The sequence below is a fragment of the Vreelandella sp. GE22 genome (assembly GCF_968212445.1).
In genome coordinates this window covers 282456-509930 of sequence record NZ_OZ309110.1, presented here as the reverse complement: position 1 = coordinate 509930, position 227475 = coordinate 282456, and the positions used below count along the sequence as shown (strand labels likewise).

The following is a 227475-nucleotide window of genomic DNA, read 5'->3' as shown; positions in this document are numbered from 1 at the left end:
CAGGCCATAAAAGGCGCCGATCATCGCGCCGCCCAGCGCGAGCAATATCGCGACCAGGCGAAGGCGCGTGGCACGCTCGAAAACGCAGCGAAGCGTGGCCTCACCCATCAAAAGCCCGGCAAGAATCAGCGGCGCGCGACTTAGCTGCCCCCAGGTGTAATACGCTTCGTGATCGACCAGCAGCGCTTTCAAAAGGGGGTTGCCACCAAAATCGAACCCCTGCAGCCAGGCCGAAAGTGCGGTGAGCACTGCGATAGCCGCCAGGCGCGACCATAGCGGCGCCCGGGCCCAGAGCGGAAGTATCAGCGGCACCCACAAAAGCGCGATGGCGTAGAAGCCGAGGATTTCGACCCAGATGGCAAAGTTGCCATAGAGCAGCGTATCGACGATATCCGCTGGCGCGTTGAACGGGAGCATTTCGACGATGGTGAGCGCCTTGTACCAAAACCACACTTCAAGGGCGCGCAGCCACAGCTTCAAACGCCGCCTGGGCCAATCGGCACTTTGGGTACGCGGTAAAAATGCCACCGCCAGCGCCATGCCGAACACCATGATAAAAAGCGAGGAGGAGAACTTGGTAATGAGGTGCACGGGCACCATGCCCCACTCGGGCACGTTGGGAATACCCACCAGGCCGCTGACGGTGTGGCTTATGATCATCAAACCAATGGCTATACCCCGGGCCAAGTCGATGGCTTCGATCCGCCCTTGTGCCCTGGGGAGAACAGGTACTTCTTTTAAGCTCGATTTTAAGCTCAGCACGTGGCGTACATCCCTGTAAACGGCGTCGATTCGATGTCGATCACCCAAGCTATAGTGAGAGGGCCTCAACCTTAGCTTATCGCCCGTAACAGGGGTAGCGGACGTTTAAACGCAAAAATGCCCCGCATTCGGCGGGGCATTTCGTGGCTCATCCTTGAACCAGGGAAGCGGTTAGTCCTTTAGCAAGCGGGGTTTACCAATTGCTGTCGGAGTCGGTATCCGTGTCAGTATCGGTATCCCAATCTTCTTGCTCCTCCTCCTCTTCTTCGTAAGTGAATTCTTGCTCTTCCTCTTCGTACTCGGTAGTCGCACCCTGCTCCTGCTCGGTGTCGTAGGAGTTGTACGTGCCCTGCTCATCCTGCATGGTGTCTTCCTGCGGTACCGGCTCTTGCGGCGCCGTGTCTTCTTCCATGCCAGCAAAGGCTAGCGGGCTGGCCATTAGGCCGAAAGATACACCAAGGATGCCTAGTTTCTTGAGAGATTCCTTCTTCATGATCGTGCCTCCTGATTGGCTTTACTTTCCTGCTTTTCGACACGGGTATCAATAAAAGCGTTACCCGGTAAAAAATCGTACGTTGAGTTTAAACAAGAGCACCGTGCCATCCTGACGCTGCGCTCTTGGCCAAACCATTGCAGCGGGCGTACCAGATTTTCAATAAAAAATGGAAAATAATTTAAAATCAAAAACTTAAAAATACAAAAGCGTGTGCCAACCCGTACTCAAACCTGCATTTAATACGTATTTTAATGTTTAAGGTTGGCACATGGGCCGCGTTGGTCATGTCAATTGCAGTTAATGCGCCCAAGGGATCCTCGCAAGGCATTGGCTATCTTTTAGTGCGAATGACGGGGTACTTCGGCGCCGCGACAGCCCACCAGAAAGTCGAAGTCGCACCCCTGGTCGGCTTGCAGCACCCGTTCGATATAGAGCTGGCGGTAGCCGCCCTGGCTTGCGATCATCGTGGAGGCCGCCGTGGCATCGTCAGCGCTCAGCCGCTCGGCCAGTTCTTCATCGCTGATATCCAGGTGCAGCCGCCCGCTTTGGCAGTCGAGCTCGATCCAGTCGCCGTTGTGTACTGCGGCAAGCGGCCCACCCGCCGCGGCCTCCGGCGCTACGTGCAGTACCACCGTGCCGTAGGCGGTGCCGCTCATGCGTGCATCCGAAATGCGCACCATGTCGGTCACGCCCAGGGCAAGAATCTTGGGCGGCAGCCCCATGTTGCCCACCTCCGCCATGCCGTGATACCCCCGGGGGCCGCAGTGCTTCATGACCAGGATATCGTCGGCGTTGACGTCCAGGTCCGGGTCGTTGATGCGCGCTTTGTAGTCGTCGAAATCTTCGAACACCACCGCCCGGCCGCGGTGGCGCATTAGCGCAGGCGTCGCCGCCGAGGGTTTGAGCACCGCGCCGTTGGGCGCCAGGTTGCCGCGCAGTATGCAGATCCCGCCGTCCGCAGTGAGCGGATTATCCAGCGGCCGGATCACCTCGTCGTTATAGAGCGGTGCGTCCTGGACGTTCTCCCAAAGCGTTTTCCCGTTCACCGTCAGCGCATCCTTGAACGGCAGCCGATCCGCCTCGCCAAGGCGCCGGAGTACCGCAGGCAGCCCGCCGGCGTAGTAGAACTCTTCCATCAGAAAGCGCCCCGAGGGCTGCAGGTCGACTACCGTGGGTGTGCCGCGCCCGACCCGGCTCCAGTCGTCGAGGTTCAGCTCCACGCCGATACGCCCGGCAATCGCCTGAAGGTGAATCACCGCATTGGTGGAGCCGCCGATCGCAGCGTTGGTGCGAATGGCATTATCGAAAGCTTGTTGGGTGAGGATTTTGGACAGCTTGAGATCCTCGTGGACCATCTCGACGATACGATTACCAGAGAGGTGCGCCAGCACGTAACGCCGCGAATCCACCGCGGGAATGGCGGCGTTATGAGGTAGCGACACGCCCAATGATTCCGCCATGCAGGCCATGGTCGAGGCGGTGCCCATGGTGTTGCAGGTGCCCGCCGAGCGCGACATACCCGCCTCGGCGGCCATGAAATCGTGAAGCGAGATCTCGCCGGCCTTAACCTGCTCGGAGAGCTGCCAGACCACGGTGCCGGAACCAATATCCTTGCCTTTATGCTTGCCGTTGAGCATCGGCCCACCGGTCACCACGATGGCGGGGATATCACAGCTAGCCGCGCCCATCAGCAGTGCCGGGGTCGTCTTGTCACACCCCACCAGCAGCACCACCGCATCGATGGGGTTGCCGCGAATCGCCTCCTCGACATCCATACTCGCCAGGTTGCGGGTGAACATGGCGGTGGGCCGCAGGTTGGATTCGCCACTGGAGAACACCGGGAACTCGACCGGATAGCCTCCCGCTTCCAGTACGCCCTTTTTGACGTGCTCGGCGAGCTTGCGAAAGTGAGCGTTGCAAGGCGTCAGCTCCGACCAGGTATTGCAGATACCAATGATCGGCTTGCCTTGAAACTCGTGGTCGGGAATTCCCTGGTTTTTCATCCAACTGCGGTACATGAAGCCGTTCTTATCGGCGGTGCCGAACCACTGGGCCGAGCGCAGGGGCGCCTTTTGATCAGACATGAAAGTCTCTCCGTATCGATGCCGGTGACAAAATTGGGTGTGACTAAAAAAGGGAACGCGTGAGCGTTAAGCGCGCTGTCGGCGGGTCTGCTTCCAGCGGTCGAACATCACCGCTAGCAGAAGAATCGCCCCGCGTACCAGGTATTGGTAGAAGGTCGGCACGTTCAAAAGCCCCATGGCGTTCTGCACGCAGCCCATGATCAACACCCCGACCACCACACCGGTAATCGTGGCCACCCCGCCGGAGAGCGCGACCCCGCCCAGCACACACGCGGAGATGACGGCAAGCTCCAGACCCATGGAGGTGTTAGGGTCGCCAAGCCCCATGCGCGAGGCGAGCAGCACCCCAACGACCCCGGCGACCACGCCCTGAAGACCGAACACGATGATTTTCAAACGGCGCACGTTCACCCCGGCAAGCGACGCCGCTTCCGAGTTTCCTCCAATCGCCAGCACGTTGCGGCCAAACGCCGTCATATTGAGCACCACGCCAAAGATCACGAAGCAGGCAAGCATGGTCCAGACCGGCAGCGTCAGGCCCAGAAACGCGGCGCTGCCCAGGTCGAAAAAGCCCGGTACGGTAATCATGACCGCATCGCCGCCGGAGGTGATGTAGGCAAGCCCGCGCACGAACTCCATGGCGGCCAGCGTGGCGATGAGCGAGTTGATACCGAACCGGGCGATCACCAGCCCGTTAAAGACCCCGACCGCGCCGCCGGCCAGGATGCCGCCGAGCACACCGGTCAATACGCTGCCGGTGCTCGAGGTCACCACCGCCGCGACGACCCCGGCAAACGCCACCGTGGAGGCCACCGAAAGATCGACTTCCCCCAGCGCCAGTACCAGCATCATGGTGGTGGCGAGACTCCCGATCAGCGTGATCGACAAGAGCAGCCCGACCATGTTGCGCCCGGTAAGAAAGTCGGGAATGAAGACCGCCAATGCCACGAACAGCAGCAGAAAAATGGCGATCAGCCCCGAGGTATCGAGCAGTGTGCGTAGCGGCTTGATCAGCCCCTGGCGCCCGGCAGGCCGTTCCGGCGCTGCGCTATCCTGAGTCAATTTATTGGTTGTCATTGTGTTAATCCTAAAAGAAAGCCTGAGCCCAGAGACGGTTACGCCGGCAGCGCCAGCCCCAGCAGGTGTTCGGGGGTAGCGGCGTCCCGCGGGACCACCTCCACCAGTTCGCCATCGCGCATTACGGCAATGCGGTCACAGATCGAGCTCACCTCGGCAAGGTCGCTCGAGATCACCAGCACGCTCTTGCCCTGCTCGGCCAAATCGTAAAGCAGGCTATAAATATCGCGCCGTGCGCCCACGTCGATGCCCCGGGTGGGTTCGTCCATCACGAACAGATCGATCTCTTCAGAGAGCCACCGGGCAAGAATTACCTTCTGCTGGTTGCCGCCGGAGAGCTTGCCGATCGGCGCCCGCGGGCCCGGCGTCTTGATGCTCAGCTTCCGGATATAGTCTTCGGCGTTACGCCGCTCGCGCCCGGGGTGGCGAAACACGCCCCAGCGCTTGAAAAAACGTCGGCAGCTGATGTTCAGGTTGTCGGCGACGCTTGCCACGGGAAAAATGCCCTGGGACTTGCGGTCTTCCGGGCACATGGCGATCCCGGCACGAATCGCCTCGCCGGGGCTTTTGAAGCGCCGCGTGGTGCCCTTGAAGGTGACGCTGCCCGCTTTGGGCGTCTCGACCCCGCACACCAGGCGCAAAAGTTCACTGCGCCCGGCCCCCACCAGGCCGAATAGCCCGAATACTTCCCCCTTCTTCACCGAGAAGCTCACCGGGCCTTTGATCCCCCGGCCTTCGATGCCGTCCACGCTGAGCACCGTCTCGCCGGCTTCACGAAAGCGGTAGCCGTAAACATCGTTGATATCGCGGCCGACCATTTCACTGACCAGCAGGTCGTGGGTGAGCGTACTCATGTCCTCGTGGGTACGAATGTGCTTCCCGTCGCGAAATATCGTGACCGCATCGCACATCTCGAACACTTCCTCCATGCGGTGGGTCACGTAGAGCACTACCCGACCTTCATCGCGCAGGCGCTGGACGATACGCTTGAGCTGGCGCGTCTCCTGTACCGAGAGGCTGCTGGTCGGCTCATCGAAGGCGATGACCCGCGCATCGCGCAGTAGCGCGCGGCCGATCTCGATCATCTGTTGCTGGCCGATCGATAGATCGCGTACTTTCGTGGAGGGATGAATCGCGCCCTCGCCCAGGTCTTTCAGAATCGCCAGCGCCCGCTCTTTCAACCGACGGCGGTCCACGAACCCACTGCGAGTGGGTAGCTGCCCCAGCAACAGGTTTTCCGCCACTGACATGTTCGGCGAGAGGGTGAGCTCTTGATAGATGATTGCGATGCCTTCGCGCAGCGCCTCCCGGGCATTGCCGAAGACGTGACGCTGCCCATCGATCCAAAGCGCGCCTTCGGCGGCCCGGTTCACGCCGCTAAGCACCTTTAGCAGCGTGGATTTGCCGGCGCCGTTTTCGCCCATCAGCGCATGCACCTGACCGGTGTGGGCCGAGAAGCTCACATCGTCCAGCGCGCGCACACCAGGAAATACCACGCTAATGCCGTCGAAACGAAGATACGGTTCAGACATAACCACCCCCTCCCTCAACAGAGCGCATTAAAGTCCCAGTTCCTCACGCACTTCTTCCCAGTTATCCCGGGTCATCAGGGTGCCGGTGGTTTCCGTATTGGCCTCGGGCTCGCGGTCTTCGCTAATCCAGTGGTACAGATCCTCTGTGGTTTGGCGGCCGTGCATGGTCGAGCTAACGGCCACCGTGCCGTGAAAGCCGGTGGGGTTGTTGCGCGAGAACTCGGCAAAGGCAGCGCCGGAGCCGTTGATACCCACGCCGATCACGTCTTCCGGCGCCAGCCCATACTGCTCGGTCGCGCGCACGCCACCCAGCACGCTCTCCTCGTTGAGCGCGTAGATCACCCAGTGCTCGTAACCGCCGCGCTGGGAAAGCACCGGCGAGGCGGCGGAAAAGGCGCCGTTGGTATCGGTGCTTTGCTGGGGCGCGTCGAAAATGTTCTCTTCGGGGAAGCCGGCCTCGAGCAGCGCCTGGGTGGCGCCATCGGTGCGCTCCACCGCCGTGGGCAGTTCGTTATTGGTGATGCGCAGCGCGGCCACCTCTTCGCTGTCCCAGCCCCGCGCCTGCATCTCCGCGGCAATCGCCTCGCCCACCTGGCGGCCAATTTTGGTGCCCGACATGCCTAGATGAGGCACGTCCGCCATGGGCTCGCCGCTGGAATTCACGAACTGGTCGTCCACGGTGATGACCTTCATACCGTACTGGTTGGCGCGGTTCATGATGGCCGACCCTAGGCGCACATCCGGCGGGCAGATCACAAAGCCCTGAGCCCCCTGGGCGTAAAGATTATCGATGGCGCTCAGTACTTGCTGGCCATCCTCACCGCCGAGGCGCACGACTTCGAAACCGAGCTCTTCGCCCACCTCGGTCGCCGCGCGCTGCTCGTTAATGAACCACGCCTGCTCCGGCTTTTTCACGATAAAGCCGATTTTTACATCCTCGTCACTTTGTGCCTGAACGCTCAATGGCGCCATCATGATGGCGCTGCATAGTGCCAGGCGTGCAAAAGAGGTGGCTAGTCGCATGGTGAAGCTCCTTTTATCGTCATTGTTTTTAATCACTATTTATTCGTTACCGCTTGGCGGGCAACACTTGGCACAGCGAGAGCCAGGCGTTGACCGCGCACTACCAGCTTTCATGAGTCGAAAAACGCATCACGGTGCGCGAGTGATAATGCTCACCGGGTTCTAAAGTAGTGCTGGGGAAGTCGGCCTGGTTGGGCGAGTCGGGAAAGTGCTGGGTTTCCAGCGCCAGCCCCGAGCGCTGCTGATACGCCTGGCCGCTTTTACCGGTGAGCTCGCCACCCAAAAAGTTACCCGAGTAGAATTGGATACCCGGCTCCGTGGTTTCGATTTCAAGCAACCGGCCGCTTTCCGGCGCCCATACCCGCGCCGCCAGCACCAGCTCGCCTTCTTGGCTTTCATCGCGCTCGAGTACGAAGTTGTGATCGTACCCCTGGCCAAAACCGAGCTGCTCGTCGTCCTGCTCGATACGCTCGCCAATGGCCGTTGGCTCGGTAAAGTCGAACGGCGTGCCCGCCACGTCGCGAAGCTCCCCGGTCGGGATCAGCGACTCATTAACTGGCGTAAAGGCATTGGCGTCGAGCATGAGCTGATGATCGAGAATGGTATCGCTACCCTCGCCCTCCAGGTTGAAGTAGCTGTGCTGGGTCAAGTTGACCGGGGTGGCCTTGTCGGTGTCGGCCTGGTAGTCGATGATCAATTCATCCTGGTCGGTGAGCGTATACGTCACCTCGACGCTCAGCTCGCCAGGGTAGCCCTCTTCACCTTCCGCGCTGGTGTAGCGCAGCACCAGGCCCGCGCCACTTTCGTTCTCGAACGGCTCGGCTTGCCAAAGTACGCGGTCGAAGCCTTGCGCGCCGCCGTGCAAGTGGTTGTCGCCATCGTTGATGGAGAGCGTATAGGTCTCGCCTTCAAGCGAAAATTGGCCGTTGGCAATACGGTTACTATAACGCCCGATCAGCGCACCAAAGTAAGGATTGACCTGCTGATAGGTGTCCGAGAGATAGCCGTCGATCGAGTCGAAGCCCAGCACGACATCGTCAAAATCGCCGGCACTGTCTGGCACTTTAAGCGACACGATGGTGCCACCGTAGGTAATGACCTTGAGTTCGACACCGTTGGCATTGGTGAGTAAGTAACTCGCCACCTCACGACCATCGGGCAGTTGGCCGAAGGTGGCTTTTTCGATGCTTTCAGCGGTGTGTGTCGGGCGCTGTTGCTCCATGGTAGACGTCTCATTCTGCGCATGGGCGGTGCTCATCACCAGCAGCGCGCTACCCACTCCGATGAATAAAGCAGGGACAAAACGGCCCGGCGTGGCGTGCGTTAGAGGCATGATACTCCCCCCTTTTATGGTTGTTGTTATCAAGGCGGTATGGACCCCGCCTGGTCATCGCTAACCCTAGACAATTCGGGCATAACCAACCAATACATAAGTAGGCTAAAATCCATATACATTTAGTTATCGATAACGACAAAAGGCTTATCCCATGGGTGTTCTGGAGGATGACTGGTTTCTCGACGCTCGACTAAAGTTGCGCCATTTTCAGTTATTTTTAGCGCTCGAAGAGCAGCGCAACCTGCACCGGGCGGCGCGTCAGCTCCATATCAGCCAACCCGCCGCTTCGAAGCTACTCAGCGATGTGGAGTCCAACCTGGGCGTGCGCCTGTTCGATCGCCACTCCCGCGGCTTGACGCCCAACTGGTATGGGGAGGTGATGGTTCGTCAGGCGCACAGCATACTGTCGACGCTTCGTCACACCGGCGAAGAGCTGAACGCTTTACAACGTGGCCATCTGGGAACCGTCGCGGTCGGCACCGTCATGGCCCCCGCCGTCACGCTGCTGACCAGCGCCATCGAGCGCGTCCACCGCGACCGCCCCGAGCTCAAAATTAGCGTCGAGGTCGATGTCAGTAAGGTGCTCGTGCCGCGCCTATTGGAGGGTGAGCTCGATTTTGCCATCACGCGTATTCCCGCGGGCTACAACATCGAGCACTTCGTATTCGAAGAGATTGGTGAGGAGGAGCTCTGTTTTGTTTGCCGAAAGGCGCACCCGCTGGCCGACGAACCCACCCTGGGCCTTGCCGACATGGCCGTTTACCCATGGTCGCTTCAGCCGCCCGGCGCGCTCATGCGCCAGCGGGTGGACAGCCTGTTTCTCCACCATCAGGTCGCGCCACCCCGCCAGGTCGTGGACACCACCGACCTGCTGGTCTCGCTTTCGCTGGTTTTGAAATCCGACACGATTACCGTGGCCACGCGCGAAACCGCCGACCTGCTCTGCCCGCCCGAGCGCTTTCATCGGCTGCCTTTCGTGGAAACCCTTAGCGTGCAGCCCTACGGGCTTGTCAGTTTGCGCCAACAGCGGCTCTCTCCGGGGGCGGCGGTGCTGATGAGCACGCTGCGCGAGCTGATCGAATAAGCTGACCGAAGATCGCGTTCGTCTGCCCGGTGCTTGTAGCCTGAAAGCAATACCTCGCCAGATCGTTTGAAACGTATCGAGGCACCAATATTATTGGCACAAAAATACTGTATATATTTACAGTAATGAGCTAAGCTTTTTTTGATGCTACTTCAGCATCCACCGTTTCACTGAAGGCCACCTACCTGTTGGTAAAGGAGCGCTTAATGAAATTTCTACTCAATTCCGGGGTCAAGCCTGTCTGGTTAAAGCCCGCACTCATCACTTTAGCAATCAGTGCAAGTACCTCTGCCGTCGCCGACGTCCCGCCGTTAAGCGTCGAAGGCAACCAGATTCTGAGCGGCGGAGAAGCCAAAAGCTTTGCCGGTAACAGCTTTTTCTGGAGCAATACGGGCTGGGACCAGGAAAAAATGTATAACGCCCAGGTGGTGCAGTGGTTAAAAGAGGATTGGAACACCACGATCGTCAGAGCGGCAATGGGCGCCGATGAAGGCGGCTCGTACCAGCAGGATCCTCAAGCCAACGTGGAACGGGTGGAAACGATCGTCGACGCGGCGATCGACAATGACATGTATGTCATCATCGATTTTCACACCCATCACGGTGAGGATAAAAAAGAGGATGCCATTCGCTTTTTCCAACAAATGGCGCAGCAGTATGGCGATTACAACAACGTCATCTACGAAATCTATAACGAGCCGTTACAGGTGAGCTGGAGCGATGTCGTCAAGCCTTACGCGGAAGATGTGATCGCGGCTATCCGTGACATCGACCCTGACAATTTGATCGTGGTGGGCTCCCCCACCTGGTCGCAAGACGTCGATGCCGCCTCTGTCGACCCGATCGAGGGCGACAATATCGCCTATACCCTGCATTTCTACGCAGGCACCCACGGTCAATCCCTACGCGATAAGGCCGAAACCGCCTTGAATAACGGTGTCGCCTTGATGGTGACCGAGTGGGGCGCCGTCAACGCCGATGGCGGCGGGGCCGTGGCCGAGGAAAGTACTCGCGAATGGATGGACTTTCTCGCCGACAACGCTATCACGCACCTCAATTGGGCGGTGAGCGACAAGGATGAAGGTGCCTCCATTATCAGGCCGGGCGCTAGTCCTACGGGCCAGTGGGACGCATCCGAGCTGACCGATTCCGGAACCCTGGTCAAAGAGATCATCAGCAACTGGGGCACCGAGATCGGCTCAGTAGAGTGATAGAAGCGTCGCTTTTAAAGCGGCATCGACCCAACCAAAAGCCCGGCCAACGCCGGGCTTTTTTAATTCACGCCTGCATGAAAGCCGGTCGACGAAGTCCCTACTCGATGAACGCATCGACGGTTTCGCGGTGGCCATAAAGAAAAGCATCGGCAACCTGGCGAAGCGGTGCTACGTCGACATCGCTTTCATGACGACCGACCAGCTCGGCGAAGTGCTCATAAAGCCCCGCGTACTCGCGCTCCTCGGCATCGACGATAACCTCACCGTTAATCGTCAAACGACAGCCCCCCTGGGTCAGGCTTAGCGGCCCTTCGTCGGTTTCCACATGAATATCCCAGGTTTGCGGCCCGGTCTGGCGAAAGTCGAAATGCGCCTCGATGACGGCTTCACGCGCGTCGGTAAAACTCAGCTCAGCGGCAATGGGGGTCTGGCAGTTGCTGGGCACCTGTAGCGTGGCACCGCGCAGGAAAAACGGCTGTGCCAGGATGGCCGTCGCAATCGAAAGCGCGTTGATACCCGGATCGAACACGCCCATTCCGCCGGGCTGCCAGATCCACGCCTGACCGGGGTGCCAGACACGCACATCCTCTTTCCACTCGATCTCGACGCGGCGTACATCGCGTTGGCTAAGCCACTCACGAGCACGCGCCACCCCCGGGGCAAAGCGTGAGTGCCAGGCGGCAAACAGCGTAACGCCCTGCGCGTTGGCCAGGGTTATCAACTCCTCGACTTCGCTAAGCGTGGCGCCCGGCGGTTTTTCCAGCAGTACATGCTTGCCGCGTAAAAGCGCCGCTCGCGCCGTGGTATAGCGCAGGTGGGTCGGCGTGCAGATCGCCACGGCCTCAATATCCGGCTGGTTATCCAGCATCGCTTCAAGCGATTCAAAGCCTGGAACACCCTCCAAGGATGCGTGGGGATCTGCCGTCGCCGCCAGTTGGCAGGCTGACGTGGCCGCTATAGCAGGTAAATGCTGGTCGCGGGCAATTTTCCCGACGCCAACAAGCCCAATGTTCAGTTTCGACATACGTTCGCCTTGTTTTTGAAAAGAAATGAATCGTTGTGTCAGTGATGGTCGACGCTGCGCCCCAGGGAACTGGCCCCGTGTTCGAGCCCTAACGCTTCGGCGGTTCCTGCCAGCACCGCCAGGGCGGCGTTGAACGCCTCCCTGGGGCGGCGCATACGAATGCTCTCCATCAGTACGCGATGGCGCTCCAGCGCTTCATCGGGGTTGGAGGCGCTATCGTTGGACATGGAGATCAGCATGTAGATGGAGGGCCGGAGAATATGCGAAAGCTGCGCCCAAACGATATTGTGGGTGGCCTTGAAGATCGCTTCGTGAAAGGCCACGTCGTACTCGCTGTGCAGGCGGCGCTCTTCGGCGCAGGTCGCATTGCGCAGGTTTTGCCCCAGCCCCTCGAAAGCCTCTTCGATCGCGACCAAATCCCGTGCCTTGGCACATTTTGCGGCGGTCATGGCCACGTAGGGTTCTACATCCAAACGGAAAGCGAGAATCTGGCGCTGAATATCCGGGTTGGGCACCGCGTATCGGGTTAGCCAATCGGTCACCTGCGGGTCCAAAATGTGCCATTCCGAGTATTCGCGCACTTTCGATCCGTGGCCGGAAATGCGCTCGATAATACCCACGTCGACCAGTTGGCGCAGGTCGCTACGAACCGCCGAGCGGTTAATCCCAAACCGCTCACAAAGATCCAGCTCGCGAGGCACGAAGTCACCCGGCTGGTACTGTCCGGTCAGAATCTCGCTGACCAAATGCTCCGCAATGCTGGGACGAGCCGTGGGCTTGTTCAGAGATGACGTCACTAAAATCGATCCTGTTTCAATTCATATCCATCATAACGTAATTACCCGGGCGCCATCACAGCGACTCGCCAACAGCGCCTCATCCACCCTGCTTCAATAACGACACTCCACGGTCGTGACACGCGTTTTAAAAACCGCGGTTTCGACGGCCGAGCGGTCACCCGGCGGTTAGCAGCCTTTTCGCTTTACCAGAAACATACAAAAGTCTATGTTGAACATAAAGAAATAAGGTAAGACATTTAAAGGAATGACTCAACGCCCCGCCGCACGCCGCAAGACGTAATAGCTCATACAAGGACAAATAACGATGCGACTTATTCAATACCTCGACGCCAACGACCTGCGGGTCGCCTGCGTCGAAAACCATGACCAGGTCAGGCCTATCGAGATCGATGGCGGTACCTATGGCCTTGCCCAGGCGGCAATGGCAGAAGGGCGCTCCTTGCAAGCAGTGGCAACGGCCCACCAAAGCGACGAGCTGATCGACTACCAAACGTTGATCGATGAACGCCGCTTGCTCCCCCCGCTCACCCACCCGGACCCCGCTCACTGCCTGGTGACAGGAACGGGCCTGACCCATCTGGGCAGCGCCGACACCCGCTCGGCCATGCATGCCAAGACCCAAGTGAGCGACGATGAGCTGACCGATTCCATGCGCATGTTCAAGCTTGGCGTCGAGGGAGGTAAACCCGCGGCCGGCAGCGTCGGTGCCCAGCCCGAGTGGTTTTACAAGGGCGACGGCGACTGCATCGTGGCGCCCGAAGCGGACATGCCCTCGCCAGGCTTCGCCGAAGACGCAGGTGAAGAGCCAGAGCTTGCCGGGCTTTATATCGTCAGCGGCGATGGCACCCCTTTCCGGCTGGGCTACACCGTAGGCAACGAATTTTCAGACCACGTCATCGAGCGCTTCAACTACCTGTGGCTGGCCCACTCCAAGCTGCGCGCCTGCAGCATGGGGCCGGAGCTGCTGGTCGGCGAGCTGCCCGCGCACCTGGAGGGCACCAGCCGCATCGTGCGCGATGGCGAAACGCTCTGGGAAAAACCCTTTCTCACCGGCGAAGCCAACATGGCGCACAGCCTCGCCAACCTCGAGCACCACCACTTCAAGTACCCCGGCTTTCGCCGCCCAGGCGATGTGCACGTGCACTTCTTCGGCACGGCAACGCTCAGCTTTGCCGATGGGATCCAAACCCGCGAAGGCGACCGTTTCGAGATAGCCCTCAACGATTTTGGCCGCCCGCTGCGCAATACGCTGCGCCCGACGCCAACCAGAGCGACCGGCGACATTCAGCCGCTTTGATCAAAAGTACACTCCCGCGACGACCAGTAATCAAGTAACGACATCGATTTATGCGTAAAGGAGGCACGATGAATCTGGAAGGTACCCTACTGATTGGCCAGCAGGCCGTTACCGGCACCGCCGCCGGTATTAATGCCATCAACCCGGCCACTGGCGAACAGCTCGACCCCACGTACCCAGGCGGCACGCGCAGCGACGTCGAAAAGGCCTGCGCACTTGCCGAACAGGCTTTCGACCACTATCGCGACACCTCGCTGGAGGAGCGCGCACGCTTTTTGGAAGCCATTGCTGACGAGATCGAAGCCATTGGCGCGGACCTTACGAAGCGCGGCGTAGCGGAAACGGGCCTGCCCGAAGCGCGTCTTGAAGGCGAACGCGGCCGCACCTGCGGCCAGCTGCGCCTGTTCGCAAGCGTGGTACGCGCCGGCGAGTGGCTCGATATTCGCCACGATCCGGCCCTTCCGGATCGCCAGCCGATGCCGCGGGGTGACCTGCGCCAGCGTCACATTCCGCTCGGCCCGGTAGCCGTTTTCGGGGCCAGCAACTTTCCGCTCGCCTTCAGCGTGGCGGGGGGTGACACCGCCTCGGCCCTGGCCGCTGGCTGCCCGGTCGTCGTGAAAGGCCACTCGGCACACCCCGGCACCTCGGAGCTGGTGGGCCGCGCCATTCAGCGTGCGGTAGCGAAATGCAAGCTGCCGGAAGGCGTCTTTTCGCTGCTCTTCGGCTCGGGTAAAGAGATTGGCCAGGCGCTGGTGGCGGACCCGCACATCAAAGCCGTTGGCTTCACCGGCTCGCGCAGCGGGGGTAAAGCCCTGATGGCGACCGCCCAGGCGCGCCCCGAGCCGATCCCGGTCTACGCCGAAATGAGCAGCGTCAATCCCGTCTTCCTGCTCCCGGAGGCGCTCAAAGCACGCGGCAAGCAAATCGCCGAAGCCTTTGTCGGCTCGCTCAACATGGGCGCCGGTCAGTTCTGTACCAACCCAGGGCTCGTGATCGGCCTTAAAGGCGCTGAGCTTGATACCTTCATCAACGCCGCCGGCGAGACGGTCAAGGAAACCACCGGCCTCACCATGCTGACACCGGGTATCCATGACGCTTACCAAAGCGGTGTGGCGGCACTGTCCAAGCAAGCCAGTGTGAAGGAAGTCGCCCGCGGGAAAACCGGCGACGGCCCTCATACCAGCCAGCCAGGCCTCTATGTGGCAAGCGCCCAGGATTTCTTGACCGATGAGGCGCTGCAGGGAGAAATTTTCGGCGCCACGTCGCTGATCATTGAGTGTGCCGACGCCGATGAGATGCTAAAGGTCGCCAAACAGGTGGAAGGCCAGCTGACCATCACCCTGCAAATGGAAGACGCTGACCTGCAGGCGGCCAAGCGCCTGCTGCCGACCCTTGAGCGGCGCGCCGGACGCATCCTGGTCAATGGCTGGCCCACCGGCGTAGAAGTCGGCCACGCCATGGTCCACGGCGGCCCCTACCCGGCCACGTCCGACAGCCGTACCACCTCGGTGGGCAGCGCCGCCATCTTCCGCTTCCTGCGCCCGGTCTGCTATCAGGACCTGCCCGGCGAGCTGCTGCCCGAAGCGCTGCGTGACGGCAACCCGCTCAACGTCACGCGCTTGGTCGACGGCAAGCGCCACTAAGCGCTATAGCGGCTCACGCAACGCGCATCCAACCGCTAGCCCGGCAGGGAGTTACCCTGCCGGGCTAGTTTCGTTTGTAGGGTGCCTGAGCTTTATTATCAGTCGTGTTGGGCAATACGTCGCAGGCAAGCGGCACGACCATGTGCGCGTGCCAGCGGCGTTTTAGACATTGTGGGTCGTGGCGGAGGGCGAGTTTCTCCGTTGAGCACGCCATCGTCCTTCGCCGGTGACCAACCTCTGGTTACCTATTGGCTAATTGTCGGGCTCTGGCGAGTAGCCCATGCTTTCGCGCAACAATGACACCCACCGGCACTGGAAAGGTAATCCCATGGCTGATCAAGCGCGCGAACTGCCGCTTCAAGGATTGAAAGTACTCGAATTAGGCCAACTGATCGCCGGTCCCTTTGCCACCAAGATGCTGGTGGCTGCCCCTTTGCCCCGGGTGCGACGGGCAACGTCTGCACCGAGGACCTGGTGCACATGTTCGAGGCGATGGGCGTCAACACCGGCATGAACCTGGACGCCCTGCTCGAGATAGCCGCTACCCTACCCGAGCATGTGGGCCACGACGTGCCTGGCCAGGTGGTCAAGGCCGGCAAGGGGGCCCGGCGTTATCCAGTCCCGCACTGACAACCAATACGTTCGAGTCGCTGATAGCTTTCTAACAAGCCTTCCCATGATTTAAAACTTTACAGCTCAAATGATCGCTATTTCCTCATATCGCTCATCTGGCGTAAACTCTAAAAACGTTAGGGGAGAGTACTATGGGAATACAGCAACGATCTGTGGCTAAACGCCAAGCGATGGCAGCCGCCGCGATGCGAACCTATCCCGGCATCTCACTCGCTTGGAAAATGCGCGAAAGCGAGGCAGCCCTACTGTTAGGCGTACCGGGCTCCACTTATCGGCGATGGAAAAAAACGCCAGAAAGCGCAAACCTCGATGCCAACCATCTTGAGCGAATGTCGTTGATACTTGGGATCTACAAGGCACTGCATATTCTGCTGCCTAATCAGGAGGCCGCGGATGGGTGGCTTCGCAAACCCAACAGCAATCCGCTTTTTTCAGGCCACACGCCCATGGAGCGTTTGCTCAACGGCCAAGTGTCGGACCTGTACGTCGTGCGCCAGCACCTTGATGCTGCACGTGGTGGTGGTCACGCATGAGGTTTCCTTCAAACAGCGTTGTATGGCGACCCAGCTATCGCGTTATTCCCTCACGCTTTCCGCCCATTCACCTGTTCGAAAACGTGAACGCCAGTGCCAGCGATTGGGATTTACTCAATGAGTTGGAAGGTGAAACCTCGGCGCGGCTACGCGAACAGGCAGGCGCTATCCATCTGGTTCGCGATGAAGACCGTCGTTACGGGCCGGGCTTTACACCAGTCATGGCCGCCTTTTGCCATTTCCCTGCCACCGGATCACGTTTTAGTGATGGCACGTTTGGGGTGTACTACTGCGCCCTTACAGAGGCCACGGCAATCGCTGAAACGGTCTATCACGCGGAGAGGTTTTTAGCAGAATCCCGCGAGCCGCCCATGATGCTCCAGCAACGCGTTTACCTGTCGAATTTGAGGGGACATCTAATCGACCTGCGCGAACAGCCTCATACCCAAACACTTCTTGCACCGGACAGCTGGACCGTGAGCCAAACCATGGGAAGAAGTGCCTGGGAAACACGCGCTGATGGAATCGTTTATCCCAGCGTTCGAGCCCCCGGCGGTGAGTGCGCCGCTGTATTGCGCCCACCGGTGCTGTCTGCCGCACACCAGGGACGCCACCTCGGCTACGACTGGGATGGCGAGCGCATTCGTCATATTTATGAGCTGACGCTACTGGAGTGATAGACCCAAGGCCAGGCGTCTAGTACTCCCTTATAACCACGTTAAGGATCAAGCCCCCGGCCCCACCACGTGCTTCACCTCCAGATAAGCACTCAACCCCCAGGGCCCCAGCTCGCGGCCGATGCCGCTTTGCTTGAAGCCGCCCCAGGCGGTTTCGGGCAGCACCAGTTGCTCGGTGTTGTACCAGATGCTGCCGGCCTTGAGCGCGCGGCCGATGCGTTTGGCGCGCTCGACGTCGCCGCTGATCACCGTGGCCGCGAGTCCAAAGGTGCTGTCGTTGGCCAGTTCGATGGCCTGGGCCTCGCTTGCCACGCTGCGCGCGCAGAGCACGGGGCCGAAGATTTCCTCCTTCCAGAGCCGGCTTGTGGGCGGCACGTCGCGATAGAGCGTAGGCGCGACGAAGTAGCCTTGCTCCGGCAGCGTGTAATGGGTTTTATCGCGCACTACCCTCAGGCCTTCCTGGGCGGCCACGTCCAGGTAGGCGTTGACGGCCTCCCGCTGTTGGGCGCTGGTGAGCGGCCCCAGGTCAGTATCTTCCACGCGCGGGTCGCCCAGGGTCAGCGCGTCCATGCGCGTGGCGAGTTCGCCGTAAAGCGCCTCGGCCACACGTTCGTGCACCAACAGGCGCGAGGTGGCCGAGCAGATCTGCCCGGCGTTGAAATAGATGCCCGCCATCACCCAGTCGGCGGCCTGAGCGGGGTCGGCGTCGTCCATCACCAGAATGGGCGATTTGCCGCCCAGCTCCAGCGAGACCCCGGCGGCGCGTGCGCTGGCCGCCTTCATCACCGCCTCGCCCACGCGGTTGCTGCCGGTGAACGAGACCTTGTCCACGTCCGGGTGGCTTGCAAGCGGCGCGCCGATGCCTTCGCCATCACCGTTCAACAAATTCAAGACGCCTTCGGGCAGGCCGATTTCCAGGGCGATCTCCGCCAGCGCCTGTTCGGGCAGCGGTACGATTTCCGAAGGTTTCAGCACGGCGGTGCAGCCGGCCGCCAGTGCCGGCGCCAGCTTCCAGGCACTGGTCACCAACGGAAAATTCCAGGGTGTGATCAGCCCGACCACGCCAGCCGGATCAAAATAGGTGCGCGCCTCGACGCCGTCCATTTCGACCGCCACCCGCTCGCCCTGGCGGGCGTCCAGCGCGCGGGCTTGCCCGGCGTAGTAGCGGTAACAAGCGATCGCGTCGTCCAGGTCGATGCCGGCTTCCATAAAGGGCTTGCCGTTGTTGGTGGCGCTGAGTTCGATGAGTTCCGCGCGCCGCGCTTGCAGTGCCTCGGCGAAGCCTTCGAGATACGGTGCCCGCCCGGCGCCGCCCAGCGCCTGCCAGGCGGGCTGGGCGTTTCGGGCCGCCACCACGGCGGCGTCCACATCCTCGGCTGCCCCTGCCGTTACCTGACCGATCACCTCTTCACGGTAGGGGTTGAATACCTCGAGTAGACGACTGCCAAGAGAAGTCACCCACTGGTTATTGATGAACTGCTGATCGAGCGTCTTCATAAGTATCCTTTACTGGGTGCAGGCGTGATGCCAGGCGGCAGCGTCGATTTCGATGAGTAGCGGGCCGGCAGGGTTGCGCTTAATCAGGGCGTGGGCGAGCGCCTCGGGCGACTCGACCCGGACGCTTGCACAGCCAAACCCGTCGGCCAATGTCAGAAAATCCGGCGCCTGAAGATCCACGCCGAGGCGCGCCACGCCGTGGGCGTCCATGTAGCGGCGAATTTCTTCATAACCGGCGTTGTGCCAGAGCACGATGACGACCGGCAGCTTCGCCTCCACAGCAGTGGCGATTTCCGAAAGTGTGAACATCACCCCGCCGTCGCCCACCAGCGCGACTACCGGCAAATCCGGCCGGGCAAGTTGAGCGCCCAGCGCTGCGGGCAGCCCATACCCCAGGGTGCCGTAGCCGGTCGAGGCGTTAAAGTAGCGCCGCGGCGCGGGCTGGCTCACCAGGTGATTGCCCGCGTACACCGGCGCGGTGGAATCCCCCACCAGCACCGCCTCGGGCAGGTGCTCGGCAAGCGTTCGATAAAGCGGCACGAAATCGCTGAACGCCGGGTCATTGGCAAGATCGAGCGCGGCCCATGCGGCGGCGGTTCGCGCGACGCCCCCGCGCTCGTGCGCCTCGGGGAAGTGTTCCAAAAGCAGCGCCAGGCTACGCCCGGCATCGCCCACCAGGCCCAGCGCGGTCGCCTGGTTGCGCACGAGCTGCTCCGGGTCCAGGTCGATGCGAATCAGCGTGCCGTCAAGGCGAAAACCGTCGTCGAACACCACATCAAAATCGGTTTCGCCAAGCTCGGTGCCGACGGCCAGAATCACGTCCGCCTCGGCGGCAAGCTTACGCACCGGCGGCAGCGCGGCGTTGGCGCCCAGGTCCAGCGGGTGGTCGCGCCCTAAAAGCCCCTTGGCGTTGATGGTGGTCACCGTCGGCGCGTCGAGCCGCTCGACCAACGCGCGGGCCGCCTCCGGGGCGGCAACACAGCCGCCCCCCAGCAGCACCAGCGGTTTTTTTGCCGCGTTTAGCAGGCGCGCCGCCTCACCCAGCCCTTCCGGGTCCGGCGCGGCGCGGTAGAGCGTTGGCGCCTGCCAGCTTCGCGGTGCAGGCACTGGCGTATCGAACAGGTCAATGGGGATTTCGATATGCACCGGGCCCGGGCGGGCGCCGTTAAAGACGGCGAAAGCGCGGGCGAGTACCTCGGGCAGCGTCGAGGCGTCCATCAGCGTGTGACTAAAGCGCGCCACGCCGCTGACCAGCTGCTGTTGGCTTGGCAGCTCGTGAAGCCGCCCTTGCCCCATTGCCAGGGTATCGCGGCGGTTGACGCTCGAGATCACCAGCATGGGAATGGAATCCGCCAGGGCCTGGCCCATGGCGGTGGCAATATTGGTCATACCGGGGCCGGTAATGATCAAGCACACGCCGGGCTTGCCGCTCGCCCTGGCGTAACCGTCGGCCATGAAGCCCGCGCCCTGCTCGTGGCGCGGCGTCACGTGCTGTACACCGCTGCCTTCTAAGCCGCGGTAAAGCTCCACCGTGTGCACGCCGGGAATGCCGAAGAGCGACTCGACCCCGTAGGTATCGCGTAAAAGGCGAATCAAAAGCTCGGCGCAGGTCATCGTTTGAAAATCCTTCATGAGCTATGCCTCAAAAGAAAAACGTATGCGCCATGAAGGCAATGATGGGGAGCGTGATCGCGGTACGCAGCAAAAACACCACCGCCAGCTCCCACAGCGCGATGGGGATTTTCGATTTCAGCAGCAGCGCGCCGATCTCGGACATGTACACCAACTGCGTCATGGAAAGACACGCGATCACGAAGCGCGTGAGTTCGCTGTCGATATTGGTGGCCAGTACCGCAGGCAGGAACATATCCGCAAAGCCGACCAGCGTGGCCGGGGCCGCGGCCTGGGCTTCGGGAATGCGCAGCAGCTCGAGCACCGGCACCATCGGGTAGGAGAGCCAGGTGAACAGCGGCGTGAACTCGGCGAGAATCAGCGCCACGGTCCCGATGGCGAACACCAGCGGCAACAGCGTGAGGAAGATATCGATCACGTTGATCAGCGCTAGCTTGGCAAGCGCGACAGGCCCCGGGGCACCGGCGGCGCGGCGGGTGGCCTGTAAAAGGCTATAGCGGAAAAGCCCCGCCTTGCCGGTGTTCTCCTCACTGATTTGGCAGCCCACCGGCGCGTAGTAGTCGTTGGCTTTCAACGAAAGTGGCGGAATGCGCGAGACGATGATCGCGGCGACAAGCCCGGATACCACCACGGTGAAGTAGAACGGCACGAACAGGTGGTTGATACCCACGAAGTTGGCCACCAGCAGGCTGAACGCAATGGAGGCCACGGAGAAATTGGTGGCGATCACCGAGGCCTCGCGGCCGTTATAAAAGCCCTGCTCGTACTGCTGGGACGTAATCAGCACGCCCACGGTGCCGGAGCCCATCCAGGAGGCGGTGGCGTCGATGGCGCTGCGCCCGGGCAGATTGAAGATGATCCGAAACGGCTTGCGCACCAGGCTTCCGATAAACTCCATGAAACCGAATTCGACCAGAAACGGCAGCAAAATCGCGGCAAAGAAGAAAAACGTCAGCAGCACCGGCGCCAGATCGTCGAGCATCACCCCGCCGGTGAACGAGGCGGTGACGAACTCCGGGCCCACCTGAAAGTAGGTCATCACCACGAAAACGGCGCCCAGAATACGCAACGCCACCCAGATCGGGCCGACGTTGAACATATCGCCGAAGTGGCCGCCACGCGCCCAGGCCGGGTTGGTCGTCTTCACGTACAGGGTCACCACCACCGACACGCACAACACCAGCATGGCAATTAATGGAAGCGCCTGACCAAGCAGCGCCTGTAAGCCATCGGCCATCATGCCCATGCCGATATTGACCGACTCCCCGGTTTGAAACGGCACCAGAAACAGCAAGACGCCGACGACCGAGGGAATCAGAAACTTGAGCAAATGGCTTCGAGGGATAGGCCCGTTTGACGCAGCCTCGTCGCGTGTCGTTTGAGATTCAGACATAGAGTTCACCTGTTGAGAGTGCTTATTGGAGGTGGGCTGGCGGCGTGGGCGTGGGAGGCTTGGCCTCCCTTTGTTATCTATTGTTTTAATCGAGCGTCATCGGCGCCGGGAACTTACTCGCCCCGCTTGACCCCCGGCAGCACACAGAGCATCTCGTACAAGAGCGTGGCCCCCATCAGCGCAGTATTGCCGCTGGTGTCATAGGGCGGTGAAACTTCCACCAGATCGCCGCCGACGATATTGAGCCCCGCCGCCCCGCGCACGATCTCCAGGCCCTGATGGGAGGTGAGCCCGCCCATCTCCACGGTGCCGGTACCCGGTGCCACCGAGGGGTCGAGCCCGTCGATATCGAAGCTGATATACACCGGCGTATCGCTCATCTGCGCGCGTACTTCCTCCATCAAGGGTGCCAGCGACTGGTACCAGCACGCCTCTGCCTGGACGACGCGAAAGCCCTGACCCCGGCACCAGTCGAAGTCTTCGGCCGAGTAACCGGTGCCGCGCAGGCCGATCTGCACCACCTTTTCTTTCGCCAGAAGTCCCTCTTCCTGAGCGCGGCGAAAGGTCGTGCCGTGGGCGATCTCTTCGCCGAACATGTGCTCATTGACGTCCGCATGGGCGTCGATATGAATCAGCCCCACCGGGCCGTGCTTTTTGGCTATGGCGCGCAGAATCGGCAGCGTCATGGTGTGATCGCCACCGAGGGTCAGCGGCACGCAGTCGTGGCGCAACACGTCGTCGAAAAACGCCGTGATGATGTCGACGCTCTTGGGCAGGTGGAAGGTGTTGATCGGCACGTCGCCGATATCCGCCACCTGCAGGTACTCAAAAGGCGCGGCGCGGGTCGCCATGTTGTAGGGGCGCAGCATGCGTGATTCATCACGAATTTGGCGCGGGCCCATGCGCGTGCCGGGGCGGTTGGAGGTCCCGATATCCATGGGAATACCGATGAAGGCCACGTCGAGCCCTTGGGCACTTTCCTGGGTGGGCAGGCGCATCATGGTGGCCGGGCCGCCAAAGCGCGGCACGCTGTTACCGCCCAGCGGCTGGTTGAACTCGGACATTAAAACCTCCTGTCGTTATCGAGACGGGCTTTCAAAAGCCCTCTTTGGCTACGCGTTACCTTGATACTGCATTTAACGTGCCAAACACTGGAATCCCTTGAACGGGGCTTTTCGAGCTCAATCGATGCAAAAATGACTTATAAAGGCGTAGCATTGAGTCATATATGCATTGACCAAGTCATATTCGGTTCAAACAAGGAGGCCGAGTGGAAGATATCGATCGGCACGTGCTCAACACCATCGTGGAAACCGCCAACGACCACTTCTTCATCGTCAGCGCAAGCGGCCAGGTACTTGATATCAGCCCCGGGGTCGAGGCGGTGTACGGCATGTCGCGGGATGAACTGCTCGGCAGCAACGTCAAAACCCTCGAACAAAACGGCACCCTCAAGCCCTCGATCAGCCTGGAGGTCATGCGCACCCAGCGCGCTGCTCAGCTGATGCAAACCACCGGCACCGGGCGGCGGGTGATCGCCGAGGCGCATCCGGTGCTGGTGAACGGCAAGCTCGAGCGCATCATCAGCCGCTCCCGGGATTTAACCGACCTACAGCTTCTTCAGGACGAGTACGCGCTGCTGCAAAAACGCTTCAACGAACACATCAAGCGCGACCGCAACGGCGCGACCCCCGACGACCGCGCGCTGGATAGCGCCCTGGAGCACCTACAGGTTCGAAGCCCCGCGATGCGCGAAGTGGCGCGTTTGCTCAAACGCGTTGCGCCCTCGAGTGCCAACGTGCTGATGCTGGGCGAGTCCGGCGTGGGCAAGACCGCTTTCGCCCGACAGCTCCACCGCTGGAGCGCGCGGGGTGAAGGCGCGTTCATCGAGGTCAACTGTGCTGCCATTCCGGAAAACCTGTTCGAGTCCGAGATGTTCGGCTACCAACCCGGGGCCTTTAGCGGCGCCGCCCGCCAGGGCAAGGCCGGGCTTTTGGAGCAGGCCGAGGGCGGCACGCTGTTTCTCGACGAGATCGGCGAGCTTCCGCTGTTGATGCAGACCAAGCTTTTGAAAGTGATTCAGGACGGTAAGCTCACCCGGCTGGGCGACACCCGCGCGCGCCGGGTGGATTTTCGCTTGGTGGTGGCCACTAATCAGGACCTGGCGCGCCGGGTGCAGGAAGGCGCTTTCCGGCTGGATCTTTACTACCGCCTCAACGTCATCCCCGTGACATTGCCCCCGCTTCGCGAACGCCGCGAGGATATCCCCGGCCTTGCCGAAGCATGTTTGGCGCGGCTGAACGCCCACTACGGGCGGCAGAAATTTCTGGGCAATTACGTCTGGTCGACGCTGATGGGAAGCGACTGGCCGGGCAACGTGCGCGAGCTCGAAAACTGGCTGGAGCGTGCCTGGCTTTCGAGCGCCTCTGATCAGATCGATCGGGTCGGGCTTTCGCCTCAACCCACCGCCGCCCAGGACGCCCCCTCACCCTTGGCGGCGCAAAGCGCGCCGCTGGAGGCCGGCGAAACACTGCCCGACTATCTGGCGCGCCTCGAAGACGAGCTTCTCGAAGGGCTTTGCAAAACCCACACCAGCACCTACGCCATCGCCAAACGTCTAGGCATCAGCCAATCGAGTGTAGTGCGCAAACTAAAGCGCTACGGCCTTGCGGCCAACGGCTGACCTACGCCCACCCCGGCGTGTCACACAACCGCAACACCTTTGACGCAGAGTGATTGACCATCGTCATACCGTTTCGAACGAGTATCGAGTCATGAGCCAATCGCGTATCCGCCTGGAAGGTGTTACCAAACGTTGGGACGCGACCACCGCCGTCGACAACGTCTCCTTTGACGTCACCCCGGGCCAGTTCGTCATTCTGCTCGGCCCTTCCGGCTGCGGAAAATCCACCACGCTTCGCATGATCGCCGGGCTAGAGGACGCCTCCCAGGGCGAGATTCATATCGGCGAGCGCGACGTGACGCGATTGCCGCCGGGGGATCGCGGCCTTTCCATGGTGTTTCAGTCCTACGCACTGTTTCCCCACCTGAGCGTGGCGGAGAACATCGTCTTCGGCCTCAAGAGTCGCCGCGTCGCTAAAGCCGAGCGCCAGGCCCGGCTCGAACAGGTCGCCGAGCTCGTCGATTTGACCGCTTATCTCGACCGCAAGCCCGCAAAACTCTCCGGTGGCCAGCGCCAGCGAGTGGCGCTCGCCCGGGCGATCATCTCCGAGCACCCGATTTGTTTGATGGACGAGCCGCTCTCTAACCTGGACGCCCGCCTGCGTAGCGACATGCGCCGCGAGATCAAGGCGCTGCAGAGCCGCCTGAACATGACGGTGATCTACGTCACCCACGACCAGGTCGAGGCGATGAGCATGGGCGACCGGGTCATCCTGATGCAGCACGGGCGCATCGTTCAGGACGCCACGCCGGATGCGCTCTACAACCACCCGGCGAGCGCCTTCGCCGCCAGTTTCATAGGAAGCCCCGCGATGAATCTACTGCCTTTGGTGGCCGGTGACACCGGCGCCGTGATCGACGGCGACACGACCCTCGTCGCCCCGCTGCAAGCGGCGGGTGGCCAGCTGGGCATTCGCCCGGAAGATATCGAACTGCGCCCGGCGGATGCCCCCGGCATCCCGGCAAGAATAGTGGGCGAGGAGTACCTGGGCGCGGACACCATCGTCTACGTGGCGGTGGGCGAGCAGCGCCTGCGCGTGCGCGTCAACGGCAAACCCGCGCTGACGGGCGAGGCCTGCCGGCTTTTCTGGGCGCCGGAGAGCGCCCACCTTTTCGCCGAGGACGGCCTGCGCCAAACGCAGCTTTCGCCAAGCGCGCTACCCGGCACACTGCGCCGCGTGTCTCGCCCGCCCCAGGTGGGTTCGTTTCAACACTAAACCCCAGGAGTTCCCATGCGTTTTCGTCTTCCCTTTGCCCCAACGGCCCTGGCCGCGGGTTTGCTCAGCGCCTCCTACGCCAGCGCCGACGTCGACCTCACCCTGTACTACCCCGTCTCGGTGGGCGGCGCCCTGACCGGCGTGGTCGACAACCTGGTCGAGGAGTTCGAGAGCGAACACCCGGATATCTCCGTGGAGGCGATCTACGCGGGCAACTACGACGATACCCGAGTGCGCGCCACCTCTGCTCTGGAAGCCGGCGACGCCCCGGCGCTGTCGGTGATGTTCTCCATCGATCTATTCGAGCTCGTCGAGCAGGACGCCATCGTCGCCTTCGATGAGCTGGTCGAGACCGACGAGGAGCGCGAATGGCTGGATAGCTTCTACCCGGGGCTGATGGAAAACGGCCAGCTCGATGACCAGACCTACGGCATTCCCTTCCAGCGCTCCACCATCGTGCTGTTCTGGAACAAGGACGCCTTCGAGGCCGCCGGGCTCGACCCCCAAACGCCGCCGGAGAACTGGGATGAAATGGCCGAGATGGCCGCCACCATTCGCGAAGCCAGCAATAACGATCAGTGGGGCGTAATGGTGCCCTCCACCGGCTACGCCTACTGGATGTTCCAGGCGTTCGCCTATCAAAACGGCCACCGCCTAATGAACGAAGCGGGCACCGAGGTCTACTTCGACGACCCCGCCGCCATCGAGGCGCTGGAGTACTGGGTTTCGCTTTCAGAAGAGCACGACGCCATGCCCGAGGGCATCATCGAGTGGGGTACGCTTCGCCAGAACTTCATCGAGCAGACCACCGCCATGATGTGGCACACCACCGGCAACCTGACCGCCGCGCGTAACGAGGCGGATTTCGACTTCGGCGTGGCCATGCTGCCCATGAAAGAGCAGCGCGGTAGCCCCACCGGCGGCGGCAACTTCTACATCTTCAAGGACGCAAGCGAAGAAGAGCAGCGCGCCGCGATGACCTTCGTTCGCTGGATGACCTCGCCAGAGCGCGCCGCGGACTGGTCGATCGAGACCGGCTATATGGGCGTGAGCCCCGCCGCTTACGAAACCGAGGCACTCCAGGCCTACGTCGAGGAGTTCCCGCCGGCGGCGGTCGCCCGCGACCAGTTGGAGCACGGCACCGCCGAGCTCTCCACCTACCAGGGCGGGCGTATTCGCCGCACGCTGGATAACGCGGTTCAAGCGGCGCTCACCGGCCAGATGGAACCCGCCGAGGCGCTCGCGCAGGCCCAGCGCGAAGCCGACGGTATTCTGCGCCGCTACGCGCGTTAAATACCGCCAGGTTCAGTAAAGCAATTCTCGAACGCGGTCTTGAGCAACTCGTAGCGGGGGTCTTTCGCCAAGGATGGCGAAAGTAGCGTCCAAGGATGGATTCACAGCGCCCCCGCGTAGAGTTGCTAAAGGCCGCCCACCCAGACATGCTTTAGCGCGTTTTGACAAAGCGCGTCTTAACTTGCGGTTCAATCATGACGCTCACCGCTCACCGTAAAATGCAGCTCTATGGCGCGCTGTTGCTACTGCCCGCCGCCGTGTTGCTGGGCTTATTCGCCTACCTGCCCACGATCACCACGGTGATCCAGAGCCTGTTCCTGCCCGGCTTTCGCGGCGCACCCGCCGAGTTCGTGGGGCTGGAGAACTACCAGTACCTGTTCAACGACCCCACCTTCTGGAAGGTGGCGCGCAACAACCTGATATATGCGCTGGGCACCATTCCCACCTCCATCGCGCTGGCCCTCGTCATGGCGCTGTTCGTCAACGGCCGGCTGCCCGGCCGGGGCCTGGTGCGCATGGCTTACTTTACGCCGACCATTTTGCCGATGATTGCCGCGGCGAATATCTGGATGTTCTTCTACGCCCCGCAGATTGGGCTGTTCAACAAGCTGCTGGGCGCGCTTGGGTTTTCCGGGGCGAACTGGCTGGGCGATCCGAGCCTGGCACTGGGCTCGATCATCGTCATGTCGGTGTGGAAAGAGGCGGGCTTTTTCATGATCTTCTATCTCGCCGCCCTTCAAGCGATCCCGCCGGAGCTGAAAGAAGCCGCGGACCTGGAAGGCACCAGCCGCTTTAGCTACTTCTGGCGGGTGACGTTTCCACTCTTGATGCCCACCACCCTGTTCGTGCTGATCAACGCGCTGATCAACGCCGTACGCGTGATCGATCACCTGTTCATTTTGACCAAGGGCGGGCCCAACAACGCCACCAACCTGCTGCTCTACTACGTGTACGAGAACGCCTTCGCGTTTTTCGACCGCACCACGGCGGCCACGATCACGGTGGTGATTCTCGTCGTACTTGCCCTGGTGGCCACGCTCAAGTTCACGCTTCTTGACCGCAGGACCCACTACCAATGAGTACTTTTTCCCCATGAGTACGTTGACCGCCACCGCCCCTCGCCGCTTTGCAGCCGCCGTTTCCCTGGAAACTTTGGCCGCCTGGCTCTTGGCGCTGATCTGGATTTTTCCGCTGCTCTACGCGGTGTGGGCAGCGTTTCACCCGCCGGCGTTCGTGGTGCGCTTCGAGCTCTTCGCCCCGCTCACACTCGATAACTTCGCCACTGCCTGGGGCCAGGCGCCGTTCGGGCGCTACTACCTCAATACCTTTTTGCTGGTCACCGGCGTAGTAGCCGCGCAGTTCGTGGTGTGTACGCTGGCGGCGTTCGCCTTCGCGCGCTTTCCCGTGCCGGGCAAGAACGTGCTGTTCATGCTGGTTCTGATTCAGCTATTCGTGTTTCCCGAGGTGCTGATCGTGGAGAACTACCGCTTGGTCAGCGGCCTGGGGCTTCTGGATACCATCACCGGTATCGGGCTGCCTTACGTGGCCAGCGCCTTCGGTATCTTCTTGCTGCGCCAGACCTTCAAGACCATCCCCCGCGAGCTCGAGGACGCCGCCCGTATCGAAGGCTGCAGCTGGCTGGCCGTGCTCTGGAAAGTCTACGTGCCGCTGGCCAAGCCCACCTACCTGGCCTACGGGCTGGTATCGATCAGCCACCATTGGAACAACTTCCTGTGGCCGCTGATCGTGACCAACTCGGTGGAGAGCCGCCCGCTCACCGTGGGCCTTGGGGTGTTCTCGGCGCCGGAAACCGGGGTCAACTGGGCCACGGTGAGCGCGGCCACGCTCCTGAGCATCGCGCCGCTTTTGATCGCGTTCTTGCTCTTTCAGCGCCAGTTCGTGCAGTCGTTTCTGCGCGCGGGGATTCGCTAGGCGGGCGCTGCCGCTGGTTTTCGTGCGACAATTCTCGGCAACGGTCAACGAGCGAGGAGAGAGCGAGGATGCACGGCGAATCCAACCCGGCGGCGCTGAAGGTGCTGCAGGAAGTCTTCGGCTTCGAGGAGTTTCGCGGCCCGCAGCAGGCCATCATCGACCAGGTAAGCGCCGGCGGCGATGCGCTGGTCCTGATGCCCACCGGCGGCGGCAAGTCGCTTTGCTACCAGATTCCGGCGCTGCTGCGCGAAGGCACGGCCATCGTGGTCTCGCCTTTGATCGCGCTGATGCAGGACCAGGTCGCCGCACTCGTTCAAAACGGCGTGCGCGCGGCGTATCTGAACTCGAGCCTCGATTTCCAGGACGCCATGGCGGTGGAGAACCAACTGCGCGCAGGCGAGCTGGATCTTCTCTACGTCGCCCCGGAGCGCCTGGCGATGCCGCGCATGCAGGCGCTTTTGGACCAGGTACCGATCGCGCTGTTTGCCATCGACGAGGCCCACTGTGTGTCCCAGTGGGGCCACGATTTTCGCCCGGAGTACCGCCAGCTCTCCCAGCTTCACGAACGTTTCCCGAACGTGCCGCGCATTGCGCTGACCGCCACCGCGGACGTGCCCACCCGCGGCGATATCATCGAGCATCTCAAGCTCCAGGACGCGGCGCTTTTCAATAACGGCTTCGACCGGCCCAACATTCGCTACCATATCGCCGAAAACCTGGGTAACGCCCGCGAGGCGCTCTTACGCTTCATTCGCGATACCCACGACAATGAGGCCGGCATCGTTTACTGTCTTTCCCGCAAAAAGGTGGAAGAGACCGCGGCCTGGCTCGAGCGCCAGGGGCTGACCGCCCTGCCCTACCACGCGGGCCTGCCCCCGCAGCAGCGCCAGGACCACCAGAGCCGCTTTCTACGCGAAGACGGCGTGGTCGTGGTGGCGACCATCGCCTTTGGTATGGGCATCGACAAGCCCGACGTGCGCTTCGTGGCGCACCTGAACCTGCCCAAGAGCATCGAAGCCTACTACCAGGAGACCGGCCGCGCCGGGCGCGACGGCCTGGCCGCGGATGCCTGGATGTCCTACGGGCTCCAGGATGTGATCACCCTGCGCCAGATGCAGCAGGACTCCAGCGCCGGGGACCAGCAAAAGCGCATCGAGCAACAAAAACTCGACGCCATGCTGGGGCTTTGCGAGATCATCACCTGCCGCCGCCAGGCGCTGCTGCGCTACTTCGGCGACCAGCTGGACCAACCTTGCGGCAACTGCGACAACTGCCTGACCCCGCCGGACACCTGGGAGGCCACCGTGGCCGCGCAAAAGGCACTGTCGTGTGTTTTTCGCACCGAGCAGCGCTTCGGCGTGACCTATCTCGTGGATGTGCTGCTGGGTAAATCAAGCGAACGCATCAGCCGCTTTGGCCACGACCGGGTCAGCACCTTCGGTATCGGCAATGAGCTTTCCGCCAACGAGTGGAAGGCGCTTTACCGCCAGCTGATCGCCAGCGGCTACCTGAGCGTGGATATCGAAGGCCACGGCGCCATTCACCTGACCGCCAAAGCCAAGCCGGTGCTGCGCGGTGAAGAGGCGCTGACGCTGAGAAAACCCGCGAAAACCAAAGCCACTCGCCGCGGCAGAAGCGGCGCCCCCGCCCAGGGCCACGGCCCGCTGTGGGAGGCACTTCGCAGTCATCGTAAACAGCTTGCCGACGAACAAGGCGTGCCAGCCTATGTGATCTTCAATGACGCCACGCTTAATGAGCTGACCGAGCAGCAGCCCCAGGACCTGGCGGCGCTGGGCGGCGTCACGGGCATCGGCGCGCGCAAGCTCGAGGATTACGGCGAGGGGATACTGGCGGTGATCGACAAGCACCGCGGCAGCACCCCGGCGGCAAGCGTCGGCGACAGCGCCCGGCAATCCGCCGAGATGCTTGGCCAAGGGATATCGGTCGACGAGATCGCCACAAGCCGTGGGATCACCGTCAACACCGTCTACCGCCACCTGGCGGAGGTAATCGAAAGCGGCGCGCTGGCGCTTAGTGACGTGGTGGCGCTGGACCCCGCCGATCTGGAACGCATTGAAAGCGCGTTTCGAGCGCACGCGGGCCAGGGGCTCCGGGCAGTATTCGACGCCCTCGAGGGTCGCTTCGACTACAACGTGCTGGCCTGCGTACGGGCGGCGATGAGCGCCTGATGCGGGTCAGTGCGCACGGATTGAGCAAAGGAAGAAACGATGCGTCAACAACAAGACCCTGCCCACCAGGACTGGATACTCACCATCGGTCAACGGGAACTCGTGGTCCACCAGCGCTACGAAGTCCTCAGTATCGTCAACGATGTGTTGATCGGTATCTGGTTCGTGATCGGCAGTTTCTGCTTCTTTTACGAGGGCGCCGTGCAGACCGTCGGTGTCTGGCTTTTTCTGATCGGCAGCGTGCAGTTGCTCCTTCGCCCGCTCATTCGTCTGCACCGCTACATCTACTTCAAACGCCTGCCCGACACCGACCACGACGCCTGATCAAGGCTCGATCTCGTCGAACGCTTTGGGGTAGCGGCGCTTCGCCTTGATCAGACGCGCGATGGTGATGAAGTTGGTGATCACCACCAGCGCCTCCGCCAGCGTGCCGCCAATCGAGCCGATCAGCAGGTTGTTCATCATCCAGCTAAACGCCGCCAGCCCCAGAAAGACCCGCAGCATGACGCCCCGCAGCAGAAACATGCCAAGCGTGCCCAACAACATCGCCACCACGGCGAAAATATCCACGTAGCTTTGCCAGGTCAACGCCGCTGCCACGGCGCTGGCAACGAGCACCCCGGCCATGACCGCAAGGCTTCCGGGGTAGCGCCGGGCCAGCGCAATACGCAGAATCACCATGGCCGTCAGCGCCGCCGCAGTCCAGCTGCCCAGAAAACCAAACTGCAGCATGAAGGCGACGTTGGCCGAGATGAGCAGCACCATCAGCTTGTCGTCGTCTTTATTGGCAAACGCCAGCACGCACAGTACGAGCGCCACCAAACCAAAAAACTGGCCCGCCAGGGCCAGTACGTTCACGTTGTCCAGCATGTCATTCCTCAAGGCCTGCAGGCGGGGTCAGCACTGTTGGCGGTTGATACCGTGGCGCAGGCGCAGGTAGGCCCGTAGGCGGCGCGCCAGCACGTCGACGCCGATGTTGATGAGTGCGGTGATCAAAATCAACACCATGGCGCGATCAAAACGGATTTCCTGGATGGCGGTGTCCACGTAAAAGCCGAGCGTGGCGATACCCAGAATCCCCAGAATCGCCGTTTCCCGCAGGATGATCTCCCAGCGGTAGAACAATAGCGCCAAAAAGGGGCCATAAAGGCGCGGCACCATCTCGAAGGCGTAGCGGTCCACGCCCCGCGGCGCGTCCTGCCTGAGCGTTATCTCGTTGCTGCGCCGCCCGATCAGGTGCGCGATGATCCCGCCATTATGCAGCGCCAACGCCACCACCGCGGGCAGCATGGAAGGCCCCCAGAGCTGGAGCAAAATGAATGCCAGCATGTACTCCGGCGTCGAGCGCATCACCACCAGCACCCCATGGCCCACCGTGCCGCCCGGGCGGTTCGTGAAATGGCGCGAGATCACCGGATACAGCAAAAGCGCCAGCGCCCCGGTCGCCACCAGCGCGATCTGAGTGAGCAAGAGCGTATTCCAGATGCCCGGCAGCGCCTGGTTCACAAAGAGCTGACTGAGCCACTCCCAAAGCGCCCCAAGGCCTTCGCCCCGCCTAAGCGGCGCGGGCACGATATCCTCGGTAAAAAACCGCGTGACGTTCGACCACATGATGGGTAGCCCCGTGCCCAGCAGAAACGGCGCGGCCAGCAGATAAACCGGCAACAGCCGGGGGCGCACCCACCATCTGAGCGTGCCGATCAGCACGTAGAACGTGAGCAAAAGCGCCCCGACCGTCGGGTAGTGGCCCTGGGCGAACGCCGCCATCAGGTGGTAGCCGATGGTCGGCATACCCACGAACCCCAGCACCGCGCTGGAGCGAAGCCCGCACTCGAGCCGATACGCCGTATAGCTCACCAGATGCGGCCAGGCCTGGCTTACCCGGGCGTAGACGAGTCTCGAGAGCCGCCCGGTTTGGCGCGGCAGCACCTCGCCCGGCAGCGGGTCGGTCTCGTCGAGTATTTCGGCGTACACCTTGGCAAATATGCCCGCGTAGGGGATGGCGATAGCCAGCACCCCGGTAATCGGGTGCAGGCCAAAGCTTTGTAGAAAGATCAGCGCCCAGAAGAGCTCGTGGATGGCGCGAATGAAGGCGCTGAAGGTGCGCACCCACCAGTGGTGGAACAAAAGCGCCAGCCCCATGCCGGCAAGCGCCCCAACCCCCACGCCCACGAAGGCAAAGGCCACGGTACGCAACAGCGCCTCGCCAAGCGAGTCGACGCTGGTGAAATCCGGCTGGATCAGCCCGAGAAAGAGCTGGCCAAGCGAGCGCCAAGGGTCGTGGGCGCTGATCTCGAAATCACCCAGTAAAAGGCATGCCAAGGCCAGTAGAATAAAGCCCAGCGTGACGCGGGTCGTGGCGCGAAGCAGCATCAGTAGAGATCCTGAAGCGACGCGCTACTGAGCGTCTCGCTGGGCGCATCGATCACCACGGCGCCGTTTTTGAGCCCGACGATGCGCGTGCAAAAGCGCAGCGCCAGCTCCAGGTCGTGCATCGCCATCACCGAGCACGGGTAGCCCATGGTCAGCTTGCCCATGACCGAGCCTGCCTGGGGGCCGTCCAGCGCCGAGACCGGCTCGTCGGCGAGCAAGAGCGCCCCTTGCTGGTAGAGCACTCGCGCCGCCGCCACCCGCTGGCGCTGCCCGCCGGAGAGCTCGCCGCAGGGCGTCCAACGCTTCTCACTGATGCCGACCTCCTCGAGCAGCGCAACGATCTCGTCGATGTCGCGCTTGAAGGGGTTGGCCAGGGTGGCCAGGTTGCGCCACCACCGGTGGCGGTCGAGCCGGCCCATATAGACGTTGTGAAACACCGAGAGCGTATCGACCAGCCCCAGCGCCTGGGGCATCAGCGCCACCGGCTGTGACCGCCAGCGGTCATACATCAACGACAAGAGCGTGGACTTGCCCGCCCCGCTCTTGCCCACCAGCGCCACGTGTTCGCCTTGCGCCACGCCGATCGACAGCGGCCCGAGCACCCGAGTGGCACCATAGTGCGCCTCGGCGTCCTGTAAAACGAAATCGCTCACCCTTACAGCAGGTCCAGCGAGACGGCCACGTCATGAATCGGCTGGAAATCCTCGTTCGAGGCGGGAATGAAGCCCGAGCGCGGGAAGCTCGCCAGCAGTTCCGGGTCGTCCATGTCCAGAAGCGCTTGTTGGAGGCGCTCGGTGAAGCCCTCGCCGAAGCGCTCGTCCACGTCGCCGCGCACGGTCCAGTGGTAATCCGGATAGGTGGGGGATTCCCAAACGATCTGCACCTGCTCCGGGTCGACGTTGCCCTGCTCCACCTCGTTCTCCCAGGCGGTGTAGCTCAAAACCCCCGCCTGATACGCGCCGGACTGCACCAGCGATACCGTGCGGCTGTGGTTGCCGCTGTAACCCACGCGGGAGAAGAGCTCATCCGGCGAGGCACCCAAATCCCGGGTCAAAAAGTACTCCGGCATCAGCCGCCCGGAGGTCGAGCTTTGCGAGCCAAAGGTAAAAGTCAGCCCCTCGAGGGCTTCCGGCGCGGTGTCGGATTCCACCGGCTCGATGCCGGTCGAGGCGTTGGCGATGAAATAGCTCTTGTACTCCGGGTCCTCGACGCCCTGGGCGATCGCCTGGGAGCCCGGGACCCGCTCGCGGGCCTGCACGCCGGTGAAGCCGCCGAACCAGGCCAGCTGCACCTGGTTGTTGCGAAACGCGGTGACCGAGGCGGCGTAAGAGGTCACCGGAATGAAGCGCACGTCGACATCGAGTTCTTCGGAAAGATAGTCGGCGACCGACTGAAAGCGCTGCTGCAAGCGCGTTTCGTCCTCGTCGGGAATGGCGGTGAAGACCAGGGTGTCGGCGGCGGCCAGCGGCGAGGCAAGCGCTAACAGTACGGCCGCACGGGCCAGCAACGGTTGGCGAGACATGAGAGCATTCCTTTTTATAGTGAAGTATTACGTTGATAAAAAACCGGCGCCCAATGCGCCGAAGAAAACCTCGTTGCAGCATAGCAGCTTTAAAAGCCCACAAGGGTCTGGGGTGTTTAAGAATGCGTACGCTATCGCTTAACTTTTACTTGCGATAGCCGCTGATGTTCACTGCTATACAGCTACCACCATCGAGAGGAGATAATCACCATGTCCGACGTACCCGCCGCCTACCGGGCGAGTCGAGGCTCGATTCTGGACGTCGATACGGCGTTTTATGATCGCCTCACCGAGCGTGCCGGCGCCCGCGAGCAAATCGCCGACCTGACGGTGCCGATCCGCGACGGCCTGGCCTGGAAAGTGCCCGCCGGCCACGTATTTCGCGTCAAGATCACCGACGGCCCCCAGGTGGGGGACTTCAACCTGTGGAACCTGCACAACCCGCGCGAGCGCATGTGGGCCTCGCGTACCCGTCAGCTCCAGCGCGCCCACGTCAGCACCTACGACCGCCTCTGGTCGACCCTGCCTTACCTTCGGCCGATGGCGACGATCATCGACGACACCCTGAGTGAGTACGGTGTCGACGACGAAGGCGGGCGCGTCCACGACCTGCTGGGCACGCGCTGCGACCCCTACGTCAATCACCTACTCACCGGCGAAGACTTCGACTTTCACTGCCACTCGAACCTGGTGCGCGCCGTCGAACCCTGGGGGTTGACCGAATTCGACGTCCACGACGTGCTGAATATCTTTCAGTGCACCGGGCTCAACCGCGATGACAAGTACTTCATGAAAGCCTGCCCCGCCCGCCAGGGCGACTACCTGGAGTTCTTCGCCGAGACCGACCTGCTCTGCGCGCTGTCGTGCTGCCCCGGGGGTGATCTCTCCGTCGATCTATGGGGCGAAAACGCCCGGGATCCGCTGCAGACTTGTAACCCGCTGGGCGTGGAGATCTACCAACTCGACCCGGCACTGCTGAAAGACTGGCAGTCCCCCGAGCCGGCGCCTTACAAGGGTCGCCACGGCCGCCAGGCGCCCGGCGTGGATTGGGCGGCCATCAAGCAACAGGGCGAGTAAACCGTCACCTCCGGCCGCGTTTTTAGCGGCCGGAGAAGAAGACGTACTGGCTATCGTCCAATGTCACAAGGTTGTAAGGTAACGGTCCTACTCTGGACAGCGCCTACCCCCCCTCTGGAGATGTTTCGATGCTCGAACGCTCACTCTGCACTGCCATTACGCTCTCTACGTTGGTTCTGTCGGCCGCGGCCCAGGCCAACGACACGCTGACGCTCTACACCAGCCAGCCCCAAAGCGACGCCCAGCAAACCGTCGACGCCTTCATGGAAGCGAATCCCGACATTGAGGTGGAGCGGGTGCGCGATGGCACCACGCGGTTGATGACGCGCCTTCGCTCGGAGCTTTCCGCCGGGGTGAGCAACCCGGACGTGCTCTTGATTGCCGACAGCATGACCATGGAGTCCTTGAAACGCGACGGCCACCTGCAGCCCTACGAGAGCCCCGAGCGCGACGCTTTTGATAGTGAGCTTTTTGATCCGGAAGGCTACTACTACGGCACCAAGCTGATCACCACCGGTATCGTCTACAACACCGGGGCCGAGGAGCAGCCGACCAGCTTTCAGGATTTGACCCGCCCGGAATACGAAGGTCTGGTGACCATGCCAAGCCCGCTTTACTCCGGGGCGGCGCTGATTCACATGGCAGCGGTAACCGACCACCCCGACCTGGGTGAGGCGTATTATGAAGCGCTGCGCGACAATCGTGCCGAGGCGCAAAGCGGCAACGGCGGCGTGTTCAACGCGGTCGCTGCGGGCACCAAGGCCTACGGTATCGTGGTGGACTTTCTGCCGATTCGCGAAGCCGCCAAGGGCTCGCCGGTCGAGTTCGTGTTCCCCGAAGAGGGTGTGAGCGCGGTAACCGAGCCGGTCGCCATCATGGAAGGCGCCGAGAACGTCGACGCCGCCCAAAAGTTCGTCGATTTCGTACTCTCGCAAGAGGGCCAGGAACTGGTCACCCGCCAGGGCTACCTGCCCGCCCGTACGGATATCGAGGCGCCGGAAGGCTTCCCGGCGCGCGACACCATCGAGCTGATGCCCGTGGACACCGCCCAGACCCTCGAACAGGAAGAAGCCTTGAAAGCGCGCTTTAGCGAGCTGTTCGGCGGCTGATGCGGGGAACATTCGCCCCCCGCGCCGGTGGCCAAGAGCGCGGGCTGCTAACGCTTTTAACGCTTACCGTGGTACTGCTGAGCCTGGTGCCGAGTGTGCGACTACTCATCGAGGCGCTGGGGGATCTGACGCAGGGCAGCGAGGCGCCGCTTTGGCGCGTCGTGCAAAGCGCCGCCACTTGGCGCGCGCTTTGGCATAGCGTCTACACCTCCGGGCTCGGCATGCTCATTGCGCTCACGCTCGGCAGTTTGTTCGCCTTCGTGATCACGCTCACCGATATTCGCGGCAAGGCGGCGCTGGTGTTCTGCTTCATGCTGCCCATGATGATCCCGCCTCAGGTCACGGCGCTCGCTTGGCTGCAGCTTTTTGGCCCGGCGAGCCCGCTGCTCAAGAGTATCGGCATGGCCCCGCCCCTGGGTAGCCCCCAGCCGCTCTACTCCGCCGAAGGCATTGCGCTGCTGCTCGGCATTCAAAGCGCGCCGCTGGTCTTTCTGGCGCTGCGTACCTCGCTTTTGTCGCTGCCCCGCGAGCTGGTCGAGGCCGCCCGCATCAGCGGCGCGCGCCAGTCCCAGGTGTGGGGGCATATCGTGCTACCGGTCACTCGCAGTGGGCTGGTCGCCGGGGCCGCCATGGCGTTCATCTCGAGCCTTGGTAACTTCGGCATCCCCGCCATGCTGGGGATTCCCGCGGGCTACTACGTGCTGCCCACATTGATCTATCAGCGCATGGCGAGCTTCGGCACCGGCGTGCTTTCCGAGATGGCGGCGCTTTCGCTTTTGATCGGCATCGTGGCGTTGGCGGGGGTGGCGCTTCAACAGCACTTCATGGGCCGTAGCCGTTACGGGCTGACCGGCCATAGCGGCCGCGCCCACGATTTCGCGCTGGGCCGCTACCGCGCGCTCGTCACCACGCTCCTCGTCGCAGTCCTGCTGGTGATTCTCGTCGCCCCGCTGGCAGCGCTCGTGGTCAGCTCCCTGGTGCCCGCCCTGGGCGTTCCCCTCGACGCGACCACCTTGACTCTTGGCGCCTACGTGGAAATTCTCAGCCGCCAGGGGGTGACCTGGCGGGCGGTGAGCAACAGTTTGTGGCTCGCCGGCGGCGCCGCGCTGGTATTGATGGCGGTGAGCCTGCCGCTGGCCTACCGGCTGCAGCGCCTGCCGCCCAGGCTTCAAAACCTGACCCTAAGCGCGGTGGAGCTGCCCTACGCGCTGCCCGGCGTGGTACTCGCCATCGCCTGCATTCTGCTGTTCGTGCGCCCGATTCCCGTGGTGAACGTGGCGCTCTACGGCACGCTGGGGCTGATTTTCATCGCCTATCTCGCGCGCTTTCTGGTGGTGTGTTTGAAGCCGGTGGCGGCAAGCCTGGCCCAGCTCGACTCCTCGCTTGAAGAAGCCGCCCAACTGGCCGGCGCCGGCCCCTGGCGGCGGCTTAGTACGATCATTTTGCCGCTGGTGGCGCCGGCACTGTTTGCCGGGGGGCTGTTGGTATTTTTACTGGCGGTCAACGAACTCACCGTCTCGGCGCTTTTATGGAGCGCGGGTAACGAAACCCTGGGCGTGCTGATTTTCAACCTGGATGAAGGCGGCGAGAGCGTGCTGGCCTCGGCGGTATCGGTGCTGGTGGTGGGCATGGTCGCCACGCTGATGCTGTCGCTGAGCCTGCTGGCCCCCCGCTTACCCAAAGGAGTCATACCATGGCAGCGCTAACCATCGAAGGCGTCAGCAAGTATTTTGACGCGCACGCCGCCGTGGACGAACTTTCGCTGGCCGTCGAACCCGGCGAATTCGTGGCGCTGCTCGGCCCCAGCGGCTGCGGCAAGACCACCATGCTGCGGATGCTGGCCGGCTTCGAGCAGCTCACGCGCGGCGAAATCCGCCTGAACGATACGCTGCTGGCAAGCCCGAGCCACCACGTGCCGCCGGAGCAGCGCCAGATGGCGATGGTGTTTCAGTCTTATGCGCTATGGCCGCACATGAGCGTAGCGGACAACGTCGGCTACCCCTTGAAGCTCAAAAAAGTGCGCGGCGAGGCGTATAAACGCCAGGTCGAGCAGGCCCTGGCGTTGGTGTCGCTCGAGGATTACGCCACCCGCACGCCCCAGGAATTAAGCGGCGGCCAGCGCCAGCGCGTAGCCCTGGCGCGCTGCTTGGCCACCGACCCGGCGGTGGTACTGCTCGATGAACCCTTGGCCAACCTGGATCGCCACCTGCGCGCCGCCATGGAGCAGAGCTTTGCCGAATTTCACCGCCGCACCAGCGCCACCCTGGTCTACGTGACCCACGACCAGAGCGAGGCGATGGCCCTGGCGGATCGCATCGCGGTGATGCGCGACGGTAAGCTCGTGCAGTGGGCCACCCCGGAAACCCTCTACCGCGAGCCGCGAAGCCAGTGGGTGGCAAGCTTTATCGGCCAGGGGAGCCAACTGATGATGGCCGCCGGCGCCACGGGACAGCGCCTGCAAGCGGACGATATTACTCGGGGCATGAGCGCGGGTGAAACCGAACGTACCCAGCCCGTGCTGGTGCGCCCGGAGCATGTCCGCATCGAGTCGCACGCGCCTACCGCCAGCGATCTAACCGCCCGGGTCGAGCACCAGACCTTTCGCGGCGAGCGCTTCGAGCTGCACCTGCGTCTTGCGGATGACAGCACGCTCATGGCCTATCACCCGCACGCGCTCGCCCCGGGTCAGCAGGTGGCGCTCACGCTGACCCAGGGGTGGTGTCTGGAAAGGGATTAGCGCTCATCGCGCGGACGAGCAAGCTTCTTGCGCCGCTGCTCGGCGCGCTCGAGGGTGGCCATTTTTTCCGGGCGCTTCATGGCGGACCACGTACGGATCTCTTCCATACTGCGCCCGCAGCCGATGCAGAGCTCGCCCTGAAGCTTACACACGGCGATACAGGGGCTTTCGATCTTCTGAGCCATCAGTGACGCGGGCCTCAAACATAAAAAAGCGATCCTACCGGTATCGTTGCCACGCCAGCAAGGCGATAGGCAACAGCGCCACCGGCAGCAGTAGCGCGTTGAGCGCCGCCCAGCCGAGCGTACTCACCAACGGCCCCGCCAGCAGCGCCGAGAGCGCGACACAACCAAACACCAGAAACTCGTTGGCCGCTTGCACCCGCGCTTTCTCTGCCGGGCGGTGCGCCTGGCTCACCAGCCCCGTGGCCGGCAGAAAGGTAAAGTTCCAACCCAAGCCCAGCAGTACCAGCGCCAGGTTGAACCCGGCAAACGTCAGCGAGTACTGGGCGGCCAGCGTGCTCGCCGCCAACAGCAGGCAGCCGATAACGATCACCGCGCGAGCGCCCACCCGGGCAATCAAGGGGCCGGTGAAAAACGAAGGCGCGAACATCGCCACCACGTGCCACTGAATGGTCATGGCCACCTGGTCGAAGCCGTGGCCGGCGTGGGCCATGGCCAGCGGCGTCGCCGTCATCGCCAGGTTCATCACCGCGTAGCCGACCATCGCCGAAACGACCGCCACAACGAAGGCGGGCTGGCGCAAAATCGCGCTCAGCGGGCGCTGCTCGCCTGCGGGTGCATGTTCAAACGCCACCGGCAACCGGGTGACGAGCAGCAGGCAAAGCGCCAGCACATAGAGCACGGCCAGGCCCGCGAAGCTTGCCAGAAACGCGGTATCAAAGAGTTCGCGGCTGAACCGGGCAAGCCAGGGGCCGATGAACGCGGCCAGCAGCCCGCCGCCCATGACGAGCCCCAACGCGCGCTCGCGGTGGCGCGCCTCGGCGGCCTCAAGCGCAGCGAAGCGGTAGAGCTGCCCAAAGCCGAGGCCCACGCCGATCAAAAAGGTCGCGAGCAGGAAAAGCGGAAAGTGGCCCACCCCGAGCGCGACCATGGCCACCCCGGTGCCCGCAAGCCCGACCAGATTGCCAAGCACGAAGCCGCGCTTACGCCCGAGCCGGCCCATTACGAGCGAAGCGGGCACGGTGGCGCACATCAAACCGATCCACTGGCTGGCCACCGGCGACGTGGCAAGCGCTGGGTCAGGGGCAAGTGCGGCCCCCACCAGCGGCGAGACGGCAATCAAGAGGATGTTGCCACTCACCAGCAGCGCCTGGCACAGCGAAAGCAGTACGACCGTCATGGGCATGCGGCGCCTCCTTGAGGGATCGCGTCGCGGCCGTGGTGAAACCGCTGACGATAGACCGAGGGCGAAACGCCGTAGTGGCGCTCCGGCGCGTTAGCCACCAGCATCAGGCGGTATAGCAGTGCGGGGGTTAACCGATAAGGACATCACGGCGTGAGCGAAAGTGCCTGGCGCGCGTCAGCAAAACGGCTTTTTAACGCATCGACTTCCTGCTGCACACGGCGCTTCTCCTCCTCGCTCCCTAGCGCGTCAAGATTGGCGTCGACGTTGAGCAGCACGCTTTGAACGGCCGCGCTGAGCAGGTGCGCCCCGGCGGTGGCGTCGCTTTCAAACTGCGCCTCGATTTGCGCCGTGATCTTTTGACCAAGCGCCAGCGCCTCGACGCAGCACCGGGCGGTTTCCAGCGGTACTTCGACAGCGCGGCTAGCGGCCTTATGAATGGCCTTCTTCCGGGCGCGCTGCTCGTCGTCGGTGTCCTTGGGTTTTTGCAGCGCGGCCATCATCGCCTCGAACGCGGCCACATCTTCGTCGGCCAGCGGCGCAAGCGCCCGCTTGAGCGCCTCGCCTTGTTCGATCAGCGCGGCGTGCGCAGGGCTTGGCTGGTGCTTTTGGCCCAGATGCAGGCCCTTGAGCATCAGCGCCAGGCCAAAATCTGCCGTCACGCCGGCCGCCGCGCCACAGCCTGGCATGGGCGCGTGAGCCAGGCCGTCGCTAAAGTCCGTCAGGCGTTTTGACCAGAGCCCGGCGTGTTCTGCGTTATGGGTCATGAAAATTCCTCGAGGCGGCCCGCGCGGCGAACTCCCGCGAGGGTATCGGGTCTTATTGAGTGGACTTTTTTAAGGTTACTTCATTTGCCCAGCATGTGGAGAAGCGTTCAGGTAGTATCTTGAATGTTGACACCGTTTAATACGTTTCCATGGACGCTTTTTTACAAGGAGTCTCACTCTTGACGACGTTTAGCGATACCCCCGCCGCCACCGCAGCCGAGCTTTATGAGCGCGTAATAGCCACCGCCGATCAGGAAGGCGAGCTCGAGTGGCCCCGCGCCGACGTACAGCTCGATGATGCCAACCAGACGCTGATCTGGACGCTTTTCGACTACGGCAACCTGACGCTGACGCTTTCCAAAAACGACGACGAGTGGCTGGCGATGACGCCCATCACCCCCGTCACCAGCGTAAGCGATAACGCCGCCCTCAACGAAGAGCTGCTACGCCAGGGCTTGGCGCTTCCGCTGGCCTCCGTCGGTATCGTCGAGATCGACGGGTACGATTACTACGTGGCCTATGGCCAGCTGTTCGGTGACTCGAGGCTCGCCTCGATCTGCGCCGAGCTTCACGCCACGGCGAGCGCGGCGATGGAAGTGGCCAGGCTCATCCAGCTACATTTTTCCAACCCGGCACGTTAAACCCAAGGAGTTCCCATGCTGAACAAGATCATGACGGCCCTTCGCGGCAAGGCCCACGAAACCGGCCAAGCGGTGGTCGATTCCCAGGCGCTACGCATTCTGGACCAGGAAATTCGCGACTCCGAACAACACCTGAAAGACTCCAAAACCGAGCTTGCCAGGCTGATGGGCCAGCGCCAGATCAACAGTGACAAGGTCGCCACCCTCGAAAACAAGATCGGTGAGCTCGAGCAAAGCGCCACGGCGGCCCTCGATAAAGGCGAAGAGGAGCTCGCCACCGAAGTCGCCGAGCGTATCGTGGCGCTACAGGACGCACTGGACGCCGAGCAGCACATTGTGGGCGAGTTCGATACGAGCATCGAGAGCCTGCGCGGCACGATCCGTAACACCGAAAACCAGCTGCGCCAGCTCAAGCAACAGGTCAGCGTGGTCAAGGCGACCGAGTCCGCCCAACGCGCCCAGTCCGCCGTGGCTGCGCGCCATTCCGGGCAGAATAGCGCCATGGGCAGCGCCATGGAGTCTCTGGAGCGAATTCGCGAGCGCCAGGCGCTTGATTCTGCGCAGATGAAAGCCGCCGAGCAGCTCTCCAACGAGGAGAGCGGCGCCTCCCTCGATACCCGCCTGAAAGCCGCCGGTATCGGCGCCAACGAGCGCAAGGCCGACGACGTGCTGGCTCGCATCAAGGCCAAGAAGAATACCCCACAAGCATAACCGGCAAAGCGCCCGCCTACGGGCGGGCCTGTCCTCAAGGAGCGAGCAGTGCCTATTCTTGTGCGCCTTTTGAAGGCGCTTCAAGCCTCGACCATCAGCGTGAGCTGGACCTTTCTCTTTCTGATGGTGGTCGGCCATTCGGCGCTTTCCTGGGCCGTCATGGACTATGCCGATGAAGCGGTGGCAAGCTCTTTCCGACTATGGATGTATTTCTATGTCACCACGACCACCACCGTGGGATATGGCGATTTCAGCCCGCAAACGCCTCTCGGCCAGTGGACCGCCACGCTTTGGGTCATTCCCGGCGGTATCATCTTGTTTGCGGCATTCATCGGCAAGGCCACGGCCAATATCAGCTCAACATGGAGAACGCTGGTGCAAGGTAAAGCGAACTATGCGGGCCTGACGGGCCATACACTCGTGATCGGCTGGCACGGCGAGCCCACAGCCAATATCATCCGCATCCTGCAGGCGGACCCTAACCTTCCGGACGATATCGTGCTTTGCGTCGCCACGGATATCGACAACCCCTTGCCCGGCAGCATCAAGTTCGTCAAGGGCGAGAGTTTTTCCGACCCTGAATTGCTGGACCGCGCGGGCATCAAGGGCGCCAGCCGTATCATCATCTACGACAAGGTAGATGAGCGCGTAGCGACCATCGCGCTTTCGGTGTTTGATCAAAAATCGCCGGAGTGCCATATGGTAGCCCACTGCGACAACCCTTCGACTGCCAACATGTTGCGCCGTACGTTGCCGGGTATCGAATGCACCCAAGGCCTTTCCATCGAAATGCTGGTACGTTCGGCGACCGATGCAGGCATCAGCCGGGTAGTCAACGAGCTGCTGGCCATCGGCCAGGGCGCCACCCAGTTCCAGGCCTGCCTGCCGATGACCTTGTCGAATGAGCAGAGCGTGCGCTACGGCGATCTGATGGCCCAGGCCAAGGCCCACAACAACGTGACGCTGCTGGGCGTCTGGCGCCCGGCCAGCGACGAACACCAGCTGCTGAATCCGCCCGCCGATTTTGCCGTAGCGGCGGGCGACACCCTTTACTACATGGGGGATAACCGCTTGAGCGACAGCGACCTTGTCGCCCTTTTCCAGGCGGCTCTAGGGAGAGATAACTGATGTTCAAGACCTTGAAGAACCTGTTGGGCAACACCGAGAACGCCAACGAATCCGAGAGCGGCTCCACCTTCAGCGCGGGCTTGCCGATCGGCATGTCCTCCGACGACTTCGCGGGGCTTCGCCTGGACGGCCGGGTGCGCCTGGATCTCAACGAGCTGGGCGCGTTCCCGGACACGCTCTTTAGCTGGGAAAGCGACCAGGACTATCATATCGCCGCCGTGGGCCACATAGAGCTTGGCCAGGGCGCGCATCTGGTGCGTTTTTATCTGGAAAACGATACCTGGCTTCAGGCCAACGTCGAGAATCAGCGCGTCGTCGAGTATAAGCTGTTCGACTTTTACCGCGTGAGCCACCTTTCCGATGTGGAGTTCGACGCGCTTTTGAACCCGGAGGATAAGGCAGCAAGCCCCTTGGGCGCCAAACAGTTGACGATCGAGTCGACCGGCGACCAGACCGAGCGCCGCTTCGAGCGCCTCTGGGGTGAGCCTTCAAGCGATTGGTCGCCGCCGGTGCAGTTCGAAGAGCAGGTGATGACCATCGAGAGCGTGATGACGCGCCAGGTCGTGCATCACGCCATGCTGTTCGAGCGCCCGATCGAGGGCTCCGAGCGCATGGAGTACGTGCTCATGAGCGCCGAAAACGACGAAGAAGGCAGCTTCATGCTGGTGGAAAACCTGGGCGTTGACGTAGCCTCGATAGATATTGATGCTATTTGACCGCCAAGCCTTTACTCTAATCCAAAGGCCAGGATCCACTCGCTCACAAGGAAGACTCGACCATGAATTATTTGCAGGGCTTGCCCCACTTTTTAGGCTATTTGATCGGCGCGCTGATTTTGCTGGGCGCCTTCATGTACTGCTATAGCCGGATTACCCCGCACAAGGAGTGGCAGTTGATCCGCCAGGGCAACGCGGCGGCCTCTACGGCCTACGCTGGCTCCATTTTGGGTTTCACTCTGCCGCTTTACAGCGCCATGGCGAACTCGATCAGCTTTATCGATTTTCTGCTGTGGGGCGTAATCGCTTTTGGCGTGCAGCTGGCCACCTTCTTTGGGCTGAAAGTCGTGCTCAAAAATCAGGGGGAGAGCCTTTCGACGCATATCAGCGAAGGCCATATGGCCTACGGCATTCTCGTTGGCAGTATTTGCATTGCGGTCGGTTTACTCAACGCCGCCTCGATGACGTGGTAAGGAGCTTCTCATGACCCAGCATGATCAAACGTCCCACCTCCCTCAGCGCAAGCGCAGCCTGCGTCTTTCGCTTGCGCTGATGGGCGCCGGCGCCTTTACGCTCACCGGCTGCGGCCAGTCCGAGGAAGTCACCGACGTGAGCTTCGATAGCCCCCGCAGCTACCAAAGCGTCGACGAGTGCGTCGCGGCGAACGTCTATACCCAAAGTGCTTGCGAGGAGTCTTACGAGGCCTCGCTCGAGGAAGTGCCGCGCTTTGAATCCATCGAGGCCTGCGAAGCCGAACACGGCGAAGGCGCCTGCGTCGCGCCGACCGAGGAGCAGGCCCAGGCCGCCACCGGCGGTAGCGGTGGCGGCTGGTTCATGCCCGCCATGATGGGCTATATGGTCGGTAACATGATGTCGCGCACCAGCCGCGGCGCCACCAACCGGGGCCTTTACCAGGAGCCGGTTTATCGTAACCGGCAAAACCAGGGCAATTGGAACACGGCGACCAACCAGGCAAGCCAACGCGTCAATCAGCGCCAGCAAACCATGCGCACCAGCGCCACGCAGAACCGCCAAGCCACCCAGCGCAGCGGCTTTGGCTCGCGCTCCTCGGCGCGCGGCGGCTGGGGCTCTTAAAACCGTCATGTTGAGAGTCGATATTGCCGAACGCCCCCAATGGAAAACCCTGGCCGATGAGCTGGGGTTTCATTTTCATACCATCGACGGCGAGCCCTACTGGAAAGAGAGCGCCTACTACCAGTTCACCCTGGAGCAGGTGGAACGCGACATCGAAGCGCCCACCGAGGAGCTTCACGAAATGTGCATGGCGCTGGTGGACAAGGTCTGTCACTCCAACGCTCTGATGCAGCGCCTGGCGATTCCTGAGTTCATGTGGGACACCATTTTTGAGTCCTGGCGCGCCGGGCAGCCGCATCTCTACGGGCGTATGGATTTCGCCTACGTCGGGGCAGGCCCGGCGAAGCTTTTGGAGCTCAATTACGATACGCCGACCTCGCTCTATGAGACTGGGCTTTTTCAGTGGGTGTGGCTCGAGCAGGCGATCCAGCAGGGGCTCATTCCCCGCCAGGCCGACCAGTTCAACTCGGTCCACGAGCGTTTGATGGGCGCCCTGGCCCATATCGGTCAGCGCCTCGACGACGCCACCCTCTACTTCTCGTGTATCAAGGACAACGTCGAGGAGCGCGCCACGGTTCACTATCTACAGGATATCGCCGTGCAGGCAGGGCTCAAGGCGCCGTTCATCCACACCGAGGATATCGGCTACCAGCCCGGCGGCGACTACTTTTTGGATATGGACGATGCGCCGATCGGCGCTCTGTTCAAGCTCTACCCCTGGGAAGAGCTGGCGCTTGAAGACTTCGGCAAGATGATCCCCAAACTTGCGACCCACTGGTTCGAACCGCCCTGGAAGGCGGTACTCTCCAACAAGGGGATTTTGCCGCTTTTATGGGAAGAGTACCGTAACCACCCCAACCTGTTGCCCGCCTACTTCGAAAAGCCGGGCGAGTCGCCGCTGGCGCCGGGCTGGGTGCGCAAGCCGTTTTTCTCCCGCGAGGGTAGCAACGTCGCGATGATGACCGATAAAGGCGAGTTTGAAGAGGTCAGCGGGCCCTACGTGGATAGCCCCTGGATTCGCCAGGCGTACCACCCAATGCCGCGCTTTGGGCAGTATCACGCCCTGGTGGGGAGCTGGGTCATCGGTGATCGTGCCTGCGGAATGGGCATTCGCGAGGATGTGGGGCGCATTACCAAGGATTCCTCTTGCTTTGTGCCCCACGCGATCATTTAAAAAGCGACAGCTTAAGCGGCCGTGGCGTCCTGTAACGGGTGCTGGGCGGATGAACGACCCGCCCAGCCCGGTAGACGTTTAGCTGCCGTTTCAGCTTCCGGCAGTACGAAGTCGCGCGCTCCTACCCAGCAAAGCGGCTCGCAGAGTTTGACCTCCTTCAACGCGCTTCCCCTTGAAAGGCGCAACAGGTAGTCGTCGCTTTCCGTAGGGTGCCAATGCGACAAGAGCTCGTAGGGCGCTTGTTGCGAACGTCGAGCGGCGATAACGCCCAGAGCAGGCTCGCTGTAAAGCTCCACGATATGGGCGACCCCCTTCTCCTTGAGCGCTTGATACGTAACCACATCAAGCGGCGTGGTCGCGATGGCCGTGATGTCGTCAGGAAGCGCGGGCAGGCGCTGGACAAGCTGGCGCCAGCGCTGGCTATCGGTGGCGATGATATCGCCGGCGTTGAGTTCCCAAAGAGCCCCCGCGCTATCGAACAACGAGCGTGTCTGCCAGTTCGCCTCCTGAGGTAGCAGGGCGCCCAGCATAAAGCCTGAAACGGTCTGCAGAGAAAGCCAACTGATCAGGGTGCGCTCGCTGGACTCGGGCAAATCCAAAAGCGCCTTTAACGCCCTGGCTTCCTGATGGAGGGCCGCCCCGGAATGGCGGTAAGGGCGCTGCAATCGGTTACAAAACGCACCCGTGGTCGCATCAAACAGGTTCAAATAGTCGATCTCGATGTGTCCTGCCAGCGCTGTTGCCCACTCACTCAACGTAATGGCGGTATCCGAAAGCGCTAACTGGCGCGAGCCGAACAGATGCTCGAGCGCATGGGCCAATCCGACGCGTTCCGGCGTGCCCACACAGGGCAGCATGTCCGTATGCTTCGCCTTATGATGCTGGGCCGCGACTGCCCGAAGAACGCACAAGGTTGTCTCGTGGGAAAGTGACAACATGACTGCTTCCTCTGCAAGGATGTCTATCTGACCCTTTACAAGCTACCCAGCTGTATCACTTTTGTCAAAATAATTACACTTAGTGTACATTTGTTAAAATTCAGTAAATTCATGAACCTCTGTGATTTAACTCTCTTTCACAGCAGCCGCGGTCGCTTACCCAATTTTGAAAAGGTCACCTTGTACAAGTTTTATAACGCATGTTATGAAAAAACCTTGCTCCAGATCATCGCCTCTTCCGGCTCTCTCCCTGCGTCAGGGCGAAAGCCATAGACAGGTGACCTGCTCTCCAGGACTCACCGCCTGGTGTGGATCGATCACGGCGAGGGCGTCCGCCTCCACGCAGGAGGAGAGCACGGAGGAGTCCTGGTCGGGGAAGGCGCTTGCTTCGATACCTGCCTCCGTAAAGGCCAGCTTCACGCGCATGTAGTGCTGGCGCGGGCCGGTGGTGGTCGAAAAGGTGGCGGTGGCGCTTAGCCGGGGCAGCGTTTCAAGCGCCGGGCAGTCGAGCAGCGCCCCCATCAGCGGGCGCAAAAAAAGCCACGCGCCCACGAAGCCTGACACCGGGTTACCGGGAAGGCCGACAAAGCGCGCAAAGCTTGCATCTTCTCGCGGCAGGCGTCCCAGCGCCAGGGGCTTGCCGGGGCGAATCGCCAGCCGCCAGAGATCCAGCCGCCCCAGCATCTGCAACGCGTTTTTGACGTGATCCTCTTCGCCCACGCTCACCCCGCCGGTGGTGATCACCACGTCACTCAGCGCGGCGGCCTCTTTCAAACACTGCTGCGTGCGTTCGGCGCTGTCCGGTACGCTTTCAAGCTGCACGACCTCGGCACCGAAGGTTTCCAGCAGGTGCTTGAGCATCGGGCGGTTGCTATTGTAAAGCTGGCCTGGCTTCAAGGGGGTACCGGGCTCGACGACCTCGTCGCCGGTCGATAAAAGCGCCACACGAGGTCGGCGCCTCACTTCGACGTGCGCGATACCCTGCCCCGCCAGATGGCCCAGCGCCGCGGCGTTCAGCCGGGTGCCGGCTTTGATCAATGTGGCGCCCTTGGCGACGTCGCGGGCGCGGCGGCGCACGCTATTACCCGGGGCTATGCCGGCGGGAATGCGCGCGCGCTCGTCGCCGTGCTCGCCGCCGCACTGGACCTCTTCCTGCATTACCACGCAGTCGGCGCCCTCGGGAAGCTCACCGCCGGTAAAGATGCGCGCGCAGGTGTTCGGCGCCAAAGGCGCGGCGGGGCTGCCCGCCGCAATACGCTGGGACACCGGCAGCCAGCCGCCGGCGTCCGCGGCGCGCAGGGCGTAGCCGTCCATGGCGCTGTTATCGAAGGCCGGCACATCCTGGGTGGCCACGGCGTCTACCGCCATTACCCGGCCGGCGGCGTTTGCAAGCGTGACGTGTTCGGCGCCAAGCGGGGTGACGTCGCTAAGCAGCGCCTTAAGGGCCTGCTCGATGGGGGCGAGTTCACCCATGCTGGCCTCGCCCGGGGATCACCAGGTTGGCGAAATTGCAGGGTTTGTGGCGGCTGTCGAGCTGTTCGGCCAAAAGATGATCCCAGCCGGTACGGCACGCCCCGGTCGAACCCGGCAAGCAGAATATGACGGTGGCGTTGGCAAGCCCGCCCACGCAGCGGCTCTGGATGGTGGAGCTTCCGATCTCGTCACCGCTTAGCTGGCGAAAACGCTCGCCAAAGCCCTGGATTTCCTTGTCGAAGAGTACACAGACCGCTTCCGGCGTGGAGTCACGCCCGGTAAAGCCGGTGCCGCCGGTGGTAATCACCACCTGGACCTCGGGCTCGGCGATCCAGTGCGCCACTTGGGCACGAATGCGGTAGGTGTCATCCGCCACGATACGCTTTTCAACCAGCCGGTGGCCGGCCTCTTTCAGGCGCTCTACCAGAAGCGCCCCGGAGCGGTCGCTCGCCTCGTCACGGGTATCGGATACGGTCAGCACTGCGATATTCAACGCCACCATCGTTTCCAAAGCGCTACTCCTTGTGCTCTTTTGTCGCCTGGCGGGCCTCCAGGGCGGCCAGCTGTTCCGGCGTTGCCTTGGCTTGGTAGAGCTCTTTCCACTCGCTGTAGGGCATGCCGTAGACGTGCTCCCGGGCGGCTTCATAATCGAGTGTCTCGCCGCGCGCCTCGGCGGCGCTCACCAGCCACTTGGAGAGACAGTTGCGACAAAAATCCGCCAGGATCATCAAGTCGATGTTCTGGACGTCCTTGTTGTCGTCCAGGTGGGTGAGGAGCCTGCGAAACGCGGCGGCTTCGAGCTCGGTCTGGGTCGTCTGGTCTAATTCGTTGAAGGCTTGCATGATATCTCCCGGGTGTCGGACGTTTCCCAGCATAGCAAAAGACACGCTTTAAAAACGCCTCCACCGCTGCGAATATGACAAACCCCGGGCACTCGCCGGCCCTGCTCGGGTCTATACTCAACGCTTGGCAGCGCCGCTTGCCGGGGGCGGGCTCACTCATCACGCGCAAGGCATTTCAATGATCGCCCAAGACGAACTGACCGGAATGATTTTAGCTGGCGGCGAAGGCCGGCGAATGGGCGGGCGCGACAAGGGCCTCGAGCCCTTCGAGGGCTTGCCGCTGTTTGCCCACGCCTTGACGCCGCTTCAGGGCCGTGTGGCCGAGATCCTCGTCAGCGCCAACCGCAATCTGGATGCCTATAAGCTGTTCGGCCACCGCGTGATCGAGGACGTCGAGCCGGGCTTTCATGGGCCGCTCATGGGGATCTACAGCGGGCTTTTAGCGGCGAAAACGCCGTGGCTGCTCGTCGTCCCCTGCGATACGCCGCTGCTGCCGGCGACGCTGGCCGAGCGCCTGAGCGCCGCGATCAGTGACGGCCACATCGCCGTGGCCTTCGATGGCGAGCGCCGCCACCCGACCGTGGCGCTGATCGCCACGTCGCTGGCGGCGGATCTGGGCGCTTTTTTGGCCTCGGGTGAGCGCAAGCTGGGCCTTTGGTACGAGCGCCACGGCGCCCATAATGTCGATATGGCGGATATCAAGGACGCATTCGTCAATCTCAATAGCGAAGCGGAGAAGCAGCACCTGGCGTTTGCCCGCGCCGAGTCGAAGGGGCGCCCATGACGTTCTCCTGCTTCGAAAACGATGCGCTCCTCGGTGTCGACCAGGCGCGCGAGGCGCTGGCTGCGCTGATCCCCCGCCAGGTGGGGGTGGAAGAAATCCCCCTCGATGAAGCCTTTGGCCGCCGGCTGGCCGCGCCGGCCATTGCCCCGCTCGACGTGCCCCGATACACCAACGCCGCCCTCGACGGCGTGGCACTTGCCTGGCCTGGCGAGGGGCAAGGGCATTGGCCGCTGGCGGGCAGCGCCTTCGCAGGCCAGGCGCTCGAAGGCGCGGTGGCGCCCGGCACCTGCGTACGCATCACCACCGGCGCGCCGCTGCCCACGGGCACCGACACCGTGATTGCCCAGGAGCAGCTCGATGAGCACGGCGCGGGGGTAACGCTCACCGCCGCCGAGCGCGTAACAAAAGGCCAGAACGTGCGCCTGGCCGGGGAAGAGATTGCCACGGGCTCCACCGTGCTAAGCGCGGGCACGCGTTTGGACGCCGCCGCGCTTGGGCTGATCGCCTCGCTCGGCTTTGCCAGGGTCAGCGTTTTCAAACGCCCGGTGGTCGCGCTTTTTTCGACCGGCAACGAGGTGACCGCCCCCGGCGAGGCGCTGGCCGAGGCGGGTATATATGACGCCAACCGCTTTGCGCTCATGGGTCTTGTGCGCGAACACGGCGCTACGCCGCTCGATCTGGGCATACTGCCCGACGACCCGGCGGCGCTTGCGAGCGCACTTGGTAACGCCGCCGGGCAGTGCGATTTAGTGTTGACCAGCGCCGGCGTGTCCGCCGGGGCGCGGGACTTCACCCGCACGGCGCTGGAAGAACTGGGCAAGCTGGTGTTCTGGCGCGTGGCGCTGCGCCCGGGCAAGCCGCTGGCCTGCGGCTATCTGGGCGATGATCAGACCCCTTTTGTCGGGCTTCCCGGCAATCCGGTGGCGGCCATGGTGACGTTTCATCAGTTCGTCGCGCCGCTGCTGTCACGCCTGGAGGGGCAAACGCCCGGCCCGGCCCGGCGCCTGACGGCGGTGCTGGACGCGCGGGTCGAAGGACGCCTGGCACGCACCGACCTGATTCGTGGGGTATACCGCTGCGATACCCAAGGCAGGCTTCGCGTTTGCGCGGTCAAAGCCCAGGGCTCGGGTATGTTAACCTCTATGGTAGCGGCCAACTGTTTGATCGAACTCAACGAGGCGCTCGAGGCCGCCGCTGAAGGCGAGATAGTCGTTATTCAGCCGCTTCGTTCGCCGCAATCGCCTACACTGCCCTAATTCACAGGCTTGAGAGATGGCAATGACCGAGCAACTGATTGACAGCGTTGGCCGCCGGGTCAACTACGTACGGATCTCAGTCACTGACCGCTGCGACTTTCGCTGTGTGTACTGCATGAGTGAGGAGATGACGTTTCTACCCCGGGCCAAGGTGCTGACCCTGGAAGAACTTTCCACCCTCGCCCGCGCATTTACCGAGCTTGGAGTCGAAAAGATCCGCCTGACCGGCGGCGAGCCGCTGGTGCGTAAAAACATCGAAGACCTGGTCGACGAGATCGGCGCACTGCCGGGGCTCGACGACTTCACCATGACCACCAACGGCGCCGGGCTCAGAAAGCATGCAAAGCGCCTTTTCGACGGCGGGCTAAAAAGGCTCAACGTTAGCCTGGACTCCCTCGACCCCGAGCGCTTCAAGGCGCTGACCCGTACCGGCGATCTGGACAAGGTGATCGACGGCATTCGCGCCGCCAAGGAGGCGGGCTTCGAGCGCATCAAGCTCAACGCGGTGATTTTAAAAGGGCGTAACGACGACGAAGTGCTGGATCTGGTCGAATTCGCCCGCCGTGAGGGGCTCGATATCAGCTTTATCGAGGAGATGCCGCTGGGGGATGTGTCGGATCATTCCCGGGCGGAGACCTTCTACTCGAGCGACGACGTCAAGGCGCTAATCGAGGCGCGTTACCCGCTGACCCCGAGCACGGTGACGACCCCCGGGCCTTCGCGCTATTACCAAATGAGCGACAGCGACAGCCGTGTCGGGTTTATTTCGCCCCACACCCACAACTTCTGTGAAAGCTGCAATCGCGTGCGCGTCACCGTCGAGGGGCGGCTTTTACTCTGTTTGGGCAACGAGCACTCGGTGGACCTGCGCGCGGTCATGCGCCGCCACCCCGGCGACATGGACGCGCTCAAACGCGCCATCATCGATGCGCTGCCGCTAAAACCCGAGCGTCACCACTTCACCACCGACGGCGATGTCCAAGTGGTGCGCTTCATGAATATGACCGGCGGCTAGGCGGTGGCGACGGTGCGCATCCCCACCCACGTGGTGACCGGCTTTTTGGGCAGTGGCAAGACCACGCTTATCCACAGCCTGATCGAGCAAAAGCCTGTGGACGAGAAATGGGCGATTCTGGTCAACGAGTTCGGCCAGATCGGCATCGACCAGGCGATGTTCGAAGACCGGGACGATGTGGTGGTGAAAGGCCTGCCCGGGGGCTGTCTGTGCTGCCAGCTCGCGTTCGTGTTGCAGGCGGCGCTGGTGAGCTTGGTCACCCGCACCCAACCCGACCGGCTGATCATCGAACCCTCGGGGCTTGGCCACCCGGCGGGGCTTTTGGACCTGCTGCGCGGCGAGGCTTTTGCCTCGACCCTCGAGGTGCGCGATATCATCGCCACCCTCGACCCGCGCCGGCTGGACGAGGCCCGCGTGCGCGAGCACGAGACCTTCAACGACCAGCTCGCCGTGGCCGATGCGCTGGCGCTGACCATGACCGAGCAGGCAAGCGCTTTACAGATCGAACGTGGCGATGCGTTTATCGAAACGCTTTGGCCCGCCCCCAAATGGGTGCACCGGGCCGCTGGCGGCACGCTCCCGCTTTCGCTTCTTCTTCAAAGCGAGCCCACCGCGGCCGAAGAGCGCGCCCGGCCCGCCGCGCATCGAGCCCTCGAGGCGCCTCCTTCTGTCGACGGTGTTTTTTTCGATGCGCCGCCCGAGCCCGGCGCCCCGCGCGTCGAAACCGCCAACGCCTTGGGCTACGCAAGTACCGGGCTTCGCTGGCACCCAAGCGAGCGCTTCGATCTTGACCAGCTCGCCCAGGTGCTTTCGACACTCCCCAAAAAGGCGCGGGCCAAGGGCGTCTTCAACACTGCCGATGGCTGGAAGCGGCTCAACCGAGGCCTGGGCACCTTGAGCATCGAGGCAAGCGCCTGGCGCCAGGACTCGCGCCTCGAGATCATCCTTCCCACGGAATGCCCGGCGCTGGACCCGCGCCAGTTGCTCGATCGCCTGCACGCTCTTACGTCCCGCTCGTACCCAGCGCTTGGCGCGTGAGCGCGGCCACCGGCATGGGCCGGCCGAAGAGATACCCCTGATACGAGAGGCAGCCGTGGGCAAGAAGCCAGGCGTACTGCTCGCGGGTTTCTACGCCTTCAGCGATCACATCCAGGTTCAAACTTTTCGCCAGGGCGATGGTACTTTCCACGATGGCGGCGTTGGCCGTGCTGCCCGGTATCTGCTGCACGAAAGACTGGTCGATCTTGAGCTGATCCAACGGCAACTGGGCCAGGTAGGCGAGCGACGAGTAGCCGGTGCCGAAATCGTCCAGCGAGAAACGTACACCCCGGGCTTTCAGGCGCAGCATGGTCTCGCGCACCTCGCTCGGCGCTTCGACAAACAGCGACTCGGTCACTTCGAGCTTCAACTGCTCCAGCGGCGCGCAGGTGCGGGCAAACACACTTTCGATGCGCTCGGCAAAGCCTGACTCGCGAAACTGTACCGGGCTGATATTCACCGAGATGGTCAACCGCCCTAACACCGGATGCCCGGCCCACTCGTTGAGCTGCCAGCAGGCCTGCTCGAGTATCCACTCGCCGACTTCGTTGATCAGGCCGGTGGTTTCCAAAAGCGGTATGAACTCGCCCGGCGAAATGATCCCCCGCTCCGCGTGGTGCCAGCGCAGCAGCACTTCCATACCACTCATGACGCCGCGCGGGTCGACCTGGGGCTGGTAGTAAAGCTGCCACTGCTTGAAGATCACCGCCTGGCGAAGATCGGACTCCAGCCGTACCCGGGCCAGCAGCTCGGCCTGCATGCCCGGGTTGAAAAAGCGTAGCGTTTGACGCCCGTTGCCTTTGGCCTGGGAGAGCGCCATATCCGCCTGCTGGAGATAGTCGTCCATGTTGTGCTGGTCGCTTGACATCATCGTGACCCCGGCGCTGACGGTGATCGTTGCCAGGCTATTATTGAGCTTGATAGGCTCGTTCAGCGACTCCATCAGCTTGTGGGCAATGCCCTGGGCAAGCTGGTGCGTCTGCGCCAGGTTGCTGTTGACGCCTTCGATCAGCACGGCAAATTCGTCGCCCCCGAGCCTTGCCAGGGTGTCGGTATCGCGCAGCATCCGCGAAAGCCGCTGCGCCACGCCCTGCAATAGCTGGTCGCCGGCGTGATACCCCTGGGTGTCGTTGACCTCCTTGAAATTATCGATATCGAAGAGCATGAGCGCACCGTAGCGCTGATGACGGTTGAGCTCTTTCAACGCCGTTTCCAAACGGTCCATGAACAGGCGCCGGTTGATCAGCCCGGTGAGCGGGTCGTAAAACGCCAGTTGATGTATCTCTTGCTCGGCCGCCTTGCGCTCGCTGATATCGCTGATGGTCGCAACGTAGTGGCTGAGCGCGCCGGCGTCATCGTAAATGGCGCTGATGGTGATCCACTGCGGGAAAAACTCGCCGTTTTTACGCTTGTTCCAGATCTCGCCTTCCCAGTTGCCCACTTGATTGACGCGCTGCCAAAGCTCGCGGTAGAACGCCGCGCCGTGCTGGCCCGAGCTGAACATCCGCGGGGTCTTGCCCACCATATCGGCGTCCTGGTAGCCGGTGATGCGCTTGAACGTGTCGTTGGTCTTTAGGATGTAGCCCTTTCGGTCGGTGATCAAAATACCCAGGTGGGTTTGAAAGGCAGCGGCGGCGATCTTGAGCTCCGCCTGGAGCCTTTTGTCCTCGGTCACATCGCGTACCACGGACAGCACACCGCTGAAGGTTCTGCTGACATCGACCAGCGGGCTCACCGTAGAATGGAAACAGTGGTGCTGACCGTTGATCACCAGCGAGTATTCGAAGGTTTTGACCTGATGAAAGCGCTTGACCCGGTCGAAGACATCGCTGAACGTTTCAGCGATGTCGGCGGGCAGGATGTTCGAAAAATGCTGGCCCAACGCCGCGTCCGGGTCGAGCAATAGAAGCCGCTGGTCGATGGCGTGAATATGGCGAAACCGCCCCTGCTCATCGAACACGAAGAGCAGGTCCTGCAGGGAATTGACCAGCGCGTCCAGGCGGACCTCGCGCTCGAGGGCATGGGCGCGGGCTGCCTCGCGCTCCTCGATACGCCTTTGCAAAAGGCGGGAAAGCGTTATCCGATTGAGGTAATGGCGAAGCCCCCAGCCCCCCAGCAGCGCGATGACCACCATGATGACGAGCAGCAATGCCGTGCGGTCGCGCCAATCGCTGAGCAGGCTTTGCAGGTCGACGCCGACCACGGCGTACACGGGATAGTCGCCGATACGCTCGAGACGAAACAGGCGCTCGCGCTGGTCGACCGGCGAGCGCATGCGAATGGCCTGGCCCGCCTCACCGCCGCCCACACGGCGCCACTGAGTCGGCGGTTCCAATCTTTGCCCTACCGTGACGTCCAGGGGCGGCTGTGAATGTCGGGCTATCAACTGGAAATCGGTATCGACCAGCGTGATGCTCTCGCCTTCATTCATGCTCAATTGCTGCAGCGCATCGGCAAAGATTTGCGGCTGGATGCGAGACACGGCGATACCGGCAAACTCGCCCAGCGCATTCTCCAACCGCTTGGCGTTGTACAGAAACACCTCGCCGCTTCCCGGGGAGCGCTGTAGGGTCGTCACCTCACGCGTGAGCTCGCTATCCCGGAACGCCTGAAAAAAGTCGGTGTTGCGGTAGGAGAACCCCAGGTAGTGCTCGTCGCTACTCAGTACGACGCGCCCCGAGGTATCGAGCACACCCATGGCGTCCACCGACGACACATACCGAGTGAGCTCGTCGATGGCCTGCTCGAGCGCCTGGCGGCTCTGTTCGTCGGAATCCTCGAACAGCTTAACCAACTCGTTGAGGCTAAAAAGCGCTTGCTCGCTCTGGCCCAAAACGCCCTGGGTCCACTGGGCCACGACGCCGACGCGGGCCTCCATGCGTACCGTGGCCGCTTCTATCTCCCGCTGGTACTGCTCGTAGACCAGCCAGCCGAACATGCTTGCCATGAAGAGCAGGGCCAGCACGTAGAGCAGTACGGCGCGCCGACTGGCGCTAGCGGTTACATCGGGCCCAATAGCGGCCGGGGGGGGAGTATCCGGTACAACGGACATTGCGCGTATGCCTTTTCTTAATAAACCCTGCAAACCGCTGTAATAACAGCCACCCGAGGCGCCATTTTCCTTTAAAAAACGTGGTCCTGTCTAATCGCAGCGTGCTACTTTCGATACAAACCGTTTTTATTGTAAATGATTTGTCAAGAAAGGCCGTTTCGTACAGCGGGAAGGAGGTGTCCATGGTATCGCTTGGGCAAATGAGTGACTACGAGATCCGCCTGGTCCGCGTGTTCAATACGGTGGTCGAGTGCGGCGGCTTTACCGCGGCGGAAACGACCCTGGGAATCAGCCGCTCGGCGATCAGCCAGCACATGAGTGACCTGGAAAAACGCGTGGGCTTGTCGCTTTGTCAGCGCGGGCGCGGCGGCTTTAGCCTCACCGAAGAGGGCAAGGAACTCTACCAGGCCGGGCTCACGCTGCTCGCCGCACTGGAAGCCTTTCGCAGCGACGTCAACGCCCTGCATCATACCATCAAGGGCGAGCTCAATATCGGCATTACCGATAATCTGGTCACGCTGCCCGCCATGAACGTCACCAATGCCCTCGCCGAGCTTACCGGACAAAGCAGTGAGGTAAGCGTCAACATCCATATGGAGCCCTCCGACGCGGTGATTCGCCAGGTGATGGACGGCCACTTGCACGTGGGCGTCGTCCCCAGCGTCAACCTGCCGGCAAGCCTGGAGACACGCTGGCTTTACGACGAGCCTTCTTATCTTTACTGCGGCGCCGGCCACCCGCTTTTCGAGACGACAAGCCAGCCCCCGGATGCGGCCGAAATTACCCGGGCGTCGGGGGTGGCGCCGCGCTACCCGCTCCCCCCCAAAGCGCGCCAGGCCCACGACGCCTTGACGCTACGTGCCTCGGCCTCGGACCGCGAGGGCGCGGCCTTTCTCATTCTCACCGGGCACTACATCGGCTTTTTACCCGAACACGTGGCCGCGCAATGGGTCGCCGCCGACAAAATGCGCCCGCTATGCACCGACCAGTACAGCTACCGTATTCCGTTCGTGCTGGTTACCCGCCGAGACCGGCGCCCCAACCGGGTAGTGGATGCCTTCTTGAGTCTGGTGAGCACCGCGGCGGCCGATACCTAGCCGCTGCTGGCAAGGCCAGGCGCGAACATTTCACTACAATCGTTGAATATAAATTGACGCAAATGGCCTCGATTAGCTGCTAAAGTGTTTTTAAAACTTGCATAAAAAATCAGCATCACGACCGGATCGACTCGTGTGTGAGGGGAAGCGCTTTTCATGAAGCGCTTCTCGTCTATCCGTGTCGATCGATGCACGAGGTGAGACCATGACGATTCAAGTAACCCGACGCGGGTTTTTCAAACTGGGGGCGGCAGGGCTTGCCACCTCCAGTATGGCGATGATGGGGTTCTCCCCGGAAGCCGCCGCCTCCTCCATTCGCCCTTTCAAGCTGACGCACACGAAAGAGACGCGCAATATCTGCACCTACTGCTCGGTAGGCTGCGGTGTGCTGATCTACAGCCGCGGCGATGAAGCGAGAAACGTTCAACAACAGATCATCCACATCGAGGGCGACCCGGACCACCCGGTGAGCCGCGGCGCGCTTTGTCCCAAGGGCGCGGGCCTGCTCGACTACGTGAAAAGCCCCTCGCGCCTGAAATTCCCCGAGGTGCGCGAGCCTGGCACCAACGAGTGGAAGCGCATCTCCTGGGAGGAAGCTAACGACCGTATCGCTCGCCACATAAAAGCCGATCGCGACGAGAACTTCGTCGCCACCGACGACGAAGGCCGTACGGTCAACCGTTGGACGACCACCGGCTTTTTGGCGGCCTCGGCCTCCTCCAACGAATCGGGCTATCTCACCCACAAGTTTGTCACCAGCCTTGGCATGCTGGCCTTCGACAACCAGGCGCGCGTTTGACACGGACCAACGGTGGCAGGTCTTGCCCCAACATTTGGTCGCGGTGCGATGACGAACCACTGGGTCGATATTCGCAATGCTGACGTCATTCTGGTCATGGGTGGCAACGCCGCCGAGGCGCATCCGGTCGGTTTTCGCTGGGTCACCGAAGCGAAAGAGCACAATAACGCCCAGCTTATGGTGGTGGACCCGCGCTTTACGCGTACGGCTTCTGTGGCGGACTTCTACGCGCCGATTCGTACCGGCACGGATATCGCCTTTCTCGGGGGCTTGATTCGCTATCTGATCGACAACGACCAGATTCAGCGCGACTACGTGCTCAACTACACCGACGCGGCGCTGTTGGTGGACGAAGGTTTTGGCTTCGAAGAGGGGCTGTTCGACAGCTACGACGAAACCACCCGCTCCTACGATAAGGAGAACTGGGTCTATCAAACCGGTGAAGACGGTTTCGCGCTTAGAGACGATACGCTGACGCACCCGCGCTGCGTCTACCGACTGCTGCGCGAGCACTTCGACGCCTACACGCCGGAAATGGTCTCCTCGATCTGCGGTACGCCCGTGGACAAGATAATGCGCGTGTGGGAGACGCTTGCGAGCACCGCCACGCCAGATCGCACCACCACGCTTTTGTACGCGCTTGGCTGGACACAGCACTCGCTGGGTTCGCAGATCATTCGTACCGCGGGCATGGTGCAACTGCTGCTGGGCAACATAGGCCAGCTCGGCGGCGGCGTGAACGCGCTGCGCGGTCACTCCAACATTCAGGGGCTGACCGACCTTGGCCTGCTCTCGAACCAGCTGACCGGCTACATCGCCGCACCGACGGACGACGAGGAAGACCTCGACACCTTCCTCGAGGCCCGGCGGCGGGCTCCGCTGCAGCCCAATCAGGTCTCCTACTGGCAAAACGCCGACGCGTTCTTCGTAAGCCTGATGAAGGCCTGGTACGGCGACAACGCCCGCGCGGACACCCAGTGGTGCTTCGACTGGCTGCCCAAGCTCGACAAGCCGCTCTACGATATCCTCGACACCTTTAACCGGATGTCGAAAGGCGAGATCTACGGCTACTTCTGTCAGGGCTTCAACCCGCTGGCGGCGATTCCCAACAAGGCGAAGGTGTCCCGCTCGCTTTCGAAACTGCGCTATCTGGTCTCGATCGACCCGCTCAATACGGAAACCGCCGAATTCTGGCGCAATGCCGGCGAGTACAACGACGTCGACCCGAGCGAGATCCAGACCGAGGTCTTCCGCCTGCCGGCGCTGTCATTCGCCGAGGACGCGGGTTCCACGGTCAACAGCGCCCGCTGGCTGCAGTGGCACTACCCCGCCGCGGACGGCCCCGGTGAGGCGCGCGCGGACACCCATATTCTGGGGGCCCTGTTCACCCGCGTGCGCGAGCTTTACGAGCGCGACGGGGGCGCCTTCCCGGACCCAATCCTGGGCCTTGCCTGGAACTACAAAAAGCCCGAGGAGCCCGCACCGGAAGAGCTTGCGCGGGAATACAACGGCCGCGCGCTGAGCGATGTGTACGTCGACGGGCGCCTGGTGCGTCCCATGGGTGAGCAGCTGGCGGGCTTTGGCGAGCTGCGCGACGACGGCTCGACGGCCTGCGGCTGCTGGATTTTCGCGGGCTCCTGGACCGAGGCCGGAAACCAGATGGCCAACCGCGACAACGCCGACCCCTACGGCATCGGCCAGACCCTGGGCTGGGCCTGGTCCTGGCCTGCCAACCGGCGCATTCTCTACAACCGCGCCTCGGCCAAGCTTGATGGCAGCCCCTGGTCCGAGCGTAAGTCGCTGGTGTGGTGGGATAGCGTGACGCGGCGCTGGACCGGTGCGGACGTGCCGGACTTCCCGGTCGACTCCGCCCCCACCCGCGGGCAGATGCCTTTCATCATGAACCCGGAGGGCGTGGGCAAGCTGTTCGCAAGCCAGGGCATGGCGGAAGGCCCCTTCCCCACCCACTACGAGCCGCTGGAGAGCCCGGTGCCGGAGGGCAACCTGCTCTTCCCGCGCAACAACCGGGTGCGCTACAACCCGGCGGCCCGGGTCTTCGACGAGGACCTGGCGATGATGGGCACCTGGGAGGATTACCCTTACGCGGCGACCACGTACCGCCTGACCGAGCACTTTCACTACTGGACCAAGCACGTGCACTTGAACGCGATCGTGCAGCCGGAGCAGTTCGTAGAGATCGGCGAGGCGCTGGGGAACGAACTCGGCATCGTAGAAGGCGATTGGGTACGGGTTTCATCGAAACGCGGCTACATTCGCGCCGTGGCGGTGGTTACCAAGCGGATCAAGGCGATTACCGTGGGGGACCGCATCGTGCACCAAGTCGGTATTCCGATCCACTGGGGCTTTTTGGGGCTCGCCAAGAAGGGCTTTTTGGCGAATACGCTGACGCCCTTCGTAGGCGATGCCAATACCCAGACCCCGGAGTTCAAATCCTTTCTGGTCAACGTTGAAAAAGACACCACAGGAGGCAGGGCATGAGCAATCCGCAAAATATCCTGCGCCGCTCGGCCACGACCACGACGCCCCCCCAGGGGCGTCACGAGGTCGAGCCCGTGGCCAAGCTGATCGATGTCAGCCGCTGTATCGGCTGCAAGGCGTGCCAGGTCGCCTGCATGGAGTGGAACGACGTGCGCGACGAGGTCGGCATCAATACCGGCACCTACAACAATCCCAATGATCTGACCGAAGACTCCTGGACGGTGATGCGCTTCACCGAGTTCGAGAACGCCCAAGGCGATCTCGAGTGGCTGATCCGCAAGGACGGCTGCATGCACTGCGCCGACCCGGGCTGTTTGACCGCTTGCCCGGCGCCGGGGGCCATCGTTCAGTACGCCAACGGTATCGTCGATTTCGACTCGGACAAGTGTATCGGCTGCGGCTACTGCGTGACCGGCTGCCCCTTCGACATTCCGCGGATCTCCGAGCGTGACAGCAAATCCTACAAGTGCACGCTCTGCTCGGATCGGGTCTCGGTGGGCCTGGAGCCCGCCTGCGTGAAAACCTGCCCAACCGGCTGTATCGAGTTCGGCTCCAAGGCGGACATGCTGACCCGCGCCGCCCAGCGCGTGGACGATCTGAAAGGGCGCGGCTTCAGTGAGGCGGGCATTTACGACCCGGCCGGCGTCGGCGGCACCCACGTCATGTACGTGCTGCACCACGCGGACACCCCGGACATCTACGCGGGCTTGCCTAATGACCCGAGCATTTCGCCCTTCGTCAGCGCCTGGAAAGGCCCGACCAAGCCGATCATGAGCGCGATCATCGGCATCACCGCGTTTGCCGGCTTCATGCACTACCTCACCAAGGGGCCGAAGGACGAGCCGCTGGATGAAGAGGTGTTCGGCCCGGAAGGCGAAGACGCCTACCTGCGCGATCATCCCACTGATGCGCCGGACGCCGAGCAGGCCGATGCTCGGCAGGAGAAGTGACGATGAAACGCGATTCTTACAAGCGTAACCAGCTGGGTCAGCGCATGATGCTGCGCTACCCGCCCTCTACCCGGGTCAACCACTGGACGATGGCGCTGAGCTTCATTTTGCTGGCGCTGTCGGGGCTGGCGTTCTTTCATCCGGCGTTTTTCTTTCTCTCCCACACCCTGGGCGGACCGGTATGGGCGCGCATTCTGCACCCGTTCATCGGCGTGGTGTTCTTTCTGCTCTTTGCTCTCATGGCCGTGGGCCACGTTCGCTCCAACCTGCCGATCAAAAACGACGTGCGCTGGATGAAGCAGCTCGATGATGTGCTGAGCAACCGCGATGAGAAAGTCCCGCCGATCGGCAAGTACAACCCGGGCCAAAAACTGGTGTTCTGGCTGCTGGTGCTCTGCGTGCCGACACTTCTGATCACCGGTGTGCTGATGTGGCGGCCCTGGTTTGCCGGCTACTTTCCGGTCACGGTGGTGCGTATCGCAAGCCTTTTGCACGCGGTGGCCGCCTTCGGGGCGATCGTCACGATCGTGGTGCACATCTACGCGGCGATTTGGATCAAGGGCTCGTTCGGCGCCATGATTCGCGGCTGGGTGACCCACGCCTGGGCCAAACACCACCACCCGCTCTGGTACGATGAACACGTTAAAGGCGAGCGCGAACGCCAATCCCGGGAGCCCACTCCGGCGGCCGACGACCCGCACCAACTCAACACTCAGGACTAACACGGGGCGCCAACGGCGCCCCGTGTGACAGGAGCAGGCATGAGCGAATGGATTTCCGATACGCTGCACGACCCCAAGCCGCCGCGCCACGGCGAGCCGCCATTGGTGGTGCTGCCGGAATCGCGCCTTTTCGCTACGCGGGCCACTCGCTTTAGCGAACTCGAAACGCGCTTCGATGAGATGGCGCCGTTTCTCGCCTTCAACGCCCACCTGGCCCGCGCTCAGCACCGTGTATTGAAGGATCGCAAGGCCGAGCCCTTTGAGTCACAAAGCTGGGATGTCGCGCTTGACCACGAGTTTCCGCCGCTCGCGCCCTCGGCACTGATCACTAGCCTGGATTGGCAGGCGGATCTAAACGCCCTGCTCGCAGAGCTCGACCGGGCGCTCGAGGCCGAAAACGCCACGTTCGCCGCCCAGCGTGAGCTACTCGCCAAGCTGGGGGGCCTCAGCGAGCGCAAGGTGGCCGAGCTTGCCCGGGCGATTGTCGAGCAGCAAGGCGTCGACGCCGAACTTCGCGGCCTGGCGCCGCTGGTCGGCGCGGCGCTCCAGGTGGCCTGGACGCGGCTGGCGCAGTCGCTTGCGCGGCTTCCCCACCGCCCCAAGGACGCAGCCCAGGGGCTTTGCCCCTGCTGCGGTACGCCGCCGGTGGCCTCTACCGTACAACTGGGTCGTCACCGCTCGCGGGTACGCTATCTGGTGTGCGGGCTTTGCGCCACCCAGTGGTACCTGGAGCGGACGCGCTGCAGCCACTGTTTCGACACCGAAAAGCTCGACTATATTGGTGTTGAAGGGCCGGACGGCAAGCGGGCCCTGCCCATTCGCGCCGAGAGTTGCGGGGCCTGCCGGGCAAGCGTTAAGTTAATGGACCGCGAATGGGAAGCCGACACCGACCCCTTTGCCGACGATATCGCAACGCTTGGCCTGGACGTGCTACTGGAAGAGCAGGGCTACGCCCGCGCCGGTTTCAACCCGCTGCTCGCCTTTGGCGGCGAGGACGGCTAGCCCCCGCGCCTGCGATATCACTCCCGGACACCGCTCGACACGGATGCAAGCCTGATGACGGATATCGCTCCCTCTAAAACAACCGAAGACTGGCGCCGCACGCTGCCCTCTGTCGACCGGCTGCTCAACCACCCGCACCTTTTGACGCTTGCGGCCCAGCACGGCAAGCCGCTTTGCAAGCGCATGACCCGCGACACGTTAAGCGCGCTGCGCCAGGCCCCGCTTCACGCGCCGCTGGATGACGAGGCGATTACCCGCCAGGTGCAGGCAAGGCTTCTGGAGGCTATCCGCCCCAACGCCCGCGCCGTGTTCAACCTGACCGGTACCGTGATCCACACCAACCTGGGCCGTGCGCTGCTCTCGGAGCCTGCCATCGACGCCATGGCAAGCGTTGCCCGCTCGCCGGTGGCGCTGGAGTACGACCTGGCCACCGGCGGGCGCGGCGACCGGGATGATCTCATCGAGGCGCTGATCTGCGAGCTGACCGGCGCCGAGGCCGCCACGGTAGTCAACAACAACGCCGCCGCGGTGGTGCTCACCCTGGGTGCTCTGGGCGCAGGGCGAGAAGGAATCGTCTCCCGCGGCGAGCTGATCGAGATCGGCGGCTCCTTTCGCATGCCGGATATCATGGCCGCCGCCGGTTGCCAGCTTCGCGAAGTCGGCACCACCAACCGCACGCATCCGCGCGATTACCGCGAGGCCATCAACGAAAACACCGGGCTTTTGGTCAAGGTGCACGCCTCCAACTACGCCATCGAAGGTTTTACCCAGTCAGTCGACGAAGCCGGCATGGCCGAGATCGCCCACGAAGCCGGGCTACCGCTGGTGGTGGACCTGGGCAGCGGCGCGTTGACCGACCTTTCCCGGTTTGGCCTGCCCTACGAGACCCAGCCCCTGGATGCCATCACCGCCGGCGCCGATGTCGTCACCTTCAGCGGCGACAAGCTTTTGGGCGGCCCTCAGGCGGGTATCATCGCGGGCAGCCGCGCCTGTATCGAGCGCATCAAGCGCCATCCCCTCAAGCGCGCGCTGCGCCTGGACAAACTCGTGCTGGCCGCTTTAGAGGCCACGCTCAGACACTACCGCGACGACGAACACCCGAATCAAACGCTGCCCACGCTCAGAATGCTCACCCGCCTCGAATCGGATATTCACGCGGCGGGCGAGCGCTTGATGGCGGCGCTCGCAACGCCGCCGGGGGGATACGAACTCGCCCTGGTGTCCTGCATGAGCCAGCTGGGCAGCGGCTCGCTCCCGGTGGATCGGCTACCCAGCAAAGCGCTGGTCATCGCCTCGACCGCAAAGCGGCGCGAGACCCGCGAGCGCGATCTGCGCCGGCTGGAAAGCGCGCTTCGCGGCCTGCCCCGGCCGATCATCGGGCGCATCAAGGAAGGCGCGCTATGGCTCGATTTACGCTGCCTTTTCCCTGACGACGAGGCGCTGCTCGCCGAGCAGCTACGCACCGCGCTGACCCAAGGGACGGCTTCATGATTCTGGCAACCGCCGGCCACGTCGACCACGGCAAGACCACGCTGATCCAGCAGCTGACCGGCGTCGACACCGACACGCTCAAGGAAGAGAAAAGCCGCGGGCTGACCATCGAGCCCGGCTTCGTCTACCCAGAGACCGACGGCAAGGCGGAGCTTGGCTTCATCGATGTGCCCGGCCACGAACGCTTTATACACAATATGCTTTCCGGCGTGGCCGGTGTGGACGGCGCGCTGTTGATCATCGCCTGCGATGATGGCGTCATGCCGCAAACCCGCGAACATTTGGCCATTCTTCAGCTGCTCTCGATTTCGATTACCGCCGTAGTACTGACCAAAAGCGACCTGACAAGCGCCGAGACCCACACGCTTCGCCGCCAGCAAGCCCAGGCCCTCGTCGGCGACGTACCGGTCTTTTGTGTCTCCGGGCGCACCGGCGAAGGCGTGGCGGCGCTATCCCAGTGGCTGAGCGAACGGGCCGAACGCTGGCAAGCGCGCCCGGCACCGGGGCGCTTTCGCCACGCCATCGACCGCGTGTTCAGTAAAAAAGGGGCGGGGCTCGTAGTGACCGGCACGGTGGTGGACGGCACCATCGAAGAAGGCCGTCACCTCTGGCTGCTGCCCCAGGGCGAGCGTGTGCGGGTGCGCGGACTGCGCCGCCAGAACCAGCCCTCCCAAAGCGCCCAGCGCGGCGACCGCTGCGCCCTCAACCTGGCCGGCATCGAGCGCGAAGACGTCGCCCGGGGCGATTGGCTGCTGGACGCACCGGCGCCGCTTCCCGGCAGCCAGCGCCTCGATGTCACGGTCAACCTGCTCGACTCGCTGGAGCGCGACACGCCTCACTGGACGCCGGTTCACGTGCATATTGGGGCGGCCCACCTGACCGGGCGTTTGGGGTTGCTGGAGGGCCAAAGCCTTGCCCCCGGCGGCCGGGCGCTGGGCCAGCTGACCCTCGACACCCCGCAACACGCCTGCTGCGGCGACCGCTTCGTCATCCGCACCCAAAGCGCCGACCACACCCTGGGCGGCGGGCGCGTGCTCGACCCGCAGCCACCCCGACGCGGCGCGCGGCGCCCCGAACGGCTGCGCACACTCAAAACCCTGGAGCAGGCGATTGAAAGCGGCGCGCCGGAGCGCCTCGAAGGCTACGCCGACACGCTGAAAACCCTGGCGCAGCAGCAAGCCAACGGCGTATCGCTTGTCGCGCTGGCCGCCACCTTCAACCGCCCACTCGAGGCGCTGGAAAGCCAAGCGAGCGAGCAGGGTTTGACGCTGCTCAGCGCCGGCGAAGAGCACCGCGCGTTCGACCCGGCGAACCTCGCAGCACTCGGCCAGACGCTTTGCCAGGCGCTGGAGGCATACCACGAGAATGCCCCCTCCGAAGTCGGTGTGGAGCGTGACCGTCTGCGCCGTTGGGTCGCCTCCAAATGGCCGGACGGCATCTTTCGCCGCTGGCTGGACACGCTGATTCAGGCAAACCAGGTTCGCGCCCAGGGCCCCTTCATCGCGCTACCCGAGCACCGCGCCCGCCTCGATGAGGCCGACGAAGCACAGTCCCAGACATTATTGCCCCTGTTGGAAGCGACCTTCGATCCCCCTCGCGTGCGCGATATCGCCCATGCCCAGCAGCTCGATGAGCCCCGGGTACGCGAGGTGCTGCGCGCCAATGCGCGTTTAGGGCGGCTGTTCGAGGTCCGCAAGGATCATTTCTACCCGCTGGCCACATTGCAACGTCTGGCCGAACAGGTGGAGACCCTCGAGGCCGACCATGGCGCCATCACCGCCGCCGGCTACCGCGACCGTACCGGCGTCGGTCGCAAGCTCGCCATCGCCCAGCTCGAATTCTTCGACCGCGTCGGTTATACCCGGCGCGTGCGCGACGAGCGTAAGCTGCGCCAGCCTGGCATGTGGCGTTAAAAACCGTTAGGCTTTCCTGGTGTGTGAGGAGGAGGATCGTTCCCCGGTGGGGCGACCGGACTTCAACTCCGTGTAGGGGCTGCCATGCAGCCCCTGGTGAGTTCGACTCTCACCCTCCTCCGCCATTTTTTTGGCCGTGCCCCTCAGCGCGATTGCGCCGCCGCAACGCCTCCCGCCGCGCGCTCATGGCCAAGCACAGTGCTGGCCACGTAGTAAACCACCGCCCCCAGGGCCGAGCCGGTAAACCAGCCGTAGTCGTAGAACCAGCTCATCGTACCGGTCAAAAGCGCCATCAATGTCAGCGCGACGGGCACGCCGAAGGCGATAAAGCCTGCGATGTTCACCGCCGGGTAAGCGCGCCCATCCTGGTACAAGCTCGGCACATCCAACTGCTGCTTTTTGATCAAAAAGTAATCCACCGCCATGATGCCGGCGATCGGCCCCAGCAGGCTCGAGTACCCCAGCAGCCAGTTGGAGTACATCTGCTCGAGCGACACCCCCTGAGCGATCACCCCCGCCTTTTGCAGAAGGTCGTAGCCCATCAATAGAACCCCGACGAGCCCGGTCAACAGCACCCCGCGGGTCTGATTGATCAACTTCGGCGCGATGTTCTGAAAGTCGTTGGTGGGCGAGACGATGTTGGAGGCGGTGTTGGTCGAAATGGTTGCCACGACGATCAGCAGCATCGCCAGAATCACCCAGAACGGGCTGTCGATGAAACCGATCAGGCGCACCGGGTCCGCCACCGTCTGCCCCACCAGGGACTCGGAGGCTGCCGTCATCACCACGCCAAGGGAGGCGAAGAAAAACATGGTCAGCGGCAGGCCGATGATCTGGCCGACGATTTGATCCTTCTGGCTTTTGGCGAAACGGCTAAAGTCGGGAATATTCAGCGAAAGCGTGGCCCAAAAGCCGACCATCGCGGTCAGGCCCGCAAAGAAGTAGCCGTAGACCGAGGCGCCTTCGGGCCGCGACGGTGGCTGCGCCAAAAGCGCGGTCATCGACATGTTCGGCCATGCCCACACCATCAAGCCAATGCCCACCAGCAACAGCAAAGGCGCGGCGAGCGTCTCCATCCATTTGATCGACTCCGCCCCGCGAATCACCACGTAAAGATTCATTGCCCCGAATACAAAAAAGCCGATCACCTCGCCGACCCCGCCAAGCGCCGCCCAGGCGGGAAACAGCGCCGACAGCAGCAGGTGAATGGCCAGGCCCCCGAACATAGTCTGAATACCGAACCAGCCACACCCCACCAGCGCGCGCACCAGACACGGCACGTTGGAGCCCAAAATGCCGAAGGAGGAGCGCAGCACGATCGGAAACGGAATGCCGAATTTGGTTCCGGGAAAGGCATTGAGCGTCAACGGCAGCAGCAAAATGACGTTGGCGAGAAAAATGGCAAACAGCGCCTCCCCCACACTCAAGCCAAAATACGCCGTTAATACGCCGCCCAGGGTATAGGTGGGCACGCAGATCGCCATGCCCACCCAAAGGGCGGCAATGTTCCATTTGCTCCAGGTGCGCTCGGCGGCGGTGGTGGGGGCGATATCCTCATTGAAGCGCGGGCTATCGCGCACGTCGTTATTCACTTCAAGCTCGATCAATCCTTCTCGATCCACCATCCGGGATGCTGAAACGGTCATGAGTTCCTCCTCGAAGAGCCACTGTCTATTATCGTTATTGAGTCAGCTAAAATCAGGTCATCTAAAACCAAGTCATCTGAAACCAGAGCAATAAGTGTGCCTAACCGTACACAACGGCGCATAACTTATTGATAAAAAGCTGACTTATTCGACAGTTAAAGCGCCTCTTTACAGTTGTTTTTATTTTATTGAGCGTTATTAAAAACCACTCGTTAAAGAGGGTACGCCTAAAAATAAAAAAGCACCACAAAAGCGCGGACTAACGTAAATAATTCTTAGAAAACACATTAAAGCCATGATTTTAATGAAGTAAAAAGATGACGGAAATAAGTGCATCGATTCACCAAGGTGGCAACCAATGACCTAAAACCAAGATTAATCATAAACTTACGGACACTTATAAAAACACTTGAAACAGCAGGGTTTATACAACTAATCTAAAAACTGTCTTCACGGACAGCTTTTAAAACAACAACGGCCTTTTGATTAAAAGAGGCTTAACAGCACGCCACTAACGCCAACAATACTTTCAACGGATAACCGCCTCATTGAGTGGGGCGGGGTGTGTGACGACGAGAGAGGGCTCTTGCATGCAAACAATGAAAATCGGCTTGATTCAAATGGGGCTAAAAGCGAGCACGGATGCCGACCCGGCAGAGATTCGCGATGCCATGAACGAGGCGCACCTGCCGATGATCGAGCAGGCCGCCGAGCAAGGCGTTCAGGTGCTCTGTTTTCAGGAGGTATTCAACCAACCGTACTTCTGCCCCAGCCAGGACGAAAAGTGGTACGCCGCTGCCGAAAAGGTGCCCGAGGGCCCCACCTGCCAGATGATGCAGAAACTCGCCGCCGAGCACCACATGGTCATCATCGTGCCGGTCTATGAAGAGACCGAAACCGGCGTTTACTACAACACCGCGGCGGTGTTCGACGCCGACGGCAGCTACTTGGGTAAATATCACAAAACGCACATTCCCCAGGTCGCCGGCTTCTGGGAGAAGTACTTCTTCAAACCGGGCCAGTCCAACTGGCCGGTCTTCGATACCGCTTTCGGCAAGATTGGCGTGTACATCTGCTACGACCGCCACTTCCCCGAAGGTTGGCGGGCGCTGGCACTTAACGGCGCCGAGGTCATCTTCAATCCTTCCGCCACGGTCGCCGGGCTTTCCCAATACCTTTGGGAGCTCGAACAACCCGCCTCCGCCGCCGCCAACGGCTGCTTCATCGCCGCCATCAACCGGGTGGGTACCGAGGCGCCCTGGAACATCGGCGACTTCTACGGCTCGAGCTATATCGTCAACCCGCGCGGCAAGATCGAAGCTCAGGCCAGCGCCACCGAGGACGAGCTGCTCGTCCACGAGATCGACCTGGACGCGGTACGCGAGGCGCGCAACAACTGGCAGTTCTTCCGCGACCGCCGCCCCGAGACCTACACGCGCCTGACCGACGGCGAGTAATCAAGCGACTGACTGGATAAGCAGGAGTAACGCAATGAGCCTATTGATCAAGGGCGGCACGGTCGTCACCCATGCCGACACCTACCGCGCCGACGTCCTCTGCGTGAATGGCAAGATCGAAGCCATCGGCACCGACCTGAACGTTCCCGCCGACTGCGAAACCATCGACGCCAGCGACCAGCTGGTCATGCCCGGCGGTATCGACCCGCACACCCACATGCAGATGCCCTTCATGGGCGCGGTGGCCAGCGAAGATTTCTACACCGGCACCGCCGCGGCCATGGCCGGCGGCACGACGACGATCATCGATTTCGTCATCCCTCAACCCGGCCAATCGCTTTTGGAAGCCTTCGACACTTGGCAGGGCTGGGCGGAGAAAGCCGCCACCGACTTCGCCTTTCACGTGGCGATCACTTGGTGGGACGAGAGCGTCAAGGAGGAGATGGGCACGCTGGTCCATGAGCACGGCGTGAACAGCTTCAAGCACTTCATGGCCTACAAGGGCGCGATCATGGCCACCGACGATATCCTGGTGGAGAGCTTTTCGCGCTGCCTGGAGCTGGGTGCGGTGCCCACGGTGCACGCCGAAAACGGCGAGCTGGTCTACCACATGCAGCAGAAACTGCTCGCCCAGGGCATTACCGGGCCCGAGGCGCACCCGCTTTCCCGCCCACCGCAAGTGGAAGGCGAGGCGGCCAGCCGCGCCATTCGTATTGCCAGTACGTTAGGCGCACCGGTATATCTGGTCCACGTTTCCACCAAGGACGCGGTGGACGAGATCGCCTACGCCCGACGCCAGGGCCACGCGGTGTACGGCGAGGCGCTGGCCGGACATTTGATGATCGACGACAGCGTCTACCAGAACCCGGACTGGGCCACCGCCGCGGCCCACGTAATGAGCCCGCCCTTTCGCCCGAAAGGCCATCAGGAGGCCCTCTGGCACGGCCTGCAATCCGGCAACCTGCAAACCACCGCCACCGACCACTGCTGCTTCTGCGAAGAGCAGAAAGCCGCGGGCAAGGAGGACTTCACCAAGATCCCCAACGGCACCGCCGGGGTCGAGGACCGCTTGGCCGTCCTCTGGGACGAAGGCGTGAACACCGGCAAGCTCTCGCCCCAGGAGTTCGTCGCGGTGACCTCCACCAATACCGCCAACATCTTCAATTTGTACCCGCGCAAGGGCGCCATCCAGGTAGGGTCGGATGCCGATATCGTCGTCTGGGACCCTAACGGCACCCGCACGATCTCTGCCAAAACCCACCATCAAAATGTCGATTTCAATATTTTCGAGGGCAAGACGGTGCGCGGTATCGCCCGCCATACCGTAAGCCAGGGCAAGTGGGTGTGGCGTAACGCCGAGGAGCTTCACGCCGAGCGTGGCGCCGGGCGCTATCTTGAGCGCCCGGCCTACCCCGGCGTCTTCGAGCAGCTCAAAAAGCGCGCCGAGCGTGAAGCCCCCAAGGCCGTGAGCCGCTAATAACGCTAATAACAACCCGGGAGAAACGACCGTGACCCATTCCCTCGACCACCTGCCCAGCGCCAAAGAGGTCGGCACCTTCGACCCCGAGGCGCTTGCCCGCAATTTCAGCGATATTCACCCGCCGCTCACGGATCGCCAGGCGATCATCGAGAGCCAGCGCTGTCTCTACTGCTTCGATGCGCCCTGCGTCGAGGCCTGCCCTTCGGAGATCGACGTGCCGAGCTTCATTCGCCAGATCAGCGAAGGCAACGTCAACGGCGCAGCACAAACGATTCTGGAGGCCAATATCCTGGGCGGTAGCTGCGCCCGGGTCTGCCCGACGGAAATACTCTGCGAAAAAAGCTGCGTGCGTAACCACGACGCGGAGTGCCAGCCGGTGCTGATCGGCCTTTTACAGCGCCACGCCACGGATAACATGGACTTCGACGGCCACCCTTTCCAACGGGAAGCGCCGACCGGCAAGCACATCGCCGTGGTGGGCGCCGGCCCCGCCGGGCTCTCCTGCGCGCATCGCCTGGCGCTTTTGGGCCACCAGGTGACGATTTTCGAAGCCGAGCAAAAACCCGGCGGCTTGAACGAGTACGGTATCGCCCGCTACAAGATGACCGACGACTTCGCCCGCCGGGAGGTCGAGTTCCTGCTCGGCGTGGGCGGCATCACCATCGAGTACGGCCAGCGCCTGGGTGACAACCTGACGCTCGAGGCACTGCGCGAGCGCCACGACAGCGTCTTTCTAGGCCTTGGGCTAGGCACCAGCCGGGCGCTTGGGCTGGTGGATGAAAACGCCCCGGGCTTGCTGCCCGCGGTGGAGTACATCAAACCACTGCGCCAGCAGGCGGATCTCGAGCGGTTGGCGGTGGCCAATCGCTGCATCGTCATCGGCGCGGGCAATACGGCGATCGACATGGCCACCCAGATGGCCAGGCTGGGCGCCAAAGAGGTATCGCTGGTCTACCGCCGCGGCAGCGAAGCGATGTCCGCCACCCACCACGAACAGGACATCGCCAAGGCGAACGGCGTGCGCATCGTGACCTGGGCGCAGCCCGACGAAGTGCTGCTCGACGAGCAGGGCCGGGTGGCCGGCATGCGCTTTGCAGCCACCAAGGACGAGGACGGGCGCCTGGTGAGCACCGGCGAGACCTTCGAGATCGCCGCCAACGCGATTTTCAAGGCGATCGGCCAAGGGTTCGACGGCCAAAGCCTGGCCGATGTCACCGACCTCGGTCGCGAGGGCGAGCGCATCGGCGTCGACGAGCGCTTTCAAACCTCGCTGGCGGGCGTCTACGCCGGCGGTGACTGCATCGCCCCGGGCCAGGATCTGACCGTCCAGGCGGTGCAGCACGGTAAGCTCGCCGCCCACGCCATCCACCAAGCTCTGACCGCCCAGCAGGAGGCCGCATGAACACATTCGCATTTACCCCCAACGCCAGGCAGCAAAGCCGCGAAAACATCGTCAACGGTGTCGATCTTTCGGTGAACTTCGCTGGCATCAAGGCCCCCAACCCCTTCTGGCTCGCCTCCGCCCCGCCCACGGACAAGGCCTACAACGTGACCCGTGCGTTTGAAGCGGGCTGGGGCGGCGTGGTCTGGAAAACCCTTGGCGAAGAGCCGCCGGCGGTGAACGTCTCCTCGCGCTACTCCGCCCACTACGGCAAGAACCGCGAGGTGATCGGCTTCAACAACATCGAGCTGATCACCGACCGCTCGCTGGAGGTGAACCTGGCGGAGATCACCCAGGTGAAGAAAGACTGGCCGGACCGGGCGCTGGTCGTCTCGATCATGGTGCCCTGCGTGGAGGAGTCCTGGGCGTACATCCTGCCACGAGTCGAGGCCACCGGCGCCGACGGTATCGAGCTAAACCTGGGCTGCCCTCACGGCATGCCGGAGCGCGGCATGGGCGCAGCGGTGGGCCAGAACCCGGATCTGATCGAGCAGGTCACCGCCTGGTGCAAGAAGTACTACTCCAAACCGGTGATCGTGAAGCTGACTCCGAACATCACCGACATTCGCGTGGGTGCCCGGGCGGCGCTGCGCGGCGGGGCGGATGCGGTCGCGTTGATCAATACCATCAACTCGATCTCCAGCATCGATCTGGACAACATGGTCGCCAAGCCCACGGTGGGTCATCAAAGCACCCACGGCGGCTATTGCGGCAGCGCCGTCAAGCCCATCGCCATGAACATGGTGGCCGAGATCGCCCGGGACCCGGCAACGCCCACGCTGCCCATCTCCGGCATCGGCGGTATTGCCAGCTGGCGGGATGCGGCGGAGTTCATCGCCCTGGGGGCGGGCAGCGTGCAGGTCTGCACCGCGGCGATGCTCAACGGCTTTCGCATCGTCGAGGAGATGAAAGATGGCCTGTCGCGCTGGATGGCAGAGAAAGGCTATGACTCCATCGAGGCGTTCTCGCGCAAGGCGATCCCGCAGACCACCGACTGGAAGCACCTGGACATCAACTTCCAGACCATCGCCCATATCGACCAGGACCTGTGCATCGAGTGCGGGCGCTGTTATATCGCCTGTGAGGACACCTCGCACCAGTCGATCGCCAAGCTCGCCGAGCCCGACGGCTCGCGCCGTTACGAAATCATCGAGGAAGAGTGCGTGGGCTGTAACCTCTGCCAGATCACCTGCCCGGTAGAGAACTGCATCACCATGGTGCCCCAGGACACCGGCAAGCCCTTCCTGGCCTGGGACCACGACCCGCGCAACCCCTTCAAGGCCGCGGGCTAACTGCCTTTAGCGCCCTGCGGGGCGCTTTTTTTGGGCTCGGCCACCATCACGTAATCCGCCCCGTGGCTGAGCCCACCCTCGATCTCGATATGCTCAAGCGCCCGGCGCTCCAGGTCGTCGACGTGCTTGAGCATCGCCCGGGCCAGATTGCGATCAGCGATGGTCGCCATACGCTGGCGACACATTTTCATCTGCCCCTCGACGAATTTCCTGGCGTAGCGAATCGGGAAGCGCTTGCTCTCGACGACCTCGAAACCGGCACGGCCCAACTGGCGCTCGACCCAAGCGCTCGGGTACTCGCGGTAGGTGCGCTCGCCGGCCAGCAACAGGCAGGCGTCGCGCAGCCGGCCGATCTCCACCACCAGTTTGCCCGCGGCGGTCGTTGCATCGAAGGGCACGTAGGGCTCGAGGCCGACCAGGTAAAGGCGTTTTTTGGTGAGCGCACAAAGCCGCGGGAAAAGCTCGTCCTGCCAGTAAGGGGCGAAGCCGTCGATGGCGCCGAGCAGGTAATCCGCCAGCACGGTGTCGAAGCGCTCCCCTGCCAGAAAGCGCGGGTCTTGCCAGTTGCCCAGTACCAAACGGTCCTGGTCGCGTTTTCTCCCTTCCACCGCGCGCTCGACGCTTTGCGCCATGCCGCCGGCACCGGTGACCGCCGTCCAGCTCTCGGTGTTCAAAGCGCTGACCCAGCCAATCGAGTTGACGCCGGTCCCGGCGTCCAGAAAGTGGCCCCAGGGGCGCTCGCCCTGTAGCGCTTCGATATGCTCGAAAAGTAGTGAGGCCACGTGCCCCTCCCAAAACTGGTTGCCCTTTTGAATGGCCGAACGAGGCCATTTATTTAATTACATTATAACATATCAAATAAAACCATTAACCGCGAGCTTCCCGAGGCGCTCGTGAATTCAATGAATTAGCGTGACAGCCTCAGACTAATTTGCCATTATGATAATCGATCTCATATACAATACTTTCTCAAAAAGGAGACATCATGAAAAAAATGCCCCTCAACAACGCCGCCCTGAAGACACCGGTCATCACGGCGTCGCTGCTCGCGGCCGCCATGAGCGCGTCCGCCCATGCCGATGAGCGCTTCGCCGTTTTCGATCTGGGCAGCCTGGACACCCTGGACGCGCTGGGCGCAAGCGACCAGGTCGTGGGCCTGCCCAAGCAGGTGCTGCCGGACTACCTTGCTCACTTCGACACCGACGAGTACACCGACCTTGGTGGACTAAAAAGCCCGGATCTCGAGGCGCTCGAACAGAGCGAACCGACGCTGATCGTCTACACCGGCCGCCAAAACGAATCGAAAGCAGAGTTCGAAGAGCTCGCGCCGCTGTTCGATGCCGGTATTGCCGGTGACGACTACCTGGCCGCCTTCGACGACAACGTCCGCACTTTGGCCGAGCACGCCGGCGTCGAAGAGCAAGCCGAAACCTCGCTCGAAACGCTACACAACGAAATCGAAAACCAGCGCGAGGCGCTCAGCGATGCCCCGCGCACCCTGGTCGTCACCCATAACGACGGCAGCTACTCGCTCAACGAGCACCCGGTGGTCCACGATGTGCTGGGGGTCGCGACCCAGGACATCCCCGAGAGCGCCGAACGACGCACGTTTGGCGAGCGCACCTTTGTCACGCTAACGCCCGAGACGATTGCCGAGATCGACCCCGAGCGCCTGCTGGTCGTCGACCGTAGCGCCGCCATCGGCCAGGACCCCGCCGATGCCGACGAACTGCGCCAGCAGCTCGCGGACGCCGGCGCGGATAACGCCGAGGTGGCACTGCTCTCGCCGGAGCTTTGGTATCTTTCCGGCGGCGGCCTGCAGAGCCTGACGCTACAGATCGAAGAAGTGGTCAGCGCACTGGCGACCCAGCCGTAACGCCCCTTGGGTACGCAAGCCCCTCCCACCTGATGGGCAGGGGCTTTTTTATGGAAGTAACCTGGGCGACACCTGGCGTCAAACCATTAAGCCCCTGTTCTGGCACTATTATTGCTTATTGTTAGTACTACGTTGCGAACAATTACGTTGCTAACCATGAGGCCACGCCCGTGCAAACTTCCGACTATCCCCTAAAAGAGGTACCCCAAAGCGCTCGCAAGGGGCTTTTATCCACATCGGTGGTCCTGCTCGGGTTCACCTTCTTCACCGCCACCATGTGGGCCGGCGGCTCGCTGGGCCAGGCGTTTCCCATCGGCCAGCTTTTATGGATCATTCTGGCGGGCAATTTGCTACTCGGCACCTACGCCGCGGCCCTTGGCTATATCGCCTGCAAAAGCGGCTTGAATGCCGTATTGATGGGACGCTTCTGCTTTGGCGAAAAAGGCAGCAAGCTGTCGGATTTCATCCTCGGCTTTACCCAGATCGGCTGGTACGCCTGGGGCACCGCGACCATTGCGGTAGTGCTGGTACGCACCACGGGGATGCCCGAATGGATGGAAAGCCCCTTAATGGTGCTTTTTGGCTTCGGCTTTTGCATCACGGCGATGATCGGCTACCGCGGTATGGACTGGCTTTCGCGTTTTGCCGTGCCGGCGATGATGCTGTTCATCTTGATCAGCCTGTTCACCGGCCTGGTGGACGTGGGCGGCCTGGCCGGACTTGGCCAGCAAACGCCCACCGAAAGCATGAGCGTGGCCGCGGCGGTCACGGTGATCATCGGCACCTTCATCAGCGGCGGCACCCAAGCCACCAACTGGAGCCGCTTCGCCAAAAGCCCGCGCACGGCGGTGGTGGCCACGCTGGCGGCTTTTTTGGTGGGTAACGGGCTCATGGTACTGACCGGCGCCCTGGGCGCCATGATCTATCAGCAGGCGGACATCGTGGACGTGCTCATCGCCCAGGGCTTCGTCTCCATGGCGGTGCTGATGCTGTTTCTCAACATCTGGACCACCCAGGACAACACCATCTACAACTTTGCCGTAGCCGGCTGTAACCTGCTGCGCACTAAACGCCGCCGGCTGGTCACTGTGGCCGGCGCGGCCATCGGTACCGTACTCGCGGTGGGCGGCATGTATAACCTGCTGATTCCCTTTTTGGTGTTGCTGGGTACGTTCATCCCGCCGATGGGCGGGGTGATCATGGCGGATTTTTGGCTGAAACATAAAGGCCGTTACCCGGCGCTGGACACCGCGCGACTTCCCGACTTCAACCGCCGAGGCCTTGCTGCCTACGCGCTCGGCGCGGGCGCGGCCTACTTTTCGCCGCTGCTGCCCCCGTTGGTGGGAGTGCTGGCCGCTGCGCTAAGCTACGCCGTACTGCTTCGCCTGAACCAGGCTTCTTCAACCGCCCCCTCACCCGCTACCGCTAAACAATAAGTGAGCTTCCCATGGATATCGTCAATGCCCGCCTGCGCCACCGCTCCGAGCTTTTTCATCTTACGATCGAGGACGGCGTGTTTAGCGCCATTACTGCCCAAAACGCGCACCGTCAGGCGACGCCAGAACAAACCGATGCCAAAGGCCAACTGGTCTGCGCGCCTTTCATCGAACCCCACATTCACCTGGACGCTGCGCTGACCGCCGGCGAGCCTGCCTGGAACGAAAGCGGCACCCTGTTCGAGGGTATCGAGCGCTGGGGCGAGCGCAAGCCGATGCTCTCGGAAAACGATATTCGCGAACGCGTTTACAGAACGCTCAACCTGCTGATCGGCAACGGTGTTCAGTTCGTGCGTACCCACGCCGACACCAGCGACCCGAGCCTGGTCGGCCTGCGCACGCTGTGTGCGCTTCGCGACGAGCTCAAGGACAAGATCGAGATTCAGGTGGTGGCGTTTCCCCAGGACGGGTTGCTCTCCTATCCCGGCGGCGACAAGCTCATGGAAGAGGCGCTGGAGATCGGCGCCGACGTGGTCGGCGGCATCCCGCACTTCGAGTACACCCGGGAGCTAGGCGTGGCCTCCATGAAGCGCGTCATCGAGTTGGCCCTGAAGTACGACCGGCTGGTGGACGTGCACTGCGACGAGATCGACGACCCCAACTCACGCTTTCTCGAAGTGTTGGCGGCCGAGGCGCTGTTCAACGACTTGGGCTCGCGGGTGACCGCCAGCCACACCGTGGCCATGCACTCCTACGATAACGCCTACTGCTCGAAGCTCTTCTTGCTGCTCAAGAAGTCAGGCATCAACTTCATCTCCTGCCCGACCGAGAGCATTCACTTGCAGGGGCGCTTCGACACCTACCCCAAACGCCGCGGCGTCACACGCGTGAAAGAGCTCAATGAGGCGGGTATCAACGTCTGCTTCGCCGAGGACTCGATTTTTGATCCCTGGTATTCGCTGGGTAACGGCAAGCTCTTGCGCACACTGGATTTCGGCCTGCATATCTGTCAGATGATGGGCTATAAGGACTTCAGCCAAGCGCTGTCGCTTGTGACCGACAACAGCGCGCGCACGCTCAATATCCAGGAGCGCTACGGTATCGAGGTGGGCAAACCGGCAAGCTTCAACGTACTGGACGGTGAGGACGACTATAGCGTGCTGCGCAACCAGGGCGACGTGCTGCTCTCGGTGCGAAACGGCGAGACCATCATGCAGCGCGAGCCCTCGCGCATCGTCACGCCGAACTGGATTGGCTGAGTCGGAAAAAGCGCGTTAATCTGAAACGGTTCCCAACAAGGAGGTGGATGTATGAGCGTTGAAACCGTGCGCAGTTTTCTGGCCGAGCACGCCCCGGACATCGAGATCGTCGAATCCAACGAGAGCACGGCGACCGTGGCCGAAGCGGCCCAGACCCACGGCGTCGAGCCGGGCCAAATCGCCAAGACGCTCGCCTTCAAGGTGAACGAGAAACCGCTTTTGATCGTGGCCGCCGGGGATGCCCGCATCGACAACGCCAAAATCCGCGAGCACTTCGAAGGCAAAGCGACGATGCTCGACGCCGATACGGTGATGGAACTGACCAGCCACCCGGTCGGCGGTGTCTGCCCGTTCGGTCTCGCCGCCGACGTGCCCGTCTACTGCGATGAATCGCTCAAGCGCTTCGATGAAGTGCTGCCCGCGGCGGGTTCCGGCAACAGCGCCGTGCGCATCGCCCCAAAAAGGCTCGCCGAGCTGGTGCACGCCGAGTGGGTGGATGTCTGCTCGCTTAGCGAAACCCCCTAAGCGCTTCAAACCGGCCACATCGAGGGCCCTGCGCCGGTGGCGGCGCAGGGCCCTTATGCGTACACTAAGCGGGCTAACGGCTCGCGCCGATAAGGTGCGAGCGATCAGCGACGTTCTCAGGGCGGGGTGCAAGTCCCCACCGGCGGTGATGGCGTACTAAACGCTCAAGCCCGCGAGCGCTCCAGCCCTTTGTTGGAGGTCAGCAGATTCGGTGAGACTCCGAAGCCGACGGTGATAGTCCGGATGAAAGAGAACGGCGCCGCTACCCGCTTTTATGCGTGCCCCTGGGCGCGTGCAAGGGCGTGGCGGGCGGGCGCCGCATGCCCTGATTCTGGCACTTTATTCAATGAGAATGACCATGAATCAGACCTTTCCTTTAGAGCTTTCTTCGCACACCACGTCTCAGCGTATCGCCTTCATTCAAGGCCACTGGCATGGCGATATCGTCGGTCAGGCGTACCAGGCCTTTATCGCAGAAATCGAGCAAAACGGCCTCAAGGCCGATCAGGTCGATGTCTTTACCGTTTCCGGCGCTTATGAAATTCCGCTACAGGCGAAAGTGCTGGCCGAAAGCGGCCGCTATGGGGCAATCGTCGGCGCAGGCTTCGTGGTGGATGGCGGCATCTACCGCCACGACTTCGTCGCCCACGCGGTGATCGACGGCATGATGCGCGTCCAGCTCGACACCCAGGTCCCGGTGATCTCGGTGGTGCTCACCCCGCACCACTTCCACGAGCACGCCACCCATCACGATTTCTACTTCCAGCACTTTTTGGCCAAGGGCAAGGAAGCGGCGAGTGCGTGCCTGAACACCATGGAAAACCTCTACCGCGCACGCCAAACCAGATAATAGATGAGACGCCCCACGGTCCGGCAAAGGCCGGACCCACTACCTTTCGAGGATAAAAGAAAACGCGGTACACGATGGTACATTTATGAATCTTCCTGTATCCATCGATACAACAATCTTCTTATTAGTCATTTGAAATTATCATCAAACATCTGCAACTCGATACTCACAAAACCACAATCGTCAAAAATGTAATATATATGTTTGAGTCGACCACTCCTGGTAGAAATGTACTATTTAAATTTCGCTAAAGAAAAAACCCTAAGCCCCCTCCGACTTTGTAGAGCGCTCCAAAAGTACTAAAAACTCTCTATATCGTATGGAAACATCGGCGCTTCTTCAGCCGAATTATTAACAATGTATATCTCGTAAGAATTAGTTTTTGCATGAGCGCCTGTTTGGAATTCACGAACGCATTCAACTTTCGAGCAAGGCCTGACCGTCGTACCGAAGTGCATCAGTACATTCGTATCGCTACGAAATTTTAAATCCCACTTATTTAACAGCCGACCAGTCACAAAAGAAGCAAATATAACTTATTGATTAAATTGATATTAAAATAAAATTAGCTATAATTAAAATCAATACAATTAATTTATAAGCTAATGATTTTAATGATAAAATACCGCTATATCGAATATATTTTAGACTTTAGTCTCTTTTGACAACAAAAATCATAGCGCTACGATTTTAAGTGTAATGACGCTCACTGACGATGTGTCGCGTTGTATAAGCACCTAACCAAACAAATACATAGAGGTGAAAAAATGAAGAAGGAAACCCTACTACTGCCGAGCCTGTTTGCTGCCACTACAGCGTTACTCAGCACTCAAACTGCTTTAGCTGACAATATCGAGATGATTGTGCCCTTTAGCGCTGGCGGAGGTACAGACCTGGTCGCTAGAGTTTTCGAGCCCGGCTTTTCGAATGCTTTAGGAAGCACTACTATTATTCGTAATATTGATGGAGCAAGTGGAACGATAGGAACGGCAGAAGCTGCTAAAGAGAGCAGCACAACTATTGGTTACTTGCCGATCGGTCCCGTAGCTATCCAACCTTCTTTACGTCAAACTCCTTATGGCCTGGATAGCTGGACGTATATTTGTCAAACGGTAAATAATCCTGTCTTCTTATTCAAAAGCTCTGACAACGACGAAGATATTTTAGAGCGCATCATCAACTCGCCGGAAGAAGGAAGAATCATGTATGGCTCTTCTGGTCCAGGCACCGTTCCACACTTGGCAATGGCTGCGTTGGCCAATGCCACTGGGGTGAGTTCAGTACATTTACCATTTCCGGGTACAGGACCAGCCATGAATGCAATGGCAGGAGGGGAAATCGAGCTATTTGCCGATACAGCCTCTGTTATCGAAGCCAATCATGTGACGCCTTTGGCGATATTCGCCCAAGAGCGCTCAACACAATATCCAGACATACCGACAATGAAAGAACTCGGATATGATTTGGAGTTTTCCGTATGGCAAGGCGTTTTCGCTCCAAAGGAAATTTCGGAAGAAAGAAAAGAGGCACTTTCATCCGCTTGTCTAGAAGCTCTCGAATCAGACAGTATGATTTCGTTTTCCGAAAGCGCTAACATCAATATTTCTTACAAATCATCATCTGAATTCGAAAAATTTGTTAGAGACAACTTCCAACTTAACGCTGATATAATCCAGGAAATTGGACTAAATCAATAATCTTTAAAAAACGAACGCTAAATTATTTCTGAGAGCGAGCTGATGTATAAAAAAGCGATAATCATAAATAACAAAAATACTATTAACTTAGCTTTTTTGGTGATTGGTTGCCTTCTGATCTGGAATGGGTTTTTCAACACTGGATCCGTTGGCTCGGAAAATATGATTGCGAATAGTTCATCAGGCTCGCTCACAGATCCACTTTCTCTTTTATGGGTGGCAATGGCCTCGATAATTTTCATCAAAGATATTTTTGGCAAAATTTCCAGAAATCAAGAGGACAATAGCAAAAGCACTGTCTCTCTTAAACTAATAACCATTATGGCATTAATTAGCTTAATTGTCTGGATAACGCCTATTTTAGGGTTTTTTATCGTTATCACCACCTTCTTGCCACTACTGCTTTTTTTAATTGGCACGAAAGGTAAATGGCAGATAACCATAGCAACAATAATACTTGGGCCAGCCATCTGGTTTCTATTTCACCACCTATTATCCCTCAGATTGCCAACAATATTGCCCGGGGGCATTTTTTAATGAATGACATTCTTGATCTTATTAATATATACGTTATTTCAGCCACTTTATTAGGTACTGCGCTAGGTATTATCATAGGTGCTCTACCGGGTTTAGGATCGGTTGTGGGCCTTTCTATCTGCCTTCCCTTCACATTTGGCATGTCGCTTTTGCCCAGCCTTGGTTTGTTACTTGGTGTTTATAGTGGCTCAGTGTTCGGAGGGTCTATTTCTGCCATTTTAATAAACTCACCTGGGACACCACAAGCCGCGGCAACGACGCTGGATGGATATCCCTTGGCTCTTCAAGGAAAAGCAGGTCTTGCTTTAGGGTGGGCGACAGCAGCTTCGGTTATTGGAGGCTTAATATCCTGCGCTGTTTTAATTTTTGCGGCACCACAGCTAGCAAGATTTGCCGTTAACTTTGGTTCGATAGAAATCTTTGCCCTCATCACCCTGGCATTGACTTGCATAGCAGCGGTTTCTCAAGGAGCCATGATTAAAGGAATTATGGCCGGCATTGTAGGCTTAATGCTATCTCTGATTGGTACAGACCCTATTACCGGGAGCAACCGCTTAACGTTTGGAACGACTTTTTTAACAGGTGGACTAGACCTTATCAGTGTCGTGATCGGACTTTTTGCAATTTCCGAAGTGTTTACCAGAATTCAAAATCCGGATTCAGAAGGCAACGTAACCAAAGGAGCAAAGCTCTTCTATCCTCGCTTAAGGATGTGGAAAGGAAGATTAACAGGTCTTATAAGAAGCTCTTTTATCGGCTGCCTGGTAGGCACTCTACCGGGCACAGGCGCAGCTACATCGTCCTTCATCAGCTATGGAGTTGCCCAACAAGTATCTCGAAATCGAGAGAACTTTGGCAAGGGTGAGGCTGACGGAATTATAGCAGCTGAGTCTTCAAATAATGCAGTTACTGGAAGTGCGATGATACCCACGCTAGCACTGGGCATTCCTGGTGACGTAGTTACAGCGATACTATTGAGCGCATTGGTAATTCATGGAATCACTCCTGGCGTACAGTTAATGAGTCAGCATCCCGAGGTAATTTCCTCAATTTTTATCCTTCTGATTGCCATCAATATCTTCATTATTTTCTTGGCTCCTCCTATTGTTCGCATATTTGGAAGTCTATTAAAAATCCCTGAACCTATAATCTTATCAGGGGTTGTAGTACTTTCACTAATTGGTGCATTAACAGTTCGCGGCAACCCTCTGGACGCTGTTGTCACCATCTTATTTGGCATTCTGGGTTACTTTTTAAGAAAAGCTGATTACCCTCTAGCTCCATTGGTAATTGGATTGGTTCTTGGTCCACAATTCGAACAAAGCCTTAGACGAGGACTCCTGATTTCTGATGGCAATTTTTTGTCTTTTTTCACACACTCACCGCTGGCGACAACTATCTTCTGTGCGACAGGCTTGTTCATTCTTATATTTCTTGGGAGAGAAATAATGTCTTCGAAAGCAGCGACTAATTAATTCATTAAAAGCACGTTCGAAACGCTGACAAAAGCTATCAATTCCAATTGCCTAGATGACGCCCACAGGCAGCCCACACTACTGGAGCTGCCTGTCTAATAAAGAGCGAAGAGTGGTTCGCCATCTTCCCTAACAGCCGCACTCCGCAAGCGACGCTTTCAAAAGACGCCCCCGCTCTTCCCCTTCCTGCACCGGGTGCGCGTCCCGGCGCCAGAAATCCAGCCCGCCTAAAAGCTCCTTTACATGAAAGCCCGCGCTTGCCAGCTTCCACGCGCCCTTGGTCGAGCCGTTACAACCGATGCCGTCGCAGTAGGTGACGTACACCTTCGAGGCATCGAGCGCGGCAAGCCGCTCGGGCGTCATTTCCCGGTGGGGAAAGCTCACCGCCCCGGGAATGTGCCCGGCGCAGTAGTGCTCGACACTTCGCGTGTCGATCACCACGACCTCGTCGACGTCGTTGGCGAGATCCTGGGCCAGATCCCAGGCATCGGTGTGGTAGCAAAGCTTGTCGTACATCGCTTTGGCCATATCGATCGGGGCCGCAGGCGGGAAGGCGAGCACCGCGGAAGAAGGTGTGTCGGTCACGAATATCTCCTTTATCAGGTATTCAACAGGTAGCTGTAGAAAGCCGTGTTGCGCTGCCAGCCCAGTGTTTCGTAAAGGCGCTGGGCCGGTTCGTTTTCGACCTGGGTCATCAGCACTAGCCGCGCCACGCCGTGCTCGTGGGCAAGCGATGCCGCGGCCTCCATCAGCGCCCGGCCGGCCCCTCGCTGGCGGGCGTTTGGGGCGACGTAAAGGTCGTTCAGCGTCCAGCGGGCGTTCAGGCCGACGGTGGAGAGCCCGGGAAATATCTGCACGAACCCGTCGAGTTCGCCGCGTTCGTCTTCGCTGACCAGAATGAACGAATCCCCCAGCCCGAAGCGCTGTTCCAGAAAATGGCGGGCGGCGCTTACATCGCCGGGCTGTTGGTAGAACTGACGGTACGCATCCAGCAGCACGGTCAACGCTTCGAGATCGTTCATTACGGCGGCTCTGATCGTCATGAGCTTTTCCTCTTGACTGGCTGTTGGACGATTCAGTCTCGCGCTATAGTGGCCCCTTGGTAAGAGCCACTTTTTGCAATATCGGGGGGACCAGTGAGCCAGCGCGCTACCGCCAGTGATTGGATCATCGATGCCCTGGCGCTGCGGGTCACCCCGCACGCTGCCGCGCCGTTAAACCGCCAGCTCTACACGACGCTACGCGACTGGATACAGCGCGGCGAGCTGGGCGCCGGCAGTCGTTTGCCTTCGTCACGGCGGCTGGCAGGCGGGCTAGCGCTTGGCCGCAATACGGTACTCGCCGCGTTGGAGCGGCTGGTGGCCGAGGGCCTGGTGGTCTCGAAAAAGGGCGCGGGGCTTTACGTTGCCGAGCTGCCCGCTTTCGCCGCCCCTAATGCGCCGCCGCCGCCCGCCTCGTTCAGCCCGTCCCAACGGGGCCAGGCGCTGTTGGAGCGCTGCGCCACGTTGAGCGAAGCGCATCCGGCGTTTGCCCCCGGCGTTCCGGGGCTCGATCTTTTTCCCCACGCCCAGTGGCAGCGCCTTTTGCGCCGCCACTACCGCCAGGCCGATAGCCAGTGGCTTGGCTATCAAACTCAAGGCGGCCTGCCCGCCTTAAAAGAAGCGCTTTGCGAGTACCTGACGCTCTCCCGCGCGGTGCGCTGCCACCCGGCGCAGATCGTAATTACCCAGGGCGCCCAGCAGGCGTTCGAACTCATCACCCAGCTCTTGACCGATCCCGGCGACGGCGTATGGATGGAGGAGCCGGGCTACGGCGGCGCGCAAACCAGTTTTCTGGCCGCCGGGCTCGATCTGATCCCCGTGCCGGTGGATGACAACGGCCTAAACCCGGCACGCTGCCCGGCGGGCTCCAAGCCGCCACGGCTGATTTACGTCACGCCCTCGCATCAGTACCCCACCGGGGTGACCATGCCGGTACCCAGGCGCTTGGCGCTCTTGGAGCAGGCCGCCGCCCAGGATGCCTGGCTGGTCGAGGACGACTACGACAGCGAGTTTCGCTACGATATTGCGCCGGCGCCTTCGCTTCAGGGGTTGTCGGAGACGGCGCGGGTCATTTACATCGGCACGTTCAGCAAGGTGCTCTACCCCGGGCTTCGCCTGGGTTATATCGTGCTGCCCGAGGCGCTGGCGGACACCTTCCGGCTGGCCAACGCCCGCCTTCACCGAGAGGGGCATTACCCGCTGCAGGCGGCACTGGCCGAGTTCATCACGAAGGGGGATTTTTCCCGCCATATCGGACGAATGCGAAGCTGCTATCGTCAGCGCCAGGCCTGCCTGCGCCGGGCGCTGGCACCGGCAGTCGAAGCCGGGCTGACCCTGTCGTCCGGCCATGCCGGTATGCACCTGGTCTCCGAGCTTGAAAACGTGCAGCAAGAGCGCGCGCTCGTCGATAGGGCGCGAAAGGCCGAGGTGACGCTGTCACCGCTTTCCCGCTACTATATGGGCCAGCCCCAGCGTGCCGGGTTGGTGCTGGGCTACGCCGGAGCGAGTGAGGACGAACTCTCTCGCGCCGGCCGCTGGCTCAGCCAGGCGTGGCTCGAAGTAACGCGCGACCCGTCAAACGGCGCCACCGGCTAATGCGGCAGGCATCTTAAATGCCCGCGGCTTCAATGTTTCAGCTATCTTCATTAAAGCAGCCTGGCGTCTTCAAAGCGCCCGCGACCAAAAGAACGCCATCGGGTCACGTATTCCCGATGTAGCGTCTTGTAGTAGGGTAGCGCTTTAAACGCACATCTATACACCCAACAGTCCGGGAACACGGCGTTCCCCATGAGGTTAACGTGGTTCAACCGCTCTCTTCACCCGCCCCCTCACACGCATCACGATACAAGGCGTGGAGCGTGCACGTGTTAACGGCCAGCGGTGTGCTGCTGGGCACCATGGCGCTTCTGGCGCTGGTCGATGACAACCCGGTGGCCTGCCTTTTGTGGCTAGGCGCGGCGATGATGATCGACGGTTTCGACGGCACGCTAGCGCGCAAGTACGAGGTCAAAACGATCCTCCCGCACTTCGACGGCTCCACCCTGGACATGGTCATCGATTACCTGACCTGGGCGTTCATTCCTGCGCTTTTCATCTACTACTTCATCGACCTGCCCGCCGGGTTCGAGCTGCTGGCGGTGTTCACCATCCTGCTCTCGTCGATGTTCTGCTTTTGCAACGTGGACATGAAAAGCCAGGATAACTACTTCGTCGGCTTTCCCGCTGCCTGGAATATCGCCGCGGTCTACTTCTATATTCTCGGCTTCCCCGCTTGGGTCACCTTTGCCGGCATCATCTTTCTGGCCGTGCTCACCGTTACCAAGATGAAGTTTCTCCACCCCTTCCGGGTGCGCCGGTTCATGCCGGTCAATATCGCCATCACGCTTTTATGGTGCGTGTGCGCCACCGCACTGGTGCTTTCAAGCCCGCAACACGCAGGCTGGGCGCTGGTGGGGCTCGCGGTATCCTCGATCTACTTCGTGGGCATGTGCGTGTGGCGCACCGCCCAGGAGTGGTTCGAGTAAACGATGTCCCTCACGCCGCGCCAAATCGAGCACTTCGAAGCCCTGGCCGCCGAGACCGACGGGATCGATCTCGAGGTATACGAGCGCTTCGAGCGCGACCCGCTTAAACCGATCATCGGCCTGGGCGAGCCCCATTTGCGGGTCGGCTTTTTCGGCCGCGACCCGGGCCGGGACGAGGTCCGCCATGGCGACCCGTTCATCGGCGCCGGCGGCCAACTGGTGAGAAAAGCGCTTTATGAGCGCCTTTACGGCGAAGAATTGCCGGACTTCGAGGCCTCCCGCGCGGTGGGTGAGCACTTTTTCTGGATCAACACCGTGCCCTACAAACCGATTGGCAACAAGGCGTGGTCGATGAAGGTCAAGCGCCGCTTCCACCCCTTAATTAGTGAGGTAGTAGTTGCAGACTGGCAGGGCCAGGATTTGATCACCCTGGGGCGCGAGGCGTTTTTATGGTTCGGGATTAATCGTTCCAAGGAGGAGCGCGCCCGGCTCGAGGCGTTCTGGAAACGTGACGACCGCTTCGAGAGCAGTATCGATGTGACCCTCGAAGACGGTAAAGGCGAGGCGCGCAGCGTCACGCTTCATCCGCTGCCCCACCCCTCCCCGCTCAACCAGACCTGGTACACCCGCTTTCCCGGTTTATTGAAGCAGCGCCTGGCGCAGTTGGACGTACGCCAGGACACTCTGCGGCTTTAAACGGCGCCGCCGGCGCCCGGCGGCGCCAGCTCGGTAATCTCGATGATCTCGGTGAGCTTCGCTTCCAGCAGCGCTTGGGTGTGCGGCGCCTCGTAGTGGGCCTTTAGCCCCGCCTTGCCTTCCCAGCACTCCCAGAGCAAAAAATCCCCGGCCCGCGCGCTATCTTCCAGCACCTGAAACTGATGGCAAGCGGGCTCTTTTTGGGTCGCTGCCTCCAGCTGCAGAAGTCTTTCCCGGGTTTCATCAAGGCGCTGGAAGTCGGTGGCGCGGATACGCGCGCATAGATAGTAAGCCGTCATGTCGTTCTCCTTTAGGGTCAGGAGACGTAGCGTACCCGGCCAGCCTGCCGGCCTGTAGCGCCAACCTTTCAAAGCCGTTTTTCAGAAGTGGAAAGCAAGTCGCGGGCGGTAGCTAAACCGAAAGCCCGATCCCGCGCAGCACGATCGAGGTCACCGACTGCACCGCTTTCTCGAATTGCATGTCGCTAAGTGGCTGGTCGTCGTTGAGCAGCTCGACCTGGTAGTCGAAGTCAGCGTAGTGCTGGGTGGTGGCCCAAATCATATAAAGCAGATGCGAGGGATCGACCGGCGCGATTTGATGGGAGGCCACCCATTCGGCGATCTTAGCCTCTTTGAGCTTGGCCCAATCGAACAGGTTCTCGCGCAGGCGTTCCTTGAGAATCGGCGCGCCCTGCATGACCTCCGCCGCCCATACTTTCGAGCCCTGGGGGCGATAGCGCGAGTGGTTCATCTTGGCGCGAATATAGCTCGAAAGCACCACGCGTGGGTCATCGTAGAGCTCGAAGCAGAGCGCATCCTGTTTCCAAAGCGTTAACAGGGCCAGCAGCACCTCCTGGTAGAGCGCCTCTTTAGTCGAGAAGTAGTAGTGCACATTGGACTTGGGCAGCCCCGCCCGGGCGGCGATCTCGGCCATGGAGGCGCCGGCGTAGCCTTTTTCCGCAAACAGCTGCTCCGCCGCCTCGAGAATGTTCTTGACGTTGGTTTGCCGAATTTCATCCTGGGTTCTCGCCACGCGATACACATCCCTTTCCATTCAGTGACCTAAAAAAGCACGCCCCCACAGGTGAAGACGCTGTGACGATTACCCGAATAGCCACTAACGTCAACTCCAAGCGGTGGATGATTAGCCAGACGCCTTCTCACACCCTGTACAGCAACAGCCTTGAGCCCTCTCGCGACCAAAGCTTTCTTTGCCGTTTTGTATATTAGAAGCCGTTGGAGTAGGCTAACCGGAGTGCCTGGGAGCCCGCCAAACATGGCCGGGCATCGTCCGTTGGTTCGACATGCATGTGTCGAACATTTATCTATTCAAGGAAGCGCTCCATGAAGTGTACGGCCTGCCAAGAAGGCAAACTCGTTCCCAGTTTTCTCGACTCGCTCTTTCGCTGTCATACCTGCGAAAATTGCGGCGGCAACTGGCTGTTGATCGAAGACTATATCAGCTGGAAAGAGCGCCACCCCGAGCACGTGTTCGACGATGACCACATCGAAAACATCGATGCCGAAGACACCGTGGGCGCGATGATCTGCCCGGTCACCGGCGGCATCATGAGTAAGTTTCGTATCAGCAAGGACCACAGCCACCGCCTGGACTACAGCGCGCGGGTCGGCGGGGTCTGGCTCAATCGGGGCGAGTGGGAAATGCTGGTGGCGGAAGGCCTGGCGGGTAATCTGAACGCCATTCTCACCGATCACTGGCAGCAGCGCATTCGCGCGGAAAGAACCAGCGACACCTTCGCCGACCTCTACCGCCAGAAGTTTGGCGATGAAGATTACGAGAAGGCGCTAGCGATTCGCCAATGGCTTCACGACCACCCGCAAAAGCCGGACCTGCGGGCGTTCCTGATGGCCGAGAACCCGTTTTCCGCCGTCGAATAAACGCGCAAGGCGGGCCCCAGGGGATACTGTTCAGCACGATACTGAACCCGAGGCTATAACCGCTCGGGCAGGCTATTGGTGTTGTCCAGCCGCGGTTCCTGCTCCAGCAGTTGGGCTCGCCAAGTCGGAATCTCCTGCTCATCCACATCCAGGCGCTTCAACCACTGGTCCGCCGCCCAGCCGGTCAGGCGCAGCTCGCCGTGGCGGGAGCCGCCGTGTAGATCCCCGACCGTTTCGCAACGGATATCCTTGAGCAGATGATTCAACAGCACGTAGGGGGCTGGTTTAGGGTCTTCAGCATCGCCAGCAATATAAGCATAAGCCCCCGACTGGATAACCACGCTAGCGCCTAAATCATACAAGGCAAAATGGCTACCAGGCAGCTGCGCTTGCAGGGAATCCCGCCCCCCGGCCAATTGCAAACGCCCCTGATTGAGTAGCGTCAGCCAACTGACGGTTTTGATCTTAGTGTGTTTGAACTGGGGGCGGTTTGCCAATAACCCAGCCGTCCCCGCATCCAAGCCGGGCATACGATCAGCCATAAAGGCCTCGGTCGGCTCGTTCTCACTCCGGTTGGTCACAGAAAGGTTGAAGGCATGCCCCGCATAGCCCTGTTCTGGGTTTAGCAACCGTGCAAAGTCCAAGAATAAACGCAGGAAGTTTAGCGGATGCTGCTCTTGATAGAGTAGCGGGATGGAGAATTCTATTACACTAAGGTCACGCCCAATTTTCGCCTGCCAAGCTGCTCGTCCAGATATTCTAAAGTACCAAGCACTCGCATCATTGGATTGCTTACCGCTGGTGTAGTAAAAGCTCAGCGGGTAATTTTCATCCATGCGAGACAACAGCTCGCGCAGCGATCGAGCCTGGGCATAAGGCGTCAACGGTCTTCCCTCTGGCGACTCTTCACGCCACAGCCAGGTAAGATGGGGCTCCGCCAGACGTTTGAACGCATCGAAACACTGGCACAGCGCCTCGCGCACCTCAGGTGTATGCGCATTCTTGAAGTAGAGCGTGCCCCTCAGGCAAATCACGGCGCCGATATACTCTTCGGGTCCGCCTTTCATTAAAAGGTTGCCGGGGATTTCCAGTAAATGGGGATGCTTAGCTAATTCTTCGGCCAGATCAAAGGGTAATTTCACAGCAGCCTCCCCTGAATTAGTGAGCAGAAGTGGGCGAAGGCGCATGCGATGCCCGGCCAAGAACCCTTAAGGCGCTAGAGATTCGCCAGTGGCTTCAAGAACACCCATAAAAGCCGGATCTCCCGGGTAATGCCGATCAGTTAAGGCTTTTGCCTACCCATAACGAGCGGTAAATCTATTGTAGCAGCGCGTTGCGCTGCGTCGCTGGCTAAAGCCTGCTCTTACGAGAGATGGGGCACGACTCCATTGTAGGAGCCCAATTCCATTGGGCGATGGCGGCGATAGCCGCCCTTCGGTGGCGACGGCACTTTTGGTTGCCATCATCACCAACCCCGGCAGCGCGTTGCGCTGCATCGCTGGCTGAAGCCTGCTCCTACAAGGGATGGATGCAAGATTTCGTTGTTGTGGAGCCCGCTTCAGCGGTAGTCCGACCATTCGGCGAATGGCGCCGTCAGGCGCCTTGGCCAAGCCACCCGTCGCGAGCTAAATCTCCGTACCACAGGGGCTAGCCAAGCTTAACTGATCGGCATTAGGATCTCCCGAGTGTTTTTAATGAGCGAGGATTCTTTTTCCGCCGTCGAATAGCGCGGGTAAGTCGGGCGTACCTGCGAGGCCGCGAAAACGCGGCTTGACCATCAAACGTCGCCGATAATGACCGTGCCCGAGCCTTCGATCACGGTATTGCCGTGGGCGCCGACGCTACTGAGAACGGCGGCGGGCTTGCCGTTGATGAATACCGAGGAGGAAACGGTCCCGGTGATGGGGCTTCCACAGGCCGACTTGTCGCCGAGCCGTGCCGCGGACAATCCGTCGTGAAACACGTCGGGGGAGCCCTCGACCAGCGGGTTGGTTCCGTGCCCGGGGATCGGGCACGCGGTGTCGTCGGTCACACGTGCTGCTGGCTTGCCACTCATGGTCGAACTCCTTGAAAAAACGTGTTTTCGGCTGTCACACCCGGTACGTCATAAGGCCTCATCAGCCTTCGTCCTGGCGCGTCTTGCCCCACTGCCCAACACCTTCGGCAATCAAACTCAGTTGGCGCACCACCAACGCGCCGGTTTCTTCGTCGCCGCCGGTGAGCTGGCGGCGCTTGAACTCGCGCTTGATCTCGTCCCAGCGCGCTTTTTCGTCCTCGCTTAGTGTGCCGCGCAGCTCCTTGAGTTTGAGCAGGTTCTCCTCCGCGCCCTGGGTGAGAAGCTGGGCTTCGCCCACGTAGTGGTCGTCGATGATCGCCTCGAGCTCGGCGTCGCTGAGGATGGGCGATATCTTCTCCGCCAGGCGGTTCATGTTGCGGTAGCTGCCCTGGAGGCGAAACGACGGCTCGGTGCGGTACTCATCGGCCTGGGCGCTGGAGGCGATGTACTGCTGATTGACTCGCAGAACCACCTCGCGCACCTTGAACATGTTCTTGAGCACGGCCAGGATCTCTTCGCGCTCTGCGCCGCTGTAGTCGTGCTCGAAGTCGGTGCTGGGCACCTCGCGCCCCTGGGCCTGGTCGACGAAGCGGTAGAAGTCGTCCAGCCCGCGGGTAGAAAGCGGCGCCAGCACCGTGTTGGCGCTCATCGAGTTCTCGATATAGGAGAGCGCGAACACCTCTTCCATGCCGCTCAATACGTCGCCCAGGTTGTAGACATCGGCGCGGTTGGCGAGCATGTCCGGCACCTTGAAGACGTCGCCGCTTTCGGTGTAGGGGTTGCCCGCCATGGCGATGCAGAAACGCTTGCCGCGCATATCGTAGGTTTGGGTGCGTCCGTTCCAGATGCCGTCGATTCGCCGGCTGCCGTCGCACAGCGAGATGAACTTCTGCAAAAACTCCGGGTGCGTGTGCTGGATGTCATCGAGATAGAGCATGACGTTGTTGCCCATCTCGAAGGCCAGGTTCAGCTTGATCAACTCGGCCCGCGCGGTGGAGTGGGTGGCGGACTCCGGGTCCAGCGACGTCACGTCGTGACCAAGGCTTGGGCAGTTGATCTTCATGAAAATCAGCCCCAGCCGGTTGGCAACGTACTCCATCAGCGTCGTTTTGCCGTAACCCGGCGGCGAGATCATCATCAACAGGCCGCTGTTATCGGTGCTGCGCGACTCACCGACGGTACCCATCTGCTTGGCGAGGTTGTCGCCGATGATGGGCAGGTAGCTCTCTGTAATCAGCTTGTTACGCACGAAGGAGTTCAGCGGCTTGGGCAGGTACTCCTCGAGTCTCAAGCGTTCGCGCTGCTCGCGCAGAATGATCTGGCGGCGCTCCTGAAGCTGTGTCCAGTCGCGAATCACCACGTGCTCGTGGTGGCGCAGCCGCTGTTGGAAGTCGTCGAGCTGTAGCGCAAGGCTCTGCTGATCCAAACGTTCGTGCTGGCCAATCAGCCCCTCGACGGTGAAGGCGAGCTCGACGCTGTGGGCACTCGTCGTCAGCCGCTGGGCGGTGTTGAGCAGCGCAATGGCTTCGGGCAGATAGTGCAGCACGCCCTGCTGGCCGGCCTGGCGGGCGTGGGCCTGGAGCCAGTGGGACGTAATCGTCCAGCGCGCGCCAGGCTGGCCTTTGACCACCGCCAGCGCCTCCTGAAAATGGGCGTAGTGCCCCTGGCGCTGCATGGTTTCGATAAAGCCCTCGGTGAGGGCCGCGGCGTATTGCGTGGTCGAGAACGCCTCGCCTTCCTCGGCAAGCTGGCGTACCAGAAACTCCGCGGCGCTGTCGCGCTCGGCGGGCCCGCCCGGGAGCGCATGGTGCTCAACAAAGGCGCTTAGCTTTGGCGCGATCTCGCCGATCAGCGCGCGCAGCAGGTCTTCGCTTTGCATGATGCGGCTCAAAATCCCCGCGGACAGGCAGCGCGCGCGCAGGTTGCGCGCGGCTTCGTCGTCACTCAAGCGATCCGCCCAAAACAGCATGGCCAACGCCCGCGGCAGCGGCCCGAAGCCGAGCAGCCCGGCGCTCTGGCGGGCGGGCCACAGCGTGCGCACGATCAAGGCGGCGTCGTGGTCGTGGATGCCCTTCTCGTAGCCTTCCCGGTAACGCGGCGAGGCAAACGTGGCGATCTCGCGCTGCAGCACCTCGGTGTCTTCAACGTTAATGGGCGCGGCGTCGGGCTTAGCCAGCGCCTCCATGAAGCGGTAGGCCAGGTACTCCGCCCGGTAGACCTGGCGGCTTTCGGAAGGCAGCGACATGCTCCAGTAGCCGCTAAGCGCACTCAGGCGCTCATCCGTCAGCGGCTCGTAATACTGGGTGCCAGTCAGGTGCAGCATGATGCGCTCGTCCCGCGGGACCAGGGTCAAATCCAGATGCTGCTGGTTGACGCTGAAGCGGTGGCGCGGGCCCAGGCGAATCACGTTGCCGCCGGATTCGAAGATATCGGCGCGGTCGCGCACGCTGCGCAGCGCCGCATCCTGGGAGGCGCGCAGGCGTCCGCCGATGTCGTCGGCCTCCAGGTTGGCGCCGAAACCGCGCAGCTCCTCCACCATGCTGCGCACCTTGCCCACCATGGCATCGGCGGCGAAGAAGCTGTGCAACTCCTCGAGGGTTTCGAAGCGCTCGGTGCGCTGGACGACGTTGTCGAGAATGCGCCGGCTGGCGTCGGTCAGGGTGGTGACGCGGCGCTGGCGCTCGTCCTGGAGCTGCTGGCGGCGGCTTTCGATGCTTTCGTGGGCGCTTTCACGCTGCTCGAGGATCGTGGTCAAAAATTCGTCATACTCGCCGAACTGGCTCTCGAGCTCCTGCAGCTGGTCGAGTATGCGCGTCATCAGCTGGTCGCAGTCGTCCGGCTCGCGAAGGGCGCCCACGCCGTTGGCCAGGCTCTGCTCGAACAGGCGAATCTGGGCGGCGAACTGGGCCTGGGCCTCGGCGCTGCCCTGCTCGCGCAGGCGGATTTCCGCCTTCGAGCGCTGCTGGTTGATGCTGGCGTAGATGCTCGAGATATTCTCGGTAATGCGCGTCTGCTCCTGGGCGTCGCCGCCGGGCATCGACGAGAGCAGCCCCTGGATCATGTCGAGACCAGCGGTCAGCTCGCGGTAGCGCTCGACGCACTCCGCCAGCGCCTTGCGGTTTTCCGCTTCGCTGACTGCGGTTTTGATCTCGTCGAGGGTGGCGCGATACCCCTCGAGCGCCTCCGGCGTTGCGAGAAACGAAAACGTCTGCTCGGTCAGCGACGCCTCGGCTTTATCCAGCGCTTGCTCGAGCTCGGCCAGGCGCGCCGTATCGAGATAGCGCCGCTCGCCCAGCGCCATCAGCCGCCCGCGGTGATCGCGCAGCTTTTTCAGGTAGGTGACGAACAGATCCGGCGTTTTCCAGCTGCTCGGTTTGAGCTCGCGCAGAAGCGCCGACTGGGCCTTTTCGAGCTCATTCAGGGCCTCGGCGGTCTGCGCGCGGATTGCCTGTACTTTCTCGTACTCGTCGAGCATCAGCTCGGCGGTGTGCTTGAGCTGTTCGAGCACGGCGTGAATGGCGGAGAAGTCCGCCTCGCCCATCCAGTAGAACTGATTCAGCGTGCGGTCCACCCGACGGATGATCGCGTTGAAGTGGCGCTCGTTGGCCTGACCGTCGCCGGCCAGTTGAACGATGCTGTTGAGCTCGGCGATGCCGCGCACCAGCTCCGGGTTGCCGATCCGCCCCATGGGCGTGTCGTTGCGCACCGCCTCCTGGGCGTGAAAGCCTTCGGACATGAACGGCGTCGCCCACACCTGAATGGGGTGCACCAGGGTCGGCTCGTCCTCGGCGTAGAAAATCGCCAGGTGGCCGTTTTCGAGCACCGCGGCGCCGTGGCCGACCATGGGGGTATCGACCTCTTTGCGGATCAGGTTGTAGCGGTACAGCACGACCTGCCCGGTACTGACGGCGTAGAACACGTAGAGCACGTCCTCGCCGTTGGGCGAGCGCACGACGCGCTTGAAGCGCAGATCCTCTTCGGGCACCTCGAACGTGGTCAGCTCGCCATTGTTGAGGTAGCACCCGGTGGGAAAGATGATGCCGTGGTTTTCCGGAAGCTCGACCACCGAGCCCGCCATGGCGTCGATGCGTTTGACGTGCTGCTCGCCGCGATTAAACAGGTAGTAGCGCCATTCGCCTTCGTTGAAGGGCAGAATGCGCACCAGCAGCACCGCGCCCAGGTCGGCGTACTCGAAGGTGGCGTCGTCCAGCGACTGGGAGTCCGAATCGACCGGGTCGCTGAAGATCCCTTCGCCGCTTTTGGTGTTGTTCTCGATCTTGAACGTGATGTTACCGCCCAGGTTGTCGACGAACACCGTATCGAGAATGTTCAGGTGCGGCGCACGGCCCTGCTCCTGCAGGTCGCGCCCGGCGCTTTGCCAGGCGAAAGCGAAGCGCTCGGGAAAAACCAGGTCGCGCTCGCCGCGGTTGTCGATATAGCGGCTTACCTCGCCCTGGGCGCTGAGTTCCCAACGGAAAACCCGCAAGTCGGTGAGCTTTTCGCCGATCTGAAACGCCACCAGCAGCTTGCCGTTTAACGTGGCCATCTGCGAAAGCGTGGCGTTGCTGTAATACTGCTGTAGCTCGCGAAAATCGCGGACGAACTGTTCGTCGGTTAGAAAGCTTTCGGCCAACGTGCTTTCGGTGAGTTCGAGCCCGTCGTCGTCATCCTTGAGATGATAAAGCGCGAAGACGTCGCTTGCCTCGAGCGCCTTGCGAAGCCCTAGCTGAACATTGAAGCCGAACAGAATCTGGCCGCCGATACGCACCATGTCGCGGGCGATGGCGTTGTTCTCGGTCCGCACCCGGGCGCGTCCCAACAGCGCCATGTTGCTGGTGCCGAAAACCTCGGCGCGCGCGTCGTTCAAACGCGTCACCGACGCGCCCAGCTCGCTTGCCTGGGTGGTCAGCCGGCGCTGAATGGTCTCGAAGGCCGAGCTCTCCCTGACGAGGTTCTCGACGGCGTCCTTCGACGTAGTATCGCTTGATCCAGTGTCCTTCGACATCGTGTCCATCCTGAATGAGTGCTCGCGAGACAAGGGCTCACGACAAAACAAAAAAGACCGCACGTGGCGAACACCTGCGGTCTTTCAAAGGCGCTACAAGGCGGCGGTTAAACCGTTTCGGACGACTTTTTCGCGCCCAGGGCGCGGTCGGCCAGGCCTGCAAGGGTGGCCTGCAGCGCCGGCGATTTGTCGAGCACGCCCTGAATGGACTTGCCGTAACCGATACCGGTGGCGAACTTCTCGAAGATGTCGCCGTCGCCGCCGATCAGCTCGAACTTGGCGTTTTGCAGGGCAGCGGCCATGACCTTGCCGTTTTCCAGCATACCGACACGATGCGCCTCGATCTGGGCCATCACTTCCTTCTCGTGAACCTCCAGGTTCATGCGGAACTCTTCGAAGTTGCGCGCTTCTTCGGACATGTTGTCGTAGGCGCGCAGCTTCTCGACCAGGCCGTTGGCCTCGGCCTTGGCCATCGCCTCACGGGCCTTGGCCTTGGCGGTGCCCAGCTGCTCTTCGCCCATGGCTTCGGCTTCCAGGCGCTGTTCGAGCACGCGCACCTCGGCCATGCCGGCATCTTCGTCGGCCTTGGCATTGGCGGTTTTGACTTCCGCCTGGGCCAGGCCCTCGCTGCGCTGGGCGTGGGCCCGCGCTTCCAGCACCTGGGCTTCGGCCAAACCATCCGCCGCGGCCAGTGCCTGGTGGCCGCGCGCCTGCTTCTCTTCGGCGGCGGCGCGCTTCTCGGCGGAATCCAGCTCGGCCTGAGCGCGGATGACGGTTTCTTCGGCTTCGAGCTTGGAGCGCTCGAAGACCGCTTCGGCGGCGCGCACTTCCTTGAGTTTGCTCTCTTCGGCCTCGGCCTGGGCGGCGGTCAGGCGAGTGACTTTCTTACGCTCGGCTTCGGAGCGGTTGCGAACATCGTTGATGTTCTCTTCTTCTTCGGCCACGCTGCGCTCGACGGCGATGCGCTGGCTGGTAATCTCGGCAATGTCCTTGCGCTCTTCTTCCAGCGCTTTCTCCATGCCGATCCGTTCGATCTCGACTGCCCGCTCGCGGTTGACGTCCTCGAGCTCCTTGGCCTGGCGAATACGCACTTCTTCGATCTGGACGGCGCGCTCGCGGGCCTTGGTCGCCATCTCGATCTGGCGCTGCATGTTCTCGTCGGCAATCGCCAGCTCTTCATCGGTCTTGATGCGAGCGGCTTCGCTCTTGGAGCGCTCCTGCTGGCTGACCTGCTCGGCTTCGGACTCTTCGCGCGAGCGTAGGCTTTCGATCTCGCGGCGCTGGCGCGCCTCGGCGTCGGCCTGGGTACGCTCTAATTCGAGCGCCGCTTCCCGTGCCGAGACGTTCTTGCGCTGCACCTCGAGATCTTGATCGCGCTCGAGCCGGTTGGTCTCGACATTGTGCTTCGCGGTGATCTCGGTGATGCACTTGATACCTTCGGAATCAAGAATGTTGTTCGGGTCGAGCGAGCTCTTGGGCGTCTGCTCCAGGTAGTCGATCGCCACGTCTTCGAGCACGTAGCCGTTGAGATCCTGACCGATGGTTTCGACGATGGCGTCGCGGAACTGCTGGCGCTCGTCGAACAGCTGCATGAATTCCATCTTCTTACCGACGGTCTTCAGTGCCTCGCTGAACTTGGCGTTAAAAAGCTCGTTGACGGCGTCGCGGTCCGAGGCGCGGTTCACGCCCACGGACTTGGCCACCCGCAGCACGTCTTCGGCGGTCGCGTTAACGCGCAGGTAGAAGGCCACGCTGATGTCGGCGCGCAGGTTATCCCGGCAAATCAAGCCCTCTTTGCCCGTCCGGTTGAGCTCGAGGGTAATGACCGAGATCTGCATGGTTTCGGCGCGGTGAATCACCGGCAGGACCATCGCCCCCGTGAAATAGACCTTCGGCGTGGTCGCCAGGTCGTTGACGATCAGCGCCTGGCCCTGGTCGATCTTGCGGTAGAACGTTTTAATGAGCGATAAAATCGCCAACAAAAGAACCACAATGATGCCAATGACAAAAAGCGTTGGCATGAGCCACGGTAAGTCCATTTTTTCTCTCCTGTTAACGGGGGGTCAGTCGTTCGAGCCGGCGTTGAAATCGTCTTCCGGGATGACCCGGTAGGCGTCTTCATCGGCCAGGTAGTTAATCAAAATCGCACGGTCCCCCCGTACCAGCGGTTTGTCGCTGCGCACCTGAAGGATGAGATGGTCGCCGTCGATATAGGCGTCGGCGCGCCCGCGGGCTCTGTCGACGCTGCCGGAGCGGATCGTACAAAGCGTGCCGGCCAGGCGCTGCTCGGTAGGCAAATGCAGCGCGGGCTTGAAGAGCGGGCGCAGCGGCTTGATCAGCCAGGAGGTAATGAAGATACCCACGAAGAACCCGAGGACCAGCACGACCAGGCCAAAGAGCCCGTATAAAAGCCCGGCAGCGACGTACTCCCCCACCAAGAGCTCGGCGAAATAGCTAAACAGCCAGCCAAACAGCACGACCAGGGTAACGGCCAGCGGTAGCGGTACGCCCTTGAGGCCTAACGTCGCCAGCAGGCCGCCGGCGTCCACGGAGCCATCGGCGCCGTCCATATCGCCCAGGTCGTCACCGGTCATGCCAGACAGCGAGATCAGCCAGTAGATGACGGCCACGCTGAGCAGAATGGTGAAAATCACCGTCGGGAAGGTCGAAATGATCGAGATAAATAAAGGCATGCGCCTTCTATTCCTTGAAAGCCGGGTCAGGATGGCGCTCGCAGCGAACGCCCTGCGCGATAGTGAGAGTCAGCGAGAGCAGGCGCACCGCGCGATATTTTCCTGCCCTCAGGATTAGCAAAAACTACAGGAGCGATGCTTAAAAGCAAGATATAAGGAGTTTTTAAGCGATCACTTACATAGCGTGTAGGCAATCTCTTACATTTCGAGTTAATTCGACTTTAGTTATTAAAAAATTGAATGGAAAACCACCCCTAGCGTACCGCGTTCACTAATCCTCTGGCTGAGCAATGCCGCCTAAAGAGCGCAAGCCCAGCGATTAAGGGAAAGGCATCACTTGGCCGCGCGGGCATAAAAAACCCGCCTTCGGCCGAGGCGGGTATTGAGGTGCGACGTTCAACGCCTGCGCCAAGCGACAGGCGCCGGATAAACCGTTACTCGGCTTCGAAGATAACCGGGTACTCCTCGACGGGTTCGTCGCAGGCTTCGGCGGCGCGGTATTCGATGAGGTGAAAATCGGCGCCCTGCCACTGCCAGGTGCGTGCACCGCCACAGCCGCCAGCGCCGCGATCCTTGTACTGATCACTCAGCACCGCGGTATCGGCATCGAACGTTGGGTCGAAAAGTTGATCGGCGCCGGTCCAACTGCCGTTACGCCACTGGGCGAAGAGCAGCTTGCGCGGATCGGCGTCCTCGGCCTGATAGATCGCCTCATAAGTGGTCTGGTAGGCACCAGCGTTGCACGGCACCAGCCACAAATCGCCACTGACCAGATCATCCTCGATTTCGTGATGCTGCGGCGCGATTCCCCGGGCGGGGTCGATCGGCCCACAGGCCTCACCCACCAGTGCGGCTACCTCTTCCGGCAACTCATGGGGCGCCGAAGAGGCCTCGTCCATCTGCGCGGCGGCAAAGCCGGCGGAAACCGTCAGCGTCGCGGCGGTCAACCAGCTTAGTGTGCGTAACGTCATATCCACCTCCTGTTTGTGGTTTGCCTTGGATAACGTTTTTCGACAAGCGCTCAAGCGTGCTGGCTACTTCATAACGCATTGTTTGGCCGTCTGTCACGTGGCTATCCCGGTTTAGCTGATTGTTTCAGAGCGATTCGCCCCCGCGCCGGCGGGGAACGGAACGGCATGTAAAAACCAATGAAGAAATCAACGTACAGATTGAAGCGTGTAACGTTACGCGCTACATTGCTATCGACATTCACAACATGGGAGGGGTTAGCAATGCGAGGATTAAAAAGATTAAGCACAAGGGTTTGAAACGGCTCTACACGCATGGTGAAACACAGGGAGTCCAGCAAGATCATGTCGTCGATTTGAGAGAAATACTTTCAGCACTGGACGATGCCGTAAAACCCAAGGATATGGATTTGCCCGGGTTGGATTTTCACCCTTTGAAAGGCAAGAGAAAGGATTTTTTCTCGGTGCATGTAAACGGTAATTGGGTGGTCATATTTACGTTTGAAGGCGACCAGGCAACCCTTGTCGATTATTTGGATTACCACTAGTGGCGGCGCATCTTGATAACTGGCTCGGTACGGTTATCAAGGTGCACCGAACAGGTTATTGCCGGCGATGCCGGTAGCCGGGATGGCACCACCTTTAAATAGAGTAGAGAGACTCAAAAAATGACGATGATGAACCCGCCCCATCCAGGTAGTTTATTGCGCCGTCGGATCGTTCCGGCGCTGGGACTGACGGTCACCGAATTTTCCGAAAAGCTGGGCATGTCACGCGCGGCTGTATCACGCGTATTGAATGAGCGCGCCAGCATCTCCCCTGATTTTGCCGTTAGGCTCGAACATGGTGGCATCGGTAATGCCCGGCATTGGCTAGCAATGCAGTCGAGTTACGAGTTGTGGCAGGCTGAGCGCAAAGAGCAGAATCACATAGATAATTTTGCTACTGCTTGACTGGGTCTAATACCCAACCATAAAGCCCGGTGTACTGCGACGCCGGGCTTTTTGGGTATCAAGGAAGCTGTGTAAATCAAAACGATGATCTGATTAAACCGCAGAGACTATATGCGTCTTGATAGACGACTCACCCCACGTCTACGCGGAATGCTTGAACCTCGACATTATAACGCGCGGTGCGACCAAGGGGCTTGTTACGCAAGCGAGGCCCGCGACTCTTCCACCATCTCCCCCGCCAATTCACCCACCGTACGCACCGCGCTTTCCATCGCCGGCGTGAGCGTGAACGCGTAGTTCAGCCGCAGGCACTGGCGAAACTTGCCCGAGGCGGAGAAGAGCGACCCCGGCGATATATGAAGCGCGTGGGGCGCCAGGCGTTCGTTCAGGCGTACGCAGTCCACCGCGGCGGGCAGCTCTACCCAGAGTAGAAAGCCGCCCTGGGGGTAGCTGATGGCCGTACCGTCGGGGAAGTAGCGCTGCACCCAGTTGATCATCACATCGCGCTGGCGCTGGTACTGGCGAATCGCAAAGCGCAGGTGGCGATCGAAATAACCCTTGGCGACGAACTCCGCCACGGCCAACTGGGGGAGCGTGGCCGAGGCGCCGGTGGAGACGTATTTCATATGCAGCGCCTGGTCGCGGTAGCGCCCCGGCGCCATCCACCCCACCCGAAGCCCGGGGCCCACGGTTTTCGAAAAGCCGCTGCACAGTAGTACCCGGCCATCGTCATCGAAGGATTTCACCGTGGGCGGTCGGGGCTGGCTGAATGACAGGTCGCCGTAGATGTCGTCTTCGATGATCGCCACGTCAAAGCGCTGGGCGAGCTGGAAGAGCGCCCGCTTACGCGCGGCGGGCATGGTGTAGCCCAGCGGGTTATTAAAGGTGGACGTGACCTGAATGGCGCGGATCGGCCACTGCTCAAGCGCCAGCTCCAGAGCTTCCAGGCTGATGCCGGTTTGCGGGTCGGTGGGAATTTCGAGCGCCTTTAGGCCGCTGGCCTTGAGAATTTGCATGGTGCCGTAGAAGCTGGGTGAATCCACCGCGACCACGTCGCCGGGCTGGGTCAGGGTGCGCAGCGCGATGGACAGCGCCTCCTGGCAGCCGGTGGTGACCACGATGTCGTCCGGGTGGAGCAAACAGCCCGAGGCGACCGCCAGGCGCGCCACCTGCTGGCGAAGCTCCGGGCTTCCAATCAGCTTGTCGTAGTTGAAGCCGTGAAGGTCGGTGCGGCGGTGCAGACCCGAGAGAATCCTGGAAAGCGGGTTGAGCGTTTCGTACTCGAGATTGGGTATGCCGCGCCCCAGCAGCAGGCGCTGGTCGTCACGCTGAGTGGCGACCATCTCGAGCACCTGGTCCCACTGGGAAACGTCCAGCGGGCGCTGGGCCGGGCGCGACACCGAAGGCAACGCCGCCGGCGCCCGGCGGGCCAAAACGAAGTAGCCCGACCGCGGTCTTGATTCGATCACCGCCGAATCCATCAGTTGGCGATACGCCTCCTGGGCGGTGGAAATACTCACATCCAACTCCTGGCACACGGCGCGAATCGAGGGTAGCCGCTCGCCCACGGGGTAAATATTGTGCTCGATGCGCTCGCGCAGAATACCCGCCACTTGCTCGTAACGCGTCATACCAGTCTCCCGATGAACGCTCCAACGACCATACAGATTAAAGGAGTTTTACCCTACAGAGCGCTAACATCGGCCCTCTGTATCTTAAAATCAATAAATCCTACATCTGTATCCTCAAGCAGGCGCCAGTTACCTTGGGAAAGCCCTCCCAAGGAGACTCGCCATGCCCCGTTTCAGCCTAAACCTGCTTCGCGCTACCCTGCGCAAGTACCGCGAACGCCGCCGCAGCCGCCGCCAGCTGTTAACCCTCGACGACCGCCTGCTGCGCGATATCGGCATGAGTCGCGCCCAAGTCAATCGCGAGGCCAAGCGCCCGTGCTGGCGCAGCTCAATGCCCAAAGGAGACCCGTATGACACGCGCTGATTACTACCTGCTCGATGTATTTACCGATCGACCCTTTACCGGCAACCCGCTGGCGGTGTTTCTGGAAAGCGACGCGCTCGACACACCCACCATGCAGGCGATCGCCCACGAACTGAACCTGGCGGAAACGGTGTTTCTGGGCACGGCCAAAGCGCCCGGGCACTATCCAATGCGCATTTTCACCCCAATCGAGGAGCTGGATTTTGCCGGCCACCCCACCGTGGGTACCGCTCAGCTGCTTGCCGAACTTGGCCTGGTCGAGCGGGAGCAAACGCTGGTATTGGCGCCGCCGGTAGGCGAGTTGGCCGTACGCTTCTCGGATACAAAAGCCACCTTCACGACCGCCCGGGCGGCCAGCATCGACACGAGCTCGCTCAGCCGCGAAGGGGCCGCAGCCCTTTTAGGGCTTGAACCTGGCCAGGTAATGGGCGAGCCGGTCGTCGCCTCCTGCGGGCTGGCGTTTCATCTTGTCGAGCTGAGTGATGCCAAGGCCCTGGGCGCCGTGCAGGTGTCCGCCGCCGAGTGGAACGCCACGATCGCCCCGAGCGGCGCCGAGCAGGTCTATCTGTACGTGCGGGAAACCGACACCAATAACGCGGGCGCCATTCGCAGCCGCATGTTCTCGATGCACGATAGTCTTTGCGAGGACCCGGCCACCGGCAGCGCGGCGGCGGCGCTTAGCGGCTATTTGGCTACCCAGGGTGATATGCGCCGCTGGATGATTCACCAGGGCGTCGAGATGGGCAGGCCTAGCGTGATCGAGACTGAAATGAACGGCGATTTGGTGGACGTGAGCGGCCAGGCGGTACTCGTGGGCAAAGGCACGCTCTACTTACCGGATTAACATGAACAAGCCCCACCCGGTTATCCGGATGGGGCTCTCAATGCCGCTGCGCCAGGCGCTAACGCCTGGCGCTTCTCATCAACTCTGGTTGGCAGGAAACGAGAACTCCGCACGGGTCGCTTCACTAACCGACGGCCAGCGCTGAGAAACCGCCTTGCGCCGGGTGTAAAAGCGCACCGCGTCGGGACCATATGCGTGCAGATCGCCAAACAGCGAGCGCTTCCAGCCGCCGAAGCTGTGGTAGGCCACGGGCACCGGCAGCGGTACGTTGACGCCGACCATGCCCACTTCGATGCCGTCGGTGAAGCGGCGCGCCGCTTCGCCGTCGCGGGTGAACAGGCACGTGCCATTGCCGTACTCGTGGTCGTTGATCAGCTGCATGGCGTCGTCCAGGCTGCCCACGCGCACCACGCAGAGCACCGGGCCGAAGATCTCTTCCTGGTAGATGCGCATATCCGCGGTGACGTTATCGAACAGGCAGCCGCCGACGAAGTAGCCGTTTTCATGGCCTTTTACGGTAAGCTCGCGGCCGTCGGCGACCAGTTTTGCCCCGGCGTTCACGCCCTCTTCGATAAAGCTCAGCACCTTGTCGCGGTGCTCGGCGGTGACCAGCGGGCCCATGTCCAGGCCCTTGTCGGTTCCCGGGCCAACCTTGAGATCGGCAATCCTGGGCAGCATGGCGTCCACCAGCCGGTCGGCGGTTTCATCGCCCACGCACACCGCGACCGAAATCGCCATGCAGCGCTCGCCGCAGCTACCGAACGCCGCGCCCATCAGCGTGTTGGCGGCGTTGTCGAGATCCGCATCCGGCAGCACCACGGCGTGGTTCTTCGCCCCGCCCAGGGCCTGGACGCGCTTGCCGTTGGCGGTGCCGCGGGTGTAGATCGCCTCGGCCACCGGGGTGGAGCCCACGAACGAGACCGCCTTCACCGCCTTGGCGTCCAGCAGGGTTTCCACGGCTTCGCGGCTGCCGTGGACCACGTTCATCACGCCATCCGGCAGGCCCGCTTCTTTCAAAAGCTCGGCCACGGCCATGGTGGACGACGGGTCTTTCTCCGAGGGCTTCAAAATGAAGCAGTTACCGCAGGCGATCGCCATGGGATACATCCAGAGCGGCACCATGGCGGGGAAGTTGAACGGCGTGATGCCGGCCACCACGCCCAGCGGCTGAAAGTTCGACCAGGCATCTATCCCTGGGCCCACGTTGTGGGAGTACTCGCCTTTCAAAAGCTCCGGCACGCCGCAGGCGTACTCGACGTTCTCGATGCCGCGCTTGAGCTCGCCCAGGGCGTCTTCCGGCGTCTTGCCGTGCTCTTCGCTAACGAGCTGCACCAGGCGCTCTTCGTTGTCTTCGAGAAGCTGCTTGAAGCGGTACATCACTTGGGCGCGCTTGGCCGGGGGCGTATCGCGCCAGGCCGGGAACGCGGCCTGGGCGGCTTCGATTGCGCGCTCGACATCCTCGGCGCTTGCATCGCACACCTGGCGGATGACTTCGCCGGTCGAGGGGTTGGTGACGTCCAGCGTGCGCGGGCTTTCGACGCGCTCGCCGTTGATGAAATGAGAAACAACGCTCATCGCTTTACTCCAATCGGTTATGCCAACGAATCCAGGGTACTTGCCACCGCATCGAACAGCCGCTCGAGCTCGGCTTCCGTGGTGCCAAACGGAGGGCCGAACTGCAGCGTATCGCCGCCGAAGCGTACGTAAAAGCCGGCTTCCCAGAGTGCCATATGGGCATCCCGGGGGCGAATGGTCGGATCGCCATCGCGCGGGGCGAGTTGGATGGCCCCGGCTAGCCCATAGTTGCGGATATCCACCACGTTCGCGCGGCCTTTTAGCGCGTGCAGCTTCGCCTCGAAGGCCGGGGCGATACCGCGCACCTGGCCGGGGAAGTCTTCACGCTCGAACAGTTCGAGCGAGGCCAGCCCCGCCGCGCAGGCCACCGGGTGGGCGCTGTAGGTGTAGCCGTGGACGAACTCGATAGCGTGGTCCGGCCCGCCGCCGCGCATGAAGGTATCGAAGATTTCACTGTTGGCGATCACCGCGCCCATGGGCACCGCGCCGTTGGTGACCTGCTTGGCCACGTTCATGATGTCCGGCGTCACGCCAAACGCCTCGGCACCGGTGCGCGCGCCGCTGCGCCCAAAGGCGGTGATTACTTCATCGAAAATCAACAGGATATCGTGCTCGGTACAGATCTGGCGCAGCCGGTCCAGGTAGCCCTTGGGCGGCACGATGACGCCGGCGGAGCCGGACATCGGCTCGACGATCACCGCGGCGATGTTCGAGGCGTCGTGCAGGGCGATCTGGTCGAGCAGCGCATCGGCAAGCTCCGCGCCGGTCTCGGCCTGGCCTTTGGTGAAGGCCAAGTTGGCTTGAAGGGTGTGCGGCAAGTGCGTGACATCCAGTAGTTGGCCGTAGTGCTTACGGTTGCCACCAATGCCGCCCATGCTCGTGCCGCCCACGTTCACACCGTGATACCCCTTGGCGCGGCCGACCAGGCGCGTCTTTTCCGGCTTACCCTTCAAGCGCCAGTAGGCCCGAGCCATCTTGAGTGAGGTGTCCGCCGCGTCCGAGCCGGAGTTGGTGAAAAAGACGTGGTCGAGCCCTTTAGGCGTAAGACTTGCGATCTTCTCCGCCAGCTCGAACGCCAAGGGGTGGCCGATCTGAAAACCTGGGGCGAAATCCAGCGAGCCGAGCTGCTTCGAAACGGCTTTTTGAATCTCTTCCCGGTTGTGCCCCGCGCCACACGTCCAGAGCCCGGAGAGCGAGTCGAAAAGCTTACGGCCCTGGTCGTCGATGTAGTAGCGCCCCTCGGCGCCGGTAATCACCCGCGGGTGAGCGCGAAAATCGCGGTTGCCGGTGTAGGGCATCCAGTAGTGCTGGTTCAGCGTTTCGCTGGCGCCTTGCTGGGCGCCAGCGTGCGAGGTCGTGGAGAGATCCGTCACGGTGGCAAACTCCATAGCGATAGGGATATGAAGTCAGCATGCGTTACGAAATACGTTTATCAAACAAGATTTCTCTTTAGTTCACGTTAGTAAATTTATACGTAATACGTGGCTATGACAGCCACGCACTCCTTGACGTTTTTTGTGAACAGCCCTAATTATTGTATTTATACGAATAAATATAAAAACCGATAAGCACGCCTACCCAGGTCAAACATCGCGGCGCCCTTGCGGCTCTCGACGGTGCTGACTGCCGCTCACAACTACGTATAAAGCGGATATCAACAAAGGGCTAATTCGTCATGAAGCACTTCCCTCCTGCCAAGCTGTGGCTGTATGGCGCCATCGCGCTTGGTTTTGTAATGCTGGAAAGCCCCCTCATCCTGGTGGCCAATCGTATCGAGCCCACGGTGCTCGGGATCCCCTTCTTCCTGGCCTGGAATCTGTTCTGGTGGCTGATGCTAACGCTGACGTTTTTGGTGGCGTATTTCACCAACTGGGGCAGCGCGGCACCGGCTCGTCGAGGGGACCACCCCGCTGATCAGGGAGAAAACTAATGTCTGGCAGCCTCTTTATCATTGCGGCCTTCATGATCATCCCATTGATCGTTGGGGTACTATCGGCCCGCCAATCCCAGGCCACCAGCGAGGACTTCTTCGTTCAGGGCCGGGCAATGGGCAGTATTGCGGTGTTTTTTACCGTGGCGGCAACCTGGTGGAGCGCCTTCGCGTTTCTGGGCTCCAACGCCACGTTCTACACCAACGGCCCGGTCTTTCTCACCGCCCTTGCCTGGAATCTCCTGTTTGGCTTCATGTATTACGCCGTGGGTAAACGGGTCTGGTTTCTGGGCAAGCGTTTCGACTATTTAACGCCTTCGGACCTGATGGGCGACTTTTATAACAGCGAGGCCCTGCGCATCACCGTGGCCGCCATCATTCTGTTTTTTACCGTCCCCTACCTGCAGATCCAGCTCACCGGCGGCGCCTACTTGATCGAAGTCGCCTCCAACGGCTTGATTCCCTTCTGGCTGGCGGCGCTGCTTTTCTACTTCATCATCATCGTTTACGTCTGGATCGGCGGTATCCGCGCCATCGCCTGGACCGATGTGATCTACGGCGCTCTGCTGTTTTTCGGCATGATGTACGCGGGCTACTACATCTCGAACCAGCTGGGTGGGCCCGTCGCGCTATTCAGCCAGCTACAGCAATCCTCGCCGGCGCACCTGACCCTGCCGGGGCCGAACGGCAACATGGGCTACCCCATGTGGTTCTCGCTGTTTGCGATTACCGCCATCGGTGCCTTCATGGGCCCGCAAATCTGGCTGCGCATGTACTCGGTCAAACACGGCAAGCTTTTCAACCTGATGCCTTTTTTGCTGGGTTTGGCAGCCATTGCCTACGTGGGTTCGGTGCTTTCGGGCTATTCCGGCGTGCTGCTGGAGCCAGGCGTGGAAAACCCCGACCAGATCCTGCCCATCATGCTGATGGAGTACGCCCCTTATTTGCTTGCCTCGCTGATCATGGCGGCGGGCGCTTCGGCGGCGATGTCGACGGCTAACTCCCAGATCCACGCGGTGTCTACCGTGGTCACCATGGATATCTACAAGCGCTACGTAAACCGGGACGCGAGCCAGATACGCATCGTGACCATCGGGCGCTACTCGCTGGTCGGCTTCTCGCTGGCTGCTTACATCATGGCGCTCACCGTGCCCGGCGTGCTGGTAACTATTGGCATTGCCGCGCTGGCGGGCACCGCGCAGCTGATCGTGCCCACCGTTGGCGCTATCGCCTGGAAGCGAGCCCACCCCACCGCCGCCCTGGCCGGCCTGTGGGCGGGCGTGGCCTGCGTACTGCTGATGACCTTTGGCCCGCTGAGCGCGCCCTTCGGTTTTCATGCCGGTATCTGGGGGCTTTTGCTCAACGTTTTACTGTTTATCGGGCTGAGCCGCGCGTTAGAGCGCCGCGACACCGAGGTGGTCGAACGCTTCACCCAAGCGCGTAGAGAGTACGATGCCGAGTACCACCCGGAGCGCCTGACCACCGATACCGCTTCCACCGCTGCGCGTAACCGGTAAGGAGCGCCTTGATGACTCACCCCGCCACGCCCGGCCGCCGCCCCAAGCTCGCCGAGCTGATCAGCGACGACATCAAGCGCTGGATCGCCGCCGAGTCGCTCGGTGAAGGCGACCGGCTGCCCAATGAAAAAGCCTTGATGGAACTCTACGGCAGCGCCAAAGCCACCGTGCGCGAGGCGCTGAAGATTCTCGAGGTCGAGGGGCTGATCACCTTGAAAACAGGCCCCAAAGGGGGTGCGGTGATCAATCAGCCGGGCATGGAACCCGCCAGCCGCATGCTGCGCAATTTTCTGCACTTTCAAAAGCTCGATAGCTGGCAGGTGTACCAGTTGCGCAAACTTCTGGAAGTGGAGCTGGCCGCCTCCGTGGTCGGTCGGCTGAGTGAGGAAGATTACCGCCAGCTCGAAGCCAATATGGCCGCTTGCGGCGGCTGTGGTGCCAGCGAGGACGATCACCGCCATCAGCGGTTTCTGGAGCTCGAGTTCCATCAGCTGCTGGCGGCCGCCTGCCCCAACCCGCTGCTGGCATTCATGTGCCGGTTTCTCAACGACATGCTGCGCGACCTGGTCGTCATCAAGAAAGCTTACGTGCCCGAACGCGGCCAGTTCGACCGGGCCAACCAGGACTACCACCGTCAATTGGTAGAGGCCTACCGCGCCGAGGACACGCCGCGCGTGCGCAAGATAATGGCCGAGCACATGGCGGATGCGGAATTTCACATGAGCGCCCTGGAAGCCGAGATGGCCGCCCAGATGCTGACCGGCAGCCTTCACGTCGATTCACATCAACGCTCCAAACTGCACGATTTGTTGACAGACAACGCTCGACCGGCGCCCTCAGCGCTTAACCCTGCGAGGAGAACAACATGACCGCGACGCAAACCACCCCAACCGACCTGACCACCGACAGCGACCGCCTTTGGGCCTCGATGATGGAGATGGCCAAGCTGGGCGAAACGCCTAAAGGCGGCGTCAACCGTCAAGCGCTCACCGACCTGGACCGCCAGGGGCGGGATTTATTCATCGAGTGGTGCAAGGCCGAAGGCTGCACGGTGCGTATCGATCGCATCGGTAACATCTTCGCTCGCCGGGAAGGCCGCGACCCGCAGGCCAAGACGGTCATGGCCGGCAGCCACCTGGACAGCCAGCCCACCGGCGGCAAGTACGACGGCGCCTTTGGCGTGCTGGCGAGCCTCGAGGTCGTTCGCACCCTGAACCAGCACGACATCAAAACCCGCGCGCCCGTCGAGATCGCCGCCTGGACCAACGAAGAGGGCTGCCGTTTTGCGCCCTGCATGATGGGCTCCGGCGTGTTTACCGGCGAGCTCGGCTTCGACGAGATGATGGCGCGCACCGATGCCGAGGGCATGACGGCAAGCGACGCGCTGGATGAGACCGGCTATCGCGGCAGCGACGACGTCTCCCCCGAGGAAATCGCGGCCTACTTCGAACCCCACATCGAGCAGGGCCCCATCCTCGAAGACACCGACACCACTATTGGCGTGGTGATCGGCGCGCTCGGCCAGCAGTGGTTCGACCTGACGCTCATCGGGTTAGAAGCCCACGCCGGCCCCACGCCCATGGATTTACGCCGCGACGCCATGATGGGCGCGGCGGAAGTCACCCAGGCGCTCAACCGTATCGCCCATGCCCACGCCCCCCACGGCCGGGGCACGGTGGGCTACATGGCGCTTCACCCGGGCTCGCGCAATGTGATCCCCGGGCAAGTGAAGATGACCCTGGACATGCGCCACTGGGAGCCCGAGGCGCTGGAAGCGATGAGCCGCGAGGTAACCCAGGCCGTCGAGGAGATCAGCAAGCGCCACGGGCTCGAGTACGAGCTCACGCCGACAGCGACCTTCGCGCCGGAGTTTTTCGATAAAACCTGCGTCGAGCGCGTTCGCCAGGGCGCCGAGACGCTGGGGCTTTCGCATCAGGAGATCATCAGCGGCGCGGGCCACGACGCTATTTTTATCAATCGCGTGGCGCCGGCGGCGATGATCTTCATCCCCTGCAAGGACGGCATTAGCCACAACGAGGCCGAAAGCGCTACGCCCGAACACGTTCACGCCGGCGCCAACGTGCTGCTTCAGGCGGTACTGGACGCGGCGGGTACCGATGAAGGGGGCGCGTGATGACCAAGCCTTCCCAGGAAACCTTCGAGACGCTGACCGCCGGTGAAGCGCTGGCGCGGTTTGGCGAAGGCACGCTCAGCCCGGAAACCCTCGTCGAGGACTGCCTGGCCCGCATCGCGCGCCACAACCCGCGGGTCAACGCCTTTAGCGTGGTCAACGAGCGTGAGGCGCGCGAACTCGCCAGGGCATCGCACCAGCGCTGGCAGCAAGGCGCGCCCTGCGGGCCGCTGGACGGCGTACCGGTAACCATCAAGGATTTGACCCTGACGAAGGGGCTGCCCACCCGCATGGGCTCGACCACCACCTCGACCGAAGGCCCCTGGGAGGTGGACGCGCCCATCAGCCGCCACCTGCGCGAGGCCGGAGCCATCGTGATCGGCAAGACCACCTCGCCGGAGTTTGGTTGGAAAGGCGTGACCGACAACCCGCTGCACGGCATTACCCGTAACCCCTGGGATACCCGGCTGACGCCCGGTGGTTCATCAGGCGGCGCGGGCGCGGCGGCGGCGCTGAACCTGGGGCTTTTGCACCAGGGCAGCGACGCGGGCGGCTCCATTCGCATTCCGTGCAGCTTTACCGGCACCTTCGGCATCAAGCCCACCTTCGGCTGGGTGCCCCAATGGCCCGCCAGCGCCATGAGCACGCTTTCGCACCTGGGGCCCATGACCCGCACCGCCGCGGACAGCGCGCTAATGTTAAGCGTGATGGCCCAGCCGGATAGCCGGGACGGCTACGCGGGCAACCCACAAGGCCCCGATTGGCGAGCACCCCCACCGGCCGACCTGAGCGGCTACCGCATCGCCTTTAGCGCAAACCTGGGTTACGTGGACGTAGCGCCGGACATCGCAAAGAAAGTGGAAGAAGCGGTCACGCACCTTGAAGCGCTGGGTGCTACGGTCGAACGCATCGACCCGGGCTTCGACAACCCGCTGGAAACGTTCAATACGCTCTGGTTCGCGGGCGCCACCCAGGCGCTTGAGAAGCTGGACGAGACACAGCAAGCGGTGCTGGACCCAGGCTTTTTGGACATTGCCCGGCGTGGGCAGGACGTATCGCTTTCAGCGTACCTAGCCGCCCGACGCGAGCGCAGCGAGCTGACCGCCCATATGGCTGCGTTTCACGAGCGCTATGACCTGCTGGTGACCCCCACCATGCCGATATCACCGTTCACCGCGGGCCATAACGTGCCGCCCGGTGGGCCTTATAAGGACTGGATGGACTGGACGCCGTTCAGCTACCCCTTCAACCTCACCCAGCAACCCGCCGCCTCAATGCCGTGCGGGCTGGATGACAACGGGCTGCCGGTGGGGCTTCATCTGGTCGCGGGGAAGTATCAGGATATGAAGGTGGTGCATGTGGCGCGGCTGTTGGAGGGAGTGTTGCCGAGGCTGGTGCCGCCTGCTGCCTGAATATCATCAATGGAGGTGAAATCCTTATTAGGATATTCAAAAAGATGGCGCTTAAGATGCTAGAGGGTGGGGGTTCGTTCTGTCATAACGCGCTGTTGTGGAGCTGAGAAAAGGCGGAAAAAAGGTCGCTGTGCAGCCGATTATTAAAGGCGCCTGCGCCAAGGACGCTCTACTCCCGGGGTGACTTAGCACAAGTATTCAGTTAGTTCGTTATCAACGTCCAGCGCGGTTTTGGCAACCTGCTGGCGATATTCTCTTAAGTTGATGATCGTGACGTAGTGAGCGTCCCTACCTTTATGGGCTATATCGCCCCTAGGTGTTTGGTCCCGGAGTGTAGTGGTTTAAGGTATGAACCCTTGTCAGAGGAGGATCCATGGCTCAGGTACTTCATCAACGCGCCACGACCACGCACGCCATCCGAGAAGACCTACAGCGATCGACGGAATCGGTCGCGACGTTGAGCCGACGCTACGGCATTAACCCTAAAACCGTACGTAAGTGGCGCAGCCGGGCGTCTGTCGAGGATGTGTGTATGGGCCCCAAGGATGCCCGCTCAACCTCGCTGACGCCGCTGGAAGAAGCCGCCGCTGTCACGTTCCGGCAGAAGACTCTGTTGCCTCTCGATGACTGCCTACATGCGCTTCAGCGCGAAATCCCTTCCCTGACCCGCTCAAGCCTGCACCCACTCTACCAGCGCCACGGTATTAGTCAGCGGCCCAGGGTTGATGAACCAAAGCGCGAGAAAAAGTCCTTCAAGCATTACCCGATAGGCTACCTACATATCGATATCAGCGAGATCCGGACAGGCGAAGGCAAGGCCTATCTCTTCGTGGCAGTGGATCGAACGTCCAAGTTCGTTCATGCACAGCTATACCAGAAGATGACAAGGCAGGTGGCCGCTGACTTCCTTGAAGCCACGCTCCAGGCGCTGCCTTATCGCGCCCATACAGTGTTGACCGATAATGGGGTGCAGTTCGCCAGGAAGGCCGGCACAGAAGCTTACAAGCCGCATATCTTCGATGTGATATGTCATTGCCACGGTATCGAACATCGTCTGACGAAACCGTTCCACCCTTGGACCAACGGTCAAGTGGAGCGAATGAACCGCACCATCAAAGAAGCGACGGTTCGAGCCTTCCATTACACCTCGTTAGGCCAGCTCCAATCCCATCTGAAATATTATCTATGGGCCTATAATAGCGCCCGACCGTTGAGAGCCCTCAAGGGCAAAACACCGATTGGATTTATTCTGGAACAATGGCAAAAAGAGCCCGACAGATTTTATGATAATCCGAACCATCACTTCGCGGGACCAAACACCTAGATTCTGTCTGAAAAGTCGGCTCTCATGCACCGTTCGATGCAGGCCAGCGTCACCATTGGTTCAAAGCTACTGGCCAGCTTATCGTAACGGGTGTTGAGCCGACGTTTTTCCTTTTGCCAGCCAAGCAGGCGTTCCACAACGTTACGCTGGCGATATTTTGGTCGGTCAAACTGATGAGGAAGACCCGGTTTCGGTCGTCGATGCATACGGCGCTGCGGGATGACTGGGCGCATGCCGTAACGTGTGCAATAACGCCGTAACGCGTCACTGTCATACCCCTTGTCTGTCACAATGTAACGACTGCGTTTACGGGGTTGACCAGAACAACCCGGCAGCCGGACGTTTTTCCAGCTGTTCCGTCAGATAAATCGAATCGGCGCGCTGGCCAGCTGACAGAGAAAAGTCGAGTTTAAAACCATGACGATCGCACACCATGTGTATCTTCTTGGTCAGTCCGCCGCAACTACGGCTGAGCTCATGATCTCCGGGCTCTAGCGGTCCCCCTTTTTGCCGGCACCGCTGGCCGACCAGGTTACGCTGATGGAGGTTGAATCTACCAGCCATGTGTCCAGATCCTTGTTGCCATCTTCACGTAGACGAAGGTAATGACGGGTCAGTATCTGATCAAACGTACCGGCTTTAGGTTCTATGGTAACGCCACAGCTTACGCGCTTCATTAGCGTGTCTATCCCTAAGCCAGCAGCATTCTGTATTATTGCCACGTCGAATTCATTGGAATCATACAGATGATTTTCAAACGTAGAAACGCAACTTTGCGCGCGGAGGGCTTGGATGCGATGGCGCACCGAAACCTTAAGCAGCTTGATGCGCAGTCATCATCGCAAGGCGCTATCGGACGCTGAATAGACGCGAGGTGCACTCCCACTCCCGGATGGTCCGGTAGTCATCGTGTAGGACATTGCTGTCAGCATGACTCATAAACACAATCCCGGGACTGGAAAACAGGTCTACCGTCTTGACCACCATGTCGCCTTCTTTCGGAGCGCGCTGAAGCCAAGTCTTGCTTTTGAGCGTCTTGAGCAATTCATCGTACGTTGATCGCGCGACCACGCCTTCCTGATTGGAGATGAACTGCACTTGGTGTAGCGGATAGCGGTGAGATTGCCAGGTCCGTATAATGTCATCGATGGTCGACTCTCCTTCACTGACAAGCTTGCCCATCAGATCCAGCTGGCTGGCGCCGACCGCGTAGTTTGCTGCCGAACGATTCAGCCCGCCAGACAAACGTGAGGCACACTCGATTAGCGTTGGACCGTCGGCGGTCACGATCAACTCGGTGTGGTTGGCCCCGTAGCGGATGCCCAGTGCATCCAGCACACCGTGGACATATTCGACAATATCTTGCATTTCGAGCGAAGTCGGATCTAACAGCACGGCACGATCATAAATCCAACCTCCGCCCGGTGCTGGCAGCTTGTCGGCGCGCCAGATTTCAGTGATTAAATGCTTACCATGACCGCTGACGCCGTTAATGAAATACTCCGGGCCGACCAGCAGGCGCTGAGCCAAGACTGCGTTGTTGCGTTCACCTAATTGATTGACAGTGCCGAAGAGCTTGTCGAAGCTTTCGAGCAGTTCGCGCTGATCGGCACAAAAAGTCACCGAATCGGTGCCCGCACTGGCCTGGGGCTTGATCACCACCGGCCAGGCGCCGAGCTTGGCCCACGCGCTCAGGGCATCGCGGTCAATAGCCAGGAAATGATCCATGCTGCGCAGGCCGGTAGCCTTAAGGCGCTCGTGCATGGTGTATTTGTCACGTCGGGCCAGACTGGTCGAAGGGTCGTTGCCCGGCAGTTGCAGAGCAGCAGCTAGGAGGTCGGCTACTATTACCCCGCTCTCGGTCCCTGGCAGTACCGCTGCTGGATGCCAAGCTTCTAAGTCGGAAACCAGTGACTGGATGTCACCCTGATATTCGAATTGCGCGACATACTCATCCTTGTTGTATGTACGCAGGTAGTATTCCGGAGGGTTGGCTGAACTGCTTACGTGCACGCACTTCCAGCCAAACCCAGCCATCAGTGTCGGCACTTGTGAGCCCGACGAATAACCATCAACTACGATGAGGATCTTTTTCTTGGCTTGAGTCATTTTCTATCTCCTTTGAATTTCATCCACGTGCCAAACACTGTGAATATCGCGATCACGGAGCAGCCTAACGCAGAGGCCATCGACCAATGTATCCTCACATCGAATACTTGAAAGACGTAGGTGAGTAGCGGTGCCCACGCGAGTAGCGCAGCCACGATAAAGGGTTCCGAAAGCAGGATGCCACGCTGCAGCAACCATAACGGAATAATCACCCCGAGCAGGGTCGCAATCGCCAAGCCGCCGACTTGCGTGCTGGAGGCCATCACAAAGCCAGGACCGCTGTTGGTCAATACTGCGGCAACAATGATCAGCAGATAGAAACGGTGGGCCATGATTCGCGTAGCGGTCCAGCTGCGTTCGCCCAGTTGCTTGGTGGCAATGGTGTTCAGCGCCTGGGATGTGCCGCCGGCCGCGGCGGCGGTGAGGCCGATCAGGGTGTCACTGACGTTGATTGGACGAATTCCCGCCAGTCCCACCAATGACGCCCAGGCCAGCAATGCCGCACCGGACAGGATGCCCGCCGCCACCGCGTAGGTGTAAAGCGGCAGCTGTCGCCGACGCACCACCCGCTCTAACAGGATCGTGCTCACCGGGCCGAGTCCGCCCATGATTGCGCTAACGATTGCCGGTTCGATATAGCGCAAGGCATAGAAATAGCCGATCCAGTTCAAGGCAGTAGTGAAATTCAGGACGGTCAGCGGGCCTGCAGCGTTAGCGTCGATTGCCAGTCCACGCGTACCGGAACTGAGCAACAAGCGCATCAGAAAGAAGCCGCTGGTGATGACGAAACTCCAAAACAAGAAGGTAAACGGATGTAGCTGCTGCAGCAGATTGCCGGAAAAAACCGCGTTCGCGTTGGCCAATACTAGGAACGCTGCTATGTACAGAATCCCTGCCCCCCCGACCCAGCGGCTGCTTGGTTTGGCGAAGCCGGTCTGGCTTGCATCAGGCTTGTTCACTGACAGCCTTCTCCATGAATACGCTCAGAGGGTCTTCTCGATAATCAGCGAAGGGTCCGCGATCACTAAACCCCGCACGATGATATAGCGAAATCGCTTCAGGTTGATTTATGCCGGTTTCCAGCAACAGTGTTCTGGCACCATTGCGCCGGGCCAGTTGCTCCAGATGCTTGAGCAAGCGCATACCGACTCCACGACGGCGGGCCTTGTCGGCAACAAACATACGCTTGAGTTCGGCGTCACCGTCGCCGATGCTCACAACCGCACCACAGCCGAGCACCTGGCCGCTGTGCAACTCGCGGGCGACGACGAAGCTAACACTTGGCCCTTTGAGCTGTGTCACGTCAAGCATGTGCACACTTTCAGCGGGATACAGTGAGCGCGCATAATCCTCAGACCGTTGTAGTAGCGCAGCAACCTGCAGCTCCTCGGGGTCGCCTTCATCGATGCTGAACAATTCCTGCCCAAATGTCGACGACGACGCGTGATCCTGTAGCACCATATCCGCACCTTTCTCGGCGATCATCAGGGACGCGGCGTTGGTGTTGCCCGAGACCATCGTCGGCATGATTGAGGCGTCGATCACCCGCAGACCTTCAAGGCCACGCACACGCAGGCGGTAATCGACCACGGCCATCTCATCAGTGCCCATGCGGCAGGTTCCGACCGGATGGTAGGAGGTGTCACCCTGGGTGCGGACAAACGCCAACAATTCTTCGTCTGATTCGATCTCGGTGCCCGGCGACAACTCGTGGTCACAGTAGGCCCGCAATGCCGGTTGCGCAGCGATCTCGCGCAGGATGCGCATACCCGCAATCATCCGCCGCTGATCCTCTTCATGTTCTAGGAATCGCGACTCAATGACTGGCGCCACCGACGGATCGCTGGAATGGATGTGGATGCTGCCAGTAGATTCCGGTCGCAGCGGATATACCCCCATCGTCATACCAGGCAATGTATCCAGTCGACGACTGGAACCGGGCCCATAGCTGGCCGGTGCAAAATGGAACTGCAAATCGGGCCGCGGCTCTTGCTCGCGGGATTTGACAAAGCCATGCCCTAGAGCAATCGGTAGGCTCAACACCCCGCGACGGCGCGTCAGGTAGTGCAAGGCTTCCTTGAATAAGGCGAAACCACGAGTGCGTTCATTGAAGGTGATTTTCTGACGAATGCGCCACTTTAGACGAGATGCAAAGTGATCGCGAAAGTTCTCACCGACGCCGTATAGCACATGCTGTACAGCGACACCGGCTTTTTCCAGCACCTCGGGTATGCCAATTCCCGATAGCTCCAGCAGTTGAGGTGACTGAATAGCCCCCGCACTGAGTATAATTTCACGCCGGGCTCTAGCGAACTGCAATGTGCCGGAGAGATAATCGACGCCAATGCAACGCTTGCCTTCCATACGCAGTTTTTGAACGGGTGCCTCGGTGATAACCGTCAGGTTTGCACGCTTGCGTGCCGGCAGCAGGTATCGACCATAAGCCGAGGACCGCTGCCCCCGATTATGGTTGACTTGGTAATAGCCAAAGCCTTTCTGCTCGCCGCTGTTGTAGTCGGGGTTACGCGGATATCCTGCTTCGCTGGCGGCTTCAAGAAAGGCGTCGCACAGTTCGTCGCTCTCACGGGGCAGCGCCACATGGATTGGTCCGTCTTGACCGCGGGCCGCGCCGTGCACGTCGACACTAGTTTCCAGACGTTTGAAATACGGCAGAACCTCATCCCAACTCCAGCCCGCATTCCCATGTTTTTCCCACTCATCATAATCCTCGCGCTGACCACGTACGAAAATCATGCCGTTAATTAGGTTCGACCCGCCCAGTAAACGCCCCCGGGGGATCTGCAGACGGCGTTCGCCCAGCGTTGGATCCGGCTGGGTTTCAAAGCACCAGTCGTACTTCGGATTGCCCATTAGAAGGACTTCGCCTACGGGAATTGACAACAAGGGGCTACGTCGTTCGGCGCCGGCTTCGATCAGCAGTACTTGGATATCCGGGTTTTCACTCAAGCGTGCCGCCAGCACGCAGCCAGAGGCACCCGCCCCGACAATTATGTAGTCATATTCGCTCATGCAGGATGGTTCCTGTCCCGAGACTCGGCTATGCGGGCGCCGATGGTAGTGCGATGCAGCAGACGACGATGTTTATCATCGTACACCGTGGCTTTGTGCATAGCGCTGCGGTTGTCCCATAAGATGATGTCTCCCGGCGTCCAGACGTGTCGGTAAGTAAATTGTGGCTGCACCGAAAACTCTTGGAGGAACGTGACCAGTGGCGCACTTTCCTCCAGCGGTAATCCTTCGATACGCCAAGGCACATTACCGCCGGCGTAAAGCGCCTTGCGCCCACTGACCTCATGACGACGCACCAACGGTTGCGCAACGTCGACCCATTCGGCCAATTCCTGCTCCGAGGGCGCAGGTCGGTCGGGATAATTGTAGGGCCGCGACTGAGCTCGGCTGATGACCACCTTGAGGTGTTCGATGCGATGTTTGACTGCTTCAGGCAATGCCTCGTATGCGGCAAACATGTTTGCAAACCAGGTGTCGCCACCCTCCGGCGGGGTTTCCAATGCGTGTAGCATCGATCCTGCCGGTGGTACCTCCAGGTAGTGGCCGTCGGTGTGCCAAACCCGGCCACTAACGGGTGAGCCGATTAGCTTCCCATTATTGGTAATATTCGACAGTATGAGTATTTCCGGCTGGGTCTTTTCACTGAATTGCGAGCGTGTATAGCTCACCAATTCGCCGAAATTGCGACTGAATTCCAACTGCTGCTCAGGGCTCATAGACTGTCCGCGAAACAACAGGATGGTGCTGCTGATCCAGGCGTCGTAAAGCGCTTCTATAGTGTCGTCACTAAGCTTGGCATTGACATCGATGCCGCGGACCTCGGTACCGATTGAATCGGTAATAGGAACAAATTCAAGCATGCCACCTCCTTATTTTTCTTAAGGCCACACTTCCGTGCTGCCTGTGTCTTACACCACGACCCGGTTGTCGATGATCCAACGATGCATCTCCACTAACTGGATCAACAGATGAGCCGGGCTGGCCCCGCCTGGTAGCATCGATGCGTTAAGCTGATTCGCTGCAATCTGTTCGATCAGTGCGCTCAGGCGTGGGGTGTCGAACATCCATGCAATAGGCGATTTCGGATTCGTAGCGATCCAGCGCGCTTCGCTGATCAGTACCCTGTCGTACTCGGTATCCTGAATGTGCGGGTATGCGCTTTTTTTGCGCGATAAGGTAGTTGGCGGCAAGATGTCGTTCATCGCCGCCTTAAGCAAACCTTTGACCCCACCCCGGGACTTCATTTCCCATGGCACGTTCCATACATACTGGATCAATTGCGGATCACAGAATGGCACCCGCACTTCTAGGCCTTGGGACATGCTCATTCGCTCCTTGCGATCAAGGATCACTGACAACGGCCCAGACATGCCGAGGAACAAAGCTTCGCGTATGCGTGCTGCCTCGGTACTTTCCCCTGGCAGACGCGGCACCTCACTCAGCCAGAAGTCGTAGCGGGCACGCTCGTCCTCTTCCACCCGCTGCGCAGTGGTTAGGGAGGGCGACAGATAGTCGGCCAGCTTCGGACCATCCCCCAGCCAAGGGAACTGCGCACGGGCTAGTAATTGAGGTTTGAAATAATAGGGATAGCCCCCGAAGATCTCGTCGGCGGCCTCACCGGTCAATGCCACCGAGCAATTGTTGCGCATGCGTTCGAACAGAAGATACATCGACGCATCAAACTGGCCCCAACCAGGTAATCCGCGTGCCACACGCGTAGCCGGAATGACATTAAGCAAATCCTGCATGGTCGCACTGAGCGTCGTATGGCGGGTGCCTATGTGTTCAGCAGCCAGTGCGGCGAATGGCGCATCGATGTCCGGCCGCAGTTCGGTTGAGGTAAAGGCATCTTCGTCCGTGTCGAATTTGAGGCAAAACGTATCGAGTGCTGAACCTGCGCCTCGAGTCGCCAGTTGTTTCATCACCAGCGCGGCAACCGACGTAGAATCGATCCCGCCGGACAACATCGCTGCGCATGGCACTTCATGCTCATACTGACGCGCTACAACTTCCTCGAGCAACTCGCGTACATGATTGGCAGTCTGCTCGAAGTTATCGGTATGTGGGGCGCTCTCGAGCTGCCAGTAGCGCGCTTGTGTATGGCCGCGTTCGCTGAAGCTTAATACACTGGCCGGTGGCAGTTCGCGCAGGCCTTGCAAAGGGGTTTCGCCTGGTAGTGTCATTCGCGGCTGCAGCACTATTGCCAACGCACTAGTGTCCAGTCTGGCGGTAAATTGAGGATGAACCTCAATAGCCGTGGGGATGCTGGCGAAAATGATTCCACCGTCGGTCAGCGTATAATAAAGCGGTTGCAGGCCGAGACGATCACGGGCCAGCAACAGCTCGCGTTTCTGGCCATCCCAAAGAGCAATAGCGAACATACCTTCAAGGTGCTCGACGAAGCCTGCCCCCCATCGTACATAGGCTCGGCGAATGATCTCGGCGTAAGACCAGCGATCCGGTTTCGGTCCGAGGTCGGCGAGTTCCTGCTGAAGTTGCCCAGCGTTATAGATTTGCCCAGTATATATAATGGCCGTGGTAGCGCCGCAAATCTCGCTAATCCAAGGCTGTTCATCGAAGTCGTAGCGTGAGGTCAGAGTACGACAATGTCCTAGCGCAAGCTCCGGGCCGACCCACACTCCTTGCCCATCAGGACCACGTCCGGCCATAGCATCGATCATCTTTAAAACAACCCTATGAACTTCCGAACGAGGCAGGTTCGCTTGTTGCCCAACACCGTGACGCAGGTCTACCCAGCCGGCCATACCGCTCATATAACGCTCCTTTCGTTTTATTTACCGGGCAATGCCTTAATTGGCAAGGTAATCTCCATTTAGATCACATGTTAGTGGCCAACAGGCAAAATATAATAGATCGCTTTTTGTTTTTATCTATTTATTCGCTCGAACTCAAGCCATCTTTTACAAATTATTAAGTAAAATTTCACTCCATAAGCCTAACTAATTGTATTTATAGAATTTATCAACTATGTATTCTTTATGAAACGAAATTTCAAAAAATGCTCCAATATGGTGCACGCTAAACCACATACCTTTATCTATGCACCAAAATGGTAGCGGCATATATAGCAAATTCTTTTTTATTAATAACTGACGCGCTTAGCACAGTGAAAGAAAATATTTAACGACAAGCCTCATAATAATTTGCATATAAGTTATTGATTTCTAAGTTATTTTTTTAAAATAACTTAGAAAGATCGCACTGATTAATTTTTTTTGTCTCATTGCTTGTGCTAAAAAAAAAATAACGCTAATCTCCGAAACAAGTAGTTGAAGTTGAAATTTGTTTCAAATCTTCAAGTGTTAATGAATAAAGAGGTGTATACTTATACCCATATATTCTTTATTTTTAGGCCGTTAGCGTTGCGCCATCTGGCATTGTTAAGTTTGAACGTTAGTGCCAACATGGCCGACGTTAGCCAACAAGCCAAGGCTATGCCGACTTAATCTGCGTATCACATTTGCCATCAATTGCATGGTTGTCAGTATTAATGCGCAGAAGCCACTACTCCACTCCGTCTATCCGCGCGTACTTGCGTCTTAATGATAGCGAAGTGTTTTCTGCCGTACTTCAGCATGTAGGGGTAACTATGAGCGTGAACCGGTTCGACTATTTTGGAAATCTTGCCAAGGCCACCACTTACCGTGGTTATCGCAACACGTTCTGGCCCCCATCTGACAGTTACCAGCTAATTTCGCTCGACCTGACCTCAGCTAACCCAAGTCTGGATGGCGCCTGGCAAGACTGTTTGGACTTGCTTAAGACCGCGATTGATGAGCAATGGCGCTATGCCAAAGTTCACGGCGTGCCAGAACGGACCCGCTTAAGCGACCCGCGCCCTGTGGCCCTGGCTCTGCGGGCGCTGGGTGATAATTTGCAGAGCACGAATGATCGCCAAGCCTTGCTACTCAGGGCGAAGGCCATTGAATTCGGTTACGACGACGAAATACTCAAGACCCTTTCTGGCCTGCAAGAAGATATTGCACTGGTCGCAGGGCAGTTGGCCACTTGGTATGGCAAGCAGAAGGGAGGATTACCGAGCGCCTTTGGCTGCCAGCGCAATTCGGAGCGGCAACAGGACGTAGAATTGGCCATGGCGATGGTGGATCAAGTGCCCGCGTACCTCAGGAGTCTGCATACCCATTTGCGACTGGGCGATGTGCCCGCCTTCGCCGCCACCGATCTGTTTTTCATGGCCGGCGAAGGCAACCTTCATCCTAAGCATGTCGCCTACTTCCTCCCGGAAGACGAAGGCATCAAACGCTCGCCATTCAAGAAGACCTATTACTTTGCTAACACCCACGCAGCGATGGTCGAGCATCTAGCGACGCCGCTAGCCCAGCACTTCCTAGCGACCGGAACCCACTTTGACGTTACGAGCGAGCCTCTGCGCCGCATCCCGACACTGGGAGTGCTTAGCCATGAACTCGGCCATTTCGTCCATCGCAAAGAGACTGCCTACTCGTCTTTGAACGACGCTAATCGCTGGGCCTCTGTGGTGTTGCAAGAAGTCTCAGCGGATGTCTTCGGCATCCTAATCTTTGCCGAGGTCTGGGCGCCTGCACTGCAGATCCCGCCCGAGCAAGTGCTTGAATACTACCTAGGAGAGTGCCTGCGTTACCTCAACCGTGGACTTGGGCTTTTCCCTGACTGCGATGGGATGTACCTGCAATTATCTTATTTCGTCCAGCTTGGCGCCCTGACACTGAAGCATGAAGGTGGGCAATCCGTGCAACTGCTGGTCGATCACGGCGCCTTGCTCGCCGGCTTGCGATCGCTAGCTCGAGTGCTATCCGACGCCCTGCTTGCGGGCAATCCGGAGACGGCTGTTGCCTTTTACCAGTTTTACGGACCGGCACGTCTGCAGCCGTTGCAGCCGCTGATCACTGCGCTGGCCAAGACGCCAGCGCAGTCCATCGAATATGTGCAAGAGCCTGTAAGTGTACTTATGTAAAGCGACGCAATGTGATTTCACCCCCCTCTAGGCAAGGAGAAACAGAGATGACGAAGATGGTGCAGGATCTCAAACAGGTTGAAGATTTCTATAGTACCCCCCGCCGGTTTGGCGACAGGGATTCCACCATCTACGAGATCTGGGAACAGGGAGGGGCATTCAATGACTCTATTACACCGTCCACCTACAACGCAGAATATCGCTCGCATATGGGACTCAAGCTCAAGTCCCTCACCAATGAAGGGGAGACAATTTTCTCTATTGGCTGCGGCAACGGTTTTGTCGAAGGAGACCTGGTTAAAGCCAAACGCCGGGTGCTGGCTATCGACTTCAACGACGAAGCGGTGGCCCTGAGCCGGAAAAAAGGTGTGGATGCTTACACAGCCGACTTCTTCAAGCTGGAGCCCAGTGCCCTTGCTAGCACAAAATCGGTCTATGTCGACGGCTTACTCGGCCATTTGTTTCATCCAGAGCTGGAACTTAAGCCGACCCTCGATAAGCTCAAGGAACTGAACATGGAATCCGGCACGACCTTGGTGTTCTCCAACGATTCGCCCCGCGATCCCGAGACGCCTTTTGCCGCCCACGATAAAGTCGAAGGTTTTTGGTTCATTTCTAGGGACTACCTGCGTGACGCGCTGATCGAGGCCGGCTTCAAGGTAGAGGAAACCTATTACTTCCCGTACACGCGCCCGATCAGCGGCCTGCGCAATCGCACCTTGTGCGTCGCACTGGTGCCTTGAGTCGATCACGCATGAATTGTTAGAAGAAATTGCCGTGCCTATATCTCAAAGCTTCGCCCGACGTTTGTTGCCCCTGCTCAATGAGCTTACGAAGGCTTACCCAACGCCCTTTCATATCTATGACGAGCGTGCCATCGCCCAGACTCATCGAAACGTGGAGCAAGCCTTCGCCGGGAGCGCGTTTCGTCAGTACTTCGCGGTCAAGGCGCTTCCCACTCCTGCGATCCTATCCCTGCTGCTCAAGGAGGGCAGCGGGCTGGACTGCTCTTCGCCTGTCGAACTTACACTAGCTGAAAGATTGGGCGCGCGGGGTGATGATATCGTTTTCACTTCCAACAACACCTCACTCAGCGAATACAACATGGCGCTGAAGGTCGGTGCCTTGATTACGTTCGACGACCGCAGCATGCTCGATCAAGTGACAACCTTGCCTGATATAGTTGCCTTTCGCGTGTCGCCACATGGCGTCATTGCCCAGTCATTACAGATGGGCAATGCCCAACAATCAAAATTTGGCATCCCCGAGACCGAACTAGTTCAGTGCTATCGAGAGGCATTGAATCGCGGTGCCCGACGTTTTGGTATTCATGGCATGATGTGCGCTAACGAGCTGTCACTAGAGGCCGCCGTGCAGGCCGGTGTACAAGTCATCGAGGTCGGGGCTAGGGTAGCCCGCGAGGCAGGCATTGAGCTCGAATACATTAATATCGGCGGTGGCTTGGGCATTCCCTATCGGCTCAACGACCAGGCCCTCGATCTCACATCATATGCCGATGCGCTGAAACGCGCATTGAAGCAGGCATTCCCACGCCATACACCCAAGCTGATGATGGAGTTGGGCCGTTACATCAGCGGGCCGCACGGAGTACTTGTATCTCGGGTCATCAACCGCGGTAGCAAAGGACGAGAAATCGTCGGTCTCGATGCCTCGATGTCTGCGCTAATGCGCCCTGGACTGTATGGTGCCTACCACCACCTGACTTTGCCTTTCGCCGATCAACGACCCGAAGGCGTGTTCGATGTGGTCGGCGCACTGTGTGAGAACTTTGACAAGTTCGCCATGGATCGCCCGCTACCGACCCCGCTCATCGGCGATCTCGCACTGATCCATGACACGGGTGCGCACGGTCATGCCATGGGCTTTACCTATAACGGCCGGTTGCGGCCCGCAGAACTGATGTTGACCGACGATGGCGATGTCGTTGAAATCCGTCGGGCTGAGACCTTTGATGATCATACCCGCCCGATTCAATGGCAACCCATTGATGTCTTCAGCCCTCATAAGGTGCGTTAGATGAGTTACCGTGAATTGATTGAAGAAGCGTTCGAGCGGCGTACACAGCTCACGACGGTAGAGCTATCGACTTTGGTGCCGTCGATTGAAACCGGCCTTACCGCTCTAGAGCGTGGCGAGCTGCGCGCGGCATGTGCGCAAGATGGCCTGTGGATCTGCGACACCTTCGTCAAGAAGCTTATCCTACTGCACTTCTTGACGCGCGAAAATGCAGTAGGCGAAACCAACCCTAGGCGCCCCAAAAGCTACGACAAGCTGCAGCTCAAATTCGAACAGTGGGAAGACAGTGCGTTTCGTAATGCGCGCATCCGTGTGGTCCCAGGCGCGGTCGTCCGGGCCGGAGCGTACATCGGCCCGGGCGCCGTGCTGATGCCATGCTTCATCAACATTGGCGCGTACGTCGGCGAAGGCACGATGATCGATACTTGGTCGACGGTAGGTTCCTGCGCACAAGTTGGCGCACACTGCCACATCTCCGGTGGCGTGGGTCTGGGCGGCGTACTTGAGCCCCTCGGGGACAACCCTGTAGTCATTGAAGACAACGTTTTTATCGGTGCCCGCAGCGAGGTCGCCGAAGGAGTCATTGTGCGCAGTGGAGCTGTGATCGGCATGGGTGTCTACCTCAGTGCTTCGACTCCGATCATCGACCGCGCTAGCGGCGAAGTACGCTACGGCGAGGTGCCGACCAACGCGGTGGTGATTGCTGGCAGTCGCGCCGACCCGAAACTGCCAGGGGTGTCGCTGTCCTGTGCTGTGATCGTGAAATACGTTGATGAGCGTACGCGTTCGAAAACTACGCTCAACGACCTTGTCCGAGCGCTCAGCCGATGAACACCGCAGGTAATGCTTTCGCCAAGCTGCAAAGATTACTGGATGACCTACCTCCCGCACCAGGCTTGCCAGTAATCGACCTGCACCTAGGAGAAAGCAGACTGGGCGACCCGACATCGCTGCTGGCACCTATGTCTGAACTCGAAGGCTGGACCCGCTATCCACCGTTAAACGCGACGACGCAACTGCGCGACGCCTACAATCACTGGTTGCAGCGCCGCTTTGGTATCGCCGCTAACCTCGGCAACTCAATTGCCATTGAACCCACGCCAGGAACCAAGCAGGCGATCGCCACGTGCATCGCTCTTGCGGTATCACGGGCACGTGCACGAGGAGTCGAGAAGCCGGTAGTAGTATTGCCCAACCCATTCTATCCCACGTATGTCGCGGCAACAGAAGCCGTAGGCGCGCGAGCCTTGTTCTACGATCTGAGTAATGGGCAACTGGAGGCGAATCTTGCCGCTCAGCTGGCATTGGCTGGCGACAGCGCTGCGGCCGTGGTGTTGTGCAACCCCGGCAATCCGCTCGGCAACATCCTCGCCGCCGATACGCTTGTGGCAATCAGCCGTCGGGCACACCAGACCCAGACCAGCTTGCTGGTCGATGAGTGCTACACGGATCTGGCTTGGCATTCAGCGCCATACGGCTATCTCAGCTTGGTAGAATCCGGTGCTGTTGCACCTTGTCCGTTTGTGGTGCTGCACAGCCTGTCGAAGCGATCAGCCGCACCAGGTTTGCGCAGCGGTTTCATTGCTGGCGACCCACAGAGTGTTGCCGCCTATGCCGGTTACAATCGCTCCTGCGGAGTGTCAATGGCTTGGCCGACGTGCGCGGCCTCGGCCGCTCTGTGGCAAGATGACGTCCATGTGCAGAAGCAACGACAGGCCCTGCAACGCAACTGGGATATGGCCGATGATTGCCTCGCCCAAGTGACTGGATATCAGCGTGCCGAAGCCGGTTTTTTCCTCTGGCTAGCCGTCGCAGATGGCGAGGCCTCAGCCTGCCGGTTATGGACTGAACAGGGTTTGCGAGTGATGCCTGGACGCTATCTGTGTTATGCCGAAAGCAACGACAGGAATCCAGGCGATGGCTTCGTGCGCGTTGCACTGGTTCATAAGCAATCGATTATGCGTGAGGCCCTGCTGCGCCTCAGGGAAGGGCTGAGGCACGAGCCGGCTTGAGCTTGCACGGCAGCATTCCTTGGCAGATGAGATACCACTTCAGAGCCACTTCCAGATCAGGAACAGAAAGATGGAAATGGATTCAGTACTTCAAGGACATATGGTCGGCTGGCGTCACTGGTTGCATCAGCATCCTGAGCCAGGATTCGCAGAGAGCAAGACGAGTGCTTTCATCGCCGATACACTGCGCAGCTTTGGCCTGCAGCCTCATATATGCATTGGCGGGACCGGTGTTGTCGCGACTATTGAAGGCGAACAACCCGGTATCGAGATAGCTCTACGCGCCGACATGGATGCACTGCCCATCCAGGAAGAAAATACCTTCGCCCACTGCTCACGCCACAATGGCTGGATGCATGCCTGTGGTCACGACGGCCATATCTCGATGCTATTGGGTGCCGCCAGCCTCCTGGCGGCAGACCGTCGCTTCGCAGGCAAAGTCCACCTAATCTTTCAACCAGCCGAAGAAATCGGTACTGGGGCCAAGGCGATGATAAACGATGGGCTGTTTGAGAAATTCCGCGCCGAATGTGTGTACGGTCTACACAATTGGCCAGGTGTGGAGGCAGGCCGATTTGTGGTGCACCAAAGTGCGGTAATGGCTGGCGCCAAACCTTTTGAAATTGTCGTTAGCGGCCGTGGCTGCCATGCAGCGCTTCCTCATCAAGGAGCTGATCCGCTATTGGCTGCGGCACACTTGGTCGCGGCATTGCAAAGCATTGTTTCACGCAATATCGACCCCGCTGATGCACTGGTTCTCAGCGTCACCCAGTTCCACGCTGGGCATACTCACAATATTATTCCCGACAAGTCCCGCCTTACTGGCACTCTGCGTTACTTTAGCCCCGCGGCTGGCGAAATTGCATCGCATCGAATGGTCGAGCTTGTTGAACAACTGGCTGCTGGAATGGGCGTTGTTGCATCGCTGAAGTTCTTCGAATTCGGATCTCCGCCAGTGATCAACAACACAGTGCATGCAGAGCATTGTGTGGAAGCCGCCAACGCCGTGGCCGGGCGGGAAAACGTCAGCACCACAATGGCACCGAGTATGACTGGGGAAGACTTTGCCTTCATGCTCGAACGCAAGCCCGGCGCCTTCATCTGGATCGGCAACGGCTCAGCAGAACGCGGTTGCTCGTTGCACAATCCGCACTATGACTTTAATGACGAAATAATGCCCATGGGCGTGGCCTATTGGGTCGCTCTTGTCCGGTCCCGGTTAAAGATGTGAGGAAGCTCGCTCCCATACGGATAATGCGGACGGAGGCAGTTTACGAAAGTCCACCGCTAACCGTTAATGCTGTTGATCGCCACGGTCAGGTCGGCCATTTATTTGAACATGGAATGAGCTAGCACTTATAAATCTTCGAGACCACCGCCAAGTGCATAGCCACAGGCAGGTGCCCATATGTCGATGCGCTCTAGATCTTATTCAGGTTTGACCTTTCCCTCTAAGTTAACACCTTGAAATCGATGAGATTTCCAGCTAAGGTCGTGAAGTGCGTCGTTAACCATAATGCGATATCGCTATACAGATGACACGATACGTATTGGTAGCATATTTATTTATGACACAGTAGTACTAGGTGTTTGGTCCCGGGGTGTAATGGTTTATGGTATGAACCCTTATCCGAGGAGGATCCATGGCTCAGGTACTTCATCAACGCGCCACGACCACGCACGCCATCCGAGAAGACCTACAGCGATCGACGGAGTCGGTCGCGGCGTTGAGCCGACGCTACGGCATTAACCCTAAAACCGTACGCAAGTGGCGCAGCCGGACCTCTGTTGAAGATGTGCGTATGGGACCCAAAGCAGCCCGCTCCACCTCGCTGACGCCGCTGGAAGAAGCTGCCGCTATCACGTTCCGGCAGAAGACCCTGCTGCCCCTTGATGACTGCTTGCATGCGCTTCAGCGAGATCCGGACAGGCGAAGGCAAGGCCTATCTCTTCGTGGCAGTGGATCGAACGTCCAAGTTCGTTCATGCACAGCTATACCAGAAGATGACAAGGCAGGTGGCCGCTGACTTCCTTGAAGCCACGCTCCAGGCGCTGCCTTATCGCGCCCATACAGTGTTGACCGATAATGGGGTGCAGTTCGCCAGGAAGGCCGGCACAGAAGCTTACAAGCCGCATATCTTCGATGTGATATGTCATCGCCATGGTATCGAACATCGTCTGACGAAACCGTTCCACCCCTAGACCAATGGCCAAGTGGAGCGGATGAACCGCACCCTCAAGGAAGCCACGGTTCGAGCCTTCCATTACACCTCGTTGGGCCAGCTTCAAAGCCATTTAAAGGATTATCTCTGGGCCTATAATAGTGCCCGGCCGCTAAGAGCTCTCAAGGGCAAAACACCGATTGGATTTATCCTTGAACAATGGCAAAAAGAGCCCGAAAGGTTTTATGATAACCCGAACTACTACTTCCCGGGACCAAACACCTAGGTTTTGTTTGTCTGCTGAGCCCATCGCTTGAACGCCTTAGGTAGAAAACGACAAGTAGGCTGTGCCGTATAACGCCTGAGTTATGCCTTAATAGGTGGCGGAGTTCGTGCCATAGACGCTTTTAATTGGGCCAGTGAATTTGCAAGCATCTTTGGCCGATTTCACGTCTCGACTTAAATCCGTGTTGCTTCCCTTTTTTCTAAAAACGAAAATCTCTTTTTTAACAGCCGGCACCACTTCATATTCCAGCCCCCTGAGTTTTTCCGCAACATCAGTGAGGTCTTTTGAGCTTTCCAATTTCGCTACGATCACTGTTTAATCTCCTTTCTCGGTTTTGCTTCTTGGATGACAGCGTATAACGCCGCGCTCTGGGACAAACCGTAGCGCAGCGTAGGTTTGTCCCTAGCAGCGCCTTGTTAGCCGTCACTCTGATGCCTTTCGAATGCGCTGACGAATATACTTTTCATTGGCTCTTTGAGCTGGTTAATATACCCGAACAGCAGTTTGAATTTTTGGAAACGCAACCACTCAGAATGATCGGGCTTAGAGTTACCCTTGCTGGCTGAATCAACATCTCCGAAGAAATTTGCTGCAACTTGTGCAATGCGTTCCAGAATCTTTTGTGAGTAACCGCGATTAAATATTTCACTAACGATTGGGTAGAATTCAGCATAGTTCGGCACTGTTTCACCAGAGCACTTTTCGAGCGCTTGATCGAGTTCTGACACGACTTTTTCAGCCTCTCGTTCAAAGAACGCGGCATGCTCGCCGGGTTCGTTTATGATTTGAACGATTTGAGTAAACATGCCCTCAATGGCGCATGCCAACTCAGACAAACTGCTCCATACGGCGTCGTCTTGGCATCTACGCTGCATCTCGCTTCGGATCCGTGCGATTCTTTCGCCAGCTAATGGGTGTGAATCCTGAAACTCGAACCCCAATTCCTCCAACCCACGAAAAATCTGAAGTGCGAATTCAACGGCGGCATATTGAAGCTGTGTATTAAAAGCAACGCGCTTAGCATCCTCGTTGTGGAGTTCCATAACCATTTGAACACCGAGAAAATCAGCGGTGAATTCATCGAGATGATGGGGTGATATATCGTCTGGAAGATCAAACAGCTTCCTTTCTTCATTTTCGAAAACATCGGCGATTATGTGCCCAATTTCGTGGGCAACGAGAAAGGCTTCTGCTTCCATCGCCAACATATTTGCAAATTGGATTTGATTCTCATCGATCGGATACTGTGGACCGAATGCATGGCCTGTTTCTTGAAACCACCAAAACACTTCGGCTATTAATCGAGCCGTTTCTTGTAAACCGTCGCCTATCGATGGGGCGATCTCCGTGCCCATAGGGTGAGAACGCGTTGCGATAACCCTTGCGACGCGATAGATAAAATCTTTCATACCTGTATGAAATACGATCGCGTAGCCTGAAGGGAGTTTATTTACGTAGACATCTGGAGTTGGGTTGGCAACTGTTCCGACTGCGATGTAATCGGAGTCAAGAAGCGAAACAAGTGAAAGATGAAACCGAGGTTTTATATGTTCGAGCAAACTCTGCGCCCAGTCAGACTTATTTGCTGATGCAATTAGGTCGGAGATATCTTGTCCAGATTTGACCCACTGTGTCTTCAGCCAGTCGGGCAAACTGGATTCCGTGATCTCGTCGATAGGGTCTTCCGCCTTTATCGATGCGATGTAGTCACTGGGTGTCATTTCGAGTCACGTTTTATCTTGACCTTGATACTTGCTTGCATCCCCGCTTCCAGTTTACCAATCAAGGCGACGCTCCCCTTGCCATTTACACCTAGTGAAAGCTCTATCTCATCGACATAATAGCCAGATTTCGACTCAGGTTGCTCATCAAGAAGAGTCTGGAAGTCGGCGAGGACCTCCTTCAGGTTACCGCTAAGGACGGTCAAATCTACCTCGGTTGATTTGACCCGAGATTTACCAAACGCTGGCAACGCGTGCTTTGTTTCCGATTCTGCCGCCTCCGGTTCCCATATTTCAATCGTACGTGGATCGTTCATTCTAACTCCTATCGGTGGAATTACGGCTAACAGTGATTATACGCCCAGACACATAACCTTAATAAACACGCCAGCGCGTTTATTGGTGTTATGCAGCCCGCTTGCAAACCGTAACCTACTGATCACTATAGAGCCGATCAATTTCCAAACCGTCTATCCGTTGTTCGCATGCCCGCCCGCTATGCTCGATTCAATCATACCCTATCCCCAAACTTACCTTAGATCACGCAAAAATTTGATGACACTCATCCGCAATAAGTCGTAGGTTCTCACTCACTGGCCCTCTCGGTTGACTCAAGCGCCATTCGCGCCTTCGCCGCAAACGCCTGCCGCGAAGGCTTGAACCCCACCCCCTCGGGCCAACCAAGCCACGCATCCGGCACCATGAAACCAGGCAGCGCCTCGCGCACCCAGGCGTCGAGCGCGGCTTCGGCCACTGCCTCGGTGTGGTAGTCGATAAACGCCACCGGGCGTTCGCCCCATTCCGGGTGGGGCACGGGCACCACCAGCGCTTGGGCGATGCCGGGGTGGTTGACCAGGCGCTGTTCGATGGCTTCGGGCTGGATGTTTTCGCCGCCGGAGATAAAGGCGTTGTCCCGCCGTCCTTCGACTACCAGCTCGCCTTGTTCGGTGAAGTGGCCCTTGTCCTTGGTGGCAAACCAGCCCTCGCTGTCCACCGCTGAGTCGAGCTGCCCTTCGCGCAAATAGCCGTTGAAGAGCGTTTCGCCGCGCACCTGAATCTCGCCCTCTTTGATGCGTACCTCGCGCCCGGGTAGCGGTACGCCGACCACGCCGGGGTCGGCGGGCCGGCCGGTGCATACCTGGCTTGCCATCTCCGAGAGCCCGTAGCTCACTTTGGGGGTCAGGCCGAGCGCGGTCATTTTATCGACCAGCGGCGTGGGGATCGCCGCGCCGCCCAGCAGTAGCTCGCGCAGCGCTGTCTTTTGCGGGTCGAAGCCCGCGTGGAGCAGGCGCCAGAGCTGGGTGGGCACCAGCGACAGGTGGGTGATCGGTTGCTGCTCGAGGCGCGCCAATAAGGGCGAGCCGTCGTCGATAATGACGCGCCCGCCGGCCAGAAAAATGCGAAAGGCGATGGCGTAGCCACCGATATGAAAAAGCGGCAGCGAGAGTAGCCAGCCGCTCGTTTGATCCACCGAAATGAACGACGCCGAGCCGCGGGCGGAGGCCAGGTGGTTGCCCAGCCGGTGCTGCACCGCTTTGGGCGTGCCGCTGGAGCCGGAGGTGAAGATCGTGTTGCTGGGCTGCTCTGGGTCGAGGGTGGGTTCGCCCGGCTCGGCCTCGGCGCTGAAGTCCAGCGCCAGCGACGTTAGCGCCCTGGCGCTTGTAAGCTCCGCGCTGACGCCTTCGGGCTGGGCCACGAAACGCGCGGGCAGGCGCCCCGCCATGGCGAGCTGCTGGGCGGCGGGAAACGCCGGGTTGACCGGGCAGAACACCACGCGGGCGCGCAGGCAGGCCCAGGCCAGCAACAGTGCTTCAAGCGAGCCGCGTGCGGGCACCAACAGCCGCTCGCCGGGCGGGACGCCCTGGCGCGCCAGCTGCTGGGCCAGCGCTGCCACGCGGCGGTCCAAGGTGCGGTAGCTTAGCCGCAGGTCGCCCGCTTCGATCGCATTATGTTCGGGGGTCTGGGTGGCCCAGTAATGGATGGGGCATGGCTCGGTCACGCAACACTCCTGACGATGGCTGAATGAAGTGGATAACGGGGAACGTAATGGCGTCTCACTCCGCGCGGTAAAGGCACTGGCAGCGCTCACGCAGGACCGCGCCGCGCTCATCGGTGATGCGCTCCGCCAGCGAATCCGCGGTATCGAGCCCCGGCGGCTGGCCCGGCGCCCACTCCCGGGCAAGGCGCGAAAGGAGGCCTAGCCCCAGGTCGGATTCGAAGCTCGACGAAACCACCACCCGAAGCCCCAGTGCCCGGGCGCGTTCGACCAGCGCTTGGCATTTGGAGAGCGAGCCGACCAGCGTGGGCTTGATGACCAGCGCCGCGAGCTGCGGGTGGGGCTGCCAGGGGCGTTGCTGCGAGAGCGTTTCGTCCAGCGCAAACGCCACCCCGGTCGCCTCGGCCACCGCTTGGGTGTCGGCAAGCGCGGCGCAGGGTTCTTCCAGATAATCGACCTGCCCTGCCGGCAGCCGGGCGCAAAAGCGCAGCGCCTGCTCGCGGGTAAAGCCCCCGTTGGCATCGAGGATCAGCCGGGTGGTGGGCAGGCGCTCGCTTAGCCGCTTGATGAGCGCCAGCTCTTCATCAATGGGGTAGCGGGCGACTTTGAGTTTGAGGCGCGCAGGCGGCGCCGTTCGCCAGGCCTTGAGGCGCACTTCAAGAGCGACCATCAGATAGGCGGGCGTGCCCTGCAGCAGCGGATAAGGGGCCGCCGCCTCGGGCAAGTGTTCGGGCCAGGCGCGCTGGGCGCAGTCGAGGCCAAACTGCACCGAGGCAAACTGCGGGGCGATGGGTTCGCCGCGTTCGAGTGCGGCAAGGCAGTCAAGCGCCTCGGCTTCGGCCTGGGCCAGCGTCTCGCGGGAGAAGCCCGGCAGCGGGGCGATCTCGCCCCACTGGCCATCGGTCTCTACCAGCAAGCCCTCGCGATGGGTCAGCCGCTGGCCGTTGAAGATCAGCGGCTTAGTCAGCGCCAGCGCGTAGCGGTAGAGCGCCCGCGCCATCAGGGGTTACGCGGGTAGCGGGAGAAGTCCGGGCGGCGCTTTTCGTTGAACGCGTTGCGCCCTTCCTGGCCCTCTTCGGTCATGTAGTAGAGCATGGTGGCGTTGCCGGCCAGCTCCTGAAGCCCGGCCTGGCCGTCGCAGTCGGCATTGAGCGAGGCTTTCAGGCAGCGCAGCGCCATGGGGCTGTGCTGGAGCATCTCGCGACACCAGCGCACGCTCTCGCGTTCGAGCTCTGCCAAAGGCACCACGTGGTTGACCAGACCCATGTCGAGCGCTTGTTCGGCGCTGTACTGGCGGCACAAAAACCAGATCTCCCGAGCCTTTTTCTGACCCACGATGCGCGCCAGATAGGAGGCCCCAAAACCGCCGTCAAACGAGCCGACTTTAGGGCCAGTCTGGCCGAACACGGCGTTGTCGGCGGCGATGGTCAAATCGCACATCAGGTGCAGCACGTGGCCGCCGCCAATGGCGTAGCCGGCCACCATGGCCACCACCGGCTTCGGGCAGGTGCGAATATCGCGCTGAAAATCCAACACGTTGAGGTGATGGGTGCCCTCTTCGTCCTGGTAGCCGCCGTAGTCGCCGCGAATACGCTGGTCGCCGCCGGAGCAGAACGCTTTATCACCGGCGCCGGTCAGTAGAATGGCGCCAATGGCGCTGTCGTGGCGGGCGCGGTTGAGTGCCTGGGCCATTTCATTGACCGTTTGCGGGCGAAAGGCGTTGCGCACCTCGGGGCGGTTGATGGTAATGCGGGCCACGCCCTCGCTCGAGGTGTGATACAGAATATCCTGGTAGTCTGCGGAGTTGTCCTGCCACGCGATGGGGGCATAGAGTTCTGATTCAGTCAGTCCGTTAATCATGTCAGTCTCTTTTAATCGGTTAAGGCGTTCTGCGTCCCGTGCGCCGGTCAGCTCAGCATACCGGCCACCACCAGGCCTAATGCCAGCATACTCAGCAGCGCCGCCGCGCCGTACATCAGTTTCTTGTTGAAGCCGTCGCGGCCCACGCTTATATCGAACAGGCCATGGCGCAAGCGGTGAGCAGCATGAAAGAGCGGCAGGCACACCACTGCGCCGACAAACAAAAAGCCCGGTACGCTGAACAGTAGCGCCGTGGCCCGCTCGTAGCTTAGCGCGTCGGCGGGCAGCAGCCCAAGCGGCAACAAAACGCCAATAAACAGGATAACGGCGGGCAAAAGGACTGCAAAACAGACGCCGCCCGCGCTGAAAAGCCCCCACCAGAGCGGCTCATCGAAGGCTTGTTGGTGGGGGGCCGCCTGTGTGCTGTCGGGTTTACTCATGGCTTGCTTGCTCATATTCAGGCCCTCCCCAATAACCAGAAGAACAGCAGTGCGACGACCACCACGCCTGCCCACTGCCCCGCCACGATCATATTGTCAGGCAGGCTACGGCCAGCGATGCGCAGCGGCATGACCCGTGGAAACAGCACAAAGAACGTGGCGGCGTGATAAAGGCTCGCGGCAAGCGCCAGAAGGTTCAGCGCCAACACCAGCGGCGAGCCCATGAAGCCCACCCAGCCCTGCCAGCTATCCGCCCCCTGAACGAGCGCCACCATTCCCGCCATCAAACAAAGCAGGAAAAACACCAGCGGCAAAACCGTGGCTTCACGCAGCATATAAAGCTTGAAAAAACGATGCTTTAGCCACCAGTTGCGTTTCAGTGGCGGCAAGCGTTGCGATGATGTTTTATTCATGCGCCTTCCCCTCGCCGTTCATCTCATCGCCTTTGAACAAGGCGATCAAGGTATGCTTGGCCGCTTCGACCTTGCCCTGGTTCACCGCCGCGGCGGGGTCGACGTGCTTCGGGCACACCTTCGAGCAAAAGCCGACGAAGGTGCAGCTCCACACGCCCTCGTGGCGGTTGAGCTCCGCCATACGCTGCTTTTTGCCGTGGTCGCGGCTGTCCTGGTTGTAACGGTGGGCCAGCGCGATCGCCGCCGGGCCCCGAAACTCCGGGTTGAGCCCGAACTGTGGGCACGCCGAGTAGCAGAGCCCGCAGTTGATGCAGTTGGCGAACTGCTTGTAGCGGGCAAGCTGCGCCGGCGACTGCTTATAGGTTTCCGGCGCTTTAGGGTCGTAAGGTTTTACCGGACTGTCGTCAATCAGGTAGGGCTTCACCGCCGCCAGGTGCTCGAGAAAGATCTCCATGTCCACGACCAGGTCGCGCTGTACCGGAAAGTGGGCGAGCGGCTCGATACGGATCTCGCCGTCATAATCGCGCAAAAAGGTTTTGCAGCCGAGCTTGGGAATACCGTTCACCATGACCCCACAGGAGCCGCAGATCGCCATGCGACACGACCAGCGGTAGCTCAGCGTGCTATCCAACTGCTCTTTTATATGGTTGAGGGCGTCCAGTAGCGACGTGCTGTCATCAACCGGCAGCTCAAAGGCCTGCCAGTAGGACTCCGCCGCGTTATCGGGTACGTAGCGCTTAACGCTGATGGTCTTGTTCATACCTTGCCCCCTTTACCGGCATCCCCATAGGCCCGTTCTGCCGGGGCGGAAAAGCGTACATCGACCTCCTGCCAGTGCAGCTCGGCAGGCGCCTCGCCTTGATAGAACACCTGGCTGTGCTTGAGGTAGTTAACGTCGTCCCGCGTTTGCATCCCTTCGTCCAGACGCTGGTGGGCACCGCGGGATTCACGCCGCTCCAGGGCACCAAGGCACGAGGCTTCGGCGATATCCAGGCCACACCCAAGTTCGAGGCACTCCAGAAGCTCGGTATTGAATATCTTGCTGGTATCGTTGACACGAATCTCGCGGTAGCGCGCGCGCAGTTTTCGAATTTGTGCCAACGCCTGGGCCATGCTCTCCTCGGTGCGGTAGATACCACAGCCGCTTTCCATGGCCTGCACCATGGCATGTTTGAGATCCACCCAGTTCTCGCCGCTGCCGCCGCCATCGCAAAGGCGCGCAAGCGTGGCCTGTTGGCGCTCGGCCTGGGCGTGTAGAAGAGCGCTATCGGCCCACTCGGTGTGTGCCGCACGCCGGCTTGCCTGTTCACCGGCCAGGCGGCCAAACACCAGCAGTTCGGTGAGTGAGTTGGAGCCCAAACGATTGGCGCCGTGCAAGCCCACCGAGGCACACTCCCCGGCGGCGTAGAGCCCAGTGATCGAGGTTTCGCACTGTGGGTTGGTCTCGATCCCGCCCATGGTGTAGTGAACGGCGGGGCGAATGGGGATAGGTTCCTTCACCGGGTCGACGTTGATATAGGATTTGGCCAGCTCGCAGATGAACGGCAGGCGCTCGAGGATGGTTTTCTCACCCAGGTGGCGAAGGTCGAGATACACCACGTCGCTGTCGCCGAATTTGCCGGTGCGCCCGGCCTGCTGCTCCTGCCAAAACGCCTGGGAGAGCTTGTCCCGCGGGCCCAGCTCCATGTACTTGTTTTCCGGTTGGCCCAGCGGCGTTTCCGGGCCCAGGCCGTAATCCTGCAAGTAACGGTAGCCGTCCTTATTGAGCAGAATTCCGCCTTCGCCGCGGCACGCTTCGGTAATCAGAATGCCGGAACCGGGCAACCCGGTAGGGTGATACTGCACGAACTCCATATCGCGCAGCGCTACGCCGTGGCGGTAGGCCATCGCCATGCCGTCGCCGGTGACGATGCCTGCATTGGTATTGAAGCGAAACAGGCGCCCGGCGCCGCCGGTGGCCAACACCACCGCCTTGGCGCGCAGCAGCGTCAGCTCGCCGGTCGCGATCTGCAGCGCAATGACGCCGATGACCGCGCCTTCGTGAACGGCCAGGTCGAGCACGAAATACTCATCGAAGCGCTCGATCTCCGGGTATTTGAGCGAGGTCTGAAAGAGCGTGTGCAGCATGTGAAAGCCGGTTTTATCCGCGGCAAACCAGGTGCGGGCGGTTTTCATGCCGCCAAAACGGCGCACCTGCACCTGGCCGTCGTCTTTACGACTCCAGGGGCAGCCCCAGCGCTCCATCTGCACCAGCTCCTGATAGGCATGATGAACGAAGTAATCCACCACGCCCTGCTCGACCAGCCAGTCGCCGCCGGAGACGGTGTCATCGAAGTGAGCTTGGTGGGTGTCGTCGCTGCTGGTAACCGCCGCCGCGCCACCTTCGGCGGCTACGGTATGCGAGCGCATGGGATAGACCTTGGAGAGCATTGCAATACGCTGCGAGGTACCCTGCTCTTTGGCGGCCTCGGCCGCGCCAATCGCGGCGCGCAACCCCGCACCGCCTCCCCCTACGATGACAATATCGAAATCCTGCTGACGCATGGCACCCCCCTCCGCTGGCCAGGTTAAGAGCTTACCGATAAAGCGCTCTACGGCACTCTTTTCTGGTTTGAAATTACCATACCCCGGCACATCAAAGTATGGATCGCGCCTTAATCCAAAGAACTATTGACACACGTCAATCAAAGGCCTTAGGCGCACGTATTACAGTCATATCTCCACCCACCGTGACGTTGCGCCAGCGTCTTTCAGGCAGCGTATGAGGAGGCCACTCACCCCCACTTTTTCCTCCCGTAAGTGATTTACGGGTAATTTTCTGACCTGACCCGCCATAAGAGAGGGCAACATGACCAGTCGTGCTCAACCCGTGCCGTTATGGAAGTTGTTAGCACCCCTTTTCGTCGCCATCGTCGTTGCCTTGATACCCGCGCCATCGGGGCTGGCACCGCATGCGTGGTACTTTTTTGCCATTTTTCTGGGCTGTGTGGTCGGGCTGATACTCGAGCCCCTGCCCGGTGCAGTCGTTGGCCTACTCGGGGTGACGCTGGCTGCGCTGCTCTCGCAATGGGTACTGTTTTCGCCGGAGCAGCTGGCAGTGGAAGGCTTCAATGCCGCCAACCAGGCCTTCGCCTGGGCGGTCTCGGGCTTCACCAACTCGACCGTTTGGCTGATTTTTGGCGCCTTCATGTTTGCCCTTGGCTATGAGAAAACCGGCCTGGGGCGGCGCATCTCGCTTTGGCTGGTGAAATCCATGGGCAAGCGCACCCTAACGCTGGGTTACGCGGTCATGATCGCGGATGCGATTCTGGCGCCGTTTACCCCATCCAACACCGCGCGCAGCGGCGGCACCATCTACCCGGTGATTCGCAACCTGCCGCCGCTTTATGATTCCCACCCCAACGACCCCAGCATGAAGCGCATGGGCAGCTTTTTGATGTGGACGGCCATCGTGTCCACCTGTGTCACAAGCTCGCTGTTTCTGACCGCACTGGCCCCCAACCTGCTGGCCATCGCACTGACCGAAAGCGCCACCGGCCTGCATATCAATTGGGGGCAGTGGTTCATGGCGGTCGCGCCGGTGGGTATTTTCCTGCTACTCCTGGTGCCCTTGTTGTGCTACTGGCTGTGCGCCCCAGAGGTAAAAGCGGGTAATGAAATTTCCGACTGGGCCGGCCAGGAACTGGCCAAGCTGGGCCGCTTGACCCGCCATGAAATCCTTTTGGTCGTTATGGTGGTCACGGCCTTACTGCTGTGGATCTTTGGCGGCGACATCATTTCGGCGTCCCTGGTGGGCCTGGTGGTCATTTGCGCCATGCTGCTGACCGGCATCATCAACTGGAACGATATTCTCGATAACCGCGCGGCCTGGAATACCTTTGTCTGGTTTGCCACCCTGGTGGCCCTGGCCGGCGGGCTGAGCCAGGTCGGGTTCGTCAACTGGTTCGGTGGCGTGGTCGGCGGGCAGATCAGCGGCTTCAACCCCGTGATGGCCATGGTCGCGCTCACCGTGATTTTCTATCTGCTCCACTACCTGTTTGCCAGCGTTACCGCCCATGTGACGGCTTTACTACCGGTCATGCTGGCGGCGGCCTCGGGCATCGCGGGGCTGGATATGGAGCTGTTCGTTTTGCTGCTGCTCCCCACACTTGGCTTCATGGGCATTCTGACGCCCTACGGCACCGGCCCAAGCCCGGTCTACTACGGCAGCGGCTACCTGCCGGGCGGCCTTTGGTGGCGGCTGGGAGCGGTCTTTGGTCTGCTGTTTCTGGTGGTCTGGTTGGCGGTCGGGCTTCCGTGGCTGCTGCTGATCCACTGAGCAAAGGGCCCTTAAAAGAGCGCGCGATACCAGCTTTCCAGCTGCCGCGCGACCTGGCCGGGCTGCTCGGAATGCAGATTGTGCCCCCCTTCGAGGGGGGCATGCGCTATGTGGGTCGCCGCCGCTGCCAGGCGGGTCGCTAAGCCGTTGAATTTGGCGTCCTGAAGGCCGGACAGATAGCCGACCGGCAACGAGGTGTCTGCCAGCCACTGCCACTGAGAGGGCTGATGCCCCAGCGACGTGGCCCGTAACATGCAAGCAACGGACTTGCCGATATTGTGCCCCCGGCGCTTGCACTGCTGGCTGCGCGCCGCGGTGGAGAGATCGGCAAATACGGGCTGCTGGTACCAGTTGGCGAGCACGTTTTGAAGCGGTTCCTGCTCGAAACGTATTGCCCAGCGTTCATCATGCGCAATACGCCCCGGCCGCTCGCTTTCGGGTAGCCCGGGGTGGGCACTCTCCAGCCATAACGCTTGAAGCCCCGGCGGTTGGCGGCTGGCGTGATAAAGCGCCAGCCGCCCGCCCAGGGAATACCCCAGCAAGCAGTAGCGGTCGATGCCCCGGGCGTTCAAGGTGTTGCCCAACCAGTGATGAAATGCGTCGAAAGAGCTTACCTGCACGCCGTGGTTCTCGCCGTGGCCGGGCAGGTCCAGTGCCAGCGTCGGAATACCCTTCCCCGCCAACTGGTCACGGACCTTTATCCAGTCGTGCCGGTCGCCTAACAGGCCATGCAGCATTATCAGGGGCGGGTTGGAAAAATGGCTGGAAGAATGCTTGGAAGAGTCGCTCATATCAGGCCTCTCGAATCGCTGTGCCCAGGGCCGCCAGCTCATCCGCTACCTGCTGATGAGGCAAGCTGATTTCGATCAGCGTAACGCCGGTCTCGAGGGCCTGCTGGTAGGCCGCGGTAAAGGCATCGAGCGAATCGGGCGCGGCGTACGCAAGCCCGAACATCGAAGCCGCATGCTCAAAGCTTAGCCCGTGGGGCTGGCGAAAGTAGCGCTCCAACTGCTCGCCTTCTTTGGGCACCGGCAGCATATGAAAAATGCTGCCGCCATCGTTATTGAGAATGACCACCACCAAGGGGTGCGCCGCCTGTTTCAGCAGCGCCAGGCTGTTGAGGTCGTGCAGGGCGCTGGTGTCCCCCAGCACGAGGGTGGTGGGCCCTGGATGGGTACAACTGAGGCCGTAGGCCGTGGCCGTTAGGCCATCGATGCCGGAAGCGCCGCGATTGGTGAATACCCGCAGGGGCATTTCGCGGTAGGTGCCCAGCATATTCATCAGCCGCGCCACCAGGCTATTGCCGACCACCAGCTGCCCTTTCGCCTGTTGCGCCAGCTGGTGGCACACCCCCAGTTCGGAAAACGCAGCACATCGCGCGTCGACACACTCGCGGGTGCGCCGCTGAAGGCGATCCAGCCGGTGCCAGGGCGGCCGCTCGGCGAGTGTGGGCAACGCTTCAATGAACGCGTCGGGCGGGCTGACCCAGCGGCGCCTGATCACGTAATCGGGGTCGAGCCGTTGAGGCAGCGGATCGACCAGCCAGGTGTCCTGCCAGTGCTTTTGCGCAATAAAGCCGGTCAACCGCTTGGAAATCAGCCGCCCGCCGAACTGCAGCAGCACCTCGGCCTGGGCAAGCTCTTCGTAAAACTGCGGGTCATGAAGGGCCAGGTCGAAATACACAAGGTTCTGTGGATCGAAGCGAATCTGGCTTTGCAGGTCGGCCAATAAAGGCCAGCCCAACTGTTTGGAGAGCTCGACGATCTTCGCTACCTGGTGGGAGGCATGGGCGCTTCCCTCGATATTGCCCACGACAATCACGCCCCGCTTTCGGGAAAACACCTCCCACTCGCTATCGCACGCGCTAGTGTGTGCAGGGGTTTCCACAGGCGCCTGCCAATCACTCCAGGGGGCGGTGCCTGCCTGCCAGCGGCCTAGCGGGGCAAGATAGTGGGTGGCATCCAGTAACTCGCGACCCGGGTAGAGCGGTTCGCGATACCGGCAGTTAATATGGATAGGCCCAGGCGTGCGGCGCTGTCGATCGACACAGTGGTCGATGGTACTCAGCAAAAAAGCCGCTTGCATCTCAGCGGCTGGCGGCGGCAAATCGCGGTGCTCGACCGTGTGACGGGCGAAAATATCCCGCTGATCGATCGCCTGGTTGCTGCCGTTATCCAATAGCTCGATCGGCCGGTCGGCGGAGATCACCACCAGCGGCACGCCGGTCAATTTGGCTTCCACGACCGCCGGATAAAGATTGGCGACCGCCGTCCCCGAGGTCGTGATGATCACGACCGGCCGATGGCTGCCCCGGGCCATGCCAAGCGCGAGAAAGCCAAGCCCGCGTTCGTCGAAATGGCAGTGGCAGTTTAGCCCCGCATGTTCGCTGGCCGCCGCCGTCAACGGGGCCGAACGCGAGCCCGGCGCCAGCACGACATCGCGCACCCCCAGGCGATAAAGCTCCTCCAGCATCAGCGCGGCCCAGAGGTGATTGAAAGTGGCGTGATGCGTTGCAAAGCCAGGCATTGAAGCAGGCGTGGTCATGTGTGTTACCCCATACCCAAAAGCGCCATGATATCGGCAATTTTACTATCCAGCTCGCGCCATTCAGCCTCGGGTTCAGAGCCTTCCACGATACCGGCGCCGGCATAGAGGCGAATCGTATCGGCGCCTACATGGGCACAGCGGATCGCCACCGCCAGGTCGCTATTGGCATGACTAATGCGCCCGACCACCCCCGCGTACCAACCGCGCTGATGGCTTTCATGGCGCTGAATGAACGAAAGCGCCGCGGCGTGCGGCACGCCCCCCACCGCTGGCGTGGGCGGTAGGCGCATCAAAAGCTGCTGATCGGTCACCTCGGGGTGAAGCTCGGCATGAATGAGGCGGCGGATATGCTGCACCGAACGCAGCGTAACGATGTGCGCCTCACCCATGCCTACCTGGCGCGAAAGCGGTTTTAGCTGGGTCAGTATCTGATGATACACACACTGGTTTTCCAGACTGTTCTTGGTATCCCGAAGCAGTGCGTCCGCCAGTTCACTATCCTGCTTAGCATCGCGCCCGCGGCGTGTCGTGCCCGCCAGGGCTTCGCTCTGTACGTGGCGGCCTTCACGCCCATAAAGCCGCTCCGGCGGGCAACCAATAAACGCCTCATCGGGGGTGAACTGAATACCAAACTGAAAACACCCGGTGGCTTTCGCCTGCCAACGCGCCAGCAGCGCCCAGGGGTCCGGCAGTTCACTGCTCGTCAGGCGTGTCTCGCGTGAAAGCACGACCTTGGGCGTTTCATTCAATTGCTCGGGCCGTGTCACACGTTTGACTCGCTCACCCCACTCTGCCCGCGTGGGGGTGTCGTCTCGCATAAGGGTAAGCGGCACGGGGGGCGGAAAAGGCCGTGGGGGCATTAGTGAATCGAGCGCTGCCTGGGCCTCGGCCAGCTCCTGCTCCCGCGGGCGCTCATCAAAGCGTAGATTCAGCGACAGGGTCGTAAGCGAGCCCTCGCGCTTTAGCTCTATACGGGGCAACACGAAATGACAGGCGCCGAACCCGGTCCACCCAGGTGCTCCGGGGTCGAAGGCCATTCCGCCAAAATAGCCGGGCTGCGCGCCTGGTTCGGCGGCCAGGGCCCACTGGTCGCCATGCAGCGCCGCCAGGGTATTAAACGCCCGGGCGGCGCCCACTATGGCGTATTCCGGCGCCTCGGCTTCCCGCGCTTTCCAGTAAAGCCTGGGTAACGCGCTCTGCCCGTTCAGCCAATCCATCAAAGGGCCACACGGGCAAGGCGTACTCAGACGTATAAATCCCCGCCGGTCGTCAGGGCAAAGCGCTTCCAACTGGCGCTTTAGCTCGACGACCGGGGTTGCTGATGGCTTCATTGAGCACCTATTTTCTTTACCTGCTGCACAATGCGACGGCCCGATGTAGAGGTGGTTAGACTCAAGAATGGCGGACACCCAGCCACCGGTGTTTGATATAGGGTAGCACCCAGCGGTCTCCGCCAAAGCGGCCTGCATTGGCGCCGGCAACCAGCAAGAAGAAAGTGAGCGCGATCATCCACGGGTTGGTCGAGACGGTGCCCGCCATCAAGAAGGACATGTTCATGACGATGGCGAAAAAAGCGGCAAACGACGTCAAAACGCCCGCGATCAGCCCAAGCCCGACCAGTATTTCGCCTATGGGAATGACCACATTGAACACTTCGGCATAAGGCAGTGCGAAGTGTTCCAGAAAGGCCTCGTAGTTGGGGTACACCATGCTACCCTCGCGCATGACCGGGTTGGCGACGGCATTACTCAAAAAGCCCTGAGCATCGAAGCCCCCGGTGATCTTGCCGATACCCAGCATGAGCCAGGTCACGCCCAGGTAAAGGCGCAACACCAACCACACGAAGGCCATATATTTGTTTTTCCTAAATAAGTCGCCGATCATTTCGTAGACTCCTTTTCAAAAGGGAACACCCTTAGTGTGGTTGAAAGTGGGCTGGCGCTTTATGACATATGTCTATGTTTCATCACTTAACCGGCCATTCACCTACATTTTTGCCTGAGTTGCTTGCAGGATGAGCCAACTCGCCATTTCTTAACCCATGTTATTAAAAGAGATAGTAATCGATGGTCCATTTCAGACGATACCCTGACTTCAAAACCTGGCTTTTGGCGGCCCGGCCACGCACCTTACCGCTGGCCTGCGCCTCCATCCTGCTGGGTAGCGGGCTGGCCGCCCAGCAGGGAAGTTTCGAGACGGGTATTTTCGTGCTGACCCTGTTGACGGCGATGTCGCTACAGATACTTTCCAACCTGGCGAACGACTACGGCGACGCGGCCTCTGGCGCCGACGACGACGCGCGTATCGGCCCGGTGCGAGCGGTGTCGTCGGGCCTTATGACGGCGGCGGCAATGCGTCGGGGCATGATGGTCACCGCCGGGGCGGCCGCGGTGTTGGGAAGCGGGCTATTACTGGCCGCGTTCGGCGGGCAGTGGGGGCATATTCTGGCGTTTTTGCTATTGGGGGCGGCGTCCCTGCTGGCGGCGGTTACCTATACCGTGGGGCTCGGCGGCAAGCCTTACGGCTACCGGGGGCTGGGCGATATCGCCGTGTTTTTGTTCTTCGGGCTACTGGGGGTGCTCGGCACGTATTATCTTCATACGCAGCACATAAGCGGGCTTTCGATACTCCCCGCCGCGGCCTGTGGGCTGTTATGCACCGCCGTGCTGAACGTGAACAACGTGCGCGATATCGAAAGCGACGCGCGTAATGGCAAATTGACTCTGGCGGTCAAGCTCGGCCGCGAAAGCGCCCTTCGCTATCACTGGGCCCTGCTGGGCACGGCGCTACTGCTGACCCTGGCCTACCTGATACTCCTACCGGTGCCCTGGCTGGGCTGGAGCTGCCTGCTGGTGGCAAAGCCCCTCTCTGATGCCGCCAGAACGCTTGGCCACACCCGCAACGGTGAAACCCTGACCGGGATGTTGAAGAAGACGGCGCTTTCGACGCTGGTTTATAGCGTACTGCTGGCGAGTGGGTTGGCGTTTTTTTAGGGATGTCGGTAAGTGTTGAGAGCCCGTTATAAACGACGGGCACTTAACTGCGGCTAACCATCTTGATGTGGGAGCGCCCGTATTTCTGGCTTCAGAAGGTGGCCCTGAAGCCTTGAAGTGGCGCTGTTCATGCATCGATACGGCATCATTTTTATATTGCGGCTACTACTCACCAATGTTCTTGGACATATTGAAACCAGTAATCGCAAAGCCGACTTCCTGGTATAGCTTGAGCGCACGCTCATTTTGGCAAGCTACCCTTAACTTTATTTGATTAATACCAGCTTCTTTTAGCTGCTTTTCGAAAGCGGCAATAGCAAAGGTGCCATAACCCAAACCCCGAAACTCATCCAATACGAAGAAATCAGATATATAAGTCGACTTATCTCCAGCATTGATCGAATGCCACAAATAACCTACATGCTTTAGCTGCCCATCAATGTCAGCATCAATGCACAACAGTGAATGCTCACTCCCCTCTAAACCATTGGGAAAGCAACGTTGGAGATCCTTCTTAGCCAGCTCAACTCCCCACTCTATGGAGTGCCCATAGTTTTGGGCTATTTCCCGGCTGTAATCAGCGATAAAATACTGACAATAAATGGGATATTCCTCTTTTTGCATTTCCCGAAGCACAACCATTTATATTCCTTTTTATACGATGAAACTCATTTGCAATATAACGCCGCGTCAAGGGGTGAGCAACGCCGACCACCACACCTAAACCATCGTCCCTTACCCTTAAACACGAAATTCAACTTAAACTAAAATAGTCGAGCGTTGCGAACGCGCTTTAACTAGCTGTCTCGAAGTGGATAAAAAACATTAGAAGATCGACATCTTTAGCTTGTGACAAGCTGTAACCTTCACCCACGACATTGGAAACGGCAGATTCCCAGAAGCTCAGGGCGCCGGAGTTCTCCAGAAGAATACGAACTTGCCACTTACCAGGAAACGCCTTAACCACCTGCGAAAAAATATTTTTACCTATTCCTTGACCTTTAAACTTACGAAGTACGAAAAACTGGGCGACATCGTATATTGATAAATCGCCAGGATAACGACGAATCAACACAAAACCAGCCAGTTCGGAACCCACGTAAATAAAGTAAGGGATACAATCTTCCTGCTCCCAGTACACGTCAAACTTTGAAACGTCGTAACTAAATTTACCCTCATGGTCAGTATTCCATTTCATATACTCGGTCATATCGTATATGTAATAGGAAAACAGGTTCTCAAGTACCTTGCGCTCTTGCTCTTTAATTTTGATCAGCTGAACTTCCATTTCTCTCCTGCCAGTTAACGTCCGGTTAATGGGCTGACAACGTAAAAACAATAAACCTAAAATAACAACCGTAAGTACACATGCCAATTTAAAAAAATGTCACGCGTTGGCAGTCTCTCTTGAACCGTTTTTTTTATTTTATTTATAGACGACCTTGAAGCGTTCTAAAACCAACAGCATATCCTCTGTTGGCTCAATACCCAATTCGTTGCACTCTAAGCTAAAAAATTCCCAATGGGCTTCTCGCCACCACTTTAATGACTTATCGCCCTCACCTTCTTCTGCTGCAAAAGCCGCGGTCACATCGCTGTATTTACACTTACTAACGGAGGTGAGTTCGATGATACAGACAGGTGCCCCCTCCCAATCCGTCACTACTTGGAGATGACCAACTTCTGGCATGGGTTCACCCTCGTGACTATACCAATACTCCAGGCTACACGAGACACGTTTTTCTCCACGCAGTATTAAGTCGGCACATACATTGGCATTGTACTCATCTGCGCAGAAATAATCAGCACTGAAAGACGTATATTTTTCCGCGGTTTCGCTAGGCAATGAGCTTAGATATTTGTTTAAATAAGCCTGACTTCTTTCTTCCATAATCTCGAATCCCAATTAAAAATATAACGCTAATCTAAGTGGCTAAAAATGCCACACTAGCCCTAAAATTACCACCGTAAACATATAAATCCAATTTAAAATAAAACCGCCACGCGTTTGCAGTCCGCCTTAAGCACCATGTTATGTGCGTAGCCAACTCTTACACCATTTTTACCCATTTGGAACGCCATTCTTGCGCTTCCATTGGGTCAGGCCAGAATTCTTTTTGTTTACGGATAAGCCCATTTTCTACAGTATGAAACGTAATAGCACGCGCCTTTTTAATGCTATCAGTTATAAAAACATCAGTGACTACGGTTTCGCCATCACAGACGATTGAATGAACGATGAATTCCCAAGTACTATTTGCTGGATAGTAGGAGTTGATTGCTGTGAAATTTTCTCGCCCAACAATAAGCTCACCAGATTGAGGCCAAAAAACTTCAAAATCCAGACTAAGCCACTCACTAGCTTTCGCGAAATCATTAGTTTTCATTGCATCCCAAAATGCCAAGACAACTTCCTTTGAATCCATGATTTCCCTCCAAGCACATAACGCCGCGTTAAGGTGTGAGCGACGCTTGGCTATACTTGAGCGAAGCGAAACTGCCAAGCGTTGCGAATCACTCTTAAATGCTTTGTTATGCGTAATTTTTGACGTACTTTGTCATTGCTGTTTCCGAGACTGACAAACCGTCGATTCTATATTGATCTTTGAACTCTCCAACAACATCGAACCCTGCTTTTAGGTAGAGGTTCTTTGCTGAGAAATTCTCTGATAGTACACAAAGATCAAGCCAGTCAATTTCGGCTTTTTCTTGGCAGAAATTTATAACCGCATCAATGAGTCGTTGACCAACACCTTGTTTCCGGCAGGAAACATCTACGCCCATACCAAGTAGAACTCGATGAGAACGTCTATCATCACCGTGGTGGCGAAGATCAATGTGACCTTTGATACTTCCAGAGGTGTCTTTTACAACCCAGAGCTTTCTCCAACCTAAATCGCCAAAGTGATGGGAAAAGCCTTGGATAAACTTATCTTTTGTTGCTTCTGGAATTTCACTTTGCTCTCTGGATATTGGCTGGAAAAGAGGAACTTCTCCATTACCATTTTCAGACAGCTGATTTTCAAGATACGCAAAGAATGAATCTAAATCCGATTTTTCCGCTTCTACTACTTCCATCTAATACTCCGTAGTCCATCGATTACGCATAACAGAGATTATACGCCCAACCACATAACATCAATAAACGCGCCGGCGCGCTTATTGATGTTATGCAGCCCAAGCGCAGCCCGTAACTTACTGATCAATTTAACGCCGACCCTTTTTCAGGCAACCTATTCATTATTCGCATGCCCGCTCGTTTTGCTCGCTTCAATCATACCCTATCCACAAATTTACCTTCGGTCACGCGTAAATTTGATGACAGTCGTCAGCCATAGGTCGCAAACCTTCGCTCGCCAATTTTTCAGGCAGGCCCAACACAACATTGCCGCTCGTAAGTGGCAGCATTAAATGAGTGGTTGGAAAGCGAAGCGTCAAAGCACCAATTCACACCCTTCGAACTTTGGCGGCCCAAGGTAGATGCCTTCCGGTGACTTGGTGTTGGCGTGGGCCTTGCGGAAGGCTTCGGACTGGATCCAGGCGCGGAAGGCGTCTTCACTCTTCCAGACACTGTGGGAAATGCTTACGAAATTGATCGCCGGTCCGAGCACCCTTCCATAGAGCGACACTTTGAACTTGAGACCGCCCTTCCTTACCATGTATAAACTTCACTTTTCTCCTCGACCAAGATACAAAGCGGAAAAATAGTATATGATATAAATTCCACTCATTGAAAATATCACTGGCCTATGACTAACTCGGTAGTCAGTAATAGAGAAAATCGGAATCCAGTTTACTACCAAAATATAAAATGGTAACGAAAGAGCCAGTAAGCCTGCTGACATTTCACTTAAAAATTTTGCCTTGATTGACCAGATAAGCGTTCCAATTAAAATCACTGCAGGAATAATGACACGAAGTGTGTCATACAGCGTTCTTTTATCACTTTCAAACTGGGTGTAAACCAATACCCCAGAAATTAAGATACTAATGCAAAAAGCAATAACATGACCCAGATAATTATTCATATGCACAACGCTTAAACTTACGTCAGTTTTAAAGCAGTGAAGCCAGGGAGAAACTACCCGACAACATTGCCATTTTAAGTATTTGACCCAGCGTGGATCCGCACTGCTTTACCGTAAAAAACCCAGCCGCTTACGCCACCTTGTTGAATTTTTATGGCCATAAAGTCCTTGCCATACTGAATACGCTGTACATCATATTCAGCATCGGTGATTATCTCAAATATTACGCTACAACCTGGTTTATTCGAGTAGCCGCACTCCCAGTCAGTGTATGCAGACACCGGGGCACTGATTTCTACAACTTTAGCTTGGTCAGTAGCGATATCCATGAGCCAAACGCCCAAAACCGTCAAGATAACTACGAATAATATACTTAAAATAATTTTCATATTGACACTTAATTCTTAATTTTAGCGGCACCCATCAGGGCTTTCGCCTAAATAATTTTTTAGTTGCCATGCCGCATATCCAACACCATGAATCTAGAATCTGAACGGCAGCTAGTACCATCGCTCCCACACCAGATACCCCAAATCGTGCTACCGATATTAATGAAGTAAATGACCAGGCTTTGATCAAGTGATCCAGTTACAGCTAATCGGTGTGCCTTTTCTACAGGCTCTGGGTCTAGCCCTGATTGCAGCTCAGTTATAGCGGCCTGCACCTCAGGATTATTAGTGGGCATCTCTAAAAATTCAATCTTTGTAAAGTGAGACGCTCCGCCAATCGGTTCCGGCTGAGTCTGTACCATCTGGGATGGAATGAAAACCGGCGAGTACGCAGCAGGCTCTGACCAAATCCAACCCTCGCGATTAGAGATAATATGCCCGTATGGAGTACAGACTATTTCTCCCCATTCCGACAATGGCTCAGGTAGCTCTATAACGGCGGTGTCAGGTGTGCCAGTACAGTCACCCTGAGGTGTAGCGGCTTCGGCATTGAATGAAAAAATTAACGCTATTGTGACGAGCAATGACTTGTAATTCATTATTGTCCTTAAATTGGGCAGTTAACGCCGCGAACAGCGTAATTCAAAGTGGCTTGGAGCGAATCGGAAAGCCGCTTTGAATTATTCGGCTGATTCGCTTTATCGACTGCCACAGCTAAACGTATCATCTTTTCCTGCTGGCAAGAGTCGATGAGCGCTTTCGAAGCACCGGCCTTCGGGCCATCGAACATCAACCTGGTCATCTGCCATCTCGAAAGGAGGCTCTACAATTTGTCCTACTCCAACGCCACGCCCCCATGCGTCGAACTCATTAGGCTGCCATGTTTTTGGGTTCTTCTGGACGTATTCACCGACTCTGAATCCCATATATGGGGCCCTACGCTAGATTAAAGTTAACGACCAAGCCCAGTGGCGCGTACGAGGAGCCAAGGAAAGTGGCTTGCGTCTAATCCGAGCCCGCTGCAGCACCTTGTTAGGCACTTCCTTCATCCCCGTTCAACCATTATGCCGAATCCTAAAGATCCAGTGCAGCGATAGACTGAATACCGCAAGAAACGGGTCGGCTTGGAAGAAAATCTTGTCAACAATGGAGGTCCTACCCCTAACGAAAGTTCATTGATCGAGGTATGCCTAATGGTTCGTTTTGTAGCTCTTGATACTGCCTCCGTACGGAAGCTCCAGAATGGAGGGCTTGATGCCAACGGGCAACCGTGTGAGCAGGCGACTTCCACTGGTGCCGGAATACCGTGTCGCCACTGCCTTCGACACGTTGAGGAAGGTGACAAGTATCTAATTCTGTCGTTTCGCCCTTTTTCTACCCTCCAGCCCTATTCCGAGCATGGCCCCATATTTCTGCACGAAGGAATGCGAGAGGCATGAAAGCGGTAGAGATCTTCCCCCCATTCTCGATAGCGCTCAATACATTGTCCGGGGCTACGATTCCTCCGACAGAATAAGATATGGAACGGGAAAGGTTACCCAGAAAACTCTGATTGCGGAATACGCAGAAGCGCTTTTCGCGGACCCAGGCGTTGCTTATCTTCACGTGCGATCCGCCGCAAACAACTGCTACCAGTGTCGAATCGACAAGGAGTGAACCGATTCACGAAGCACTCTATCTCATTAGTATTTGTAGCGTTCGATTACGGTCCACAAGACTAAGCTAAGTGACTAAAAAACATGGCACTGTAGTGGCATAGTAAATTTGGCCACCTAATTAGAGGTGCTAATATGCACCAAGACATCACCAGGTGGCAGCATGGCAACAAGACCAAAACGTAACTTTAGCCCTGAATTCCGGCTCGAAGCAGCACAGCTAGTCGTCGATCAACACTACACGGTTCGTGAAGCGGCTGAAGCCATGAATGTGGGGTATTCGAGCATGGATAAATGGGTTCGTCAGTTACGCCAGGAGCGTGATGGCCAAAGCCCTAAAGCAACGCCCATGACAGCCGATCAGCTCAGGATTCGCGAGCTTGAAAAGCGCATCCGTGACATTGAGATGGAAAAAGACATCCTAAAAAAGGCTACCGCTCTCTTGATGTCGGACTCCCTGAACACTTCTCGCTAATCGAGAAACTCAAGACGAGCTACCCGGTAAAAAAACTGTGTGACGTGTTTGGCGTGCATCGCAGCAGCTTTAAATACTGGAGACAACGTTCACAAAGACCTGTGTGTGCCACGAAGACCAAGGAAATAGCCAAGGTCAGAGAGCTATTTCGCGAGAGCGAAGGCTCTGCAGGGGCGCGCAGCATCGCAGAGATGGCGACAAGGCAGGATGTGCCGTTAAGTCGCTATCGCGCTGGCCGCCTGATGGAAAAGCCTGGCCTGATTAGTTGCCAAGTGCCTGGGCACACCTACAAGAAAACAGGTGATGAACATGTTGAGGTACCGAACCACTTAGCGCGTCAGTTTAACGTTGAGGCGCCCAACCGCGTTTGGTGTGGCGACGTCACATATATCTGGACTGGCAAACGCTGGGCTTATCTAGCCGTTGTCATGGACTTATTTGCCAGGAAAACGATTGGCTGGTCGATGTCGTTGTCGCCCGATAGCGAACTCACCAGCAGCGCATTGGAAATGGCTTATGAGAGCCGTGGGCGGCCAAAAGGGGTTATGTTCCACAGCGACCAGGGCAGTCATTACACGAGCCGTAAGTTCCGTCAGACACTCTGGAAATGCCAGGCAAAACAAAGCCTGAGTCGACGTGGTAATTGCTGGGATAATGCGCCAATGGAGCGTTTCTTCAGGAGCTTAAAGGTTGAATGGGTGCCAACGTATGGCTATCGATCATTCTTGCAGGGGCAGCATCATATCGTGAACTATTTAATCGGGTATTACAGCCAGCTTAGGCCTCACCAGCATAACGGTGGTATGAGTCCGAACCAGGCAGAGGAAAAGTACTGGGTTAACTATAAAGCGGTGGCCAGTTTTACTTGACCACTACACACTCAACTCAATTAACCCCAGCCAACACCACACTTAATGGAACCAAAATGCCGAACGTTTGTTGGCCATCTTGAGCGCTTTATTATAAAACTACCTATCGGCTGGATGATTGACACCATCATTAGTAACAACATCACCTAAATCAAACGGATTTACGCCCTGTAAACAGCCTACATTAAAACCGTATTCATCAGGAGCCGAACGTCTTTGGTGATGAGTATAGATCCCACAATTTGAACAAAAATAGTGTTTAGCCGTATTTGTATTGAATTGATAGAGCTTTAGAAAATCTTGCCCTTTTAACAAACGAATACCCTCAAGCTTTACAGAAGCAACAACAGCCCCCTTACGGCGGCAAATAGAACAATCACAACGCCTGGGCTTTTCAATACCGTTTGGTAAATGCAATTCAAGCTCAACAGAGCCACAGTGGCATGTTGCAATATGTTTCGTATTAATCTTAGTACCACCAACTTCTTTGATCATACCTAATTCTCTTTTAATGCTAGTTTTTAACGCCACACCATTCACTGTATGATCTCAACACCTTTGACTCTAAGGTGCTCAGCTAAATCAATCAATGGATAAGTTTTAATTGCTCCTTGAGGCCAATTAATTTTCTAAGCCTTCGCTGCCTTGACGCCAAAATTTAATGCCACAATCGAAGTGCAACCTAAGCCAACGGCCATTGATTTTTAAATACACCACATCAGCGGGTTCTTCGAGAACTTCGTCATATCAGAATTCCGGCACAATCATCTCTTGAAGCGATTGTTTTTCTATCTGCGGCCACTGGCTATTCACTTCGAGTTCTTCCATATCTCAAAAATTGTAACGTCCGCAGCAACGACGGCCTAAAGTGGCGCTGCTTTTGGAGCAAAAGGCGTGACGCTTTTGCCTGTCCGATTGCCTGCACTTTTAAGTGTTTTTATAGCCATGGTTTCAATTGCTCTCGTATAAAACAATCAAAGTTCTTTGCGCATTGACCAACGATTTTTTGTGAATAGACGTTGAACCAAACTACTGGATACTCTCCCTCACTGTATTGAGATAGATCCAAGCAGGCTAACTCATGTGCGTCATGGTCATACTCTAGGCAGAAATACCCTTCAGGTAATAAGTGCTCTTCCCTGAGCAGCAATGTATTAGCCATGAAGCCATTTTCAGGGTCGAGGTAATTTTCATCAATCCCCGTGTAGTAATGATTTGGGTATTCGAGAGAACCTACCTGTATTAAGAAGGCCTTATAGCTTTCAGGAAGCTTTATATCGTAGACATCCTCAATCGCCCAAATCTTTTCGTATTCCTGCGGCCCAGAAAAAGACCAGCCCGAATCTTTCTCTTTTATAGCCTGAACTAGCGCTAGGTAACTTTTTTTCATAGACACTTAACATCCGGCTCCCCAGCGCCCAAGCTGGAGAGTTTTTTGTGGTAAAGTGTAGCGCAGCGAAACCCACAAAAATCGCGTAGGTCTAGGCGCATGCGTGGAGTCGTTTGTTATAAGTTTACCCACGACTCACTTTCTATTACACCTGATGCATCTACAGGTTCTTCGTCTTGCCACAATAGAGATTTTTGAAAACCATCAATTGAGTCCCATCTATTTTGGACAATTCGATCATCACCGACTTCTACTATTTCCATAGGTACTGAATTTAACTTTATGCAAAACAAGTTATGCCAGTCACCATAAAATGGAATTAGACAATTCGTCACACCCCATTCCTCTCGCATTTCTAATGCAGATTCAATTTCTTCGATGCTCCAGAATAAAAAGGCCAAAGGCGCAATACCAGACGATGTTCTAATCGAATTAAATGTTTTATTTTGACTTTCAGTTTGATTTATGAAAGCAACCAGCTCTTTGGGTATGTGCATAATTCAGACCTTATAACGCAAGCGTAACGGGTTGATTTAGAGCGCTAGCGGAAGACCTATCCCGTTAATACACCGGTTAGGCTTCTTCATAGATCCACCCGCAAGCACTCGAATTCGACATGGCCAGCGCATGGGACCTCTCCAAAATCCAGTACAAAGCCCAAAACTTCAATAAGTCCCGAAGACTGCTCAGCAACATAGCCGACTCCTCTATATGAGAATGGCCCCGTGCGCTCAATCCTTTCCGCTGCGCGTTCTTTCTTTATTTCGTTCGACCAATCATCTAGATACGCAGCCTTGGCATCTCCGTCTATGACACTCAGCTGATTTGGAACCTCATCTCCAGGCTTCACATCGCATGGATAGCTGAAGACAACCAGCTCTTCGGATTTGCTCTGCAGCAAAACTGATGCTGACTCATCTCCTAATGAGAATGGCTCAACATGTGAGACTAGTAGGGATTTCATATATGCCTACGCCAGTGGTAATGGGCGACAACGAAGCGCAGCGTAGTTGGCGTCCCGTTGACCACATTGTTACGTGTTGTTCCGGCTGTTGAAATAGAAGGCAGTAACACCGCCAATCAATGTACCTGCGAAAGCTAGAAACTCGGGAAAATGCGGATTTTTGCTGAAAGCCAGAATAAACACGAAAGTCAGAACCAGAAAAACGATCCCCATTGCCAGCAAAGGCTTGGTTCGTTTATTTAATCGCTCAGTCATCGGTTCAGACTGCCCCAGCCCGCCACAGGTACCGCAAGCTAGCCCCACAAATTCCTTTCCCTTCAATTCATGGTACTTCGCACAGGCCAAGCAACTCGAACCATTCGCCCCGGATTTACAGACACCGGTCTCGTCGCAGTGACGACAAGGGTACAAATTTGATCTTACTTCTTGCATTCAGATACTTCCTTGCACACATAACGCCTGCAGCACGCGCGGCTTTGTAATGGCGGCGCAGCCGTAATGAACAGCCGTCGCTGTGCCTGCGATTGTTAAGCGCCTTCACGTGTTAGCCACTCAGGATGAATTTCCTTTGCTCTGCGAAATGCCTTTTCGCTCGATATTTGCAATTCATCATCCGAGATCGGCACTCCAAGAAGCCAATTCACTTCTTGACCTGTTGATATTCTGAGTCCGAACCTAGAGGGAACGTAAACCATGTGTCGAAACTTACTTTCGGCATTGTGCTTTACTACATCTTCACACACCAAAGGCCACTCCGTGCAGATGCGCTCGCTTAGCCAGTAGATTGAACTCGCTATTGAGTTAGCTAGCCATGCTTGAGACCCGAAGGCGGCGAATTCAAAAGAGCCAGCCGGTAGCGGCAAAGACATATCGAATGCTCCAATAGTGGAGTAGAACGATTCATCAAACTGGCCGATAGGTATTGGTCTTTCGCCATTGTTATCACGATATGCGGCAACGGACGCATTTCCCTCTAATTTCTCTCTGAGGAACTTCGCAATCTCTTTGTGGTGGTCAAGAGGCATGCTTTACCTTTGTCGCTTAACAGTGATTATATGCCCATCCACATAACACCAATAAACGCGCCGGCTCGTTTATTGGTGTTATGCAGCCCGCAAACGATCCGTAACTTAATGATTTATATATAGATAGCTATATTTTAGGCTGTCTATCCATTATTCGCTTGCCCGCTTGATTTTCCCGACTCAATCATACCCTATCCACAAATTTACCTTCAGTCACGCGTAAATTCGATGACAGTCGTCAGCCATAGGTCGCAAACCTTCGCTCGCCAATTTTTCAGGCAGGCTCAACACAACATTGCCGCTCGTAAGCGGCAGCATTAAATGAGTGGTTGGACAGCGAAGCGTTAAAGCACCACTTCATACCCTTCGAACTTCGTCGGGCCAAGGTAGATACCTTCTGGCAACTCGGCGTTAGCGTGGGCCTTACGGAAGGCCTCGGACTGGGTCCAGGCGCGGAAGGCTTTTTCACGGTCCCATACGCTGTGGGAGATGAAGACGGTGTGGTCATCCTGCTTGTCGCCCTAGAGCATCTTGAACTTCTTGAAACCGGGCACTTCATCGTGGTGGGAGTCGCGGTTACGCTACACCTTCTGAAAATCCTCTTCTCGGCTGGGCGATACGAAAACGGTTCATGGCGATGCTTCTATAGGGGCTGGTTACCATAACGCATCCTGTAGCAGAGTGACGTGCTGGCTACGCGCCGCGATCAGCACGTGGCTTGGTAGCACCGGCATCGCTTCGGGTTAACAAATCCAGCGATAAATTAGGTGTTTGGTCCCGCGAAGTGATGGAATCGGTTAGCGTAGTGGTCATAATGATCGCTTAGCGGGTTGAGTGCTGAAGTGAAGGCTGCCTATGCTAATCAAAAGTGCCCGCCTAGCCTACTCCTCGGGTGGGGAAAGGTGGGCATCAATCAAGGTACGTGGCCGGTACTCATACGTGGTATCGGCCCAGCGCTTCCATGCACTCGCATCGACTGACATATTCACCGCAGGCAGCCCCTGCATACTCTGCGAATATGGCCGGTAAAAACGACCGTCCGTTGTCTTTCCAAGGCGTTTGGATCTGGCGTAGAGGTCCTTAGAACACAAATCCTTGGGTGCCATGTTCCAGCCGTGCCCAGCCGCATCGAAAGGTGCCACTTTTAGGCCTGCCTTTTGCGCTTTGGCTACCATTCAGCTCAGCGATAGGTCGGCCAGCGTGTCGTCGGTGCCATAGCCGCCGCCTACATTAGCGTGAGCACCGATGAACCAGCGCGGTTCTACGTCGCTGTTACCCGCTTTCTGCTGGCCGTCTTTGCTCGTCCAGAGCGAAAAGTAGCCACTGAGCCAACAGGTTCAGGAATTGAAGGGTTATTTAAACCACACTTTTCCACCGATAAATTTATACGCTGGCGTGCCGCGCACCAAGGTCTCGCGTGCGAACGCTTTTTCACATTGAGGGCATATACAAGCCAGGGTGGTGAAGTCTTCCACAATGCGTTCTTTGAAACATTTCACGAGCGCGCCCTTGCCCCCTTTGCGATATTTGAACAGCTGGGCACCGCAGTTCTTACAAAAGATATCGATCGTTTTAGTCGGGCCCTTTTTATTGGGTTTCGCCATTTTCTGTTACTCGTGACTTCATGTGAGACTTCAAGCGTGCATCGTGATGAGCCTTCTAATGCATGTCAATTTCGTGGATAGCGCGAGCTGGCTTCTACAGTCGGCGTAAGATTTTTACCTTCTTAGTGTGGCGCTAGAAAAGCTGATAGGTAAATGAAATGCCAAATAAAATGTCTCGTCGTCTGATTAGGCTGCGCCTGCAAGCAATGCGGGAGCATGGAATAAATTTTGATTTGGTTTCACGCCCGCAACACGAAAAGCTTTATAGTGAAGGCGAAGCTGCAACAGAAAAGCCGTCGTCGCGCCTGCCCTTTTTAGAAATTTTACTCACGATTTATAGCGCTTTTTTTGAAGTTTGGGCCTTTTGCAACAATTAAGACGCGCCAAAACTCAAAGGCTATATATAGCACTACCAAAACTATGAGCCACCAAACAACCGAAGCTGAAGATATACCGAATGCGTAAACTAAAAAGCAAACGGTGTACATAATAGTTGTGTTGCTTATACCATGAGTTACAAACCAATCTACATATGTTCCTAAATGTCCTTTCTCATGATACCCCATATGGGTCAGAACTATGTCAGCTACCCATGTAACAATGAAAAGTGCCAAAAAACTTGGACTTGTAACAGATATGGAAAGAACAAGTAGCTTTGTTGTATCTAACGCCAAGAACAAATCTGGATTGAGCCTATAAATAAGTAAGAATGCAGGAGCAATAAAAGATACAAAAAATATGGCCAATATTACAGCTGAGTTCGCATTCAATCCTTTAACTTCTTCGATGATACTCATTTTTCCTAGTCCTTTCTGACACCTGAGCTCAAGCGCGTTTGAGGCGACGCTGGCTTTTGCGACAGCAAAAGTAGATGGCGGATCGAACGTCGCCTGCAGCAAAATGTTAAGCAGATTCTTTCCTATACTAAGATTTTCTCGCTTTTTCAATAATTTGGCGGAGCTCTCCAAGAGTAAGCGCCCGCTTCGGCTTCCGGTGCACCATTCTATGACAATTACTGCACAGAACGGCCAAATCTGTTTCCGGATTCGTATCTACGCCAGAATCTGCGGCTTGGCTTAGCTCGAGAAGGTGATGAACCTCAGCAAACCCCTTACCCCATTCGCCGTACGTGTCGGCGAAGCTGAAATCGCAAATCTGACAGCGATAGCCATGAATCCGCAAAGCCGCAGCCCTCAAAGTAGGCGATCTCTCTCGGCGCCTCGAAACAACAGCTTTGATCGTTCCTTCGCGGCCAAGGGATACCCGTTCCTCTTCCTCGTTTGATTCCGCTTCCAGATCACTTAGTACGGCTTTCGGCACCGTTGGAAGGTCTAGATCGGCCCAACTGGAAACGGCAGACCAAAGTTCTAGATCGCTCCGGTGCTGCCACCTCTTGAGAATAGACGCATCAAGGTCGGGCAATGGCCTGGGAGCACCATCGATTAACCAGCCTTGCCGCCCTGAACCTACATGGCTATCGAATTGATCCCGGGTCGCTTTCAAACTGTTGCGGAACGACCGCAAAGACCTACCATCCGCCAGTTGATCAAAGAAGGCAGCATAAGCAACGGCCCAGCTATCCGTTCCCAACTTCTCAGGCGGAAACGGCATCTTGCCCTCAACATTACGGCCGCATCTCGACAGATACAGGGCCGCCAAGATGAAATCAGCGCTACGTTCTATCGACATGCTTCCAAATCCGTCTAACGCCCGCGTAATAGGCGCGAGCTTGCGAGCGTCCTAATTGACGCGCTTGTTAACTGCTGCATCACTCTGCCGTTGCCACCTTACGCCGAAAAGAAGGTACATTTTCATAATCAAAATCATCTCCAAAAACTTCGTCAATGCGCTTTTTTATCACCTCATAATCTTCTCTTGCTCTGCCGCGGGCGTAACATTGACCATTACTCTCGATTTCCTGCGCCAAATGAACAAGTGAGTCGCCATCGAATAGGTTTATGTATTTTGGGATTGAGATCTGAAACCTTATATCAGCTTGGTCATAGCTATAACTGACTGTATAATAAGCAGTCACAACTCGACAAAATCTTTTCTGCCACTCTTCTGTATCTGCTATTTCAAGCAACGCGTCAAATTGGCCTGTAGTAAACGTAGGATGCTCGTCACTTCGAATCCATTCTTCAATATCATTTCCATGCGTATCTAAACCTTCTTTCTTAAACCATCCCATGGTTTTTCCACATTGTCCGTCTCGATACAATGATCTACCTTCAAACGTGCGTCGTCGCTTAAAAGCGGATAGACCTGAGGGTTCTTTGAAAGATAAAAAACTAAATACGATAATAGATTAACGGTTGAGGAAATATTGCTGTAGTAGTCGATATCGCCTTCCACCTCATTGGGGATCGCAGCAGAGTTCCGGTCGGATAAAATCTCCAGAGCATGGAGGTTGATCATTCGGTTCTTTTCGCAATCCTCATTTTCTAGTTTAAAAACCAGCTTCCACAAAGATCTAAAAATATTTATCTCTACTGATGGTTTAGTTCTACTAAGATACCTGCTTTCAATATACTGCTTAACTTTCTTTCTACTATTTAGAACATCTGCTGACTCCGAAAGGTCCTCCAGTAGTTCTTTCATTATCCGCTGGGTATAAAACGGCGGCTTTACAAGCAATTCTTCCAAAGTGTTCCTTAGGAGAGAACGAACGGTTTCTTTGTTCGGCGAATGGAGTTCCCGCTCGGAATTGAGAACGGGATGCGCAGAGAGATGTCTTTGTTTTTGGAGGTAGCGAAGGTTTTCATATTCCGATGAATCCAGCAAAAAAGTCTTTTCGTGAACATCATCAAGAAGCTTTATCTCCCAAGCTGACGACTTGTAATCTTCATTCTGGATAACAGTTACTTCTCGAAGAATTTCCTTTGCTGCTGGGTCGTCGTACAAATCTATTAGGCTCTGGAGTTTGTAAACAATATCGCATATTGCCACCGACCATAGCATGACAACGGAAGAACGATAATTTCCATTGTTGTATGAGGACAAAACCTCTTGAAAGTACGCTTTTGTTTTCCCGTAGTGGATTTGCTCTGAAATCCTCTCAAGTGAGAACTCTTGCATCTACTTCATCCTAAATATAGTGAGCAGTTAACAGTGATTATACGCCCAGCTACATACCCTCAATAAACGTGCCGGCACGTTTATTGAGGGTATGTAGCCAAAGCAGAAACCATAACCCATTGATAAATAAAGTCGTTACAGTTATCAGGCAGCCTATCCCTTCCTCGCGTGCCTGCTCGTTTTACTCAATTAAATCACACCCTACTCACAAACTTACCTTAGGTCACGCGTAAATTCGATGACAGCCCTCAGCCATAGGTCGTAGGCCTGCACTCCCCAATTTTTAGGCGCCCCACAAAACACTGCCGCTCGTAAGCGGCAGTGTTTTGTGGTTGAAGCTCGAGCGTTAAAGCACCACTTCATACCCTTCAAACTTCGGCGGGCCAAGGTAAATGCCTTCCGGCGACTTGGCATTGGCGTGGGCCTTGCGGAAGGCTTCTGACTGGGTCCAGGCGCGGAAGGCGTCCTCGGATTCCCACACGCTGTGCGAAATAAACACGGTGTGGTCGCCCTGGCTTTCGCCCTGGAGCATCTTGAACTCCTTGAAGCCCGGCACATCATTAAGGTGGGAGTCGCGGTTGCGCCACACCTCCAGAAAATCCTCTTCCCGGCCCGGGGCAATACGAAAACGGTTCATGGCGATATACATGGGCTTGCTCCTTGGAAAATGGTGATGTGACGTCACTCGATGGTAACGTCACGGATCATGCGCGGATAGCCTTGGGAGGCAGTATGGCAAAGACCGGCGTACAGGTGGTTTGGTTCAAGCGCGATCTGCGTATTCACGATCACGCCCCGCTCAGCCTTGCCTGCGTGGCGGGCCCGGTGCTTCCCATGTTTGCCATTGAGCCCGGCCAGTGGCAGGCGCCGGACAGCGCCCTGCGCCACTGGCAGTTCGCCGCAGAGTCGCTGGTGGATCTCTCAAGCGCTTTGGACGCGCGTGGCCTGCCGCTGTGTATCTGGCAGGGTGATATTATCGCGCTGCTGCATGCCTTGAAGGCGCGTTATGGCACCCTCACGCTCCACTCCCATGAGGAAACCGGCAACGCCTGGAGCTACCAGCGCGACCGCGAGGTAAAAGCGTGGTGCAAGGAGCACGACACCGAATGGCTGGAAGCGCGCCAGGTGGGCGTGGTGCGCGGGCTTAAAAGTCGCGCTGACCAAACCGCCTGGGAGGCGCAGTGGGAAGCGCTGATGCAGGCGCCGTCCTTTAAGGCCCCGGAAGGTGCCCGTGCCGCCCCCGGCTGGGAGGCGTTTCATCATCTATCGGTGGATGCGCTGGCGGGTCTTTCGCTTGGCAGGGATACAACGCCCTGCCCCGGCCGCCAGACCGGGGGTCGCCACGCCGGGCGCGGCCTCTGGTACAGCTTCATTACTCAGCGCGGCGAGCGCTACCGCGGTTCGATCTCCAAGCCTCTGCTGGCCTGGGAATTCGGCTCGCGGCTCTCGCCGCACCTGGCCTGGGGCACGCTTTCGATGCGCGAAGTGGTGCGCTCGCTTCGCCACCAGCGCGAAAAGCACGCGGAAGAAACCCGCTGGGCACGCTCGCTGAGAGCACTGGCCTCGCGCCTTCACTGGCACTGCCACTTCATTCAGAAGCTTGAAAGCGCGCCGAGTATCGAAGCCCAAACCCTGCACCCGGCGCTTAAGGGGCTACGCGAGCGCGACCCGGACCACCCGCGCCTGCACGCTTGGAAACAGGGCCAAACCGGCGTGCCGCTGGTGGATGCCTGCATGCGCTGCTTGATCCATACCGGCTGGATCAACTTTCGCATGCGCGCCATGCTGATCTCGTTCGCTACCTTCGGCTTGGGGCTTCACTGGTTAGAGCCGGGCCGCCACCTGGCCAGGCTCTTTACCGATTTCGAGCCCGGCATTCACTACCCGCAGATCCAGATGCAGTCCGGCGCGACCGGCTTCAATGCCCTGCGCATCTACAACCCCCTCAAGCAGGCCGAAGATAACGACCCCGGCGGTGAGTTCGTCGCCCGCTGGGTATCGGAGCTCGCCGTGTTACCCGTCGAGTGGCGCGCCAAACCCTGGGCGCTGCCGGAAAGTCTGCAAACGCGCTACGGGTTTATGCCCGGCGAGCACTACCCGCTGCCCCATGATTTCGAAACCGAGGCCCGCCACTGGAAAACGCTGATTTATGAGGCAAGCCACACTCCCGAGGCCAAGGCTATCAGCCAGGAACTGATGGCGCGCCTGGCCAGCCAGCGCCGCCCCAGCGCCCGGCGTAAAACGACAAAACCCGCCCACCGTCAGCAGCTTTCGCTGTTTGACGGCGGCGGGTCGGGTTCTGAGCGTGGCTAGCTCGCGGCTAACAAAGGCGCCATCGTACGCTTTCTAGAAGTGGTAGTTGATGAACGCGCCGGTGCGCCACTGCACGTCGTTGCCTACATCGTCGACGATCGGGCTGTCGCTGGCGTCGCCGGTGAGCTTCGACACGCCCAGAAGGCCAGTGACCGACCACTGCTCTGTCAGGTAGTAACTCAGCGATGCATTGGCGCCTAGCGCGAAGGCGCCATCGTCGGGTTCGAAAGCCGCGATGCCGGAGCGCGCACTATCGGCGGGCGAGACACTAAACAGGGCGTCGGTCCATTTGTCGCTGGTATAAGCCAGTTCCGGGCCAAAGGTCATCACGGTGCGTTCGCTCAAGCGCGTGACATGCCGGGCCTTGAAGGCGAGGCGGTAGCCGTCGATATCGCCGGTAAAGGGCGTTTCCGCCGACCCGGTGTAGCGCCAGCCAGCACCGCGGTAGCTAACGCGCAGCCCCGCCGTTGCGCCACCGTCGACCTCTTCGAAATGCCTCAGGTCGCCGGTATCGTCGCGGCCGAAGGTGTAGCCGATAAAAGGCGCCACCTTCAAGTTACCCTGATTGATGACGTTCCAGCCGATCCCGTCGCGAATGCTCAAGAACAGCGTGTCGTCGTAGGTCGCCTCCACCGCCGGGAAGGGGTTCCACTCGTAGTCGTCACTGCCCAGGTAGTCCGGGGTGTAGATCGCACCCGCCCCCAGCGTGCCCTCCCACTGCGCCGATGCCGATGAGCAAAGCGCCCAGCTTCCAATGGCCAGCACAAGCGTTAGCGGGCGGAGATAGTCGTTTGAATGCATCATGTCCTGGATCCTGAGCGGCTCGAAGTCAGCATGCACTCTATGTCCAAATCAATGATCGGGCAAATCGTTTAACTACCAAATGGTCGTTAAGGTATAGTAGCCTTTTTTACGACTCACGACGCTTAGCCCCATGACGCACCGCGCTAAACCGCCCCCGGCTCCTCAACGCAAGCGCACGCGTCTGCCGCCCGAGGTTCGCCGCCAATACATTCTGGATGCCGCGCTCGACGCGTTCAGCACGGTGGGATTCGAAGGGGCCACCGTCGAGCGCATTGCGCAAAAGGCAGGTATCACCAAAGCGGGGCTCTACGCGCACTTCGAAGGCAAAGAAGCACTTTTGGAGGCGCTGCTCGATACGATCATGCTGCCCATCGAAGACGACCCGTGGTCGCTGGGCAGCGCCGCCACGCTGGAAGCCGCCGTCGATAGCTTTATGGACATGCTCTACGGCGATGGTAAATCGACGCGCCGGCTCTCCATCATGCGGCTGTTGATCGTCGAGAGCGCACGCAAGCCGGATCGCATCCAACAGTGGTATCACCATACCTATCGCCCCTACATCCAAAAGCGCCAACGGGTGCTGGAAACCTATCTACGCCAGTACGCGCCCTATACCTCGCTGACCTCCGAACAAATCGCCCTGGCGTTTTCACCAGCGGTGCTTGCCATGTTTTGGCAAATGATCATCGGTGGCGAAAGCGCTGCCAGCGAAATTGCCGCGATCAAGCAAAGCCACCGCGACGTCATGCTACGCCTACTTTCACCGGACTGAAGATATGCCGATACCCATCACTGGTTTTAGTCGACTCGTTTATCTGTGTGGGCTGGGAATGTTGCTCACCGCCTGTGCGGCCACGCCTTCCCCGAATTCCCCGCCGCCGGTCGAGCTCCCCGGCGCGTTTCTGGCAGCGACCGGTCAACAGGTCTTTGTCGCGGACACCTGGTGGCAGGATTTTCAGGACGAAGAACTCAACGCCTTCGTGCGCAACGCGCTGGACGATAACCCGGGGCTTGCCCAGGCCATTGCGCAGGCGCGTATCGCCGAGGCGCAGTCGCGTACTGATCGGGCGGATCTGTTTCCCCAGCTCAGCGCGGGGCTGGATAGCGCCCGACAGCGCCGTCCGGGCGGCCAAGGCGAGAACATCACCAATACGCACAACGCCTCGCTGGATATCAGTTGGGAAGTCGATTTGTGGGGGCGCTTGTCGTCCATCGCGGCGGCGGGGCAGGCGGATTTTCTCGCCGCCAGCGAGCAGCTTCGGGGCATGCATCAGTCGCTGGCCGCCGAGGTCGTGTCGCTCTATCTGGATATCGTCCAGGCCCGGGCGCAGGTGGCGCTTTCCGAAGATACCGTCGAGGCGCTCGAGGAGTTCGCCCGCCAGGTCGAGAACCGCGCCAATGCCGGGGTGGTCTCGCCCACGGACGTGACCCTGGCGTACGCCAACCTGAGCTCCGCCAGGGCGGGGCTTCAGCAGCGCCGCGAAAACCTGGCCCGGGCGACGCGCCAGCTGGAAACGTCGATGGGGGATTACCCAGCGGGGCAACTGGTCACTAAAAGCGAGCTTCCCGCCGTACCGCCGTTCCCCTCCGCCGGCGTGCCCGCCGAGCTGCTGGCGCGCCGCCCCGACGTGCGCCAGGCCGAGTGGGCGCTGCAGGCGGCGGACTATCGGCTCGCCGCGGCGGAGCGCTCCTTTTTGCCCGCCCTTTCCCTGACCGGTAGCGCGGGCTCCACTGGCAGTGAGCTGGCGGATCTTTTCAGCAGCGGCTCTTTCATCTGGACGATTGCCGGCAACATCGTGCAGCCGGTCTTTCAGGGCGGACGCCTGCGGGCCCAAGCGGATGTGGCTGAAGGCCAGCGTGACGAGGCGTTCTACGGCTACGTCGAGGTGGCGCTCACCGCGCTTTCCGAAGTCGAGACGGCGCTGGCGGTGGACGACCTGTTGGCCCGACGCGTCGAGGAGAGCGAGGAGGCGGCAGATTACGCCGACGAGGCGGTGCGCGTCTCGTTCAACCGCTACATCCAGGGTATCGAGCCCTTCTTGAACGTGCTTGAAAGTTATCAGAGTGCATTGGATAGCCGCAGCGCGTATATCACCGCTCAGTATGACCGGCTGGCCAATCGCATCGACCTCCACCTCGCCCTGGGCGGTGGCTTTGACGCCGTCTCGACGTTCGACCCGTCTCTTACAGGAACTTCTGCGTTATGAACATGAAAACCATCGCCGGTGGGCTGGCTCTTTTACTCCTGTTGAGCGCCTGTGGCCGTGATGAGGAAGAGGCTTCAGCGCAAGGCGAAAACGCACAGACTCAGCAGGCGCCGGCGGTCAGCGTTCGCGTGGTGCCGGCCGAGGTCATGCCCCTGCAGGGGTGGACGTATAGCCAGGGCACTGCGCGCTCCCGGCACCGGGAGTATCTGAACTTCACCGAACAGGGCAAGGTGACCTTCGTGGATCAGGACCTGCGCGAGGGCATGCCGGTGTCCGAAGGTCAGCTGATTGCCCACCAGGACCCCCAGCGGCTGGAGGCGGACCTGGCCTCCGCGCGGGCGTCCCTCGAGGAAGCGGAGGCGAGCCTTTCGCTTGCGCGCGTCACCCAGGACCGCTACCAGACACTGGTCAACCAGCGCTCCGCCTCCGCCCAGGAGCTGGACGAGGCACGGGTCGAGGTCCAGCAAGCGCTGGCCACCCGCGACAGCGCCCGCGCGGAGATCGCCCAAGCCGAGGTCATGCTCGAGGAGTCACGGCTGGTGTCGCCCATCGACGGCGTGCTGGCGCGCCTGAACATCGAACAGGGCCGCTACTTCATGCCCGGCACGGTGGACACCTCCACCGAGCAGGGCGCGCTTCAAACGGTGCCGGCGCTGGTGATCGACCCCTCGAGCTTCGAAGTACGGGTGGACCTGCCGTCGTACAACTTCAACCGCGTCGAGGTGGGCGCGCGCGCCATCATCGGCGGGCGACTGCCGCAAAACGCGGATAACCTCGACCCCGAAACGCTGGACGGTCAGGAGCTCGGTGAAATCCACTCGATCAGCCCCTCCATCGACCCGCAGTCGCGCACCTTCGGCGTTACCCTTCGCACGACCGAGGACGACCCGCGCCTGCAGGATGGCGCCTTCGTCGCCGTCTGGATGGCTGAGCCTGAAATGACCGATGCGCTGAGCGTGCCGTTCAGCGCCCTGCGTTTCTTGAACAATCAGGCGTTCGTGTTCGTGTTCGATGAACAAAGCGGCCGGGTGGAAGAGCGCAGCGTCCAGCTCGGCCAGCAGGCCGGCGAGCGCCGCGAAGTGCTGGAAGGGCTCTCCCCCGGTGAACAGGTGGTCACCGAAGGGCGCACCCGGCTAAACGACGGCGACCGCGTCACGCTCATCGGGGGTCAGCCATGAGCTCGGATGCCGTAGAGCAAACCCCGCCGCCGCGCCGCGAAACCGAGGAGGTGCGCAGCGCCCACCGGCTGATGCGTTTTTTCTTTCTCAAACCGATCTTTGCCGTTCTGCTCACCCTCACCATGCTGCTGGGCGGGCTGTTCGCCTACTCGGCACTGGTCAAGGAGGCGCTGCCCGCCCTCGATATCCCCCAGGCGAGCATTACCACGGTGTGGTCCGGGGCGGACCCGCGATCGGTGGAAGAGCAGATCACCGACCTGATCGAGGATGAAATCACCACGCTCAGCGGCGTGAACAAGGTCAACAGCGCCTCCTTCGATTCGCTGTCGGTCATCTCCGTCGAGTTCGATGCCTCGACCGACACCACCGACGCCATGACCCGGCTGCGCGCCGCCGTGGCGGATGCGGAGCCGGGTTTTCCCTCGGAAGTCGAGAGCCCCAACATCAGCCAGAGCTCGGTGGACGACCGGCCGATTCTGACCCTGGCGCTGCACGGAAGCGCCGACTCCGCCATGCTCAACCAGACGGCCCGGCAGATGCGCGATGCGCTGGAGCGCGTGCAGGGCATCAACGAGGTCAACATCGGCGGCGAGCGCGAGGATATCGTCCAGATCCTCATCGACCCGGAGCGGCTTCTCGCGCTGGGGCTTTCGCCCACCGCCATCCGCGACGCCGTGCAGCAGGCCAATATCGAGCAGCCGTTTGGCGAAGTGCGTAGCCAGAACATGGGCGCGGTGGTGCGTCTGGAAGGCCGCTTTTCCGATATCGACGACCTGCGCGCGCTGCCCGTCTCCCGCCTGGAGAACAGCCAAAGCTCGCGGGCGCTGACCCTGGGCGAGGTCGCCACGGTCAAGCGTATGCAGGAAACCGAGCAGTCGCGGGCGTTTTTCAGCGAGCTTGGCCGCGACTTCGAGTCGTCGCTGGAGATGTCGATCACCAAGACGCCGGGCGCCGATACCGTGCAGGTGGTGGAGCGCATTCGCGCCACGCTCGCCGATTTGGAAGGGGCCAGCACCTGGCCCTCCCAGGTGAGCTATTCGGTGCTTCAGGACGACGCCGTACAGATCTGGGACTCGTTGACGGAAGTCTTCGTCAGCGCCCTGCAGACCATGCTGGTGGTGTTCGCCATCCTGTTCATCACTATTTCCTGGCGCGAAGCGATCGTGTCGGGCCTGGCCGTGCCCGTCACCTTTGCCGGCGTACTGCTGGTCATCTGGGCGTTTGGCTACTCGCTCAACGAGCTGGTGATCATTGGCATGGTGATTGCGCTGGTGATGATCATCGATGTCTTCATCATTTTGATGGAGGGGCTGCACGACGAGATCTACCGCAATGGCTGTACCTTCGGCCAGGCGGTACTGATCACCGTCAAACGCTACGCGGTCCCCATCTTCGCCGCCCAGGTCACCACGCTTCTGGCCATGGCGCCCTTGATGTCGATTGGCGGCACCATGGGCGCTTTTGTGCGCATTCTGCCGGCTACGATCATCATCTGTCTTGTGCTCTCTTTCGTGGTCGCGATGCTTTGCGCGGTGCCGCTCTCGCGGGCGCTTTTGGGCAAGCAGCGCCGCGCCGAAGACAACGAGAAACCGGGCCTGGCGGACCGGGTGACCCAGCGCGCCGTCGACGGCGTGGAGCGTTTCAACGGCCGCTATATCGTGGCCAGCCGTGGCCGCGCCTGGCTCTGGGTACTGGGCGCCGTCGCGCTGTTCCTGGTTTCGCTGATGGCGTTCAGCCAGGCGCGGCTCGAGCTCTTCCCGCCGGCGGACGGCGAGCGCCTCGGCATCAACATCGAGCTTCCGCCCACCGCGCCGCTGGAGACCTCCCAGGTGGTGGCCGACCAGGTCGGCGAGATCCTGCGCGACAAGCCCTACTTTGCGAGCATCAGCAAGCTGGTGGGGCTCAAGAGCCCGTTCGCCGGCACCGGATCGCTGCAGCCCAGCGACGCCGAGAACTTCATCGGCTTTTCGGCGATGTTCAAAGCGCGTGATGCGCGGGACGCGGACTCCTACGTGTTGGCGGAAGCGCTGCGCGAAGAGCTTTCCACGTTCTTGAGCGACCACGTCGCCGGAGCCGAGCTCCTTGTGGTGCCGGAAAGCAGCGGGCCGTCGCCGGGGGACCCCATCGAGATTCAGCTGCTGGGCGGCAACATGGATACCCTGAAGGAACTGTCGCTTCAGGTGCAGGACGTGCTCGCCTCGACCCCGAACGTGGTGGACGTGCGCGACAACCTGGGCGCGCCGCAACCTCAACTGGCGCTGCGCCCCAACCGCGACGCCTTGAGCTTCTTCGGTATCTCCTACGACGAGCTCGCCTCCCAGATCCGCATCGCCTACAGCTCGGATATCATCGGCACCTTCGCCAGCAACGGCGCGACCGACGATCTCGACATTCGCCTCGGCATGGAATGGCCAAGCCAACCCGGCGAGGCCGGCGGGCCGAGCAATGTCGAGGAGTTCTCGCGGGTGCGCGCCTACCTTCCGGACGGTGGCTCCATCGCCATGTTCCAGCTTCTCGATCCCGTTCAGTCGGAAGGCGCGATCGCCATTTCCCACGTCGGTGGTGAACGCGCGTTGACGGTGCTTGCCAAAAACCAGGGCCGCACCGTGACCGAGATCATGAACGAGATTTCGCCCCGCCTTAATGAGCTGCAGCGCGACTGGCCCGCAGGCTATCGCATCGCGGTGGGCGGCGAGTCCGCCGAGACGGCGGATACGCTGGGCTCGGTGGGAATCGCCATGCTGGTGGCCATCGTGCTGGTGGTCGGCGTGCTGGTCATCGTGTTCAGCAGTTTCCGCCAGGCGCTGATCATCTTCGCCACCATGCCGCTGGCGATCATCGGCACCGCACTGGGCTTCTGGGCATTCGGGATCGCGTTTTCGTTTTTCGCCATGATCGGGCTGGTATCGCTGATCGGCATCGCGATCAACAACGGCATCATTATGGTCGATACCATGAACGGCTTCCTCAAGGAGGGCATGAGCGTGGCCGAAGCGGCCTCCGCCGGCGCGGCGCGAAGGCTGCGCCCGCTTTTGACCACCGCCGTGACCACCATCGTCGGGCTAGTGCCGCTGGCCGTGAGCAGTGAAAGCTACCGGCCGCTGACGCTGGTGATCATCTTCGGGCTGATCTCGGCCACGCTGCTGGCGCTATTCGTCGTACCCGCGCTCTACTACCTGCTCACCCCGGCGAATGCCAACGAGCCCGAGGTGCTGGACTGAGCCACTGGCTGTTTAACTGACCAACGGGCGTCCACGGGCGCTCGTCGCTGCCAAGCAAAAGCGCAAGGCCCAGGCGTCTTTTATCGATCGAACGGGGAGAGCGGATAAAAAAGGTAGTCGTGCCCGGCCGTGACATCGGTGTCCGGCTCGACCATCAGGTAGCCATCGGCCTGGCTTGCAGCGCTGAGCATGTGCGAGCCCTGCCCGCCCGCCAGGCGGGCCACCGGTGTGTCGTCATGCCAGGTCAGCGTCACCCGTAAAAGCTCGCAGCGGCCCCTGGGCCCGCGTTGGTGGAAGCCGGCTTTTACCCGGTAGCGCTGAAGTGGCACCGCACACCGGCCTTGGCGCGCGTGAATGAAGGCCAGCGCCAACCAGTGCCAACCCACCAGCGAGGCGACCGGGTTACCCGGCAGCGCGATCAGCGGCGTGGCCTCGTCGCCGCTTCCAAGCGTGGCGAAAGCGAAGGGCTTACCGGGCTTGACGGCAACGCCGTGGAAGTCGATGCGCCCCAGTCGCTCGATCACCGAGCGTACGTGATCCTCTTCCCCCACCGAGGCGCCGCCGCTACAAAGCACTACATCCGCCGACGTTGTGGCCGTTTGCAAGGCGCGATATAGCGCCTCGGGCTCATCGGCGACGATTCCTAAATCGATCACCTCGCACTGCGCTTTTACCAGCAGCGCGCTGAGCATGGCGCGGTTGCTGTCGAAGACCTGCCCCGGCGCGCGCGCCGCCCAGGGTTCGATCAGCTCGTCGCCGGTAGAAAGCAGCGCAACGGTCAGGCGACGATACACGCTGACCGTGTTAACGCCGTGGCTTGCCAGCAGGGCGATGGCCGGCGCGTCCAGCGTATCGCCCGCCTCGAGCAGCGTGGCGCCGCTGCGCGTTTCTTCCCCTTGCCGTCGAATGTTGGCGCCCAGCGTCGGTTTCTCATCCAGATGAAGGCAGCCCCGTTCATCCAGCCAAGTGCGCTCCTGGGCCACGACGGTATCGGCGCCCAGCGGCACCGGCGCCCCGGTAAAGATGCGCGCGCAGCCGCCTTCTTGCAGGTGCAGGACACCCGCCCCGGCCGGCACGCGTAGCATCACGGGCAGCCCTTCGCCGGTGGCGGCGTAGTCCGCCAGGCGCAGGGCAAAGCCGTCCATGGCGCTGTTGTCCACCCCGGGCAGATCCACCGGCGCGGTGACGGCCTGGGCCAGCACGCGGCCCTGGGCTTGGGCAAGCGCGACACGCTCGGTGGCGTTAATCGGCGTCGCGGCGTCGATCAGCCGCTGCCGGGCCTCGAAAAGCGGCACGAGGGGGCGGTGTTCGAGCTCGCCACAGGGACAGCTCATAGGCCCTCCGGGTCGTTCGAGGCCACCGCGTGCCGACGGCTGCCGCAAAGCGGCGCGGTAGGAAAGATCATGGTGGCGAAATTGCATGGCCGGGTGCGTGCATCGAGCTGCAGCGCGATGATCCTGTCCCAGGCCAGCGCACAGGCTTTGGGGGAGCCTGGCATGGTGAACAGCAGCGTCTGGTTGGCAAGCCCCGCCACGGCGCGGGACTGGATGGTGGCCGTGCCGATGGTCTGCAGCGAATAGTGACGAAAAAGCTCGCCGTAGCCTTCGATGGCCTTGTCAAACAGCGGCGTCAGCGCCTCGGGCGTGGTGTCCCGCGCGGTGAAGCCGGTGCCGCCGTTGACCAACACGACGTGCACATCGGGCTTGGCGATCCAGGCCGAGACCGCGGCGCGAATCTGGTAGATATCGTCCACCAGGATACGCCGCTCCACCAGTACGTGGCCCTGCTCGGTCAGGCGCTGGGCGAGCAGATCACCGCTGCCGTCCCGGTCCGGTCCGCGGGTATCGGACACGGTCAGAACCACGCAGTTGAGCGGAATGAACCGGGCATCGAACGGGGTGTGCGACATGAATGTCTCCTGCTTACTGCATCAGGGAGCCGCCGGCGTCGTCGTCCAGCACAAAACCTTCGACGCCGAACTCGCTTTCCAGGGCCAACAGATAGTGACGAAGCGCCCGCCGCGAGGTCTGCTCGCGCAGGTGGTGGCGGACTCTATCGGCCACGTGTTCGAACACGGATTCGCGCCCTTCTACCCGCTCGTCGATGCTGACCACGTGCCAACCGTAACGCGAGGCGAGCGGGCGTGAGTGAAGCCCTACGGGTAGATGCTGCAGCGCCCGGTCGAGCTCCGCCACGGTCTGGCCGGGCACCAGCCAGCCCAGGTCGCCACCGCTCTCCTTGGAGGGGCAGGCGGAGTAACGCGCGGCGAATTCGTCGAAGCGCTCGGGCATCGTCTCAAGTGTCTCGATCAGCGATTCGCCTTGCTGGTATGCCTCGTCGCGCCCGGCAGCGTCGTCCGGTGCCGCAGCCAGCAACACATGGCGAACGTGTATCTGCGCGGGTTCGTTGAAGCGCTGCTGGTGCATCTCGAAAAAGCGCCGAGTGTCCTCTTCAGAGGGCTCCGGTACCTGTAGCTCCTGCTCCAGCAGAGCCGTGATCGCCGATTCCTGCTCGGGGCTGGATCGCTCGTCGCTCGTTGATAAAAGCCCCAGCTCGCAGGCGCGCTGGCGTAAAAGCTCCTGGATCACCAGTGCCCGCGCCGCTTGGCCTTGCGCCTCTTCAGCGGTGGCCGCTGGGTGGTGCTGCATTTCCCGGGCGATGGTCTCCTCGTCGATCACGGCCTCACCTACGCGAATCGAAGGGGCCGCGGTACTGCCGGGGAGCTGCTCTATATCGATTTTGTTCATATCGGTCGCTTGCCTATTCGTTGCCTGCATCTCAATCACCGTTGTCTCGATGGCTCACTCAAAGGGTTAACCGCGGCGGCGAACCAGCTGATAACGCCGGGTAACGTAGCCAAAGGGGGCGCTCCAGACGTGCACCAGGCGAGTGAAGGGGAATAGCAAAATGATGGTCAGCCCCAGGAAGATGTGCATCCGGTAGATCCAGGGCACTTCCTGGATGTAATCCGCGGCGCCGCCGCCAAAGAACACGATGGCCTGGGCCCAGCTGGAGAGCGTGAGCATCATTTCGCCATCCATATGGCCCAGTGAGAAAAAGATCGTGACCATCCCCAGGCCCGCCTGCACGACCAGAATCGCCAGCACCAGGGTATCCATCAGGCTGGAGGATTGGCGTACGCGCAGATTGAACAGGCGGCGATACAGCAGTATGCCCCCGCCGACGAGGCACATCGCCCCGGCAATACCGCCCACTACGATGGCGAGCAGCTGCTTGTTATGGGCGGCGATGAAGGGCTCATAAATCCAGTGCGGGGTGAGCATGCCGAACAAATGGCCAAAGAAGATGACGATGATCCCAATGTGGAACAGATTACTCCCCAAGCGCATGGTGCCGGGAGAGAGCATCTGGCTGGAACCGGTTTTCCAGGTGTACTGGCCATGGTCGAAGCGAACCAGACTGCCGATCAGAAACACCGTGCCGGCCAGATACGGGTAGTAGCCGTAGATCAAGTGGGTGAAGTAGTGCTCAAGGGCATCAAACATGATCTTTCTCCTGTTAACGGCCCGCGGACGGGGAAGACGAGCCGGCATTGCCGGGCATGATCCGCACCGGCTGCGGCTGTACCGTATGCTTGCGCTCGGCCAGGCGGCGCCCTTCGGCGGATTGCAGGGCGCAGTCTTCGTCGGATTTGGCGGAGAAGCGAACGGCCTCCTCCTCCCACACCGCATCCAGCGCCTCGGGGGTATGGTCCGGCGCCTCCTTTTGCACCTGAGGGCGGTGGGCGGCGACGTCCTCCTGCGCCCCGATCAGCGCCAGAAGCGTCAGCGGTACCAGGGCGTGATCGGCCTCGCGCTCTTCGAGCCGCGCGGTCAGAAGCGCCAGAATATGGCGGATCTCGCCCAGCCAACGGCCGATATCCGCCGGGCTGCAAAACGACAGATACTCCAGAAAGACCGGCAGGTGGTCCGGAAGCTCCCGGGCGTCAAGCTCGAAGCCAGCAGCGCGATACTCGTCCAGCAGGTCCACCATGGCCTGGCCGCGATCCCGGGACTCGCCGTGCACGTGCTCGAAGAGCAAAAGCGAGGTGGCGCGCCCTTTATCGAACAAGGCGACATACTCCGCCTGCAGTTCGAGCAGATCGTACGCCTGTAGGCGCTGACACCACCCCGCCAAGGACGCCTTCATGGCGTCGTCCAGGCGCGGCTCGGCCTCGATGATCTCGACCATTTCGCCACAGGCTTGCTGGAGCGCCGCACTGGGGTAGTCCAGCAAGCGGGCCAATACCCGCAGCGTGCGCATGCCGCTCTGTGTCGCTTCTACCGCCTCGATGTCGGGCGCTTGTGGGGCTACATTAGTCATGACGCACCTCCTCGGATTGCGGCTCGAAAACACCGACCGGCTCGACCAGCACACTGGTCTGCTTGCGGCCGTTGAACAGGTTAGGCTGGCTCTCGCCGTGGCAGCCATCGCCGAAGGTAAAGCCGCAGCCGCCCCGTTCGGGGAAGGCATCGGTGGCCATTTCCCGGTGGCTGGTGGGAATCACGAAACGGTCTTCGTAGTTGGCGATGGCCAGGTAGCGATACATCTCTTCCACCTGAACGCGGGTCAGCCCCACCGCCTCGAGCACGGCGTCGTTTTCCTCGCCTTCCACGTGCTTGCCGCGCATGTAAACGCGCATCGCCATCAGGCGCTTGAGCGCCAGCACCACCGGGGCCTCTTCGCCCGCGGTCAGCATGTTGGCGAGATACTGCACGGGAATACGCAGCGACTCGATTTTGGGCAGGATGCCGTCGAACTCGATATGGCCGGCCTCGGCAGCGGACTGAATCGGTGAAAGCGGCGGCACGTACCAAACCATGGGCAGCGTGCGGTACTCCGGGTGCAGCGGCAGCGCCAGACCCCAGTCGATGGCCATCTTGTAGACCGGCGACGCCTGGGCTGCCTTGATGACGTTATCTTCCACGCCGTCGCGCTTGGCCTGGGCGATCACTTCCGGGTCGTGAGGGTCGAGAAATATCTCGCGCTGGCGGTGATAAAGATCGCGCTCGTCGGCGGAGGCGGCGACCTCCTCGATCCGGTCGGCGTCGTAAAGCAGCACGCCCAGATAGCGGATACGGCCCACGCAGGTTTCGGAGCAGATCGTCGGCTGGCCGGACTCGATGCGCGGGTAGCAGAAGATGCACTTCTCGGACTTGCCGCTTTTCCAGTTGTAGTAGATCTTCTTGTACGGGCAGCCGGAAATACACATCCGCCAGCCGCGGCACTTGTCCTGGTCGATCAGCACGATGCCGTCCTCTTCGCGCTTGTAGATCGCACCACTGGGGCAAGAGGCCACGCAGGTGGGGTTCAGGCAGTGCTCGCAAAGGCGCGGCAGGTACATCATGAAGGTGTTTTCGAACTGCCCGTAGATATCCGCCTGCACGTTATCGAAGTTGGCGTCCTTACGCCGCTTGGCAAACTCGGTGCCCAGGATCTCTTCCCAGTTGGGGCCCCACTCGATTTTCTTCATGCGCTTGCCGGAAATCAGCGAGCGCGGGCGCGCGACCGGCTGGTGCTTGCCGATCTTGGCGGTATGCAGGTGCTGATAGTCGAAGGTGAACGGCTCGTAGTAGTCGTCGATGGCGGGCAGGTCCGGGTTGGCGAAGATGTTCGCCAGCACCCGCCACTTGCCGCCGATACGCGGCTCGATCTTGCCATTCGCACGCCGCAGCCAGCCGCCCTTCCATTTGTTCTGGTTCTCCCACTCCTTGGGATAACCGATGCCGGGCTTGGTCTCGACGTTGTTGAACCAGGCATACTCCATGCCTTCACGGCTGGTCCAGACGTTTTTGCAGGTCACCGAGCAGGTGTGGCAGCCGATGCACTTGTCGAGGTTCAAGACCATACCGACCTGGGAGCGAATCTTCATTTCACGGCCTCCTGGGAACTGTTGTTTTGCGTATCGTTGTTGTGCGCATCGCTTTTGTGAGCTTCTTTGCTCTGACTACCAGGCTCTTGGACGCTGTCGTTGCCTTCCCCATCCAGCCAGTCGACGTGGTGCATCTTGCGCACCAGCACGAACTCGTCGCGGTTGGAGCCGACCGTGCCGTAGTAGTTGAAACTGTACGAGAGCTGCGCGTAGCCACCGATCATGTGGGTCGGTTTGGGGCAGACGCGGGTCACCGAGTTATGGATACCGCCGCGGGTACCGGAGACTTCGGAGCCGGGCACGTTCACCTGGCGCTCCTGGGCGTGATACATCATCACCGTGCCCTCCTTGACCCGCTGGCTCACCACGGCGCGGGCCGCGATGGAGCCGTTGGCGTTGTACACCTCGAGCCAGTCGTTATCCTCGATCCCGATATCCGCCGCGTCGCTCTCGCAGAGCCACACCACGGGCCCGCCGCGATTGAGAGTCAGCATCAACAGGTTGTCGGAGTAGGTGGAGTGGATACCCCACTTCTGGTGCGGCGTAATGAAGTTGAACGCCTTACTCTTGAAGCCGTTGTCCGCCGGCAGAATGAAGCCCTTGGCCGCCTTGGTATCGATGGGCGGACGGTAGACCAAAAGGCTCTCGCCGAAGGCGCGCATCCAGGCGTGATCCTGATAGAACTGCTGACGGCCGCTAACGGTGCGCCAGGGAATCAGCTCGTGGACGTTGGTATAGCCCGCGTTGTAGGAGACGTGCTCGTCCTCCAGGCCCGACCAGGTGGGGCTCGAGATGATCTTGCGCGGCTGAGCGACGATATCGCGAAAGCGAATCTTCTCTTCATGCTTGGAGGTGGCCAAATGGGTATGGTCACGCCCGGTGATTTTGGAGAGCGCCTGCCAGGCCTTCACGGACACCTCACCATTGGTTTCCGGCGCCAGGGTCAGGATCATTTCAGCGGCGTCGATGGCGGTGTCGATACGCGGACGCCCGGCGTGAGGGCCTTCGGTTTTACGGTGGTTGAGCTTACCCAAAAGCTCGACCTCGGCTTCGGTCTTCCAGGCAATGCCCTTGCCGCCGTTGCCGATGCTTTCCAAAAGCGGCCCGACGGAGGTGAAGCGCTCATAGGTTTCCGGGTAGTTGCGTTTCACCTCGATGAGTGACGGCATGGTCTTGCCGGGAATCGCCTCGCACTCACCTTTTTTCCAGTCGAGCACGTCGGGCTGGGCGAGCTCGCCGGGGGAGTCGTGCTGCATGGGCAGCGTGACCAGATCGGTCTCCTCACCCAAGTGACCTTCGCAGACCCTGGAAAATACCTTGGCGATACCCTTGTAGATCTCCCAGTCGCTGCGCGACTCCCAGGCGGGGTCTGTCGCCGCGGTCAGCGGGTGGATGAAGGGGTGCATGTCCGAGGTATTGAGGTCGTCCTTCTCGTACCAGGTCGCCGTTGGCAGCACGATATCCGAATAAAGACAGGTGGTGGACATGCGGAAATCGAGGGTGACCAGCAGGTCCAGCTTGCCTTCCGGGGCGTCGTCGCGCCAAACCACCTCTTCGGGTTTCTGACCGCCGAAATCCCCCAGGTCCTTGCCCTGAATGCCGTGGCGCGTGCCCAGCAGGTACTTGAGCATGTACTCGTGGCCCTTGCCGGAGCTACCCAGCAGGTTGGAGCGCCAGATGAACATATTGCGCGGGAAGTTCTCCGGGGCGTCCGGGTCTTCTGCGGCGAAGCGCAGCTTGCCGCTTTTGAGTTGGTCGACGGCGAAGTCGGCGGTGGACATGCCGGCGGCCTCGGCCTGGGCTTTCAGGCGCAGTGGGTTGGAACCCAGTTGCGGCGCCGAGGGGAGCCAGCCCATACGCTCCGAGCGTACGTTGAAGTCGATCAGGCTGCCCGGATACTCCTCGGCGTTGGCCAGCGGCGAGAGAATCTCTTTGATCTCCAGCTTCTCGTAGCGCCACTGGGAGGAGTGGTTGTAGAAAAACGAGGTGGAGTTCATGTGCCGCGGCGGGCGCTGCCAGTCCAGGCCGAAGGCAAGCGGCGTCCAGCCGGTCTGTGGGCGTAGCTTTTCCTGGCCCACGTAGTGCGCCCAGCCACCGCCGCTTTGGCCGATACAGCCGCACATGATCAGCATGTTGATCAGGCCGCGGTAGTTCATGTCCATGTGGTACCAGTGGTTCATACCGGCCCCCACGATGATCATGCTCCGCCCCTGGGTCTTGTGGGCGTTGTCGGCAAACTCCCGAGCGATACGGGTACACTGCGAAGCCGACACGCCGGTGATCTTCTCTTGCCAGGCCGGGGTGTACGGACGGATCTGCGCGTAATCGGTGGCGCCGTCGTCTTCGCCGCCATCGGCGGCCAGGCCGCGGTCAATACCGTAGTTGGCGCACATGAGATCGAACACCGTGACCGCCAGCATCTCGCTGCCGTCGGCGCGCTTCAAGCGTTTGGCGGGTAGATGGTGGAACAGCAGATCGTCCGCAGCGCCGGCGCCCTCGCCTTTCACGTGGGTAAAGTGCTCGTGCTCGATACCGCCGAAGTAGGGGAAAGCCACCCGCGCCACGCTGTCGTGATGACTCACCAGGCTCAGCAGAGGCTTGATCTCGACGCCTTCGGCGTCCAGCGGCTCGAGGTTCCACTTGCCGACGTTGTCGCCGGCTTCACCCCAGCGAAAACCGATGGAGCCGCGGGGCACCACGAGCTGGTCGCGGGTCTCGTCCCAGGCCACGGTTTTCCACTCGGGGTTGTTCTCCTGACCCAGTGCGGCGTCGAAATCGCTGGCGCGCAGCTGGCGACCCGGCGCGAAACTGCCGTCGGCGCGGGGCTCCAGCTCGACCAGAAATGGCATGTCGGTATAGCGGCGCACGTAGTCGGTGAAGTAGGCGCTGGGGTTCTCGAGGTGGAACTCTTTCAAGATGACGTGGCCCATGGCCATCGCCAGTGCGGCGTCGGTGCCCTGCTTGGCCGAGAGCCACTCATCGGTGAGCTTGGAGACTTCCGCGTAGTCCGGGGTGATCGAGACGGTCTTGGTGCCCTTGTAGCGCACCTCGGTGAAAAAGTGCGCGTCCGGCGTGCGGGTCTGCGGCACGTTGGAGCCCCAGGCGATGATGTAGCTCGAGTTGTACCAGTCGGCGGACTCGGGCACGTCGGTCTGCTCGCCCCAGGTCATGGGGGAGGCCGGCGGTAGGTCGCAGTACCAGTCGTAGAAACTCATGCAAACACCGCCGATCAGCGACAGATAGCGGCTGCCCGCGGCGTAGCTCACCATCGACATGGCGGGGATCGGCGAGAAGCCGATGATGCGGTCGGGCCCGAAGGTTTTCGCGGTATAGACGTTGGAGGCCGCGACGATCTCGTTCATCTCCTCCCACTCGCCGCGCACGAAGCCGCCCATGCCGCGGGCGCTTTTGTACTGCTTCGTTTTCGTCGGGTCTTCGACGATCGAGGCCCAGGCATCCACCGGGTCGGCGTGTTGGCTGCGTGCCTCGCGCCAAAGCGCCAGCAGCGGTTTACGCACCAACGGGTACTTCAGCCGGTTGGCGCTGTATAAATACCAGGAGTAGCTGGCGCCGCGGGGGCAGCCACGCGGCTCGTGGTTGGGCAGGTCCGGGCGGGTACGCGGGTAGTCGGTCTGCTGGGCCTCCCAGGTCACCAGGCCGTTCTTGACGTAGATTTTCCAGCTGCACGAACCGGTACAGTTGACGCCGTGGGTGCTGCGCACCACCTTGTCGTGCTGCCACCGGGAACGGTAGCTGTCTTCCCACTGGCGGGATTCGCTGCGTAGTTCGCCATGCCCGTTGGCATAGGCGTCGCGGTCTTTGCGAAAGAAATTCAGCCGATCTATGAAGTGACTCATGGTCGCTCTCCAGGCTCTTTGAAAATGGGCGCTGCCCGCCAGGCGGGCTCCATGGCAACAAGTCTGAGCGATTGAAAAGCGAATTACTGCGTGGTTACCTCCATATACCGCCCGTCTACCTCCAAGGTGATAGAGCGCGTGTCAGCCGGGATTAGCCGCGCGGCCCCCAATCTTCTTATAATGGTCTGGATCCAACGGCGAACGGCCCAATCAGGAGCAACGCACCTTCCATGCAACTTACCCAATTCACCGACTACTCCATTCGCGTGTTGATTTATCTCGCCGTGAAAGGGGAAGAGCGCGCAACGATCAGTGAGATTGCCGAGACCTTCGAGATCTCGCGCAACCACCTGATGAAGGTCGTTCAGGAGTTGAGCCAGAAAAACTACGTGACGGCGACCCGGGGTAAACACGGCGGGTTATGGCTGGCGCGCGACCCGAAAACGATCAAAATGGGCGAGCTGGTGCGCGAAATGGAGCACGATATGGGCCTGGTCGAGTGCTTTCAGCGAGGCAACACCTGCGTCATTACCCCCTCCTGTCAGCTCAAGTCCGTTTTGGGCGAGGCGCTGGCCGCCTTTTTCGCCGTGCTCGACCGCTACACGCTTTCGGACGTACTCGACAACCGCTACCCCGAGCTTGCCGGGCTGATGCGCATTCCCGCCGTCAACGCCTGAGACTGAACGACATAACCTTGACTGAGATCAATTTGCCTCGCCCTTTTCAGATTGTGTTTTCAAAACGCGCTTTATAAGATGCATATGAAATACATCTTATAAGGAAAAACGCCATGCTCAGCCACGAACAAGAAGCCCTGATCAGCGCCACCGCGCCCGTCGTTGCCGAACATCTCAACACCATCGCCCAGCAGTTCTATCAGCTGATGTTCAAGCGCTACCCCGAGGTCAAGACCTTCTTCAACCAGGTACACCAGGAAAACGGCAGCCAGCCGCGGGCGCTGGCCGCCTCGGTACTGGCCTACGTTCAGCTACGTAGCAACCCCGCCAAGGCGAGGGCGGCGCTGGACATCGTGGTCAGCAAGCACGTCTCGTTGGGTATCTTGCCCGAGCACTATCCGATCGTGGGCGAATGCTTGATGGAGACTATCGGTGAGGTGCTGGGCGACGCCGTGACCCCCGAGATCGCCGACGCCTGGACCGCGCTCTATAACGAGCTGGCCGCGCTTTTGATCGACCTCGAGGATCAGCGCTATCGCGAGTTCGAAAGCCGCCCCGGCGGCTGGCGGGGTACGCGTCGCTTCAAGCTCGCGCGCACCCAGCAGGAAAGCTCGGTCATCCGTTCGTTCGTGTTCGAACCCGAGGATGGCGGCCCGGTGGCGGCCCACGTGCCCGGCCAGTACATCGGCGTGCGCGTGATGATCGATGGTGAGCCGGTGTATCGCCACTACAGCCTTTCCGATTCGCCCAATGGCGAGAACTACCGCATCTCCATCAAGCGCGAAGAACAAGGCCGCGTCAGCCGACATTTCCACGACGTGCTGAAACCCGGCGATACGCTGGAGCTTCTTCCCCCCGCCGGCGATCTCACCCTGGCCGAGGGCAACGAGCCGGTACTATTGGCAAGCGGCGGCGTGGGCCAAACGCCGATGCTACCCATCGCGCGCCACGCGCTCTCCCAGGGGCGCCAGGTGGTATACATGCACGCGGCCATCGACGGCGAGCATCAGGCCTTTCGCGACGACATCCAGGCGTTGGCCCAGGACTACCCCGATCAGCTCAAAGTGGTCAACGTCCACGAGCGGGGCGACCAAGCGGATCACCTGGGCCGCATCAACCGCGACCTGTTGGCGCGCTACTTGCCCAACCTGGACACGCGCTGCTACTTCGTGGGCCCGCAAGGCTTCATGGCGGCAATGAACGCCACCCTGGCGGAGCTGGGTATCGAGGAGAGCCGCCGTCACTTCGAACACTTCGGCCCGGCGCGCCCGCTCGAAGCCGCCTGACGAAAAACGGCCCCCGGGTGTGCGATACACCCGGGGGCCGAATTCTTTCTCAAGACCCTGGCTTGAAAAATCCTGGCTTGAAGGTCTTGTCTTTAAGGCCTTTTGGCAGACGTTTAGCGCCCGTCGGTGCCTTCATCCAGCTGGGCGACGATGGGGTGGCTAATACAGCGATCCACCAGATCCGTCGAGGCGCCGATACGATCAGCGACTTCCTTTCTCGACATGCCCTGATCGATGAAGGGTTTTATCGACATACCCAAGTCCGCCACCGGGTTGTTGGTGTGCTCATGCCCACCCGGATTGGCATCCGGCCCGGTGTCCGTGGCGGCCTCGGCATCCTGAACCATGGTCGGTGTGACGTCTTCGAGATTTTTAACGATCGGCATGACAGCTCCCTGTCTCTTGAATGTACTCAATACAGTAGAAGAGGGAGACAGAAGCTTCAAACGCCGGCCCGCATTCCTAGAGCAGATCGGCGATCCCCGGCAGGTCCAGCTTCTCGTTCAAGTGGCGAAGCTCCGGCTGGTGGCGCCGGGCAATCGCTTCGACGCGCTGCGCACCCTTGGGCAGAAGGTGGACCTCCATACGGCGACCGTCGCTTCGCCCGGGGCGGCGCTCGACGAGCTCGAGCTGTTCGCAGCGATCCACTAGCATCACCACGGCGTGGTGCTTGGACTGCAGCCGCTCGGCAAGCTCACCGATGCTCGCCCACTCGCGCCCCTCGAACCCCATCAGGTGTAGCAGGAGCTGATACTGCAGCGGCGTCAGTCCGTGTTCTCGGCAGATGTCCTCGCTCTGCCTGAGAAAGCAGCGCAGTTGATAGCGGAAGTCGGAGAGCTTGTGGAAGTCCTGCTTGGATAGCGGCGCGTCGGCCATTGCGTTCTCCTCTTGACAAATACCCATGATCGTCTTAAATCTAAATAATATCATACCGTGATATAAAGCATTCGCTCATTTCCGGTACGTGCGTTCCAAACGACAAGCGAGGCGATCATGACGCCACTCAATATCCTGCAACTCCCCTTCACTCACCAGACGGGCTGGCCAGCGCTCAAACGACACCGCCCCTCCATCGCCACACTGGCTTGGGGCGTGGTGCTGCCCATGTCGCTATTGCCGCCCATTCTGCTTTTCTATGCGGGGACTCACTACGGCGATACCTTCGCCGCCGGGTTTGCCGAACGCCAGTGGCGCTTCATTACGACCATCCTGTTTCTCGCCGAGCTTTTAACCTTCTTCGTGATGGGCTGGCTGATTCAGGCGGTGGTCAACGGCCACGACGAGCTGTCGATCGACTATCACAGTGCCTACCTGCTCGCCGCCCTGGCGCCGCTGCCACTCTGGGTCGCGTCGCTAGGGCTTTTAGTCCCCAGTCTGGTCGTCAATGCGGTACTGGTACTGGCAGCGCTAGCCCTCGCCTGTAGTCTGGTCTACCACGGTCTACAGGCGCTTTGCGAGCGCCACACCCGCGACGTCGCGTTGATGTCGGTCACTCACACCATCATGGCCGCCGGCGTGCTGGCCTGGGGGCTATTGATGGCGATCGTCTGGGCTTACTGAATCGAGGAGGGAATATGGCAATCGAACTGAAACGCGCCTTCGACACACCGCACAAGGAGGACGGCTACCGCGTGCTGGTAGACGGCATGTGGCCCCGCGGGGTTTCAAAGCAAGAGGCCAACATCGACGAGTGGCCCAAGGAGATCGCCCCGAGTAGCGCGCTGCGCAAGGCGTTTCACGACGGCTCCCTCGGGTGGGGCGATTTTCGCAAGCGCTACATGAAGGAGTTGACCGGCCATCGCGAGCGCCTGCGCGAGCTTGCCAGGCGCGCCCAAAAGGAGAAAGTCACCCTGGTGTTCGCCTCGAAGGAGGAGCGCTACAACAACGCCGCCGTGGTGCGCCAGTACCTCAACATGCTGACGTAAAAAGGCCGGCGCTTTTGCGCCGGGCACTGGCCCAGGCCGCCATTACGCAAGCCAGGAAAGCGGGCTGTGCCGGATGGCGGCGCCGACCATGTAGGCGAACACCGCCACCGCCAGCAGCGCGGCCACGCCACGCCGGCGTGGCGTGGCGCCCCGCTTGATCGCCAGGGTGCCAACGCCGATGTAAACCAAAAGCGCCAGTAACTTGGCAGCCAGCCACGGCTGCTGCCAGGGCCAGAACCGCAGCGTCACCATGAGCGTGACCCCCAGGCCCAGCAGCACCGTATCGATGAGGTGCGGCAGGATTTTCACCCAGCGCGCCTGCAGGCGCGGGCTTTCGCGTACCGACCACCAGGCGCGCACCAAAAAAAGACCGATACTCAGCGCCGCCGCGCCCATGTGAAGGTGCTTGATCAAAAAGTAGTGCTCTATCACGCAAGGCTCTCCTTTCGCCTACCCCTCACCGTCGCTCAGCGAGCACTGTGCCACCTGCGGCGCCTCGACGAACAGCCACAGCAGCAGCATGATCATCCCCAAAGGCACCAACAGGCTCAACGGAGCCGCTCGCCAGCCATAAGCCTGCACCACCAGCGGCACCAGGCGCAGCGAAAATCCCACGCCCGCCAGGGTGGCCACGCAAAGGGTTGCGGCCAGGCATGGCCAGCAGCCGGGCAGCCACCGTCGGGCATGGGCGGCACCGATGGTGATGATGCCACCCCCGAGCCCAAACCCGACACCCAGCAGCCCGAACTGCCAGGGCTTATGGGCAACGCCAAAGAGCAGCAGCGCCAGAGCCAGCCCCGCCAACAGCCCAAGCATCAAGTAGCAGGTGCTATAACGCCGCGCCCAGTATCCGCAAGGCAGAGCCAACAGCAGGCCACTCGCCAGGGGCAGCAATACATAGGCCGGGCGGGCGGCGAGCATGGCGTAAAGCGTCCAGCCCGCCACCGCCACCGCGCTGGCCAGCGGCACCAACAGCATCGCGACCAGCCTTTGGTAGTCATTGACAGGGAGTGGCGGCGGCCTGGTTTCCGCGCCATGGGGCACACTAGTGGGCATCGTGAGGTTTCCGTTAGGCTAGGAAGGCGCCAGAAGACATGCCAGAATTGTCGGCACTCGTCTTATCCAGGTCAAAAATCATTGTGAGTAGCCCGTCTACTCCCAAAGGGATAGTACCTCACATGGCGACCGCGATAACGCCCCACTCCTCTTTCCGTCCAAGGCGGCTGGAACCGTTATGAAACTGCTCCAACGCTCGCTGGTGGCCCGCATCATGGCCTCCCTGATCGCGATCAGCGCCATGGCCTTTATCAGCATCACGCTGACCATGACCATGTCGAACAGCACCCGCGGCGACGCCTCGGCGATCAACGTGGCCGGGTCACTGCGCATGAACGCCTTCCGGATTCTAAGTTCGCTTCAGTCCTTGCAGTACGCCCCGGATGAGTCCATTGGCGAGCCGCTAGGCACGATCGTAGCGCGCTTCGACCAGCGGCTGTTTGGCGATACCCTGCAGCAAAGCGTGCCCGAGGAGGCCCACCATGAGCGGCGCCAGCAGCTCACCCATATTCAAACCTACTGGCAGGAGACCGTGCAGCCTGCTCTGGCACGAGCGAGCGCCGGTGGTGACATCGACCTCGACACCTTCGAGACCATGGTGGCCACGCTGGTCGGCGATATCGAGATACTCGTCGAGCAGTTGGAGCATAGTACCGAAGCCAAGGTAAGGCTATTGGGCATCATGCAGGTGCTCTTTTTGCTACTCATTAGCCTGGTCGTCGCCATTGCCCTTTTCGATGTGCGCCACAACCTGGTCGCCCCGTTGCACCAGCTCATGGCGCTTACCCGGGAAGTGGCGAAGCGCAACTTCAACCAGCGCTCCAAACTTACGGGCAGTGACGAGTTGGCGCGGTTGGGGCGAACGTTCAACACCATGGCCGCTGAGCTTGCAACGAGCTACGCCGCTCTCGAAGAGAGCGTCTCGCGCAAGGAGCAGGCGCTCGAGCGCAGTAATCAGGCCATGCGGGTAATGCACGATGCCAGCCGCACGCTGTTCGGCGGCGGCAACGATCTTTGCGCCAGCGCCGCCCCCATGCTGCGCGAGCTGGAAAGCCTTCTGAATATCGGCCCCATCCGCCTGTCGCTCAACGACCCCTTCGATCAACGCATCATGCCGGTGCTGGAGACCCACTCGGTGAAACGCCCCGAGTACTGCCGCGACATGGCCTGCGATGCGTGCCTGATCGACCCGCTGCCCACGCCAGGTGAGCGCCTCCAATGCCTGACGCTCTCCATTCGCGCCGGCGATACGCTACTGGGTAACTTGGAGGTGTGGTATCCCGAAGGCGAGCTCAACGATAACACCCGCCGGCTTCTGAACATTCTGGCCGACCAGCTCGCCACTGCCATCTATCTGCAGCGGCGTATCGACGAACAGCAGCAGGTCACGCTGATCAACGAGCGCACGATCATCGCCCGCGAGCTGCACGACTCCCTGGCGCAGTCGCTCTCTTATCTTAAGATGCAGGTGACCCGGCTCGAGCGCATGCAGCAAAAAGAGGCCTCCCGCGAGGCCCAGGCGACCGTGATCGACGAGCTGCGTAGCGGCCTGAACAGCGCCTACCGCCAGCTTCGCGAGCTTTTGACCACTTTCCGACTCAAGCTGGAAGGCCCGGGGCTTCAGTTCGCGCTGCGCCAAACCACGGACGAGTTCACCCAGCGCCTGGGGTTTGCGGTCGCACTCGACTACGACGTACCGCCCTACCTGCTCAACCCCAATGAAGAGATCCACGTTCTGCAGATCATCCGCGAGGCGCTGGCCAACGCGCACAAGCACGCCCAGCCCACTTGGGTCGGCATCACCGTGCGCTTTAGAGATGCCCGCTTGCAGGTCCGCGTGGAAGATGACGGCATCGGCCTTCAAAGCGACGTCTCGCCACCGATGCATTACGGCCTGGTCATCATTCGCGACCGGGCCAACACCCTGAACGGCGAGCTCTCCATTCGCAATCGCCCCGGGGGCGGGGCCTGCGTGGATGTCATCTTCACCCCCTTGACCGCTCGCTTGACTCAACAGCCGCCGACAGCGGCCACTGACGATGCTCACTCAGGCACACGGAATCTTTAATGTCTCAGACTAGCCACGATACCCCTGCCACACTTTTGATCATCGACGACCACCCGCTCTTGCGCCGCGGCGTGGCGCAGCTTCTCGAACTCGAAGACGACCTGGAACTGGTTGGCGATACCGGCAGCCCCGAAGAAGGCATTCGGATGACGCTCTCGCTCGAGCCCGACCTGGTCCTGCTCGATTTGAACATGCCCGATATCGACGGCCTGGAGGCCCTTCGCCGCCTGCGGGAGAACGACTTTAGCGGCCGCATCGTCATGTTCACCGTCTCCGATCACGAGGAGGACGTGGTGGCGGCACTGCGCGCCGGCGCCGACGGCTACCTGCTCAAGGATATGGAGCCCGAGGACATGGTGCGCCAGCTGCGCCAGGCAGCGCTCGGGCGCATGGTGATCAGCGAAAGTCTTACCGCGCTTCTGGCCGAGGCGCTGCGCAACCAGCGTGCAACGCCCACCGCGCCGGACATTCGCAGTCTCACTCAGCGCGAGCGCGAGATCTTACGCCAGCTCGCCGGCGGCCTTTCCAACAAGCTGATCGCACGCAAGCTGGATATCACCGAAGGCACGGTGAAGGTGCACGTCAAACACCTGCTCAAGAAACTCAACCTGCGCTCCCGGGTGGAGGCGGCCGTTTGGGCGGTGCAGGCGGGCATCAACGACTAGCGAATCAATGTAGATACCTCCAAATAGCGCGCCGGTGCCTTCGCTTCTCGGCGCGCTTACCCCTTCGTTTTTTTCTTCAATGAAATCAGTCTTTTGGCTCTTCCAGGCACCTACCTATAAAGAGGTAGGCTGTTGATTTTGCTGACATTCAGGGCCATTCCCAGCCTCCCCTCGCGCGCGTATCTTTCCCTTATCGGTGAGCCGCTATTGGTTCGACGCCAGGTAATGGTTTACGCAAAGGGGAACCATCATGACCAAGAGAAATGCCGACATCGTCACTTGGGATGTCGAAGACGAGCGCTTCTGGGAGCAGCAGGGTAAACACGTTGCCAACCGCAACCTTTGGATCTCCATTCCAAGCCTGCTGGTCGGGTTTGCGGTGTGGATGATGTGGGGCATGATCACCACCCAAATGCAGAACCTGGGCTTTGCGTTTTCCGTCGACCAGCTCTTTACGCTTACGGCACTGGCGGGGCTTTCCGGGGCGACGCTGCGCATTCCCGCCTCGTTCATGATTCGCATTGCCGGCGGGCGCAACACCATCTTTTTGACCACGGCGCTTTTGGCCATTCCCGCCGCCGGTACCGGCCTTGCGCTGATGAACCCGGATACGCCGTTCTGGATCTTCCAGGCGCTGGCGCTGCTTTCCGGCATCGGCGGCGGTAACTTCGCCTGCTCGATGAGCAACATCTCGACCTTCTACCCCAGCAAGCAGCAGGGTTACGCATTGGGCATGAACGCGGGGCTGGGTAACTTCGGCGTCACCACCATGCAGATTTTGATTCCGCTGGTGATGACCGTCGGGCTCTTCGGGGCGCTGGCCGGCGGCCCCATGGCACTGGAAAGCGCCAGCGGCACCTTGATCGGGCGTATCGAGGCCGGCACCGACACCTGGATTCAAAACGCCGGTTTCGTTTGGCTGGTGTTGCTGGTGCCGCTCGCCTTTTTAGGCTGGTTCGGCATGAACAATATACGCACGATCACCCCCAACCCGGGCGCGCCCCTCACCGCCTTTGGCAAGATTCTCGGACTTTACGGTGTGGGCCTTCTGACCTCGATCCTCGGCATGCTGGCGCTCGCCTGGCTCAACATGTGGGTGGCCCTGCCGCTCACCATCGTGTTGACCCTGGTCCTGCTGCGCCTGATACCCGGCAACATCAAGCCCAATATCCAGAAGCAGTTCGCGATCTTTTCCAATCAGCACACCTGGGCGATGACGATTCTCTACATCCTCACCTTCGGCTCCTTCATCGGCTTTTCGGCAGCGCTGCCGCTGTCGATCAACGTGATCTTCGGCAACATGATGGAGAGCGCCGCCGACGGGAGCCTGGTGCGCGTGGTCAACCCTAACGCCCCGAGCGCCCTCACCTGGGCCTGGATAGGGCCGTTCGTCGGCGCACTCATTCGCCCGGTCGGCGGCTGGATCTCCGACAAGGTGGGCGGCGCTATCGTCACCCAGATCATCTCCGCGGTCATGGTGGTGGCCTCCATTGCCACCGGCTATGTGATGATGCTGGCCTACAACGCCACCGACCCCAATGCGTTCTTCTGGCTCTTCCTTTTGCTTTTCATCGTGATGTTCGCCGCCAGCGGTATCGGCAACGGCTCCACCTTTCGCAGTATCGGGGTGATCTTCGATGCGCAGCAGAAAGGCCCGGTACTCGGCTGGACCTCGGCCATCGCCGCCTACGGCGCCTTCATCGCCCCCAGCATCATCGGCGCGCAGATCCAGGCGGGCACCCCGGAGCTTGCCATGTACGGCTTTGCCGTCTTCTACGCCGTTTGTCTGGGCATCAACTGGTGGTTCTACCTGCGTCAGGGCGCCAGCATCCGTAACCCTTAACCCTTAACCCCGGAGCCCGGCTCCGGGGCTTTTCCCTACCCCCCAGCGGGAGGACTCATGAAAATAATGCTCGCTTACGACGGTTCGCGAAACGCCAAGCTGGCGCTCGCTCAGGTGGTGAACATGTTTCGCTGCAACCAGCCCTTGATCACCCTGGTGGGGGTGGCCGAAAACCCGCTCGATGCCACCGACCATAACGAAACCCTGTTTCAGCAAGCCCACGCGCAATTAAAGCAGCACTTGGAAGAAGGCGTGGCGTTCGCCACCGGCGAAGGGTTTCAGGCCGAGCAGCTAATGGCCGAAGGCGATGCGCGCAAGATGCTGCTCGCCGCCACCCGCAAGCTCGCGCCGGACCTTTTGGTCATCGCGCGCCACAGCCATCAGCCCGACGGCGGCATCATCGCCAAGTCGTTGACCTACTTCGTCGACGAACTCGACTACATGACCTTTGGCAGCGTCAGCTCGTTTTTGGCGCGCCGCGCCGAGTGTCCGTTGTTGATTCTGCCCAGTCCCTGACGGGCTCTCCTCTTCACCTGGCCAGCCCATACGCTAGCCAGCCCATGAGCCGCGGCGATCCCGCGCGTCGAATACAGGACGAAATGGCCATGAAAGTATCTGCCGTTTTCAAATTCAAAAGCCCCGAGATCCGGGCGCTACACCTCACCTGGATCGCGTTTTTCATTACCTTTTATGTCTGGTTCAACATGGCGCCGCTGGCCTCGAGCATGCTCAAGAGCGTCGATTGGCTGACCCAGGACGATCTCAAGCTGTTTGCGATCTGTAACGTCGCGCTCACCATCCCGGCGCGCATCATCGTCGGCATGATGCTTGACCGCTTCGGCCCCCGGCGCGTGTTTTCCGTGTTGATGGTCAGCATGTCGGTACCGGCACTGGCTTTCGCCTTCGGCAACAGCATGACGCAATTGCTGGTCGCTCGGCTGGTGTTAAGTTCGATTGGCGCGAGCTTCGTGGTGGGTATTCACATGACCGCGCTGTGGTTCAAGCCGAAGGATATCGGCTTTGCCGAAGGGTTCTACGCCGGCTGGGGCAATTTTGGCTCGGCGGTGGCGGCCATGTCGCTACCGACGATTGCGCTCTCGATGTATGGCGGCCCGGACGGCTGGCGCTGGGCAATCGCCCAAAGCGCCATCGTAATGGCGGCCTATGGCGTTTACTACTGGTTCGCCATCACCGACGGCCCGGACGCCGCCGCCCACCGTAAACCGCGCAAAACCGCCGCCATGGAGGTCAGCTCCTGGGCGGACATGATCAAACTCATCGTCTGGACCATTCCGCTGGTCGGCGTGTTGGCCGTGCTCGTCTGGCGTATCCAGGACATGGGCTATCTGCCCATGAGCGGCGCGGTGGCGGCGTACCTGGTGATCGTCGCGATCATCATTTATCAGATCGTGCAGATTTTGCGGGTCAATCTACCCATTTTGCGCAAGGGCGTACCCGAGGATGACAAGTACCCCTTCAATAGCGTGGCCGCGCTCAACACCACCTACTTTGCCAACTTCGGCGCGGAGCTTGCCGTGGTGTCGATGCTGCCGCTCTTTTTCGAGCAAACCTGGGGGCTCAATGCGGCCACGGCCGGGTTGATCGCCGCTTCGTTCGCCTTCGTCAACCTGGTGGCCCGGCCCATGGGCGGCATGGTGTCGGATCGCTTAGGCAACCGCCGCTTCGTCATGCTCTGCTACATGTTCGGCATTAGCGTTGGGTTTGCGCTGATGGCGCTGCTCAATGCCAGTTGGCCACTGATCCTCGCGATCATAGTGACCATCGCGACGTCGATTTTCGTGCAGGGGGCGGAGGGCGCCACTTTTGGCATCATCCCCTCGATCAAGCGGCGTATCACCGGGCAGATCTCCGGCATGGCCGGCGCCTATGGCAACGTGGGGGCGGTGGTGTACCTGACGATCTATACCTTCGTGACGCCCACGCAATTTTTCCTGATCATCGCGGCGGGTGCCTTCATTAGCTGGCTGGTGTGTCTGGTCTGGCTCAAGGAACCCGAGGGCGCGTTCGCCACCGAGTACTATGTGTCCTCGGTCGACCAGGCACTCGAGGAGCAGGGCCGCACGGCCACTTGATGCTTTACTGACCATGCACCTCACGTTTCGGCCGAGCCTTGCGCTCGGCCGAAACGTTCGTGCTACTCGTCGTCGGTGATATCGGTAATCCAGGTGAGCGCGGCCACGGCGGCGGGAAAGCCGATGGTCGGCACCGCCAGCATGGCGGCCTGCTTGAGCTCTTCAGCGCTTAGCCCCTCTTCGAGCCCACGGCGCACGTGGGAGTGCACCGCGCCTTCGGAGCGGTTGCCAATGGCAAGCGCGAGTTTGACCAAGCGTAGTTCGCGGCCCTCTAACGGCCCGGAGTGCGAGCACGCCTTCCCGAGTGCGGCGTAGGCGTTCCACACCTCGGGGTATTCACCGGCCACATCGCCGGCGCCGGAGGGAAGCTTCTCTGACGTCATGACGCGTCTCCTTATACAGTGATTGTGAACTCATTATAGAAGCCCGTTTCAGTGTCGCCAGAAACACTGTTGGTCGCCCGCGTTACGCGCGGCTGAAAAAACGAATCACCCTGCCCATGGTCAGCCCCTGCACGGCAATCGAGAAGATCACCACGCAGTAGGTCAGCGTTAGCGCCAGGTCGCGAAACTCGCTTGCGGGTAGTGACAGCGCCATGGCCACCGAAATACCGCCGCGCAGCCCGCCCCAGGTCAGAATCGGAATGGCGCCTTTCGACTGATCCGTCAGCTTGCCAAGCGGGCCCAGGATACTGGCGACACACAGCAAACGCGTTCCCAGCACGATGACGATCGCAAGTCCTCCGGCCACCAGCCAGTCACGCTCGATCGGCAGCACCAGAAGCTCCAAACCGATCAGTAAAAACAGCACCACGTTGAGGATTTCATCGATCAGCTCCCAGAAGGTGTCGACGTTGTCGCGCGTTTTATCCGACATGGCGAACAAGCGTCCGTGGTTACCAATGAACAGCCCCGCGACCACCACGGCGATGGGCGCCGACAAGTGCAGGCTATCCGCCAGGGCGAACAGGCCCATAGCCAAGGCGAGGGTGATCAACACCTCGACCTGGTAGTTATCGACCCGCTTGAGCATCTGGTAAACCAGGTAGCCCGCCACTGACGCCAACAGCACCGCCCCGCCAACCTCCTTAAGGAGTAGCAAACCGATGGCCGCAATATCGATAGAGGACTCGACCGGCACCTCTTCCCCGCCCATGGCGCCCAGCCCGGAAAGGCCCAAAAGCACCAGAAAGACCACCACGCTCAGGCCATCGTTAAACAGCGACTCGCCGGCGATTTGATTTTCGAGCTGCCTGGAAACGCCGACGGACTTCATGATACCCACCACCGCGATGGGGTCGGTCGGTGAGATCAAGGCGCCGAACACCAAGGCATACAAAAAGGGCACGGGCAGCTCCAGCCACCCCAGCACCAGCCAGGTCAACGCGCCGATAATAAAGGTCGACATCACGTTGCCCACCACGGCAAGCAGCGCGATGGTCAACCACTCTTCCCGCAGGTGGTCGAACTTGACGTGTATGGCCGCGGCAAACAGCAAAAAGGCCAACATGCCATGAAGCACCACCTGATCGAAATCGATCCGCTCCACCAGCGCCGCTGCCTGGCCGTGCAGCCCCGCCGTGTAGGGCGTGACGATAATCAGCAAAAGCGACGACACCAGCGCCAGCAGCATGACACCAATCGTCGTCGGCAGCTTGATATAGCGATAGTTTAAGTAGCTCGAGACGGCGGCGAGCGTAATCAGTACGCTCACCAGGGAAAATAGACTCATCGGGACTCCTGATAAATAAAGCGGCGGTATCGATAGGGCGCGGCGGGCGGACCCGGCACCTTTTAGGGGCGTTACTGTAGCCCTAAAACGCGCAACCCGCCGCAAGCAAGCGCTTGCGGCGGGCAGGCCGTAAAACCTCGGGCGACGTATCAGCCAATGGCAGGCACTCAGGGGATGCGATTTAGAAACCGCCCTCGCCCTGAACTGGCTCGATGACGCTGGCCACGTGCCGGTTTTTGAGCACGTTCAGCGCCTGATGGGTCATTGACGACGCCTTAAAGCCCACCGACGCAGACGTATTTCAACTCGGTAAATTCTTCGAGGCCGTGGTGGGAGCCTTCGCGGCCAAGGCCGGACTCCTTCACGCCGCCAAACGGCGCCAGCTCGGTGGAAATCAGGCCTTCGTTGACACCGACCATGCCGTACTCGAGCGCCTCGAGGGTGTGCCAGATGCGCCGGTAGTCGGTGGCGTAGAAGTAGGCCGCCAGGCCGAACGGCGTATCGTTGGCCATTCGGATCGCCTCTTCATCCTGAGTGAAGCGGAACACTGGCGCGACCGGGCCAAAGGTTTCTTCATCGGCTACCGCCATCTCGGTGGTGACATCCGCCAGCACCGTGGGCGTGAAGAAACGCTCGCCGGCCGCGTGGGCCTGGCCGCCGCACAGCACCCGGGCGCCCTTTTGCTGGGCGTCGTCTACGTGGCGCTGTACTTTATCCACCGCGGCCTGGTTGATCAGTGGGCCGATCACGCTGCCCTCCTCAAGGCCATCACCCACCTTCAGGGCTTTCACCCGCTCGGTGAGCTTACTGATGAACGCATCGTAAATGCCGTCCTGGACCAGAAAGCGGTTGGTACACACGCAGGTTTGCCCGGCGTTGCGAAATTTCGAGGCGATCGCGCCGTCCACGGCGGCGTCCACGTCCGCATCATCGAACACGATGAACGGCGCGTTGCCGCCCAGTTCCATGGCGGTTTTCTTCACCGTGCTGGCGCACTGGGCGAGCAGGCGCTTGCCCACCGGCGTGGAGCCGGTGAACGACACCTTGCGCACGCGGGAATCCGTAGTAAGCACCTCGCCCACGTCTGCCGGTTTCGAGGCCGTGACCACGTTGATGGTGCCGGCGGGCAGGCCGGCTTCCAGGCCCAGGTAAGCCGCGGCGAGTGCGGTGAGCGGCGTGGCTTCGGCGGGTTTGATCACCACGGTGCAGCCAGCAGCTAGCGCCGGGGCGCACTTGCGGGTGATCATCGCCAGCGGGAAGTTCCAGGGCGTAATCGCGGCGACCACGCCGACCGGCTCGCGCAGCACCATCAGGCGCTTGTCGGCGCCGTGGCCTGGCAGGGTTTCACCCGCCATGCGTTTGGCCTCTTCGGCGAAGAACTCGATGAACGAAGCGCCGTAGCCCACCTCACCCTTGGCCTCGGCCAGCGGCTTGCCCTGTTCCAGGGTCATCAACCGTGCCAGGTCGTCGGCGTGTTCATTGATCAGTTCGAACCAGCGACGCAGCAAGGCTGAGCGCTGTTTGACCGGGGTGGCCCGCCAGGCGGCGCCGGCATTGTAAGCGGCGGCCACGGCATCCGTAGTGTCATCGGCGCTCAATTCGGCCACCCGGGCGATGGTCTCGCCGGTGGCGGGGTTGTCGACGGCGAAGGTTGCGTTGCCCTTGCGCCACTCGCCGCCAATCAGCGCCGGTACGCTGTCGCTCAACCACTGTTCGATAAAGCTCATAAAGTCTCCTAAACGCTTGAAAATTAAAGATCGCCGAGCATGTGCTGGTCGCTGTAGGCGCGCCCGTAGGTGCGCAGCGAATGGATATAAAGCGCCACGCCAAGCAGCGACCAGCCGGCGAAGATGACCCACTCGGCGCCGCTTAGCGCGGAGGGGCTGCCCGGCATGTACAAAAACGCCATGCCGACGGAGAGCAAAATCGCCAGCACGCCGCAGGGCAGCCCGAAGCTCACGCGAAACGGGCGCGGCATGTCCGGCTCGCGCAGGCGCAGCACGACGAAAGAGATCGCCACGAACAGGTAGGCGATCACGATGCCAAGCCCGCCGGCGTTGACGATCCAGACCAGCGCCGGGCGGCCGAAAAACGGCGCCAGACACGAGAGAAAGCCCATCATGAAGATGGCGTTGGTCGGGGTTTTATAGCGCGGGTGCAATTTGGCGAACGCCTTGGGCAGCATGCCCGCGGTGGCCAGCGCGTAGATGGCGCGGGAGCCGCCAATGTAGAAGGAGTTCCAGCTGGTGATGATGCCCGCGATACCGGCCAGTACCATCAGGTTGCTCGCCCAGGGGGCGTTGAACAGCGCGCCCATGGCATCCGGCACGCTCAAGCTCGCCCCCTCAAGCGCCACGTTATCCAGCGACAGACTGGTGGCCAGAATGATCAGCGAGTACCACGCCACGGCCAGCAGTACGGAGACCATCAATACCTTGCCGATCGCTTTATAAGGCAGGTTGATCTCCTCAGCCGCCTGGGGGATGACGTCGAAGCCGACGAACAGAAACGGCACCATGACCAGCACCGTCACGATGCCGGCCATCACACCGGTCTCATTCGAAGCGAACAGCGGCGACATGTTCGCGGTATTGCCCTCGAATAAAGCGCCGGTAATGAACATCACGCCCACCAACAAAATCAAGCCGGTGACGACCTTTTGCAAAAGTGCGGCGGTGGTTACACCGAAGTAGTTGATCATCATCATGGCAAGCGAGCCACCCACGCCGACCGCGACCCAGGTCGCCTTGACCTCCCAACCGCCGATGGTCCACAGGTGGCCCACGGCGTAGTTGGGCGCAATATGCTCGACCACGGTGGGAAGCGCCACGGCCTCGAACGCCACCACGCTCAAATAGCCCAGGATGATCGCCCAGGTGCATAAAAACGAGGCGCCGTGGCCCAGCGCCCGGTAGCTATAAACGTGTTCGCCGCCCACCTTGGGCATGGCCGAGGCAAGCTCGGCGTAGGTCAGCCCGACCAACAGGATCGCGATGCCGCCCAGGATAAACGCCAAAATGGCGCCGACGCTTCCGGCGGACTCAATGGCGGTGCCGGTCAGAACGATCCAGCCCCACCCGATCATGGCCCCGAAGGCCAGCGCCAGCACGTCCCCACGTGCCAACACGCGAACAAGCTTTGCCTGTTCAGGAGTCGATGTCGTCATGATGCAAATATCCCAGCAGTGGTTGGTTGTTGTATGAGCGTGGCAGGTTGTTATTGAGCGCCGCAATGCAGACCCGGGCCGCGTGGCCAAGCCCTGGCATGGGCTTTAGTACACGCTAGCAGGGCCGGCCAGCTACGCGAATGGACCACTTTCGGGTTTCACTGGACCACTTTGCGCTAATATGCGATAACGCCTCGACTTTAGGGCCACTACGCTTTTTACTCGCAAGCGTTGAAGGAGCGTCAATGGAGCAAGAGAAGATGCTCGCGCAGTTAACCGCGCTCTTTCGGTCCCAGCCGGAGCGGCTCAACAAGCAGGTTCGTATCGAGCAGGCGCTGCGCCAGGCGATTGCCCAGCACTGGCGCCAGGGCAGCCGCTTGCCGCCCCACCGGGCGCTTGCCAAAGCCGTTGGCTGCGCGCGCCAAACCCTGGCGCAGGCGGTCAATACGCTGCTTGGCGAGGGGCTTCTCAAAACCGCTCACGGCCAAGGCACCTGGGTGCGCCGGCATCCTCCGGCCCCCGCGCCCTCGACGCTTTCCACGCCGCTTTCAAAACGCGCAAGCCAGGTATTGAGCGCGCCGGGGTCGAGCAGTATTCAAAACGGCTCCTTCATGCCCGGTATTCCGGATATCGCCCAGTTCCCCATGCGCCGCTGGCGAAAGCTTTATGAAAGCGTCACGGTATCGCAAAACGCGCTGCTGCTTTCCTACTCTACCGGTGGGTTTGGGCCTTTAAAGCGCGCCATTCGCGATTTTTTGGCGCGCTGGCGCAACATCGACTGCGACGTGGACCAGATCATCATCACCGATGGCACCCATAACGGCATCGAGCTTTGCGCCATGGCGCTCACCGACGTGGGCGATACGGTGGTCATGGAATCACCCTGCTACTGGGGGGCGCGCAACGTTTTCACCGCCGCTGGGCTCGATATCGACCTGCGGCCCTGGTATCCGGAGCACGGCTACGACTTCGACGGCGCATCGAAGCCCGTCGCCCTTGCCTACCTGACCGGCTCCCATCACTACCCGCTGAGCATGCCCGCGAGTGCCGCGCACAAGGAGCGCTTGTGCGCGGCGCTCGACCCCGCTTACGTGCTGGAGGACGATTACGAGTTCACGCGAGACGATCACCCTGAGCTTTTGTTCGAACCCGGCTCTTCGCGGCATTTGCTGGTAGGCTCGTTTTCCAAGATGATGTTTCCCGGCCTGCGCTTGGGGTATCTGATAGTGCCTCGCCATCTGGCCGCGCCGATGAACCGGCTGCGCAGCGAGCTCTTTCGCGAAGGCCGCATGCTCGACCAGGCGGTACTCGCCCAGTTCATGTTCGATGGCAGCCTGGACAGCTGGTGCCGGCGTATACAGCGCGACTACCTGGGCCGACAGCAAGTCTTGCACGACCAGCTTTGCACACTGCCTCGGGTCGAGCGGGTATCGCCGCCCAGCAGCACCCTTAGCCTGTGCATCGAATTCGAGCCCGGCGTCGACGACGTGGCCATTGCCCAGGCGCTTTTTAAGGAGCACCTGATCGCGCGCCCGCTAAGCCCGGTGTGTGCCAAAGGGGACACCCGCTCGGGGCTGGTGATGGGCGTCGGCATGCTCTCCGGCGAAACGCTGACCCGAGAAGTGCAGCGCCTGCGCCACCGGCTGGCGGCGCTCTTGCGCTAAAGGTAGCCCCCCAACAACCGATAACACCGCATACGGATCAAACAGGAGACTTCATGCGCCACCCTAGCGGCTTTACCGGACACGCCCGGCGTCTTTGGGCACTGTGTGCCCTGCTCATGCTCTCGGGCTGCGCCACCTTCGCGCCCAACCCGCCGCAAAATCAAAGCAACGTGTGCGAAATCTTTCGCGAACAGCCCAGCTGGTACGACTACGCCCGCGACTCCGAAAACCAGTGGGGCACGCCGATTGCGACGCAAATGTCGTTCATTCAGCAGGAGTCCTCGTTTCGAAGCCACGTTCGGCCAGACCGTAAATACTACCTGGGCTTCATACCAGGCCCCCGCCCTTCTTCCGCCAAGGGCTACGCCCAGGCCCAGGACCCGGTATGGGGCGAGTACCGCGACCAGGCCGGTAGCCTGTTTGCCCGGCGTACCCACATGAAGCACGCCACGGACTTCATCGGCTGGTACAACGCCCGCACCCGCGCGCAAACCGGTATTTCGCTGAATAACCCGGAGCACCTCTACTACGCCTACCACGAAGGCGCCGGCGGCTATAAGCGCGGCACCTACCGAGGCAAGCCCCATGTGCTGCGCGCCGGGCGCCAGATCGCTGAACGATCGAGTCGCTATCAGGCCCAGCTCAACGCCTGCGAGGCGGAGTTTCAGTGCCGCAAGTTCTATCAGGTATGGCCTTTCTGCCGCTAGGGACGTCGCATGACATTATTGATGGGCGCCGTGTTCGCCGGCGTTGTGTTTTTGACGTCGCTCTTGTCGGGCATTTTCGGCATGGCCGGCGGGCTGGTGCTTTTATGGTTTCTGCTGCTGGTGTTTCCCGCCGCTTCGGCCATGGCGGTTCACGGGGTCATTCAGCTCACCGCCAACGCCTCCCGCGCCTGGCTTTCGCGGCGTTTCATCAATTGGCGAGTGGTCGCGTTGATGGCCGCGGGCGTGGCCGGCGCGGCGGGGCTTTTGCTGCTTTTCGACTACAGCCCCAACGCCGCCACGGTATCGCTTTTGATCGGCCTGCTGCCGGTGCTGGTGTGGATCCCCAAGCGCTGGTTCTCGCTCAACGCCAACCGCGCAAGCCACGCCCTGGCGTGCGGTCTCGCCTCCGGGGGCTTGACCATTGCAGCGGGGGTGTCCGGCCCGTTGATCGATATCTTCTTCGTGCGCTCGAACATGGACCGCCGCGAAGTCGTCGCCACCAAGGCGATGATTCAAGTAATCGCGCACAGTATCAAGATTCTCTTTTACCTGGGCTCGGCGCTGGCGCTTGGCGCCGGAGAGTGGGCCGTGGTCCTGCTCGCCACGCCCTTTGCGCTTTTGGGCACCCAAACCGGCACGCGCATTCTGCACCGGCTGACCGATGCCAACTTTCGCGCCTGGACCCGCTGGATCGTCACCGCCATCGGAGTGTTTTACCTGATCCAGGGGCTTTACCTGCTGGCGGGCTAGCCCAAGCCGCGCGTTTGACACCGACACGGGCGCACGCTATCTTTTTATCCAAATACAAATGAGAAACATTTTATTTTAATGAACCGCAATGGAGCGTCAGCATGAAAAGGTGGAGTGCCCCCCAGCAGCCGCGCCAACTTCGCCACACCGTGCTCTTTTTGCGCACCTCGTTCGAAGCGATGCAGAACGCCATCGTAGTGCGCCTCGAGGACCCGCTGCCCTGCTGGCTGGATACCCATACGCTCTCGATGCTCGCCAGTGAGCTCAAACATGCAAGCCACGCGGCCAAATCGAGCCTGCCGCCGGATGCCTTCACCCAGCTCTGCGTGGCCTCCACCCAGTGCGAGCTGTTGCTGAAACAGTGCCCCGGCGTTTTAAGCAGCGCCGTGTGCCACCGCCAACTCGGCGCGATCGTCACTGCCCTTACGACCGCCCTTGTGTATATGGCCGCCCCCGCGCCTAAAAGACACTGGTTCTGGCCGTCCTGATACCGCGTTAGCCAGACACGCACCGTGCCGCCGGGCGGGTATTTAACGCCCATGCACTATTCATTTTTTTCAGACACGCTCGAAACGGTTTTTCAGACACGCTCGAAACCGCGTCAGGATTAGCCCATCCAATAAGTGCATCGACCCTCATATAAAATCGTAATTGGCGCTTAGTAGTAAACTGGTCTATTCTCACCTGACACTATTTGATCGCAAGAAGGAGTTTGCTCATGGCGTTCGAGACACTACTCGCCCCTACCCAGCTTGGCAGCCTGCCACTTCCCAACCGGGTCATCATGGCGCCGCTCACCCGGGCGCGTACCCCGGACAGCGTTCCCGGTGAAATGCAGCAGGCCTACTATGGCCAGCGCGCCGGTTCGGGTTTGATTATCTCTGAGGCGACCAATATCTCGCCCACTGCGCGGGGCTATGTGTATACCCCGGGTATCTGGACCGACGAGCAAGAAGCCGGTTGGAAAAACGTCGTCGACGCGGTGCACGCCAAGGGCGGACGCATTGCCATGCAGCTCTGGCACGTTGGGCGCGTTTCTCACGAAATGGTTCAGCCCGAAGGTCAAGCACCGGTTGCACCCAGCGCCTTGAAAGGTGAAGGCGCCCAGGCCTTTGTCGAGTTCGAGGATGGCAGCGCCGGCCAGCACCCTGCAAGCACGCCGCGAGCGCTCGAGACCGACGAAATCCCCGGCATCGTCGAGGATTACCGCCAGGCGGCCGTTCGCGCCAAGCGCGCAGGCTTTGACATGATCGAAGTCCACGCGGCGAACGCCTACCTGCTCAACCAGTTTCTGGCCACCGGCACCAACAAGCGGGACGACCAGTACGGCGGCTCGGTCGAAAACCGTGCGCGCTTCCCGCTGGAAGTCGTCGATGCCGTCATCGAGGTGTATGGCGCCGACCGCGTGGGTATCCGCCTGACGCCGTTCATCGAGATCTTCGGTCTGACCGACGCCGAGCCCAAGGAGATGTCTTTTTATCTGGCCGACGAGCTCGCCAAGCGCGGCCTTGCGTATATTCACTTGAACGAGCCCAACTGGGCCGGCGGTGACGCTGAGTTCCCGGACGGTTTCCGCGAGCAGATGCGCGAGCGCTTCAACGGCAGCATTATCTACTGCGGCCACTACGACGCCGAAAAAGGCGAGGCGCTGATCAAGAGTGGTAACGGCGACCTGGTGGCCTATGGTCGTCCCTATATCGCCAACCCGGACCTGGCCGAGCGCTTCCGGGTCAACGCGGCGCTCAACGAGCCAAACCACGACACGTTCTACGGCGGCGATGAAAAAGGCTACACCGACTATCCGTTTATGGATAACGGCCATGACCGCCTCAAATAAGCGTCGCTTTATGATAGGTTATTGACGTTTATAAAACGTACTTGATTGATCCAAAGCACCACTCACGTGGTGCTTTTTTTATATCCTCCCGCCTGTAAAGCCTGCTATTTTCACCTACCTTATCGATAAGGTTTTAGGACGCCCATCGTCAAGGGTTGATTAAGAGCGTCCCTAATGTTGGTACCAGGCTCAGGGTGATAAAATGGACACTGTTTCCCTTCCCGTAGGATTTGCGCTTTTTTCGCTGCTTCTCGGCGTGGTCGCTATCGCGATTTTCGCTTATTGGGCGCTGACGAAAAAACGCCGCATCAAAGCACCCAGGGTCGCGCCGCCGACCCAACCGCCCCGTGCGCAAGCGTCTCAAACCGCCGCGCCCACGGCGCCCACCCCGGCGGCGAATAGAAAAAAGCAGCACTCGCTGTTCGTCATTTTCGCCCAGCCAGACGTGACCACCGACGAGCGCCTCACCGAGTGGCTACGCGGCAAAAACGCCCGGTTCGACCCGCTCAAAAAGGTGTTTTTGATCGACGGGCAAAAGCGCACCAACCCGATCGTCGTCGCCAATGCCTTTCCCCCGGGGGAGATGCCGGACCTATTGCGGGGCGAAACCGACGGCACCATTCGCGGGGTCAGTTTGCTGGTCAAGCCGCCCATTCATCGGCGACGCAACCAGCAGATGCACGTTTACGTGGCGCTGGCCAAGGAGATGAACGACACCTTCAAGGGCGATATTCTCGATAGCGAACAAAACCCTGTCTCGGAAGCGACCTACCAGCAAATACTGGGCGAAACCCAGTAGGGTTAGACGACGCCTTGGCTTTTCAGGTAGTCGTCGTAGCTGCCGCTGAAGTCGATGATTCCCTCGGGCTGCATATCCAGAATACGCGTGGCCAAACTCGACACGAACTCCCGGTCGTGGCTGACGAAAAAGAGCGTGCCGGGGTAGTTCTCGAGCGCCAGGTTGAGCGCCTCGATGGACTCCATATCCAGGTGGTTGGTGGGTTCGTCCATCAGCAGGACGTTGGGGTTGGTCAGGGTCAACTTGCCAAACAGCATCCGGCCCTGCTCGCCGCCGGAAATCACCTTCACCGACTTGCCGATATCGTCGCTTGAGAAGAGCATACGGCCAAGCGCACCGCGCACTACCTGCTCGCCGCCTTGCGTCCACTGGCCCATCCACTCGAACAGGGTGGCATCCTCGGCGAAGTCCGCCGCGTGGTCCTGGGCGAACACGCCAAGCTCGGCGGCGTCGGTCCACTTTACCTCGCCGCTGTCGGGTGCGAAATCGCCGGACAGGGTCTTCAAAAGTGTGGTCTTGCCGATGCCATTGGGGCCGATGATGGCTACGCGCTCGCCGGCTTCGACCCCCATGGAGAAGCGCTCGAACAGCGGCTTGTTGCCATCATAGCCTTTGGTGATCGCCTCGACGTTCAGCGCATTACGGTGAATCTTTTTGTTCTGCTCGAAGCGAATGAACGGGCTGACCCGGCTGGAAGGCTTGATGTCCTCGAGCTTGATCTTGTCGATCTGGCGCGCCCGGGAGGTGGCCTGTTTGGCCTTGGAGGCGTTCGCCGAGAAGCGGCTGACGAACTGCTGAAGTTCGGCGATCTGGGCTTTTTTCTTGGCGTTGTCCGCGTGCTGGCGCTCGCGGGCGGCGGTGGCCGCGGTCATGTAGTCGTCGTAGTTGCCCGGGAACAGGGTAATCTCGCCGTAGTCCAGGTCCGCCATGTGAGTGCAGACGCTGTTCAGGAAGTGGCGATCGTGGGAGATGATCACCATGGTGCTGCTGCGCGCCTTGAGCATGTCTTCCAGCCAGCGGATGGTGTTGATATCCAGGTGGTTGGTCGGCTCGTCGAGAAGCAAAACGTCCGGATCGGAGAACAGCGCCTGGGCGAGCAGCACGCGCAGTTTCCAGCCCGGCGCTACCTCGCTCATGGGGCCGAAGTGCTGCTCGATGGGGATCCCCAGGCCCAACAGCAGCTCGCCGGCGCGCGCCTCGGCGGTGTAGCCGTCGAGCTCGGCAAAGCGCACCTCGAGATCCGCCACGGCCATGCCGTCCTCTTCGCTCATTTCGGCCATCGAGTAGATGCGCTCGCGCTCTGCCGCGACTCTCCAGAGCTCAGCATTGCCCATGACGACGGTGTCGATCACGCGCTCGTTTTCGAACGCGAACTGATCCTGGCGCAGCTTACCCAGGCGCGTGCTGCTATCGAGCATCACTTGACCGGCGGAGGGCTCGAGCTCGCCGCCGAGAATCTTCATGAAGGTCGACTTGCCGCAGCCGTTGGCACCGATCAACCCGTAACGGTTACCGTTGTTGAATTTGACCGAGACGTTTTCAAACAGGGGCTTGGCCCCGAACTGCATGGTGATATTGGCGGTGGCGATCAAGAGGAGCCCCTGGTTGATGATGAGTGCACACGTGCGCGCATTAAAGGCTCGCGATTCTACGCGCTCTCACCGCGTCTGGCACTACCGTAACGCGCCCAGCACGCTTTAGGGCAGCGTTAGCAAAACCCGGCCTTCATCCAGCGCCTGACGCAGCCGCGTGTGCAGGATCGCCACGATGCCTTCGTGCTCACCGGCCAACTGTGTGGTGACCACCTTGAGGTTTGGATGGCGCGCCTGGGCGGCGCGGCAGATCTCGGCGATATCGCCGTCTTCCCCGGCATGGCGCCCGGGGGAGAGGAATAAAAGCGCCACCACCACGGTGGCACTATTAAACCTATCGCTTTTTAAAAGATGCTCCAAAAGCGGCTCGTTAAAGCGGTATTCGTCGCCTTCGCGGCGCTCCATGGAGGCCGGCGCCACGCAGGCGGCACGCTCGCCCAGCACCGCGCCGAGCTGGCCCGCCAGGCGGTTACGCACCGCGGTGACCTCGAAGACCGGGCTGCCGTGATCCACCAGCACCACGCTGGGTGGGGCGCCTTCGGGCATTGTCTGGAGGACGTTATCGGCCAATAAATGCGCCAAGCGCAGGTCGTTGTCGCCCTGCTCGTCCACCAGCGGCAGCGCAACGCGCACCCGTACGTTTGGAAAGCGCGCTTGCAGCTCGCCCATGCGTTTGGGCAGGTAGTCGGTCAGCGCACGGCTTGCGCCGAAGAAAAACGGCAGCACGATGATCTCGCGGGCCCCCGCCTCGGCGCTTCGTTCGGCGGCCGGGCCCAGCGTCTGCGCCGCTACGCCGCCGAGCGCCTCGGCATCCACCTTGTTGGAGTGCAATAGCGAGGCGGGCTGGACCGTCTCGCCCAGCCGTTCGCTGAGTGCCCCCGCCACCCGGCGCAGGTTGAGCGTTGCCGCCGGGCGCAGCGAGCCGTTATCGACCAGGAAAATCGCGCGCATGAAAGCCTCCCAAAGAGCGTTTCAGGCCATGTTACCATGGCCGTTTACCGACTTTTTGTGGCGATTTCATGTTGATAGATACCACCGCCGTTAACCAAAGCCGCCGCCCCTTCGATGACAACGGTGACATCTGGCTATTCGGTTATGGCTCGCTGATCTGGAAGGCGGACTTCCCCTTTCTGGAGCGGCGAAGCGCCTTTATCGAAGGCTTCGAGCGCCGCTTCTGGCAGGGCTCCCACGACCACCGCGGAACACCTAGCGCGCCTGGCCGGGTAGCCACCCTGGTACCGGTAGAAGGCGCGGTCTGTCACGGTATGGCCTACCGAATTACCGAGGAGACCCTGGCACCGCTCGATCATCGGGAAAAAAACGGCTACCTGCGCGAAATCACCCCACTGCACTTTGCAGATGGCGGCGAGGTCCAGGGACTTGTCTATATGGCGACCGACGATAACCCGGCGTTTTTGGGCCCCGCGCCGCTTGACGCCATGGCGCGCCAAATTGCCGCCGCGGTGGGCCCCAGCGGCCCCAACCGCGACTACCTGGTCAATCTTGCCCAGGCACTGCGCGAGCTGAACGTAGAAGATGCGCATATCTTCGCGCTGGAGGAGCAGCTCAAACGATTTTGAGACTACCAGTAACGCGGGTAACGGCGGTGGCGAGCCAGGTTATTGACCAGTATCGCCACGACCAGCATGACCACGCAGCCCATGCCGATCGGCAACAGCGGATACCACCACCCCATCTGGTGCACACTGCTCCCGCCGCCGACCGCGATCAACGCCGCCGCAGCGCCAGGCGGATGCACCGTATGAGTCAGTTGCATGACCAGAATGGAGAGCGACACCGCCAGCGCCATGGAGACCGGCGTAGCACCCAGTACCTGGTAGCAGGCAACGCCCACCCCGGCTGAGAGAACGCTGCCAAACAGCACATGGCTTGGCTGGGCGAAGGGGCTTTCCGGGGCGGCGTAGATCAGCACCGAGGTCGCGCCGAACGACCCCACGATCAAAAGCTGCTGGCTAAGCCACTCGGCGCTGAGCCAGCAAATCAGGGCCATACCGCAGAAAGCCCCGATCCAGGACCAGAGTGCATCCTGCCAGCCTACCCGGGCACGTTTGAAAGGCTCCCCGCGCATTTTGCCTAAATACGTTTTCATCACACTCACGCACGCACTAAATGAGTGCGAATAATCGCAAAATGTACTCAATAAGCAAGTGGTGATTGATCAAGATCGAATGAATTTCATTCAACCAGACCCGACACTACATCATCAGCCACGAGAGGATGAAAAGCGCGATCAAGGTTTGCACGATACCGCCAATGATCGAACCGCGCAGAAACGACTTGATGCCGCCCCATAGAATCAGCAGACCAATGATCAGCACGGCAATGCTGAAAAAGGAGTCGTTGATACCAAGTGAACGGGTCAGGCCATCGATGAAGTCGCCAAACGCGCCGAAGAAGTTGCCAAAAATGCCCAGCAGGAACTCCACCACCACGCGAATTGCATCGCCGATGGCCTCGCCTACTCCGTCGAAAAATCCGTTTGCCTGCATGCGCGTCGTCTCACGTGGAAAGAAGTCCGGCATTGTCGGTTAAAACGTTTATCAGGGCAAAGCATGGGTACTACAAAGCAGTCGACTCTCCAGCACTCAATCTTGCTTTGAGCCTGGTCTGCTAAACTAGATTTCCTCTCATTTATGCTTTATCGGGTGATGTTTCATGCTCAACCAGCGCGCGCTCGTCTATTTGAACGAGGTCATCCGCCGAGGCTCACTGCGCCGAGCGGCGGCACATCTGGATGTTGACCCTTCCGCTCTTAGCCGCCAAATAAAGGCACTAGAAGAGACGCTTGGCAGCAAACTTTGCGAAAGAGCCGGCAGCGGTATGCGTGCCACTCAAGCAGGACAACTGCTCGCCCAGCATTTCAATACGCAGCGCGCTCAGGAAGAAGCGGTTCTCTCTCGGTTGACCGCGCTACAAGGGCTCTCTCACGGCAACGTACGTATCGCAGTAGGGGAAGGATTCATCGCTGACCTTATCGCCAAGCCGTTGGGCGAGTTCATGAATGCGTTCGAAGGTATCAACGTGGATATCCGCATGGCCGGCGTCAACGAGGCCGTCTCGCTTCTGAAGGATTACGAGGTAGATTTAGCGCTTTTATACGCTCCGCCCGTCGACTCGGCGCTTTATTGTCATGTGGAGACGCGTCAGCCGCTGGATTTGATCGTTCCGCCGAACCACCCGCTGTGCGAACTCGAGCGCCCCTTAACGCTGGTGGATCTCAGCCCTTGGCCGCTTGGCCTCATGGACAATCCTTTCGGTATGCGCCAGATGGTCAATATGGTCGAACAGCTAGAGCGTATCCACCTCGAGGCGCGTCTCTATACCAACTCTGTGGCGGTACTCAAAAATTTCGTACGCTCGAATATTGGGGTCACCTTCATGCCCGAACTGACCGTGGTGGATGAAATCGAGCGCGGCGAGATCGTTACGCTGCCCATGCAGTACCCATTGATGAACGACGCCCGCGCGCAAATCGTGAGCCTCAAAGGCCATGAACTCACCGTTGCCGCCGCAACTTATCTTGATCACCTTCATCTCGGCATGCGCTTTTTCTCGAATGACGCGCCACGCCTGTTGCCTTAAAAACAACGCTTCAGGTATTGCATAGTCAACACTTCAATGCCTAACCTAATTCTGAGGTTCGATCAATAATAAATAGGTAATCCATTACCTGCTCACAACGATCTGATCATTATAAATTGAAGACAGGAGATCCCTTATGCTGCGTTTCACACCGAACCGCCTTGTTAGCGCCTGCCTGCTCGGTTCATTGGCCATCGCAGGCAACGCACTTGCTGCCACGACCATCAACCTAAGCTATAACGGCGCCCCGGACCCGGAAAAAAATGCGGTGCACGTTTTCGCCACTAACCTGAAAGAGCTGGTGGAGGAACGTACCGATCAGGAAGTAGAACTGCGTCTTTTCGCCAACAGCATGTTAGGTGACGAAGAAGAGCGTATGGAACAAACGATGAATACGCCCATGCTCAACATTGCCTCTTTTGCGGGCATCTCACCTTTAGCGGACGAACTGTTTGTTAGCGCGATCCCCTTTTTGTTCGAAGATTTTTCAGACGCTCGCCGCTTTTTTGATGAGGGCACCTACTGGAAAGCTTTTAAGGAAGAATTCAGTGAGCGCACTGGGGTAGAGATGCTCGCGGTGGTCGAGGAAGGCGGCTTTCTCTCCTTCACGAATAGCGAACGACCCATCAGTCATCCGGACGACTTCGAAGGTCTACGTTTTCGCGCCATGGACCCAAGCCAGGTAGCACTTTACGAGTCCTTTGGTGCCTCAGGCACACCGATACCCTGGACGGAAACCTACATGGCACTGCGTACCGGCGTAGCCAACGGCCAGATGAATCCGCCGATGTACATTATCCTGGGTAGCCTTTACGAAGTGCAGGATTACCTGACACTGGCCAATATCCAGTACTCCGATCAGTTTCTGGTAGGCAACAGCGCCATGATCGATAACTGGGACGATGAGCTTCGTGAGACTTTCATGGAGGCGGTCGTCGAGGCGAACCAGAACGCGCGTGAAAGCAATGAAGCGCAGGTCGAATCACGTATCGCCTACCTTGAAGAACAAGGCATGCAAGTAATTCGCCCATCTCAAGAAGAGCTTGAAGCGTTTCGTGATATCGGCCAACCCGCTTATTTTGAGTGGCTGGAAGAGCGCGGCATCGAACAGCGCTGGATCGACATGGCGCTCGAGGATGCAGGCGAAAGCGGCACGGCACAGTAGCCAGTAACTTTTACCGCTTTAGGGGCCAGCAACCGCTGGCTCTTTTCCGAAAGCCTGCCGGAGCGATGCCATGCTAACCACCTTACGCCAGCGGCTGCTTACGATAAGCCGCCCCGTTACCCTCACGTTGGCCGGCGGTTTGCTGGCGATCAACGTTGTCATTATTTTATACGGCGTCTTCGCGCGCTATATAGCAGGCGGCGCACCTATATGGACTGACGAGCTCTCGCGTTTTCTTATCATTGCCACCGTGATGCTGGCAGCCGGAGCAGTATGGACGGAAGGTGGGCATATGCGGGTAGCGTTACTAGAGCGTCTGTTACCCGCCCCCTTTTCAAAAGGGCTCAACCTCTACCAATGGGTAGTGACACTGTTAATCGCCTTGGGTGGTGCCTGGATAAGCTTTCGTTACGCACTTTCCCCATCAGTAGGGCTTTTCAAAACGTCCGGCTTGGGGATTAGCCGCTCAGTGCCGCTATGTTCTCTAGCCATTGGGTTTGCACTGCTCGCCTGGCACGTACTTCTTTACGGGCCCGCACCGCTTAAAACCGTGGAGGATAACGCATGATTCTGACCATGCTGGGTGTCTTTCTCGCTCACGTGCTGCTCGGGCTGCCACTTTTCATCGCACTTTTAGTCACCGCTTTGACCGGGTTCCTATTCGTTGATCCCTCTATGATCTTGCGGATGATGCCCCAGCAGTTTTTTGGTGGCATCAATGTCTTCTCGCTGATGGCGATTCCGCTTTTCATCCTGGCGGGCAATCTGATGAATGCCAGCGGTCTCACCGAGCGCTTGATGGGCTTCGCCCGGCTGATCGTTGGGCACCTGCGTGGCGGCATGGGGCATGTCAATGTGGTGTCGAGCGTCTTCTTCGCTGGCGTGAACGGCTCGGCAGTAGCTGATACGTCCGCGCTGGGTTCGCTGCTGGTCCCGGCCATGGAGAAAGAGGGATACTCCCGTGCCTTCGCCGCTGGTCTGACAGCGGGCAGTTCACTGATCGGGCCCATCATCCCGCCTAGTATTTTCATGATTCTCTACGCCTCGCTCACCAATACCTCGGTAGGCGACCTGTTCCTCGCGGGTGTCGTGCCCGGTCTACTGCTCGGCTTGGCCTTTATGGGTATGAACGCTTGGTATGCTTGGCGCCACGGTTTGACCACAAACGGCCGTCTGCCCACTTTGAAAGAGTTGAGCGTAGCGTTCGTAGCCGCGTTGCCAGCGCTAATTGCCCCGTTCATCATCGTCGCAGGTATCGTACTGGGTGTGTTCACGCCGACCGAGTCGGGGGCACTGACGGCTCTTTACGTTGCGCTTTGCGGTGCGGTATTGGGCGGGCTGCGGCTGCGCCACTGCTGGCAAGCCATCAAAGACACCGCCCGACTTACTTCAGCGATCTTTTTGATCATGGCCGCATCGTCCATCATCAGTTGGCTGCTCTCCTACGCGCAAGTGCCGACGCAATTCGTCGACCTTCTCTCGCCTTACGTGGATAACATGGTCGTCATCTTGTTATTGCTTAGTGCGATAACCTTCATCACGGGCATGTTCATGGAGGAGGTGTCGGCACTAATGCTGCTCACGCCCATCTTTTCGCCGGTGGCAATGATGGCGGGCATCGACCCGATCCATTTGGGCGTGATCATCACACTGAACATCACCATTGCGCTGATCACCCCGCCACTGGGAGCGTGCGTGTTCGTAGCCGCCGCCGTGAGCCGGCTGGAAATCGTCTCTCTATTCAGGACGATCTGGCCTTTTGTTCTCACCGCCGTGGCCGTACTGCTGCTATTGATCGTGTTCCCTCAGCTCACGCTTTGGCTGCCCACCTATTTTGGATAACACCGTGTTGGATGAAAAAGCGTTGCACACGAACCCTTTGAATAAAACCTTGGCCAACAAGACAGAGCCACTAAGTAACGAAGAGTGGCGGGCATTGCCGCCTATCCCTCACTATCCCGCGCCAGACTGGGATCACGTCAACAGGCTCTCGATTCGGGACAATGGCGAACGGCTACTGCCAATGAGCCTGGCGCCCGCTCCCATCCGAGTCTTCCCTGCCTACGCGCGTTTGGGTATTCCTGGCGCGATTGATGAGTGTTTCGTGCGTGAAGGAGTTTACCGAGCGCTAGTGGCCGCTGCGCGGCGCCTGCCCAGCGGGCTGGGGCTGATCGTTCTGGATGGCTGGCGCCCTTGGCGAGTGCAGCAGTATCTGTTCGAAACGCTGCAGCTGGCAATCCGTGATCGTTTCCCCGACCTCGACGAAAAGGCGCTCCTAATGCGCACCCGAGAGTTCGTTTCCCTTCCCAGTCAAGACGCCGCGGCGCCTAGCCCGCACCTCACTGGCGGCGCAGTGGACGTTACCTTATGCGACGCGGACGGCGTACCGCTCGACATGGGTACGCTGTTCGACGAGGCGATCCCCGCCTCACATACTGCCTACCTCGAGCGCTCCCTTGAGCACCACTCACTCGATGCCCGAGATCATCGGCGCCTGCTTTACCACATCATGACCGAACAAGGATTCACCAACTTACCGAGTGAATGGTGGCATTTCGACCGAGGCGATCAACTATGGGGGCACTATCAAGGGCAATCCGAGGTGACTTACGGCTCGGCGGCGCTGGATACGATCGAGAACCGCTGGCGCCGCCAGTTAGGCTAAGCCTTCACGAACACGGCCCAAACCCGCTACATTAGAGTGGCGCAGTACAATATTCACGTCAGTCAGGAGGTTTTACGATGCCTAGCGTTTTGATTACCGGCGCCACGTCGGGCTTTGGCCGGGCCGCCGCCTACCGCTTTGCCAAGGCGGGCTGGTCATTGATTTTGACCGGGCGCCGTGAAGAGCGTTTGAAAGCGCTCGAAAGCGAGCTTGGCGATCAGGTCAGCGTACTCACGCTGACGCTGGACGTGCGCGATAGCGACGCCGTTACCCGCGAGCTTGGCAATCTGCCGGAGGCGTTTTTACCGCTGACGTGCCTGGTCAATAACGCAGGGCTTGCGCTAGCACCGGGGCCGGCGCAGAACGCCGATTTAAAAGACTGGCATACCATGATCGACACCAATATTACCGGGTTGGTCAACGTCACCCATGCAGCGCTTCCGCTTTTGATCGGTCACGGCGAAGGGGCGAGCATTTTGAACCTGGGTTCGGTGGCCGGGCACTGGCCCTACCCGGGTGGGCACGTGTACGGGGCGTCGAAGGCATTCGTCGAGCAGTTTAGCTATAACCTGCGCTGCGACTTGCTGGGGACCGGCGTGCGCGTCACCGACTTGGCGCCGGGCATGGCGGAAACCGAGTTTACGCTGGTGCGCAACAAGGGCGATCAGGAAGCCTCGGATAAGCTCTATCGTGGCACGAACCCGTTGCAGGCCGAGGATATTGCCGAACAACTCTTTTATCTGGCCACGCTGCCCGCGCATATCAATATCAACCGTCTCGAGATCATGCCGGTACGTCAGGCGTGGTCCCCGTTTGCCGTGGACCGCGATAAGGACTGATTAGTAGCGGACCCGATTACGCCCTTGCTCCTTGGCCTGGTAAAGGGCGTTATCGGCGCGTTTCATCACGCTTTTTTGCGATTCGTTCAGGCGTGCCTCAATGACCCCCAGGCTGACCGTCACGCTGCCCACTTGGGGGAAGCGCGTCTGTTGTATACAGCAGCGGATCTTTTCCGCCAGCTGTACCGCCTGTTCGAGGGAGGTTTCCGGGGCCAGAATCATGAATTCTTCGCCGCCCCAACGGGCGCAGTGGTCCACTTTACGCAGGTTGTTTCTCAGTAACCTGCCAAGCCTTGCCAGCACCTGGTCGCCTACGTCATGGCCGTGGCTGTCGTTGATCGTCTTGAAAAAGTCGATATCGAGCATGATCAGTGAGAAAGAGCGCACGTAACGGTTGAGCCGGTTGATCTCTTTTTTAAGCAGCTGGTCGAAGCGGGCGCGGTTATAAAGCCCAGTCAACGTGTCGGTGGTGGCAAGGCGCTCGAGTTCGGCCTCTTTTTCGACACGTTTGGAAATATCGCGTTGGACCAGTACCAGCACACGCTCGGTGTAGCCGGGCATGGTAATCGCCGTAACGCGCCACTCGATCAGCATGCTCGGCTTGCCCGCACTTAGCGTGCTCTTATCGAGCCCGGAAAGCGAGTAACCATCGCCTACTTCCCCCTTGGCCAACGCACAACTTAGCTTACGCAGAAGCTTTCGGTTGTCGATATCGTGACTCACGATTTTAGGCGATGCACCCAGCCACTGCTTGCGCACCCCGCCCCAAAACCGCGTGTACTCATCGCTGGCATCCAGAATATGCAAGCCCATGCTATCCGGCCGGCCACCCAAAATGGCGATGGCCTGGCGGTTGGGCTCCATAACAGGAGGGGTTGGCGTTACCAGAGGTTCCAGCATGTATTCTCGTCCAATGAATCATGATTGAGCAGCGTCCTTCACTACCCTCTCAAGCCGTGAAGAAGCTGGCAGCCGCAGGAGGGCTCTTTTCAATTACACTATGATACACTTTTTAACCGATATCGCTGATATCCCACACTATTAAACAAATAAATTACACAATAAAAACAGTTCCTTCACTTTTTAGGGGGCGGCGGGGCAGCTGAATCCATCGCCCGCTTGCGGCGCATCTGGAGGCTATGACACCCGCAAACGCCGGCACGTTCTAAAAAAAAGCGCGCTTTTCTCTTGGTCGCTACCCAAAAAACGCCCCCAGGCGCTTGAGCGTCAGGGGGCGTTGGGGTGGTTTTGTCAGCACTGCTGTTTGGTTAGTGGGCGAGCATTTCCGATACGATTTCGTCGCTATCCATCGCGCTGGGGTAGTAGGTTGGCCAGTTCGTCACCTCTTCCAGCAGGGCTTCGCGGTCATCGCCCCAGTAGAGGTGGAAGTGATGTGCCTGGACCGGATAAATATCATGATCGCTGAACTGGATATAGCGCGGCATGCTATCGGTGTCCTCGTTTTCAAAGATAAACCGAACGCCGCGATTGCCCGCCTCGTATTCCAGAATCTCGTAACCGTCGTATTGATACTCGGCGCTGCGCTCTTCACCGTTTTCATAAAACGTGATGGTGTTGCCATCGATCACGATGCGCTCGACCTCGGTTTCATAACCGATGTCGTAGTAATCGGCATACTCCTCGGCGGTTTTGTCACCGTTTTCAGCCTTGTGCTCGAACACCGGCGCCAGCGAGCCATCCTGTAGATAGGGATAAACGGACTGCCAATCGCCTTCCCAGTCGGTCAGCGGGCGATCTTCTACCTGTTCATCATCGAAGTAGCCGGCGTAAATATCGCTGTCGTGATCGTGGGAATGCGAATGGTCATGGCCGTGATCGTGATCGTGATCGTGATCGTGGCCATGGTCGTGCTCATGATCGTGAGAGTGCTCATGATCATGGGAGTGTGAGTGATCCTCTTGCTCGGCATGCGCGCCCTGCAAACCGGCCAGCAGCAGCGAACCCGCGGCGACCGCCCCTAGTGTCTTGCCTGAAAAACGTGACATATACGCTCCTGTTTTTAAACCAAATGTAACCCGAGGGTTTGTTTTGAGCCTGATGGAGCCCCCTTAAAACAATGATATAACATATCAATAAAAAGCAGGATTCGCCAATGGTATTGGTCGCTTTTTTAATCCTGGTAGTGACCGTTTTATCGCGCTAATTTAAGCGGGTAGGCGCCTACATGGCCGGGGATAACAAGGATCGAACATGCTTTATATACTGAGTTTGCTGGGCGGCATCGCGCTTTTAACGCTGGGCGGTGAAGGGCTCGTTCGCGGTGCGGTCGCCGGCGCCGAGCGCCTCGGCGTCTCGGCACTTTTTACCGGTCTGGTGATCGTCGGCTTTGGCACGTCCATGCCGGAGCTCATGGTGTCGATCAACGCCGCGCTCGGGCAACAGCCCGATATCGCCATTGGTAACGTAGTGGGCAGTAATATCGGCAACGTGCTGCTGATTCTGGGTCTGTGTGCGCTTATATTCCCGCTTACCGCCAAGCGTGAAGTGCTCAAGCGCGATGGCCTGGTCATGCTGCTCGCCACGTTTTTATTCATCGCGCTGGGCTTGAGCGGCGAACTTGGCCGGTTGGATGCAATACTGCTGCTAGCTGGGCTTGCCGCCTACCTCGTTTGGGCGTACCTGGGCGAGCGTCAAGCGAGCGGTGGGGCCGAGCTCGCCCAGGCTCCGACACCCCCACCACCGGCCAAGCGACCTACCTCGACCCTGTGGATTCTCGCCAGCCTCGCCGGCGGGCTCGCGCTGTTGGTTGGCGGCTCTCAACTGCTGCTTTACGGCGCCGTGGGCATCGCCCAGGCGGCGGGGCTCTCCGAGGCGGTCATCGGGCTAACCGTGGTGGCAGTGGGCACTTCATTGCCCGAGCTTGCGGTGTCGCTGGTGGCCGCTCTTCGCCGCCACGCCGATGTAGCGGTGGGTAACATTCTGGGCAGTAACATCTTCAACCTGTTGGGTATTCTGGGTATATCGGCATTTTTACAGCCGCTTACGCTGGTCGAGCGCATGGCGGCGTTCGACCAGTGGGTCATGCTGGGCGCGGCGGTCGTGCTGGTGATATTTCTCTACACCGGGCGGCGCCTTTCCCGAACGGAAGGGGCACTGCTGCTGGCAGCCTATGTGGCCTACGTAGCGGCAAGCTTTACGCTTTTGGCATAATGATGCGCCCCCAGCCAACGAAAGGAGCCGCCCGTGCGTTTGGGCACATTAGGACCAGAGAGCAGCAACCACGCGCTGATCGCCCAGCGCTACCTGGCACACCACGCCCCAGCGGGCCAGAGCGTCTACTTTGACACCTTCGAGCGTGCCTTCACCGCACTTTTAAACGGTGAGATTACCCACCTGCTGCAATGCACCGCTCACGCAAGCCACGCCGAGTGCGTGAGCCGCACCATGCACCGCGCCTTTCCGGTGGACACATTCATTGCCGGCTCCCACCCGCTGGCGTTGGTGGTGCGGCGCGACGTCGAAAGCCCCGCGCGGGTGGCGCTTCAAGCGGCTACTCGTTACTACACCGATTTGAGCGCCTTTGCCGAGGTACGGGAATGGCCGACCACCGCCGCCGTTGCCCAGGCGCTGCTGGAAGGCGAAGAGGTGGCGGGCATTTGCGCCGAGGCAGTGGCGCTTAACGCGCCAGAGACGCTGCGTGTTGCGCGCTCACTAGGCCCGGCGCTGGATAGCTGGGTGGTCTACGCAACCACCCCGCTTGGAAAGGATTCGCCGCTGTGGCTACACGAGAAAGATCGCCGCGGCGCCTAACAGTACCAGCAGCACCCGCCACCAGGCCACGCGCCGGGCGATCACGCCAAACGAGATCAGCGCCAGGCCCACCGCCACCTTGAACGCGATGAGCACCGCCTGGGCGGGGTCGACGGCAAGGCCGATGATAGCTGGGTTGGCCACCATGGCCAGCGGAATGATGTAGAGGCCGATACCCAGCGCCATTGCCTTCAAGGCAACCTTGAGCCAGTTCTCCCCCACCATGCCCGCAGCGATGAACACCCCACCGCACACCGGCGGCGTAATCGTGGACAACAGCGCAAACCAGAACACGAACAGGTGGGCCAGCAGCGGCGAAAGGCCCAGTGAGGTCAGCGCCGGCCCCGCCACCGATACGCAAATGACGTAGGCGGCGGTGGTGGGCACTTCCATACCCAGAATCAAACAGGCCAAAGCGGTGAGCAAAAGCGCGGGCCAGAGCATATCGCCGGAAAGCGACAAAATGCCCGAGGTGATTTTCACCCCCAGCCCGGTCAGCGAAAGCACACCGATCACCAGCGAGGCGCAGACGATGATCGACCCGATCACGGCGATCTGGCGCCCGGCGGTGAGGGCCGCCTCGCTCAAACGCTGGCCAAACCCGGCCAGCGAGAAGCGCAAGCGAACGTTGAACAAAAGCAGCGCCATGCCCGCGAAAATCGCGATACTTGCCGCGTACTGTGGGGTATAGCCGCCGTTGAAAATACGCTCCAAAAGCAGCACGAAGGGCACCGCGAAAAACAGCGAGGTAATCAGCACCTCTTTCGCCGCCGGGCGCTCGCTGGCCGCCACGGGCTTGAGATCGTAGCGGGTCGCATAGGCGTTGATGCCCACCCAAACGGTCAGAAAATAGAGCACCGCGGGCAGGGCCGCCGCCGCCATGATCAGGGTATAGGGCGTGCCGGTCAGCTCGACCATGACGAAGGCGCCGGCCCCCATCAAGGGCGGCATGATCTGCCCGCCGGAAGACGCCACCGCTTCGACCGCGCCGGCCAGCGAACGCGGGTAGCCCAGCCGCACCATGGAGGGAATGGTGATCGCGCCGGTCGAGGCCACGTTGGCCGAGGCGGACCCGGAAATCGAGCCCATCAGCGCCGAAGAGATCACCGAGACCTTCGCCCCGCCGCCGGTCAACCGCCCGGCAAGGGCGCCCGCCAGGTTCATGAAGCCCCGGCCCGCCTCGCCTGCGTTGAGCACCGCGCCGAAAATGACGAAGATCGCCACCACGCCAACGCTCACCCCGGTGAGTGACCCCCAAAGCCCGCCTTCGGCGATGGTGAGCGTGCCCACCATGCTGGGTAAGGGAATGCCCGCGTGGCCGAACGTGCCGGGAATGTATTCACCGAAGACGCCGTACATCAGCGCCAGCAACGCCACCAGCGGCAGCGGCCAGCCAATCGCCCGGCGGGCGGCCTCCAGGGCGAGAAAAATCAAAAACACGCCGATGGCCATCTGAAGCGGCGTATCGATGAAGCCGTACTGGTAAGCCAACGCCTGCTCGTTGAGCGCGATATAGCCACACGCCGCCACGCCCAGTAGCGTCAGCAACCCGCCGCTTAGCCGTTGAAAGCGGGTGCGCGCCATATACACCAGCACCCAGGGCAGTAGTAGCGCCATGTGCAGCGGCCGGCTGACCAGCGCCGGGGCCAGGCCGTAAAAAATGAGTCCAAGATGAAAAAGGACGCTTGCCGCGCCCAGGGCCACCCACCCCTTCGTCCAAGGGCTTGCCTTGGGCGCGGGCGTTTCTGAAAGAGCCTGCATCGGATATGCCTATCAACACAAACGCACTACAGCGGCCTGGCCGCTGTAGTGCGTATCAGGAAAATAAAGGGGGTTAACGCAGTGCGTCGGGCACGTCAATACCGGCTTCATCGTAATAGCGCAGCGCCCCAGGGTGCAGCGGCGTTGCCAGGTTGTCCAAAAGCGCCGGGGTGATGCTGCCCCACCAGGCGGCTTCTTCGGCCATGGCGTCGCGGCGCTCCCAGAAGGTTTTGGTCAGCGTGTAGGCGGTGTCGTCGTCCATTTGCGCGGTGGTAAAGGCCATGACCGGCAGCGACGTGGTGTTGACGTCTTCATCCACGCCGGGATAGGTACCGCCGGGAATCAATTGCGCCGTCGCGCCGGTTTGCTCGATCTGCTCGTCGGTAAGCGATACCAGCGTGATCGGCATGCTGGCGGCGATTTCGATCACGTTGGGCGTCGGGAAGGAGCTTGCGGTCACGAAGGCATCGATCTGGCCGTTTTTAAGCGCATCCGGACCGCTGCCCAGCGCCGCATCTGCCACGCGAATGTCGTTTTCAAGGCCGAACAGCTCGAAATAGCGCTGCGCTTCCCGGGCGCCAAAGGTGCCGCGGCCGATCAACACGTGCTTACCCGCCAGCTCGTCGAACGACGCCGTCCCCTGGTCGTCGGCCAGCACGAAGTGCATGGTAATGGAAGGGATCGGGAAAAGGCCGCGAATTTCCTGTAGGCGCGGGCCCTGGCGCTGAGCAAAAGGCCCCTCGCCCGCCATCGCCTGCTCGACGAGCGCCGGCGGCGTAGTGAACACATAATTGCCCTGGCGCGCCATCACTTCCATGACGTTTTGTACCGAGCCCTGGCTCTCCTCGAGCGTCAGGATGATGTCATCCTGGGTACCTTCGCGGATCGCTTCGGAAAGCTCGACGCCCATTTGATAATAAGCGGTTCCCGCCGAAGACGATTTATAGGTGATCCGGGTTTCCGCCTGAGCGGCAAAGGATAAAGCACTCAAGGCGAGCAACGTGGCCGATACACTCAGTGCGCGGCGAAGTGAGCAAGTAAAATGGCGCATGGGGTGTCCTCGTTGGGGTCAGCTCTCGATAGAGATCTCTTGATGGCCAGCCCGCGAGGCCGGCGCGGCTAACATACCATGACTTGACGCTCGAGACAGCTACAGCCCGCGCGTACCCCGCGCCAGCGCCTGAGCTGAGCCATGGTGTCATGTCCATAGTGCCATACGGTCTTGTCGACTGGCGGCTTATCGAAACCCGTTTACAGTGCTTTTCGACTAACGGATAAGAGCATTAAGAGATATGCCACTTATGGGCGATATTGGCTATTAGCGAAACGGTTAATTTACTAAAAAAAGATGCATTAAACCAACTTAATACAAACTTCGTTCGTTTTAATTCCGTATTACGATAAAAGCTCAATTGTTAAACTTGGCAGGACTTTTTCGCTCTCTTTAAACTCACAGGAACTTGCTCTCATGCTAACGCTGCATCAAGCCCCACGCCAGCCGCGACCCTCTCGCCGCTGGCTTTTTTGGTTGTCACTAGTGCTTTTTTGTTTGGCTCCTTCCGCGTTTGCGGTGACCGGCGATCTCGACCTGACCACCTCGATAGTGGGTTTTTTTGCGCTGGGCGTGTTCGTACTGGCCTATGCACTGGTCATGGCCGAAGAAAAGATTCACATGCGCAAATCCAAGCCGGTGCTGGTCGCCGCGGGCATCATCTGGGGACTCATTGGCTGGGTATACGTTCAAAACGGGCTATCAGAGGCGTCGGAGTACGCGTTTCGGATGACCCTTTTGGAGTTTACCGAGCTAATGCTGTTTTTGCTGGTGGCCATGACCTACATCAACGCCATGGAAGAGCGCCGTATATTCGATGCACTACGCTGCTGGATGCTGCGTAAAGGGTTCAATTACCGCACGCTGTTTTGGTTGACCGGGGGGCTTGCCTTCGTGCTCTCGCCCATTGCCGACAACCTGACCACCGCGCTTTTGATGTGCGCGGTCATTACCAAGGTCGCCGAAGGCGACCGGCGTTTCATCAACCTGGCGTGTATCAATATCGTGGTGGCCGCCAACGCCGGTGGCGCGTTCAGCCCTTTTGGCGATATCACCACGCTCATGGTGTGGCAGGCCGGGCTCATCGAGTTCCAGGACTTCTTCATTCTCTTCGTGCCGGCGCTGGTCAACTTCCTGGTTCCCGCGCTGATCATGAGCGCCTTCATCAAGAACCAAAAGCCGGGCAGCGTTTACGAGGAGGTCGCCTTGAAACGCGGCGCGCGGCGTATCGTTGCGCTGTTTTTGCTCACCATTACCACCGCCGTGCTGTGTCATACGCTTTTACACCTGCCCCCGGTGCTGGGCATGATGACCGGTCTTGGCTACCTGCAGTTTTTCGGCTTTTACCTGCGCAAAAGCTTACCCAAGTCGCTTGCGCGCAAGCGCGAACGTTACAGCCGCCGGGGCGACAATAAAAAGCTCGAGCAGTTGGGTAGCGTGGTGCCTTTCGATGTTTTCAACCGCGTGGCAAGGGCCGAGTGGGACACGCTGCTGTTCTTCTACGGGGTGGTGATGTGCGTGGGGGGCCTTGGCTTCATGGGCTATCTGGGGCTTTTGTCCGAGGCGCTCTATACCGGCTGGAACCCGACCTGGGCCAACGTGGTGCTCGGCGTGGTCTCGGCGGTGGTGGACAACATTCCGGTGATGTTCGCCGTGCTGACCATGCAGCCGGAGATGGCGCACGGCCAGTGGCTATTGATTACGCTGACCGCCGGAGTCGGGGGCAGCCTGCTTTCGATTGGCTCGGCGGCGGGGGTCGCGGTGATGGGCCAGGCGCGCGGGTCGTATACCTTCATGGGGCACCTTCGCTGGACGCCGGTGATCCTGCTTGGCTACGTAGCGAGTATTCTGGTCCACCTGTGGCTCAACGCGGGTAGCTTCGGCCCGGCCAGCTAGCTCTACCCCCGGCGCCACTCCCAAGGCGCCGGGGCAATCGTCTAACGCTCGAGTATATCCAAAGGCCCGGCGCGTTCGATCACGCGCTGCCAGGTCGGGTCGCTTTCGATGCGTTGGGCGTAGGCGTCGATGCTTGGATACGCCTCCAGCGAGCGCGTGCCCTTCAGCGCCAGAATGGGAAAGCTCATCTGCACATCCGCGCCGCTTGGCCACTGGCCGCCGAAGTTGCCGTGCTTTGCCAGGTGCGCTTCCATGAACGCCACGTGCTGGTCGAGCTGCGGGTCGATAAAGCGCTCGCGCACCGTAGAGCTTATGCCCTTGGCCACGGGCCGCACCAGGGCCGGTGACTGTTTGGGAATCATGCTAAAGACCAGGCTCATCAGCAGAAGCGGCATCAAGGAGCCTTCGGCGTAGTGCAGCCAGTAACGATAATCGACCCAGTCATTGAGCGCGTCGGTATCCGGCTTGAAACGCCCGTTGCCGTAGCGCTCGATCAGGTAATCGATAATCGCGCCAGACTCGGCAATGACCAGCTCGCCGTCGGTAATCACCGGCGATTTGCCCAGCGGATGCACGTCCTTGAGCTCTTTGGGTGCCTGCTGGGTTTTGGGGTTGCGCTTATAAACGCGAATCTCATACTCGAGTTCCAAAAGCTCTAAAAGCCAGATAACCCGGTGGGAGCGCGATTTCTCGAGATGGTGTACGTGGATCATGGCCCTTCCCTGTCGTCGATGGCGGTATTGCCTGCTGCTATCGTCTGGCCGGGCTTGCCAGCCAGACGTCATCCATTACAGCTTGGCCTGGGAGCGGTAGCTTTGCCACCAGCGCGAAAGCATCTCCCGCGGCGGCCACTTGCCCTGAAGCCAGGGCCGGAGCAGTCGGGTCGAGAGCGGAATAAAGATAAACACCATGACCGGAGTGAGCGCTAGCGTGCTGACCAGCACACGGGGGACCAGCGCCCAATCGGCCAAAAAAGCACCAAACAGCGCCTGAAACACCAGCGAAATGGGAAAGAACGCCAGCCACACGGCCACTGCTTGCTTCCAGCGCGGCGGCGGCTCGCCCCCATCCATTTGAAACCAGGCGCCAAGCCCTGTGGCGCGCTGTTCGATCGGGGCATCGTAAAGCCCCTTGCCCCGCTTGAGCCAGCCGCCCCGCGAGGCCGAATGCTGCCAGGCGTTGAGCGTTTGGTGGCTACTAAAGCGAAAAACGATTTGATATTCGTCGTCGCCCTTGGGCGGCGCCAATACGCCGGAGCCCAGGTAGCCGGGGAAATCCGCCGCCAGGTCACGGCCTTCGTTCAACCAGCGGTTAAAGTCCTGATAGCGGCCGTCGGCCACGCGGCGGGCCACCATCAAGGTAACGGGTGAGGCAGACATGGGTTATCTCCTGATCAATGAAGCAGCTTGCCGGGTAGGCCGCTGCCAGCCGCCGGGGCGGGTAAGCCCTGGGCGAGCGTCTCATTATAGAGGCAATATGCGTGCCAGTGGAGTCTAAACCTGGGATTTAATGGTGGATGGGCGTCGAGCGCTCACCGCGCTGAAAAGCACGTACGCGCTGGTAGATGGCAATGGCCTCGGCAACGGCCAGCTCTTCGTCCTCCGAAAGCCAAAGTGCCTCCGTGGGGTGGTGTTCATCGGCAAGCAGCGCGTTCACATCGCGCCGGTGGCGCTCCAACAACACCTCCAGCGCCAGGCGCAAGCGATACACCTCCAGTGTAAAGTGCTCTTTTTGCTCTTTACGCCTTATCACCTCGAACGGGTCGCTGGCGCTTTCGATCAAACTTTCGAGCGTATTGAACACCAGTTTTTCCGCGAGGTTCAGGTTGGGAATAACGCCAAGCACCAACTCCCCGAGGGTTGTCGTTACTGCCTTTTGGGAGTGCATTTAAAATCACCTTCGAACAAAAACGATACGACTAAAACGACCTTCTTCGGTAAAGATCAGCCTAAAAACGCCGTGAACACCGTCTTGGTCCACTACGCGACGAAGCGCTTCAGCGGGAAACACGACCCAGCGGCCATCGAGACTGCGTGCCCGTACATTGTTATAGCGCCCTTCGTAGTGCGCCAGGCACTCACGCTGGGTCAGGTTAAGGATAACATCGATAGAGGGCATGATCGGGGCTTCAAAAATCACTCAAACTAACATCGTTCGACATTTATCGCAGGCCTTTCGATAACGGCTTGAGGGTTTGCCAATCGAGACGCTCGGGCCACTGCTCGATCCAGCCAGGCACCTGGCCGGCGGCCATGGGTTTTGCGATACCGTAGCCCTGGGCCAGGTGGCAGCCAAGTGCCATCAACGCGCTGGCGTGGGCCAGCGTTTCCACACCTTCGGCCAACATCGGTTTTTTAAACCGATTGGCCATATAGATCACGCTCTCGACGATCGCCATGTCATCGTTGTCGATGAGCATATCCCGCACGAAGCTTTGATCGATTTTAATCAGGTTCACCGGCAGCTGGCGAAGGTGGGTCAGCGACGAGAAGCCGGTGCCGAAGTCGTCGATCGCAAACCCGACCCCCAGTGCCTGGCAGCAGGTCATGTTGACCAGGGCTGACTGAATATCGTGAATGGCAGCGCTTTCGAGCACCTCCAGCTTCAAAAAGCGGGGGCAAACGTTGGGATACGCCGCCAAACACGCCGACAAGCGCTGACTGAAGTCCTTCGCCAGAAGATGAGCCGGGCTGATGTTGACGCTGACCGTCAGCGCCAGCCCTTGGTGTTGCCACACCGAGAGCTGGCGCAGCGCTTCGTTGATCACCCATTCGCCAAGCTCTACCTCGAGGCTGGTGGTTTCGATGGCCGGTAAAAAGGCCGCCGGCGCCAGCAGCCCATCTTCCGGGTGCTGCCAGCGAATCAGCGCCTCCAGACCAATGACCTCGCCGCTTCGCATATCGATTTGAGGCTGGTAGTAAAGGCGCAGCTCCTGATGGCTGAGCGCGTCGACGAAGCGCTTGCGCTGTTCGTGACGCGCGCGCAGCAGCCGGTCTTGGAGAGGGTCGAAAAAGTGGTAGATATTGCGCCCGCGCTGCTTGGCGCGGTACATCGCCTGATTGGCATGGCGCAGCAGTACATCGCCCTGGGTATCATCTTCCGGGTAAAGCGTGACGCCCAGGCTCACCGTCAGGTAGATGCTTTGCCCATCGATCAACAGCGGCTGAC

At 59.8% G+C, this 227475-nt stretch carries 213 protein-coding genes, 1 tRNA gene, 4 pseudogenes and 1 riboswitch (2 of these 219 running past the window's edge); of the genes and pseudogenes, 105 read left to right on the top strand and 113 right to left on the bottom strand.

What is annotated here, in order from left to right; translation table 11 throughout:
- The 7 genes from ACWHRL_RS02485 to ACWHRL_RS02455 form a co-directional block, all read right to left on the bottom strand.
- Nucleotides 1–762: the 5' portion of an acyltransferase family protein gene (locus ACWHRL_RS02485; protein WP_447895096.1), read on the bottom strand. 357 nt of this gene lie to the left of the window's left edge; the window shows 762 of its 1119 coding nt (coding positions 1–762); the start codon lies at nucleotides 760–762; its stop codon lies beyond the left edge, outside the window.
- 193 nt (nucleotides 763–955) lie between these two features.
- Nucleotides 956–1255, bottom strand: coding sequence for a hypothetical protein (locus ACWHRL_RS02480; RefSeq protein ID WP_447895095.1), 300 nt, complete (start codon nucleotides 1253–1255; stop codon nucleotides 956–958).
- Nucleotides 1256–1596: 341 nt separating this feature from the next.
- Entirely contained in the window at nucleotides 1597–3342 is a 1746-nt protein-coding gene (locus tag ACWHRL_RS02475) for an IlvD/Edd family dehydratase (RefSeq protein ID WP_447895094.1), read from the bottom strand.
- A gap of 66 nt (nucleotides 3343–3408) precedes the next feature.
- Entirely contained in the window at nucleotides 3409–4419 is a 1011-nt protein-coding gene (araH, locus tag ACWHRL_RS02470; protein WP_447895093.1) for an L-arabinose ABC transporter permease AraH, read from the bottom strand.
- A 38-nt stretch (nucleotides 4420–4457) separates the two neighbouring features.
- Complete coding sequence (gene araG, locus ACWHRL_RS02465; protein ID WP_447895092.1) at nucleotides 4458–5951, bottom strand: L-arabinose ABC transporter ATP-binding protein AraG; 1494 nt, start codon at nucleotides 5949–5951, stop codon at nucleotides 4458–4460.
- 27 nt (nucleotides 5952–5978) lie between these two features.
- The gene (locus ACWHRL_RS02460) at nucleotides 5979–6974 is read right to left on the bottom strand and encodes an arabinose ABC transporter substrate-binding protein (RefSeq protein WP_447895091.1); all 996 of its coding nucleotides are present in this window, start codon (nucleotides 6972–6974) and stop codon (nucleotides 5979–5981) included.
- Nucleotides 6975–7074: 100 nt separating this feature from the next.
- Nucleotides 7075–8307 (bottom strand): aldose epimerase family protein, encoded by a 1233-nt coding sequence (locus tag ACWHRL_RS02455; protein WP_447895090.1) that lies wholly within the window; start codon nucleotides 8305–8307, stop codon nucleotides 7075–7077.
- Nucleotides 8308–8461: 154 nt separating this feature from the next.
- Here ACWHRL_RS02455 and ACWHRL_RS02450 point away from each other — a divergent pair, with 154 nt between their 5' ends.
- Both ACWHRL_RS02450 and ACWHRL_RS02445 read left to right on the top strand, forming a co-directional pair.
- Entirely contained in the window at nucleotides 8462–9394 is a 933-nt protein-coding gene (locus ACWHRL_RS02450) for a LysR substrate-binding domain-containing protein (RefSeq protein ID WP_447527696.1), read from the top strand.
- 206 nt (nucleotides 9395–9600) lie between these two features.
- A complete protein-coding gene (locus tag ACWHRL_RS02445; RefSeq protein ID WP_447895089.1) occupies nucleotides 9601–10605 on the top strand; it encodes a glycoside hydrolase family 5 protein in 1005 nt (334 codons plus the stop codon).
- A 100-nt stretch (nucleotides 10606–10705) separates the two neighbouring features.
- Here ACWHRL_RS02445 and ACWHRL_RS02440 read toward each other — a convergent pair whose 3' ends face one another.
- Complete coding sequence (locus tag ACWHRL_RS02440; protein ID WP_447527694.1) at nucleotides 10706–11632, bottom strand: Gfo/Idh/MocA family protein; 927 nt, start codon at nucleotides 11630–11632, stop codon at nucleotides 10706–10708.
- 38 nt (nucleotides 11633–11670) lie between these two features.
- A complete protein-coding gene (locus ACWHRL_RS02435; RefSeq protein ID WP_447895088.1) occupies nucleotides 11671–12429 on the bottom strand; it encodes a FadR/GntR family transcriptional regulator in 759 nt (252 codons plus the stop codon).
- A 307-nt stretch (nucleotides 12430–12736) separates the two neighbouring features.
- Here ACWHRL_RS02435 and araD1 point away from each other — a divergent pair, with 307 nt between their 5' ends.
- The 5 genes from araD1 to ACWHRL_RS02410 all read left to right on the top strand — a co-directional run bounded on the left by araD1 (nucleotide 12737) and on the right by ACWHRL_RS02410 (nucleotide 17215).
- Entirely contained in the window at nucleotides 12737–13729 is a 993-nt protein-coding gene (araD1, locus tag ACWHRL_RS02430; protein WP_447895087.1) for an AraD1 family protein, read from the top strand.
- A 68-nt stretch (nucleotides 13730–13797) separates the two neighbouring features.
- The gene (locus tag ACWHRL_RS02425; protein WP_447895086.1) at nucleotides 13798–15372 is read left to right on the top strand and encodes an aldehyde dehydrogenase (NADP(+)); all 1575 of its coding nucleotides are present in this window, start codon (nucleotides 13798–13800) and stop codon (nucleotides 15370–15372) included.
- A 480-nt stretch (nucleotides 15373–15852) separates the two neighbouring features.
- Nucleotides 15853–16002, top strand: coding sequence for a hypothetical protein (locus tag ACWHRL_RS02420; protein ID WP_447895085.1), 150 nt, complete (start codon nucleotides 15853–15855; stop codon nucleotides 16000–16002).
- Nucleotides 16003–16136: 134 nt separating this feature from the next.
- Entirely contained in the window at nucleotides 16137–16538 is a 402-nt protein-coding gene (locus ACWHRL_RS02415) for an MbcA/ParS/Xre antitoxin family protein (RefSeq protein ID WP_447895084.1), read from the top strand.
- Nucleotides 16535–17215: an RES family NAD+ phosphorylase gene (locus tag ACWHRL_RS02410; RefSeq protein WP_447527688.1), complete on the top strand. Its 681-nt coding sequence runs from the start codon at nucleotides 16535–16537 to the stop codon at nucleotides 17213–17215. Before ACWHRL_RS02415 ends, ACWHRL_RS02410 begins: the two co-directional genes overlap by 4 nt.
- Nucleotides 17216–17263: 48 nt before the next feature.
- Here the strand turns inward: ACWHRL_RS02410 and ACWHRL_RS02405 are convergent, their stop codons facing one another.
- From ACWHRL_RS02405 to speB, 4 genes are all read right to left on the bottom strand, one after another.
- Nucleotides 17264–18712 (bottom strand): aldehyde dehydrogenase family protein, encoded by a 1449-nt coding sequence (locus ACWHRL_RS02405; protein ID WP_447527687.1) that lies wholly within the window; start codon nucleotides 18710–18712, stop codon nucleotides 17264–17266.
- A gap of 9 nt (nucleotides 18713–18721) precedes the next feature.
- Complete coding sequence (locus tag ACWHRL_RS02400; RefSeq protein ID WP_447895083.1) at nucleotides 18722–20344, bottom strand: 5-guanidino-2-oxopentanoate decarboxylase; 1623 nt, start codon at nucleotides 20342–20344, stop codon at nucleotides 18722–18724.
- 10 nt (nucleotides 20345–20354) lie between these two features.
- Nucleotides 20355–21737 carry a YjiH family protein gene (locus ACWHRL_RS02395; RefSeq protein WP_447895082.1) on the bottom strand — a complete coding sequence of 461 codons (1383 nt, stop codon included), beginning with the start codon at nucleotides 21735–21737 and terminating at the stop codon, nucleotides 20355–20357.
- A 113-nt stretch (nucleotides 21738–21850) separates the two neighbouring features.
- On the bottom strand, nucleotides 21851–22801 hold the full coding sequence (speB, locus tag ACWHRL_RS02390; protein ID WP_447895081.1) for an agmatinase: 951 nt from the start codon (nucleotides 22799–22801) through the stop codon (nucleotides 21851–21853).
- 206 nt (nucleotides 22802–23007) lie between these two features.
- Between speB and ACWHRL_RS02385 the strand changes: the two genes are divergently transcribed.
- The 7 genes from ACWHRL_RS02385 to ACWHRL_RS02355 all read left to right on the top strand — a co-directional run bounded on the left by ACWHRL_RS02385 (nucleotide 23008) and on the right by ACWHRL_RS02355 (nucleotide 31374).
- Complete coding sequence (locus tag ACWHRL_RS02385) at nucleotides 23008–24420, top strand: sigma-54 interaction domain-containing protein (RefSeq protein ID WP_447895080.1); 1413 nt, start codon at nucleotides 23008–23010, stop codon at nucleotides 24418–24420.
- A gap of 91 nt (nucleotides 24421–24511) precedes the next feature.
- Nucleotides 24512–25636, top strand: coding sequence for an ABC transporter ATP-binding protein (locus ACWHRL_RS02380; RefSeq protein WP_447895079.1), 1125 nt, complete (start codon nucleotides 24512–24514; stop codon nucleotides 25634–25636).
- Nucleotides 25637–25651: 15 nt separating this feature from the next.
- Entirely contained in the window at nucleotides 25652–26929 is a 1278-nt protein-coding gene (locus ACWHRL_RS02375; protein ID WP_447895078.1) for an ABC transporter substrate-binding protein, read from the top strand.
- A gap of 194 nt (nucleotides 26930–27123) precedes the next feature.
- A complete protein-coding gene (locus ACWHRL_RS02370; protein WP_447895077.1) occupies nucleotides 27124–28008 on the top strand; it encodes a carbohydrate ABC transporter permease in 885 nt (294 codons plus the stop codon).
- 13 nt (nucleotides 28009–28021) lie between these two features.
- Nucleotides 28022–28861: a carbohydrate ABC transporter permease gene (locus ACWHRL_RS02365; protein WP_447895076.1), complete on the top strand. Its 840-nt coding sequence runs from the start codon at nucleotides 28022–28024 to the stop codon at nucleotides 28859–28861.
- A gap of 68 nt (nucleotides 28862–28929) precedes the next feature.
- Nucleotides 28930–31050: a DNA helicase RecQ gene (gene recQ, locus ACWHRL_RS02360; protein WP_447895075.1), complete on the top strand. Its 2121-nt coding sequence runs from the start codon at nucleotides 28930–28932 to the stop codon at nucleotides 31048–31050.
- A 39-nt stretch (nucleotides 31051–31089) separates the two neighbouring features.
- Nucleotides 31090–31374, top strand: a complete 285-nt coding sequence (locus ACWHRL_RS02355; RefSeq protein WP_447895074.1) for a YrhK family protein — start codon at nucleotides 31090–31092, stop codon at nucleotides 31372–31374.
- On the opposite strand, the gene ACWHRL_RS02350 is transcribed toward ACWHRL_RS02355, so the two are convergent.
- From ACWHRL_RS02350 to ACWHRL_RS02335, 4 genes are read right to left on the bottom strand one after another with little or no spacing between them, the layout of a single operon-like run.
- Nucleotides 31375–31920 carry a YgjV family protein gene (locus ACWHRL_RS02350; protein ID WP_447895073.1) on the bottom strand — a complete coding sequence of 182 codons (546 nt, stop codon included), beginning with the start codon at nucleotides 31918–31920 and terminating at the stop codon, nucleotides 31375–31377.
- Between the two features lie 27 nt (nucleotides 31921–31947).
- On the bottom strand, nucleotides 31948–33423 hold the full coding sequence (locus tag ACWHRL_RS02345; RefSeq protein WP_447895072.1) for a PhnE/PtxC family ABC transporter permease: 1476 nt from the start codon (nucleotides 33421–33423) through the stop codon (nucleotides 31948–31950).
- A complete protein-coding gene (locus ACWHRL_RS02340) occupies nucleotides 33423–34076 on the bottom strand; it encodes an ATP-binding cassette domain-containing protein (RefSeq protein WP_447895071.1) in 654 nt (217 codons plus the stop codon). The genes ACWHRL_RS02345 and ACWHRL_RS02340 overlap by 1 nt, the downstream gene beginning before the upstream one ends.
- A 2-nt stretch (nucleotides 34077–34078) precedes the next feature.
- Entirely contained in the window at nucleotides 34079–34945 is an 867-nt protein-coding gene (locus ACWHRL_RS02335) for a putative selenate ABC transporter substrate-binding protein (RefSeq protein WP_447895070.1), read from the bottom strand.
- Nucleotides 34946–35155: 210 nt separating this feature from the next.
- On the opposite strand from ACWHRL_RS02335, the gene ACWHRL_RS02330 reads away from it, so the two are divergent.
- The 4 genes from ACWHRL_RS02330 to ACWHRL_RS02315 all read left to right on the top strand — a co-directional run bounded on the left by ACWHRL_RS02330 (nucleotide 35156) and on the right by ACWHRL_RS02315 (nucleotide 39868).
- Entirely contained in the window at nucleotides 35156–36022 is an 867-nt protein-coding gene (locus ACWHRL_RS02330; protein WP_447895069.1) for an urea carboxylase-associated family protein, read from the top strand.
- 128 nt (nucleotides 36023–36150) lie between these two features.
- Nucleotides 36151–37131 carry an ABC transporter substrate-binding protein gene (locus ACWHRL_RS02325; protein WP_447895068.1) on the top strand — a complete coding sequence of 327 codons (981 nt, stop codon included), beginning with the start codon at nucleotides 36151–36153 and terminating at the stop codon, nucleotides 37129–37131.
- Entirely contained in the window at nucleotides 37131–38837 is a 1707-nt protein-coding gene (locus tag ACWHRL_RS02320) for an ABC transporter permease (protein WP_447895067.1), read from the top strand. The genes ACWHRL_RS02325 and ACWHRL_RS02320 overlap by 1 nt, the downstream gene beginning before the upstream one ends.
- Entirely contained in the window at nucleotides 38825–39868 is a 1044-nt protein-coding gene (locus ACWHRL_RS02315) for an ABC transporter ATP-binding protein (RefSeq protein ID WP_447527669.1), read from the top strand. Before ACWHRL_RS02320 ends, ACWHRL_RS02315 begins: the two co-directional genes overlap by 13 nt.
- Here the strand turns inward: ACWHRL_RS02315 and ACWHRL_RS02310 are convergent.
- The 3 genes from ACWHRL_RS02310 to ACWHRL_RS02300 form a co-directional block, all read right to left on the bottom strand.
- Nucleotides 39865–40053 carry a DUF1289 domain-containing protein gene (locus ACWHRL_RS02310; RefSeq protein ID WP_447527668.1) on the bottom strand — a complete coding sequence of 63 codons (189 nt, stop codon included), beginning with the start codon at nucleotides 40051–40053 and terminating at the stop codon, nucleotides 39865–39867. The genes ACWHRL_RS02315 and ACWHRL_RS02310 overlap by 4 nt on opposite strands.
- Nucleotides 40054–40087: 34 nt before the next feature.
- Nucleotides 40088–41236: an MFS transporter gene (locus ACWHRL_RS02305; RefSeq protein WP_447895066.1), complete on the bottom strand. Its 1149-nt coding sequence runs from the start codon at nucleotides 41234–41236 to the stop codon at nucleotides 40088–40090.
- Nucleotides 41237–41379: 143 nt separating this feature from the next.
- On the bottom strand, nucleotides 41380–42000 hold the full coding sequence (locus ACWHRL_RS02300; protein ID WP_447895065.1) for a cyclodeaminase/cyclohydrolase family protein: 621 nt from the start codon (nucleotides 41998–42000) through the stop codon (nucleotides 41380–41382).
- Between the two features lie 179 nt (nucleotides 42001–42179).
- Here ACWHRL_RS02300 and ACWHRL_RS02295 point away from each other — a divergent pair, with 179 nt between their 5' ends.
- From ACWHRL_RS02295 to ACWHRL_RS02265, 7 genes are all read left to right on the top strand, one after another.
- Complete coding sequence (locus tag ACWHRL_RS02295) at nucleotides 42180–42641, top strand: DUF2170 family protein (protein WP_447895064.1); 462 nt, start codon at nucleotides 42180–42182, stop codon at nucleotides 42639–42641.
- A 15-nt stretch (nucleotides 42642–42656) separates the two neighbouring features.
- Complete coding sequence (locus ACWHRL_RS02290) at nucleotides 42657–43352, top strand: PspA/IM30 family protein (RefSeq protein WP_447895063.1); 696 nt, start codon at nucleotides 42657–42659, stop codon at nucleotides 43350–43352.
- 48 nt (nucleotides 43353–43400) lie between these two features.
- Complete coding sequence (locus tag ACWHRL_RS02285; RefSeq protein ID WP_447527662.1) at nucleotides 43401–44480, top strand: ion channel; 1080 nt, start codon at nucleotides 43401–43403, stop codon at nucleotides 44478–44480.
- Nucleotides 44480–45196 (top strand): DUF2491 family protein, encoded by a 717-nt coding sequence (locus ACWHRL_RS02280; RefSeq protein WP_447895062.1) that lies wholly within the window; start codon nucleotides 44480–44482, stop codon nucleotides 45194–45196. The genes ACWHRL_RS02285 and ACWHRL_RS02280 overlap by 1 nt, the downstream gene beginning before the upstream one ends.
- Before the next feature lie 62 nt (nucleotides 45197–45258).
- Complete coding sequence (locus ACWHRL_RS02275; protein ID WP_447527660.1) at nucleotides 45259–45669, top strand: DUF350 domain-containing protein; 411 nt, start codon at nucleotides 45259–45261, stop codon at nucleotides 45667–45669.
- Between the two features lie 10 nt (nucleotides 45670–45679).
- Entirely contained in the window at nucleotides 45680–46291 is a 612-nt protein-coding gene (locus tag ACWHRL_RS02270) for a DUF1190 domain-containing protein (protein ID WP_447527659.1), read from the top strand.
- Nucleotides 46292–46298: 7 nt separating this feature from the next.
- The gene (locus tag ACWHRL_RS02265; protein WP_447895061.1) at nucleotides 46299–47465 is read left to right on the top strand and encodes a glutathionylspermidine synthase family protein; all 1167 of its coding nucleotides are present in this window, start codon (nucleotides 46299–46301) and stop codon (nucleotides 47463–47465) included.
- Between the two features lie 11 nt (nucleotides 47466–47476).
- Here the strand turns inward: ACWHRL_RS02265 and ACWHRL_RS02260 are convergent, their stop codons facing one another.
- The 4 genes from ACWHRL_RS02260 to ACWHRL_RS02245 form a co-directional block, all read right to left on the bottom strand.
- Nucleotides 47477–48322, bottom strand: coding sequence for a hypothetical protein (locus ACWHRL_RS02260; protein WP_447895060.1), 846 nt, complete (start codon nucleotides 48320–48322; stop codon nucleotides 47477–47479).
- A gap of 336 nt (nucleotides 48323–48658) precedes the next feature.
- Nucleotides 48659–49876, bottom strand: coding sequence for a molybdopterin molybdotransferase MoeA (locus ACWHRL_RS02255; protein ID WP_447895059.1), 1218 nt, complete (start codon nucleotides 49874–49876; stop codon nucleotides 48659–48661).
- Nucleotides 49869–50378, bottom strand: coding sequence for a molybdenum cofactor biosynthesis protein B (gene moaB, locus ACWHRL_RS02250; RefSeq protein ID WP_447896143.1), 510 nt, complete (start codon nucleotides 50376–50378; stop codon nucleotides 49869–49871). The genes ACWHRL_RS02255 and moaB (ACWHRL_RS02250) overlap by 8 nt, the downstream gene beginning before the upstream one ends.
- A 13-nt stretch (nucleotides 50379–50391) precedes the next feature.
- The gene (locus ACWHRL_RS02245) at nucleotides 50392–50718 is read right to left on the bottom strand and encodes a DUF1244 domain-containing protein (protein ID WP_447527655.1); all 327 of its coding nucleotides are present in this window, start codon (nucleotides 50716–50718) and stop codon (nucleotides 50392–50394) included.
- 178 nt (nucleotides 50719–50896) lie between these two features.
- Between ACWHRL_RS02245 and mobA the strand changes: the two genes are divergently transcribed.
- From mobA to ACWHRL_RS02225, 4 genes are read left to right on the top strand one after another with little or no spacing between them, the layout of a single operon-like run.
- Nucleotides 50897–51502, top strand: coding sequence for a molybdenum cofactor guanylyltransferase MobA (mobA, locus tag ACWHRL_RS02240; protein WP_447895058.1), 606 nt, complete (start codon nucleotides 50897–50899; stop codon nucleotides 51500–51502).
- Nucleotides 51499–52758 (top strand): molybdopterin molybdotransferase MoeA, encoded by a 1260-nt coding sequence (locus ACWHRL_RS02235; RefSeq protein ID WP_447895057.1) that lies wholly within the window; start codon nucleotides 51499–51501, stop codon nucleotides 52756–52758. Before mobA ends, ACWHRL_RS02235 begins: the two co-directional genes overlap by 4 nt.
- 22 nt (nucleotides 52759–52780) lie before the next feature.
- Nucleotides 52781–53773 carry a GTP 3',8-cyclase MoaA gene (gene moaA, locus ACWHRL_RS02230; RefSeq protein WP_447895056.1) on the top strand — a complete coding sequence of 331 codons (993 nt, stop codon included), beginning with the start codon at nucleotides 52781–52783 and terminating at the stop codon, nucleotides 53771–53773.
- Between the two features lie 3 nt (nucleotides 53774–53776).
- Complete coding sequence (locus tag ACWHRL_RS02225; protein WP_447895055.1) at nucleotides 53777–54811, top strand: CobW family GTP-binding protein; 1035 nt, start codon at nucleotides 53777–53779, stop codon at nucleotides 54809–54811.
- Here ACWHRL_RS02225 and ACWHRL_RS02220 read toward each other — a convergent pair.
- Nucleotides 54777–57863, bottom strand: a complete 3087-nt coding sequence (locus tag ACWHRL_RS02220) for a bifunctional diguanylate cyclase/phosphodiesterase (RefSeq protein ID WP_447895054.1) — start codon at nucleotides 57861–57863, stop codon at nucleotides 54777–54779. The two genes, ACWHRL_RS02225 and ACWHRL_RS02220, sit on opposite strands and share 35 nt — an antisense overlap.
- 182 nt (nucleotides 57864–58045) lie before the next feature.
- Between ACWHRL_RS02220 and ACWHRL_RS02215 the strand changes: the two genes are divergently transcribed.
- The 8 genes from ACWHRL_RS02215 to ACWHRL_RS02180 all read left to right on the top strand — a co-directional run bounded on the left by ACWHRL_RS02215 (nucleotide 58046) and on the right by ACWHRL_RS02180 (nucleotide 68461).
- Entirely contained in the window at nucleotides 58046–58960 is a 915-nt protein-coding gene (locus ACWHRL_RS02215; RefSeq protein WP_447895053.1) for a LysR family transcriptional regulator, read from the top strand.
- A 211-nt stretch (nucleotides 58961–59171) separates the two neighbouring features.
- Nucleotides 59172–62258, top strand: a complete 3087-nt coding sequence (fdnG, locus tag ACWHRL_RS02210; protein ID WP_447896142.1) for a formate dehydrogenase-N subunit alpha — start codon at nucleotides 59172–59174, stop codon at nucleotides 62256–62258.
- A complete protein-coding gene (gene fdxH, locus ACWHRL_RS02205; RefSeq protein ID WP_447895052.1) occupies nucleotides 62255–63208 on the top strand; it encodes a formate dehydrogenase subunit beta in 954 nt (317 codons plus the stop codon). Before fdnG ends, fdxH begins: the two co-directional genes overlap by 4 nt.
- Before the next feature lie 2 nt (nucleotides 63209–63210).
- Nucleotides 63211–63930, top strand: coding sequence for a formate dehydrogenase subunit gamma (locus ACWHRL_RS02200; protein WP_447895051.1), 720 nt, complete (start codon nucleotides 63211–63213; stop codon nucleotides 63928–63930).
- Nucleotides 63931–63969: 39 nt separating this feature from the next.
- Nucleotides 63970–64932, top strand: a complete 963-nt coding sequence (fdhE, locus tag ACWHRL_RS02195) for a formate dehydrogenase accessory protein FdhE (RefSeq protein ID WP_447895050.1) — start codon at nucleotides 63970–63972, stop codon at nucleotides 64930–64932.
- Nucleotides 64933–64986: 54 nt separating this feature from the next.
- On the top strand, nucleotides 64987–66423 hold the full coding sequence (gene selA, locus ACWHRL_RS02190) for an L-seryl-tRNA(Sec) selenium transferase (protein WP_447895049.1): 1437 nt from the start codon (nucleotides 64987–64989) through the stop codon (nucleotides 66421–66423).
- A complete protein-coding gene (selB, locus tag ACWHRL_RS02185) occupies nucleotides 66420–68336 on the top strand; it encodes a selenocysteine-specific translation elongation factor (protein ID WP_447895048.1) in 1917 nt (638 codons plus the stop codon). Before selA ends, selB begins: the two co-directional genes overlap by 4 nt.
- A gap of 27 nt (nucleotides 68337–68363) precedes the next feature.
- A tRNA-Sec gene (locus ACWHRL_RS02180) sits at nucleotides 68364–68461 on the top strand.
- Between the two features lie 18 nt (nucleotides 68462–68479).
- Here the strand turns inward: ACWHRL_RS02180 and ACWHRL_RS02175 are convergent.
- On the bottom strand, nucleotides 68480–69982 hold the full coding sequence (locus tag ACWHRL_RS02175; RefSeq protein ID WP_447895047.1) for an NCS1 family nucleobase:cation symporter-1: 1503 nt from the start codon (nucleotides 69980–69982) through the stop codon (nucleotides 68480–68482).
- 590 nt (nucleotides 69983–70572) lie between these two features.
- Between ACWHRL_RS02175 and ACWHRL_RS02170 the strand changes: the two genes are divergently transcribed.
- Genes ACWHRL_RS02170 through preA form a run of 4 tightly spaced genes read left to right on the top strand, consistent with a single transcriptional unit; the run spans nucleotide 70573 to nucleotide 75652 of the window.
- Nucleotides 70573–71439 carry a nitrilase-related carbon-nitrogen hydrolase gene (locus ACWHRL_RS02170; protein ID WP_447527642.1) on the top strand — a complete coding sequence of 289 codons (867 nt, stop codon included), beginning with the start codon at nucleotides 70573–70575 and terminating at the stop codon, nucleotides 71437–71439.
- Nucleotides 71440–71473: 34 nt separating this feature from the next.
- A complete protein-coding gene (gene hydA / locus ACWHRL_RS02165; protein WP_447895046.1) occupies nucleotides 71474–72916 on the top strand; it encodes a dihydropyrimidinase in 1443 nt (480 codons plus the stop codon).
- Nucleotides 72917–72947: 31 nt separating this feature from the next.
- Nucleotides 72948–74321 (top strand): NAD(P)-dependent oxidoreductase, encoded by a 1374-nt coding sequence (locus tag ACWHRL_RS02160; RefSeq protein ID WP_447895045.1) that lies wholly within the window; start codon nucleotides 72948–72950, stop codon nucleotides 74319–74321.
- Nucleotides 74318–75652: an NAD-dependent dihydropyrimidine dehydrogenase subunit PreA gene (gene preA / locus ACWHRL_RS02155; protein ID WP_447895044.1), complete on the top strand. Its 1335-nt coding sequence runs from the start codon at nucleotides 74318–74320 to the stop codon at nucleotides 75650–75652. The genes ACWHRL_RS02160 and preA overlap by 4 nt, the downstream gene beginning before the upstream one ends.
- Here the strand turns inward: preA and ACWHRL_RS02150 are convergent.
- Nucleotides 75649–76434, bottom strand: coding sequence for a class I SAM-dependent methyltransferase (locus tag ACWHRL_RS02150; RefSeq protein WP_447895043.1), 786 nt, complete (start codon nucleotides 76432–76434; stop codon nucleotides 75649–75651). The genes preA and ACWHRL_RS02150 overlap by 4 nt on opposite strands.
- 203 nt (nucleotides 76435–76637) lie before the next feature.
- Here ACWHRL_RS02150 and ACWHRL_RS02145 point away from each other — a divergent pair, with 203 nt between their 5' ends.
- The 8 genes from ACWHRL_RS02145 to ACWHRL_RS02110 all read left to right on the top strand — a co-directional run bounded on the left by ACWHRL_RS02145 (nucleotide 76638) and on the right by ACWHRL_RS02110 (nucleotide 85307).
- Nucleotides 76638–77528: an ABC transporter substrate-binding protein gene (locus ACWHRL_RS02145; RefSeq protein WP_447895042.1), complete on the top strand. Its 891-nt coding sequence runs from the start codon at nucleotides 76638–76640 to the stop codon at nucleotides 77526–77528.
- A 170-nt stretch (nucleotides 77529–77698) separates the two neighbouring features.
- Complete coding sequence (codB, locus tag ACWHRL_RS02140) at nucleotides 77699–78964, top strand: cytosine permease (protein WP_447895041.1); 1266 nt, start codon at nucleotides 77699–77701, stop codon at nucleotides 78962–78964.
- A gap of 11 nt (nucleotides 78965–78975) precedes the next feature.
- The gene (codA, locus tag ACWHRL_RS02135; RefSeq protein WP_447895040.1) at nucleotides 78976–80223 is read left to right on the top strand and encodes a cytosine deaminase; all 1248 of its coding nucleotides are present in this window, start codon (nucleotides 78976–78978) and stop codon (nucleotides 80221–80223) included.
- Between the two features lie 51 nt (nucleotides 80224–80274).
- Entirely contained in the window at nucleotides 80275–80748 is a 474-nt protein-coding gene (locus ACWHRL_RS02130; RefSeq protein ID WP_447895039.1) for a YbaK/EbsC family protein, read from the top strand.
- 108 nt (nucleotides 80749–80856) lie between these two features.
- Nucleotides 80857–81007: riboswitch (FMN riboswitch) on the top strand.
- Nucleotides 81008–81106: 99 nt separating this feature from the next.
- A complete protein-coding gene (locus ACWHRL_RS02125) occupies nucleotides 81107–81598 on the top strand; it encodes a 6,7-dimethyl-8-ribityllumazine synthase (protein WP_447527634.1) in 492 nt (163 codons plus the stop codon).
- A gap of 767 nt (nucleotides 81599–82365) precedes the next feature.
- Nucleotides 82366–83295 (top strand): Bug family tripartite tricarboxylate transporter substrate binding protein, encoded by a 930-nt coding sequence (locus tag ACWHRL_RS02120; protein WP_447895038.1) that lies wholly within the window; start codon nucleotides 82366–82368, stop codon nucleotides 83293–83295.
- A gap of 42 nt (nucleotides 83296–83337) precedes the next feature.
- Nucleotides 83338–83832 (top strand): tripartite tricarboxylate transporter TctB family protein, encoded by a 495-nt coding sequence (locus ACWHRL_RS02115; RefSeq protein ID WP_447895037.1) that lies wholly within the window; start codon nucleotides 83338–83340, stop codon nucleotides 83830–83832.
- Nucleotides 83724–85307: a tripartite tricarboxylate transporter permease gene (locus ACWHRL_RS02110; protein ID WP_447895036.1), complete on the top strand. Its 1584-nt coding sequence runs from the start codon at nucleotides 83724–83726 to the stop codon at nucleotides 85305–85307. Before ACWHRL_RS02115 ends, ACWHRL_RS02110 begins: the two co-directional genes overlap by 109 nt.
- Before the next feature lie 129 nt (nucleotides 85308–85436).
- On the opposite strand, the gene ACWHRL_RS02105 is transcribed toward ACWHRL_RS02110, so the two are convergent.
- Together ACWHRL_RS02105 and ACWHRL_RS02100 are read right to left on the bottom strand one after the other, a co-directional pair.
- A complete protein-coding gene (locus ACWHRL_RS02105) occupies nucleotides 85437–85892 on the bottom strand; it encodes a rhodanese-like domain-containing protein (RefSeq protein WP_447895035.1) in 456 nt (151 codons plus the stop codon).
- A 14-nt stretch (nucleotides 85893–85906) separates the two neighbouring features.
- Complete coding sequence (locus tag ACWHRL_RS02100) at nucleotides 85907–86350, bottom strand: N-acetyltransferase family protein (RefSeq protein ID WP_447895034.1); 444 nt, start codon at nucleotides 86348–86350, stop codon at nucleotides 85907–85909.
- 93 nt (nucleotides 86351–86443) lie between these two features.
- Here ACWHRL_RS02100 and pdxR point away from each other — a divergent pair, with 93 nt between their 5' ends.
- The 3 genes from pdxR (at nucleotide 86444) to ACWHRL_RS02085 (ending at nucleotide 89568) form a co-directional block, all read left to right on the top strand.
- Entirely contained in the window at nucleotides 86444–87943 is a 1500-nt protein-coding gene (gene pdxR / locus ACWHRL_RS02095; protein WP_447895033.1) for a MocR-like pyridoxine biosynthesis transcription factor PdxR, read from the top strand.
- Nucleotides 87944–88146: 203 nt separating this feature from the next.
- Nucleotides 88147–88872 carry a phosphatidylcholine synthase gene (gene pcsA, locus ACWHRL_RS02090; protein WP_447895032.1) on the top strand — a complete coding sequence of 242 codons (726 nt, stop codon included), beginning with the start codon at nucleotides 88147–88149 and terminating at the stop codon, nucleotides 88870–88872.
- Nucleotides 88873–88875: 3 nt separating this feature from the next.
- A complete protein-coding gene (locus ACWHRL_RS02085; protein ID WP_447895031.1) occupies nucleotides 88876–89568 on the top strand; it encodes a uracil-DNA glycosylase family protein in 693 nt (230 codons plus the stop codon).
- Here the strand turns inward: ACWHRL_RS02085 and ACWHRL_RS02080 are convergent.
- Both ACWHRL_RS02080 and ACWHRL_RS02075 read right to left on the bottom strand, forming a co-directional pair.
- On the bottom strand, nucleotides 89565–89867 hold the full coding sequence (locus ACWHRL_RS02080) for a putative quinol monooxygenase (protein WP_447895030.1): 303 nt from the start codon (nucleotides 89865–89867) through the stop codon (nucleotides 89565–89567). The two genes, ACWHRL_RS02085 and ACWHRL_RS02080, sit on opposite strands and share 4 nt — an antisense overlap.
- A gap of 112 nt (nucleotides 89868–89979) precedes the next feature.
- Nucleotides 89980–90600 (bottom strand): TetR family transcriptional regulator C-terminal domain-containing protein, encoded by a 621-nt coding sequence (locus ACWHRL_RS02075; RefSeq protein WP_447895029.1) that lies wholly within the window; start codon nucleotides 90598–90600, stop codon nucleotides 89980–89982.
- Between the two features lie 311 nt (nucleotides 90601–90911).
- On the opposite strand from ACWHRL_RS02075, the gene ACWHRL_RS02070 reads away from it, so the two are divergent.
- Nucleotides 90912–91466 (top strand): zf-TFIIB domain-containing protein, encoded by a 555-nt coding sequence (locus ACWHRL_RS02070; RefSeq protein WP_447895028.1) that lies wholly within the window; start codon nucleotides 90912–90914, stop codon nucleotides 91464–91466.
- Between the two features lie 53 nt (nucleotides 91467–91519).
- On the opposite strand, the gene ACWHRL_RS02065 is transcribed toward ACWHRL_RS02070, so the two are convergent.
- From ACWHRL_RS02065 to ACWHRL_RS02040, 6 genes are all read right to left on the bottom strand, one after another.
- Complete coding sequence (locus tag ACWHRL_RS02065; protein ID WP_447895027.1) at nucleotides 91520–92608, bottom strand: type VI immunity family protein; 1089 nt, start codon at nucleotides 92606–92608, stop codon at nucleotides 91520–91522.
- A gap of 635 nt (nucleotides 92609–93243) precedes the next feature.
- The gene (locus ACWHRL_RS02060) at nucleotides 93244–93522 is read right to left on the bottom strand and encodes a PAAR domain-containing protein (protein WP_447895026.1); all 279 of its coding nucleotides are present in this window, start codon (nucleotides 93520–93522) and stop codon (nucleotides 93244–93246) included.
- Nucleotides 93523–93583: 61 nt separating this feature from the next.
- The gene (locus ACWHRL_RS02055; protein ID WP_447895025.1) at nucleotides 93584–98527 is read right to left on the bottom strand and encodes a DNA repair ATPase; all 4944 of its coding nucleotides are present in this window, start codon (nucleotides 98525–98527) and stop codon (nucleotides 93584–93586) included.
- Between the two features lie 107 nt (nucleotides 98528–98634).
- Nucleotides 98635–100566 carry an SPFH domain-containing protein gene (locus tag ACWHRL_RS02050; protein ID WP_447895024.1) on the bottom strand — a complete coding sequence of 644 codons (1932 nt, stop codon included), beginning with the start codon at nucleotides 100564–100566 and terminating at the stop codon, nucleotides 98635–98637.
- Between the two features lie 24 nt (nucleotides 100567–100590).
- Nucleotides 100591–101220 (bottom strand): hypothetical protein, encoded by a 630-nt coding sequence (locus ACWHRL_RS02045; protein WP_447895023.1) that lies wholly within the window; start codon nucleotides 101218–101220, stop codon nucleotides 100591–100593.
- Between the two features lie 434 nt (nucleotides 101221–101654).
- A complete protein-coding gene (locus ACWHRL_RS02040; RefSeq protein WP_447895022.1) occupies nucleotides 101655–102191 on the bottom strand; it encodes a DUF1176 domain-containing protein in 537 nt (178 codons plus the stop codon).
- A gap of 119 nt (nucleotides 102192–102310) precedes the next feature.
- Here ACWHRL_RS02040 and ACWHRL_RS02035 point away from each other — a divergent pair, with 119 nt between their 5' ends.
- Nucleotides 102311–102736 carry a type II toxin-antitoxin system RelE/ParE family toxin gene (locus ACWHRL_RS02035; RefSeq protein WP_447895021.1) on the top strand — a complete coding sequence of 142 codons (426 nt, stop codon included), beginning with the start codon at nucleotides 102311–102313 and terminating at the stop codon, nucleotides 102734–102736.
- Between the two features lie 120 nt (nucleotides 102737–102856).
- Nucleotides 102857–103141, top strand: a complete 285-nt coding sequence (locus ACWHRL_RS02030; RefSeq protein WP_447895020.1) for a HigA family addiction module antitoxin — start codon at nucleotides 102857–102859, stop codon at nucleotides 103139–103141.
- 197 nt (nucleotides 103142–103338) lie between these two features.
- Here ACWHRL_RS02030 and ACWHRL_RS02025 read toward each other — a convergent pair whose 3' ends face one another.
- Entirely contained in the window at nucleotides 103339–104772 is a 1434-nt protein-coding gene (locus ACWHRL_RS02025; protein ID WP_447895019.1) for an aminotransferase-like domain-containing protein, read from the bottom strand.
- Between the two features lie 163 nt (nucleotides 104773–104935).
- On the opposite strand from ACWHRL_RS02025, the gene ACWHRL_RS02020 reads away from it, so the two are divergent.
- Complete coding sequence (locus ACWHRL_RS02020) at nucleotides 104936–105136, top strand: DUF1127 domain-containing protein (protein ID WP_447895018.1); 201 nt, start codon at nucleotides 104936–104938, stop codon at nucleotides 105134–105136.
- On the top strand, nucleotides 105123–105980 hold the full coding sequence (locus tag ACWHRL_RS02015) for a PhzF family phenazine biosynthesis protein (RefSeq protein ID WP_447895017.1): 858 nt from the start codon (nucleotides 105123–105125) through the stop codon (nucleotides 105978–105980). Before ACWHRL_RS02020 ends, ACWHRL_RS02015 begins: the two co-directional genes overlap by 14 nt.
- 78 nt (nucleotides 105981–106058) lie before the next feature.
- On the opposite strand, the gene ACWHRL_RS02010 is transcribed toward ACWHRL_RS02015, so the two are convergent.
- Together ACWHRL_RS02010 and ACWHRL_RS02005 are read right to left on the bottom strand one after the other, a co-directional pair.
- The gene (locus tag ACWHRL_RS02010) at nucleotides 106059–107555 is read right to left on the bottom strand and encodes a CoA-acylating methylmalonate-semialdehyde dehydrogenase (RefSeq protein ID WP_447895016.1); all 1497 of its coding nucleotides are present in this window, start codon (nucleotides 107553–107555) and stop codon (nucleotides 106059–106061) included.
- 17 nt (nucleotides 107556–107572) lie between these two features.
- Nucleotides 107573–108853, bottom strand: coding sequence for an aminotransferase class III-fold pyridoxal phosphate-dependent enzyme (locus tag ACWHRL_RS02005; protein WP_447896141.1), 1281 nt, complete (start codon nucleotides 108851–108853; stop codon nucleotides 107573–107575).
- A gap of 377 nt (nucleotides 108854–109230) precedes the next feature.
- Here ACWHRL_RS02005 and ACWHRL_RS02000 point away from each other — a divergent pair, with 377 nt between their 5' ends.
- From ACWHRL_RS02000 to ACWHRL_RS01975, 6 genes are all read left to right on the top strand, one after another.
- Nucleotides 109231–109485, top strand: coding sequence for a DUF3311 domain-containing protein (locus ACWHRL_RS02000; protein ID WP_447895015.1), 255 nt, complete (start codon nucleotides 109231–109233; stop codon nucleotides 109483–109485).
- Nucleotides 109485–111002, top strand: a complete 1518-nt coding sequence (locus ACWHRL_RS01995) for a sodium:solute symporter family protein (protein WP_447895014.1) — start codon at nucleotides 109485–109487, stop codon at nucleotides 111000–111002. The genes ACWHRL_RS02000 and ACWHRL_RS01995 overlap by 1 nt, the downstream gene beginning before the upstream one ends.
- Nucleotides 111003–111013: 11 nt before the next feature.
- Nucleotides 111014–111871 (top strand): FadR/GntR family transcriptional regulator, encoded by an 858-nt coding sequence (locus ACWHRL_RS01990; protein ID WP_447895013.1) that lies wholly within the window; start codon nucleotides 111014–111016, stop codon nucleotides 111869–111871.
- Complete coding sequence (locus tag ACWHRL_RS01985; RefSeq protein WP_447895012.1) at nucleotides 111868–113136, top strand: Zn-dependent hydrolase; 1269 nt, start codon at nucleotides 111868–111870, stop codon at nucleotides 113134–113136. Before ACWHRL_RS01990 ends, ACWHRL_RS01985 begins: the two co-directional genes overlap by 4 nt.
- Complete coding sequence (locus ACWHRL_RS01980; protein WP_447895011.1) at nucleotides 113136–114545, top strand: amidase; 1410 nt, start codon at nucleotides 113136–113138, stop codon at nucleotides 114543–114545. The genes ACWHRL_RS01985 and ACWHRL_RS01980 overlap by 1 nt, the downstream gene beginning before the upstream one ends.
- Before the next feature lie 373 nt (nucleotides 114546–114918).
- On the top strand, nucleotides 114919–115869 hold the full coding sequence (locus ACWHRL_RS01975; RefSeq protein WP_447895010.1) for an IS481 family transposase: 951 nt from the start codon (nucleotides 114919–114921) through the stop codon (nucleotides 115867–115869).
- Here ACWHRL_RS01975 and ACWHRL_RS01970 read toward each other — a convergent pair.
- From ACWHRL_RS01970 to asnB, 7 genes are all read right to left on the bottom strand, one after another.
- Complete coding sequence (locus ACWHRL_RS01970) at nucleotides 115866–116159, bottom strand: transposase (RefSeq protein ID WP_447895009.1); 294 nt, start codon at nucleotides 116157–116159, stop codon at nucleotides 115866–115868. The two genes, ACWHRL_RS01975 and ACWHRL_RS01970, sit on opposite strands and share 4 nt — an antisense overlap.
- A 16-nt stretch (nucleotides 116160–116175) precedes the next feature.
- A complete protein-coding gene (locus ACWHRL_RS01965) occupies nucleotides 116176–116433 on the bottom strand; it encodes a hypothetical protein (RefSeq protein WP_447895008.1) in 258 nt (85 codons plus the stop codon).
- Nucleotides 116434–116718: 285 nt separating this feature from the next.
- Nucleotides 116719–117978, bottom strand: coding sequence for an ATP-grasp domain-containing protein (locus tag ACWHRL_RS01960; RefSeq protein ID WP_447895007.1), 1260 nt, complete (start codon nucleotides 117976–117978; stop codon nucleotides 116719–116721).
- Nucleotides 117975–118937 (bottom strand): EamA family transporter, encoded by a 963-nt coding sequence (locus ACWHRL_RS01955; RefSeq protein WP_447895006.1) that lies wholly within the window; start codon nucleotides 118935–118937, stop codon nucleotides 117975–117977. The genes ACWHRL_RS01960 and ACWHRL_RS01955 overlap by 4 nt, the downstream gene beginning before the upstream one ends.
- On the bottom strand, nucleotides 118924–121008 hold the full coding sequence (locus ACWHRL_RS01950; RefSeq protein WP_447895005.1) for a GNAT family N-acetyltransferase: 2085 nt from the start codon (nucleotides 121006–121008) through the stop codon (nucleotides 118924–118926). Before ACWHRL_RS01950 ends, ACWHRL_RS01955 begins: the two co-directional genes overlap by 14 nt.
- Nucleotides 121005–121868 (bottom strand): TauD/TfdA dioxygenase family protein, encoded by an 864-nt coding sequence (locus ACWHRL_RS01945; RefSeq protein ID WP_447895004.1) that lies wholly within the window; start codon nucleotides 121866–121868, stop codon nucleotides 121005–121007. Before ACWHRL_RS01945 ends, ACWHRL_RS01950 begins: the two co-directional genes overlap by 4 nt.
- 48 nt (nucleotides 121869–121916) lie before the next feature.
- Nucleotides 121917–123782, bottom strand: coding sequence for an asparagine synthase (glutamine-hydrolyzing) (gene asnB, locus ACWHRL_RS01940; RefSeq protein ID WP_447895003.1), 1866 nt, complete (start codon nucleotides 123780–123782; stop codon nucleotides 121917–121919).
- Between the two features lie 836 nt (nucleotides 123783–124618).
- Here asnB and ACWHRL_RS01935 point away from each other — a divergent pair.
- From ACWHRL_RS01935 to ACWHRL_RS01905, 7 genes and pseudogenes are all read left to right on the top strand, one after another.
- A complete protein-coding gene (locus ACWHRL_RS01935) occupies nucleotides 124619–125983 on the top strand; it encodes a hypothetical protein (RefSeq protein WP_447895002.1) in 1365 nt (454 codons plus the stop codon).
- A 47-nt stretch (nucleotides 125984–126030) separates the two neighbouring features.
- Nucleotides 126031–126726, top strand: coding sequence for a hypothetical protein (locus ACWHRL_RS01930; RefSeq protein WP_447895001.1), 696 nt, complete (start codon nucleotides 126031–126033; stop codon nucleotides 126724–126726).
- 34 nt (nucleotides 126727–126760) lie between these two features.
- Nucleotides 126761–128020, top strand: a complete 1260-nt coding sequence (locus ACWHRL_RS01925) for a diaminopimelate decarboxylase (protein ID WP_447895000.1) — start codon at nucleotides 126761–126763, stop codon at nucleotides 128018–128020.
- Nucleotides 128021–128851 (top strand): 2,3,4,5-tetrahydropyridine-2,6-dicarboxylate N-succinyltransferase, encoded by an 831-nt coding sequence (locus ACWHRL_RS01920; protein WP_447894999.1) that lies wholly within the window; start codon nucleotides 128021–128023, stop codon nucleotides 128849–128851.
- Nucleotides 128848–130032, top strand: coding sequence for an aminotransferase class I/II-fold pyridoxal phosphate-dependent enzyme (locus tag ACWHRL_RS01915; RefSeq protein WP_447894998.1), 1185 nt, complete (start codon nucleotides 128848–128850; stop codon nucleotides 130030–130032). The genes ACWHRL_RS01920 and ACWHRL_RS01915 overlap by 4 nt, the downstream gene beginning before the upstream one ends.
- A 70-nt stretch (nucleotides 130033–130102) precedes the next feature.
- Complete coding sequence (locus tag ACWHRL_RS01910) at nucleotides 130103–131263, top strand: M20 aminoacylase family protein (protein ID WP_447894997.1); 1161 nt, start codon at nucleotides 130103–130105, stop codon at nucleotides 131261–131263.
- Between the two features lie 412 nt (nucleotides 131264–131675).
- Nucleotides 131676–132480: pseudogene (locus ACWHRL_RS01905) on the top strand (integrase core domain-containing protein).
- A gap of 87 nt (nucleotides 132481–132567) precedes the next feature.
- Here ACWHRL_RS01905 and ACWHRL_RS01900 read toward each other — a convergent pair.
- From ACWHRL_RS01900 to frdA, 10 genes are all read right to left on the bottom strand, one after another.
- A complete protein-coding gene (locus ACWHRL_RS01900) occupies nucleotides 132568–132792 on the bottom strand; it encodes a hypothetical protein (RefSeq protein ID WP_447894996.1) in 225 nt (74 codons plus the stop codon).
- Between the two features lie 104 nt (nucleotides 132793–132896).
- Nucleotides 132897–134201, bottom strand: coding sequence for a hypothetical protein (locus tag ACWHRL_RS01895; RefSeq protein ID WP_447894994.1), 1305 nt, complete (start codon nucleotides 134199–134201; stop codon nucleotides 132897–132899).
- A complete protein-coding gene (locus tag ACWHRL_RS01890; RefSeq protein ID WP_447894993.1) occupies nucleotides 134198–134518 on the bottom strand; it encodes a Pepco domain-containing protein in 321 nt (106 codons plus the stop codon). The genes ACWHRL_RS01895 and ACWHRL_RS01890 overlap by 4 nt, the downstream gene beginning before the upstream one ends.
- Before the next feature lie 269 nt (nucleotides 134519–134787).
- Nucleotides 134788–136200, bottom strand: a complete 1413-nt coding sequence (gene menE, locus ACWHRL_RS01885) for an o-succinylbenzoate--CoA ligase (protein WP_447894992.1) — start codon at nucleotides 136198–136200, stop codon at nucleotides 134788–134790.
- A gap of 55 nt (nucleotides 136201–136255) precedes the next feature.
- Nucleotides 136256–137197: an o-succinylbenzoate synthase gene (menC, locus tag ACWHRL_RS01880; protein WP_447894991.1), complete on the bottom strand. Its 942-nt coding sequence runs from the start codon at nucleotides 137195–137197 to the stop codon at nucleotides 136256–136258.
- Complete coding sequence (gene menB / locus ACWHRL_RS01875) at nucleotides 137197–138057, bottom strand: 1,4-dihydroxy-2-naphthoyl-CoA synthase (RefSeq protein WP_447894990.1); 861 nt, start codon at nucleotides 138055–138057, stop codon at nucleotides 137197–137199. The genes menC and menB overlap by 1 nt, the downstream gene beginning before the upstream one ends.
- Before the next feature lie 47 nt (nucleotides 138058–138104).
- Nucleotides 138105–138512: a fumarate reductase subunit FrdD gene (gene frdD, locus ACWHRL_RS01870; RefSeq protein ID WP_447894989.1), complete on the bottom strand. Its 408-nt coding sequence runs from the start codon at nucleotides 138510–138512 to the stop codon at nucleotides 138105–138107.
- Nucleotides 138513–138514: 2 nt separating this feature from the next.
- The gene (locus tag ACWHRL_RS01865) at nucleotides 138515–138910 is read right to left on the bottom strand and encodes a fumarate reductase subunit C (RefSeq protein WP_447894988.1); all 396 of its coding nucleotides are present in this window, start codon (nucleotides 138908–138910) and stop codon (nucleotides 138515–138517) included.
- A complete protein-coding gene (locus ACWHRL_RS01860) occupies nucleotides 138903–139670 on the bottom strand; it encodes a succinate dehydrogenase/fumarate reductase iron-sulfur subunit (protein WP_447894987.1) in 768 nt (255 codons plus the stop codon). Before ACWHRL_RS01860 ends, ACWHRL_RS01865 begins: the two co-directional genes overlap by 8 nt.
- On the bottom strand, nucleotides 139667–141454 hold the full coding sequence (gene frdA, locus ACWHRL_RS01855; protein ID WP_447527588.1) for a fumarate reductase (quinol) flavoprotein subunit: 1788 nt from the start codon (nucleotides 141452–141454) through the stop codon (nucleotides 139667–139669). The genes ACWHRL_RS01860 and frdA overlap by 4 nt, the downstream gene beginning before the upstream one ends.
- Before the next feature lie 304 nt (nucleotides 141455–141758).
- On the opposite strand from frdA, the gene ACWHRL_RS01850 reads away from it, so the two are divergent.
- Nucleotides 141759–143228 (top strand): anion permease, encoded by a 1470-nt coding sequence (locus ACWHRL_RS01850; protein WP_447894986.1) that lies wholly within the window; start codon nucleotides 141759–141761, stop codon nucleotides 143226–143228.
- 11 nt (nucleotides 143229–143239) lie between these two features.
- Here the strand turns inward: ACWHRL_RS01850 and menH are convergent, their stop codons facing one another.
- The 4 genes from menH to ACWHRL_RS01830 all read right to left on the bottom strand — a co-directional run bounded on the left by menH (nucleotide 143240) and on the right by ACWHRL_RS01830 (nucleotide 147626).
- Entirely contained in the window at nucleotides 143240–144019 is a 780-nt protein-coding gene (gene menH, locus ACWHRL_RS01845; protein ID WP_447894985.1) for a 2-succinyl-6-hydroxy-2,4-cyclohexadiene-1-carboxylate synthase, read from the bottom strand.
- A 1-nt stretch (nucleotide 144020) separates the two neighbouring features.
- A complete protein-coding gene (gene menD / locus ACWHRL_RS01840; RefSeq protein WP_447894984.1) occupies nucleotides 144021–145772 on the bottom strand; it encodes a 2-succinyl-5-enolpyruvyl-6-hydroxy-3-cyclohexene-1-carboxylic-acid synthase in 1752 nt (583 codons plus the stop codon).
- 5 nt (nucleotides 145773–145777) lie between these two features.
- Nucleotides 145778–147106: an isochorismate synthase gene (locus ACWHRL_RS01835; protein WP_447894983.1), complete on the bottom strand. Its 1329-nt coding sequence runs from the start codon at nucleotides 147104–147106 to the stop codon at nucleotides 145778–145780.
- A 61-nt stretch (nucleotides 147107–147167) separates the two neighbouring features.
- Nucleotides 147168–147626 carry a DoxX family protein gene (locus ACWHRL_RS01830; RefSeq protein ID WP_447894982.1) on the bottom strand — a complete coding sequence of 153 codons (459 nt, stop codon included), beginning with the start codon at nucleotides 147624–147626 and terminating at the stop codon, nucleotides 147168–147170.
- 215 nt (nucleotides 147627–147841) lie between these two features.
- On the opposite strand from ACWHRL_RS01830, the gene menA reads away from it, so the two are divergent.
- Nucleotides 147842–148768 carry a 1,4-dihydroxy-2-naphthoate octaprenyltransferase gene (menA, locus tag ACWHRL_RS01825; RefSeq protein ID WP_447894981.1) on the top strand — a complete coding sequence of 309 codons (927 nt, stop codon included), beginning with the start codon at nucleotides 147842–147844 and terminating at the stop codon, nucleotides 148766–148768.
- Between the two features lie 165 nt (nucleotides 148769–148933).
- Here the strand turns inward: menA and ACWHRL_RS01820 are convergent, their stop codons facing one another.
- The 9 genes and pseudogenes from ACWHRL_RS01820 to ACWHRL_RS01780 form a co-directional block, all read right to left on the bottom strand.
- Nucleotides 148934–149410, bottom strand: coding sequence for a GNAT family N-acetyltransferase (locus ACWHRL_RS01820; RefSeq protein ID WP_447894980.1), 477 nt, complete (start codon nucleotides 149408–149410; stop codon nucleotides 148934–148936).
- Nucleotides 149411–149561: 151 nt separating this feature from the next.
- Nucleotides 149562–150056, bottom strand: coding sequence for a GNAT family N-acetyltransferase (locus ACWHRL_RS01815; RefSeq protein ID WP_447894979.1), 495 nt, complete (start codon nucleotides 150054–150056; stop codon nucleotides 149562–149564).
- Nucleotides 150057–150194: 138 nt separating this feature from the next.
- Entirely contained in the window at nucleotides 150195–150659 is a 465-nt protein-coding gene (locus ACWHRL_RS01810; protein WP_447894978.1) for an ASCH domain-containing protein, read from the bottom strand.
- 160 nt (nucleotides 150660–150819) lie between these two features.
- Entirely contained in the window at nucleotides 150820–151194 is a 375-nt protein-coding gene (locus ACWHRL_RS01805) for a nuclear transport factor 2 family protein (protein WP_447894977.1), read from the bottom strand.
- A 106-nt stretch (nucleotides 151195–151300) separates the two neighbouring features.
- Nucleotides 151301–151846 (bottom strand): GNAT family N-acetyltransferase, encoded by a 546-nt coding sequence (locus tag ACWHRL_RS01800; RefSeq protein WP_447894976.1) that lies wholly within the window; start codon nucleotides 151844–151846, stop codon nucleotides 151301–151303.
- 356 nt (nucleotides 151847–152202) lie between these two features.
- A pseudogene (locus ACWHRL_RS01795) lies at nucleotides 152203–152355 on the bottom strand (antibiotic biosynthesis monooxygenase family protein); the annotation flags it as partial.
- An 81-nt stretch (nucleotides 152356–152436) separates the two neighbouring features.
- Nucleotides 152437–152796, bottom strand: a complete 360-nt coding sequence (locus ACWHRL_RS01790; RefSeq protein WP_447894975.1) for a hypothetical protein — start codon at nucleotides 152794–152796, stop codon at nucleotides 152437–152439.
- 74 nt (nucleotides 152797–152870) lie between these two features.
- On the bottom strand, nucleotides 152871–153185 hold the full coding sequence (locus tag ACWHRL_RS01785) for a hypothetical protein (protein WP_447894974.1): 315 nt from the start codon (nucleotides 153183–153185) through the stop codon (nucleotides 152871–152873).
- Between the two features lie 59 nt (nucleotides 153186–153244).
- Nucleotides 153245–153784, bottom strand: a complete 540-nt coding sequence (locus ACWHRL_RS01780; protein WP_447894973.1) for a hypothetical protein — start codon at nucleotides 153782–153784, stop codon at nucleotides 153245–153247.
- A gap of 594 nt (nucleotides 153785–154378) precedes the next feature.
- Between ACWHRL_RS01780 and ACWHRL_RS01775 the strand changes: the two genes are divergently transcribed.
- The 3 genes from ACWHRL_RS01775 (at nucleotide 154379) to ACWHRL_RS01765 (ending at nucleotide 156184) form a co-directional block, all read left to right on the top strand.
- A complete protein-coding gene (locus ACWHRL_RS01775; RefSeq protein ID WP_447894972.1) occupies nucleotides 154379–154624 on the top strand; it encodes a DUF1203 domain-containing protein in 246 nt (81 codons plus the stop codon).
- Nucleotides 154584–154841, top strand: coding sequence for a DUF1203 domain-containing protein (locus ACWHRL_RS01770; RefSeq protein ID WP_447894971.1), 258 nt, complete (start codon nucleotides 154584–154586; stop codon nucleotides 154839–154841). Before ACWHRL_RS01775 ends, ACWHRL_RS01770 begins: the two co-directional genes overlap by 41 nt.
- Before the next feature lie 162 nt (nucleotides 154842–155003).
- Nucleotides 155004–156184 (top strand): IS3 family transposase gene (locus ACWHRL_RS01765; protein ID WP_447894326.1). Its coding sequence is split into 2 segments (ribosomal slippage): nucleotides 155004–155271 and nucleotides 155271–156184, totalling 1182 coding nucleotides; the frame shifts between segments, so codons are not numbered across the junction.
- Nucleotides 156185–156283: 99 nt separating this feature from the next.
- On the opposite strand, the gene ACWHRL_RS01760 is transcribed toward ACWHRL_RS01765, so the two are convergent.
- From ACWHRL_RS01760 to ACWHRL_RS01695, 14 genes and pseudogenes are all read right to left on the bottom strand, one after another.
- Nucleotides 156284–156679, bottom strand: a complete 396-nt coding sequence (locus tag ACWHRL_RS01760; RefSeq protein WP_447894970.1) for a GFA family protein — start codon at nucleotides 156677–156679, stop codon at nucleotides 156284–156286.
- A gap of 442 nt (nucleotides 156680–157121) precedes the next feature.
- Nucleotides 157122–157574 carry an SMI1/KNR4 family protein gene (locus tag ACWHRL_RS01755; protein ID WP_447896140.1) on the bottom strand — a complete coding sequence of 151 codons (453 nt, stop codon included), beginning with the start codon at nucleotides 157572–157574 and terminating at the stop codon, nucleotides 157122–157124.
- Between the two features lie 116 nt (nucleotides 157575–157690).
- Nucleotides 157691–158071 (bottom strand): hypothetical protein, encoded by a 381-nt coding sequence (locus ACWHRL_RS01750; RefSeq protein WP_447894969.1) that lies wholly within the window; start codon nucleotides 158069–158071, stop codon nucleotides 157691–157693.
- A gap of 86 nt (nucleotides 158072–158157) precedes the next feature.
- On the bottom strand, nucleotides 158158–158538 hold the full coding sequence (locus ACWHRL_RS01745) for a hypothetical protein (protein WP_447894968.1): 381 nt from the start codon (nucleotides 158536–158538) through the stop codon (nucleotides 158158–158160).
- 69 nt (nucleotides 158539–158607) lie between these two features.
- A complete protein-coding gene (locus tag ACWHRL_RS01740) occupies nucleotides 158608–158970 on the bottom strand; it encodes a molecular chaperone DnaJ (RefSeq protein ID WP_447894967.1) in 363 nt (120 codons plus the stop codon).
- Between the two features lie 95 nt (nucleotides 158971–159065).
- Nucleotides 159066–159563, bottom strand: coding sequence for a hypothetical protein (locus tag ACWHRL_RS01735; protein ID WP_447894966.1), 498 nt, complete (start codon nucleotides 159561–159563; stop codon nucleotides 159066–159068).
- 344 nt (nucleotides 159564–159907) lie between these two features.
- A pseudogene (locus ACWHRL_RS01730) lies at nucleotides 159908–160226 on the bottom strand (antibiotic biosynthesis monooxygenase family protein).
- A gap of 512 nt (nucleotides 160227–160738) precedes the next feature.
- Nucleotides 160739–160861, bottom strand: a pseudogene (locus ACWHRL_RS01725) (hypothetical protein); the annotation flags it as partial.
- 54 nt (nucleotides 160862–160915) lie between these two features.
- Nucleotides 160916–161167: a hypothetical protein gene (locus tag ACWHRL_RS01720; RefSeq protein ID WP_447527571.1), complete on the bottom strand. Its 252-nt coding sequence runs from the start codon at nucleotides 161165–161167 to the stop codon at nucleotides 160916–160918.
- 323 nt (nucleotides 161168–161490) lie between these two features.
- Complete coding sequence (locus ACWHRL_RS01715; protein WP_447527570.1) at nucleotides 161491–161964, bottom strand: hypothetical protein; 474 nt, start codon at nucleotides 161962–161964, stop codon at nucleotides 161491–161493.
- Between the two features lie 127 nt (nucleotides 161965–162091).
- Nucleotides 162092–162856 carry an HNH endonuclease gene (locus ACWHRL_RS01710; protein ID WP_447527569.1) on the bottom strand — a complete coding sequence of 255 codons (765 nt, stop codon included), beginning with the start codon at nucleotides 162854–162856 and terminating at the stop codon, nucleotides 162092–162094.
- A gap of 79 nt (nucleotides 162857–162935) precedes the next feature.
- Nucleotides 162936–163358 carry a hypothetical protein gene (locus ACWHRL_RS01705; RefSeq protein ID WP_447894965.1) on the bottom strand — a complete coding sequence of 141 codons (423 nt, stop codon included), beginning with the start codon at nucleotides 163356–163358 and terminating at the stop codon, nucleotides 162936–162938.
- The gene (locus ACWHRL_RS01700) at nucleotides 163331–164245 is read right to left on the bottom strand and encodes a hypothetical protein (protein ID WP_447894964.1); all 915 of its coding nucleotides are present in this window, start codon (nucleotides 164243–164245) and stop codon (nucleotides 163331–163333) included. The genes ACWHRL_RS01705 and ACWHRL_RS01700 overlap by 28 nt, the downstream gene beginning before the upstream one ends.
- A 346-nt stretch (nucleotides 164246–164591) precedes the next feature.
- Nucleotides 164592–164894, bottom strand: a complete 303-nt coding sequence (locus tag ACWHRL_RS01695; protein WP_447527567.1) for an antibiotic biosynthesis monooxygenase family protein — start codon at nucleotides 164892–164894, stop codon at nucleotides 164592–164594.
- Nucleotides 164895–164977: 83 nt separating this feature from the next.
- On the opposite strand from ACWHRL_RS01695, the gene ACWHRL_RS01690 reads away from it, so the two are divergent.
- Complete coding sequence (locus tag ACWHRL_RS01690; protein WP_447894963.1) at nucleotides 164978–166558, top strand: FAD-binding domain-containing protein; 1581 nt, start codon at nucleotides 164978–164980, stop codon at nucleotides 166556–166558.
- A 33-nt stretch (nucleotides 166559–166591) separates the two neighbouring features.
- Here ACWHRL_RS01690 and ACWHRL_RS01685 read toward each other — a convergent pair whose 3' ends face one another.
- Complete coding sequence (locus ACWHRL_RS01685) at nucleotides 166592–167362, bottom strand: MipA/OmpV family protein (protein WP_447527565.1); 771 nt, start codon at nucleotides 167360–167362, stop codon at nucleotides 166592–166594.
- Between the two features lie 130 nt (nucleotides 167363–167492).
- On the opposite strand from ACWHRL_RS01685, the gene ACWHRL_RS01680 reads away from it, so the two are divergent.
- From ACWHRL_RS01680 to ACWHRL_RS01665, 4 genes are read left to right on the top strand one after another with little or no spacing between them, the layout of a single operon-like run.
- Nucleotides 167493–168134, top strand: a complete 642-nt coding sequence (locus tag ACWHRL_RS01680) for a TetR/AcrR family transcriptional regulator (RefSeq protein WP_447894962.1) — start codon at nucleotides 167493–167495, stop codon at nucleotides 168132–168134.
- Between the two features lie 4 nt (nucleotides 168135–168138).
- Entirely contained in the window at nucleotides 168139–169569 is a 1431-nt protein-coding gene (locus ACWHRL_RS01675; protein WP_447894961.1) for an efflux transporter outer membrane subunit, read from the top strand.
- Nucleotides 169566–170747: an efflux RND transporter periplasmic adaptor subunit gene (locus ACWHRL_RS01670; RefSeq protein WP_447894960.1), complete on the top strand. Its 1182-nt coding sequence runs from the start codon at nucleotides 169566–169568 to the stop codon at nucleotides 170745–170747. Before ACWHRL_RS01675 ends, ACWHRL_RS01670 begins: the two co-directional genes overlap by 4 nt.
- A complete protein-coding gene (locus ACWHRL_RS01665; protein ID WP_447894959.1) occupies nucleotides 170744–173968 on the top strand; it encodes an efflux RND transporter permease subunit in 3225 nt (1074 codons plus the stop codon). The genes ACWHRL_RS01670 and ACWHRL_RS01665 overlap by 4 nt, the downstream gene beginning before the upstream one ends.
- An 80-nt stretch (nucleotides 173969–174048) precedes the next feature.
- Here the strand turns inward: ACWHRL_RS01665 and ACWHRL_RS01660 are convergent, their stop codons facing one another.
- The 7 genes from ACWHRL_RS01660 to ACWHRL_RS01630 all read right to left on the bottom strand — a co-directional run bounded on the left by ACWHRL_RS01660 (nucleotide 174049) and on the right by ACWHRL_RS01630 (nucleotide 183697).
- On the bottom strand, nucleotides 174049–175302 hold the full coding sequence (locus ACWHRL_RS01660) for a molybdopterin molybdotransferase MoeA (protein ID WP_447894958.1): 1254 nt from the start codon (nucleotides 175300–175302) through the stop codon (nucleotides 174049–174051).
- Nucleotides 175299–175877, bottom strand: coding sequence for a molybdenum cofactor biosynthesis protein B (gene moaB / locus ACWHRL_RS01655; RefSeq protein ID WP_447527561.1), 579 nt, complete (start codon nucleotides 175875–175877; stop codon nucleotides 175299–175301). Before moaB (ACWHRL_RS01655) ends, ACWHRL_RS01660 begins: the two co-directional genes overlap by 4 nt.
- A 13-nt stretch (nucleotides 175878–175890) precedes the next feature.
- Nucleotides 175891–176715, bottom strand: a complete 825-nt coding sequence (locus ACWHRL_RS01650) for a peptidylprolyl isomerase (RefSeq protein WP_447894957.1) — start codon at nucleotides 176713–176715, stop codon at nucleotides 175891–175893.
- 66 nt (nucleotides 176716–176781) lie between these two features.
- Nucleotides 176782–177474 carry a respiratory nitrate reductase subunit gamma gene (gene narI / locus ACWHRL_RS01645; RefSeq protein WP_447527559.1) on the bottom strand — a complete coding sequence of 231 codons (693 nt, stop codon included), beginning with the start codon at nucleotides 177472–177474 and terminating at the stop codon, nucleotides 176782–176784.
- Between the two features lie 13 nt (nucleotides 177475–177487).
- Entirely contained in the window at nucleotides 177488–178291 is an 804-nt protein-coding gene (narJ, locus tag ACWHRL_RS01640) for a nitrate reductase molybdenum cofactor assembly chaperone (RefSeq protein ID WP_447555095.1), read from the bottom strand.
- A complete protein-coding gene (gene narH / locus ACWHRL_RS01635; protein WP_447555094.1) occupies nucleotides 178284–179840 on the bottom strand; it encodes a nitrate reductase subunit beta in 1557 nt (518 codons plus the stop codon). Before narH ends, narJ begins: the two co-directional genes overlap by 8 nt.
- Nucleotides 179837–183697, bottom strand: a complete 3861-nt coding sequence (locus ACWHRL_RS01630) for a nitrate reductase subunit alpha (RefSeq protein WP_447894956.1) — start codon at nucleotides 183695–183697, stop codon at nucleotides 179837–179839. The genes narH and ACWHRL_RS01630 overlap by 4 nt, the downstream gene beginning before the upstream one ends.
- Before the next feature lie 230 nt (nucleotides 183698–183927).
- Between ACWHRL_RS01630 and ACWHRL_RS01625 the strand changes: the two genes are divergently transcribed.
- Nucleotides 183928–184374, top strand: coding sequence for an Rrf2 family transcriptional regulator (locus ACWHRL_RS01625; RefSeq protein ID WP_447555092.1), 447 nt, complete (start codon nucleotides 183928–183930; stop codon nucleotides 184372–184374).
- 113 nt (nucleotides 184375–184487) lie between these two features.
- Entirely contained in the window at nucleotides 184488–185660 is a 1173-nt protein-coding gene (hmpA, locus tag ACWHRL_RS01620) for an NO-inducible flavohemoprotein (protein ID WP_447527554.1), read from the top strand.
- 113 nt (nucleotides 185661–185773) lie between these two features.
- Here hmpA and ACWHRL_RS01615 read toward each other — a convergent pair whose 3' ends face one another.
- Together ACWHRL_RS01615 and ACWHRL_RS01610 are read right to left on the bottom strand one after the other, a co-directional pair.
- Nucleotides 185774–186046: a hypothetical protein gene (locus ACWHRL_RS01615; RefSeq protein ID WP_447527553.1), complete on the bottom strand. Its 273-nt coding sequence runs from the start codon at nucleotides 186044–186046 to the stop codon at nucleotides 185774–185776.
- Between the two features lie 76 nt (nucleotides 186047–186122).
- On the bottom strand, nucleotides 186123–186536 hold the full coding sequence (locus tag ACWHRL_RS01610; protein ID WP_447527552.1) for a MarR family winged helix-turn-helix transcriptional regulator: 414 nt from the start codon (nucleotides 186534–186536) through the stop codon (nucleotides 186123–186125).
- A gap of 117 nt (nucleotides 186537–186653) precedes the next feature.
- On the opposite strand from ACWHRL_RS01610, the gene ACWHRL_RS01605 reads away from it, so the two are divergent.
- Together ACWHRL_RS01605 and ACWHRL_RS01600 are read left to right on the top strand one after the other, a co-directional pair.
- A complete protein-coding gene (locus tag ACWHRL_RS01605; protein WP_447527551.1) occupies nucleotides 186654–187220 on the top strand; it encodes a YIP1 family protein in 567 nt (188 codons plus the stop codon).
- 14 nt (nucleotides 187221–187234) lie between these two features.
- On the top strand, nucleotides 187235–187585 hold the full coding sequence (locus ACWHRL_RS01600) for a DUF488 domain-containing protein (RefSeq protein WP_447894955.1): 351 nt from the start codon (nucleotides 187235–187237) through the stop codon (nucleotides 187583–187585).
- Nucleotides 187586–187627: 42 nt separating this feature from the next.
- Here the strand turns inward: ACWHRL_RS01600 and ACWHRL_RS01595 are convergent, their stop codons facing one another.
- Both ACWHRL_RS01595 and ACWHRL_RS01590 read right to left on the bottom strand, forming a co-directional pair.
- Complete coding sequence (locus tag ACWHRL_RS01595) at nucleotides 187628–188014, bottom strand: SirB2 family protein (RefSeq protein ID WP_447896139.1); 387 nt, start codon at nucleotides 188012–188014, stop codon at nucleotides 187628–187630.
- Between the two features lie 21 nt (nucleotides 188015–188035).
- On the bottom strand, nucleotides 188036–188641 hold the full coding sequence (locus tag ACWHRL_RS01590; RefSeq protein WP_447894954.1) for a hypothetical protein: 606 nt from the start codon (nucleotides 188639–188641) through the stop codon (nucleotides 188036–188038).
- A 178-nt stretch (nucleotides 188642–188819) separates the two neighbouring features.
- Here ACWHRL_RS01590 and ACWHRL_RS01585 point away from each other — a divergent pair, with 178 nt between their 5' ends.
- The 5 genes from ACWHRL_RS01585 (at nucleotide 188820) to ACWHRL_RS01565 (ending at nucleotide 195310) form a co-directional block, all read left to right on the top strand.
- A complete protein-coding gene (locus ACWHRL_RS01585; protein ID WP_447894953.1) occupies nucleotides 188820–190709 on the top strand; it encodes a histidine kinase in 1890 nt (629 codons plus the stop codon).
- On the top strand, nucleotides 190709–191374 hold the full coding sequence (gene narL, locus ACWHRL_RS01580; RefSeq protein WP_447527547.1) for a two-component system response regulator NarL: 666 nt from the start codon (nucleotides 190709–190711) through the stop codon (nucleotides 191372–191374). Before ACWHRL_RS01585 ends, narL begins: the two co-directional genes overlap by 1 nt.
- Before the next feature lie 250 nt (nucleotides 191375–191624).
- Nucleotides 191625–193217 (top strand): antiporter, encoded by a 1593-nt coding sequence (locus ACWHRL_RS01575; protein ID WP_447555086.1) that lies wholly within the window; start codon nucleotides 191625–191627, stop codon nucleotides 193215–193217.
- A gap of 57 nt (nucleotides 193218–193274) precedes the next feature.
- Nucleotides 193275–193733 carry a universal stress protein gene (locus ACWHRL_RS01570; protein ID WP_447555085.1) on the top strand — a complete coding sequence of 153 codons (459 nt, stop codon included), beginning with the start codon at nucleotides 193275–193277 and terminating at the stop codon, nucleotides 193731–193733.
- Between the two features lie 89 nt (nucleotides 193734–193822).
- Nucleotides 193823–195310 (top strand): MFS transporter, encoded by a 1488-nt coding sequence (locus tag ACWHRL_RS01565; RefSeq protein ID WP_447894952.1) that lies wholly within the window; start codon nucleotides 193823–193825, stop codon nucleotides 195308–195310.
- Between the two features lie 62 nt (nucleotides 195311–195372).
- Here ACWHRL_RS01565 and ACWHRL_RS01560 read toward each other — a convergent pair whose 3' ends face one another.
- From ACWHRL_RS01560 to ACWHRL_RS01545, 4 genes are all read right to left on the bottom strand, one after another.
- Entirely contained in the window at nucleotides 195373–195693 is a 321-nt protein-coding gene (locus tag ACWHRL_RS01560; RefSeq protein WP_447894951.1) for a carboxymuconolactone decarboxylase family protein, read from the bottom strand.
- A gap of 82 nt (nucleotides 195694–195775) precedes the next feature.
- On the bottom strand, nucleotides 195776–197041 hold the full coding sequence (locus tag ACWHRL_RS01555; protein ID WP_447894950.1) for a cation:proton antiporter: 1266 nt from the start codon (nucleotides 197039–197041) through the stop codon (nucleotides 195776–195778).
- A 275-nt stretch (nucleotides 197042–197316) separates the two neighbouring features.
- Complete coding sequence (locus tag ACWHRL_RS01550; protein ID WP_447894949.1) at nucleotides 197317–198768, bottom strand: NAD-dependent succinate-semialdehyde dehydrogenase; 1452 nt, start codon at nucleotides 198766–198768, stop codon at nucleotides 197317–197319.
- A 23-nt stretch (nucleotides 198769–198791) separates the two neighbouring features.
- Nucleotides 198792–200207 carry an APC family permease gene (locus tag ACWHRL_RS01545; protein WP_447894948.1) on the bottom strand — a complete coding sequence of 472 codons (1416 nt, stop codon included), beginning with the start codon at nucleotides 200205–200207 and terminating at the stop codon, nucleotides 198792–198794.
- A 245-nt stretch (nucleotides 200208–200452) separates the two neighbouring features.
- Between ACWHRL_RS01545 and ACWHRL_RS01540 the strand changes: the two genes are divergently transcribed.
- From ACWHRL_RS01540 to ACWHRL_RS01515, 6 genes are all read left to right on the top strand, one after another.
- Nucleotides 200453–201871: an aminotransferase-like domain-containing protein gene (locus tag ACWHRL_RS01540; RefSeq protein ID WP_447894947.1), complete on the top strand. Its 1419-nt coding sequence runs from the start codon at nucleotides 200453–200455 to the stop codon at nucleotides 201869–201871.
- Nucleotides 201872–201924: 53 nt separating this feature from the next.
- Nucleotides 201925–202578: a transglycosylase SLT domain-containing protein gene (locus ACWHRL_RS01535; protein WP_447527537.1), complete on the top strand. Its 654-nt coding sequence runs from the start codon at nucleotides 201925–201927 to the stop codon at nucleotides 202576–202578.
- A 9-nt stretch (nucleotides 202579–202587) separates the two neighbouring features.
- Entirely contained in the window at nucleotides 202588–203328 is a 741-nt protein-coding gene (locus ACWHRL_RS01530) for a TSUP family transporter (RefSeq protein ID WP_447894946.1), read from the top strand.
- A 101-nt stretch (nucleotides 203329–203429) separates the two neighbouring features.
- Complete coding sequence (locus tag ACWHRL_RS01525; RefSeq protein ID WP_447527535.1) at nucleotides 203430–203816, top strand: hypothetical protein; 387 nt, start codon at nucleotides 203430–203432, stop codon at nucleotides 203814–203816.
- 230 nt (nucleotides 203817–204046) lie between these two features.
- On the top strand, nucleotides 204047–205165 hold the full coding sequence (locus ACWHRL_RS01520; RefSeq protein WP_447894945.1) for an alkene reductase: 1119 nt from the start codon (nucleotides 204047–204049) through the stop codon (nucleotides 205163–205165).
- Nucleotides 205166–205367: 202 nt separating this feature from the next.
- Nucleotides 205368–205964 (top strand): cell division protein ZipA C-terminal FtsZ-binding domain-containing protein, encoded by a 597-nt coding sequence (locus tag ACWHRL_RS01515; protein WP_447894944.1) that lies wholly within the window; start codon nucleotides 205368–205370, stop codon nucleotides 205962–205964.
- Between the two features lie 2 nt (nucleotides 205965–205966).
- On the opposite strand, the gene ACWHRL_RS01510 is transcribed toward ACWHRL_RS01515, so the two are convergent.
- Entirely contained in the window at nucleotides 205967–207556 is a 1590-nt protein-coding gene (locus tag ACWHRL_RS01510; RefSeq protein WP_447527532.1) for an ABC-F family ATPase, read from the bottom strand.
- Nucleotides 207557–207661: 105 nt separating this feature from the next.
- Complete coding sequence (locus ACWHRL_RS01505; RefSeq protein WP_447894943.1) at nucleotides 207662–208507, bottom strand: sirohydrochlorin chelatase; 846 nt, start codon at nucleotides 208505–208507, stop codon at nucleotides 207662–207664.
- A 68-nt stretch (nucleotides 208508–208575) separates the two neighbouring features.
- Here ACWHRL_RS01505 and ACWHRL_RS01500 point away from each other — a divergent pair, with 68 nt between their 5' ends.
- Nucleotides 208576–209136 carry a gamma-glutamylcyclotransferase gene (locus tag ACWHRL_RS01500; RefSeq protein WP_447527530.1) on the top strand — a complete coding sequence of 187 codons (561 nt, stop codon included), beginning with the start codon at nucleotides 208576–208578 and terminating at the stop codon, nucleotides 209134–209136.
- Between the two features lie 2 nt (nucleotides 209137–209138).
- On the opposite strand, the gene ACWHRL_RS01495 is transcribed toward ACWHRL_RS01500, so the two are convergent.
- Both ACWHRL_RS01495 and ACWHRL_RS01490 read right to left on the bottom strand, forming a co-directional pair.
- Nucleotides 209139–209666, bottom strand: a complete 528-nt coding sequence (locus tag ACWHRL_RS01495; protein WP_447527529.1) for an HPP family protein — start codon at nucleotides 209664–209666, stop codon at nucleotides 209139–209141.
- A gap of 106 nt (nucleotides 209667–209772) precedes the next feature.
- Nucleotides 209773–210066, bottom strand: coding sequence for a hypothetical protein (locus ACWHRL_RS01490; protein WP_447527528.1), 294 nt, complete (start codon nucleotides 210064–210066; stop codon nucleotides 209773–209775).
- Nucleotides 210067–210232: 166 nt separating this feature from the next.
- Between ACWHRL_RS01490 and ACWHRL_RS01485 the strand changes: the two genes are divergently transcribed.
- The 6 genes from ACWHRL_RS01485 (at nucleotide 210233) to ACWHRL_RS01460 (ending at nucleotide 215828) form a co-directional block, all read left to right on the top strand.
- Nucleotides 210233–211159, top strand: a complete 927-nt coding sequence (locus ACWHRL_RS01485; protein ID WP_447894942.1) for a LysR family transcriptional regulator — start codon at nucleotides 210233–210235, stop codon at nucleotides 211157–211159.
- A 136-nt stretch (nucleotides 211160–211295) separates the two neighbouring features.
- The gene (gene dctP / locus ACWHRL_RS01480) at nucleotides 211296–212324 is read left to right on the top strand and encodes a TRAP transporter substrate-binding protein DctP (protein WP_447894941.1); all 1029 of its coding nucleotides are present in this window, start codon (nucleotides 211296–211298) and stop codon (nucleotides 212322–212324) included.
- A 70-nt stretch (nucleotides 212325–212394) separates the two neighbouring features.
- The gene (locus ACWHRL_RS01475) at nucleotides 212395–212892 is read left to right on the top strand and encodes a TRAP transporter small permease (protein ID WP_447894940.1); all 498 of its coding nucleotides are present in this window, start codon (nucleotides 212395–212397) and stop codon (nucleotides 212890–212892) included.
- The gene (locus ACWHRL_RS01470; RefSeq protein ID WP_447894939.1) at nucleotides 212889–214166 is read left to right on the top strand and encodes a TRAP transporter large permease; all 1278 of its coding nucleotides are present in this window, start codon (nucleotides 212889–212891) and stop codon (nucleotides 214164–214166) included. The genes ACWHRL_RS01475 and ACWHRL_RS01470 overlap by 4 nt, the downstream gene beginning before the upstream one ends.
- A gap of 262 nt (nucleotides 214167–214428) precedes the next feature.
- On the top strand, nucleotides 214429–214989 hold the full coding sequence (locus tag ACWHRL_RS01465) for a M15 family metallopeptidase (RefSeq protein WP_447894938.1): 561 nt from the start codon (nucleotides 214429–214431) through the stop codon (nucleotides 214987–214989).
- A 77-nt stretch (nucleotides 214990–215066) separates the two neighbouring features.
- The gene (locus ACWHRL_RS01460) at nucleotides 215067–215828 is read left to right on the top strand and encodes an SDR family NAD(P)-dependent oxidoreductase (RefSeq protein WP_447527527.1); all 762 of its coding nucleotides are present in this window, start codon (nucleotides 215067–215069) and stop codon (nucleotides 215826–215828) included.
- Here ACWHRL_RS01460 and ACWHRL_RS01455 read toward each other — a convergent pair whose 3' ends face one another.
- Both ACWHRL_RS01455 and ACWHRL_RS01450 read right to left on the bottom strand, forming a co-directional pair.
- Nucleotides 215829–216728 (bottom strand): GGDEF domain-containing protein, encoded by a 900-nt coding sequence (locus ACWHRL_RS01455; RefSeq protein WP_447894937.1) that lies wholly within the window; start codon nucleotides 216726–216728, stop codon nucleotides 215829–215831.
- 368 nt (nucleotides 216729–217096) lie between these two features.
- Complete coding sequence (locus tag ACWHRL_RS01450; RefSeq protein ID WP_447894936.1) at nucleotides 217097–217834, bottom strand: metal-binding protein ZinT; 738 nt, start codon at nucleotides 217832–217834, stop codon at nucleotides 217097–217099.
- 205 nt (nucleotides 217835–218039) lie between these two features.
- Between ACWHRL_RS01450 and ACWHRL_RS01445 the strand changes: the two genes are divergently transcribed.
- Nucleotides 218040–218999 (top strand): calcium/sodium antiporter, encoded by a 960-nt coding sequence (locus tag ACWHRL_RS01445; protein ID WP_447527524.1) that lies wholly within the window; start codon nucleotides 218040–218042, stop codon nucleotides 218997–218999.
- Between the two features lie 33 nt (nucleotides 219000–219032).
- Nucleotides 219033–219599, top strand: a complete 567-nt coding sequence (locus tag ACWHRL_RS01440; protein ID WP_447894935.1) for a hypothetical protein — start codon at nucleotides 219033–219035, stop codon at nucleotides 219597–219599.
- Here ACWHRL_RS01440 and ACWHRL_RS01435 read toward each other — a convergent pair.
- Nucleotides 219570–221360, bottom strand: a complete 1791-nt coding sequence (locus ACWHRL_RS01435; RefSeq protein ID WP_447894934.1) for a TRAP transporter permease — start codon at nucleotides 221358–221360, stop codon at nucleotides 219570–219572. The genes ACWHRL_RS01440 and ACWHRL_RS01435 overlap by 30 nt on opposite strands.
- Before the next feature lie 73 nt (nucleotides 221361–221433).
- Nucleotides 221434–222411 carry a TAXI family TRAP transporter solute-binding subunit gene (locus ACWHRL_RS01430; protein ID WP_447894933.1) on the bottom strand — a complete coding sequence of 326 codons (978 nt, stop codon included), beginning with the start codon at nucleotides 222409–222411 and terminating at the stop codon, nucleotides 221434–221436.
- A gap of 417 nt (nucleotides 222412–222828) precedes the next feature.
- Between ACWHRL_RS01430 and nhaD the strand changes: the two genes are divergently transcribed.
- The gene (gene nhaD / locus ACWHRL_RS01425; RefSeq protein ID WP_447527520.1) at nucleotides 222829–224307 is read left to right on the top strand and encodes a sodium:proton antiporter NhaD; all 1479 of its coding nucleotides are present in this window, start codon (nucleotides 222829–222831) and stop codon (nucleotides 224305–224307) included.
- A 41-nt stretch (nucleotides 224308–224348) separates the two neighbouring features.
- Here the strand turns inward: nhaD and ACWHRL_RS01420 are convergent, their stop codons facing one another.
- The 5 genes from ACWHRL_RS01420 to ACWHRL_RS01400 form a co-directional block, all read right to left on the bottom strand.
- Nucleotides 224349–225020 (bottom strand): glutathione S-transferase, encoded by a 672-nt coding sequence (locus tag ACWHRL_RS01420; protein WP_447527519.1) that lies wholly within the window; start codon nucleotides 225018–225020, stop codon nucleotides 224349–224351.
- A 75-nt stretch (nucleotides 225021–225095) separates the two neighbouring features.
- Nucleotides 225096–225686 carry an antibiotic biosynthesis monooxygenase gene (locus tag ACWHRL_RS01415; RefSeq protein WP_447527518.1) on the bottom strand — a complete coding sequence of 197 codons (591 nt, stop codon included), beginning with the start codon at nucleotides 225684–225686 and terminating at the stop codon, nucleotides 225096–225098.
- A 127-nt stretch (nucleotides 225687–225813) separates the two neighbouring features.
- Nucleotides 225814–226194 (bottom strand): hypothetical protein, encoded by a 381-nt coding sequence (locus ACWHRL_RS01410; RefSeq protein ID WP_447527517.1) that lies wholly within the window; start codon nucleotides 226192–226194, stop codon nucleotides 225814–225816.
- A gap of 6 nt (nucleotides 226195–226200) precedes the next feature.
- Entirely contained in the window at nucleotides 226201–226425 is a 225-nt protein-coding gene (locus tag ACWHRL_RS01405; protein ID WP_447530485.1) for a DUF2835 family protein, read from the bottom strand.
- Nucleotides 226426–226468: 43 nt separating this feature from the next.
- On the bottom strand, nucleotides 226469–227475 hold the 3' portion of the coding sequence (locus ACWHRL_RS01400; RefSeq protein ID WP_447894932.1) for a putative bifunctional diguanylate cyclase/phosphodiesterase. It continues 772 nt past the right edge of the window; 1007 of the gene's 1779 nt are visible here — the last part of the coding sequence; its start codon lies beyond the right edge, outside the window; it ends in the stop codon at nucleotides 226469–226471.

Coding starts and splice junctions, on each gene's coding strand:
- ACWHRL_RS02480 (WP_447895095.1), bottom strand. CDS start 1,255: ATGAAGAAGGAATCTCTCAAGAAACTAGGCATCCTTGGTGTATCTTTC.
- ACWHRL_RS02475 (WP_447895094.1), bottom strand. CDS start 3,342: ATGTCTGATCAAAAGGCGCCCCTGCGCTCGGCCCAGTGGTTCGGCACC.
- araH (WP_447895093.1), bottom strand. CDS start 4,419: ATGACAACCAATAAATTGACTCAGGATAGCGCAGCGCCGGAACGGCCT.
- araG (WP_447895092.1), bottom strand. CDS start 5,951: ATGTCTGAACCGTATCTTCGTTTCGACGGCATTAGCGTGGTATTTCCT.
- ACWHRL_RS02460 (WP_447895091.1), bottom strand. CDS start 6,974: ATGCGACTAGCCACCTCTTTTGCACGCCTGGCACTATGCAGCGCCATC.
- ACWHRL_RS02455 (WP_447895090.1), bottom strand. CDS start 8,307: ATGCCTCTAACGCACGCCACGCCGGGCCGTTTTGTCCCTGCTTTATTC.
- ACWHRL_RS02450 (WP_447527696.1), top strand. CDS start 8,462: ATGGGTGTTCTGGAGGATGACTGGTTTCTCGACGCTCGACTAAAGTTG.
- ACWHRL_RS02445 (WP_447895089.1), top strand. CDS start 9,601: ATGAAATTTCTACTCAATTCCGGGGTCAAGCCTGTCTGGTTAAAGCCC.
- ACWHRL_RS02440 (WP_447527694.1), bottom strand. CDS start 11,632: ATGTCGAAACTGAACATTGGGCTTGTTGGCGTCGGGAAAATTGCCCGC.
- araD1 (WP_447895087.1), top strand. CDS start 12,737: ATGCGACTTATTCAATACCTCGACGCCAACGACCTGCGGGTCGCCTGC.
- ACWHRL_RS02425 (WP_447895086.1), top strand. CDS start 13,798: ATGAATCTGGAAGGTACCCTACTGATTGGCCAGCAGGCCGTTACCGGC.
- ACWHRL_RS02420 (WP_447895085.1), top strand. CDS start 15,853: ATGTTCGAGGCGATGGGCGTCAACACCGGCATGAACCTGGACGCCCTG.
- ACWHRL_RS02415 (WP_447895084.1), top strand. CDS start 16,137: ATGGGAATACAGCAACGATCTGTGGCTAAACGCCAAGCGATGGCAGCC.
- ACWHRL_RS02410 (WP_447527688.1), top strand. CDS start 16,535: ATGAGGTTTCCTTCAAACAGCGTTGTATGGCGACCCAGCTATCGCGTT.
- ACWHRL_RS02405 (WP_447527687.1), bottom strand. CDS start 18,712: ATGAAGACGCTCGATCAGCAGTTCATCAATAACCAGTGGGTGACTTCT.
- ACWHRL_RS02400 (WP_447895083.1), bottom strand. CDS start 20,344: ATGAAGGATTTTCAAACGATGACCTGCGCCGAGCTTTTGATTCGCCTT.
- ACWHRL_RS02395 (WP_447895082.1), bottom strand. CDS start 21,737: ATGTCTGAATCTCAAACGACACGCGACGAGGCTGCGTCAAACGGGCCT.
- speB (WP_447895081.1), bottom strand. CDS start 22,801: ATGTCCGAGTTCAACCAGCCGCTGGGCGGTAACAGCGTGCCGCGCTTT.
- ACWHRL_RS02380 (WP_447895079.1), top strand. CDS start 24,512: ATGAGCCAATCGCGTATCCGCCTGGAAGGTGTTACCAAACGTTGGGAC.
- ACWHRL_RS02375 (WP_447895078.1), top strand. CDS start 25,652: ATGCGTTTTCGTCTTCCCTTTGCCCCAACGGCCCTGGCCGCGGGTTTG.
- ACWHRL_RS02370 (WP_447895077.1), top strand. CDS start 27,124: ATGACGCTCACCGCTCACCGTAAAATGCAGCTCTATGGCGCGCTGTTG.
- ACWHRL_RS02365 (WP_447895076.1), top strand. CDS start 28,022: ATGAGTACGTTGACCGCCACCGCCCCTCGCCGCTTTGCAGCCGCCGTT.
- recQ (WP_447895075.1), top strand. CDS start 28,930: ATGCACGGCGAATCCAACCCGGCGGCGCTGAAGGTGCTGCAGGAAGTC.
- ACWHRL_RS02355 (WP_447895074.1), top strand. CDS start 31,090: ATGCGTCAACAACAAGACCCTGCCCACCAGGACTGGATACTCACCATC.
- ACWHRL_RS02350 (WP_447895073.1), bottom strand. CDS start 31,920: ATGCTGGACAACGTGAACGTACTGGCCCTGGCGGGCCAGTTTTTTGGT.
- ACWHRL_RS02345 (WP_447895072.1), bottom strand. CDS start 33,423: ATGCTGCTTCGCGCCACGACCCGCGTCACGCTGGGCTTTATTCTACTG.
- ACWHRL_RS02335 (WP_447895070.1), bottom strand. CDS start 34,945: ATGTCTCGCCAACCGTTGCTGGCCCGTGCGGCCGTACTGTTAGCGCTT.
- ACWHRL_RS02330 (WP_447895069.1), top strand. CDS start 35,156: ATGTCCGACGTACCCGCCGCCTACCGGGCGAGTCGAGGCTCGATTCTG.
- ACWHRL_RS02325 (WP_447895068.1), top strand. CDS start 36,151: ATGCTCGAACGCTCACTCTGCACTGCCATTACGCTCTCTACGTTGGTT.
- ACWHRL_RS02320 (WP_447895067.1), top strand. CDS start 37,131: ATGCGGGGAACATTCGCCCCCCGCGCCGGTGGCCAAGAGCGCGGGCTG.
- ACWHRL_RS02315 (WP_447527669.1), top strand. CDS start 38,825: ATGGCAGCGCTAACCATCGAAGGCGTCAGCAAGTATTTTGACGCGCAC.
- ACWHRL_RS02310 (WP_447527668.1), bottom strand. CDS start 40,053: ATGGCTCAGAAGATCGAAAGCCCCTGTATCGCCGTGTGTAAGCTTCAG.
- ACWHRL_RS02305 (WP_447895066.1), bottom strand. CDS start 41,236: ATGCCCATGACGGTCGTACTGCTTTCGCTGTGCCAGGCGCTGCTGGTG.
- ACWHRL_RS02300 (WP_447895065.1), bottom strand. CDS start 42,000: ATGACCCATAACGCAGAACACGCCGGGCTCTGGTCAAAACGCCTGACG.
- ACWHRL_RS02290 (WP_447895063.1), top strand. CDS start 42,657: ATGCTGAACAAGATCATGACGGCCCTTCGCGGCAAGGCCCACGAAACC.
- ACWHRL_RS02280 (WP_447895062.1), top strand. CDS start 44,480: ATGTTCAAGACCTTGAAGAACCTGTTGGGCAACACCGAGAACGCCAAC.
- ACWHRL_RS02275 (WP_447527660.1), top strand. CDS start 45,259: ATGAATTATTTGCAGGGCTTGCCCCACTTTTTAGGCTATTTGATCGGC.
- ACWHRL_RS02270 (WP_447527659.1), top strand. CDS start 45,680: ATGACCCAGCATGATCAAACGTCCCACCTCCCTCAGCGCAAGCGCAGC.
- ACWHRL_RS02265 (WP_447895061.1), top strand. CDS start 46,299: ATGTTGAGAGTCGATATTGCCGAACGCCCCCAATGGAAAACCCTGGCC.
- ACWHRL_RS02260 (WP_447895060.1), bottom strand. CDS start 48,322: ATGCTGCCCTGTGTGGGCACGCCGGAACGCGTCGGATTGGCCCATGCG.
- ACWHRL_RS02255 (WP_447895059.1), bottom strand. CDS start 49,876: ATGGGTGAACTCGCCCCCATCGAGCAGGCCCTTAAGGCGCTGCTTAGC.
- moaB (WP_447896143.1), bottom strand. CDS start 50,378: ATGGTGGCGTTGAATATCGCAGTGCTGACCGTATCCGATACCCGTGAC.
- ACWHRL_RS02245 (WP_447527655.1), bottom strand. CDS start 50,718: ATGCAAGCCTTCAACGAATTAGACCAGACGACCCAGACCGAGCTCGAA.
- mobA (WP_447895058.1), top strand. CDS start 50,897: ATGATCGCCCAAGACGAACTGACCGGAATGATTTTAGCTGGCGGCGAA.
- ACWHRL_RS02235 (WP_447895057.1), top strand. CDS start 51,499: ATGACGTTCTCCTGCTTCGAAAACGATGCGCTCCTCGGTGTCGACCAG.
- moaA (WP_447895056.1), top strand. CDS start 52,781: ATGACCGAGCAACTGATTGACAGCGTTGGCCGCCGGGTCAACTACGTA.
- ACWHRL_RS02220 (WP_447895054.1), bottom strand. CDS start 57,863: ATGTCCGTTGTACCGGATACTCCCCCCCCGGCCGCTATTGGGCCCGAT.
- ACWHRL_RS02215 (WP_447895053.1), top strand. CDS start 58,046: ATGGTATCGCTTGGGCAAATGAGTGACTACGAGATCCGCCTGGTCCGC.
- fdxH (WP_447895052.1), top strand. CDS start 62,255: ATGAGCAATCCGCAAAATATCCTGCGCCGCTCGGCCACGACCACGACG.
- ACWHRL_RS02200 (WP_447895051.1), top strand. CDS start 63,211: ATGAAACGCGATTCTTACAAGCGTAACCAGCTGGGTCAGCGCATGATG.
- fdhE (WP_447895050.1), top strand. CDS start 63,970: ATGAGCGAATGGATTTCCGATACGCTGCACGACCCCAAGCCGCCGCGC.
- selA (WP_447895049.1), top strand. CDS start 64,987: ATGACGGATATCGCTCCCTCTAAAACAACCGAAGACTGGCGCCGCACG.
- selB (WP_447895048.1), top strand. CDS start 66,420: ATGATTCTGGCAACCGCCGGCCACGTCGACCACGGCAAGACCACGCTG.
- ACWHRL_RS02175 (WP_447895047.1), bottom strand. CDS start 69,982: ATGACCGTTTCAGCATCCCGGATGGTGGATCGAGAAGGATTGATCGAG.
- ACWHRL_RS02170 (WP_447527642.1), top strand. CDS start 70,573: ATGCAAACAATGAAAATCGGCTTGATTCAAATGGGGCTAAAAGCGAGC.
- hydA (WP_447895046.1), top strand. CDS start 71,474: ATGAGCCTATTGATCAAGGGCGGCACGGTCGTCACCCATGCCGACACC.
- preA (WP_447895044.1), top strand. CDS start 74,318: ATGAACACATTCGCATTTACCCCCAACGCCAGGCAGCAAAGCCGCGAA.
- ACWHRL_RS02145 (WP_447895042.1), top strand. CDS start 76,638: ATGAAAAAAATGCCCCTCAACAACGCCGCCCTGAAGACACCGGTCATC.
- codA (WP_447895040.1), top strand. CDS start 78,976: ATGGATATCGTCAATGCCCGCCTGCGCCACCGCTCCGAGCTTTTTCAT.
- ACWHRL_RS02130 (WP_447895039.1), top strand. CDS start 80,275: ATGAGCGTTGAAACCGTGCGCAGTTTTCTGGCCGAGCACGCCCCGGAC.
- ACWHRL_RS02125 (WP_447527634.1), top strand. CDS start 81,107: ATGAATCAGACCTTTCCTTTAGAGCTTTCTTCGCACACCACGTCTCAG.
- ACWHRL_RS02120 (WP_447895038.1), top strand. CDS start 82,366: ATGAAGAAGGAAACCCTACTACTGCCGAGCCTGTTTGCTGCCACTACA.
- ACWHRL_RS02115 (WP_447895037.1), top strand. CDS start 83,338: ATGTATAAAAAAGCGATAATCATAAATAACAAAAATACTATTAACTTA.
- ACWHRL_RS02110 (WP_447895036.1), top strand. CDS start 83,724: ATGGCAGATAACCATAGCAACAATAATACTTGGGCCAGCCATCTGGTT.
- ACWHRL_RS02100 (WP_447895034.1), bottom strand. CDS start 86,350: ATGACGATCAGAGCCGCCGTAATGAACGATCTCGAAGCGTTGACCGTG.
- ACWHRL_RS02085 (WP_447895031.1), top strand. CDS start 88,876: ATGTCCCTCACGCCGCGCCAAATCGAGCACTTCGAAGCCCTGGCCGCC.
- ACWHRL_RS02080 (WP_447895030.1), bottom strand. CDS start 89,867: ATGACGGCTTACTATCTATGCGCGCGTATCCGCGCCACCGACTTCCAG.
- ACWHRL_RS02070 (WP_447895028.1), top strand. CDS start 90,912: ATGAAGTGTACGGCCTGCCAAGAAGGCAAACTCGTTCCCAGTTTTCTC.
- ACWHRL_RS02060 (WP_447895026.1), bottom strand. CDS start 93,522: ATGAGTGGCAAGCCAGCAGCACGTGTGACCGACGACACCGCGTGCCCG.
- ACWHRL_RS02055 (WP_447895025.1), bottom strand. CDS start 98,527: ATGTCGAAGGACACTGGATCAAGCGATACTACGTCGAAGGACGCCGTC.
- ACWHRL_RS02050 (WP_447895024.1), bottom strand. CDS start 100,566: ATGGACTTACCGTGGCTCATGCCAACGCTTTTTGTCATTGGCATCATT.
- ACWHRL_RS02045 (WP_447895023.1), bottom strand. CDS start 101,220: ATGCCTTTATTTATCTCGATCATTTCGACCTTCCCGACGGTGATTTTC.
- ACWHRL_RS02040 (WP_447895022.1), bottom strand. CDS start 102,191: ATGACGTTACGCACACTAAGCTGGTTGACCGCCGCGACGCTGACGGTT.
- ACWHRL_RS02030 (WP_447895020.1), top strand. CDS start 102,857: ATGACGATGATGAACCCGCCCCATCCAGGTAGTTTATTGCGCCGTCGG.
- ACWHRL_RS02025 (WP_447895019.1), bottom strand. CDS start 104,772: ATGACGCGTTACGAGCAAGTGGCGGGTATTCTGCGCGAGCGCATCGAG.
- ACWHRL_RS02020 (WP_447895018.1), top strand. CDS start 104,936: ATGCCCCGTTTCAGCCTAAACCTGCTTCGCGCTACCCTGCGCAAGTAC.
- ACWHRL_RS02015 (WP_447895017.1), top strand. CDS start 105,123: ATGACACGCGCTGATTACTACCTGCTCGATGTATTTACCGATCGACCC.
- ACWHRL_RS02010 (WP_447895016.1), bottom strand. CDS start 107,555: ATGAGCGTTGTTTCTCATTTCATCAACGGCGAGCGCGTCGAAAGCCCG.
- ACWHRL_RS02005 (WP_447896141.1), bottom strand. CDS start 108,853: ATGCCCTACACCGGCAACCGCGATTTTCGCGCTCACCCGCGGGTGATT.
- ACWHRL_RS02000 (WP_447895015.1), top strand. CDS start 109,231: ATGAAGCACTTCCCTCCTGCCAAGCTGTGGCTGTATGGCGCCATCGCG.
- ACWHRL_RS01995 (WP_447895014.1), top strand. CDS start 109,485: ATGTCTGGCAGCCTCTTTATCATTGCGGCCTTCATGATCATCCCATTG.
- ACWHRL_RS01990 (WP_447895013.1), top strand. CDS start 111,014: ATGACTCACCCCGCCACGCCCGGCCGCCGCCCCAAGCTCGCCGAGCTG.
- ACWHRL_RS01985 (WP_447895012.1), top strand. CDS start 111,868: ATGACCGCGACGCAAACCACCCCAACCGACCTGACCACCGACAGCGAC.
- ACWHRL_RS01980 (WP_447895011.1), top strand. CDS start 113,136: ATGACCAAGCCTTCCCAGGAAACCTTCGAGACGCTGACCGCCGGTGAA.
- ACWHRL_RS01975 (WP_447895010.1), top strand. CDS start 114,919: ATGGCTCAGGTACTTCATCAACGCGCCACGACCACGCACGCCATCCGA.
- ACWHRL_RS01965 (WP_447895008.1), bottom strand. CDS start 116,433: ATGGCTGGTAGATTCAACCTCCATCAGCGTAACCTGGTCGGCCAGCGG.
- ACWHRL_RS01960 (WP_447895007.1), bottom strand. CDS start 117,978: ATGACTCAAGCCAAGAAAAAGATCCTCATCGTAGTTGATGGTTATTCG.
- ACWHRL_RS01950 (WP_447895005.1), bottom strand. CDS start 121,008: ATGAGCGAATATGACTACATAATTGTCGGGGCGGGTGCCTCTGGCTGC.
- ACWHRL_RS01945 (WP_447895004.1), bottom strand. CDS start 121,868: ATGCTTGAATTTGTTCCTATTACCGATTCAATCGGTACCGAGGTCCGC.
- asnB (WP_447895003.1), bottom strand. CDS start 123,782: ATGAGCGGTATGGCCGGCTGGGTAGACCTGCGTCACGGTGTTGGGCAA.
- ACWHRL_RS01935 (WP_447895002.1), top strand. CDS start 124,619: ATGAGCGTGAACCGGTTCGACTATTTTGGAAATCTTGCCAAGGCCACC.
- ACWHRL_RS01930 (WP_447895001.1), top strand. CDS start 126,031: ATGACGAAGATGGTGCAGGATCTCAAACAGGTTGAAGATTTCTATAGT.
- ACWHRL_RS01920 (WP_447894999.1), top strand. CDS start 128,021: ATGAGTTACCGTGAATTGATTGAAGAAGCGTTCGAGCGGCGTACACAG.
- ACWHRL_RS01915 (WP_447894998.1), top strand. CDS start 128,848: ATGAACACCGCAGGTAATGCTTTCGCCAAGCTGCAAAGATTACTGGAT.
- ACWHRL_RS01910 (WP_447894997.1), top strand. CDS start 130,103: ATGGAAATGGATTCAGTACTTCAAGGACATATGGTCGGCTGGCGTCAC.
- ACWHRL_RS01895 (WP_447894994.1), bottom strand. CDS start 134,201: ATGACACCCAGTGACTACATCGCATCGATAAAGGCGGAAGACCCTATC.
- ACWHRL_RS01890 (WP_447894993.1), bottom strand. CDS start 134,518: ATGAACGATCCACGTACGATTGAAATATGGGAACCGGAGGCGGCAGAA.
- menC (WP_447894991.1), bottom strand. CDS start 137,197: ATGGCGCGGGCGCTCTACCGCTACGCGCTGGCGCTGACTAAGCCGCTG.
- menB (WP_447894990.1), bottom strand. CDS start 138,057: ATGATTAACGGACTGACTGAATCAGAACTCTATGCCCCCATCGCGTGG.
- frdD (WP_447894989.1), bottom strand. CDS start 138,512: ATGAGCAAGCAAGCCATGAGTAAACCCGACAGCACACAGGCGGCCCCC.
- ACWHRL_RS01865 (WP_447894988.1), bottom strand. CDS start 138,910: ATGAATAAAACATCATCGCAACGCTTGCCGCCACTGAAACGCAACTGG.
- ACWHRL_RS01860 (WP_447894987.1), bottom strand. CDS start 139,670: ATGAACAAGACCATCAGCGTTAAGCGCTACGTACCCGATAACGCGGCG.
- frdA (WP_447527588.1), bottom strand. CDS start 141,454: ATGCGTCAGCAGGATTTCGATATTGTCATCGTAGGGGGAGGCGGTGCG.
- ACWHRL_RS01850 (WP_447894986.1), top strand. CDS start 141,759: ATGACCAGTCGTGCTCAACCCGTGCCGTTATGGAAGTTGTTAGCACCC.
- menH (WP_447894985.1), bottom strand. CDS start 144,019: ATGAGCGACTCTTCCAAGCATTCTTCCAGCCATTTTTCCAACCCGCCC.
- menD (WP_447894984.1), bottom strand. CDS start 145,772: ATGACCACGCCTGCTTCAATGCCTGGCTTTGCAACGCATCACGCCACT.
- ACWHRL_RS01835 (WP_447894983.1), bottom strand. CDS start 147,106: ATGAAGCCATCAGCAACCCCGGTCGTCGAGCTAAAGCGCCAGTTGGAA.
- ACWHRL_RS01830 (WP_447894982.1), bottom strand. CDS start 147,626: ATGGCCTTCGTGTGGTTGGTGTTGCGCCTTTACCTGGGCGTGACCTGG.
- menA (WP_447894981.1), top strand. CDS start 147,842: ATGGTCCATTTCAGACGATACCCTGACTTCAAAACCTGGCTTTTGGCG.
- ACWHRL_RS01820 (WP_447894980.1), bottom strand. CDS start 149,410: ATGGTTGTGCTTCGGGAAATGCAAAAAGAGGAATATCCCATTTATTGT.
- ACWHRL_RS01815 (WP_447894979.1), bottom strand. CDS start 150,056: ATGGAAGTTCAGCTGATCAAAATTAAAGAGCAAGAGCGCAAGGTACTT.
- ACWHRL_RS01810 (WP_447894978.1), bottom strand. CDS start 150,659: ATGGAAGAAAGAAGTCAGGCTTATTTAAACAAATATCTAAGCTCATTG.
- ACWHRL_RS01805 (WP_447894977.1), bottom strand. CDS start 151,194: ATGGATTCAAAGGAAGTTGTCTTGGCATTTTGGGATGCAATGAAAACT.
- ACWHRL_RS01800 (WP_447894976.1), bottom strand. CDS start 151,846: ATGGAAGTAGTAGAAGCGGAAAAATCGGATTTAGATTCATTCTTTGCG.
- ACWHRL_RS01790 (WP_447894975.1), bottom strand. CDS start 152,796: ATGAATAATTATCTGGGTCATGTTATTGCTTTTTGCATTAGTATCTTA.
- ACWHRL_RS01785 (WP_447894974.1), bottom strand. CDS start 153,185: ATGAAAATTATTTTAAGTATATTATTCGTAGTTATCTTGACGGTTTTG.
- ACWHRL_RS01780 (WP_447894973.1), bottom strand. CDS start 153,784: ATGAATTACAAGTCATTGCTCGTCACAATAGCGTTAATTTTTTCATTC.
- ACWHRL_RS01775 (WP_447894972.1), top strand. CDS start 154,379: ATGGTTCGTTTTGTAGCTCTTGATACTGCCTCCGTACGGAAGCTCCAG.
- ACWHRL_RS01770 (WP_447894971.1), top strand. CDS start 154,584: ATGGCCCCATATTTCTGCACGAAGGAATGCGAGAGGCATGAAAGCGGT.
- ACWHRL_RS01760 (WP_447894970.1), bottom strand. CDS start 156,679: ATGATCAAAGAAGTTGGTGGTACTAAGATTAATACGAAACATATTGCA.
- ACWHRL_RS01755 (WP_447896140.1), bottom strand. CDS start 157,574: ATGAAAAAAAGTTACCTAGCGCTAGTTCAGGCTATAAAAGAGAAAGAT.
- ACWHRL_RS01750 (WP_447894969.1), bottom strand. CDS start 158,071: ATGCACATACCCAAAGAGCTGGTTGCTTTCATAAATCAAACTGAAAGT.
- ACWHRL_RS01745 (WP_447894968.1), bottom strand. CDS start 158,538: ATGAAATCCCTACTAGTCTCACATGTTGAGCCATTCTCATTAGGAGAT.
- ACWHRL_RS01740 (WP_447894967.1), bottom strand. CDS start 158,970: ATGCAAGAAGTAAGATCAAATTTGTACCCTTGTCGTCACTGCGACGAG.
- ACWHRL_RS01735 (WP_447894966.1), bottom strand. CDS start 159,563: ATGCCTCTTGACCACCACAAAGAGATTGCGAAGTTCCTCAGAGAGAAA.
- ACWHRL_RS01720 (WP_447527571.1), bottom strand. CDS start 161,167: ATGGCGAAACCCAATAAAAAGGGCCCGACTAAAACGATCGATATCTTT.
- ACWHRL_RS01715 (WP_447527570.1), bottom strand. CDS start 161,964: ATGAGTATCATCGAAGAAGTTAAAGGATTGAATGCGAACTCAGCTGTA.
- ACWHRL_RS01710 (WP_447527569.1), bottom strand. CDS start 162,856: ATGTCGATAGAACGTAGCGCTGATTTCATCTTGGCGGCCCTGTATCTG.
- ACWHRL_RS01705 (WP_447894965.1), bottom strand. CDS start 163,358: ATGGGATGGTTTAAGAAAGAAGGTTTAGATACGCATGGAAATGATATT.
- ACWHRL_RS01700 (WP_447894964.1), bottom strand. CDS start 164,245: ATGCAAGAGTTCTCACTTGAGAGGATTTCAGAGCAAATCCACTACGGG.
- ACWHRL_RS01695 (WP_447527567.1), bottom strand. CDS start 164,894: ATGTATATCGCCATGAACCGTTTTCGTATTGCCCCGGGCCGGGAAGAG.
- ACWHRL_RS01690 (WP_447894963.1), top strand. CDS start 164,978: ATGGCAAAGACCGGCGTACAGGTGGTTTGGTTCAAGCGCGATCTGCGT.
- ACWHRL_RS01685 (WP_447527565.1), bottom strand. CDS start 167,362: ATGATGCATTCAAACGACTATCTCCGCCCGCTAACGCTTGTGCTGGCC.
- ACWHRL_RS01680 (WP_447894962.1), top strand. CDS start 167,493: ATGACGCACCGCGCTAAACCGCCCCCGGCTCCTCAACGCAAGCGCACG.
- ACWHRL_RS01675 (WP_447894961.1), top strand. CDS start 168,139: ATGCCGATACCCATCACTGGTTTTAGTCGACTCGTTTATCTGTGTGGG.
- ACWHRL_RS01670 (WP_447894960.1), top strand. CDS start 169,566: ATGAACATGAAAACCATCGCCGGTGGGCTGGCTCTTTTACTCCTGTTG.
- ACWHRL_RS01665 (WP_447894959.1), top strand. CDS start 170,744: ATGAGCTCGGATGCCGTAGAGCAAACCCCGCCGCCGCGCCGCGAAACC.
- ACWHRL_RS01660 (WP_447894958.1), bottom strand. CDS start 175,302: ATGAGCTGTCCCTGTGGCGAGCTCGAACACCGCCCCCTCGTGCCGCTT.
- moaB (WP_447527561.1), bottom strand. CDS start 175,877: ATGTCGCACACCCCGTTCGATGCCCGGTTCATTCCGCTCAACTGCGTG.
- ACWHRL_RS01650 (WP_447894957.1), bottom strand. CDS start 176,715: ATGAACAAAATCGATATAGAGCAGCTCCCCGGCAGTACCGCGGCCCCT.
- narI (WP_447527559.1), bottom strand. CDS start 177,474: ATGTTTGATGCCCTTGAGCACTACTTCACCCACTTGATCTACGGCTAC.
- narJ (WP_447555095.1), bottom strand. CDS start 178,291: ATGACTAATGTAGCCCCACAAGCGCCCGACATCGAGGCGGTAGAAGCG.
- narH (WP_447555094.1), bottom strand. CDS start 179,840: ATGAAGATTCGCTCCCAGGTCGGTATGGTCTTGAACCTCGACAAGTGC.
- ACWHRL_RS01630 (WP_447894956.1), bottom strand. CDS start 183,697: ATGAGTCACTTCATAGATCGGCTGAATTTCTTTCGCAAAGACCGCGAC.
- ACWHRL_RS01625 (WP_447555092.1), top strand. CDS start 183,928: ATGCAACTTACCCAATTCACCGACTACTCCATTCGCGTGTTGATTTAT.
- hmpA (WP_447527554.1), top strand. CDS start 184,488: ATGCTCAGCCACGAACAAGAAGCCCTGATCAGCGCCACCGCGCCCGTC.
- ACWHRL_RS01615 (WP_447527553.1), bottom strand. CDS start 186,046: ATGCCGATCGTTAAAAATCTCGAAGACGTCACACCGACCATGGTTCAG.
- ACWHRL_RS01610 (WP_447527552.1), bottom strand. CDS start 186,536: ATGGCCGACGCGCCGCTATCCAAGCAGGACTTCCACAAGCTCTCCGAC.
- ACWHRL_RS01605 (WP_447527551.1), top strand. CDS start 186,654: ATGACGCCACTCAATATCCTGCAACTCCCCTTCACTCACCAGACGGGC.
- ACWHRL_RS01600 (WP_447894955.1), top strand. CDS start 187,235: ATGGCAATCGAACTGAAACGCGCCTTCGACACACCGCACAAGGAGGAC.
- ACWHRL_RS01590 (WP_447894954.1), bottom strand. CDS start 188,641: ATGCCCACTAGTGTGCCCCATGGCGCGGAAACCAGGCCGCCGCCACTC.
- ACWHRL_RS01585 (WP_447894953.1), top strand. CDS start 188,820: ATGAAACTGCTCCAACGCTCGCTGGTGGCCCGCATCATGGCCTCCCTG.
- narL (WP_447527547.1), top strand. CDS start 190,709: ATGTCTCAGACTAGCCACGATACCCCTGCCACACTTTTGATCATCGAC.
- ACWHRL_RS01575 (WP_447555086.1), top strand. CDS start 191,625: ATGACCAAGAGAAATGCCGACATCGTCACTTGGGATGTCGAAGACGAG.
- ACWHRL_RS01570 (WP_447555085.1), top strand. CDS start 193,275: ATGAAAATAATGCTCGCTTACGACGGTTCGCGAAACGCCAAGCTGGCG.
- ACWHRL_RS01565 (WP_447894952.1), top strand. CDS start 193,823: ATGAAAGTATCTGCCGTTTTCAAATTCAAAAGCCCCGAGATCCGGGCG.
- ACWHRL_RS01560 (WP_447894951.1), bottom strand. CDS start 195,693: ATGACGTCAGAGAAGCTTCCCTCCGGCGCCGGCGATGTGGCCGGTGAA.
- ACWHRL_RS01555 (WP_447894950.1), bottom strand. CDS start 197,041: ATGAGTCTATTTTCCCTGGTGAGCGTACTGATTACGCTCGCCGCCGTC.
- ACWHRL_RS01550 (WP_447894949.1), bottom strand. CDS start 198,768: ATGAGCTTTATCGAACAGTGGTTGAGCGACAGCGTACCGGCGCTGATT.
- ACWHRL_RS01545 (WP_447894948.1), bottom strand. CDS start 200,207: ATGACGACATCGACTCCTGAACAGGCAAAGCTTGTTCGCGTGTTGGCA.
- ACWHRL_RS01540 (WP_447894947.1), top strand. CDS start 200,453: ATGGAGCAAGAGAAGATGCTCGCGCAGTTAACCGCGCTCTTTCGGTCC.
- ACWHRL_RS01535 (WP_447527537.1), top strand. CDS start 201,925: ATGCGCCACCCTAGCGGCTTTACCGGACACGCCCGGCGTCTTTGGGCA.
- ACWHRL_RS01530 (WP_447894946.1), top strand. CDS start 202,588: ATGACATTATTGATGGGCGCCGTGTTCGCCGGCGTTGTGTTTTTGACG.
- ACWHRL_RS01525 (WP_447527535.1), top strand. CDS start 203,430: ATGAAAAGGTGGAGTGCCCCCCAGCAGCCGCGCCAACTTCGCCACACC.
- ACWHRL_RS01520 (WP_447894945.1), top strand. CDS start 204,047: ATGGCGTTCGAGACACTACTCGCCCCTACCCAGCTTGGCAGCCTGCCA.
- ACWHRL_RS01515 (WP_447894944.1), top strand. CDS start 205,368: ATGGACACTGTTTCCCTTCCCGTAGGATTTGCGCTTTTTTCGCTGCTT.
- ACWHRL_RS01505 (WP_447894943.1), bottom strand. CDS start 208,507: ATGCGCGCGATTTTCCTGGTCGATAACGGCTCGCTGCGCCCGGCGGCA.
- ACWHRL_RS01500 (WP_447527530.1), top strand. CDS start 208,576: ATGTTGATAGATACCACCGCCGTTAACCAAAGCCGCCGCCCCTTCGAT.
- ACWHRL_RS01495 (WP_447527529.1), bottom strand. CDS start 209,666: ATGAAAACGTATTTAGGCAAAATGCGCGGGGAGCCTTTCAAACGTGCC.
- ACWHRL_RS01490 (WP_447527528.1), bottom strand. CDS start 210,066: ATGCAGGCAAACGGATTTTTCGACGGAGTAGGCGAGGCCATCGGCGAT.
- ACWHRL_RS01485 (WP_447894942.1), top strand. CDS start 210,233: ATGCTCAACCAGCGCGCGCTCGTCTATTTGAACGAGGTCATCCGCCGA.
- dctP (WP_447894941.1), top strand. CDS start 211,296: ATGCTGCGTTTCACACCGAACCGCCTTGTTAGCGCCTGCCTGCTCGGT.
- ACWHRL_RS01475 (WP_447894940.1), top strand. CDS start 212,395: ATGCTAACCACCTTACGCCAGCGGCTGCTTACGATAAGCCGCCCCGTT.
- ACWHRL_RS01470 (WP_447894939.1), top strand. CDS start 212,889: ATGATTCTGACCATGCTGGGTGTCTTTCTCGCTCACGTGCTGCTCGGG.
- ACWHRL_RS01460 (WP_447527527.1), top strand. CDS start 215,067: ATGCCTAGCGTTTTGATTACCGGCGCCACGTCGGGCTTTGGCCGGGCC.
- ACWHRL_RS01455 (WP_447894937.1), bottom strand. CDS start 216,728: ATGCTGGAACCTCTGGTAACGCCAACCCCTCCTGTTATGGAGCCCAAC.
- ACWHRL_RS01450 (WP_447894936.1), bottom strand. CDS start 217,834: ATGTCACGTTTTTCAGGCAAGACACTAGGGGCGGTCGCCGCGGGTTCG.
- ACWHRL_RS01445 (WP_447527524.1), top strand. CDS start 218,040: ATGCTTTATATACTGAGTTTGCTGGGCGGCATCGCGCTTTTAACGCTG.
- ACWHRL_RS01435 (WP_447894934.1), bottom strand. CDS start 221,360: ATGCAGGCTCTTTCAGAAACGCCCGCGCCCAAGGCAAGCCCTTGGACG.
- ACWHRL_RS01430 (WP_447894933.1), bottom strand. CDS start 222,411: ATGCGCCATTTTACTTGCTCACTTCGCCGCGCACTGAGTGTATCGGCC.
- nhaD (WP_447527520.1), top strand. CDS start 222,829: ATGCTAACGCTGCATCAAGCCCCACGCCAGCCGCGACCCTCTCGCCGC.
- ACWHRL_RS01420 (WP_447527519.1), bottom strand. CDS start 225,020: ATGATCCACGTACACCATCTCGAGAAATCGCGCTCCCACCGGGTTATC.
- ACWHRL_RS01415 (WP_447527518.1), bottom strand. CDS start 225,686: ATGTCTGCCTCACCCGTTACCTTGATGGTGGCCCGCCGCGTGGCCGAC.
- ACWHRL_RS01410 (WP_447527517.1), bottom strand. CDS start 226,194: ATGCACTCCCAAAAGGCAGTAACGACAACCCTCGGGGAGTTGGTGCTT.
- ACWHRL_RS01405 (WP_447530485.1), bottom strand. CDS start 226,425: ATGCCCTCTATCGATGTTATCCTTAACCTGACCCAGCGTGAGTGCCTG.